General features: G+C 66.9%; 186 protein-coding genes and 7 pseudogenes (2 of these 193 only partly in view). 72 read left to right on the top strand and 121 right to left on the bottom strand.

Features of this window, described 5'->3' with window-relative positions; all coding sequences use genetic code 11:
• Nucleotides 1-1,048, top strand: a pseudogene (locus G6N68_RS32335) (hypothetical protein); its annotated part reaches 2,363 nt to the left of the window's first position; the annotation flags it as partial.
• 308 nt (nucleotides 1,049-1,356) lie between these two features.
• The gene (locus tag G6N68_RS08970; RefSeq protein ID WP_163718372.1) at nucleotides 1,357-1,806 is read left to right on the top strand and encodes a GNAT family N-acetyltransferase; all 450 of its coding nucleotides are present in this window, start codon (nucleotides 1,357-1,359) and stop codon (nucleotides 1,804-1,806) included.
• On the opposite strand, the gene G6N68_RS08965 is transcribed toward G6N68_RS08970, so the two are convergent.
• The 5 genes from G6N68_RS08965 to aldR form a co-directional block, all read right to left on the bottom strand.
• Nucleotides 1,793-2,869 (bottom strand): PDR/VanB family oxidoreductase, encoded by a 1,077-nt coding sequence (locus G6N68_RS08965; protein WP_205351280.1) that lies wholly within the window; start codon nucleotides 2,867-2,869, stop codon nucleotides 1,793-1,795. The two genes, G6N68_RS08970 and G6N68_RS08965, sit on opposite strands and share 14 nt — an antisense overlap.
• 10 nt (nucleotides 2,870-2,879) lie before the next feature.
• Nucleotides 2,880-3,872 (bottom strand): alpha/beta fold hydrolase, encoded by a 993-nt coding sequence (locus tag G6N68_RS08960; RefSeq protein WP_163710613.1) that lies wholly within the window; start codon nucleotides 3,870-3,872, stop codon nucleotides 2,880-2,882.
• Nucleotides 3,873-3,875: 3 nt separating this feature from the next.
• Complete coding sequence (locus tag G6N68_RS08955; protein ID WP_163710610.1) at nucleotides 3,876-4,793, bottom strand: metal-dependent hydrolase; 918 nt, start codon at nucleotides 4,791-4,793, stop codon at nucleotides 3,876-3,878.
• A gap of 79 nt (nucleotides 4,794-4,872) precedes the next feature.
• Nucleotides 4,873-5,352 carry an SRPBCC family protein gene (locus G6N68_RS08950; protein WP_163710607.1) on the bottom strand — a complete coding sequence of 160 codons (480 nt, stop codon included), beginning with the start codon at nucleotides 5,350-5,352 and terminating at the stop codon, nucleotides 4,873-4,875.
• 20 nt (nucleotides 5,353-5,372) lie between these two features.
• Nucleotides 5,373-5,888, bottom strand: coding sequence for an HTH-type transcriptional regulator AldR (gene aldR / locus G6N68_RS08945; RefSeq protein ID WP_163710604.1), 516 nt, complete (start codon nucleotides 5,886-5,888; stop codon nucleotides 5,373-5,375).
• A gap of 67 nt (nucleotides 5,889-5,955) precedes the next feature.
• Here aldR and ald point away from each other — a divergent pair, with 67 nt between their 5' ends.
• A complete protein-coding gene (gene ald / locus G6N68_RS08940) occupies nucleotides 5,956-7,071 on the top strand; it encodes an alanine dehydrogenase (RefSeq protein ID WP_163710601.1) in 1,116 nt (371 codons plus the stop codon).
• A 23-nt stretch (nucleotides 7,072-7,094) separates the two neighbouring features.
• Here ald and G6N68_RS08935 read toward each other — a convergent pair whose 3' ends face one another.
• The 6 genes from G6N68_RS08935 to G6N68_RS08910 form a co-directional block, all read right to left on the bottom strand.
• On the bottom strand, nucleotides 7,095-8,132 hold the full coding sequence (locus G6N68_RS08935; RefSeq protein WP_163710597.1) for a nitronate monooxygenase: 1,038 nt from the start codon (nucleotides 8,130-8,132) through the stop codon (nucleotides 7,095-7,097).
• A 4-nt stretch (nucleotides 8,133-8,136) separates the two neighbouring features.
• Complete coding sequence (locus tag G6N68_RS08930; protein ID WP_163710593.1) at nucleotides 8,137-9,453, bottom strand: M16 family metallopeptidase; 1,317 nt, start codon at nucleotides 9,451-9,453, stop codon at nucleotides 8,137-8,139.
• Nucleotides 9,431-11,674, bottom strand: coding sequence for a polyribonucleotide nucleotidyltransferase (locus tag G6N68_RS08925; protein ID WP_163710590.1), 2,244 nt, complete (start codon nucleotides 11,672-11,674; stop codon nucleotides 9,431-9,433). Before G6N68_RS08925 ends, G6N68_RS08930 begins: the two co-directional genes overlap by 23 nt.
• Before the next feature lie 283 nt (nucleotides 11,675-11,957).
• Complete coding sequence (lppU, locus tag G6N68_RS08920) at nucleotides 11,958-12,482, bottom strand: LppU family putative lipoprotein (RefSeq protein WP_163710587.1); 525 nt, start codon at nucleotides 12,480-12,482, stop codon at nucleotides 11,958-11,960.
• A gap of 19 nt (nucleotides 12,483-12,501) precedes the next feature.
• Nucleotides 12,502-12,771, bottom strand: coding sequence for a 30S ribosomal protein S15 (rpsO, locus tag G6N68_RS08915; RefSeq protein WP_163710583.1), 270 nt, complete (start codon nucleotides 12,769-12,771; stop codon nucleotides 12,502-12,504).
• Nucleotides 12,772-12,896: 125 nt separating this feature from the next.
• On the bottom strand, nucleotides 12,897-13,871 hold the full coding sequence (locus G6N68_RS08910; RefSeq protein WP_163710580.1) for a bifunctional riboflavin kinase/FAD synthetase: 975 nt from the start codon (nucleotides 13,869-13,871) through the stop codon (nucleotides 12,897-12,899).
• A 128-nt stretch (nucleotides 13,872-13,999) separates the two neighbouring features.
• On the opposite strand from G6N68_RS08910, the gene mntR reads away from it, so the two are divergent.
• Nucleotides 14,000-14,704, top strand: a complete 705-nt coding sequence (gene mntR / locus G6N68_RS08905) for a manganese-binding transcriptional regulator MntR (protein ID WP_163710578.1) — start codon at nucleotides 14,000-14,002, stop codon at nucleotides 14,702-14,704.
• 223 nt (nucleotides 14,705-14,927) lie between these two features.
• Here the strand turns inward: mntR and G6N68_RS08900 are convergent, their stop codons facing one another.
• Genes G6N68_RS08900 through pptH form a run of 5 tightly spaced genes read right to left on the bottom strand, consistent with a single transcriptional unit; the run spans nucleotide 14,928 to nucleotide 19,971 of the window.
• Entirely contained in the window at nucleotides 14,928-16,181 is a 1,254-nt protein-coding gene (locus G6N68_RS08900; protein WP_163710574.1) for an acyl-CoA dehydrogenase family protein, read from the bottom strand.
• Between the two features lie 11 nt (nucleotides 16,182-16,192).
• Nucleotides 16,193-17,395, bottom strand: a complete 1,203-nt coding sequence (locus G6N68_RS08895) for a lipid-transfer protein (RefSeq protein WP_163710572.1) — start codon at nucleotides 17,393-17,395, stop codon at nucleotides 16,193-16,195.
• Nucleotides 17,396-17,441: 46 nt separating this feature from the next.
• The gene (truB, locus tag G6N68_RS08890; RefSeq protein WP_163710568.1) at nucleotides 17,442-18,329 is read right to left on the bottom strand and encodes a tRNA pseudouridine(55) synthase TruB; all 888 of its coding nucleotides are present in this window, start codon (nucleotides 18,327-18,329) and stop codon (nucleotides 17,442-17,444) included.
• Nucleotides 18,326-19,006 carry a 4'-phosphopantetheinyl transferase PptT gene (gene pptT / locus G6N68_RS08885; protein ID WP_163710564.1) on the bottom strand — a complete coding sequence of 227 codons (681 nt, stop codon included), beginning with the start codon at nucleotides 19,004-19,006 and terminating at the stop codon, nucleotides 18,326-18,328. The genes truB and pptT overlap by 4 nt, the downstream gene beginning before the upstream one ends.
• Nucleotides 19,003-19,971, bottom strand: a complete 969-nt coding sequence (gene pptH, locus G6N68_RS08880; RefSeq protein ID WP_163710562.1) for an ACP phosphodiesterase PptH — start codon at nucleotides 19,969-19,971, stop codon at nucleotides 19,003-19,005. The genes pptT and pptH overlap by 4 nt, the downstream gene beginning before the upstream one ends.
• Nucleotides 19,972-20,097: 126 nt before the next feature.
• On the opposite strand from pptH, the gene G6N68_RS08875 reads away from it, so the two are divergent.
• Both G6N68_RS08875 and G6N68_RS08870 read left to right on the top strand, forming a co-directional pair.
• Nucleotides 20,098-20,682, top strand: coding sequence for a DUF3558 domain-containing protein (locus G6N68_RS08875; protein ID WP_205351278.1), 585 nt, complete (start codon nucleotides 20,098-20,100; stop codon nucleotides 20,680-20,682).
• Between the two features lie 61 nt (nucleotides 20,683-20,743).
• Nucleotides 20,744-22,316: pseudogene (locus G6N68_RS08870) on the top strand (CocE/NonD family hydrolase).
• On the opposite strand, the pseudogene G6N68_RS08865 reads toward G6N68_RS08870, so the two are convergent.
• The 3 genes and pseudogenes from G6N68_RS08865 to G6N68_RS08855 form a co-directional block, all read right to left on the bottom strand.
• Nucleotides 22,313-22,588: pseudogene (locus tag G6N68_RS08865) on the bottom strand (DUF2293 domain-containing protein); the annotation flags it as partial. The pseudogenes G6N68_RS08870 and G6N68_RS08865 overlap by 4 nt on opposite strands.
• Nucleotides 22,589-22,594: 6 nt before the next feature.
• Nucleotides 22,595-23,140 (bottom strand): DUF1802 family protein, encoded by a 546-nt coding sequence (locus G6N68_RS08860; protein WP_163718368.1) that lies wholly within the window; start codon nucleotides 23,138-23,140, stop codon nucleotides 22,595-22,597.
• Nucleotides 23,141-23,148: 8 nt separating this feature from the next.
• Complete coding sequence (locus G6N68_RS08855; RefSeq protein ID WP_163710557.1) at nucleotides 23,149-23,421, bottom strand: DUF2277 domain-containing protein; 273 nt, start codon at nucleotides 23,419-23,421, stop codon at nucleotides 23,149-23,151.
• A 69-nt stretch (nucleotides 23,422-23,490) separates the two neighbouring features.
• On the opposite strand from G6N68_RS08855, the gene G6N68_RS08850 reads away from it, so the two are divergent.
• On the top strand, nucleotides 23,491-24,240 hold the full coding sequence (locus tag G6N68_RS08850) for an enoyl-CoA hydratase (RefSeq protein WP_163710552.1): 750 nt from the start codon (nucleotides 23,491-23,493) through the stop codon (nucleotides 24,238-24,240).
• Nucleotides 24,241-24,371: 131 nt separating this feature from the next.
• Here the strand turns inward: G6N68_RS08850 and G6N68_RS08845 are convergent, their stop codons facing one another.
• From G6N68_RS08845 to rimP, 11 genes are all read right to left on the bottom strand, one after another.
• The gene (locus G6N68_RS08845) at nucleotides 24,372-25,460 is read right to left on the bottom strand and encodes an ABC transporter ATP-binding protein (protein ID WP_163710549.1); all 1,089 of its coding nucleotides are present in this window, start codon (nucleotides 25,458-25,460) and stop codon (nucleotides 24,372-24,374) included.
• A complete protein-coding gene (locus G6N68_RS08840; protein ID WP_163710545.1) occupies nucleotides 25,453-26,766 on the bottom strand; it encodes an ABC transporter substrate-binding protein in 1,314 nt (437 codons plus the stop codon). The genes G6N68_RS08845 and G6N68_RS08840 overlap by 8 nt, the downstream gene beginning before the upstream one ends.
• Nucleotides 26,767-26,772: 6 nt before the next feature.
• A complete protein-coding gene (locus G6N68_RS08835) occupies nucleotides 26,773-27,558 on the bottom strand; it encodes a carbohydrate ABC transporter permease (RefSeq protein ID WP_163718365.1) in 786 nt (261 codons plus the stop codon).
• 56 nt (nucleotides 27,559-27,614) lie between these two features.
• Nucleotides 27,615-28,526, bottom strand: a complete 912-nt coding sequence (locus G6N68_RS08830) for a carbohydrate ABC transporter permease (RefSeq protein WP_163710542.1) — start codon at nucleotides 28,524-28,526, stop codon at nucleotides 27,615-27,617.
• Between the two features lie 36 nt (nucleotides 28,527-28,562).
• Entirely contained in the window at nucleotides 28,563-29,915 is a 1,353-nt protein-coding gene (locus G6N68_RS08825) for an MATE family efflux transporter (protein WP_163710539.1), read from the bottom strand.
• Between the two features lie 6 nt (nucleotides 29,916-29,921).
• The gene (locus G6N68_RS08820; RefSeq protein WP_163710536.1) at nucleotides 29,922-30,923 is read right to left on the bottom strand and encodes a DHH family phosphoesterase; all 1,002 of its coding nucleotides are present in this window, start codon (nucleotides 30,921-30,923) and stop codon (nucleotides 29,922-29,924) included.
• Nucleotides 30,898-31,395: a 30S ribosome-binding factor RbfA gene (gene rbfA, locus G6N68_RS08815; protein WP_163710532.1), complete on the bottom strand. Its 498-nt coding sequence runs from the start codon at nucleotides 31,393-31,395 to the stop codon at nucleotides 30,898-30,900. The genes G6N68_RS08820 and rbfA overlap by 26 nt, the downstream gene beginning before the upstream one ends.
• An 82-nt stretch (nucleotides 31,396-31,477) precedes the next feature.
• The gene (gene infB, locus G6N68_RS08810) at nucleotides 31,478-34,279 is read right to left on the bottom strand and encodes a translation initiation factor IF-2 (RefSeq protein ID WP_163710529.1); all 2,802 of its coding nucleotides are present in this window, start codon (nucleotides 34,277-34,279) and stop codon (nucleotides 31,478-31,480) included.
• 74 nt (nucleotides 34,280-34,353) lie between these two features.
• Nucleotides 34,354-34,596 carry a YlxR family protein gene (locus tag G6N68_RS08805; protein WP_308494660.1) on the bottom strand — a complete coding sequence of 81 codons (243 nt, stop codon included), beginning with the start codon at nucleotides 34,594-34,596 and terminating at the stop codon, nucleotides 34,354-34,356.
• A gap of 236 nt (nucleotides 34,597-34,832) precedes the next feature.
• On the bottom strand, nucleotides 34,833-35,876 hold the full coding sequence (gene nusA, locus G6N68_RS08800; protein ID WP_163710527.1) for a transcription termination factor NusA: 1,044 nt from the start codon (nucleotides 35,874-35,876) through the stop codon (nucleotides 34,833-34,835).
• Entirely contained in the window at nucleotides 35,873-36,406 is a 534-nt protein-coding gene (gene rimP, locus G6N68_RS08795; protein WP_163710523.1) for a ribosome maturation factor RimP, read from the bottom strand. The genes nusA and rimP overlap by 4 nt, the downstream gene beginning before the upstream one ends.
• Nucleotides 36,407-36,600: 194 nt before the next feature.
• Between rimP and G6N68_RS08790 the strand changes: the two genes are divergently transcribed.
• Both G6N68_RS08790 and G6N68_RS08785 read left to right on the top strand, forming a co-directional pair.
• Nucleotides 36,601-37,137, top strand: a complete 537-nt coding sequence (locus G6N68_RS08790; protein ID WP_163710520.1) for a hypothetical protein — start codon at nucleotides 36,601-36,603, stop codon at nucleotides 37,135-37,137.
• Complete coding sequence (locus tag G6N68_RS08785) at nucleotides 37,134-37,634, top strand: ferritin-like domain-containing protein (RefSeq protein ID WP_163710517.1); 501 nt, start codon at nucleotides 37,134-37,136, stop codon at nucleotides 37,632-37,634. Before G6N68_RS08790 ends, G6N68_RS08785 begins: the two co-directional genes overlap by 4 nt.
• A 66-nt stretch (nucleotides 37,635-37,700) precedes the next feature.
• Here the strand turns inward: G6N68_RS08785 and G6N68_RS08780 are convergent, their stop codons facing one another.
• The 8 genes from G6N68_RS08780 to mqo all read right to left on the bottom strand — a co-directional run bounded on the left by G6N68_RS08780 (nucleotide 37,701) and on the right by mqo (nucleotide 48,476).
• Nucleotides 37,701-39,449 (bottom strand): proline--tRNA ligase, encoded by a 1,749-nt coding sequence (locus tag G6N68_RS08780; RefSeq protein ID WP_163710512.1) that lies wholly within the window; start codon nucleotides 39,447-39,449, stop codon nucleotides 37,701-37,703.
• Nucleotides 39,450-39,578: 129 nt separating this feature from the next.
• Nucleotides 39,579-41,171, bottom strand: a complete 1,593-nt coding sequence (locus G6N68_RS08775; RefSeq protein ID WP_163710509.1) for an MFS transporter — start codon at nucleotides 41,169-41,171, stop codon at nucleotides 39,579-39,581.
• Between the two features lie 22 nt (nucleotides 41,172-41,193).
• Nucleotides 41,194-42,402: a uroporphyrinogen-III C-methyltransferase gene (gene cobA, locus G6N68_RS08770; protein WP_163710506.1), complete on the bottom strand. Its 1,209-nt coding sequence runs from the start codon at nucleotides 42,400-42,402 to the stop codon at nucleotides 41,194-41,196.
• Nucleotides 42,399-43,766, bottom strand: a complete 1,368-nt coding sequence (locus tag G6N68_RS08765; RefSeq protein ID WP_163710503.1) for a cobyrinic acid a,c-diamide synthase CobB — start codon at nucleotides 43,764-43,766, stop codon at nucleotides 42,399-42,401. The genes cobA and G6N68_RS08765 overlap by 4 nt, the downstream gene beginning before the upstream one ends.
• A gap of 100 nt (nucleotides 43,767-43,866) precedes the next feature.
• A complete protein-coding gene (gene cobO / locus G6N68_RS08760; protein ID WP_163710500.1) occupies nucleotides 43,867-44,481 on the bottom strand; it encodes a cob(I)yrinic acid a,c-diamide adenosyltransferase in 615 nt (204 codons plus the stop codon).
• A gap of 17 nt (nucleotides 44,482-44,498) precedes the next feature.
• Nucleotides 44,499-46,340, bottom strand: coding sequence for a magnesium chelatase subunit D family protein (locus G6N68_RS08755; RefSeq protein ID WP_163710497.1), 1,842 nt, complete (start codon nucleotides 46,338-46,340; stop codon nucleotides 44,499-44,501).
• Complete coding sequence (locus G6N68_RS08750; protein ID WP_163710494.1) at nucleotides 46,337-46,807, bottom strand: GNAT family N-acetyltransferase; 471 nt, start codon at nucleotides 46,805-46,807, stop codon at nucleotides 46,337-46,339. Before G6N68_RS08750 ends, G6N68_RS08755 begins: the two co-directional genes overlap by 4 nt.
• 184 nt (nucleotides 46,808-46,991) lie before the next feature.
• Nucleotides 46,992-48,476, bottom strand: coding sequence for a malate dehydrogenase (quinone) (gene mqo / locus G6N68_RS08745; RefSeq protein WP_163710491.1), 1,485 nt, complete (start codon nucleotides 48,474-48,476; stop codon nucleotides 46,992-46,994).
• Between the two features lie 203 nt (nucleotides 48,477-48,679).
• Here mqo and G6N68_RS08740 point away from each other — a divergent pair, with 203 nt between their 5' ends.
• Genes G6N68_RS08740 through mtr form a run of 3 tightly spaced genes read left to right on the top strand, consistent with a single transcriptional unit; the run spans nucleotide 48,680 to nucleotide 53,017 of the window.
• Nucleotides 48,680-50,554 (top strand): PE family protein, encoded by a 1,875-nt coding sequence (locus G6N68_RS08740; protein ID WP_163710489.1) that lies wholly within the window; start codon nucleotides 48,680-48,682, stop codon nucleotides 50,552-50,554.
• Between the two features lie 43 nt (nucleotides 50,555-50,597).
• Nucleotides 50,598-51,629 (top strand): alpha/beta hydrolase, encoded by a 1,032-nt coding sequence (locus G6N68_RS08735; protein ID WP_240355702.1) that lies wholly within the window; start codon nucleotides 50,598-50,600, stop codon nucleotides 51,627-51,629.
• Nucleotides 51,630-51,640: 11 nt separating this feature from the next.
• Entirely contained in the window at nucleotides 51,641-53,017 is a 1,377-nt protein-coding gene (gene mtr / locus G6N68_RS08730; protein ID WP_163710485.1) for a mycothione reductase, read from the top strand.
• 43 nt (nucleotides 53,018-53,060) lie between these two features.
• Here mtr and G6N68_RS31780 read toward each other — a convergent pair.
• Nucleotides 53,061-53,365: pseudogene (locus G6N68_RS31780) on the bottom strand (Fur family transcriptional regulator); the annotation flags it as partial.
• Between the two features lie 92 nt (nucleotides 53,366-53,457).
• Here G6N68_RS31780 and nicT point away from each other — a divergent pair.
• From nicT to G6N68_RS08635, 19 genes and pseudogenes are all read left to right on the top strand, one after another.
• On the top strand, nucleotides 53,458-54,576 hold the full coding sequence (gene nicT / locus G6N68_RS08720) for a Nickel transporter NicT (protein ID WP_163710482.1): 1,119 nt from the start codon (nucleotides 53,458-53,460) through the stop codon (nucleotides 54,574-54,576).
• A gap of 81 nt (nucleotides 54,577-54,657) precedes the next feature.
• Complete coding sequence (locus G6N68_RS08715) at nucleotides 54,658-54,993, top strand: hydrogenase maturation nickel metallochaperone HypA (protein WP_163710480.1); 336 nt, start codon at nucleotides 54,658-54,660, stop codon at nucleotides 54,991-54,993.
• A 383-nt stretch (nucleotides 54,994-55,376) separates the two neighbouring features.
• Nucleotides 55,377-56,432 (top strand): NADH-quinone oxidoreductase subunit B family protein, encoded by a 1,056-nt coding sequence (locus tag G6N68_RS08710; protein ID WP_163710477.1) that lies wholly within the window; start codon nucleotides 55,377-55,379, stop codon nucleotides 56,430-56,432.
• Nucleotides 56,433-56,486: 54 nt separating this feature from the next.
• A complete protein-coding gene (locus tag G6N68_RS08705) occupies nucleotides 56,487-58,286 on the top strand; it encodes a nickel-dependent hydrogenase large subunit (RefSeq protein ID WP_163710474.1) in 1,800 nt (599 codons plus the stop codon).
• A gap of 3 nt (nucleotides 58,287-58,289) precedes the next feature.
• Nucleotides 58,290-59,201 carry a NifU-related iron-sulfur-binding protein gene (locus tag G6N68_RS08700; RefSeq protein ID WP_163710471.1) on the top strand — a complete coding sequence of 304 codons (912 nt, stop codon included), beginning with the start codon at nucleotides 58,290-58,292 and terminating at the stop codon, nucleotides 59,199-59,201.
• Nucleotides 59,198-59,848 (top strand): DUF5947 family protein, encoded by a 651-nt coding sequence (locus G6N68_RS08695; protein WP_163710468.1) that lies wholly within the window; start codon nucleotides 59,198-59,200, stop codon nucleotides 59,846-59,848. Before G6N68_RS08700 ends, G6N68_RS08695 begins: the two co-directional genes overlap by 4 nt.
• A complete protein-coding gene (locus G6N68_RS08690) occupies nucleotides 59,845-60,510 on the top strand; it encodes a DUF6084 family protein (protein WP_163710465.1) in 666 nt (221 codons plus the stop codon). Before G6N68_RS08695 ends, G6N68_RS08690 begins: the two co-directional genes overlap by 4 nt.
• Nucleotides 60,510-61,867: pseudogene (locus G6N68_RS08685) on the top strand (hypothetical protein); the annotation flags it as partial. The gene G6N68_RS08690 and the pseudogene G6N68_RS08685, both read left to right, overlap by 1 nt.
• Nucleotides 61,858-61,977 (top strand): DUF6893 family small protein, encoded by a 120-nt coding sequence (locus tag G6N68_RS32065; protein WP_371871549.1) that lies wholly within the window; start codon nucleotides 61,858-61,860, stop codon nucleotides 61,975-61,977. The pseudogene G6N68_RS08685 and the gene G6N68_RS32065, both read left to right, overlap by 10 nt.
• A 16-nt stretch (nucleotides 61,978-61,993) precedes the next feature.
• Nucleotides 61,994-62,506 carry a hydrogenase maturation protease gene (locus tag G6N68_RS08680; RefSeq protein ID WP_163710457.1) on the top strand — a complete coding sequence of 171 codons (513 nt, stop codon included), beginning with the start codon at nucleotides 61,994-61,996 and terminating at the stop codon, nucleotides 62,504-62,506.
• A gap of 2 nt (nucleotides 62,507-62,508) precedes the next feature.
• Nucleotides 62,509-62,766 (top strand): HypC/HybG/HupF family hydrogenase formation chaperone, encoded by a 258-nt coding sequence (locus tag G6N68_RS08675; protein WP_163710454.1) that lies wholly within the window; start codon nucleotides 62,509-62,511, stop codon nucleotides 62,764-62,766.
• A gap of 1 nt (nucleotide 62,767) precedes the next feature.
• Entirely contained in the window at nucleotides 62,768-65,131 is a 2,364-nt protein-coding gene (gene hypF / locus G6N68_RS08670; RefSeq protein WP_163710451.1) for a carbamoyltransferase HypF, read from the top strand.
• A complete protein-coding gene (locus G6N68_RS08665) occupies nucleotides 65,128-65,856 on the top strand; it encodes a HypC/HybG/HupF family hydrogenase formation chaperone (RefSeq protein WP_163710448.1) in 729 nt (242 codons plus the stop codon). The genes hypF and G6N68_RS08665 overlap by 4 nt, the downstream gene beginning before the upstream one ends.
• A complete protein-coding gene (locus tag G6N68_RS08660; protein WP_163710445.1) occupies nucleotides 65,856-66,527 on the top strand; it encodes a D-sedoheptulose-7-phosphate isomerase in 672 nt (223 codons plus the stop codon). Before G6N68_RS08665 ends, G6N68_RS08660 begins: the two co-directional genes overlap by 1 nt.
• Nucleotides 66,524-67,636, top strand: a complete 1,113-nt coding sequence (gene hypE, locus G6N68_RS08655) for a hydrogenase expression/formation protein HypE (protein ID WP_163710443.1) — start codon at nucleotides 66,524-66,526, stop codon at nucleotides 67,634-67,636. The genes G6N68_RS08660 and hypE overlap by 4 nt, the downstream gene beginning before the upstream one ends.
• Before the next feature lie 26 nt (nucleotides 67,637-67,662).
• A complete protein-coding gene (locus G6N68_RS08650; protein ID WP_163710440.1) occupies nucleotides 67,663-67,935 on the top strand; it encodes a HypC/HybG/HupF family hydrogenase formation chaperone in 273 nt (90 codons plus the stop codon).
• Between the two features lie 7 nt (nucleotides 67,936-67,942).
• The gene (hypD, locus tag G6N68_RS08645) at nucleotides 67,943-69,088 is read left to right on the top strand and encodes a hydrogenase formation protein HypD (protein WP_163710437.1); all 1,146 of its coding nucleotides are present in this window, start codon (nucleotides 67,943-67,945) and stop codon (nucleotides 69,086-69,088) included.
• A 46-nt stretch (nucleotides 69,089-69,134) separates the two neighbouring features.
• Nucleotides 69,135-69,857, top strand: a complete 723-nt coding sequence (locus tag G6N68_RS08640; protein ID WP_163718359.1) for a DUF6390 family protein — start codon at nucleotides 69,135-69,137, stop codon at nucleotides 69,855-69,857.
• A 20-nt stretch (nucleotides 69,858-69,877) separates the two neighbouring features.
• On the top strand, nucleotides 69,878-71,005 hold the full coding sequence (locus tag G6N68_RS08635; protein WP_163710435.1) for an alkaline phosphatase family protein: 1,128 nt from the start codon (nucleotides 69,878-69,880) through the stop codon (nucleotides 71,003-71,005).
• Between the two features lie 107 nt (nucleotides 71,006-71,112).
• Here G6N68_RS08635 and G6N68_RS32460 read toward each other — a convergent pair whose 3' ends face one another.
• The 13 genes from G6N68_RS32460 to dxr form a co-directional block, all read right to left on the bottom strand.
• Nucleotides 71,113-71,520: a hypothetical protein gene (locus G6N68_RS32460; RefSeq protein ID WP_503826937.1), complete on the bottom strand. Its 408-nt coding sequence runs from the start codon at nucleotides 71,518-71,520 to the stop codon at nucleotides 71,113-71,115.
• A 132-nt stretch (nucleotides 71,521-71,652) separates the two neighbouring features.
• Complete coding sequence (locus tag G6N68_RS08625; protein WP_163710428.1) at nucleotides 71,653-72,429, bottom strand: 3-oxoacyl-ACP reductase; 777 nt, start codon at nucleotides 72,427-72,429, stop codon at nucleotides 71,653-71,655.
• Nucleotides 72,426-73,796 carry an aldehyde dehydrogenase family protein gene (locus G6N68_RS08620; protein WP_163710426.1) on the bottom strand — a complete coding sequence of 457 codons (1,371 nt, stop codon included), beginning with the start codon at nucleotides 73,794-73,796 and terminating at the stop codon, nucleotides 72,426-72,428. The genes G6N68_RS08625 and G6N68_RS08620 overlap by 4 nt, the downstream gene beginning before the upstream one ends.
• The gene (locus G6N68_RS08615; RefSeq protein WP_163710423.1) at nucleotides 73,793-74,527 is read right to left on the bottom strand and encodes a gamma-glutamyl-gamma-aminobutyrate hydrolase family protein; all 735 of its coding nucleotides are present in this window, start codon (nucleotides 74,525-74,527) and stop codon (nucleotides 73,793-73,795) included. Before G6N68_RS08615 ends, G6N68_RS08620 begins: the two co-directional genes overlap by 4 nt.
• Nucleotides 74,514-75,899: a glutamine synthetase family protein gene (locus G6N68_RS08610; protein ID WP_163710421.1), complete on the bottom strand. Its 1,386-nt coding sequence runs from the start codon at nucleotides 75,897-75,899 to the stop codon at nucleotides 74,514-74,516. Before G6N68_RS08610 ends, G6N68_RS08615 begins: the two co-directional genes overlap by 14 nt.
• Before the next feature lie 21 nt (nucleotides 75,900-75,920).
• The gene (locus G6N68_RS08605; RefSeq protein WP_163710418.1) at nucleotides 75,921-76,475 is read right to left on the bottom strand and encodes an alpha/beta hydrolase; all 555 of its coding nucleotides are present in this window, start codon (nucleotides 76,473-76,475) and stop codon (nucleotides 75,921-75,923) included.
• A 261-nt stretch (nucleotides 76,476-76,736) separates the two neighbouring features.
• The gene (gene map, locus G6N68_RS08600) at nucleotides 76,737-77,594 is read right to left on the bottom strand and encodes a type I methionyl aminopeptidase (protein WP_163710414.1); all 858 of its coding nucleotides are present in this window, start codon (nucleotides 77,592-77,594) and stop codon (nucleotides 76,737-76,739) included.
• Nucleotides 77,595-77,604: 10 nt separating this feature from the next.
• A complete protein-coding gene (locus tag G6N68_RS08595) occupies nucleotides 77,605-78,195 on the bottom strand; it encodes a DUF1707 SHOCT-like domain-containing protein (RefSeq protein WP_163710412.1) in 591 nt (196 codons plus the stop codon).
• A 48-nt stretch (nucleotides 78,196-78,243) separates the two neighbouring features.
• Nucleotides 78,244-80,061 (bottom strand): penicillin-binding transpeptidase domain-containing protein, encoded by a 1,818-nt coding sequence (locus G6N68_RS08590; protein ID WP_163710408.1) that lies wholly within the window; start codon nucleotides 80,059-80,061, stop codon nucleotides 78,244-78,246.
• Nucleotides 80,062-80,158: 97 nt separating this feature from the next.
• A complete protein-coding gene (locus tag G6N68_RS08585; RefSeq protein WP_163710404.1) occupies nucleotides 80,159-81,013 on the bottom strand; it encodes a GNAT family N-acetyltransferase in 855 nt (284 codons plus the stop codon).
• A gap of 62 nt (nucleotides 81,014-81,075) precedes the next feature.
• Complete coding sequence (ispG, locus tag G6N68_RS08580; protein ID WP_163718357.1) at nucleotides 81,076-82,248, bottom strand: flavodoxin-dependent (E)-4-hydroxy-3-methylbut-2-enyl-diphosphate synthase; 1,173 nt, start codon at nucleotides 82,246-82,248, stop codon at nucleotides 81,076-81,078.
• Between the two features lie 19 nt (nucleotides 82,249-82,267).
• Entirely contained in the window at nucleotides 82,268-83,482 is a 1,215-nt protein-coding gene (locus G6N68_RS08575; protein WP_163710402.1) for a M50 family metallopeptidase, read from the bottom strand.
• A gap of 7 nt (nucleotides 83,483-83,489) precedes the next feature.
• Nucleotides 83,490-84,680, bottom strand: coding sequence for a 1-deoxy-D-xylulose-5-phosphate reductoisomerase (dxr, locus tag G6N68_RS08570; RefSeq protein WP_163710400.1), 1,191 nt, complete (start codon nucleotides 84,678-84,680; stop codon nucleotides 83,490-83,492).
• A gap of 156 nt (nucleotides 84,681-84,836) precedes the next feature.
• Here dxr and G6N68_RS08565 point away from each other — a divergent pair, with 156 nt between their 5' ends.
• The 4 genes from G6N68_RS08565 to G6N68_RS08550 all read left to right on the top strand — a co-directional run bounded on the left by G6N68_RS08565 (nucleotide 84,837) and on the right by G6N68_RS08550 (nucleotide 88,433).
• Nucleotides 84,837-85,502, top strand: coding sequence for a fasciclin domain-containing protein (locus G6N68_RS08565; RefSeq protein WP_163710397.1), 666 nt, complete (start codon nucleotides 84,837-84,839; stop codon nucleotides 85,500-85,502).
• Between the two features lie 128 nt (nucleotides 85,503-85,630).
• Nucleotides 85,631-87,379 carry a cytochrome c biogenesis protein DipZ gene (locus G6N68_RS08560; protein WP_163710394.1) on the top strand — a complete coding sequence of 583 codons (1,749 nt, stop codon included), beginning with the start codon at nucleotides 85,631-85,633 and terminating at the stop codon, nucleotides 87,377-87,379.
• Between the two features lie 92 nt (nucleotides 87,380-87,471).
• Nucleotides 87,472-88,053 carry a fasciclin domain-containing protein gene (locus G6N68_RS08555; RefSeq protein ID WP_163710392.1) on the top strand — a complete coding sequence of 194 codons (582 nt, stop codon included), beginning with the start codon at nucleotides 87,472-87,474 and terminating at the stop codon, nucleotides 88,051-88,053.
• Between the two features lie 125 nt (nucleotides 88,054-88,178).
• Nucleotides 88,179-88,433, top strand: a complete 255-nt coding sequence (locus G6N68_RS08550; RefSeq protein WP_205351276.1) for a DUF2631 domain-containing protein — start codon at nucleotides 88,179-88,181, stop codon at nucleotides 88,431-88,433.
• 61 nt (nucleotides 88,434-88,494) lie between these two features.
• Here the strand turns inward: G6N68_RS08550 and G6N68_RS08545 are convergent, their stop codons facing one another.
• From G6N68_RS08545 to pyrH, 6 genes are all read right to left on the bottom strand, one after another.
• Nucleotides 88,495-89,364 carry a cytochrome c biogenesis CcdA family protein gene (locus tag G6N68_RS08545; RefSeq protein WP_163710385.1) on the bottom strand — a complete coding sequence of 290 codons (870 nt, stop codon included), beginning with the start codon at nucleotides 89,362-89,364 and terminating at the stop codon, nucleotides 88,495-88,497.
• 11 nt (nucleotides 89,365-89,375) lie between these two features.
• A complete protein-coding gene (dsbE, locus tag G6N68_RS08540) occupies nucleotides 89,376-89,885 on the bottom strand; it encodes a disulfide bond-forming protein DsbE (RefSeq protein WP_163710383.1) in 510 nt (169 codons plus the stop codon).
• A 203-nt stretch (nucleotides 89,886-90,088) separates the two neighbouring features.
• Nucleotides 90,089-91,183: a dual-specificity RNA methyltransferase RlmN gene (rlmN, locus tag G6N68_RS08535; protein WP_163710379.1), complete on the bottom strand. Its 1,095-nt coding sequence runs from the start codon at nucleotides 91,181-91,183 to the stop codon at nucleotides 90,089-90,091.
• Nucleotides 91,184-91,243: 60 nt separating this feature from the next.
• Nucleotides 91,244-92,158 carry a phosphatidate cytidylyltransferase gene (locus G6N68_RS08530; RefSeq protein WP_163710377.1) on the bottom strand — a complete coding sequence of 305 codons (915 nt, stop codon included), beginning with the start codon at nucleotides 92,156-92,158 and terminating at the stop codon, nucleotides 91,244-91,246.
• Nucleotides 92,159-92,190: 32 nt separating this feature from the next.
• On the bottom strand, nucleotides 92,191-92,748 hold the full coding sequence (gene frr, locus G6N68_RS08525; protein ID WP_163710374.1) for a ribosome recycling factor: 558 nt from the start codon (nucleotides 92,746-92,748) through the stop codon (nucleotides 92,191-92,193).
• Between the two features lie 68 nt (nucleotides 92,749-92,816).
• Entirely contained in the window at nucleotides 92,817-93,584 is a 768-nt protein-coding gene (gene pyrH, locus G6N68_RS08520; RefSeq protein WP_240355421.1) for a UMP kinase, read from the bottom strand.
• A gap of 219 nt (nucleotides 93,585-93,803) precedes the next feature.
• Between pyrH and mbp1 the strand changes: the two genes are divergently transcribed.
• Entirely contained in the window at nucleotides 93,804-94,040 is a 237-nt protein-coding gene (gene mbp1 / locus G6N68_RS08515) for a microaggregate-binding protein 1 (RefSeq protein ID WP_163710371.1), read from the top strand.
• A gap of 217 nt (nucleotides 94,041-94,257) precedes the next feature.
• Nucleotides 94,258-94,986 carry a winged helix-turn-helix domain-containing protein gene (locus G6N68_RS08510; protein WP_163710368.1) on the top strand — a complete coding sequence of 243 codons (729 nt, stop codon included), beginning with the start codon at nucleotides 94,258-94,260 and terminating at the stop codon, nucleotides 94,984-94,986.
• A gap of 4 nt (nucleotides 94,987-94,990) precedes the next feature.
• Here G6N68_RS08510 and G6N68_RS08505 read toward each other — a convergent pair whose 3' ends face one another.
• Both G6N68_RS08505 and G6N68_RS08500 read right to left on the bottom strand, forming a co-directional pair.
• Nucleotides 94,991-95,926 (bottom strand): lysophospholipid acyltransferase family protein, encoded by a 936-nt coding sequence (locus G6N68_RS08505; RefSeq protein ID WP_163710365.1) that lies wholly within the window; start codon nucleotides 95,924-95,926, stop codon nucleotides 94,991-94,993.
• A 176-nt stretch (nucleotides 95,927-96,102) separates the two neighbouring features.
• Entirely contained in the window at nucleotides 96,103-96,624 is a 522-nt protein-coding gene (locus G6N68_RS08500) for an MPT63 family protein (protein WP_308205900.1), read from the bottom strand.
• 722 nt (nucleotides 96,625-97,346) lie between these two features.
• Between G6N68_RS08500 and G6N68_RS08495 the strand changes: the two genes are divergently transcribed.
• Together G6N68_RS08495 and G6N68_RS08490 are read left to right on the top strand one after the other, a co-directional pair.
• Nucleotides 97,347-97,535 (top strand): hypothetical protein, encoded by a 189-nt coding sequence (locus tag G6N68_RS08495; protein WP_163710359.1) that lies wholly within the window; start codon nucleotides 97,347-97,349, stop codon nucleotides 97,533-97,535.
• Nucleotides 97,536-97,604: 69 nt separating this feature from the next.
• A complete protein-coding gene (locus G6N68_RS08490) occupies nucleotides 97,605-98,024 on the top strand; it encodes a MarR family winged helix-turn-helix transcriptional regulator (RefSeq protein WP_163710356.1) in 420 nt (139 codons plus the stop codon).
• 30 nt (nucleotides 98,025-98,054) lie between these two features.
• Here the strand turns inward: G6N68_RS08490 and G6N68_RS08485 are convergent, their stop codons facing one another.
• From G6N68_RS08485 to rpsB, 3 genes are read right to left on the bottom strand one after another with little or no spacing between them, the layout of a single operon-like run.
• A complete protein-coding gene (locus G6N68_RS08485) occupies nucleotides 98,055-99,473 on the bottom strand; it encodes an amidase (RefSeq protein ID WP_163710353.1) in 1,419 nt (472 codons plus the stop codon).
• A 6-nt stretch (nucleotides 99,474-99,479) separates the two neighbouring features.
• Nucleotides 99,480-100,295: a translation elongation factor Ts gene (gene tsf / locus G6N68_RS08480; RefSeq protein WP_163710351.1), complete on the bottom strand. Its 816-nt coding sequence runs from the start codon at nucleotides 100,293-100,295 to the stop codon at nucleotides 99,480-99,482.
• 13 nt (nucleotides 100,296-100,308) lie between these two features.
• Nucleotides 100,309-101,133 (bottom strand): 30S ribosomal protein S2, encoded by an 825-nt coding sequence (gene rpsB / locus G6N68_RS08475; RefSeq protein WP_163710348.1) that lies wholly within the window; start codon nucleotides 101,131-101,133, stop codon nucleotides 100,309-100,311.
• A gap of 294 nt (nucleotides 101,134-101,427) precedes the next feature.
• Here rpsB and G6N68_RS08470 point away from each other — a divergent pair, with 294 nt between their 5' ends.
• Nucleotides 101,428-101,949, top strand: a complete 522-nt coding sequence (locus G6N68_RS08470; protein ID WP_163710344.1) for a M23 family metallopeptidase — start codon at nucleotides 101,428-101,430, stop codon at nucleotides 101,947-101,949.
• Between the two features lie 5 nt (nucleotides 101,950-101,954).
• Here G6N68_RS08470 and G6N68_RS08465 read toward each other — a convergent pair whose 3' ends face one another.
• The 8 genes from G6N68_RS08465 to G6N68_RS08430 all read right to left on the bottom strand — a co-directional run bounded on the left by G6N68_RS08465 (nucleotide 101,955) and on the right by G6N68_RS08430 (nucleotide 109,893).
• Nucleotides 101,955-102,851 (bottom strand): tyrosine recombinase XerC, encoded by an 897-nt coding sequence (locus G6N68_RS08465; protein WP_163710341.1) that lies wholly within the window; start codon nucleotides 102,849-102,851, stop codon nucleotides 101,955-101,957.
• A gap of 33 nt (nucleotides 102,852-102,884) precedes the next feature.
• Nucleotides 102,885-104,045, bottom strand: a complete 1,161-nt coding sequence (locus G6N68_RS08460) for a lactate 2-monooxygenase (protein ID WP_163710338.1) — start codon at nucleotides 104,043-104,045, stop codon at nucleotides 102,885-102,887.
• Nucleotides 104,045-104,893: a siderophore-interacting protein gene (locus G6N68_RS08455; RefSeq protein WP_163710335.1), complete on the bottom strand. Its 849-nt coding sequence runs from the start codon at nucleotides 104,891-104,893 to the stop codon at nucleotides 104,045-104,047. Before G6N68_RS08455 ends, G6N68_RS08460 begins: the two co-directional genes overlap by 1 nt.
• Nucleotides 104,865-106,061, bottom strand: a complete 1,197-nt coding sequence (gene dprA, locus G6N68_RS08450) for a DNA-processing protein DprA (RefSeq protein WP_163710332.1) — start codon at nucleotides 106,059-106,061, stop codon at nucleotides 104,865-104,867. The genes G6N68_RS08455 and dprA overlap by 29 nt, the downstream gene beginning before the upstream one ends.
• Nucleotides 106,058-107,569: a YifB family Mg chelatase-like AAA ATPase gene (locus G6N68_RS08445; RefSeq protein ID WP_163710330.1), complete on the bottom strand. Its 1,512-nt coding sequence runs from the start codon at nucleotides 107,567-107,569 to the stop codon at nucleotides 106,058-106,060. The genes dprA and G6N68_RS08445 overlap by 4 nt, the downstream gene beginning before the upstream one ends.
• Nucleotides 107,569-107,946 carry a YraN family protein gene (locus G6N68_RS08440; RefSeq protein WP_163710327.1) on the bottom strand — a complete coding sequence of 126 codons (378 nt, stop codon included), beginning with the start codon at nucleotides 107,944-107,946 and terminating at the stop codon, nucleotides 107,569-107,571. The genes G6N68_RS08445 and G6N68_RS08440 overlap by 1 nt, the downstream gene beginning before the upstream one ends.
• Nucleotides 107,947-108,054: 108 nt before the next feature.
• A complete protein-coding gene (gene fdhD / locus G6N68_RS08435; RefSeq protein ID WP_163710324.1) occupies nucleotides 108,055-108,879 on the bottom strand; it encodes a formate dehydrogenase accessory sulfurtransferase FdhD in 825 nt (274 codons plus the stop codon).
• 33 nt (nucleotides 108,880-108,912) lie between these two features.
• Nucleotides 108,913-109,893 (bottom strand): NAD-dependent epimerase/dehydratase family protein, encoded by a 981-nt coding sequence (locus tag G6N68_RS08430; RefSeq protein WP_163710320.1) that lies wholly within the window; start codon nucleotides 109,891-109,893, stop codon nucleotides 108,913-108,915.
• A 119-nt stretch (nucleotides 109,894-110,012) separates the two neighbouring features.
• Here G6N68_RS08430 and G6N68_RS08425 point away from each other — a divergent pair, with 119 nt between their 5' ends.
• A complete protein-coding gene (locus G6N68_RS08425) occupies nucleotides 110,013-111,368 on the top strand; it encodes a WS/DGAT/MGAT family O-acyltransferase (RefSeq protein ID WP_163710317.1) in 1,356 nt (451 codons plus the stop codon).
• An 84-nt stretch (nucleotides 111,369-111,452) separates the two neighbouring features.
• A complete protein-coding gene (locus G6N68_RS08420; protein WP_163718353.1) occupies nucleotides 111,453-112,205 on the top strand; it encodes a GAF and ANTAR domain-containing protein in 753 nt (250 codons plus the stop codon).
• Here the strand turns inward: G6N68_RS08420 and G6N68_RS08415 are convergent.
• The 4 genes and pseudogenes from G6N68_RS08415 to rplS form a co-directional block, all read right to left on the bottom strand.
• Entirely contained in the window at nucleotides 112,202-112,507 is a 306-nt protein-coding gene (locus G6N68_RS08415) for a DUF2469 domain-containing protein (protein ID WP_066854430.1), read from the bottom strand. The two genes, G6N68_RS08420 and G6N68_RS08415, sit on opposite strands and share 4 nt — an antisense overlap.
• Before the next feature lie 51 nt (nucleotides 112,508-112,558).
• Nucleotides 112,559-113,288 (bottom strand): annotated as a pseudogene (locus tag G6N68_RS08410) (ribonuclease HII).
• A 2-nt stretch (nucleotides 113,289-113,290) separates the two neighbouring features.
• Nucleotides 113,291-114,196 carry a signal peptidase I gene (lepB, locus tag G6N68_RS08405; RefSeq protein ID WP_163710311.1) on the bottom strand — a complete coding sequence of 302 codons (906 nt, stop codon included), beginning with the start codon at nucleotides 114,194-114,196 and terminating at the stop codon, nucleotides 113,291-113,293.
• A gap of 51 nt (nucleotides 114,197-114,247) precedes the next feature.
• A complete protein-coding gene (gene rplS / locus G6N68_RS08400; RefSeq protein WP_163710308.1) occupies nucleotides 114,248-114,589 on the bottom strand; it encodes a 50S ribosomal protein L19 in 342 nt (113 codons plus the stop codon).
• 280 nt (nucleotides 114,590-114,869) lie between these two features.
• Here rplS and G6N68_RS08395 point away from each other — a divergent pair, with 280 nt between their 5' ends.
• Complete coding sequence (locus tag G6N68_RS08395; RefSeq protein ID WP_163710306.1) at nucleotides 114,870-115,814, top strand: serine hydrolase; 945 nt, start codon at nucleotides 114,870-114,872, stop codon at nucleotides 115,812-115,814.
• On the opposite strand, the gene trmD is transcribed toward G6N68_RS08395, so the two are convergent.
• The 5 genes from trmD to G6N68_RS08370 form a co-directional block, all read right to left on the bottom strand.
• On the bottom strand, nucleotides 115,783-116,493 hold the full coding sequence (gene trmD / locus G6N68_RS08390) for a tRNA (guanosine(37)-N1)-methyltransferase TrmD (RefSeq protein ID WP_163710303.1): 711 nt from the start codon (nucleotides 116,491-116,493) through the stop codon (nucleotides 115,783-115,785). The genes G6N68_RS08395 and trmD overlap by 32 nt on opposite strands.
• Before the next feature lie 12 nt (nucleotides 116,494-116,505).
• Nucleotides 116,506-117,045, bottom strand: a complete 540-nt coding sequence (gene rimM, locus G6N68_RS08385; protein ID WP_163710300.1) for a ribosome maturation factor RimM — start codon at nucleotides 117,043-117,045, stop codon at nucleotides 116,506-116,508.
• 25 nt (nucleotides 117,046-117,070) lie between these two features.
• On the bottom strand, nucleotides 117,071-117,313 hold the full coding sequence (locus tag G6N68_RS08380; protein WP_036354608.1) for an RNA-binding protein: 243 nt from the start codon (nucleotides 117,311-117,313) through the stop codon (nucleotides 117,071-117,073).
• A gap of 8 nt (nucleotides 117,314-117,321) precedes the next feature.
• Nucleotides 117,322-117,825 carry a 30S ribosomal protein S16 gene (gene rpsP / locus G6N68_RS08375; RefSeq protein WP_163710298.1) on the bottom strand — a complete coding sequence of 168 codons (504 nt, stop codon included), beginning with the start codon at nucleotides 117,823-117,825 and terminating at the stop codon, nucleotides 117,322-117,324.
• A 362-nt stretch (nucleotides 117,826-118,187) separates the two neighbouring features.
• Entirely contained in the window at nucleotides 118,188-118,607 is a 420-nt protein-coding gene (locus G6N68_RS08370) for a nuclear transport factor 2 family protein (protein ID WP_163710295.1), read from the bottom strand.
• Nucleotides 118,608-118,652: 45 nt separating this feature from the next.
• Here G6N68_RS08370 and G6N68_RS08365 point away from each other — a divergent pair, with 45 nt between their 5' ends.
• On the top strand, nucleotides 118,653-119,531 hold the full coding sequence (locus G6N68_RS08365) for a D-alanyl-D-alanine carboxypeptidase family protein (protein ID WP_163710293.1): 879 nt from the start codon (nucleotides 118,653-118,655) through the stop codon (nucleotides 119,529-119,531).
• Here G6N68_RS08365 and G6N68_RS08360 read toward each other — a convergent pair.
• The 6 genes from G6N68_RS08360 to G6N68_RS08335 all read right to left on the bottom strand — a co-directional run bounded on the left by G6N68_RS08360 (nucleotide 119,528) and on the right by G6N68_RS08335 (nucleotide 127,191).
• Nucleotides 119,528-120,139, bottom strand: a complete 612-nt coding sequence (locus G6N68_RS08360; RefSeq protein ID WP_163710290.1) for a TetR/AcrR family transcriptional regulator — start codon at nucleotides 120,137-120,139, stop codon at nucleotides 119,528-119,530. The two genes, G6N68_RS08365 and G6N68_RS08360, sit on opposite strands and share 4 nt — an antisense overlap.
• Nucleotide 120,140: 1 nt before the next feature.
• The gene (locus G6N68_RS08355) at nucleotides 120,141-121,982 is read right to left on the bottom strand and encodes an N-acyl-D-amino-acid deacylase family protein (RefSeq protein ID WP_163718350.1); all 1,842 of its coding nucleotides are present in this window, start codon (nucleotides 121,980-121,982) and stop codon (nucleotides 120,141-120,143) included.
• 35 nt (nucleotides 121,983-122,017) lie between these two features.
• Complete coding sequence (locus G6N68_RS08350; RefSeq protein WP_163710286.1) at nucleotides 122,018-123,724, bottom strand: serine/threonine-protein kinase; 1,707 nt, start codon at nucleotides 123,722-123,724, stop codon at nucleotides 122,018-122,020.
• A 59-nt stretch (nucleotides 123,725-123,783) separates the two neighbouring features.
• On the bottom strand, nucleotides 123,784-124,863 hold the full coding sequence (locus G6N68_RS08345) for a metal-dependent hydrolase family protein (RefSeq protein ID WP_163710283.1): 1,080 nt from the start codon (nucleotides 124,861-124,863) through the stop codon (nucleotides 123,784-123,786).
• A 6-nt stretch (nucleotides 124,864-124,869) separates the two neighbouring features.
• Nucleotides 124,870-126,438, bottom strand: a complete 1,569-nt coding sequence (gene ffh, locus G6N68_RS08340; protein ID WP_163710280.1) for a signal recognition particle protein — start codon at nucleotides 126,436-126,438, stop codon at nucleotides 124,870-124,872.
• Nucleotides 126,439-126,687: 249 nt separating this feature from the next.
• Entirely contained in the window at nucleotides 126,688-127,191 is a 504-nt protein-coding gene (locus G6N68_RS08335) for an RDD family protein (protein ID WP_163710277.1), read from the bottom strand.
• A 167-nt stretch (nucleotides 127,192-127,358) separates the two neighbouring features.
• On the opposite strand from G6N68_RS08335, the gene G6N68_RS08330 reads away from it, so the two are divergent.
• On the top strand, nucleotides 127,359-129,143 hold the full coding sequence (locus G6N68_RS08330) for a DEAD/DEAH box helicase (protein ID WP_163710273.1): 1,785 nt from the start codon (nucleotides 127,359-127,361) through the stop codon (nucleotides 129,141-129,143).
• Here the strand turns inward: G6N68_RS08330 and G6N68_RS08325 are convergent.
• The 11 genes from G6N68_RS08325 to sepIVA form a co-directional block, all read right to left on the bottom strand.
• Nucleotides 129,140-131,581, bottom strand: a complete 2,442-nt coding sequence (locus G6N68_RS08325) for a [protein-PII] uridylyltransferase (RefSeq protein ID WP_163710270.1) — start codon at nucleotides 131,579-131,581, stop codon at nucleotides 129,140-129,142. The two genes, G6N68_RS08330 and G6N68_RS08325, sit on opposite strands and share 4 nt — an antisense overlap.
• Before the next feature lie 45 nt (nucleotides 131,582-131,626).
• Nucleotides 131,627-131,965, bottom strand: coding sequence for a nitrogen regulatory protein P-II (gene glnB / locus G6N68_RS08320; RefSeq protein WP_036354580.1), 339 nt, complete (start codon nucleotides 131,963-131,965; stop codon nucleotides 131,627-131,629).
• Between the two features lie 2 nt (nucleotides 131,966-131,967).
• Nucleotides 131,968-133,371: an ammonium transporter gene (locus tag G6N68_RS08315; protein WP_163710267.1), complete on the bottom strand. Its 1,404-nt coding sequence runs from the start codon at nucleotides 133,369-133,371 to the stop codon at nucleotides 131,968-131,970.
• 208 nt (nucleotides 133,372-133,579) lie between these two features.
• On the bottom strand, nucleotides 133,580-134,962 hold the full coding sequence (gene ftsY / locus G6N68_RS08310; protein WP_163710264.1) for a signal recognition particle-docking protein FtsY: 1,383 nt from the start codon (nucleotides 134,960-134,962) through the stop codon (nucleotides 133,580-133,582).
• 16 nt (nucleotides 134,963-134,978) lie between these two features.
• Entirely contained in the window at nucleotides 134,979-138,578 is a 3,600-nt protein-coding gene (gene smc / locus G6N68_RS08305) for a chromosome segregation protein SMC (protein WP_163710261.1), read from the bottom strand.
• A gap of 126 nt (nucleotides 138,579-138,704) precedes the next feature.
• On the bottom strand, nucleotides 138,705-138,995 hold the full coding sequence (locus G6N68_RS08300; RefSeq protein WP_163710258.1) for an acylphosphatase: 291 nt from the start codon (nucleotides 138,993-138,995) through the stop codon (nucleotides 138,705-138,707).
• Nucleotides 138,979-139,395, bottom strand: coding sequence for an OsmC family protein (locus G6N68_RS08295; protein WP_163710254.1), 417 nt, complete (start codon nucleotides 139,393-139,395; stop codon nucleotides 138,979-138,981). Before G6N68_RS08295 ends, G6N68_RS08300 begins: the two co-directional genes overlap by 17 nt.
• Before the next feature lie 127 nt (nucleotides 139,396-139,522).
• The gene (mutM, locus tag G6N68_RS08290) at nucleotides 139,523-140,407 is read right to left on the bottom strand and encodes a DNA-formamidopyrimidine glycosylase (RefSeq protein ID WP_163710251.1); all 885 of its coding nucleotides are present in this window, start codon (nucleotides 140,405-140,407) and stop codon (nucleotides 139,523-139,525) included.
• Nucleotides 140,407-141,129: a ribonuclease III gene (rnc, locus tag G6N68_RS08285; protein ID WP_163710248.1), complete on the bottom strand. Its 723-nt coding sequence runs from the start codon at nucleotides 141,127-141,129 to the stop codon at nucleotides 140,407-140,409. The genes mutM and rnc overlap by 1 nt, the downstream gene beginning before the upstream one ends.
• Nucleotides 141,126-141,710: a YceD family protein gene (locus G6N68_RS08280; RefSeq protein ID WP_163710245.1), complete on the bottom strand. Its 585-nt coding sequence runs from the start codon at nucleotides 141,708-141,710 to the stop codon at nucleotides 141,126-141,128. Before G6N68_RS08280 ends, rnc begins: the two co-directional genes overlap by 4 nt.
• A 35-nt stretch (nucleotides 141,711-141,745) precedes the next feature.
• Nucleotides 141,746-142,483: a cell division protein SepIVA gene (gene sepIVA / locus G6N68_RS08275; protein ID WP_163718348.1), complete on the bottom strand. Its 738-nt coding sequence runs from the start codon at nucleotides 142,481-142,483 to the stop codon at nucleotides 141,746-141,748.
• Nucleotides 142,484-142,664: 181 nt separating this feature from the next.
• Between sepIVA and G6N68_RS08270 the strand changes: the two are divergent.
• From G6N68_RS08270 to G6N68_RS08220, 11 genes and pseudogenes are all read left to right on the top strand, one after another.
• Nucleotides 142,665-143,449: pseudogene (locus G6N68_RS08270) on the top strand (thioesterase II family protein).
• 686 nt (nucleotides 143,450-144,135) lie between these two features.
• On the top strand, nucleotides 144,136-145,884 hold the full coding sequence (fadD26, locus tag G6N68_RS08265; RefSeq protein WP_163710240.1) for a long-chain-fatty-acid--AMP ligase FAAL26/FadD26: 1,749 nt from the start codon (nucleotides 144,136-144,138) through the stop codon (nucleotides 145,882-145,884).
• Nucleotides 145,881-151,397: a type I polyketide synthase gene (locus tag G6N68_RS08260; protein WP_163710236.1), complete on the top strand. Its 5,517-nt coding sequence runs from the start codon at nucleotides 145,881-145,883 to the stop codon at nucleotides 151,395-151,397. Before fadD26 ends, G6N68_RS08260 begins: the two co-directional genes overlap by 4 nt.
• Complete coding sequence (locus tag G6N68_RS08255; RefSeq protein WP_163710234.1) at nucleotides 151,397-155,950, top strand: type I polyketide synthase; 4,554 nt, start codon at nucleotides 151,397-151,399, stop codon at nucleotides 155,948-155,950. Before G6N68_RS08260 ends, G6N68_RS08255 begins: the two co-directional genes overlap by 1 nt.
• Before the next feature lie 55 nt (nucleotides 155,951-156,005).
• Entirely contained in the window at nucleotides 156,006-162,350 is a 6,345-nt protein-coding gene (locus G6N68_RS08250) for a type I polyketide synthase (RefSeq protein WP_240355700.1), read from the top strand.
• On the top strand, nucleotides 162,350-167,806 hold the full coding sequence (locus tag G6N68_RS08245) for a type I polyketide synthase (RefSeq protein ID WP_163710227.1): 5,457 nt from the start codon (nucleotides 162,350-162,352) through the stop codon (nucleotides 167,804-167,806). The genes G6N68_RS08250 and G6N68_RS08245 overlap by 1 nt, the downstream gene beginning before the upstream one ends.
• Nucleotides 167,807-167,868: 62 nt before the next feature.
• Nucleotides 167,869-172,257, top strand: coding sequence for a type I polyketide synthase (locus G6N68_RS08240; RefSeq protein WP_163718346.1), 4,389 nt, complete (start codon nucleotides 167,869-167,871; stop codon nucleotides 172,255-172,257).
• 10 nt (nucleotides 172,258-172,267) lie between these two features.
• Nucleotides 172,268-173,260: an ATP-binding cassette domain-containing protein gene (locus G6N68_RS08235; RefSeq protein WP_163710224.1), complete on the top strand. Its 993-nt coding sequence runs from the start codon at nucleotides 172,268-172,270 to the stop codon at nucleotides 173,258-173,260.
• 56 nt (nucleotides 173,261-173,316) lie between these two features.
• Complete coding sequence (locus tag G6N68_RS08230; RefSeq protein WP_163718344.1) at nucleotides 173,317-174,105, top strand: ABC transporter permease; 789 nt, start codon at nucleotides 173,317-173,319, stop codon at nucleotides 174,103-174,105.
• Entirely contained in the window at nucleotides 174,102-174,902 is an 801-nt protein-coding gene (locus tag G6N68_RS08225; protein WP_163710220.1) for an ABC transporter permease, read from the top strand. Before G6N68_RS08230 ends, G6N68_RS08225 begins: the two co-directional genes overlap by 4 nt.
• A 42-nt stretch (nucleotides 174,903-174,944) precedes the next feature.
• Nucleotides 174,945-176,192 (top strand): phthiocerol/phthiodiolone dimycocerosyl transferase, encoded by a 1,248-nt coding sequence (locus tag G6N68_RS08220; RefSeq protein WP_163710217.1) that lies wholly within the window; start codon nucleotides 174,945-174,947, stop codon nucleotides 176,190-176,192.
• 79 nt (nucleotides 176,193-176,271) lie between these two features.
• On the opposite strand, the gene pks2 is transcribed toward G6N68_RS08220, so the two are convergent.
• Nucleotides 176,272-182,535 (bottom strand): sulfolipid-1 biosynthesis phthioceranic/hydroxyphthioceranic acid synthase, encoded by a 6,264-nt coding sequence (pks2, locus tag G6N68_RS08215; RefSeq protein ID WP_163710214.1) that lies wholly within the window; start codon nucleotides 182,533-182,535, stop codon nucleotides 176,272-176,274.
• Nucleotides 182,536-182,984: 449 nt separating this feature from the next.
• Here pks2 and G6N68_RS08210 point away from each other — a divergent pair, with 449 nt between their 5' ends.
• Together G6N68_RS08210 and G6N68_RS08205 are read left to right on the top strand one after the other, a co-directional pair.
• Nucleotides 182,985-184,727 (top strand): AMP-binding protein, encoded by a 1,743-nt coding sequence (locus G6N68_RS08210; RefSeq protein ID WP_163710210.1) that lies wholly within the window; start codon nucleotides 182,985-182,987, stop codon nucleotides 184,725-184,727.
• Nucleotides 184,728-184,842: 115 nt separating this feature from the next.
• On the top strand, nucleotides 184,843-187,392 hold the full coding sequence (locus tag G6N68_RS08205; protein ID WP_275899953.1) for an MMPL family transporter: 2,550 nt from the start codon (nucleotides 184,843-184,845) through the stop codon (nucleotides 187,390-187,392).
• Here G6N68_RS08205 and G6N68_RS08200 read toward each other — a convergent pair.
• Nucleotides 187,389-188,078: an LppX_LprAFG lipoprotein gene (locus G6N68_RS08200; protein WP_163710204.1), complete on the bottom strand. Its 690-nt coding sequence runs from the start codon at nucleotides 188,076-188,078 to the stop codon at nucleotides 187,389-187,391. The two genes, G6N68_RS08205 and G6N68_RS08200, sit on opposite strands and share 4 nt — an antisense overlap.
• 189 nt (nucleotides 188,079-188,267) lie before the next feature.
• On the opposite strand from G6N68_RS08200, the gene G6N68_RS08195 reads away from it, so the two are divergent.
• Together G6N68_RS08195 and purU are read left to right on the top strand one after the other, a co-directional pair.
• On the top strand, nucleotides 188,268-189,512 hold the full coding sequence (locus G6N68_RS08195) for a permease (RefSeq protein WP_163710200.1): 1,245 nt from the start codon (nucleotides 188,268-188,270) through the stop codon (nucleotides 189,510-189,512).
• 114 nt (nucleotides 189,513-189,626) lie between these two features.
• Nucleotides 189,627-190,556, top strand: a complete 930-nt coding sequence (gene purU, locus G6N68_RS08190) for a formyltetrahydrofolate deformylase (protein ID WP_163718342.1) — start codon at nucleotides 189,627-189,629, stop codon at nucleotides 190,554-190,556.
• A 16-nt stretch (nucleotides 190,557-190,572) separates the two neighbouring features.
• Here purU and G6N68_RS08185 read toward each other — a convergent pair whose 3' ends face one another.
• Nucleotides 190,573-191,631 (bottom strand): NAD-dependent epimerase/dehydratase family protein, encoded by a 1,059-nt coding sequence (locus G6N68_RS08185; protein ID WP_163710198.1) that lies wholly within the window; start codon nucleotides 191,629-191,631, stop codon nucleotides 190,573-190,575.
• Between the two features lie 227 nt (nucleotides 191,632-191,858).
• On the opposite strand from G6N68_RS08185, the gene G6N68_RS08180 reads away from it, so the two are divergent.
• Nucleotides 191,859-192,041, top strand: coding sequence for a hypothetical protein (locus tag G6N68_RS08180; RefSeq protein ID WP_163710195.1), 183 nt, complete (start codon nucleotides 191,859-191,861; stop codon nucleotides 192,039-192,041).
• 391 nt (nucleotides 192,042-192,432) lie between these two features.
• On the opposite strand, the gene G6N68_RS08175 is transcribed toward G6N68_RS08180, so the two are convergent.
• The 3 genes from G6N68_RS08175 to G6N68_RS32060 all read right to left on the bottom strand — a co-directional run bounded on the left by G6N68_RS08175 (nucleotide 192,433) and on the right by G6N68_RS32060 (nucleotide 199,408).
• Nucleotides 192,433-192,630 carry a hypothetical protein gene (locus tag G6N68_RS08175; RefSeq protein WP_163710192.1) on the bottom strand — a complete coding sequence of 66 codons (198 nt, stop codon included), beginning with the start codon at nucleotides 192,628-192,630 and terminating at the stop codon, nucleotides 192,433-192,435.
• A 72-nt stretch (nucleotides 192,631-192,702) separates the two neighbouring features.
• On the bottom strand, nucleotides 192,703-198,966 hold the full coding sequence (locus G6N68_RS08170; RefSeq protein WP_163710189.1) for a PE family protein: 6,264 nt from the start codon (nucleotides 198,964-198,966) through the stop codon (nucleotides 192,703-192,705).
• A 271-nt stretch (nucleotides 198,967-199,237) separates the two neighbouring features.
• Nucleotides 199,238-199,408, bottom strand: a complete 171-nt coding sequence (locus tag G6N68_RS32060) for a hypothetical protein (RefSeq protein WP_163710186.1) — start codon at nucleotides 199,406-199,408, stop codon at nucleotides 199,238-199,240.
• A gap of 422 nt (nucleotides 199,409-199,830) precedes the next feature.
• Here G6N68_RS32060 and G6N68_RS30110 point away from each other — a divergent pair, with 422 nt between their 5' ends.
• Nucleotides 199,831-200,064: a hypothetical protein gene (locus G6N68_RS30110; RefSeq protein WP_205351274.1), complete on the top strand. Its 234-nt coding sequence runs from the start codon at nucleotides 199,831-199,833 to the stop codon at nucleotides 200,062-200,064.
• 6 nt (nucleotides 200,065-200,070) lie between these two features.
• On the opposite strand, the gene coaD is transcribed toward G6N68_RS30110, so the two are convergent.
• From coaD to G6N68_RS08130, 6 genes are all read right to left on the bottom strand, one after another.
• The gene (gene coaD / locus G6N68_RS08155; protein ID WP_163710183.1) at nucleotides 200,071-200,553 is read right to left on the bottom strand and encodes a pantetheine-phosphate adenylyltransferase; all 483 of its coding nucleotides are present in this window, start codon (nucleotides 200,551-200,553) and stop codon (nucleotides 200,071-200,073) included.
• 24 nt (nucleotides 200,554-200,577) lie between these two features.
• Nucleotides 200,578-201,132, bottom strand: a complete 555-nt coding sequence (gene rsmD / locus G6N68_RS08150) for a 16S rRNA (guanine(966)-N(2))-methyltransferase RsmD (protein ID WP_163710180.1) — start codon at nucleotides 201,130-201,132, stop codon at nucleotides 200,578-200,580.
• A gap of 48 nt (nucleotides 201,133-201,180) precedes the next feature.
• Nucleotides 201,181-204,564, bottom strand: coding sequence for a pyruvate carboxylase (locus tag G6N68_RS08145; RefSeq protein WP_163710177.1), 3,384 nt, complete (start codon nucleotides 204,562-204,564; stop codon nucleotides 201,181-201,183).
• 12 nt (nucleotides 204,565-204,576) lie between these two features.
• Entirely contained in the window at nucleotides 204,577-205,233 is a 657-nt protein-coding gene (locus G6N68_RS08140; RefSeq protein WP_240355696.1) for a vitamin K epoxide reductase family protein, read from the bottom strand.
• Nucleotides 205,230-205,982, bottom strand: a complete 753-nt coding sequence (locus tag G6N68_RS08135) for a DsbA family protein (protein ID WP_163710171.1) — start codon at nucleotides 205,980-205,982, stop codon at nucleotides 205,230-205,232. The genes G6N68_RS08140 and G6N68_RS08135 overlap by 4 nt, the downstream gene beginning before the upstream one ends.
• Nucleotides 205,983-206,063: 81 nt before the next feature.
• Nucleotides 206,064-207,071 (bottom strand): alpha/beta hydrolase, encoded by a 1,008-nt coding sequence (locus tag G6N68_RS08130; RefSeq protein ID WP_163718340.1) that lies wholly within the window; start codon nucleotides 207,069-207,071, stop codon nucleotides 206,064-206,066.
• 378 nt (nucleotides 207,072-207,449) lie between these two features.
• Here G6N68_RS08130 and G6N68_RS08125 point away from each other — a divergent pair, with 378 nt between their 5' ends.
• Entirely contained in the window at nucleotides 207,450-208,298 is an 849-nt protein-coding gene (locus tag G6N68_RS08125; RefSeq protein ID WP_163710168.1) for an aldo/keto reductase, read from the top strand.
• Between the two features lie 46 nt (nucleotides 208,299-208,344).
• Here G6N68_RS08125 and G6N68_RS08120 read toward each other — a convergent pair whose 3' ends face one another.
• Genes G6N68_RS08120 through G6N68_RS08110 form a run of 3 tightly spaced genes read right to left on the bottom strand, consistent with a single transcriptional unit; the run spans nucleotide 208,345 to nucleotide 212,935 of the window.
• On the bottom strand, nucleotides 208,345-209,058 hold the full coding sequence (locus G6N68_RS08120) for an HNH endonuclease family protein (protein WP_163710163.1): 714 nt from the start codon (nucleotides 209,056-209,058) through the stop codon (nucleotides 208,345-208,347).
• Nucleotides 209,055-211,277, bottom strand: coding sequence for an ATP-dependent DNA helicase RecG (gene recG / locus G6N68_RS08115; protein ID WP_163710159.1), 2,223 nt, complete (start codon nucleotides 211,275-211,277; stop codon nucleotides 209,055-209,057). The genes G6N68_RS08120 and recG overlap by 4 nt, the downstream gene beginning before the upstream one ends.
• Before the next feature lie 2 nt (nucleotides 211,278-211,279).
• The gene (locus G6N68_RS08110; RefSeq protein WP_163710156.1) at nucleotides 211,280-212,935 is read right to left on the bottom strand and encodes a DAK2 domain-containing protein; all 1,656 of its coding nucleotides are present in this window, start codon (nucleotides 212,933-212,935) and stop codon (nucleotides 211,280-211,282) included.
• A gap of 301 nt (nucleotides 212,936-213,236) precedes the next feature.
• Between G6N68_RS08110 and rpmB the strand changes: the two genes are divergently transcribed.
• The 4 genes from rpmB to G6N68_RS08090 all read left to right on the top strand — a co-directional run bounded on the left by rpmB (nucleotide 213,237) and on the right by G6N68_RS08090 (nucleotide 218,134).
• Nucleotides 213,237-213,431 (top strand): 50S ribosomal protein L28, encoded by a 195-nt coding sequence (rpmB, locus tag G6N68_RS08105; protein WP_069421924.1) that lies wholly within the window; start codon nucleotides 213,237-213,239, stop codon nucleotides 213,429-213,431.
• 646 nt (nucleotides 213,432-214,077) lie between these two features.
• Entirely contained in the window at nucleotides 214,078-214,800 is a 723-nt protein-coding gene (locus G6N68_RS08100; protein ID WP_163710153.1) for a TetR/AcrR family transcriptional regulator, read from the top strand.
• Nucleotides 214,801-214,832: 32 nt separating this feature from the next.
• On the top strand, nucleotides 214,833-215,288 hold the full coding sequence (locus G6N68_RS08095; RefSeq protein ID WP_275899952.1) for an MmpS family transport accessory protein: 456 nt from the start codon (nucleotides 214,833-214,835) through the stop codon (nucleotides 215,286-215,288).
• Entirely contained in the window at nucleotides 215,285-218,134 is a 2,850-nt protein-coding gene (locus G6N68_RS08090; RefSeq protein WP_163710149.1) for an MMPL/RND family transporter, read from the top strand. Before G6N68_RS08095 ends, G6N68_RS08090 begins: the two co-directional genes overlap by 4 nt.
• Nucleotides 218,135-218,218: 84 nt before the next feature.
• On the opposite strand, the gene G6N68_RS08085 is transcribed toward G6N68_RS08090, so the two are convergent.
• Nucleotides 218,219-219,130 (bottom strand): SDR family NAD(P)-dependent oxidoreductase, encoded by a 912-nt coding sequence (locus tag G6N68_RS08085; RefSeq protein WP_163710147.1) that lies wholly within the window; start codon nucleotides 219,128-219,130, stop codon nucleotides 218,219-218,221.
• A 48-nt stretch (nucleotides 219,131-219,178) separates the two neighbouring features.
• Between G6N68_RS08085 and G6N68_RS08080 the strand changes: the two genes are divergently transcribed.
• Nucleotides 219,179-219,628, top strand: a complete 450-nt coding sequence (locus tag G6N68_RS08080) for a nuclear transport factor 2 family protein (protein WP_163710143.1) — start codon at nucleotides 219,179-219,181, stop codon at nucleotides 219,626-219,628.
• A 5-nt stretch (nucleotides 219,629-219,633) separates the two neighbouring features.
• Here G6N68_RS08080 and G6N68_RS08075 read toward each other — a convergent pair whose 3' ends face one another.
• Genes G6N68_RS08075 through G6N68_RS08065 form a run of 3 tightly spaced genes read right to left on the bottom strand, consistent with a single transcriptional unit; the run spans nucleotide 219,634 to nucleotide 221,987 of the window.
• Complete coding sequence (locus G6N68_RS08075) at nucleotides 219,634-220,284, bottom strand: nitroreductase (protein WP_163710141.1); 651 nt, start codon at nucleotides 220,282-220,284, stop codon at nucleotides 219,634-219,636.
• 29 nt (nucleotides 220,285-220,313) lie between these two features.
• The gene (locus G6N68_RS08070; protein ID WP_163710138.1) at nucleotides 220,314-220,997 is read right to left on the bottom strand and encodes a uracil-DNA glycosylase; all 684 of its coding nucleotides are present in this window, start codon (nucleotides 220,995-220,997) and stop codon (nucleotides 220,314-220,316) included.
• Nucleotides 220,998-221,018: 21 nt separating this feature from the next.
• Nucleotides 221,019-221,987, bottom strand: a complete 969-nt coding sequence (locus tag G6N68_RS08065; protein ID WP_163710135.1) for a thiamine-phosphate kinase — start codon at nucleotides 221,985-221,987, stop codon at nucleotides 221,019-221,021.
• Between the two features lie 111 nt (nucleotides 221,988-222,098).
• Between G6N68_RS08065 and G6N68_RS08060 the strand changes: the two genes are divergently transcribed.
• Nucleotides 222,099-222,632, top strand: a complete 534-nt coding sequence (locus G6N68_RS08060) for a DUF3515 domain-containing protein (protein ID WP_205351272.1) — start codon at nucleotides 222,099-222,101, stop codon at nucleotides 222,630-222,632.
• Between the two features lie 8 nt (nucleotides 222,633-222,640).
• Here the strand turns inward: G6N68_RS08060 and G6N68_RS08055 are convergent, their stop codons facing one another.
• Both G6N68_RS08055 and G6N68_RS08050 read right to left on the bottom strand, forming a co-directional pair.
• Nucleotides 222,641-223,774 (bottom strand): D-alanine--D-alanine ligase family protein, encoded by a 1,134-nt coding sequence (locus G6N68_RS08055; RefSeq protein ID WP_163710129.1) that lies wholly within the window; start codon nucleotides 223,772-223,774, stop codon nucleotides 222,641-222,643.
• A 78-nt stretch (nucleotides 223,775-223,852) separates the two neighbouring features.
• Nucleotides 223,853-224,860 carry an NAD(P)H-dependent glycerol-3-phosphate dehydrogenase gene (locus G6N68_RS08050; RefSeq protein WP_163710126.1) on the bottom strand — a complete coding sequence of 336 codons (1,008 nt, stop codon included), beginning with the start codon at nucleotides 224,858-224,860 and terminating at the stop codon, nucleotides 223,853-223,855.
• Between the two features lie 111 nt (nucleotides 224,861-224,971).
• Here G6N68_RS08050 and cofC point away from each other — a divergent pair, with 111 nt between their 5' ends.
• The 3 genes from cofC to mutT1 all read left to right on the top strand — a co-directional run bounded on the left by cofC (nucleotide 224,972) and on the right by mutT1 (nucleotide 228,883).
• A complete protein-coding gene (gene cofC, locus G6N68_RS08045) occupies nucleotides 224,972-225,622 on the top strand; it encodes a 2-phospho-L-lactate guanylyltransferase (protein ID WP_163718335.1) in 651 nt (216 codons plus the stop codon).
• Nucleotides 225,623-225,699: 77 nt separating this feature from the next.
• On the top strand, nucleotides 225,700-227,904 hold the full coding sequence (locus G6N68_RS08040) for an RNA degradosome polyphosphate kinase (protein WP_163710123.1): 2,205 nt from the start codon (nucleotides 225,700-225,702) through the stop codon (nucleotides 227,902-227,904).
• A 43-nt stretch (nucleotides 227,905-227,947) separates the two neighbouring features.
• On the top strand, nucleotides 227,948-228,883 hold the full coding sequence (mutT1, locus tag G6N68_RS08035; protein WP_163710120.1) for an 8-oxo-(d)GTP phosphatase MutT1: 936 nt from the start codon (nucleotides 227,948-227,950) through the stop codon (nucleotides 228,881-228,883).
• A gap of 60 nt (nucleotides 228,884-228,943) precedes the next feature.
• Here the strand turns inward: mutT1 and G6N68_RS08030 are convergent, their stop codons facing one another.
• The 3 genes from G6N68_RS08030 to leuC all read right to left on the bottom strand — a co-directional run.
• Entirely contained in the window at nucleotides 228,944-229,597 is a 654-nt protein-coding gene (locus tag G6N68_RS08030) for an HU family DNA-binding protein (RefSeq protein WP_163710116.1), read from the bottom strand.
• A gap of 213 nt (nucleotides 229,598-229,810) precedes the next feature.
• Nucleotides 229,811-230,407 carry a 3-isopropylmalate dehydratase small subunit gene (gene leuD / locus G6N68_RS08025; RefSeq protein ID WP_163710113.1) on the bottom strand — a complete coding sequence of 199 codons (597 nt, stop codon included), beginning with the start codon at nucleotides 230,405-230,407 and terminating at the stop codon, nucleotides 229,811-229,813.
• Nucleotides 230,408-230,462: 55 nt separating this feature from the next.
• A protein-coding gene (gene leuC / locus G6N68_RS08020) for a 3-isopropylmalate dehydratase large subunit (protein ID WP_163710111.1) crosses the window boundary here: on the bottom strand, nucleotides 230,463-230,686 show its end. Its footprint extends 1,180 nt past the window's final position; only the last 224 of its 1,404 coding nucleotides appear in the window; its start codon lies off the right edge, out of view; it ends in the stop codon at nucleotides 230,463-230,465.

Below are 230,686 nucleotides of genomic sequence, written 5' to 3'. Positions count from 1 at the left end.
GGGTTCAGGCAACGGCGGCCAGGGCGGCGACAGCGGTCAAGGCGGCACTGGGGGCCGCGGTGGCAATGGTGCCTTCGGCGGCCAGTCAACAAGCAGCGGGAACTTTAACCTCGGTGGGGTCGGCGGCGCCGGCGGTGGTGGCGGCGCCGGCGGGGCCGCCAGCGTAGGCGGCAACGGGGGCGCGGCCCACGGTTCGGGCAACGGCGGTCAAGGCGGTACCGGCGCGGTCGGCGGCACCGGCGGGGCGGGCGGTAACGGCGGCGAAGGCGGCATCGGCAATGTATCCGGCAAGGGAGGCGCCGGGGGTGCCGCCGGCACCGCGGCCGACGGAGGCCAAGGCGGCGCCGGCGGGTTGGCCATGGGGTCGGGTGACGGCGGCCAAGGCGGTGCAGGCGGCGACGGAGGCGCGGGAGGCCGCGGAGGAAACGGCGGTCAGGGGGGCCTCGCCGGAGCCATAGGCGAGGGCCTGGGCGACTTTGCAGTTGCGGGGGACGCCGGTGACGGCGGCAGCGGCACCGCAGGGGGCACCGGCGGCGCCGGCGGCGCCGGCGGCGACTCCCTCTCTGGCGCCGGCGGCAGCGGCGGCGCTGGCGGAGAAGGCGGCACCGGCGGCGGCGGCGGCGACGGTGGCAGAGGCGGCGGCGGCGTCATCGTAAATCCCGTTGCGGCCGGTACGGGTGGGGACGGCGGCAACGGTGCCACAGGAGGCGACGGCGGCATGGGCGGGGCTGGTGGTGCCGGCATCACGTCCGGCACTGGTGGCACCGGCGGCAACGGTGCCAACGGCGGTAGGGGTGGCAACGGCGGTGTTGGCGGCCTTGGCCTAACCCCACAGGGCGGGGACGGCGGCGACGGCGGCCACGCTGGAAACGGCGGCACCGGCGGCACCAGCGGAAATGGCAGCCCCGGCACCATAGGCACCGCGGGCGGCGCCGGCCGCAGCGGCGCCCTTGCTCCCGATTGGTCGGAAGAGACCGGCGGCTCCGGAGGCCCAGGCGGGTCCGGCGGCACCCCGGGCGGTCTCGGCGGGCCCGGCGGCACACCCTGACAGCGGTGTCCACGGGCGGAAGCGCCTCGATCATCGAACTCCGGGGATCAAAACCGCGCGTTGAGGCGTCCGCTGATCAGCATTGCTCCGATGCGACTGCCAAAGGGCAGGCGACCATGCCACACCCCCGGGGAGCCATGACATCCCTTTTCCGCGAACATGCGTGTCGGTACGGCGACCCACCGTTGGGACGCGCAATTCGCGCACCCTCACCGCACTGGTCGCCAGCCCCTAGGCTTTAGGGCGTGAAGTCCAAAGACGTCACGATCCGTCAGGCCAAGCCGACCGAGTACGCCAAGGTCGCGGAGATGCACTACCCGTCGTGGCGGCTGTCCTGGACCGGCATCATTGCGCCGCATCACCTCGACCTGATCGGTCAGCCGCACCGCTGGGCGACCGAGTTCTATCCGATGACCCTCAGCCGCAACGGGTGGTCGATGTGGATCGCCGAGTACCGCGGCAGGTTGCTCGGCATGATCATGTTCGGCCCGGACGTCGCCGTTCCCCGCGACCTGCACATCGACGCGCTCTACGTCACCGAGCACAGCCAACGACACGGCATCGGTGGCCGCCTACTCAACAAAGCCTTGCGGGCGAACCCTTCCGAGGACGTGATCTTGTGGTGCGCCGACAAGAACCAGAAGGCGCGCAACTTCTACGAGAAGAAAGACTTCCACGAGGACGGCCGCACCTTCACCTGGCAACCGCTGCCCGGGGTGGACGTCCCCCACGTGGGTTACCGACTCAAGCGTCGATAACCAACCGATCACCCTTCGCCCGCGACACGCAGACCAGCATCTCGTCCTCCCCCTCAGCCGTGCGGCCTCGGCGATCAACGTGCCCGGCAAGCACTTTGACCTTGCACGTCCCGCAGAACCCCTGTTGGCAGGAGTGCGCCGTGGTGGGGTCGCGGTCCAGCATGACGGCCAGCGCGGACCGGTTCGCCGGAACGGACAGCACCTCCCCCGACCGCCCGAGTTGCAATTCGAACGGAATGCCGTCGACCACGGGCGGCGGGCTGAACCGCTCGTAGTGCAGGGGCGCACCGGCGTATTCGGCGCGCGCCGCTCGGACCGCGTCCAGCATCGCGGGCGGCCCACACACGTATACGGCGGTCTTCGGCCCGGCCCCGGCCAACAATTCGTCGACCCCGGCCAATCGACCGTGCTCGTCGTCGGCCCATACCGTGACCCGGTCGGGATCCACCGCGACAACCTCGTCCAAGAACGGCATGTACTCGCGGCTGCGGCCCACATAGATTGCGCGCCAATCGGATCCGCGTTGCGCGGCCACCCGGATCATCGGTAGCACCGGCGTCACCCCGATGCCGCCGATCACGAACAGCACGTCCCGTTCGGCCGTGCCGAGGTAGAACGCGTTCCGCGGGCCTTCGAACACCAGGGTGTCCCCCACATCGAAGGCGTCGTGCATCTCTATCGAACCGCCCCCACCGTCGGGGATGCGACGTACGGCGATCCGGTAGTCCGTGCGGCGCCCGGGCGGACCGGACAGCGAGTACTGCCGGCGGCGCCCCGACGGCAATTGCACGTCGATGTGGCCACCGGGTGTCCAGGATGGCAGCAACCCGCCGTCCGGATCGGCAAGCGTCAGCGCAACCACATCGGGGGCAACGAGTTCGCGTTTGGTGACCGTGGCGTGGTGGGTCCGTCGCACGGGTGTCACCCGCGACGGATTCCACCGCGAAGCCGAGGCCAATCCGCCCACCAGGACGCGCACGCCCCACAATGCGGTGTAGAACCGATCCCGTTTCCGCCGGCCGTAGAGGTCGGCGGGCCTGCTCTTCCAAATGCTTTCCGGCACAGCGAACTTCCTACTTCAACAGCAGAGCCAAGCGCGCCAGCAGACGATTGATCAGCGTAAGCCTGCCGCCGGCCTGACGCGACTCGCCGTACTCGACCGATGTCTCGACTTCACCCCGAATGACGGCCTCGATCCACTCGGCGGTGAGCCTGGCGACTGCGTCGGGGCGCGCGGTCACCACCCAGTGCCCGCCCTCGATCGAAACAACGCGGCTGCGAAGCGAAATCGCGCCCTGCAGGCGCTGCAGCGGGGGTGAGATGAAGTAGTCCCGACGGGGTGCGAGCACCTGGACGCTGACGTCGGTCCGAGGCAGTTGTGGCCCGGGTGAAAACAGCGGTGCGGGCAGGTTCTCCCGGTAGAGGTTGAGCCCGTTGACAAAGTCGCCGATCGCACGCGGCGGTGAAACCCGTTGGGCGCGCGTGCCTGAACCGCCGATGCGTTCAACGGCCTCAACGACTTTCACGCCAATCCCGGAGCGAAACGCCAGTTCCGGCGCGGCGGGAGTCAGGAAGAAGGCGATATAGCTTGATCCCGCAATCTGTTTGGCCACATCGACCAGGGACCGGGGACCGCGCGCCGATCGCAGGAATCTGCCTGCGCCCTGTAGATGCGGCCCAGAAAGCGACGTGAAGGAAGCGATCTTGCCGGCAACCGACTCGTCGGTGACGGCCGCCCAGCCCTGCACGGACCCCCAGTCATGGGCCAGGAGATGGACCTGGCCGACCTCCAGACTGTCGATCACCGCCCCCAAGTCGGCGACCAGCTGTCCCAGTCGGTACCCGGATCGCGTTGCTGGGCAAGATGATTCGCCGGCACCCCGCACATCGTAGGCCACAAAGTTGTAGCGTCCGCCAAGCTCGGCCGCCACCCCGTCCCAAATGTGGTGATTGTCGGGCCAACCGTGCACAGCGAGGACGGTCGGGCGCTGCGGGTCGATGTCGGTGTAGCGGTGGACGGCCAGCCTGACGCCGTCGGACGCCGTGATAAGTGAAGTGCTAGTCATAAGTCAGTGCGACGCCCGGGCTGCCGGCGAGACCGCCAGGTAGTCGACCGCCAGGCCCACCCCGCCCAACTGCGACGGGTGAAACCCCGGCTTGAAGTAGTGGGCGACGACGCGCAACAGGCGCCACGGCCCAGGGACCAACCCGCGCCGCGCCGCACTGAAGTAGTCGCGCCACCGTGCTTTCGCTCCCGGCGGCAGGCACGGATCCACCGAATACATGAACCGCACCCCGCGAATCCACAACAGCAACAACACCGGCCCCACGGCCAGCTGGGTACGCACCTGTCGCCAGTACCCGGCCCGCAGATGCTTCATGGTGTCGAACGCCACGGCCTTGTGCTCAACTTCTTCCGCGCCGTGCCACCGCAGCATGTCGAGCATCACGGGGTCAGTGCCGACGGCGTCGAGCGCCGGGGAATTCAGAATCCATTCCCCCAACACGGCGGTGTAGTGCTCGACCGCAGCAATGAATGACACCTGCTCCAGCAGCCAGCTGTGCTGGCGCCGGGTGCTGCGGCGCGGCTTGTCGCCGAGCAGTGTGGTGAAGAGCCACTTGACCTGGTCGGTAAACGGAGTCACGTCGATGCCTTGGGCGTCGAAATGCGCGAGCACGCCGGAGTGGGCCTGCGAGTGGATGGCCTCCTGGCCGATGAATCCCTGCACGTCCAACCGCAGCTGGTCGTCCTTGATCAGGGGCAGCGCCTTCTTGAAGACCTCGACGAAGAATTCCTCACCCGCCGGCAACAGCAGATGCAGCACGTTGAGGACGTGGGTGGCCATCGGCTCGTTGGGCACATAGTGAACCGGCAGCCGCGCCCAGTCGAACTGGACGTCGCGCGCCTCAAGGACGAGACGCTCGTGGTCTGACGCGGCCGCTTCCTGTGAATGCGGCCCCACTGCCCTGTCGTCAACGGTCGTCATCCAGGCCCCCTTGCCTCGGCGTCACTGCCGTGATGCGGTCAGTGTACCTAGGGACCCCCGGTATGCGATACCCGCGGTACTAGGTTCTAGGCCTTTTTTCGGCGCGCTGCTTGAGGCGCTGCAGGGTCGCCGCTATGTGCTCGGCGTTGGCGCTCGCCCGGTCGGCCACCCCCGTGGCCAGGGGCGCTACCTTGCGAAACCAGCCGGGACGGCGGTCCCAGGTGCTCTCGGTGACGCTGCAACCGCCGTCGGCGGCGACGATGTCGTATTGCCAGCGCGCCACCGGTAGCACCGCGTAGCGCACGTCGAAGGCGAAGACGCGGCCCGGTTCGGCGTCGGTGACGGTGCACTTGGTGGTCCAGCGCTTGTTGCCGTTCTTGTTGTGTCCGACGAAGACCGCGCCCGGACGAACGGCCCCGCCCTTGTCGCCCTTGCGCAACTCCATCGACTCGGTTTCTTCGGCCAGCGCCGCCAACGTTTGCAGGTCTGTGATCAGGTCATACACCGCCTCGGGGCTGGCGTCGATATGCACGGTTGCGGAGGCGGAGGGCTGCGTCATCCGACGATCATAGCGAGCACCTAAATCGGTGCCGCCCCCCGAAGATGCTCGAAAATCAGCGACGTTTGAGTACCCGCGACGTCGGCATCCGCGTTGAGGTTTTCGACGACGAACGAGCGCAGATCCTCGGTGTCGCGAGCGGCGACGTGCAGCAGGAAGTCGTCCGCACCGGCAAGAAAGTAGACGTCCATGACCTGTCGTCGGGTGCGGATCTGCCGGATGAAATTGCGAATCTTCCCGCGGGCGTTGGAGTGCAGGTTGACCGAGATCATCGCCTGCAGTGGCAATCCCACGGCGACCGGATCGATGTCTGTGTAGAAACCGCGGATCACGCCGAGCTCCACCAGCCGCTTGACCCGGCCGTGACACGTCGACGGCGCGATGCCGACCGCCTCCGCGAGGGCATTGTTGGTGATGCGCGCATCGCCGTGCAGCACGGTCAGGATTCTGCGATCTACCGCGTCCAAATCGGCAGGCCGAAAATCCTTCGGCGAGTCGGCCAGCCGAGCCGCCTCGTCCGTTGCTTCATCACTCATACGCCGACTCTACAGAATTATTGTCATTGTGATTGCGGCTCAACCGAACTTTCTTCAGAATATAAGCATGCGCGTCGGCATTCCGACCGAGATCAAGAACAGCGAATTCCGAGTGGCAATCACCCCGGCGGGGGTAGCCGCACTGACCAACCGCGGCCACCGGGTGCTGGTCCAGGCCGGCGCGGGAGAAGGCTCGGCGATTAGCGATGCCGACTTCAAGGGGGCCGGGGCCGAGGTGATCGGCACGGCCGAACAGGTGTGGGCGGGCGCGGACCTACTTCTCAAGGTCAAGGAACCGTTGCCGGCCGAGTACGAGCTGCTGCGGCGCGGCCAGACCGTGTTCACCTACCTGCACCTGGCGGCCACCCTGCCCTGCACGGAGGCGTTGCTGAAGTCGGGAGCGACTTCTATTGCCTACGAAACCGTGCAGACCACCGACGGCGCGTTGCCGTTGCTGGCCCCGATGAGCGAGGTTGCCGGGCGGCTGTCCGCGCAGGCGGGGGCGTACCACCTGATGCGCACCCACGGCGGACGCGGCGTGTTGATGGGTGGCGTACCAGGTGTGGAACCCGCGAACGTCGTCGTGATCGGCGGCGGTATCGCCGGCTACAACGCCGCCCGGGTCGCCAGCGGCATGGGCGCGGCCGTCACCATCTTCGACGTCAACATCAACCGGCTGCGCCAACTCGACTCCGAGTTCGGCGTCGCTGTCCGTACCCGCTATTCGTCCGCCTACGACCTCGAGGATGCCGTCGAGCACGCCGACCTGGTGATCGGCGCCGTCCTGATACCCGGCGGCAAGGCTCCCAAGCTGATCTCCAATTCCCTTGTCGCACAGATGAAACGCGGCGCAGTGGTGGTGGACATCTCCATCGACCAGGGCGGCTGTTTCGAAGACTCGAGGCCTACCACCCACGACGACCCGACGTTCGTCGTGCACGACACGCAGTTCTACTGCGTGGCGAACATGCCCAGCGCGGTACCCAAGACCTCGACGCATGCCCTGACCAACGCGACCATCCCCTACGTGCTCAAGCTGGCCGATCAGGGCTGGCGGGCGGCATGTCGAGCGGATCCCGCTCTGGCCAAGGGGCTTTCGACGCACGACGGGGCGTTGTTGTCGCAGCAGGTGGCGGCCGACCTCGGCTTACCGTTCACCGAACCGGCCACCGTGCTGGCCTGAGTTGGCCTGACCCAAAAGGGCGTCTACAGCGTGCGCGCGTCGGGGTCCAACGAAGCGACGATGCCCTTCGCCGAGCCGGCGCGAGCCTCCCGGTAAGCGGCACCCGCCCAGAGGTTGGTGCCGTGCGGGTCCTCCTGCTCGATTGCGGCCGCCCGTATCGGCTTCGTCATCTGGTTGATCTCCGGGTAGCCCAGCGGCGCCACGTGATCGAGCAAGCGGGTGAAGTTGTTGGCCAGACCGCGCGCGTAACGGCCGGAGAAAGCCCGAGTGACGACCGTGGAGTCAAACTCCGGGTTCTTCAACGCCACTCGGTGCGCCGGGTTGGTGCCGGCCTCGTCGGCAAGCAACAGCGCGGTGCCCACCTGGGCGGCGACCGCCCCTCTGCGCAGCGCCGCCGCGATGTCCTCTGGCGTCCCTAAGCCCCCGGCCGCGATCAGCGGAATGTCTTGGTGGGCGTGGCCGATTCGGTCCAGCAGTTGGTGCAAAGACTCGGAATTGGGTTCCATGTCCGGCGCGAACGTGCCGCGGTGTCCACCGGCCGCCGGGCCTTGCACCACCAGGTTGTCGGCCCCGGCGGCGACGGCGATTCCCGCTTCATAGGCCGACGTCACGGTGATCGACACCAGCAGACCGAGCGCGCTCAACTGGCGAACGACGTCCGGCGGCGGGGCACCGAAGGTGAAGGAAACGATCTCCGGTCGGATATCGGCCACCACTTCGAGCTTGCGTTCCCACTCGTCATCGTCGCCATGAACGGGGTGGCCGATCTCGACGCGGTAATGCTCGGCCACTTCCTCGAGGTCTTCGGCGTAGTACTCGAGCTGCACCCAGTCGGCAACACTTGGTTGCGGCACAAAGATATTCGCCCCGATGGGGCCCGTCGTCGCCTTGCGTGCGGCGGCAATGTCCTCGGCGAACTGGTCCGCCGTCAGGTAGCCGCCGGCCACGAAGCCCAGGCCGCCCGCGTTGGACACCGCCGCAGCCAGCGCCGGGGTGCCCGGACCGCCCGCCATCGGTGCGCCCACGATGGGCACCGCGATGTCCCAGAAGCCCAGTACCATCGCGCTACCTTACCATCGCCCGAAGTTGTTGGGGCAGCGAACGTTTCGACTTATGCGGGCCGAGGATGGCGGCGCCGTAACTGTTGCCCAGCACCCGGCGCGCCACCGCGTTCACCTCGTCGACGGTGACCCGGTCAATTTGCTCCAAGGTGTGCTCGATGCTGTGATGCGTGCCGTAGTTCAGTTCACTGCGGCCCAGTCGGCTCATCCGCGAGCTGGAATCTTCCAGCCCGAGCACCAACCCGCCCCGCAGCGAGCCCTTGGCGATCCGACACTCCGCCTCCGTGATCCCATCGCGCGCCACCGATTCCAGCACCTGGGCGGTAACCCGCATGACTTCGTCGAATCGCTCCGGCAGACAAGCGGCATACACCGACAGCGCGCCGCTGTCGGCGAAGATGTCCAGCGCGGAATAGACCGAGTACGCCAACCCGCGGGCCTCGCGAACCTCTTGGAACAGCCGCGAACTCAGGCCGCCGCCCAGTGCGGTGTTCAGCACCGACAGGGCCCAACGGTGCTCCCAGCGGCGTCCGGGGGTGCGCACGCCCAGCGACACGTGAGTTTGCTCGGCATCCCGCTTGGCCAATGCCAAACTGGGGCGCCCGTTCACCCGGCCGGTCCCCTTGCGCGGCGCCGCCGGGCTACGGCCGCGGACCAACCTCGGTCCGAAGTGCTCCCGCACCAACGCCACCACTTCGTCGTGGTCGACGTTGCCGGCCACGGCGATCACCATCCGCTCCGGCGTGTATCGCCGCACGTGGAAGGAGTGCAGCTGCGCCCGCGTCATCGACGACACCGACTTTGCGCTGCCGATCACCGGCCGGCCCACCGGGTGGTCGCCGAACATCGCCGACAGGAACATGTCCGCAAGGGCGTCCTCGGGGTCGTCATCGCGCATGGCGATTTCCTCGAGGACGACGTCGCGTTCCAACTCGACGTCATCGGGAGCACAGCGGCCATTGAGCACCACGTCGGCGACCAGATCGACGGCCAGCGCCAGATCGGTGTCGAGCACATGGGCGTAGTAGCAGGTGTGTTCCTTGGCGGTGAACGCGTTCAGTTCCCCACCGACGGCGTCCATTGCCTGCGCGATGTCGACGGCGGTGCGGGTTGGGGTCGACTTGAACAGCAGATGCTCAAGGAAGTGCGCGGCTCCGGCCACCGTAGCGCCTTCGTCGCGCGACCCGACCCCCACCCAAACTCCGACCGAAGCCGACCGCACCGCAGGCAGGTGTTCCGTGACCACTCGCAGGCCGCCGGGGAGCGTGGTGCGGCGCAGCGCCCCGGCGCCCGCAGGCTTAGCTGCTGACGGTCGCGGCATCGGCCGACGCTGGGGCCGCGGCTTCTTCCTCGGCAACGAGAACGAGCGAGATCTTGCCCCGCTTGTCGATGTCAGCGATCTCCACCCGCAGCTTGTCGCCGACGTTGACGACGTCCTCCACCTTCGCGATCCGCTTGCCCTTGCCGAGTTTGGAGATGTGTACCAAACCGTCACGCCCGGGCAGCAGCGATACGAACGCACCGAAATCGGTTGTCTTGACCACGGTTCCGAGGAACCGCTCGCCCACCGTCGGCAATTGCGGGTTGGCGATGGCGTTGATCTTGTCGATGGCGGCCTGCGCCGAGGGACCGTCGGTGGCGCCGACGAACACGGTGCCGTCGTCCTCGATGGAGATCTGGGCTCCGGTCTCCTCGGTGATCGCGTTGATGACCTTGCCCTTGGGCCCGATGACCTCGCCGATCTTGTCCACCGGGACCTTGATGGTGGTCACGCGAGGCGCGTACGGGCTCATCTCGTCCGGCTGGTCGATGGCCTCGGCCATGACTTCGAGGATGGTCAGACGCGCGTCCTTGGCCTGGGCCAGCGCGCCGGCCAGCACCTTAGACGGAATCCCGTCGAGCTTGGTGTCCAACTGCAGCGCGGTGACGAAGTCCTTGGTGCCGGCGCACTTGAAGTCCATGTCACCGAACGCGTCTTCGGCGCCCAGGATGTCGGTCAGGGTCACGAAGCGACGCTCCGTACCGCCGCCCTCCAGCTCGACGTCGTCGGACACCAGGCCCATGGCGATGCCGGCCACCGGCGCCTTCAGCGGAACTCCGGCATTCAGCAGCGCCAACGTGGACGCGCACACCGATCCCATCGAGGTCGAGCCGTTCGAGCCCAGGGCTTCGGACACCTGCCGGATCGCGTAGGGGAAGTCCTCGACGCTCGGCAACACCGGGATGAGGGCCCGCTCGGCCAGCGCGCCGTGTCCGATCTCGCGCCGCTTGGGCGAACCGACCCGGCCGGTCTCACCCGTCGAGTACGGCGGGAAGTTGTAGTGGTGCATGTAACGCTTGGTCGTTTCCGGTCCCAGCGAATCGATCTGCTGGGCCATCTTCATCATGTCCAGCGTGGTGATGCCCAGGATCTGGGTCTCGCCACGCTCGAACACCGCGCTGCCGTGCGCCCGCGGAACCACGGCGACCTCGGCCGACAGGGCACGAATGTCGGTGATGCCACGGCCGTCGATGCGGAAATGGTCGGTGAGGATGCGCTGGCGAACCAGCTTCTTGGTCAGCGAGCGGAACGCGGCGCTGATCTCTTTCTCCCGGCCTTCATAGGTGTCGGCGAGGCGCTCGAGCAGCTGGGCCTTGATCTCGGAGGTGCGCTGGTCCCGTTCGGCCTTGCCCCCGATGGTCAGCGCGGCCGACAGGTCGTCGGTGGCCACCGAGGCGACCGAGTAGTAGACGTCGTCGCCGTACTCCGGGAACACCGGGTACTCGCCGGTCGGCTTGGCGGCCGCGTCGGCAAGTTCCTGCTGGGCGGTGCACAGCGCCCTGATGAACGGCTTGGCCGCCTCCAGACCCTCGGCGACCACCGCTTCGGTCGGCGCCTGAGCGCCGCCTTCGACCAATTCGATGACTTTCTCGGTGGCCTCGGCCTCGACCATCATGATCGCCACGTCGTCGCCGACGATGCGACCGGCCACGACCATGTCGAACACGGCGCGCTCGATCTGCTCGACGGTGGGGAACGCGACCCAGGTGCCGTCGATGAGCGCGACCCGGACCCCTCCGATGGGACCGGAGAACGGCAGGCCGGCCAACTGAGTCGATGCCGACGCAGCATTGATAGCGAGCACGTCGTAGAGGTCGTTGGGGTCCAGGCTCAGGATGGTCACCACGATCTGGATCTCGTTGCGCAGGCCGTCGACGAACGACGGACGCAACGGACGGTCGATGAGCCGACAGGTCAGGATCGCATCGGTGGACGGCCGGCCTTCACGACGGAAGAACGAGCCGGGGATGCGCCCGGCGGCATACATCCGCTCCTCGACGTCGACCGTCAACGGGAAGAAGTCGAAGTGTTCCTTGGGGCTCTTGCTGGCTGTGGTCGCCGACAGCAGCATGTTTTCTTCGTCCAGGTAGGCGACCACGGACCCAGCGGCCTGCAATGCCAGGCGGCCGGTCTCGAAACGGACGGTGCGGGTGCCGAAGCTCCCATTGTCGATGGTGGCGGTTGATTCGAAGACGCCTTCTTCAATTTCAGCTGCAGACATACGTCGGTGCGGCCTCTCTCGGTTATTCAGCTATTTCGCGTCGTCACACGCGAAAATGCTCCCGGAGGACCAGCGGAGTCCGAATTCGGCTACGGCCATCGATCGAAGCGGCCGGTCTGCTCCAGATCCGGAGAGCCCGGCAGCCACTACCGAAGACCGCCCGATCAGACCGGGCTGTTCTCCTGCATATGCAGTGACTCGCTGGAACAGCCCGCGCGGATCTGCGTGAGCTGCACCATTTGCTGGACCGTAACGGTCCAGAACGCTCTCACTCTACAGGGCGTTAAGGTCGCCCCGGTACTGCGGGCGCGCCGCTCATGGCTTCGACGCACACCACGAACCCCCGCTGGGCGTAGACGTAACCGAGGCCGGTGGCGCACTGGTCGACGCTGACCGGACCGTCCGGGCGCTTCAAGATCTGGGTCGCACGCTGCCGGTTGGGTGCCGACACGTCGTTGCACTCCACGCGAACCGGATCGAGGACGTGACCGGGATCGATGCTCATGCAGCCACCGACCACCCAGTCGACATCGAGGCAGAGTGTCTTGCTGGATCCGTCAATCGCGTTGATCGCCGAATAGGAAGAGTCGACGTCCGCGGGGCAGTGCTCGCGATCGTCTACCGATGCCACCAGCCGGAAGTTCGACTCTGGGCTACCGCAGGCCGCCGTGTCGGCCCGCGGCGTATCCGGTGAACCGCTGAGCTTGATGCACTCCCCGACCTTGTAGTCGGCGGCATTGGGCCGCGAGGAACAGCCCGCAAGGAGCCAGCATCCTGCGACGGCTAGCGCCAGCAGTAGGTTGCGCATGGCGCGTATGACGCGCAGGTCAGCGGCGCAGCCCCAGCCGCTCGATCAGCGAGCGGTAGCGCTCGACGTCGATCTGCGTGAGGTACTTGACCAGACGCTTGCGACGACCGACCAGCAGCAGCAACCCGCGCCGGGAGTGGTGGTCGTGCTTGTGCACCTTGAGGTGCTCGGTCAGGTCGGCGATGCGCTTGGTCAGCAGCGCGATCTGCGCCTCCGGCGATCCGGTGTCGGTCTCATGCAGGCCGTAATTGCGCAGAATTTCTTTCTTCTGCTCAGCAGTCAGCGCCACGAAAAAATCTCCATCAATCGGTCCGCGATCAGTGAATTCCTCGGCACGGCCGCCGCGAACTGCAGCACGCGCCGATATCGCTGGGCAGTTTAGCAGCGGCAGCGCCGCCGTCCGAAATGCGCGTGTCAGCCCGCCGACAGCAAGGCGCGCGTGCGCTCGGTGTCTTTGCCGATCTCGGCGATCAGGTCCTGCACCGAGTCGAACTTCTTCTGCCCACGAATGCGGGCGACGAAGTCCAGCGCCACGTGCTGGCCGTAAAGGTCCGCGGAGGTGTCGAGCACGAACGCCTCGACGGTGCGGGTGCGCCCGGAGAACGTCGGATTGGTCCCGACCGACACCGCGGCCTGGTAGCGCTCGCCCGGGACGACGGTGCCGGTCACCGGTCCGTGGCCGAGGACGGTGAACCAGGCGGCGTAGACCCCGTCGGCCGGGATCGCCGAATACATCGGCGGCGCCACGTTGGCCGTCGGAAAACCCAGCTCGGCCCCACGACCGTAGCCCCGGACCACCACGCCCTCGACCCGATGCGGGCGCCCCAGCGCCTCGGTTGCCGCCACCATGTCACCCGCGTCCACACACGAGCGGATGTAGGTGGACGAGAACGTCACCGTCTCGTTGCTGTGGTGCTCGGACAGCAGCGACATCGACTCCACCGCGAAGCCGAACCGCTCGCCCGCCTTGCGCAGGGTGTCGACGTTGCCGGCAGCCTTCTTGCCGAACGTGAAGTTCTCTCCGACGACGACCTCCACCACATGCAGGTGCTCGACCAGCAGTTCGTGGATGTAGCGATCAGGAGTCAGCTTCATGAAATCGGTGGTGAACGGCATCACCAGGAACACGTCGATGCCCAGCTCTTCGACGAGTTCGGCCCGGCGGGTCAGCGTGGTCAGCTGCGCCGGGTGACTGCCCGGATACACCACTTCCATGGGGTGGGGGTCGAACGTCATCAGCACCGACGGCACGCCCCGGGCACGGGCGGCTTTGACCGCGTGCGCGATCAATTCGGCGTGTCCGCGATGCACCCCGTCGAACACCCCGATGGTGAGTACGCATCTACCCCAGTCCGTGGGGATCTCGTCCTGGCCGCGCCACCGCTGCACGAGCGCAAGCCTACGGCGCGAGCCCTCGTGAAGCCCAGAAGCGCCCCGAAGCGCCCGGTAGCGCGCGCGCCACACCAGGTCGAAGCATGTTCAGCCAAGTTAGGTCTGGATTGCCTAAACTTTCGGTTGTGAGGGCTGACGACAAGCCTGGCGATCTCACCGCGGTTGCCCAGGACTACCTGAAGGTCATCTGGACGGCCCAGGAATGGTCGCCCGAGGGGGCTCCGCAACGGGTCAGCACCAAGATGCTGGCCGAGAAGATCGGGGTGTCCGCCAGCACCGCGTCGGAATCGATCCGCAAACTCGCCGAGCAGGGTCTGGTCGACCACGAGAAATACGGCGCGGTGACGCTGACCGAGTCCGGTCGGAGGGCCGCGCTGGCGATGGTGCGTCGCCACCGGCTGCTGGAAACTTTCCTGGTCAACGAGCTCGGCTACAGCTGGGACGAGGTACACGACGAGGCCGAGGTGCTCGAACACGCGGTGTCCGAACGCCTGGTGTCCCGCATCGACGCCAAGTTGGGATACCCGCGCCGGGACCCGCACGGCGACCCCATTCCCGCTTCCGACGGACAGGTGCCCAGCCCGCCGGCACGGCAGTTGTGGGCCTGCGGCGACGGCGACACCGCGACGGTGGCCCGCATCTCGGATGCGGACCCGGAGATGCTGCGCTACTTCGACAGCGTGGGAATCAACCTCGACTCGCAGCTGCGGGTGCTCACGCGGCGTGAATTCGCCGGGATGATCTCGGTGGCCATCGATTCGGGTGACGGCGATGAGACCACCGTCGACCTGGGCAGCCCGGCCGCCCGGGCGATCTGGGTGGTCGCCTAGCCCGCGGTGCGGCGATGTCCCTGGGACACCTACGGCGGCGCCGTCCGCGAGCCTGAAGATTCGCAGGGAAAGTTCGAGTGCGAACCTGCGAGATTTCAGGCTCGCCGCAGGTGGGCGGGCGAGGCGCGCGGCGGGGCCGAGCCTTCCAAGCCCGTCCGCGAGCCTGAAGATTTGCAGCAAAAGTTCGACTGCGGACCTGCAAAATTTCAGGCTCGCGGGACCGTCAGGAGCTGAGCAGCCCCCTGGCGATGTGCGTCACCTGGACTTCGTTGCTGCCGGCGTAGATCATCAGCGACTTCGCGTCGCGGGCCAGCTGTTCCACCCGGTACTCGGCCATATAACCGTTGCCGCCGAACAGCTGAACCGCCTCCATGGCAACCTCGGTGGCGGCCTCCGAGGAGTACAGCTTGATCGCCGACGCCTCGGCCAGCGTCGGCTGTTTGCCGACCTTCTGGCGCTCCAACATCTGAAAGACCATGTTCTGCACGTTGATTCGGGCGATCTCCATCTTGGCCAGCTTGAGCTGGATCAGTTGGAACTGCCCGATGTTCTTGCCCCACAGGGTGCGGGTCTTGGCGTAATCCACGCACAGCCGGTGGCATTCGTTGATGATGCCCAGCGCCATCAGCGCGACCCCGAGGCGTTCCACGGCGAAGTTGGCGCGGGCACTGTCGCGGCCGTCGCCTTCGCTGTGCTGTTCGCTCTCGCCCAGCAGGCGGTCCGGGGTGAGCCGCACGTTGTCGAAGAACAGTTCGCCGGTGGGCGAGGACATCATGCCCATCTTCTTGAACGGCTTGCCCTGGGTCAGGCCCGGCATTCCGGAATCGAGCACGAACACCAGCACCGGACGGTTACGCCGGTCCGCCGCCGACCCGGCCTCGGACTCTTCGATGAGCTTCGCGTAGACGATCAGGACGTCGGCGTAAGGCCCGTTGGTGATGAACGTCTTCTGCCCGTTGAGGATGTAGTCTTCGCCGTCGCGCTTGACGGTCGTCTTCATGCCGCCGAACGCGTCCGACCCGGAGTCGGGCTCGGTAATCGCCCACGCCGCAATCTTTTCCAGCGTCATCAGCTGCGGCAGCCAGCGCTCCTTCTGGGCCAGCGTGCCGCGGCTCATGATGGTCGCGGCGCCCAGTCCGAGGCTCACCACCGCCGTGCTCAGCAGGCCGATGCTCACCCCGGACAGTTCGGAGATCAGCACCGCGGCCATCGACCCCTGGGCGCCCAGTCCGCCCGATCCGTTTGCCGTGTCCGGCTTTTCGGCCTTGGTGACGCCGGCGCGCTCCTTGTCCAACATCGACTTGACCGCTTCGGCGGCCATGACGTCGAGACCGAACTGGCTGAACAGCTTCCGCACGATCGGATACGGCGACAGCTCACCGGTTTCCAGGGCGTCGAGGTTCGGACGAATCTCCTTGTCGATGAATTGACGGACGGCGTCGCGCACCATCAGGTCGGTGTCGGACCACTCGATCAAGGCCCTCTCCCCTACCGTTCGGCGCGCTGGTAAGCGGTGACGACGGCCGCCCCGCCCAGACCGATGTTGTGCTGCAGCGCGGCCGTCACGTTGTCGACCTGACGCTTGTCGGCGGTACCGCGCAACTGCCAGGTCAGCTCCGAGCACTGGGCCAGTCCGGTCGCGCCCAGCGGGTGGCCCTTGGAGATCAGCCCGCCCGAGGGGTTCACCACCCACCGCCCGCCGTAGGTGGTCTGGTTGTCGTCGACCAGCTTGGGCGCCTCACCCTCGCCGCACAGCCCGAGCGCCTCGTAGAGCAGCAGCTCGTTGGCGGAGAAGCAGTCGTGCAGCTCGATCACCTGGAAGTCGTCCGGCCCCAGCCCCGACTGCTGGTAAACCTGTTGTGCGGCTTGGACATTCATGTCATAGCCGATGATGTTGCGGGCACTGCCGTCGAAGGTGGAGGCGAAGTCGGTGGTCATCGCCTGCCCGACGATCTCCACCGCCTGCCCGGCCAGATCGTGTTGGGCCACATACTCCTCACTGGCCAGCACCACCGCGGCCGAGCCGTCCGAGGTGGGCGAGCACTGCAGCTTGGTGAGGGGATCGGAAATCATCTTCGCGGCCAGGATGTCGTCGAGGGTGTATTCCTCTTGGAACTGGGCGTACGGGTTGTTCACCGAGTGCTTGTGGTTCTTGTAACCGATCTTGGCGAAGTGCTCGGCGGTGGTGCCGTACTTCTTCATGTGTTCGCGGCCCGCCGCGCCAAACATCCACGGCGCCACCGGGAAAGCGAACTCGTCGATCTCGGCCAGTGCCTTCACGTGGTTGCCGAGCGGTGATTCGCGATCCTGGAAGCCGCCCTGCAACGATCCGGGCTGCATCTTCTCGAAGCCCAGTGCCAGCACGCAGTCGGCCAGTCCGCCGCGGATGGCCTGCGCGCCGAGGTACAGCGCGGTGGATCCGGTGGAGCAGTTGTTGTTGACATTGACGATCGGGATGCCCGTCAAGCCCAGTTCATAAAGGGCGCGCTGGCCGCTGGTGGAATCGCCGGCGACATAACCGACGTAGCCCTGCTCGATCTCGCGGTACTCGATCCCGGCGTCCTGCAGCGCCTTGGTGCCGGACTCCTTGGCCATCTGGGGGTAGTCCCAACCTTCGCGCCGGCCCGGCTTTTCGAACTTCGTCATCCCCACCCCGACGACGAAAACCCTGTTGGACGATTTAGGCATCATTGCCTCCTTCAGCCGGCTCTGCGAAGCGATTCGCTCCAAGTGTGCATCACAGCGTCGCGGGGCGGATTACCACCACCGACTTGGTCCGCGAACCCTCATCGCGCAGCAGCGCAATCACGCGGTCGCCGTCGCACGCCGCGTAGATGCCGTCGATACCGGCGGGCGACAGGGGCCGGCCGTTGCGCGCGGCGTCTGCCTCGTCGGGGCTCAGGTCGCGGCGGGGAAACATCAGCAGGCAGGCCTCGTCGAGGCTGAGGCTCAGCCGCGGCTGTAGTGCCAACTCCTCCAGCGTCAGCGCCTGGTCCAGGCCGAAACGGCCGACGCGAGTGCGGCGCAACGCTGTCAGGTGGCCACCCACCCCGAGCGCGGCGCCCAGATCGCGGGCCAGTGCCCGGATATAGGTGCCGGACGAGCAGTCGACCTCGACGTCGAGATCGACAAGGCCTTCCGAGCGCCGAACGGCCAGCACCTCGAAACGGTCGATACGCACCGGCCGAGCCGCCAACTCCACGGACTGGCCGGCACGCGCCAGCTGATAGGCGCGACGGCCCTCGACCTTGATCGCGCTGACCGCCGACGGCACCTGCAGGATGTCACCCCGCAACCCGGTGATGGCGGCCTCGATCGCGTCATCGGTGAGGTGTTCCGCGGAGACCGAGTGCAACAGTTCGCCTTCCGCGTCCTCGGTGGAAGTGGTCTGACCCAGCCGGATGGTGGCGGCGTATGCCTTCGAGGTCGCGGTCAGCAGACCGAGAATCTTGGTGGCGCGTTCGATTCCGACGACCAGCACACCGGTGGCCATGGGGTCCAGCGTGCCCGCGTGGCCCACCCGTCGGGTGGCGAAGATTCGCCGGCAGCGCCCGACCACGTCGTGACTGGTCATTCCGGCGGGCTTGTCGACGACGACGATCCCTGCCTTGTCCAGAACGGTCATAACACGATCGCGGTGAGCACCAGCCCCCGTTCGACCGACCACCGGCCGGACAGCGCCTTGAGTGGCGGGCCGGACAGTGTGGAGGGGTCGATCAAGATGCGCGAGACAAAACTGCCCGTGGTTGCACTGTCGGCGTCGAACGTGATGTGCGCGTCTTCGAACCCCAGCCACCGCTTGGTGAGCGGAAACCACGCCTTATACGTTGCTTCCTTGGCGCAGAACAGGATTCGGTCCCAGTGCAGGTCTGTCGGCATGGCCAGCGGGATCTCGCTGCGCTCGGCGGGCAGGCTGATGGAATTCAGCACACCGTGGGGCAGCACGTCGTGCGGCTCGGCGTCGATGCCCACCGACCGCACCTCGGCGCTGCGGCCGACAACGGCGCCGCGGTAACCCGTGCAGTGCGTGAGGCTGCCGACGATGCCGTCGGGCCAGCACGGTTCTCCCTTGTCCCCCTTGAGAATCGGCACCGGGGGCACGCCGAGCTGGCCCAGCGCCGCCCGGGCACAGTACCGGACGGTGATGAACTCGTTGCGCCGCTTGCTCACCGACTTGGCGATCAGCGGCTCCTCTTCGGGCAGCGGCGCCAATCCCGGTGGGTCGGAGTACAACTCGTCGTACGCAAGATCGTGGATCACCGTGCCGGGCAGCACCGATGACACGAGTTTGTCCGCCGTCACCGTGCCTGCCGTTGCCGCACTCGTTCCCGGAACGCCTCGGCCTGGGCCTTCATCTCCGGTGTGACCACGAAGTGACCGCCGAAGTCGTTGAGGTAGCCGGGCGCATACTGCGGATCCGGCAACACCTGGCGCAGCCAGCTGTACGGCTTGCGGCGACGCCACTCCCGGGGGTAACCGACCGACACCTCTTCGAAGCGCACCCCGTCGTACCACGTGGTCCGCGGGATGTGCAGGTGGCCGTAGACCGAGCAGACCGCGTTGTAGCGGGTGTGCCAATCGGCGGTCTTGGTGGTTCCGCACCACAGCGAGAACTCCGGATAGAACAACGCGTCGCAGGGTTCGCGAACCAGCGGAAAGTGATTCACCAATACGGTCGGCTGCATCCAGTCCAGCTGCTCGAGCCGGGCGCGAGTCTTGGCCACCCGCTCGCGACACCAGGCATCGCGGGTCGGATAGGGCTCGGGTGAGAGCAGGAACTCGTCGGTGGCCACCACGTTGCGTTCCCGGGCGATGGCCACTCCCTCGGCCTTGCTCGTCGCGCCCTGCGGCAGAAAGCTGTAGTCGTACAGCAGGAACATCGGCACGATGGTGGCCGGGCCACCCCGTTCGGTCCACACCGGAAACGGGTGTTCGGGGGTGACGACGCCCATCTCGTCGCACATGTTGACCAGGTAGTCGTACCGGTCGCGGCCGAAGATCTGCATCGGGTCGCGGTTGGTGGTCCACAGTTCGTGGTTGCCCGGCACCCAGATCACCTTGGCGAACCGCCGGCGCAGCAGGTCCAGCGCCCAGCGAATCTCGTCGGTGCGTTCGCCGACGTCCCCGGCCACGATCAGCCAGTCGTCGGGTGACGACGGGTGCAGCGACTCGGTGACCGGCTTGTTGCCCATGTGACCGGTGTGCAGGTCGGAGACGGCCCACAGCGTCGGCTGCCCTCCGCCGTTGCGCTCCTGCCTTGTGGTCACGAGTAACTAGCCTAGCGACCCGGCGCGTTTCCGCCGATTGAGCGAACTACGGCAGGAACCCCTGTGCCGACGCGGAAGCGACTTGTACACTCCCGGCAACGAGAAAACCAGAAGGCAGGGGGTGCCGTGCTCACCAAGGTGCGTCTGGTTGGAGCGGTGGCTGCGCTGATCTTTGGGATCGCGGGAGGCACCGTGGGCTGGCAGGCGGTTCCGCCCGCCCCGATGGCCAGCGAAGGTGTGCAGCTGCGGTCGACCGCCGCGCCGATGTCCACCACGATGAAGAGCCCGATCGTGGCCACCACCGATCCGAGCCCGTTCGACCCGTGCAACGACATCCCCTTCGACGCCGTGCAACGGCTGGGGCTGGCGTTCACCCCGCCGATACCCGAAGAAGGGCTGCGCTGCCACTTCGACGCCGGCAACTACCAGATGGCGATCGAGCCCATCGTCTGGCGCACGTATGCCCAGTCACTTCCCCCGGACGCCATCGAGACCGAGATCGCCGGCCACCGCGCCGCCCAGTACTGGGTGGTGAAGCCGACCTATCACAACAGCTACTGGTACATCTCCTGCATGGTGACGTTCAAGACCAGCTACGGAGTGATCCAGCAGTCGCTGTTCTACTCGACGGTCTACTCGGAGCCCGATGTGGACTGCCCGTCCACCAACCTGCAGCGGGCAAACGAGCTGGTCCCGTTCTACAAGTTCTAGGGACCCATAACCTCTAAGCGTGACCAAGACGAGGAAGACCCCGTCCAACGCGCTGGGCCGGATGCTTGGACTGCGCCCCGCGACCAACCGCTACACCGTCAGACGGGTCCGCATTCCGATGCGCGACGGCGTCCGGTTGGTGGCCGATCATTACGTTCCGCACGGTACCGCCGGGGGTCCGGCCGGCACACTGTTGGTCCGCGGACCCTATGGACGAACCGTGCCGTTTTCCCTGGTTTTCGCCCGGCTCTATGCCGCGCGGGGCTACCACGTCGTGTTGCAGAGCGTGCGCGGGACGTTTGGCTCCGAGGGCGAATTCGAGCCGATGGTCAACGAGGCCGCCGACGGCGCGGACACCGTGGCGTGGCTCCGGGAGCAGCCGTGGTTCACCGGCCGGTTCGCCACCGTGGGTCTGTCGTATCTGGGCTTCACCCAGTGGGCGCTGCTAGACGACCCGCCGCCGGAACTGGCCGCAGCCGTCATCACCGTGGGCCCACACGACTTTCGGGACTCGGTTTGGGGCACCGGCGCGTTCGCGAACGATTTCCTGGCCTGGAGCGACATGGTCGCCCGCCAGGAGAGTCCGATGCACCGCCGCGCGATCAGCCAATTGACCGCCCAACGCCGGGTGACGCGCGCGCTGCGGTCGCTGCCGATGGGCGAGTCCGCCCGAGCGTTGCTCGGCGACGGCGCGCCGTGGTTCGAGTCCTGGGTCGAACACACCGAGGACGACGACCCGTTCTGGGATGCCGTGCGGTTCCCCGCCGCGCTGGATCGCGTTGATGTCCCGGTGCTGCTGCTGAGCGGTTGGCAGGACGTCTTCGTGAACCAGACGGTGCGGCAGTACCGGCACCTGCGCGACCGGGGAGTCAACGTCGCGCTCACCGTCGGCCCCTGGACACACACCCAGATGCTCACCAAGGGGCTGGCCACCTGCGCCCAGGAGTCCTTCGACTGGCTGGACGCCCACCTGGCCGGCGCCTCCCCCCCCGCGCCGTCCCGACACGGTCCGGGTGTTCGTCACCGGGCAGGGTTGGCGCTACCTGCCCGACTGGCCTCCGGCGACCACTGAACATGCGCTGTACCTGCACCCACACGGCCGCTTGGACGTCGCCCCACCGCCGTCCGGCGCGCCGCCGGCGACCTTTCTGGCGGACCCCGAGCGCCCCACTCCCGTCATCGGCGGCCCGTTGCTTGCGCCGACGGGTGGCTACCGCAACGACACTCGCCTGGCGTCGCGGGACGACGTGCTCGCATTCACCGGGGCCGCACTCACCCAGGACCTGTCCGTCCACGGGCACCCCGTCGTCGAACTGGAGCATTCCGCCGACAATCCCAACGTTGACCTGTTCGTCCGGGTCAGCGAGGTCGACCCCAAGGGCCGGTCGCGCAACGTGAGCGAGGCCTACCGGCGCCTGAGTGACGTCGGGAGACCCGTCAAAGTGGAGCTCGATCCGATGGCCCACCGATTCAGGGCAGGCTCACGCATCCGCGTACTGATCGCCGGCAGCTGGTTCCCCCGCTACGCGCGCAACCTGGGCACCGAAGAGCCGACACTGATGGCCCGGCAGGTGAAACCGGCCACGCATTCGGTGCACTTCGGCGAGTCCCGGCTGGTACTGCCGGTGCACTAGCGGCCGGCCGCGCGCCAGCGGTTCAGCACCGCGTCGACCTGCGCGGCCACCCGATGCCGAGCCGCTTCCCGGTCGACGCCCGACATCAAAAGTTCGTCGTACGGCGTGTCCACATGCCGAACCGACGCCACGACGGCCAGCGTCACCGCTTCGGGGTCCAGTGCCCGCCCGGCCGCGCTACGGCCGATCCTCCCACTCCCCCGGGTGGCGGCATGACGTGCGATCGCGTCGGCACGCTCGGCCGGGCAACCGGGAAACAGATCGCGAATGGCATCGGCTCAGCCGACGGCTTCGCGGACACGGGCGGCGACGGCGGACAGGGTCGCGTCATCGTGCACCGGCGCGGCCAGCGCCGGCGTCAACGGGAGTTGCACCCAGCTGGTGCACCCGGCGTACTCGGGGGTGCGCTCGATGCGCACCGGCTCGGCCAGCGGGATCGCGGACACCACCAGCACGGCCAGTTTGTGTTTGGGCCGGAAGTCCAGCCGGTCGGCCCGCACCGATTCGGCGGTCCAGATGTGCAGATCCTCGATGTCACCCAGGCCTTCGGGGCGGTTGACGGGTAGCGCCGCAACCACTTTCGCCGCGGCCCGGACCAGCAGTTGCTCGTCGGTGCTGTCGGCGGCCGCCGCGGGCAGCAGATCTCGGTGCTCGGGCCGGACGCGCTCGGCATGGCTGTGCGCGACCGTCGGGAACAGCAGGAACTCCCGCGCCGCGACCTCGAACCGCTTTTCACCGATGCCGCCCTTGCGCAGCAGGATGGTTTGGCGCCCATCCAGCAGCGCGTGCACGGCCGCGCTCCACTCCTTGAGCGCGGGCGTCACGGAGGGGGTCACGACTGGGCTGCGGCGATTCGGGCGACGACCTCGGGGCGGCGCAACGGCGGGACGCTCTTGGGTGGCTGACGTCGTGCGGGCAGCGCGTCCAGCAGGCGGGCGGTCGTTGCGGTGACCTCGGCTACCGCGGCTTCGAACGCTTCGGCGTTGGCCGGTGACGGACGGGTGATGCCGCTGACCTTGCGCACGTACTGACGTGCCGCCGCCGCGATCTCCTGGTGGGTGGCCGGGGGTTCCAGCCCGCGCAGTTCGGTGATGTTTCGGCACATGCGTCCCACGATAGGCGCGCACCGAACCGCAAGCCTGGAACGCCGTAGGCGACCCTCTACGGTGACTGTATGACCGACGACATCCTGCTGATCGACACCGACGACCGAGTGCGCACCCTGACCCTCAACCGTCCGCAGGCTCGCAACGCCCTGTCCGCGGCGCTGCGGAGCAAGTTCTTCGCCGCTCTCGCCCAGGCGGAAACCGACGACGACGTCGACGTCGTCATCGTCACCGGCGCCGACCCGGCGTTTTGCGCCGGTCTGGACCTCAAAGAGCTGGGCCAACAGACGGCGCTGCCCGACATCTCGCCGCGCTGGCCGGAGATGACCAAACCGGTGATCGGCGCCATCAACGGCGTCGCGGTCACCGGCGGCCTCGAGTTGGCGCTGTACTGCGACATTTTGATCGCCTCGGAGAACGCGCGGTTCGCCGACACCCACGCGCGGGTCGGCCTGCTGCCCACCTGGGGGCTCAGCGTGCGGCTGCCGCAGAAGGTGGGCGTCGGCCTGGCCCGACGGATGAGCATGACCGGGGACTACCTCTCAGCCGCCGACGCGCTGCGGGCCGGCCTGGTCACCGAGGTCGTGCCGCATGACCAACTGCTACCCACCGCCCGCAAGGTCGCCGCGTCCATCGTCGGCAACAACCAGAACGCGGTACGAGCGTTGCTGGCGTCGTATCACCGCATCGACGAGTCGCAGACCGGTTCTGGGCTGTGGCTGGAAGCGTCGGCGGCGCGGCAGTTTCGGACCAGCCCGGAGGACATCGCGGCCAACCGCGAGGCCGTGCTGCAACGCGGGCGTTCCCAGGTGCGTTAGCGGGGCTTACGCTGCGCTTGGTATGCGGGGGCGCGTGGCCTCCCCCACCCTTCCGCCCAATGTGGGCCATATGGCCCAAATCCCAACACTTTTCGGACATACACCACACGTTCAACGAACCGCCGTACTCGTCAGCCGATCCGCGTCTCGGTCGCGACGTCGAAGAAGCACAGCTCTTGCACGTGCGGCACGATCGACAACGTGTCACCCAACTGCACCGAAGTGCGCCGATCGGTGCGGAACACGATGCGCTGCGCCCGTGACGACCATCCGTCGCGCTCGACAGGCGTTGCGTAGACGAAGGATTCGAAACCCAGTTCCTCCACCAGTTCCACGACGACGGTCAGCGCGCCCGGGGTTTCCGCCGAGGCGACATCCCAGGATTCGGGCCGCACCCCGAGCAGCACCCTCTGCTGGCCGGCGGCTTGACGCGGCACCGGTATCGCTAAATCGGGCGACTTCACCATCCCGTCGGCCACGACGGCCTCGATGAGGTTCATCGCCGGCGCTCCGATGAACGTCGCCACGAACGTGTTGACCGGGTCGTCGTACAGCGCTCGCGGCGTGTCGATCTGTTGCAGCACACCGTCTTTGAGTACGGCGACCCGGTCCCCCATCGTCATGGCCTCCACCTGGTCATGGGTGACGTAGACGGTGGTCGTACCCAAGCGGCGCTGCAAACCCGAGATCTGCGATCGGGTGCTCACCCGCAATTTGGCGTCCAGGTTCGACAGCGGTTCGTCCATGCAGAACACCTGGGGCCGGCGCACGATCGCCCGCCCCATCGCCACGCGTTGCCGCTGCCCACCGGAGAGCTTCGCCGGCTTACGGTCAAGCAGCTCAGTCAATTCCAGCATGGTGGCGACCTCTTCCACCCGACGCCGCGTTTCGGCGCGCGACACACCGGCGTTGCGCAGCGCGAAGCCCATGTTGGCCGCCACCGTCATATTCGGGTACAGCGCGTAGTTCTGAAACACCATCGCGACATCGCGGGCGCGTGGCGGCAGGTGCGTCACGTCCACATCCCCGATGGTGATTCGGCCGCTCGCTACGGTTTCCAGCCCGGCGAGCATGCGCAGGGTGGTCGACTTGCCGCAGCCGGACGGGCCGACAAGGACCAGGAATTCACCGTCTGCAACCTCGAGGTCCAGGTTCTCGATCGCCGGAGCGTCCGCACCGGGGTAACGGTGCGTGACCGACGAATACTGCACGCTAGCCATGTCGGGGCAACTTTCGTTTGATCTGGCGGTCGTAGATGACGCCCAGCTGCTTTTCGATGTCGGTGAACGTATCGGTCACGTCGGACCCTTCCAGCCCAATGGATTCCAGCCCCGCGCAGATGATGCGGTCAGCGCCGGGCAGGAACACGCGCGCGTAATCCTGCGGCTTGGTGTGCGGAAGCTGGTCGAGCGCCACCCGGGCCCGGGGGTTCTCGTCCAGGTATCTCTGCTCGCTAGGGTCGTGGACGGCGGACTTGCGCACCGGCAGATACCCGGTGCGCTGGCTGAAGTAGGCGGTGTTCTGCGGGTTGGTGACGAACTCAATGAACCGCAGCGCGTTGAGCTTTCGCTCCGGGGAGAGCTTTGCCGGTATTGCCAGCCCGGCCCCGCCGGTCGGGCAACCGGGTGCTCCCCCGGGCCCGGTCGGCAGCGGCGCAACACCGAAATCGACTCGGGCGGAATGGGTGATGCCGACCAGCGCGCCCGTCGACGCCAGGGTCGAGGCCTGAATGCCGGTGGCGAACTCGTTGGCGTTGTCGTTGGCGATCGCGGCATAACGCCTGCGATGGATGGAATCCCGATAAAAGTTTCCGGCCTCGATGGTCTTCGGATCGGTGAACTTCAGGGTCCACTTGTCGGAGTAAGCGCCGCCGAACGCCCAGTTCGGCCCTTCGAATACCCAGGAGATCCGCTCGGCGTTCGGCCAGCCGTGCGCCCATCGTCCGGAGCCGACGACCTGCTGCAGCCGGGGGCCCCATTCGTCGAATTCCTGCCAACTGCGCGGTCCGCGGTCGGGCAGACCGGCCCGCGCCCAGTCGGACTTGTTGTAGTAGAAGAGCGGCGTCGAACGCGAATACGGCAGCGCATAGTGACGGCCGTCGAATTCGTAGTCGGCCAGCAACGAGTCCACATAATCCGCGGTGTCGACGCCGACTTGGCCAAAGAGATCGTCGAGCGGGGCGATGACACCGCTGAGGGCGAAGTGGAACCACCAACGATCGTCCAGGACAACGACATCGGGCACATCGATGCCGATGAGCGACGCGTTGAACTTCTGCGCCACCTCGTCGTAGTCCGCGCCGGCGTCGATCAGCTTGACCTGCAAACCGGGAAACCGGCTCTGGAACCGGGCGATGAGTTCTCGTTCCATCGTGGCGGACTGGCCGGGGTGGTTGGACCAGAACGTGATCGGACCCGATCCCGATTTCTCGCCGGAGCTGCCGCCCATCCCAGCGCAGCCGGCGAGCATTCCGGGCACGGCCGCGCCCGCCAACGACAGGAAACTTCTGCGGTTCAAGACGGTCATGGCGCGTCAGCCCTTGACCGCGCCGGAGGTGAGGCCCTTGATCATCTGCCGTTGCAGCGCAATGAAGATGAGCAGGATGGGCAGCATCGCCAACAGTGTCACCGCCATCACCGGGCCCCAGTTCGTCACACCCTCGGCTTGCTGCAGGAAGGTCAGGCCCACCGGTAACGGCGCCACCGACTCGTCATCGGACATCAAGAACGGCCACAGGTACTCGTTCCATTCGTTGACCACGGTGATGACACCGAAGGCGACCATGGTCGGCCCGGACATCGGCAACACGACCCGCAGCAGCAGTTGCCACCACCGGGCGCCGTCCATCCGCGCGGCCTCGATGACCTCCGAGGGAAGCGACAGAAAGTGGTTGCGCATCAAGAAAGTTCCGAATGCAACGCCGGCCAGGGGCAGGATGATGCCCGGGAATGTGTTGCGCAGGCCGAGTTGAGAGATCAAGGCGTAGTTGGAGATCACGGTGATCTGGTTGGGCACCATGAGCGCAGCGATGATGACCAAGAACACCACGTTCTTGCCCGGGAAATCCACGAACACCAGCCCGAACGCGCTGAGCACGCCGAGGACGAACTTCACCGATGCCAGTGCGGTGGTGATGATCACCGAATTGCGCAGGTAGGTCCAGAACGGGATCTGCCCGGTGGCGATCTGATAGTTCCGCGGATGCCAGCGCGGCGGCCACCACGTCGTCGGCTGCGAATAGATGTCGGGCTGGTCCTTGAACGAGGTGAAGAAGACGAACAGCAGCGGTCCGGCGATCATCGCGACCACCAACAGCATCGCCGCATACCCGAGCAGCTGCGCGGCCCCCCGACTCGCCTTCACCCGGGTGATGCTCACAGCCGCTGCTCCCGATCCATGACCCGCACCTGGAAGTACGTGATGGCCAGCAGGACGAGGAACATGATCGTTGCGATGGTGGCCCCGTATCCGGCCCGGAAATTCCTGAAGGTCTCCAGATACACCTGGTACACCATGGTCGTCGTGCCGTAGCCCAGCGGGCCGCCCCGGGTCATCACATTGATCACGTCGAACACCTGCAGCGAGTTGATCAGCACCGTGATCGACAGGAAGAAGGTGGTGGGACGCAGCTGCGGCAGCAGCACCCGGCGAAAGATTCCCCACCGGCTGGCGCCGTCGATTTCGGCCGCCTCCAACAGGTCTCGGCGGATCCCCTGCAGCGCGGCCAGGTAGATGACGAACGTGTAGCCGAGGTTCTTCCAGATGTAGGTGACGGTGACCATGAACATCGCCCAGTGGGGCCGCTGGTAGAAGTCGGGCACACCAACCCCGATGCGATGTAACAGGTCTTGGATCAGGCCGAAATGCGGATCGAAGACGAACTGGGCCGCCAGGCCCACCGCCGCACCGGAGATCACGAACGGGGCGAAGATCGTCGAGCGCACCAGGTTTCGACCCCGCAACGGTTGATCGAGCAGCATTGCCAGCACCAGGCCGAGCACCATTGAACCGATCACGGCCGCGGACGTGAACACCACGGTGTTGAGCACGATCTGCCGGGTATCCGCCCGGGTGAGCCACTCGGCGTAGTTGGACAGCCCGATGAAATCGGCCGCCGGGTCGGAGATGTTCCAGTCGAAGAACGACAGCCGGATGTTGTCGGCCAACGGGCGGTAGATGAACAACGCCAACAACGCCACGTTGGGTCCGACCAGGACGGTGAACAACGCATAGTCCTGCCAGGACCGCTGCCGGGACCGTGGCGGCGTCCAGGCCAGCCTTGTCATGCGCGCAGTGTAACGGCGGGTTGGGCGCGCGAGGCGTTACGCCGCCCCGGTCACCGCCCACCGTCCGGACACCGTCCGCCATCCGACGAAGATCAGTCGCAACACGATGAATGTGCTCAGCCCGGTCCAGATGCCGGTCAGCCCCCAGTCGAACACCAGTGACAGCCAGATCAGCGGCAGAAAGCCGATCAGGGCGCTGGCGACGGTGGCGGTGCGCATGAACGCCGCATCGCCGGCGCCGAGCAGTACCCCGTCCAGCGCGAAAACGATGCCGGCGATGGGCAGCTGGGCCACCATGAACCACCAGGGCACCCCGATGGCAGCCAGGACCGACCGGTCATCGGTAAACAGGTCGGGCAGCACGTCTGCGCCCACCCCCAGGCCGACCGCCAGTAACGCGGCCGCCAACAGCGAGAAGATTGTCACCCGCCACGCCACCCACTTGGCGTGCGCGACGTCGCTCGCACCCAGCGCCGCACCCACCAACGCCTGCGCGGCAATGGCCAACGAATCGAGAACCAGGGCAAGAAAACTCCACAGCTGCAGCACCACCTGGTGCGCCGCCAATGCGGCCGCGCCGAACCTGGCGGCCACGGTCGCGGCCGAGATGAAGCAGGCCTGGAATGCCATGGTCCGCACGAACAAATCGCGGCTCATCACCACCTGCGCGCGCAGCACGGCGCGGTCCGGGCGCAGCGGCACCCGTTCGGCCAGCAGCGCGCCTACGAACAACACCGCCGCCAGCCACTGACCGGTCGCGTTGGCGACCGCCGACCCGGCCAGACCCCAGCGTGGAAACCCCAGCCAGCCATACACCAGCAACGGACACAACACTGCCGACAGGCTGAACCCCGCCACCACATAACGCAGCGGACGCACCGTGTCCTGCACTCCGCGCATCCAACCGTTACCCGCGAGCGAGACGAGAATCGCCGGCACACCCAGGATCGCGATCCGTGTCCAGGGCAGGGCCGCGGCGCTGATCGCTTGGCCCCCGGACTCGCCCCCCGCGATCGCCGACACCAGCGGCACGGCTACGGCCTCCACCACGACGATCACGAGCACACCCAGCGCCAGGGCCAGCCACGTGGCCTGTACCCCCTCGGCGACTGCCCCCACGCGGTCGCCGGCCCCGAAGCGGCGCGCCGAGCGCGCCGTCGTGCCGTAGGACAGGAACGTCGCTCCCGAACCGACAAAGTTGAGCAGCAGACTGCCGATGGCCAGACCGGCCAGCGAAACCGCCCCGAGGCGACCGACGACCGCGGTGTCGAACAGCAGATACAGCGGCTCAGCCGCCAATACACCCAGCGCGGGCAGCGCGAGCGCGGCGATTTGCCGCCCACCGGCGGCCGGTCGCCCGGCGCCTGGCTCGACTGGCCCTTCAGTCAAGGGCCGTCAGCCCAGAGCCGCGCACAGGGAGGCGACGACGTTATCGATCGAACCGGAGGCCGAATAGCCGGCGGCCAGTCGGTGGCCGCCGCCGCCGAACTTGGATGCGACCGCCGCCAGATCGATGTCGTTCTTACCGCGCATGGACACCGACCAACGTTGCGGGTCAACCTCTTTGAAGACGGCCGCCACCTCGGCTTGCTGAGTGGTGCGCACGATGTCGACGATACTTTCGACCTCCTCGGGACGGGAGGAGACCCAGTCCTGGTTGTCGACGACGACATAGACCAGCCCGCGTCCGCCCACCGCGTCCGGCAGCAGCCGCGCCGATCCCAGCACCCGGGACAGCATCGGCAACCACCCGAACGGGTGACTGTCCATCAGTGACCGGCTGACGGCGGCGTTGTCCACGCCTATCTCAACCAGTTGAGCCGCCAGCCGCAGGGCGCGCGGGCTGGCCCAGCGGAAAGATCCGGTGTCGGTGGTCAGCCCCGCGTAGATGCAGTGCGCGACGCGGGAGTCCATCGGCTGGCCCCAGGCTTCGAGCACCTCGGCAACCATCATCGTGGTCGAATCGGCTTCCACGTCGACGAAGTTCGCGGTGCCGAACATGCGGTTGGAGGCATGGTGGTCGATCACCAGCACCTCCTGACCATCGGCGGTGACCAGATCGCCAAGGCTGCCCAGCCGGTGGACGCTCGGAGCATCGACAGTGACAACCAAATCCGCGTCGCGCCGCATCGAATCGGGGCTGACCAGCAGATGGCAGCCGGGCAGCGAACGCAACGATTCCGGAAGCGTCGCCGGCGCGGCGAAGCTGACCTCGACCCCCTTGTTGCAATCCTCGAGCACCAAGGCCAGCGCCAGACCCGCGCCGATGGTGTCGGCGTCGGGGTGAACGTGAGAGATCACCGCGACCCGGTCGGCCGCAGCCAGTAGTTTCGCGGCGCCGACGGCGTCGACCCGGGCTGCCCGGGATGGTTCAGTCTTCGGGTCGGTCGTCGTCACCAGGGTCCTCGGGGTCAGCTGATGCTCCTTCAGATCCTTGTGGGCCCCCCGCCCGGTAAGGATCGGCCTCCCCCGCCGGCTTTGCACCGACTCGTACTCGCGCCAGATCCTCGTCCGCGGCACGGGCCCGAGCCAACAACTCTTCCATCCGAAGCACATTGTCGGAAGTGGTGTCCCGAGTAAAGGTCAGCGTGGGAGTAAAACGCACTCCCGTGCCCGCACCCACCTTAGAACGAAGTACTCCCTTGGCACGCTCGAGTGCTGCCGCGGCCGCATCGTAATCCGGCTCGTCGTCCAGCGTCGGGCCCATAACGGTGTAGTACACGGTCGCATCGTGCAGGTCGGCCGTCATCTTGGTGTCGACGATGGTCACCCCGGCCAGCCCCGGATCCTTGATCTCGTATTCGATCGCCGAAGCGACGATCGTGCTGATCCGCTTGGCCAGCCGACGTGCGCGGGCTGGGTCAGCCATTCGGGTTCACCGCCTCTCCTCATCGCTCGGTCCCCCAAATCCGCTACGCGGCTGGGGTGCCCCCACTGTGTGGCGGCTGTGGTCAGGCGCGCTCCTTCTGCACCAGCTCGAAGGACTCGATGATGTCGCCTTCCTTGATGTCGGAGTACCCCAACGTCAAACCGCACTCGAAGCCTTCGCGGACCTCGGTCACGTCGTCCTTCTCGCGGCGCAACGAGTTGATGGTGAGGTTCTCGGTGACCACGATGTTGTCCCGCAACAGCCGGGCCTTGGCGTTGCGGCGCACCACACCGGAGGTGACCAGGCAACCCGCGATGATGCCGACCTTGGAAGACCGGAAGATCGCCCGGATCTCGGCGCGACCCAACTGGTTTTCCTCGTAGATCGGCTTGAGCATGCCGCGCAGGGCCTGCTCGATCTCGTCGATCGCTTGGTAGATCACCGAGTAGTAGCGGATCTCGACGCCTTCGCGATTGGCCAGCTCCGTCGCCTTGCCTTCGGCGCGCACGTTGAAGCCGATGATGATCGCATCCGATGCCGACGCCAGGTTGACGTTGGTCTCGGTGATGCCACCGACACCGCGGTCGATGACGCGCAGGGCCACCTCGTCGTCGACCTCGATACCCATCAGAGCCTCTTCCAGCGCCTCGACAGTACCGGCGTTGTCGCCCTTGAGGATCAGGTTCAGCTGACTGGTTTCCTTCAGCGCCGAGTCCAGGTCCTCCAGGCTGATCCGCTTGCGACTGCGAGCCGCCAGGGCGTTGCGCTTGCGGGCACTACGCCGGTCGGCGATCTGCCGGGCGATGCGGTCTTCGTCGACGACCAGGAAGTTGTCACCCGCGCCGGGCACCGACGTAAAGCCGATCACCTGGACCGGACGCGACGGGAGCGCCGCCTCGATGTCATCGCCGTGCTCGTCGACCATCCGGCGGACGCGGCCGTAGGCGTCGCCGGCGACCACCGAGTCGCCCACGCGCAACGTGCCGCGCTGGATGAGCACCGTTGCCACTGGGCCGCGACCGCGGTCCAAGTGCGCCTCGATGGCCACACCCTGGGCTTCCATGTCGGGATTGGCCCGCAGGTCCAGCGCCGCGTCGGCGGTCAGCAGCACCGCCTCGAGCAGCTGCTCGATGTTGGTGCCCTGCTTGGCGGAGATGTCGACGAACATCGTGTCGCCGCCGAATTCCTCGGCAATCAAGCCGTACTCGGTGAGCTGGGCGCGGATCTTGGCCGGGTCGGCGCCTTCCTTGTCGATCTTGTTGACCGCCACCACGATCGGCACGTCGGCGGCCTGCGCGTGGTTGATGGCCTCCACCGTCTGCGGCATCACGCCGTCGTCGGCCGCGACCACCAGGATCGCGATGTCGGTGGCCTTGGCGCCACGGGCACGCATGGCGGTGAACGCTTCGTGACCGGGGGTGTCGATGAACGTGATGAGACGTTCGGTGCCGTCGAGTTCGACAGCAACCTGGTAGGCGCCGATGTGCTGGGTGATGCCACCCGCCTCGCCCTCGCGGACGCTGGCCTTGCGGATGGTGTCCAGCAGGCGGGTCTTGCCGTGGTCGACGTGACCCATGACGGTGACCACCGGCGGACGGGTCTGCAGGTCTTCCTCGCCGCCCTCGTCCTCGCCGTAGGTCAGGTCGAACGACTCGAGCAGCTCGCGGTCCTCGTCCTCGGGGCTGACGACCTGAACGTTGTAGTTCATCTCGCTGCCCAGCAGTTCGAGCGTCTCGTCGCCCACCGACTGGGTGGCCGTGACCATCTCACCGAGGTTGAACAGCGCCTGCACCAGCGCGGCCGGGTTGGCGTTGATCTTGTCGGCGAAGTCGCTCAGCGAAGCCCCGCGAGCCAGGCGGATCGTCTCGCCGTTGCCGTGCGGTAACCGAACGCCGCCGACGACCGGCGCCTGCATGTTCTCGTACTCGGCGCGCTTTGCCCGCTTCGACTTGCGGCCACGCCGGGGGGCGCCGCCGGGACGACCGAACGCGCCCGCCGCGCCACCGCGCTGACCGGGACGACCACCGCCACCACCGGGACCACCGCCGCCGGGACGACCGCGGAAGCCGCCGCCACCACCGCCACCACCGGGCGCGGCTCCGACACCACCGCCGCGGTAGTTACCGCCGCCGCCGTCGCGACCGCCACCAGGTCCACCGGGGCGGGCGCCACCGGGCCGGGGCGCGCCGGTACGCGGCGGGCGCGGCCCGCCTGCGGCACCGCCGGGACGCGGGGGCATGTTGCCGGGCGAAGCACCGCCCGGACGTGGCCCACCCGGCCGGGGAGCTCCGGGCCGTGGGGCCTGCGGGTGCGGACGCGGGATAGGCCGGTCGACCGGCTGAGCCGACGAGAACGGGTTGTTGCCGACGCGCGGCGTGCGAACGCCTGGCTTCGGGACCGGCGGGCCGGGCCGCGGGCCCGGAGTCGCACCGGGCTGTGGCGCCTGCGAACCGGGCTTGGGTCCGGGCGTCGGCGCCGCGGGCTTTCCGGGCGTCGGTTGGGTCGGCGCAGCCGGGGCCGCCGCGCTCGCCGCCGGAGCCGGCGGGGCCGCGGGCGCCGCAGGTCGAGGGGCAGCCGGCTTGGCCGGTGCGGGGGTTGGTGCGCCGTTGCCCGCCGCCTTTTCGATCGCCGAGTCGAGAGCTTGCTCGAGCGACTTGTCGGGGGCTTTGGCGGGGGCCTTGGCCGGCGCGGCCGGTGCGGCTTCCTTCGCGGCGGCCGCCTTACCGCCGCCGAACGACTCGCGCAGCCGGCGCGCTACGGGCGCCTCCACCGTTGACGATGCTGATTTGACGAATTCGCCCTGCTCGCTCAGCCGGGCGAGGACTTCCTTGCTGGTGACACCGAGTTCCTTTGCCAACTCGTGTACGCGGGCCTTACCTGCCACTACATCTCCTGTCTATGAGGCGACAGCAGTGGGCCGCGCCTCGGGTTTAGCTATGACGCATGGTCATCGGGACTTCACGGTGTGCTCATGTTCGTTGCTACCTGTTCTTTTGGCCGGTGGCCGAGCTTGTTCACGTACTCGACTACCGCGGATGTGTCCGGCGAACCGGTGATGCGCAGCGCTCTGGTGAAAGCTCGCCGCCGAATCGCTTGTTGTACGCACTGCTCCACGGGATGCAGCCAGGCACCCCGCCCGGGCAGTCTTCTGGCTGTGTCAACGATTACGGCGTACGCGCCGTTCCCGTTCGACTCCGCCACCACTCGAAGCAGTTCGACGGCCAACTCTCGCTTCCGGCAACCGACACACGTCCGCACGGGTCCGCTGGGACTATCCGGGCGTCGGTGCGCCGAGACCGAAGGCTCGCGCTGGATCACGGCTAAGTCTAGCGTCACCCGGCCAATGGTCAGAACCACCCGACGGTGTGACGCTGACGCATCTTTACTTCGGCGTTTTGAGGGCGGGAAATTTGAGGGCGGAAGATTTAAGCCGGCGGTCAGCGCTCGTGCGCCATGCCCCGGCTCGCGCCATGCTCGGGATGGCCCGACGGTTGCCCGGGGGAATCCCCGCGGATGTCGATCCGCCACCCGGTGAGCCGGGCCGCCAGCCTGGCGTTCTGGCCTTCCTTCCCGATGGCGAGCGACAGCTGGAAGTCGGGAACCACCACGCGAGCCGCCCGGGCCATCTGGTCGATGACCGAGACGGAAACCACCTTGGCCGGCGACAACGCGTTGGCGACGAAGCGAGCCGGATCCTCGTCGTAGTCGATGATGTCGATCTTCTCGCCCGAGAGCTCGCTCATCACGTTGCGCACCCGCTGTCCCATCGGGCCGATGCAGGCCCCCTTGGCGTTCAGCCCGGGAACGCGGGACACCACGGCGATCTTGGAGCGATGTCCGGCCTCCCGTGCCACGGCCACGATCTCCACCGAGCCGTCGGCGATCTCGGGCACCTCCAGCGAGAACAGCTTGCGAACCAGGTTGGGGTGGGTTCGCGACAGCGTGATGACCGGCTCGCGGGCGCCGCGGGTCACCCCCACCACGTAGCAGCGCAGCCGGTTGCCGTGTTCATAGCTCTCGCCCGGCACCTGCTCCGCGGCGGGTATCACGCCCTCCGAGGCCTTGGTCTCGGTACCCATCCGCACGACGACAAGGCCGCGGGCGTTGGCCCGGCTGTCGCGCTGTATCACCCCGGCGACGATCTCGCCCTCCCGGGTGGAGAACTCACCGTACGTGCGCTCGTTCTCGGCATCGCGGAACCGCTGCAGCATCACCTGGCGCGCGGTGGTGGCCGCGATACGACCGAAACCCTCGGGGGTGTCGTCCCATTCGCTGATGAGATTGCCGTCTTCGTCGGTCTCCCGGGCGATCACCCGGACGACACCGGATTTCCGGTCGATCTCGATGCGCGCCTCGTTCTGGTGGCCCTGGGTGTGCCGGTAGGCAGTGAGCAGCGCGGACTTGATCGTTTCGAGAAGTTCGTTGACCGAGATGCCCCGGTCCACCTCGATGGCATGCAGTGCGGCCATGTCGATGTTCATGCTTCGGCCTCCGTTCCCGCGGCCTGACCCACTCCCGCCAGTTCTAGCTCAGCTTTCGGGGGTGGTGAAAATTCAACTTGTACGACGGCTTTCACGATCTCCGGCAACGGGATCTCCCGCACCGTCAAATCCCGCTTTTCCCGGATGACCAGCCCTATGGTGTCGCCGCGCGTCTCACCGACCCGTCCGGTCAGCTGCGACCCGTCGGAAAGGACCACCTCGACCTTGCGTCCACGCGCCCGTCGGAAGTGCTTTTCGCTGGTCAGCGGGCGGTCCACGCCGGGCGAACTTACTTCGAGCACGTATGCCTCCCCCTTGTCGCCCAGGCCGTCCAGCAGGGCGGATGCCGAACGCGACAACTCGGCGATCGTGTCCAGGTCCAGGGCGGTGTCGCCATCGGCGATCACGGCGATGCGCGGGGGCCGGGCGCGGGTGTCGATAACCACATCTTCGATCTCATAGCCCGCGCGCGCGAACTCGTCGGTGAGCAGCTCGATCACCTGCGTCTGCGACGGTAGCCCGGTGGTCACGGCGAGCTCCTCATCTTGAGTTGTCCGGACATCTGGTGTTGGGAGGCATCCGGGAGAGCCAGCTATCAACGATACGCCAGGATTTACAAATGACGTCGTGATCGTCGCAGGGCATCCCGCAGCCGGGCGTCCTACGGGTCGTGACCGGTCGTGCCGACCGCGTTCGCGGGTGCTTCTGATGGCAGGATGTTGTGGTGCCCAGAGCCGTACCCGTCATTACTCGGCGGGGTGTGCTCGCCGGCGGTGCCGCTCTTGCTGCACTTGGGTTGGTATCCGCCTGTGACGAGACGCCCCCCAAGCCGCCACCGGTCGAAGAGCTGCTCGGACCGCTGGACCAGGCCCGCCACGACAGTGCGCTGGCCTCGGCCGCGGCCGCGGCGATAGGTATGCCGCCGCAGGTCGCCGCGGCGCTGTCCGTGGTGGCCAGCCAGCGTGCCGCCCATGCCCGTGCTCTCGCCACCGAGATAGCTCGCGCAGCGGGCAAGCTCGTCTCCTCCACGAGCGAAACGAGCAGCTCGAGCGCGAGTCCCAGTTCCACCGACCCGGAGACACCCCCGCCACCCCCGCCGACGGTGTCCGACGTGATCGATTCCCTGCGCACGTCGGCGGAGGGCGCAAGTCGCCTGCTGACCACCTCGTCCGGCTACCGGGCGGGGTTGCTGGCCTCGATCGCCGCGTCCTGCACGGCGTCCTACTCGGTGGCGCTGGTGCCCGGAGGGCCGTCGATATGACCTCCTTCGAACCGACGCCGGGAGCCTCACCCAAGCGGTCTCCGGGCGGCATCACCACGGGCAAAGAGGCCGCCGCCGAGGCGCTGGCTGACGCGCTGAGCATCGAACACGCCACCATTTACGGCTACGGCATCGTGTCCGCCCTGTCGCCGCCCAGCGTCAACGACCTGGTGGTGGAGGCGTTGAACCAACACCGCCAGCGTCGCGACGACGTCATCTCCATGCTGACGGCCCGCAAGGCCAACGCGCCGGTGGCCGCCGCCGGCTACCAACTGCCGATGCTGGTGGCCAGCGCCGCCGACGCGGCGCGGTTGGCCGCGCGGATGGAAAACGACGGTGCGACGGCCTGGCGGGCCGTGGTGGAGCACGCTGACACCGCCGACGACCGCGCGTTTGCCGCGACGGCCCTGACCGAAAGCGCCGTGATGGCGTCCCGCTGGAACAAGGTGCTGGGCGGCTGGCCCATCACCGCGGCCTTCCCCGGCGGCAACGAGTAGTCCTTTGGGCGTTGGCGCTGCGTCCAGGGCGACGTTGTGCGAGTAGACGTCGCCCTCAGCGCAGAGTCATTGCGCCAGTAGTCGCAGGATGTCGCTGACGAGCGAATCACCGACGGCCAGGTCGGTCGTCTCGCCCGCGAAGCGGTTGCGCAGTTCGACGCGACCGTCCGCCCAACCTCGGCCCACCACGACGATCCACGGCACGCCGAGCAGTTCGGCGTCCTTGAACTTCACCCCCGGTGAGGCCTGACGATCGTCCAGCAGCACCTCGACACCCACCTTGTCCAGGTCGGCCGCCAGCTTCTCGGCACCCAGGCGAGCCTCGGGGTCCTTGTTCGCGATCACCAGGTGCAGGTCGAACGGCGAGATGGACGACGGCCAGCGCAGGCCCAGCTCGTCGTGCTGCTGCTCGGCGACGACGGCAACCAGGCGCGAAACGCCGATGCCGTAGGAGCCCATGGTCAGCCGCACCGGCTTGCCGTCCTCACCGAGGACGTCGACGTTGAACGCATCGGTGTACTTGCGGCCGAGCTGGAAGATGTGCCCGATCTCGATGCCGCGCGCCATGGTCAGCTGCCCGGCACCGTCGGGTGACGGGTCTCCCTCACGTACCTCGGCGGCCTCGATGATCCCGTCGGCGGTGAAGTCGCGCCCGGCCACCAGGCCGACCACGTGCTTGCCCGGTTCGTCCGCCCCGGTGATCCAGCTGGTGCCGTCCACCACCCGGGGATCGACCAGGTAGCGAACCTCGTTGTCGCGCAGCGCTTTCGGACCGATGTACCCCTTCACCAGGAACGGGTACTTGGCGAAATCCGCGTCGTCGAGAAACACGTACTCGGCCGGCTCGAGGGCCGCGCCCAGCCTCTTGTCGTCGATCTCGCGATCGCCGGGCACGCCGATGGCCAGTAGCTCCCAGTCCCCGCCCGGCTGGCGGACCTTGAGCAGGACGTTTTTCAGGGTGTCCGCGGCGGTCACGGTGCGGCCCAGGTCGGCCTGGTTCGCCCAGTCCACCAGCGTGGCGATGGTCGGGGTGTCGCCGGTGTCGTGAACCTCCGCCGGGGGCATTCCGTCGATCGGTTGCGCCGGGGGCGCGGGGGTGACGACCGCTTCGACGTTGGCGGCGTAGCCGGATTCCAGGCACCGGACGAAGGTGTCCTCGCCGATCGGGCTCTCGGCGAGGAATTCTTCGGAGGCGCTGCCGCCCATCGCGCCGGACACCGCGGACACGATGACGTAGCGGACCTGCAGGCGGTCGAAGATGCGTTGGTAGGCCTCGCGGTGAGCGTCATAGGCGGCCTTCAGCCCGGCGGCGTCGGTGTCGAAGGAGTACGAGTCCTTCATGACGAACTCGCGCGCCCGCAGAATGCCCGCCCGGGGCCGTGCCTCGTCGCGGTATTTGGTCTGCACTTGGTAGAGCGTGAGCGGGAAGTCCTTGTACGAGCTGTATTCGCCCTTCACGGTGAGCGTGAACAGCTCTTCGTGCGTCGGGCCCAGCAGGTAGTCGTTGCCGCGGCGGTCCTGCAGCCGGAACACGCCGTCGCCGTACTCAGTCCAACGGTTGGTCGTCTCGTACGGCGCACGCGGCAGCAGCGCGGGAAAGAGGATCTCCTGGGCGCCGATGGCGTTCATCTCGTCGCGCACGATGCGCTCGATGTTGCGCAGCACCTTCAGGCCCAGCGGGAGCCAGCTGTACAGCCCGGGCGCGACGGGCCGGATGTAACCGGCCCGGATCAGCAGCTTGTGGCTGGGCACTTCGGCGTCTGCGGGATCGTCGCGCAGGGTGCGCAGGAACAACTCGGACATCCGGGTAATCACAGCGGGCCAGCCTACTGGTCGGGGTGATGCGTCGAACGTCACGCCATCGCATGGCTGGGCGTCCTAGTACGAACCCTGCGCGCTGGCGTGACGCTCGCGAGGAGTACGTGCGTGAGGCGAAGGCGAGGATTACAGCTCGCCGGCGTCGATCGCTTCCTTGACCTCTTGCGCGTGGGCAACCTCTTCCGGCGTGTAGCCGATGAACAGCGCGGCAAAGCCGACGATGACGGCCGTACCGGCCACCCACAGCAACCCGTAGGTGTAGCCGTGGTCCAGCGCGCCGATCTGCACGTCGTTCATGAACTTCACCGGGCCGGTAGTGCCGCCCAGGTACAGGGTGCGCGAGGTGATGACCGCCTGGATAACGGCCAACACCAGCGGCCCGCCCAAACTCTGCAACATCAGCGCGATCGCCGATACGGGGCCGATCTGGTCGAAGCCGACCCCTGCGATGGCCGCCAGGGTGAGCGGCACGACCACCATCCCGATGCCGATGCCGCCAACGACGATCGGCAACACCAGGTTGGGGAAGTAAGGCACACCGCGGTGCATGCACATCGAGCCGTAGATCATCGCGCCCAGCAACAGCCAGCCGCCACCGATCGTCAGCACCCGGGGTGAGAACCGCGACACCAGCTGCGAGGACACGCCCAGGCCAATTCCCATCGCGATCACGAAGGGGATGAAGCCGATACCCGCGCGCAACGCGCTGTAACCGAGGATGTCCTGCACGTACAGGCCGATGCAGACGGTCAGGCTGAACATGACGCCGCCGGCCAGAAGGATCGCCGCGAAGGTGACCAAGCGGTTGCGGTCGCGGAACAGGTCGAAGGGCACAACCGGGTTCTCGGCGGTGCGCTCCACGATGGCGAAGGCGATGGCGGCGGCGATGGCCACCACGCCCGAACCGATGGTGATCGTCGAGACCCAGCCCTTTTCCGGGCCCATCGAGAACGCGAACACGGCGGCGGTGCAGGCCAGGGTGGCCAGCATGGCGCCTGCGGCGTCGAGCTTCATCCGCTCGCGGTTGGTCTCCCGCAGCGCGGTGCGGGCCAGGTAGATCATGACCAAGCCGATCGGCACGTTCACCAGGAACGCCAGTCGCCACGAGACCTCGGTCAGCGCGCCGCCGACCACCAGGCCCATAACCGACCCGACGGCCGTCATCGCGGCGAACACCGCGGTGGCGGCGTTACGCGCCGGGCCCTTCGGGAAGGTGGTCGCGACCAGCGCCAGACCGGTGGGCGAGGCGATCGCGGATCCCACACCTTGGGAAAGTCGCGCGATGACCAGCGTCACTTCATCCCAGGCCACCGCGCACAGCACCGAGGAAATGGTGAACAGTGCGACGCCGACGATGAAGGTCCGCTTACGGCCGATGGTGTCGCCCAACCGGCCGCCGAGCAGCATCAGCCCGCCGAAGGTCAAAACGTAGGCGGTGATGACCCAGCTGCGGCCGGCGTCGGAGAGGCTCAGCTCGTCCTGAATCTTAGGAAGCGCGACGATGGCGACGGTGCTGTCCATCGTGGCCAGCAACTGCATTCCGCCGATCGCGATTACTGCGGCGATGAAGCGGCGCGAGGGCAGCCACGTCGGGTAATACCTGCGAATACGCTCCGAGGCGGTCTCCGCCGAGCGAGTCGGGCGCGCGGTAGCCGACGGATCATGCCGGTCGGAACTCCATTGGTGGGAAGCGCGCTCTGTGTCGTTGAGAGCCGTCATAGCAGGTTACCTTACAGTAATCTTAAGAATTGTTTAAAGCCCCGAACGCTGCGACAGCCCCTATGACGATGATCGCGGGAGGTCGAATACCCTCTGCGCGGACCTTTTCCGGCGTGTCTGCGAGGGTCGCCCGCAACGTCTGCTGAGCCGGTGTTGTTCCGTGCTGAACCACAAGTACCGGCGTTTCCGCAGGTCGACCGCCTTTCAGCAATGCGGCGACGAAAAGTTCGATTCTTTCGACCGCCATCAGCAAAACAATGGTGCCCCGCATTGCTGCTAAAGCGTCCCAATTCACTAACGATTCGGGATGATCGGGCGCCAGATGGCCGCTGACCACGACAAATTCGTGATTTGTGGCCCGATGAGTGACCGGAACACCGGCCAAAGCGGGCACAGCTATGGCACTTGTCACACCCGGCACTACGGTCACCGGAATTCCGGCTTCGGCGCACGCCAATACTTCTTCATAACCGCGCGCAAATACGAACGGATCGCCCCCTTTAAGGCGGACGACGAATTTGCCAGAGCGCGCCCGGTCGATCATTACCTCGTTGATCGCCTCCTGGGCCATCGCCCTGCCATAGGGGATCTTGGCGGCGTCGATGACCTCTACATGCGGCGCCAGTTCGGCGAGCAGTTCCGGCGGTGCAAGGCGGTCGGCGACCACGACGTCGGCCTGCGCGAGAAGGCGACGGCCGCGAACGGTGATCAACTCGGGATCGCCCGGTCCCCCACCGACCAGCGCCACCCCGCCGCGCCCGACGTCCTCGCTATCTGCGCTGATCAGGCCCTGTTGCAGGGCCTCGCGGATGGCCGATCGAATCGCCGCCGAGCGCCGGTGCTCCCCGCCGGCGAGCACTCCCACCGACAACCCGGCGTACCCGAACGTCGCCGGAGTGACCGCACTGCCCTCCACCGCGACGTCGGCGCGCACGCAGAAAATCCGGCGGCGGTCTGCTTCGGCCACGACGGCGGCGTTCACCTGCGCGTCGTTGGTGGCCGCGAGCGCGTACCAGGCCCCGTCGAGATCGCCGTCGCGGTACTCGCGCACCTGCAGGGTGATCCCCTCCATCGCCTCGACCGCTCGCGTGGCGCTGCGGGAGATGACGTGCACGTCCGCGCCGCTGGCGATGAGCAGTGGCAGGCGGCGCTGGGCGACCGAGCCACCGCCGACGACGACGACCTTCTTGCCAGCCAGCCGCAATCCGGCCAGATAGGGGTTCTCGGTCACCGGCCAAGCCTAGTAGTGGCGTGGGCTACGAACCGAGCGACCGCTTCCGGTGTCGCAGCCGGGTGAGTGTGCAGGTAGGCCGCGTGCACACCGTTGTGGATCACGCCATCGTGCGCTGCAGCGTTGTCCGGGTACACCCAGGCCGGCAGATAGCTGTCGTTGAACGTGACTTCGGTGCGATGGAATTCGTGGCCGACCACCCGCTGGCCCGCCGAGTACAGAGTCGAATCGGCGACGGCGACTGCGTCGCGGTAGGCGAGCTTGAGGCGCGGGGTGAATCGTGCCGAGGCGCGCAGGACCCCGCACATCGGGTGCCCGTCCAGATCGGAAACCAGGTAAAGCAGCCCCGCGCATTCGGCGTGCACCGGCCCGCCGGCGGCGGCGAGGTCGTTGATCTGGTTGCGGACGACGTCGTTGGCGGACAACTCCGCGGCGAACTGCTCGGGGAATCCGCCGGGCAACACCAGCGCGTCGGTTCCTTCCGGCAGCGTCTGGCTCAGCGGGTCGAACTCAACCACGTCGGCCCCGGCGGCGCGCAGCAGCTCGGCATGCTCGGCGTATCCGAAAGTGAACGCCTTGCCGGCGGCCAGAGCGACGGTGGCGCGGGCGTCGGCTGTGTCTCCGACGGCGGTCACCGGGTCCCAGGCCGGACTGGCTGGCCCGACGGCGGCTGAGGAGGCAACGGCGTTCAGATCGACATGCCGGGCGACCAGCGCCGTCATCGCCTCGACCGCCAGCTGCGCGCGGCGGCCGTATTCGACGGCGGTAACCAGTCCCAGATGCCTCGACGGGACTTCCATGTCGGCGGTGCGCGGAATGGCGCCGAGAACCGGGACGCCGGTCTGTTCGCAGGCCTGCCGCAGGACCTCCTCGTGCCTGGGCGACCCGACCCGGTTGAGGATGACGCCGGTGATTCTGGTCGCGGTGTCGAAGGTCGAAAACCCGTGCAAGAGAGCGGCGATGCTGTGGCTCTGGCCACGGGCGTCGACAACCAGGATGACCGGGGCGCCCAGCAGGGCGGCCACGTGCGCGGTCGACCCCGTCGCGGACGTCGTCGCCACCGGGTCGATGCGCCCGTCGAAAAGCCCCATCACCCCTTCGATGACCGCGACGTCCGCGCCTTGTGCACCATGCGCGTAGAGCGGCCGTATCAGGCGCTCCCCCACCAGATTCGGGTCGAGGTTGCGTCCGGGCCGTCCCGCGGCCAACGTGTGGTAGCCGGGGTCGATGAAGTCCGGGCCGACCTTGAACGGCGCGACCGTGTGCCCAGCCTGCCGTAGCGCCCCGATGAGACCCGTTGCCACCGTGGTCTTTCCGCTGCCCGAGGCGGGGGCGGCGATCACCACCGCGGGGGTGGCCGTCACTGTGCTGCCTCGGGCCGCGAGCGCGAGCGCGCGCAAAATGCCAGCCGCAACGGCGTGTCGGTGTGCAAATGCGCGCCCTCGCGGTGACGAACGGGCACGCTCACCACTCGATGCCCTTCTGGCCCTTGCGTCCTGCGTCCATCGGATGCTTGACCTTGGTCATCTCCGTCACCAGGTCTGCGGCCTCGACCAGTCGGGTGGGGGCGTCGCGGCCGGTGATCACCACGTGTTGATGGCCGGGCCGGGCCAGCAACGTCTCGACCACATCGTCGAGGTCCACCCACCCCCACTTCAGCGGATAGGTGAACTCGTCGAGCACGTAGAAGTCGTGGCGTTGCTCCGCCAGCCGCCCCTTGATCTCGGCCCAGCCGTCGGCAGCGGCCGCCGCGTGATCCTCTTCGTTTCCGGCTTTGCGCACCCATGACCAGCCCGCGCCCATCTTGTGCCACTCCACGGGTGCCCCGATACCGCGCTCTTCGTGCAGTTGCCCCAGCTGGCGAAATGCGGCTTCCTCGCCCACTTTCCACTTCGCGCTCTTGACGAACTGGAAGACCGCGACCCTGAGTCCGGCGTTCCAGGCCCGCAGGGCCATTCCGAACGCCGCCGTCGATTTGCCCTTACCCGGGCCGGTGTGTACCGCAAGCACCGGAGTGTTGCGGCGCGCCCGGGTGGTCAGGCCGTCATCGGGTACCGCAGGCGGATTACCTTGTGGCATAAACCCTTACCTTAGGATTAGGCGACATCGCGTACGGCCCGCGTCAGATGGTCGGCGTGCAACTGTTCCAACCGGATCAGGGGCGCACCGAGTTGGCGGGCGAGCTGCCCCGCCAACCCTAGCCGCACGTAAGAAGTTTCGCAGTCCACCACGACCGCCGCGGCATCTTCGGCGACCAGTCGGGCAGCCGCAATGCGGCTGCGCTGCAACGGGTCCGGTCCGGCCGTGGCCCGGCCGTCGGTGAGCACCACCACCAGGGGACGACGGGCTTGGTCGCGCACCTTCTCGCGGATGATCAGCTCACGCGCGGCCAACAGTCCTTCGGCCAGCGGGGTCTTGCCGCCGGTGTCGAAGCGGGCCAGTCGGCGGCCGGCGATGTGCGCCGAGGAGGTGGGCGGCAACAGGATTTTCGCTCCTTGCTGGCGGAAGGTGATCACCGCGACCTTGTCACGACGCTGGTACGCGTCGCGCAGCAGCGACATCGTGGCACCGCTTACCGCGGCCATGCGGTCCCGTGCGGCCATCGATCCGGAGGCATCGACGACAAAGATCACCAGATTGCCTTCGCGTCCCTCCCGGATGGAGCGGCGTATGTCGTCCGGTCGCAGCCGCAACTGCCCGGGACCGGTGGTGTTTTCAGCGGCGGAGAGCACGGTGGCGAACAGGTGCAGGCCGTGTGCGGCGGGATCATCGACCTCGGCCGCCGCGACCACACTGCCGGATGCGTTGCGGGCCCTCGACCGTCGCCCGGGTGCGCCCTCGCCGACCCCCGGAACGGTCAGGGCACGGGTCCGGAACACTTTCGCCGGTGGCGCACTGGGTGCGGTCTGCGGTTTGGGTGATGCGGATTGTGAATTGCCTTGGGGTGCTGTGCTTTCGGCGGACTGGCCGCCGCCGGGCGGATCGGGTTCCGGCTCGGGGTCACGCTGTGACTCAGCTCCCGCTTGCGCCAACGCCTCGTCCAGCTGGTCGCGGTCGATGCCGTGATCGTCGAAGGGATCGCGCCGGCGCCGATGCGGCAACGCCAGTTCCGCCGCCACCCGAATGTCCTGTTCCTCGACGGTCTGGGCGCCGCGCCAGGCGGCGTGGGCGGCAGCGGTTCGCGCCACCACCAGGTCGGCGCGCATGCCGTCGACGTCGAAGGCCGCGCACAATGCCGCGATGCGACGTAGCTCGTTGTCCGGCAACACCACACGGTCAACCAGAGCTCGCGCTTTCGCGATGCGACGGGACAGTTCGGCGTCGGCCTCGGCATAACGCTGCGCGAATGCGTCCGGGTCTGCCTCGTAGGCCATCCGCTGCCGAATGACCTCGACCCGGACGTCCACGTCCCGCGACGCTCGCACGTCGACGGTGAGCCCGAACCGGTCCAGCAGCTGCGGGCGAAGTTCGCCCTCTTCGGGGTTCATGGTGCCGATCAGCACGAACCGGGACTCGTGCGAATGCGAGATGCCGTCACGTTCGATGGTGACCCGGCCCATCGCCGCGGCGTCGAGCAAGATGTCGACGAGGTGGTCGTGCAGCAGGTTCACCTCGTCGACGTAAAGCACACCGCCGTGGGCGCGGGCCAGAAGTCCGGGCGAAAAGGCGTGTTCGCCGTCGCGCAGCACCCGCTGCAGATCCAGCGAACCGACCACCCGGTCTTCGGTTGCGCCCAGTGGCATTTCGACCAGACCAGGGCCATTTCCCTCGGTGGCAGCCGCCAGCAGCGCGGCCAGTCCGCGCACGGCGGTCGATTTCGCGGTGCCCTTCTCACCGCGGATCAGCGCTCCCCCGATCTCCGGGCGAACGGCGCACAGCAGCAACGCCAGCCGCAGTTGGTCGTGCCCGACGATCGCGCTGAACGGGTAAGGCTTCACCGATGGCCCGCCTGCCCGGAGCCACGCCGCAGCATCGGCAGATGAGGAATGCCGTCGTCAAGGTAATCCTCACCGTCGCGGACGAATCCGTGCTTGGCGTAGAAGTCCGTCAGATACTTCTGCGCGTCGATGCGGCAGGGGTAATCGCCGACCTCGGCAAGCGCGGCGCGCAGCAACCGGGTGGCATGGCCATGACCGCGGGCACTCCGCTTGGTACACACCCGACCGATGCGAAAGGCCTTCTCTCCCCCTGCATGTTCCTCCATCAACCGCAACGTGCAGACCACTTCTTCGTCCGGCGTTTCGAGCCAGAAGTGCCGCGTCTCGGCCAGCAGATCACGACCGTCGAGTTCGGGATACGCGCATGCCTGCTCGACTACGAACACCTCGACGCGCAACTTGAGGATCTCGTAAAGTATCCGCGCGTCAAGGTCTTTCGACCAAACCCGGCGCAACGCTTCACTCATAGGCGCCACTCCTCCTCATCGCTTCGCTCTGCATCGTCGTCGGCGCGACTCATTGGCGCCACTCCTCCTCATCGCTTCGCTCTGCATCGTCGTCGGCGCGACTCATTGGCGCCACTCCTCCTCATCGCTTCGCTCTGCATCGTCGTCGGCGCGACTCATCGGCGCCACTCCTCCTCATCGTTACTCATGCCGCCGCCTCCAATCGCAGCGCCTTGCTTGTCCACGACCGCAGTTCGGCGTACAGGGCCGGCTCGTCGGAAAGCTTGGTGCCCAGTGACGGCACCATTTCTTTCAGTGTGGGCAACCAGGACTGATACCGGTGCGGGAAACACCGTTGCAAAACGTCCAACATGATCGGCACCGCGGTCGAGGCACCCGGTGAGCCGCCGAGCAATCCGATGATGGTGCCGTCGGAAGCACTCACCAGGGTGGTGCTGAACTCCAGCACTCCGCCGTGGCGGCGGTCCGGCCGGATAACCTGCACCCGCTGGCCAGCCACTGTCAATTCCCAGTCCGAATCCACTGCGCTGGGCGCGAATTCGCGCAGAGCTTCCATGCGATCGGGCTCCGACTGGCGCAGCTGACCGATCAGATAGTTGAGCAATTTCCGCTCGCTGATTCCGACTCCGAGCATCGACGCGATGTTGTTTAGCCTGATCGACCGTGGCAAATCGCTGAAGTGCCCGTGTTTCAAGAATTTCGGCGACCAACCGGCAAAGGGTCCGAACACCAGCCACGACTTCCCGTCAACGAACCGCAGATCCAGATGCAACGCACCAAGCGGGGGTGCGCCCGGCGACGGCACGCCATACACCTTGGCTCGGTGCGACGCGCTCAGCGCGGGGTTGGCGGCGCGCAGGAATTTGCCTCCGATCGGGAAGCCGGCGAAACCCTTGACCTCGCTGATGCCCGACTTCTGCAACAGCGGTAATGCGTCGCCTCCTGCCCCGACAAAGACGAATTTGGCTTTCAGCGTTCGCCTTTCGCCGCTGCGGTGGTTGCGGACGGTCACCGCCCAGCTGCCGTCGGATTGGCGGGACAGTGTGCGGACCTCGTGACCGAATAAGGCGGCCATGCCGTTTCGCACGCAGAAATCGATGAGTTGTCGAGACAATGACCCGAAGTCCACGTCGGTACCGTCCTGCGCCCAATTGAGGGCGACGGGCTGGGCAAAGTCGCGGTTAGCGGCCATGAACGGCAGCCGGCGGGCGAATTCGTCCGGGTCGTCGATCAATTCGGTGTCGGCGAACAGCGGGTTGCGGGCCAACGCATCCCGGCGCCGGCGCAGATAGGACACGCGCTCGGCGCCACGAACGAAACTCACGTGCGGAACCGGGTTGAGAAAGCTGCGCACGTCGGTCAGGATCCCGTTTTCGGCGGCGTACGCCCAGAACTGACGGGTGACCTGAAACTCCTCGTTGATGCGCACCGCTTTGCTGATGTCGATCGAGCCGTCCGGTCCCTCTGGCGTGTAATTCATTTCGCACAGCCCCGCATGGCCGGTGCCGGCGTTGTTCCACGGATTGCTGCTCTCGGCGCCGACGGCGTCCAGCCGTTCGACCAGCGTGATCGACCAGCCCGGCTCCAGGCGGCGCAGCAAGGCGCCCAGCGTGGCGCTCATGATGCCCGCGCCCACCAGGACGACATCAGTTCTGGCTGGCTCTGACACCTGATAGTTGGCCCTTCTTTCGGTGTGCTCAGGTTATCCCGACCGGTATGGGCACAACGACGTATGCCTAGTCATACCTAGTCCAGGGGCCAAATAACGCTGCACGCGCTGTCGGGACGGGCTACGCTCCGCACAATCCCGACGCTGACTGGGCTGCGACGATCGGGTCTGCTCGAACATCAGCTGCTTTCGGGAGGCAACCGATGTCATATCTCATCGCTGCGCCGGCGGTGCTCTCCGCGGCGGCCACGCAGTTGGCCGGGATAGGTTCGGCAATCAACGCCGCCAATGCGTCGGCGGCGGTCCTGACCATCAGCATCCTGACCGCCGCCGAGGACGAGGTGTCGGCCGCTGCCGCGGCACTTTTCGGCACGTACGGTCGGCAATATCAGGCGCTCGGCACCCAGGTGGCCGCGTTTCACGACCAGTTTGTCCGTGCCCTGGCCACAGGTGGGGGCTCGTATGCCGCCGCCGAAGCCGCCAACGCATCCCCGTTGCAGTTCTTGGAGCAGGGTGTGCTCGGCGTGATCAACGCGCCTACCCAGGCACTGATGGGTCGCCCGCTGATCGGCAACGGCACCAACGGGTCGGCAGCAGGAGAAGCCGGCGGGGCAGGCGGTCTGCTGTACGGCAACGGCGGCACCGGTGCGGACGGCGGGCCCGGCCAGGCCGGTGGAAACGGCGGCAGCGCGGGGTTCCTCGGCAACGGCGGAGCCGGCGGGGCCGGGGGCGCCGGTGCGGTCGGTGGTAGCGGCGGCAGCGGTGGGCTGCTTTACGGCAACGGCGGGGCCGGTGGACACGGCGGGATCGGGGCAGCCGGCATCAACGGCGGCGCCGGCGGGCGCGGGGGCAGCGGCGGCAGCGCAAACCTGTTCGGTGCCGGCGGCAACGGCGGGCAAGGCGGCGCCGGCGCCACCGGCACCACCGGAAACCCCACCCCCGTCGGCACAGCTCCCAACGGGAACCCGGGCATGGATGTCACGGGGGGGTCCAGCCCTGTCATCGCCGGTGACGGCGGCGACGGCACCAACGGCGTCGCGTTGCAGAACGGCGGTGACGGTGGGAACGGCGGCAATGCGACGACCTCGGGTGTTGAGGTCACCAAGGCCGGTCACGGCGGCCACGGGGGCGCCGCCGGAGCCGGCGCCAACGGAGGCTCAGGCGGTGATGGCGGGACCGCCACCGCGCACGGCGACGCGTATGGGGGTCATGGCGGTACCGGGGCTGATGGTGGGACACCCGGCGGTGCGGGCGGCGACGGGGGTAACGGGGGCAACGCCATTGCCGGGGGAGAACTCGCTCCCGGGGGCAACGGCGGCGCCGGCGGCAACGGTATGAGCAGCAACGTGTCCGGCGGCACCGGCGGCACCGGCGGCAGTGGGGGTGACGGCGGCCGTGGCGGGTTGCTGGTCGGCTCCGGCGGTGCCGGCGGGTCAGGCGGCACCGGGGGCACCGGGGGCGCCGGCGCCCCCGGAGGGTCCGGCGGCATCGGCGGCACCGGCGGGTTTGGTATCGCGCACGACACCGAAGGGCTCGCACGGGGGGGCCATGGCGGCAGTGGTGGTGACGGCGGAAACGCCGGTACCGGCGGTACCGGGGGCACTGGGGGCCACGGCGGCAATGGAGGTGCCGGGGGGCTGTTGATCGGCGACGGCGGCAACGGTGGTGCCGCTGGCACCGCCGGCGCGGGCGGCGCGGGCGGCAACGGAGGTGCGGGCCACTCCGGTGGCACCGGTGGCGACGCTACCGCCCCACTTGTTGGATACGGGGCTTCCGGCGGCAACGGCGGCAACGGCGGCGACGGCGGCATCGGCGGTACCGGCGGCGACGGCGGCGCACCGGGCGCCCTTGGTGGCGTGGGCGGGAAAGGAGGATGGCTGATCGGCCACACAGGTGCCGGCGGTACCGGCGGTGCGGGCGGCGCCGGCGGCGCGGGTGGTGCGGGTGGTGCGGGCGGTGCCGGCGGCGCGGGTGGGAAGGGCTTCCTCGTCGCCGGCGAGGTGGAGCCAGGCGAGGACGGCACCCCCGGCTTCAATGGCACCCCGGGGGCCGACGGCATGCCCGGCGCGCCCGGTTAGCCACGGTCTCGCCTCCACCACGCTTTAAGCTGGCCCCGTGACCGTGGGGGCGACTGGCTGGGTGCCCGATGTCCTGCCCGGCTACTGGCAATACACGATTCCGCTCGGGCACGATCCCGACGGCGAGGGCGACATCGTCGCGACCCTGATCCGCCGCGGGGACGCGACCGCTGCGGCGCACGCGGTCCTGGCGGTACACGGCTACACCGATTACTTCTTCCACACCGAACTGGCCGACCATTTTGCCGAGCGCGGCTTCGCGTTCTATGCGCTGGACCTGCGCAAGTGCGGCCGCTCCCGCCAACCGGACCAGACCCCCCACTTCACCACCAACCTGGCCAACTACGACGCCGAACTGAATCAGGCGCTGGCCATCATCGGCGAGCAGAACCCGACCGCCAAGGTGCTGATGTACGGCCATTCGGCCGGTGGGTTGATCGTTTCGTTGTGGCTGGACCGGCTGCGCGGGCGTGGCGTGCGTACCGCCGTCAACGCCCTGGTACTCAACAGCCCGTTCTTGGACCTGCACGGACCGGCGGTGCTGCGCTTTCGCGTGACTTCCGCGACGATCGCCGCAATATCGCGCGTGCGTTCCAAGAGCGTGGCCCGCACGCCGACACCGGGCGGCTACGGCACCACCCTGCACCGCGATTACTACGGAGAATTCGACTACAACCTGCAGTGGAAGCCGGTGGGCGGGTTCCCGATCACCTTCGGCTGGCTAAATGCCGTACGGCGCGGCCACGCCCGGCTGCATCGCGGGCTCGATGTCGGCGTGCCAAACCTGATTCTGCGGTCGGACCACACCGTGCCCGAAAACGCCGACCCGGAACAACTACAACGCGGTGACGCGGTCCTCGACGTCACCCAGATCGCGCGGTGGGCCGGCTGTATCGGAAACCACTCGACCATCATCCCGGTGAAAGACGCCAAACATGACGTCTTCCTGTCGCTTCCGGAGCCGCGCCAGACAGCATTCCGCCACCTGGACCGCTGGCTGGACAGCCACCTCGGCGACGACACCTCGGCAGCGGGATCGGCGTCCGCATCAACGGCATCGCAAGAAGAAGGGTGAACGGACCTCAGATGGAAACCTACGATATCGCCATCATCGGAACCGGTTCGGGCAACAGCATTCTCGACGATCGATACGCGGACAAGCGGGTGGCAATCTGCGAACAGGGCACCTTCGGTGGCACCTGTCTCAACGTGGGGTGCATCCCGACCAAGATGTTTGTCTACGCCTCCGACGTCGCCGAGACGATCCGGCATTCGGCCCGGTACGGTGTCGACGCGCACATCGACGGGATCCGTTGGGACGACATCGTTTCGCGCGTCTTCGGTCGCATCGACCCGATTGCGGTCAGTGGCGAACAGTATCGAAACGCGTCCCCGAACGTCGATGTATACAAGGACCACACCCGGTTTGGCCCGGTGCAGCCCGATGGGCGTTATTTGTTGCGCACCGACGGAGGTGAAGAATTCACCGCGGAGCAGGTGGTGATCGCCACCGGCTCATCGCCGAGAATTCCCCCGGCCATCGCCGACTGCGGGGTCACCTACCACACCAGCGACACCATCATGCGGATCCCCGAGCTGCCCGAGCATCTGGTGATCGCCGGAAGTGGTTTCGTGGCAGCGGAATTCGCGCACGTGTTCTCCTCGCTGGGGGTGCGGGTCACCATCGTGATGCGCGGCGGCACGCTGCTGCGCCAATACGACCACACCATCTGCGAGCGGTTCAGCCGCATCGCGGCCACCAAGTGGGAACTGCGCACCCAGCTCAACATCGTGGGCAGCAAGGACTGTGACTCCGGCGTCCGGTTGATACTTGACGACGGCTCCGTCATCGATGCCGACCTACTGCTGGTGGCGACCGGCCGCGACGCCAACATCGACCTCGACGCCGAGCAGGCCGGTGTCGAGATTCGCCACGGTCAAGTGGTGGTGGACGAATATCAGCGAACCTCGGCCCGTGGGGTTTTTGCGCTGGGCGACGTGTCGTCGCCGTATCAGCTCAAGCATGTGGCCAACCACGAGGCGCGGGTAGTTCAGCACAACCTGCTGCGCGACTGGGACGACACCGAGTCGATGGTGGTCACCGACCACCGCTTCGTACCGTCGGCGGTGTTCACCGACCCACAGCTGGCGACCGTCGGCCTGACCGAAAATCAAGCGCTGGCACAGGGATTCGATATCTCGGTAAAGGTCCAGGACTATGGCGACGTGGCCTACGGCTGGGCCATGGAAGACACCACCGGGATCGTCAAGCTCGTCGCGGAGCGCGGCACCGGCCGCCTGCTGGGTGCGCACATCATGGGCCCCCAGGCGTCCTCGATCATCCAGCCGCTGATCCAGGCGATGAGCTTTGGGCTGACCGCCCCGGAAATGGCCCGCGGCCAGTACTGGATCCATCCGGCGCTGGCGGAGGTCGTCGAAAACGCGCTGCTGGGTCTGCAATGAGCGTGGGCGTCAGCGCCGCCGCTTAAGACGCTGGCCGGTCGGGTCAACCACGTCCACAAGGTCCGCCACCGTCTCCTGACACTACGGGCTCCTGGCACCGCGGGCACAGGCCGCGCAGCGTCAGGCCGGCTTGCTCCGAGAGTGCGAACGAACTGCCGGCCATCGCATGCTGTAGCGCCGAGCTCAGCTGACGCGCGGGCATCTCGATGATCGCGCCACATTGGGTGCACACCGCGTGGTGATGCGGTGCGGTCGCGGTCCGTAGGTCGTGGTACCGCCGTCGAGTGTCAGTGCATGCAGCACGCGCTGGTCGACCAGGGTGGTGACCGTGCGGTAGATGGTCCGCCGTGGCGGATTTCCTGCAAGTAAGTTGCATCTGGCTTGCGCGCGAACCTACAGTCGGCACTGTTTGCCCCCCTGCCGATGCGAAGAGGACCGACATGGCCAGTGGCGCCCTCGGGCTGCGGTCGTCCCGGTGGCCGAAGTTGCGTAGCGCGTTGACACCAGCGGAGTGGTGGCGCCTGGGCACGATGCTCGCGATCATCCTCCTGCTGCACGTCGTCGGCTGGGTCACGTTGGTCCTGTTGGTCGAACCAGGACGATTCGCTCTGGGCGGCAAAGCCTTTGGACTCGGCATGGGGTTGACCGCCTATACCCTGGGCATGCGCCACGCGTTCGACGCCGACCACATCGCCGCGATCGACAACACCACCCGCAAGCTGATGAGCGACGGGCAACGCCCCCTCGCCGTGGGATTCTTCTTTTCGCTGGGCCACGCCTCGGTGGTTTTCGGACTCGCGGCGTTACTCGCGGCCGGGCTCAAGGCCATCGTGGGGCCGGTCGCGGACGACTCCTCGACACTGCACCGCTACACCGGCCTGATCGGCACCGGCGTGTCAGGGGTTTTTCTGTACCTGATCGCCATGCTCAACATCATCGCGCTGGTCGGCATCCTGCGGGTCTTCGCGCGGTTGCGCCGGGGCGAATACGACGAAACGGAACTCGAGCGACAGCTGGACAACCGCGGGCTGATCAACCGGTTCCTCGGCCCCATCACCAATTCGATTACCAAGTCTTGGCACACATACCCGGTCGGGATCTTGTTCGGACTGGGCTTCGACACCGCAACCGAGATCGCGCTCCTGGTCCTCGCCGGCACCAGCGCGGCGGCAGGACTGCCCTGGTACGCCATCCTGTGTCTGCCGGTTTTGTTCGCTGCGGGCATGTGCCTGTTGGACACGATCGACGGTTCGTTCATGAACTTCGCTTACGGATGGGCGTTTTCGAAACCGGTCCGCAAGATCTACTACAACCTGACCATCACCGGCCTGTCGGTGGCGGTCGCGCTGCTGATCGGCACCGTCGAACTGCTCGGGCTGTTCGCCGAAGAGTTCGGCTGGCGGGGTCCGTTCTGGACCTGGGTCAGCGGCCTCAACCTCAACCTCGTCGGCTTTCTGGTCGTCGGCATGTTCGTGGCCACCTGGCTGGTCGCCGTGCTGGTCTGGCGCTACGGCCGCCTCGAAGAGAAGTGGGCGCCGGCCCCGAGCACCCCCGGCTGACGTCGACAACGGCGCCGTAGCTGGGGAGCGATCGACGGTGTAGAACGGTGCGCATGGGCTTCCGTCCGCTCATGCCCAGCCGTGCATGAGCTGTCGCTGTGCGAAGCGATCGCCGGCGTGGTCAAGGCACACGCCGACGGCCGCCACGTCGACGTGGTCCGGGTCCGGGTCGGCGCCCTTCGACAGGTGGTTCCGGAATCGTTGTCATTCTGCTGGACGCTGGTCCGCGAATCCGAGAACATGCCGGACGCGGAGTTGGAACTGGAATGCGTCGCCGCCGTGGTCCGGTGCCGTGGGTGCGGCGAACAGTCGGAGATCGTCTCGCCGTGGTCGATCTGGTGTCCCAACTGCGACAGCACCGATGTCGAGGTGCTACGCGGCAACGAGTTCCTGGTGACATCGCTCGATGTCTCATGAAAGGCGTTGACCCTGAACGTATAGCATCGACATGGTTCACGAAGATCTTCGCCGCAAACCTGCCCCCGGGTCAATTTCGACCGACAGGCATTCGAGTGCAACGGAATCCGCGAGCTGATTATCAATAAGCCAAGCTAAGATCTCCGACCCAGTTGCGAATCATTTGCATTACGCACGTGCCTGGGCGATCACCGAATTACGCTGTCTCCGTTAGCGTTATCCAAAAAGCGAACGACCATCCAAATGCCGTCGTAGATCGCAGTTTGCTGACCGTTGACATTGCTTGTTGGTGGGAGTAGACCCAGAAACAGCGCCGCGCAAGTGGGCCGACGGTCGACTCCGGTGGCGTCAGGGGCCCTCAGCCCGCCCCGGAAAGCTGCACCATGCCGACAGAAGCAGCAGTCAAAGCGGAAGAAACGTTGATCCACGTTCTCTGGATCAATGCAGGGCTAAGTTGTGATGGCGATTCGGTGGCGTTGACTGCCGCCACCCAGCCCAGCGTCGAGGAGATCGCACTAGGTGCGCTGCCCGGCCTGCCGCAGGTCGCCGTCCACTGGCCCCTGATCGATTTCGAATGCGGACCCAACGGCGGCGCCGACGATTTCCTGGCGTGGTTCTTCAAGGCGGACCGCGGTGAATTGGAACCGTTCGTTCTCGTTGTCGAGGGCTCCATCCCCAACGAGAAGATCAAGGATGAGGGGTATTGGTGTGGGTTCGGCAACGACCCCGCCACCGGCCAGCCGATGACCACCAGCGAGTGGCTCGACCGCCTGGCGCCCAAGGCCACCGCGGTCGTCGCCGTCGGGACGTGCGCCACCTACGGTGGCATCCACGCCATGGCCGGTAACCCGACCGGGGCGATGGGAGTGCCCGACTACCTCGGTTGGGACTGGAAGAGCAAGGCCGGCATCCCGATCGTCTGCGTGCCAGGGTGCCCGATCCACCCGGACAACTTGTCCGAGACCCTGACCTACCTGCTCTACATGGCCACCGGGCAGGCACCGATGATCCCGCTTGACGATGCGCTGCGCCCGAAGTGGTTGTTCGGCAACACCGTGCACGAGGGCTGTGACCGGGCCGGCTACTACGAGCAGGGCGACTTCGCTACCGAGTACGGCTCACCGAAATGCATTGTCAAACTTGGCTGTTGGGGCCCGGTTGTGAAATGCAACGTGCCCAAGCGCGGCTGGATCAACGGCGTCGGCGGCTGCCCCAACGTCGGTGGCATCTGCATCGGGTGCACCATGCCCGGTTTCCCGGACAAGTTCATGCCTTTCATGGACGAGCCGCCGGGCGGCAAGGTCTCCACGGCCGCGTCCGGCCTGTACGGGAGCGTGATTCGCGGCCTGCGTGGCATCACCGGACGCACCGTTGACAAGGAACCACGCTGGCGCCAAAAGGGTGACCAGCTGACCACCGGGGCCCGCCGCACCTGGTAGGTCGCGGCTGACTCGTATTCCTTTACAGCCCTACGGCGGAGAGCAGTATTTGCGATGACAACCATAGTTCCCGATCCGACCACATCCAAGCGGGAGCCGGGCCAGCTCGTCGAGATGGCGTGGGACCCCATCACCAGGATCGTCGGCAGCCTGGGCATCTACACCAAGATCGATTTCGAGAACCGGGAAGTCGTTGAGTGCCACAGCACTTCGTCGATCTTCCGGGGCTATTCGATCTTCATGAAAGGCAAAGATCCGCGCGACGCCCACTTCATCACCAGCCGCATCTGCGGCATCTGCGGTGACAACCACGCCACCTGTTCCTGCTACGCGCAGAACATGGCCTACGGCGTCAGGCCGCCGCACCTCGGCGAGTGGATTGTCAACCTCGGCGAAGCAGCGGAATACATGTTCGACCACAACATCTTCCAGGAAAACCTGGTGGGCGTTGACTTCTGCGAAAAGATGGTCGCCGAGACCAACCCCGGCGTGCTGGCCAAGGCGGAGAACACCGCCGCACCGCACGCCGACGCGCACGGCTACCGGACCATCGCGGACATCATGCGCTCACTGAACCCGTTCAGCGGTGAGTTCTACCGGGAGGCGCTACAGGTCAGCCGCTGGACCCGGGAGATGTTCTGCCTCATGGAGGGGCGCCACGTGCACCCGTCCACGCTCTACCCGGGCGGGGTCGGCACCGTCGCGACGATCCAGCTGATGACCGACTACATGAGCCGGCTGATGCGCTACGTCGAGTTCATGAAAAAGGTCGTCCCCATGCACGACGACCTGTTCGACTTCTTCTATGACGCCCTGCCGGGTTACGAGAAGGTGGGCCTGCGGCGCACCCTGCTCGGCTGCTGGGGGTCGTTCCAGGATCCGGAGGTGTGCAACTTCGAATACAAGGACATGGAGCGCTGGGGCAACGCCATGTTCGTCACCCCGGGTGTGGTGGTGGACGGCAAGTTGGTCACCCACTCACTGGTCGACATCAACCTTGGCATCCGAATCCTTTTGGGCAGTTCGTATTACGACGACTGGACCGACCAGGAGATGTTCGTCAAGCAGGATCCGTTGGGCAACCCCGTGGACCGACGCCACCCCTGGAACCAGCACACAAACCCGCATCCGCAGAAGCGCGACATGGATGGCGGCAACTACAGCTGGGTGATGTCGCCGCGCTGGTTCGACGGCAAGGACCACTTGGCGCTGGACACCGGCGGCGGCCCGCTGGCCCGCCTGTGGGCGACCGCGCTGGCCGGTCTGGTCGACATCGGCTATGTCAAGGCGACCGGCAACAGCGTCCAGATCAACCTGCCCAAGACGGCGCTGAAAGGTCCCGTCGAATTCGAGTGGAAGATCCCCCAACACGGCAGCAACACGATCGAACGCGACCGGGCCCGCACCTATTTCCAGGCCTACGCCGCGGCGTGCGCGTTGCACTTCGCCGAGAAGGCGTTGGGAGAAATCCGCGCCGGGCGCACCAAAACCTGGGAGAAGTTCGAGGTACCGGACGAAGCCATCGGATGCGGCTTCACCGAGGCGGTCCGCGGTGTTCTGAGCCACCACCTGGTGATCAGGGACGGCAAGATCGCCAACTACCACCCCTACCCGCCCACACCCTGGAACGCGAACCCGCGCGACAGCTACGGGACCCCGGGACCCTACGAGGACGCGGTGCAGGGGCAGCCCATCTTCGAGGAGAACGACCGGGAGCACTTCAAGGGCATCGACGTCATGCGCACCGTCCGCAGCTTCGATCCGTGCCTGCCCTGCGGCGTGCACATGTACCTGGGTAAGGGCAAGACGCTGGAGAGACTTCACACTCCGACGCAGTCGCCCGTCGGGGAGTGACAGATGCCGGATCGCCCAGAAACCCGTCCGGACAACTCACATAGCGACGCACAGTGGCGTGCAGCGGGCGATCGGATCCAAACCCTCATGGATGCCTGCGCCGCGGGAGGGGCGGCAGCGCACGAACGCGCTCAGCAACTGGTAAGGGAGGTGATGGGGCTCTACGGGGCCGGGCTGCAACGCATCCTGGACCTGTGTGACGACCCGGAAATAGCCGAACGGCTGGCCACCGACGACCTGGTGGCCAGCCTGCTCCTTGTCCACGGCCTGCATCCGCACGACGTGCACCGGCGGGTTTCGGACGCCCTCGAGCGGGTCCGGCCGTATCTCGGATCCCACGGGGGCGACGTCGATCTGATCGGCGTCGGCGACGATGGCTGCGGCGGTTCCGTTGTGCGCCTGGCATTTGCCGGCAGCTGCAAGAGCTGCCCGTCGTCGGCGGTAACGCTGGAACTGGCCGTCGAGGACGCGGTGCGCGCCGCGGCACCGGAGGTCTCCTCCATCGAGGTGGTGTCAACGACGCAACCCAGCGGCGTCATTCCGACGGAATCGCTGATGGCGCATCTGCATTCGAACGGCAACGGTGGCACGGCGTGGCACCCGGTACCCGAGTTGCAGGGCCTGCGGCCGGGTGAAGTCGCCGGGTTCTTGGTCGCCGGGACCGAGTTGTTGGTGTGTCGGGTCGGGGCCAGCACGTTCGCCTACCGCGACCACTGCCCCCTCTGCGACGACTCGCTGGCCGGGGCCCCGTTTCGGGACGGGCTGCTGCGCTGCCCGCGCTGTCACACCGAATTCGACGTCGAGCACGCGGGCGCCGGCCCGGGCGGGGTTCACCTCGATCCGCTGCCCCTGCTCCCCCGCGACGGCGTGCTGTCGGTGGCGCTGCGAGACGAAGCGCTGGGAGCACCGGCATGACCGGTCTCTCGAGTCCGTACGACGTCCTGGCCCGAATGACCAGGCGGCCCCCCGAGCCCGCCGGTGAGCGTTGTGAGATGTGCGCCGAGGTGATCACCGACGAGCATCAGCACGTGGTGAATGTCGCCGGCCGGCAGCTGATGTGCGTCTGCCGCGCCTGTTATCTGCTGTTCACCGACTCCACCGCCGAACTGCGGTACCGGGCGGTGCCGGACCGGTACCTGGCCTTCCCCCACTTCGCGCTGGACCGGCGGGCCTGGGAGGCGCTGCAGATCCCGGTCGGCGTGGCGTTCTTCTTCGTCAACTCCGCACTGGGACGCACGGTGGGCTTCTACCCCGGTCCGGCCGGGGCCTGCGAATCCGAGCTGGACCTGGACGCCTGGAACGCCATCACCGAAGCCGACGCACGGGTGACAATGTTGGCCGACGACGTGGAAGCCCTGCTGGTCCGGGTTCCCGAAGACGACGAAACCGCGCAACCGCAAAGCTATCTCGTACCGATCGACGCTTGTTACGAGTTCGTCGGACGGTTGCGCATGCTGTGGCGGGGGTTCGACGGCGGCCAGCAGGCGCGCGAGTTCATCGACAGTTTCTTCGCGCGGGTCGCGGAGCGGGCCGTCGACACGGTCGCGGGGACACCGCGATGACCGACCAGCCGATTGACCTGAAGTTCACCGTGCTGGACGTGGTGCCCGAACCCTACGCCGTCAGCCCGGTGCTCACGGCACACGTCAGCATCGCCGCCGACGGCTCGGGCGTTGCGGCGTCGGTGCACGCGCTCGCCCTTCGCTGTCAGGTCCGCATCGAACCGCTGCGACGGTCCTATTCCGACGAGGAGGCCACAGGGCTCAGCGACTTGTTCGGCTCTCGCGACCGCTGGGCGAGCACGCAGCGGACATTCCTGTGGCAACACTGCACGGCGGTGATTCCGGGCTTCACCAGCAACACGACGGTGGCGCTGCCGCTGGACTGCACCTACGACTTCGAAGTCGCGGCCGCCAAGTACCTCCATGCGCTCCGCGGCGGCACGTTGCCACTTCAATTCCTCTTCAGCGGAACCATTTTCGTCAAATCCGAGCGCGGCTTCTCAGTCCAGCAGGTGTCCTGGGACTGCGAGGATCACTACGACATGCCGGTGTCGGTGTGGCACGAACTGATGGCCCTGCATTATCCGAATTCCGGATGGGTGCGCCTGACCCACGAGACGGTCACCGCCTTAACGGATTACAAGTCAGCCCGGGGGCTGCTCGACCTCGACCATGCGGTCACCGCGCTGCTGGCCGAGGCGTCAGAGCGGGAGGTGTTCTGATGACCTCGAGCCGGGACCGGGCCAGAGCCGTCGCCGACGCGGTGTTGTACGAGGGTTACCTGCTGTACCCCTACCGCGGAACGTCGAGCAAGAACCAATCCCGTTGGCAGTTTGGTGTTTTAGGCCCCCCCGGGGCGGCCAAGGCCGGCCTCGGTGAGGACGACACGCTGGCGGCGCAATTTTTGGTCGACGGCAGCCAGGCGATCACTATCGTGGTTCGGTTCCTGCAGTTGCAACACCGCCGCGCCGAACGCGAGTTGCCCGGAGGCGATTTCAAACCCGTCGGCGAACTGACCACCCCGTCCGGTTCCTGGCTGACCTGGGATGAAGCGGTGGAATGCGAAATGTCGTTCGGCCCCCTGGTCATCGACGGCCCACCCGCCGCCCTGCCGGTCTTCGTCGCAGACGGCACCGAGATGGAAGCGGTCGGGGGCGGCCGCCTGGTGCGCGAGCGTCGCGAAATACGGGGTGAACTCAGCGTATTCAGTGAGTCCCACGAAGAGTCTCAGGATCGGCTGCGCCGCATTTCGGTGCAGGTCCGCAACGTCGGCGCCGCCGCGACCGACCAGGACGACGCGATTGCTCGGTCCATGATCGGCTGCCACGTCATCGCCGAAGTCGTCGGCGGCCGATTCGTCTCATTGCTGGATCCGCCACCGCACGCGGTCGACGCGGTTTCCCGTTGCCGCCAGCACCGTTGTTTTCCCGTGCTGGCCGGCCCACCCGGCACCGACGACATGCTGCTGGTTTCGCCGATCATCCTCTACGACCACCCCGAAGTCGCCGAACAGAGCAGCACCGCGCTGTACGACTGCACGGAGATCGACGAGATCCTGACGTTGCGTGTGATGACGATGACCGAGGAGGAGAAGGCGCAGGCGCGGGCCACCGACCCGCGGGCCGCTCGGATCATCGACGAGTGCGACGCCATGTCACCCGATGCGATGGCCCGCCTGCACGGTGTGCTGCGTGATCCACACGCGCTTTCGCCTGGCTTGGTCCCAGAGATCCCGGAAGGTGTCGACTGGTGGGATCCATTGGCCGACAACGCGGTCCGTCCCGAAATCGACGCCGTACTCGTGAACGGCGTTCGCATCGCCCGCGGCAGCCACGTGCGTTTGCGACCCAGCCGAAACGCCGACGCGCAAGACATTTTTGTCGCCGGCAAGACCGCCCGCGTCACATCGGTGCACGAGGACGTCGAGGGCAACAAGCATGTCGCGGTGGTCGTCGACGACGACCCGGCGGCCGATCTGCACGACTGGTACGGCCGCTACCTGTACTTCTCCCCGGACGAGGTCGAACCACTGGAAACAACGCAATCAAGAATCGAGTAAGGAGTCCGAAATGGAAGTCTTGGGTTGGGTATTCGTGGCGATCCTCGCGGTCGTGGTCGGGGTGGCGTTGGTGCTGGGACTGATGTCACTCCCGGACGCCCGCCGCTACCTCAAGCTCCGGCGCATGTAGTTGCTGCTGCGACACCATGGCAGGACGCATTCTGGTAGCCGGGATAGGCAACATATTTTTGGGGGACGACGGGTTCGGCTCGGAAGTGGTTCAGCGAGTGGACATCCCGCCGGATGGCGGTGTGCGTATCACCGACTACGGCATCCGCGGCATGCACCTGGCCTACGACCTCTTGGATGATTGGGACGCCCTGGTGCTGGTCGACGCGGTGCCCAGCCGTGGCCAGCCCGGCGCCCTGCACATCTTCCAGGCCGACTTTGACGCCGACGACGCAGCATGGTCCAGCACGACGGGTCTGGACGCACACAGCATGGACCCCGCAGTGGTGTTCGGCAGCCTGCGAGCATTGGGCGGCACTCCGCCCTACACCGTGGTCGTGGGCTGCGAGGTGGGCAACATCGAAGAAGGCATCGGCCTCAGCGAACCGGTCGCCGAGGCGGTGCCGCGGGCTGTGCGGGCGGTCGAGGAGATCGTTGCGGCGCTTCAAATCCCCGCGCCGGCATCCGCCTCCGCTCACGGGAGGCGCTGATCATGTGCCTCGGTATCCCCGGTCAGGTGATCAGGATGCTGGACGGTTACGAAGGACAACTCGCGCTGGTCGACGTCACCGGTGAACAGCGCAAGGTCAACGTCGGCATGCTGCCGGACGAAACGTTTCACCCCGGCGACTGGGTGATCATCCACATGGGTTTCGTCGTGGAGAAAACCGACCGCATGGGTGCCGAGCAGGCAATGGCGGGTCTGGAGTTGATGGGCCGCGGCCCCAGTGGTGACGAAGGCGGCGGGTGAGATGACAGCAGCGCCGGTGGTGGTGAAATCCGACGAGGTTCGGCGGCGACTCACCGTGACCGGCGTCGTGCAGGGGGTCGGGTTCCGCCCGTTCGTCCACCGCGTCGCCAGCGAGCTCGGCCTGTCCGGATTCGTCGGAAACGATTCCGGCGCAGTGTTCGTGGAGGTGCAGGGCGACCGCGCCCGGGTGGACGAGTTTGCTCGACGGCTACGTGCCGAAGCCCCGCCGCTGGCACGGATCGGCGCCGTTGCCGTGACGGAGGTCGCGCTCGACGCCAACCGCGGTGGCCGTCTGTTCCGTATCGTGGCCAGCCAGCGAGCCACCGGTGGGACGACCCCGATTCCGCCCGACGTGGCGGTGTGCACCGAGTGTGTGGCGGAGTTGTTCGATCCGCGTGATCGCCGCTACCGGCACCCGTTCGTCACGTGCACCAATTGCGGCCCGCGGTTCACCATCATCCAAACCCTGCCCTACGACCGTCCGGGCACCACCATGTCGGCATTCGACATGTGCGACCGATGCGCCGCCGAATACCACGACCCCTCGAATCGCCGGTTCCACGCGCAACCCATAGCCTGCCCGAATTGCGGACCCACACTATGGTTTCGCTCCGGCGGGGTGCGGACCAACGGATCCGATGCGGCACTTGCGGCGGCTCAGCAGGCCCTGGCGTCCGGTGCGGTGGTCGCCGTCAAGGGGATCGGCGGTTACCACCTGGCCTGCCTCGTCGACGACGAGGCGGCAGTGGGCAAGCTGCGGTCACGCAAGGCCAGGGGGGCCAAGCCCTTCGCCGTTCTGGTACGTGACCTCGACGTCGCACGCCGCTACGCGGACATCGATGACGCCGAGGTGGCGGTGTTGTCGAGTCCGGCGAGGCCGATCGTGTTGCTACGGCGCCACGCTACGGCACCCTTGGCCGAGTCCGTGGCGCCCGGTAACCCATTGGTCGGCCTGATGCTGCCCTACTCCCCCATCCATCACCTGCTGTTGGCACCGGTGCCTGGCGCTAACGCACCGGTGCCGGATGCCCTGGTGATGACCAGTGCCAACCTTTCGAACGAGCCCATCTGCTTCACCGAAGACGATGCCGCGCAACGCCTGCCAACGCTGTGCGACGCCGTCCTGGACCACGACCGTCCCATCCACGTGCCGTGTGACGACTCGGTGGTCCGCGTCGTGAGTGATGGCGAAGACAGCCGGGAGTTGCCGATCCGCCGGTCTCGCGGCTTTGCGCCGTTACCCGTAGAGCTCGGCCGCATCGGACGCACGGGCCCGGCGGTGTTGGCCGTTGGCGGCGAACTGAAGAACACCTTCTGCCTCACCGACGGCCCCCGCGCCTACCTGTCCGGGCACATCGGAGACATGGGTACCTGGAAGACGCTGTGCGCGTTCGAGCGCGCGGTGGATCAGCTCAGCGAGATACGCGGCACGCCGGCGCGATTGGCCGCCGACCTGCATCCCGGGTACCACACCCGCGGCTGGGCCGAGCGCCACGCGGACGACCGGCCGTTGGATCTCGCCCAGCACCACCACGCGCACGTGGTCTCGCTGTTGGCCGAGCACGGACGCCTTGGCGAACCCGTCATCGGGGTCTCCTTCGACGGCACCGGGTACGGCAGCGACGAGACGATCTGGGGCGGTGAGATTCTCGCGCTCGGGCACGACAGCCACCGATTCGCCCGCGTCGGGCATCTGCTGCCGGTGCCGCTACCCGGCGGCGACGCCGCGGTGCGCAACCCGTGGCGGATGGCGCTCTCGCAACTTTTTGCCGCCGGCATCGAATGGACGGCGGAGCTGCCCCCCGTCGGCGCGGCCAGTCCGGACGAATTACGGCTCATTCGTTCCCAATTGGAATGCGGCGTCGGGTGTGTGCCGTGCTCGAGCATGGGCAGGTTGTTCGACGCGGTCTCCTCGCTGCTGGGCGTGCGGCACCGTATTGACTACGAAGGCCAGGCGGCCATCGAACTCGAGGCGCTGGCCGATTCGGCCGGCGAGGCTCCCCGACCGTCGCTGCCGCTTGCGGTGGGTGCCGACGGTGTGATCGATCCTCGTCCCATGGTGCAGGCGCTGGTGTCGGCGCTGCGCGCGGGGACGTCTACGGCACTGTTGGCGGCGGCTTTCCACGAGGCAGTGGCGGTCGCGGTGGGCCGGGTGGTCGACCAGGTGGCCAATGGCGTGCGGCTGGTCGGTCTCACCGGCGGAGTGTTTCAAAACGTAGTGCTATTGCGCACCTGCCGCAATCTGTTGCGCCGAAATGGCTTTGAAGTATTGACTCACCAGATCGTGCCGCCCAACGACGGCGGGCTGGCGCTGGGTCAGGCCGCGATCTCGGTGCTTATCGCATTGGAAGAGGCTGACTCATGAACACAATCACCGCGGTCGATCGCGGTCTCAGTCCAGAACTCGCCGCTGATCTCGCGGGCGCGGCGCTCATGCTGGCCCGGCGGTTCGCTGCCGGGGCGACCATGTGGTCCATCGCGCCGTCGTGGGAACCGCATGCCATGCACATCGCCGTCGAGTTCGTACACCCGGTGATCATGGGTAAGCGCGCGCTACCGGCGGTGGCGCTGACCGGACCCGAATTGGTTGATCTGGTGCGAGTTTCGGTCCGGCCCGGTGACATCGTGGTGGCGGTCTCGGATGCGGGACAACCCGACGTGCGGTCGGTGATGCACCGAAGCCCCGCATGGGGCGCGACGACCATCTGGATTGGCAGCGGCCAACGACCGCCGGCCGGTGTGGCCGACCACGTGCTGTGGCTCGACGACCCCGACCCACGGGTTCCCGCCACGGGCGGCTTCGTGCTCTTCTACCACGTGTTGTGGGAGTTGACCCATGTGTGTTTCGAGCATCCGGGATTGCTGCGGCAGAACGGCTCCGAATGCGCCGGCGAGACATGTGTTACGTGCAGCGACGAAGGCCGCCTCGGGGAGGTGGTGACGGCCTCGACGGAGGGGCTGGCCAAAGTGCGCACCGCACAAGGCGTCACGGACGTGGCGACGACGCTGGTCGACCCGGTCGCCCCTGGTGATCTGGTGCTGGTGCACGCGGGCACGGCGATAAGCCGCGTGGATGTGGAGGACGCGTGATGACACCCGAGAACGAACCCACCAACTTTCTGTATCCGTTCATCGATGCCAAGGAAGACGATCCCACGTCGCTGCTCGCCGACCTGGCCGCATCCGCTCAAGCGAAAGCCGCCGAAAGTGCAGCGCTGCGGCGCATCACGCTGGAGGCCAACACGGATCTGCTGAACCGGGCCGCTACCGAGTTGGCCCGCCGGTTCTTGGCGGGCGGCCGGATGTTCACCTTCGGAAACGGCGGCAGCTGCACCGATTCCACCACGCTGGCGCGGTTGTTCGCCCGCCCGCCGATCGGCCGCCCCCTGCCCGCCTGGTCATTGACCGCCGACCAGGCGATCATCACCGCGCTGGGCAATGACGTCGGATTCGAGCTGGTGTTCGCCCGCCAGCTGATCGCTCGTGCCCGGGCCGGTGACATCGCGGTCGCCATGTCGACCAGCGGCAACTCTGCGAACCTGCTCGCGGCGCTGGCCGAGGCGCGCCAACGCGGCCTGTACACCGTCGGATTCGCCGGTTACGACGGCGGTGCCTTCGCAGAAAGCCCAAATGTGGATGCCTGCTTCATCGTTCGCTCCCAAAGCGTGCACCGGATTCAAGAGGCGCAGGCGTTGGTGGGTTATCGGCTGTGGCTGGCAACCCAGGAACACATCAACGACCATGACCTGGGGGCCGCATGAACAACCCAACTGGCCAATACCTTTCGTCGCGGCCGCGGTTCGCCGAGAGCCAGGTCATCGAGCGTATCGAGTCGTTCCGCAGGCGTCGTCCACGGTTGCTGGACGACCAGGTGACCCTGGCGCACGGCGCGGGCGGAAAGGCTTCCGCGGCACTGATCGACGCGGTCTTCCTGGAGGCCTTCGGTAATCCGCTGTTGGAATCGCTCGGTGACGGCGCCGTCCTCACCCTGCCCAGTGGCGAGCGGATCGTCATGTCCACCGACTCTTTCGTGGTGCAGCCCATACGGTTTCCCGGCGGGTCGATCGGCGAACTCGCCGTGCACGGAACGTGCAACGACGTGGCGATGGCTGGCGCAGTGCCGACCTGGATTTCGGCGGCGTTCGTGCTCGAGGAGGGTTTCCCGATCGCGGAATTGAAGGAGATCGTGGCCGATATGGCCGCCGCGGCCGCCAAGTCCGGCGTGCAGATCGTCACCGGCGACACCAAAGTGGTGCCCAGAGGGGCGGCCGACGGCATGTTCATCACCACCACCGGAACCGGGGTGATTCCAGCGGGACGGCAACTTTCGGCGCAGTCGGTGCGCAGCGGCGACAAGGTGCTGCTGTCGGGATCGATGGGCGATCACGGCATGGCCGTGATGCTCGCCCGGGGCGATCTGGCGATCGAAGCCGACATCAGCTCCGACACCGCGTCGGTGAGCCCGCTGGTGGAACTGCTCCTGGCGGCGGCGCCGTCGACCCGGTGGTTGCGCGACGCGACGCGAGGTGGCGTCGGCACGGTCTGCAACGAACTGGCGCAGGCCTGCGGTCTCGGGGTGCTGTTGCACGAGGATCGACTACCCGTGCGTCCGACGGTCAACGGCGCGTGCGAGTTGCTCGGCATCGATCCGCTGTACGTCGCCAACGAAGGCAAGTTCGTCGCCGTCGTCGCACCAGAGGAGGCGCACGCTGGGCTGGCCGCGCTGCGGTCACATCCGCTGGGCGTTGATGCGGCCGAAGTGGGAGAGATCGTCACCGAACCTGCGGAAAGCGTAGTGCTGCGTACCGGATTCGGCGGCACTCGGATCGTCGACATGCTCGTCGGCGACCCGCTGCCCCGAATCTGTTGAGCGCTGCTGACAAGGAGGAGTTTGTCATGTGTCTGGGGATTCCGGGTCGGATCGTCGAGATCACCGATCCGGCAAATTATTTGGCCAAGGTGGATGTAAGCGGCGTCCAGCGCACCATCAGCGTCCGACTGCTGGAAAACGACATGCCCAGACCGGACGACTGGGTCCTGGTCCACGTCGGATTCGCGATGGCCAAGATCGACGAGACGGAGGCTCTGCTCACCCTGGCCGCCGTCCAGAAGCTCGGTGAGGCTTACACCACCGAACTCGAAGCCTTCGACACTTCATCCATCATCTAGGAGCGCAATGAAATTCGTCGACGAATTCCGTGATCCGGCGGCCGCGCGCAAACTGCTGATCGCCATCGAGCAGTTGGCTAACTCGGCCGCAGGCAGTGATCACTTCAAGTTCATGGAAGTGTGCGGCGGACACACCCACACCATTTATCGGCACGGCATCGAACACCTGCTGCCGGAGAACGTCGAATTGGTGCATGGCCCGGGCTGCCCGGTGTGCGTGATACCCATGGGGCGCATCGACGACGCGATGTGGCTGGCCGGCCAACCCGATGTTGTTTTCACCTGTTTCGGCGACATGATGCGGGTGCCCGGCTCGCACGGCAGCCTGCTGGACGCGAAGGCGCGCGGCGCCGACGTGCGTTTCGTGTATTCACCGTTGGACGCCCTCAAGGTCGCGCTCGACAACCCGGACAAGCAGGTGGTGTTCTTCGCCATCGGTTTTGAAACCACCGCGCCCTCGACGGCGGTGACGCTGGTGCGGGCTCGTGACCTGGGGCTCTCGAACTTCAGTGTCTTCTGCAACCACGTCACGATCGTGCCGCCGATCAAGGCCATCCTGGAATCCCCCGACCTGCGGCTGTCGGGTTTCATTGGGCCCGGGCACGTGTCGACGGTGGTGGGCAATCGGCCGTACCGGTTCGTGCCGGAGGTATACCGAAAGCCGTTGGTGGTTTCGGGTTTCGAGCCGCTGGACATTCTGGCCTCGGTGGCGATGCTGTTGCGCCAGATCCGCGAAGGCCGTTGCGAGGTAGAAAACCAGTACAAACGGGTCGTCCCCGAACACGGCAACCCGGCCGCGCTGACGCTGATGGGCAAGGTGTTTGCGCTCCGTCCGCATTTCGAATGGCGCGGGCTGGGCTTCATTTCGCAGAGTGCGCTGCGCCTGCACGACGATTTCGCGGACTTCGACGCCGAACTTCGGTTCGCGATGCCCGGGGTGCGGGTGGCTGACCCGAAGGCCTGCCAGTGCGGCGAGGTGCTCAAGGGTGTGCTCAAACCCTGGGAATGCAAGGTTTTCGGCACCGCGTGCACCCCGGAGACGCCGATCGGGACGTGCATGGTTTCGCCCGAGGGCGCGTGCGCCGCGTACTACAACTTCGGCCGCATGCACCGGGACGCGGCCAAACTCGTAGGACAACCCGAACGGGTGTGAGGCGTTGACCAGAGCCGACGCCGCGCGCGTCGAGGCCGGCCCCGAGATGTTCGCGCGCTACGCCTATGCGCCGAACGCTCTTGGCTTTTGCGGTCCCCCGTTGGGAGCCACTTTGCGCGACGGTTCGGTCGACGATGTCCGCCAGGCGGCGTCCAAATTCTCCGGGGCCTGGCCCTACCTGCGGGTCCTCTCCACGCTCACCGCAATCGCCGATCCGCTGGATTACCGGTTGGTCGAGTCGTACTGGCTCGGCGGCGGGGTGGGCGCCGACATCGACTCGCAAGAATTCTTTGCCAAGCTGCTTTCCATCATCGGCCCCCAGGCGGGCCGATACTGGTCTCATCTCACTGCCGAGCTGGCGTGCGAGGCGGCCCCGAACCATTGTTTTCACGTGTTCGGCGTGTATCCGTGGACGCGTTTCTTAGGCATTTCAACAGGTCCCGGCGCCGACGAGCATCCGTTGACCGTGCTGGACAATTGTCGGATCAGTTGGGGCACAGTCGTTTCCCGTGACGGCGATGACGTCACAGTGCTGTGCCGCGGGCTAGCGTGGGCGGATCGCACCCTCGCCCTGGCTGACCCGGCGCCGCGGGTGCTGGACGTGTGGACGGATGGATATAGCGCGGTACCCGACGTGGCGGTCGGGGATGAGGTCGCCCTGCACTGGGGGCGGCTGTGTGGCCGGCTGCTTCCGCAACAGGTTCGTTCCCTGGCCGCGACGACGGACCGACAACTGCAAGTGACCAGCCAGCGACTGGCCCGCGTCTAAGGTCGTGCAGACTGGCGGTCGTGCCCGCTTCAATCTGCGATGTGCTACCCGCGGCCGCCACGTTGTTGGGGTTCCCGGGCGGGGTTGACCGGTTGGGATTGTCGGACTGGGTCAACGGGGTCGGGCAGGTCGATCGCGTGGCCGTATTGCTCGCCGACGGGTTGGGCTGGCACCTGCTGCCGGAGTTGGTGGATGATGCCCCGCTGCTCGCCTCCGTACTGGCCGGCGGCACGGGATGGTTGAGCCAACTGGCCTGTACCTTCCCGTCGACCACACCGACCAGCCTGGTGTCGTTCGGCACCGGCGCGCAGCCCGGCGAGCACGGCATCCTGGGCTTCACCTTGAACATCCCCGGCACCAAACGGGTGCTCAGCCACATCCGGTGGCGAGACGACCCACCGCACCGTCAATGGCAACCGGTTCCCACCTGGTTCGAACGACTCGCGCAAGCCGGGGTCAGCGTGCGCGCCGTACTGCCGGAGTGGTTCATCGGTAGCGGATTGACCTCCGCGGCCTATCGAGGCGCTGCGTTTCGCCCGACCCACGCGGGCGACGACTACGCCCAGCAACTGATCGATGAACTGAGCGCCGGACCCGGGCTGGTCTACGGCTACATCGCCGACTTGGACACCGCGGCGCATGTCTTCGGTATCGGGTCGGAAGAGTGGCACGCCGCCGCGGCCACCGTCGACCTGTTATTGACGCGGTTGGTCGAGGCGCTACCTCCCACGACGGCGTTGCTGGTGATCGCCGATCACGGGGGGCTCAACGTCCCCCCGACGGCTCGGATCGACCTTGACACCGACCCGAGACTGACGGCAGGAATACGGGTCGTCGCCGGCGAACCACGAGTGCGCTACCTGCACACCGAGCCCGGCGCCGCGCCCGATGTGCTGGCCGCCTGGCGCGAAGTCCTTAGCGGCAGGGCGGATGTCCACACGCGCGACGAGGCCGTCGCCGCAGGATTGTTCGGCCCGGTGAACCCACTGCACCTGCCGCGGATTGGCGATGTCGTCGTCGTCTGCACCGATGACACGGCGGTGCTGGCGACCGGTCACGAGCCGCCGGAATCCGCGAACCTCGTCGGTTTTCACGGCGCGGCGACCGAAGCCGAAATGGCGATCCCGCTCATCGCTTTTCGGGGCTAATCCGGCGTAATGAAGATGCCCGCCGCAGCGGCGGTACATCCTGCGACGGGTCCGCGATGTGTCGCGTCGTCCCGGTCACGTTCGGCGCGGAATCAGTACTGGGCACATCAGTCGTAACAGGCGATGCTGTCGCCCTCCTCTATCTGGAGCGAGCCACAATTTGGACACCGAGGCGGCGCGTCGAAACTCAAAGCCCCGCCGCAGTCACACTTGACCGCGGCTTCCACAGCGGCGAAGTACTCCTCAGCCGAGATGGGTTCGATGTCGAGATGCTCTCGCACGTACTGGTGCTCGCCGGCGAAGGCGACCGTGTAGGGCCGGTCACTGCCCTTCAAATAGCGCGTGTGCAGATCACCGAGCTCATCGAAGCCGACGTCTTTCGCCCGGCCGCATCGAACGCAGCGCAATTGGTGAAAGAAGAAACCTCCGCCGTGCGTCACGGTGAACCGATGATCGCAGTCTAGACACCTGGCCGATACCCTCGATCCCACGAAACCTCCTTTGTTGCTACCCATTTTAGGAATGAGCACCGACAAAATTGGGCGTCGCGAGGCCGGCGGCAGCCGCCAAGAACTCGCACCGGCGACCGTGAATTCTGGGACGGATCAACGGCGTGTCGCGCCGTCCCGTTCACACTCGGCGCGGAATTACAGCGGCGTGACGTAAGCCGAGCTGATGCCGCCGTCGACCAGGAACGTCGAGGCGGTGATGAAGGAGGCATCATCGCTGGCCAAAAACGCCACCGCCGCGGCGATTTCGTCCGGCTCGGCGAACCGGCCCAGCGGCACATGCACCAGCCGTCGGGCCGCCCGTTCTGGGTCGGCGGCAAAAAGCTCCTGCAGCAGCGGGGTATTGACCGGCCCGGGGCACAACGCGTTCACCCGGACCCCCTGCCGGGCGAATTGCACGCCCAACTCGCGTGACATGGCCAGCACCCCACCCTTGGAAGCGGTGTAAGAGATCTGCGAAGTCGCCGAACCCATCACCGCGACGAAGGATGCCGTGTTGATGATCGAGCCCTTGCCCTTAGGCACCATGTGCCGCAACGCCGCCCGGCAGCACAAGTACACCGATTTCAGGTTGATGTCTTGAACCCGTTGCCAGGCAGGCAGTTCGGTGTTTTCGATCAGGTCGTCGTCAGGCGGTGAGATGCCGGCGTTGTTGAAGGCGATGTCGACCGTGCCGCAGGCTTCGGCGGCGGTATCGAACAGGTGGTTGACCGCGTCCTCGTCGGAAACATCCACCTGCACAAACAGGCCGCAGAGTTCTTCGGCGACCACACCCCCGGCTTCGTCGTCGATGTCGCCGATCACGATCGTCGCGCCTTCGGCCCGCATCCGGCGGGCTGCGGCCAGGCCGATGCCACTGCCTCCACCTGTGATGACGGCCACCCGGCCCGCCAGTCGCTGGGTCAAGTCGATCACGATTCCTCCTCGGTGACCGCGATGAACACGTTCTTGGTCTCGGTGAACTGCAGCGGCGCATCGGGCCCGAGCTCGCGGCCAAGACCGGACTGTTTGAAGCCGCCGAACGGCGTGTTGAACCGGACCGACGAATGCGAATTCACCGACAGGTTCCCGGATTCGACGGCCCGCGATACCCGCAGCGCGCGGGACAAGTCGTCGGTCCAAATCGATCCGGAAAGTCCGTAGGCGGTGTCGTTCGCCAACGCGATGGCGTCGGCCTCGTCTTCGAACGTCAGCACCGTGACCACCGGACCGAAGATCTCCTCGGTGACGCAGCGATCCGAACGGCTCGGGGTGAGAACCGTTGGCGGGAACCAGAATCCACGACCGGTCGGGGCGGTGCCACGAAAGGCGACGGGGGCGTCGTCGGGCACATAGCCGGCCACCTTGGCGCGGTGCTCGGCCGATATCAGTGGGCCCATTTCGGTGTCGCGCGCAGCAGGGTCCCCTACGACCAGCCCGCGCACGGCCGGCTCAAGCAGCTCCATGAACCGGTCATACACGCTGCGCTGCACCAGGATTCGGCTACGGGCGCAGCAGTCCTGGCCAGCGTTGTCGAATACCCCGGCCGGCGCGGTGGCCGCCGCGCGTTCCAGGTCGCAGTCGGCGAAGACGATGTTGGCACTCTTGCCGCCCAGCTCCAGCGTCACGCGCTTGACGTGCTCGGCCGCACCCGTCATCACCTGCTTGCCGACTTCCGTTGAGCCGGTGAACACCACCTTGCGGATGTCGGGGTGGGTGACCAACCGTTGGCCGACCACCGACCCCCGCCCCGGCAGCACCTGCAGCAGGTCCGGGTCCAGGCCCGCCTCCACCGCCAACTCCCCAAGCCGGATGGTGGTCAGCGGCGTCCACTCGGCCGGCTTGACCAGCACGGCGTTGCCGGCGGCCAGGGCGGGTGCGATCCCCCACATCGCGATCACCATCGGGAAGTTCCACGGGGTGATCACCCCGACCACGCCCATTGGTTCGTGGAACGTGACGTCGAGCCCGCCCGCAACCGGAATCTGCTCGCCGGACAATCGTTCCGGGCTGCCGGCATAGAACTGCAGGACGTCGCGGACGTTGCCCGCCTCCCACTCGGCCGAGCCGATCGGGTGGCCCGAATTGGCCACCTCCAGCGCCGCCAATTCGCCGAGGTGGGCATCCACGACGGCGGCGAAGGCACGCAGGCCCGCGGCGCGTTCGGCGGGTCCCAGGCGTGCCCAGCGGCGTTGCGCCGAACGGGCGCGTTGCACCGCGTCGTCGACGGCGGCGGGATCGCTGTGCTCGACCGAGCGCAACACTTCCTCGGTGGCGGGGTTGATCACCCGCGTCGAGCTCATCGGCCCGCGTACGACTGAGCGGCGTCCACCAGTGCCGCGAAGAGTCGCAAGTCGTCCAGGGATTTTTCCGGATGCCACTGCACCGCGAGGGCGAACTTCTCGCCGGGCAGTTCGACCGCCTCGACCACCCCGTCGACGTCCCAGGCGCTGACCACCAGGCCGTCACCGACCCGGTCGATCGCCTGGTGGTGGTAGCAGGGCACGTCGGCGGTATCGCCGAGTAGCGCAGCCACCCGGGTGCCGGCCACCGTACGCACCGGCAGTTTGGTGAACACCCCGTTGCCCGCCCGGTGGCCCGAGTGCCCGATCACCTCGGGCAGGTGCTGGTGCAGCGTCCCGCCGAACGCCACGTTGAGCACTTGCGCGCCGCGACAGATGCCCAGCACCGGCACGCCGCGGTCCAGTGCGGCCCGCAGCAGCGCGAACTCCCACGCGTCGCGATCCAGACGCGGCTGATCGGTGGTCGGATGCGGATGCTGGCCGTAGGCGGCGGGGTCCAGGTCGTAGCCGCCGGTGATCACCAACCCGTCCAGCCGGTCCAGTAACCGGTTGGCGCTCTCGACGTCCACCGGTTGCGGCGGTAGCAGCGTCGGGATGCCACCGGCCAGGGCCACCCCCTCGAAGTAGTCGGCCGGCAGATAGGCCGCCGGAATGTTCCAGACGCCGATCTGCACCTGCTCGCGATAGGTCGTCAGACCGATCACCGGCCGGGTCACTTTAGAGGCGTTCAAACCCGCGCTTCCTTTCCCAGTCCGTGACCGCCGCGTTGAATGCCGCCAGCTCGACGCGGGCGTTGTTCAGGTAGTGCGCGACCACGTCGTCGCCAAATGCCTCCCGGGCCAGCGACGACGCCTCGAACAGCGCCGCGGCTTCGGCCAATGTGGTGGGCAGCCGCTCGACGTCGGGAGCTTCATAGGCGTTACCGCCCCAGGGCTCGGGAAGTTCTAGGTCCCGTTCGACACCGTACAGCCCTCCGGCGATCAGCGCCGCCACGGCGAGGTACTGGTTGACGTCTCCGCCGGGGACGCGGCATTCCACGCGAATGTTGCGTTCGTGGCCGACGACCCGCAGCGCGCAGGTGCGGTTGTCCAATCCCCAGGCGACGGCGGTGGGCGCGAAACTGGCATCGGCAAATCGCTTGTAGGAGTTGATGTTCGGGGCGAAGAACAGGGTCAGCTCGCGCAGGCTTGCCAACACGCCGGCGACGAAGCTGCGGAAGATTGGTGACATGCCGTGCGGCCCGTCGTCGTCGGCGAACACCGCGGCGCCGTCGCCGTCCCGCAACGACAAGTGGATGTGGCAACTGTTGCCTTCGCGCTCGTCGTATTTCGCCATGAACGTAAGGCTTTTGCCGTGCTGGTCGGCGATTTCCTTGGCGCCGTTTTTGTAGATCGCGTGGTTGTCGCAGGTGACCATGGCCTCGTCGTAGCGAAACCCGATCTCCTGTTGACCGTAGTTGCATTCGCCCTTGACGGCCTCGAAGCGCAGACCCGCCCCCTCCATCCCCAGTCGAATGTCACGCAACAGCGGCTCCATGCGCGTCGACGCCAAGATCGCGTAGTCGATGTTGTAGTCACTGGCCGGCGTCAGGTCCCGGTAACCGCTGGCCCAGGCCTGGCGATACGGCACATCGAACGCCATGAACTCCAACTCGGTGGCGGCGTCGGCAATCAGCCCGCGCTCACCAAGCCGGTCGAGTTGGCGACGCAGGATGCTGCGCGGCGCGACGCTCACCGCGCCGCCGTCAGGCCAGGCCAGGTCGGCGATCACCAGCGCGGTGGCCGGTAGCCACGGAATGCGCCGCAACGTGCTGCGATCCGGCGTCATCACCATGTCGCCGTAGCCGGTTTCCCAACTCGACATCGCGTATCCGGACACCGTATTCAGGTCGACGTCGACCGCAAGCAGATAGCCGCAGCAGTCCACACCTTGGGCGGCCAGCTCCTCGACGAACAGCCGGGCCGACACCCGCTTGCCGGCCAGCCGGCCCTGCATGTCGGTGAAAGCCACGATGACGGTGTCGATGTCGCCGGAGTCGACCAACCGTTCCAGTTCGTCCCAAGACAAGGCAGCGCCCTGCGCGGAACGTTTCTCCGAAGCCATGGCGGCAAGTCTGCCGGATGCTTACCAGCCGCTGGTGCGCAACACGATCTCGGTGGCCAACTGCGCGGTGGAGTCGTGCGCGTTGCGCTGGGCCGAGAGGTCGACGACCCGGTGATCGGCGTAGACCACCCGCTGGCTGTTGTTGGCCACCTTCCGCGTGGCCGCCGAGCTGACCAGGATGGTGGTTCCGATTTCCACCGGCGGGCATTGATCGTCGGCAACCACACCTGCGGCATCGGCCACTGCCGGATGTCCGCGGTCGATCACCACCAAGCCGATGAACCGGCCCAACTTCTTGGCCGCGAGTTGCCAAGCGAGTTCGGCCCCGCCGCGGTCGCCGACCAAAACGGCCCATGAGATACCAAGGGTGTCAAGGATTCCGAGTACCGACTTGGGGGTCAGCCGCGGTTCGAAGCCAATGACGACGGTCCGCAGCCCGGCGTTGTGCAGGCGGTCGCAGACCGCGTCGTACGCGGCGAGCGGACGCTGCTCGGCGCCGAGCAGGACGATCGCGACACCCTTCTCCGGACCGGTGACTGCCACTGGGACCGGAACCCCTTCGAGCGTGGTCATCATCGGAGGCACCTTCGCAAAGTTACCGGCAAATCGCTTCGGATGCGCAGTTCGCTTCAGTAATTCTGTTCAGAATTTAAGCACCGGCTAGCTGGTCGCGCCCTTCGAACCCTTGGCGCCCGGCGCGCCGAAGACGCTTCCGCCGACGCCGCCCTGCGCACCGTCCCCGCCAGCGCCGTGAGCCCCTTGGACAGCTGTCCCACCGTCGCCTCCGGAGCCGCCCGCACCGCTGGTGATTGGGCGGTCGGGCGGACAGCGCGGCGGCTAGAGCGTGGTGAGGATCTCGACGCCGGTATCGGTGACCAGCAACGTGTGCTCGAACTGCGCGGTCCACTTACGATCGCGCGTCACCACCGTCCACCCGTCGTCCCAGATCTCGTAGTCCAGGCTGCCCAGGTTGATCATCGGCTCGATGGTGAACGTCATGCCCGGTTGCATGATGGTCCCGACGGCGGGCTGGTCGTAGTGCAGTACCACCAGGCCGTTGTGGAATGTGGTGCCGATGCCGTGGCCGGTGAAGTCGCGGACCACGTTGTAGCCGAAGCGATTTGCGTAGGACTCGATGACGCGCCCAATGATGGACAGCGCCCTCCCCGGCTTGACGGCCTTGATCGCGCGCATCGTCGCCTCACGGGTTCGTTCCACCAGTAGGCGGTGCTCCTCGGAGACGTCGCCGGCCAGGAAGGTGGCGTTGGTGTCGCCGTGCACCCCTTCGATGTAGGCGGTGACGTCGATGTTGACGATGTCGCCGTCCTCGATCACCGTCGAGTCGGGGATGCCGTGGCAGATCACCTCGTTGAGTGAGGTGCAGCACGACTTAGGAAATCCCTTGTAGCCCAAGGTCGACGGGTACGCGCCGTTGTCGATCATGTACTCGTGCGCAATCCGGTCGAGCTCGTCGGTGGTCACACCGGGCGCGACGGCCTTGCCCGCCTCGGCCAAAGCGCCCGCCGCGATCCGGCCCGCGAGGCGCATCTTCTCGATGACCTCCGGTTCCTGCACCCACGGCTCGGTGCCCTCTTTGGCCGTCGGCTTCCAGGCGTATTCGGGGCGCGCGATCCACTTGGGCACCGCCCGTGTCGGTGAGAGCTCGCCAGGGGCAAGCGCGGTTCGAGCAGGCATGCCGGTCAGCTTAATCGCGCTGGCCGGGGCGGCGCAGGAGTGGCCGCCGCGGCCCGCGAATCACCACCGAGCCGAACACCACCTGCCCGGTGATCACGACGTGCGGCGTGCCCTCCGGCGGTGGGTCCTTGCGCCGGTCGACCGCGCTGCCCACGTAGACCTCCACGTTGTCGATCGAGGCACTCGCACCCTCTGGCAGTCGCAGGTCCAGCGAGCCGAATTTCATGTCCAGTTCGATCACCACGACCGGCCCCGCGAAGCGGGCTTTGGTGAGGTCGAGGTCGATCGAGCCGAACCGGCGTACCAGCGCCAGCCGCGTGGGCACCATCCAGGCGCCGTGGCGTTTCAGCGAACCGGCCCAGCCGCGCAGTTCGACGCGGTCGGCCGCGGAGGTGACGATCGCGCCCGGCCCGGGCAGGTCGCCGACCAGTCCGTCCAGTTCGCTTTGAGTGCGCGCGTAGGACACGCGCGACGAACGTTGCTCGAACTCGTTGATATCGATCAGCCCGAGCGCAACGGCGTTGTGCAGACGCCGCATGGTGCCGTTGCGGTCGGCATCCGAAACCCGCAACGACACCATGTCCCCACCGGTGTCAGTCATTTACCCAAATTTACCCGTTACCGCGCGGCCTGGCCTGCGCGTTATTGGCTAGGCAAGGAAGCCGGGCGGCAACGAGTCCAGCATCACCTTGGTCATCCGGACCGCGTATTCCGAGCTGCCGCCCCCGACGATCAGTGCCGCGAAGGCCATGTCGCCGCGGTACCCGGCAAACCAGGAATGCGATCCCCCCGGGAATTCGGCCTCACCGGTCTTGCCGTAGACCTCACCGCAGCCGGCGATGTCTTTGGCGGTGCCGTTGGTCACCACCAGCCGCATCATCGGCCGCAGCGCCTCCACCATTTTTGGGGTGATCGGCGTGGTATCGCCCTGGACGATCGTCGGCCGCCCGGCGATCAACTGCGGAACCGGGGTTCTGCCCGCCGCCACCGTGGCCGCCACCAAAGCCATGCCGAACGGGCTGGCCAGCACCTTGCCCTGACCGAAGCCGTCTTCGGTGAGCTCGGCGAGGTCCACGGTCGGCGGCACCGAACCGGTCACCGTGGTGATTCCCTCCACCTGATAGTCGAGCCCGATGCCGTAGCGCTGCGCCGCCTGGGTCAGGCCGCGAGGCGGCAGCTTGCTGCTCAGCTCTGCAAATGTGGTGTTGCAGGAGCTCGCGAACGCACGCGACAGCGGCACCACACCCAGATCGAAGCCGCCGTAGTTCGGGATGGTGCGGTGGCCGATGTCGAGATGTCCGGGACAACCGAGCATCGTGTTGGGGGTTGCCATGTCACGCTCGACGGCCGCTCCCGCAGTGATCATCTTGAACGTCGATCCGGGCGGGAAGAGCCCGGTCGTGGCGAGCGGGCCGTCCTCGTTGGCGCCGGCATTCTGCGCGATCGCCAGGATCTCGCCGGTAGAGGGCTTGATCACGACAATCATCGCCTTGCCGCCCCTGGTGTCCACGGCGTGCTGGGCGGCGTTCTGCACGGTCCGGTCCAGGGTGATCGAGACCGACGGCGCTGGTGTCGGTTCGACCTCGTGCAACACGGCGACGTCGACGCCGTTCTGGTTGACGCTGACCACCCGCCAGCCCGCCTGGCCGTCGAGCTCGTCGATGACGGCCTTTTTCACCTCGGTCATGACGACCGGTGCGAAGTGGTCGTCGGTCGGCAGCAGGTCGGCCTGCGGAGTGACCACGACACCCGGCAGCCCCCCGATCGCCGCGAAGACCCGATTGCTGTCGTCGACGCGCAGCGTGACCCCAAGGTCCATCGGCTCGGTCATGGAACTTGCTTGTTCGGCCAGCAACTGCGGATCGTTCAACGCTTCGTTGAACGGATGCAGCGCGTCGACCACGGCGTGGGCGATCCCGAACAGGTCGCGCCCGGCCTTGGTGGCGTCCAGCGAGTAGTGGTAGAGGTACCCCGGCGCGAGGACATCGGTGCCGCCTAACTCGTTCACCGAAGCCCGCTGGGGCTTGTCCGCCCGCAGCGCGAAGGTTTGATGTTCGCCCAGTTTGGGATGCAGGCCGGTGGTCGTCCAACGGACCTGCCAACGGCCCTCGTCACGGGCCATCTTGAGCTGGCCGTCGTAGCTGAAAGTCCGGTCCTTGGGCAGATGCCAGGTGAAGCGGTAGGCGACGGTGCCCACGTCCTCGGCGTACTTCGAACCGAGCACCTGCGCATCAAGGTGCGTGGCCTGCAGTCCCGCCCACGCCGCGTTGAGGGCTTCGCGCGCCTCGTTGGGGTTGTCGGTGAGCTGAGCGGCCGTCGCGGTGTCGCCGACGGACAGCGCGGCGAAGTACCTCTCGGCTGCCGGACCGGGACCTTCGGGGCGCGGGGTACAGGCGGGCAGCAGGGTCACGGCGGCCAGCACCATCACCGCTGTGACAGATGAGGCTACTGTTGTTCTCGTTACCATCGGTGCTGATGTTAGAGCTGTGGCGTAGCCACGGGCGCCGACACACCGAGACCGAACCGTTACGTCGAGGTTTTATTCGCGGCCGAGTGGTCGCGGGTTAGTCCAGCAGCACCGTCGCGAACGTGCCGACCTCCTTGAAGCCCACGCGTGCGTAGGCGGCCCGCGCCACCGTGTTGAAGTCGTTCACGTACAGGCTGGCGATGCGTCCGCTCCCGACGATCACCGCCGCCAGGGTGGCCGTGCCCGCGGTGCCAAGCCCCAGACCCCGCCACTCGGGATGCACCCAGACTCCCTGGATCTGTCCCACCGTCGGTGATTGCGAACCCACCTCGGCCTTGAACACGACCTGGCCGTGCTCGAACCGTGCCCACGCCCGGCCCGCGGCGATGAGGTTGGCCACGCGGCGACGGTAGCCGCGACCGCCGTCGCCCAGTCGCGGGTCCACGCCCACTTCGCCGATGAACATGTCGACCGCGGCCACCAGGTAGGCGTCGAGTTCCTCGGGCCGGACCTGTCGCACTTCGGTGTCGAGCGCGCAGTTGGGGTGGCTGTTGAGGGCCATCAGCGGTTGGTTGTCACGAACATCGCGCGCCGGGCCCCAGGCCGATTCCAGCCGCCGCCACATCGTCAGCACCAGATCGGCCCGTCCCACCAGCGACGAGCACCGCCGCGTCGTGCTCATCGCCTCGTCGGCGAAGGCGTTGAGATCGATCAGTCCACCGCGCAGCGGAATGAGGTTGGCACCGGCGAAACAGAGCGACTCGTCGACGCCCCGAACGGTCCACAATTCGCCGCCAATCGCATTGGGCTCGATGCCGTAGTCGGCGACGCGCGCGGCGACCATGCAGGCTTCGACCGGATCGGCGCCGAGAACCCGCCATACCGCGGCGGCGTCGCGAACCACGGACACCCGCCGTTCACCGACGAGGCGCATGATGGGCGGAGCCGACATTCTGTGGAACTCTCTGCGCTAGAACTCTGGGTGCGAATGGGCGGCCGCGAATTCGGCCACCATTAGCTTACGGTCACAACCGGCGAACCGCTCGCAGTCGAACCAGGATCGTGATCGTTCATTTCGCCCATCTCCGAAGCGAGCCGCATCGCCTCTTCGATGAGCGTTTCGACGATCTGCGCTTCGGGCACGGTCTTGATCACTTCGCCTTTGACGAAGATCTGGCCTTTGCCGTTGCCCGAGGCCACGCCCAGGTCGGCCTCGCGCGCTTCACCAGGGCCGTTGACGACGCATCCCATCACGGCCACCCGCAACGGCACGTCCAGGCCGTCGAGGCCGGCGGTGACCTCGTTGGCCAGGGTGTACACGTCGACCTGCGCCCGGCCACACGACGGGCAAGACACGATTTCCAGCCCGCGCGGCCGCAGGTTCAGCGATTCCAGAATCTGGGTGCCGACCTTGACTTCCTCCACCGGCGGGGCCGACAACGAAACCCGGATAGTGTCGCCGATTCCTTTGGACAACAGCGCGCCGAAAGCCACCGCCGACTTGATGGTGCCCTGGAATGCGGGACCGGCCTCGGTGACGCCTAGATGCAGGGGGTAGTCGCACTGTGCGGCCAGCTGCTCGTAGGCGGCAACCATGATGACGGGGTCGTTGTGCTTGACGCTGATCTTGATGTTGCCGAAGCCGTGCTCCTCGAAGAGCGAGGCCTCCCAGAGCGCCGATTCGACCAGCGCCTCGGGGGTGGCCTTGCCGTACTTCTGCATGAACCGCTTGTCCAGGGAGCCGGCGTTGACGCCAATGCGGATCGGGATGTTGGCGGCAGCCGCGGCCTTGGCCACTTCCCCGACCCGGCCGTCGAACTCCTTGATGTTGCCGGGGTTGACCCGCACCGCCGCGCACCCCGCGTCGATGGCGGCGAAGATGTACTTCGGCTGGAAATGGATGTCGGCGATCACCGGGATCTGGCTGTGCTTGGCGATCTCGGCGAGCGCGTCGGCGTCTTCCTGACGCGGGCAGGCGACTCTGACGATGTCGCAGCCGGCTGCCGTCAGTTCGGCGATCTGTTGCAGGGTGGAGTTCACGTCGTGCGTCTTGGTGGTGCACATCGACTGCACCGCGATCGGATAATCGCTGCCGACCCCGACGTCACGGACCATCAACTGACGCGTCTTGCGTCGAGGGGCCAGCGTGGGCGCCGGGGGCTGCGGCAGGCCCAGGCCAACAGTCACTGCCATGCCTTCTTTCTGGCTATTGGAATAGCCGAATCGGATTGACCAGGTCAGCGGTGACGGTCAACAGCATGTACCCGACGACGAAAACCAGGACCACATAGGTCGCGGGCATGAGCTTGAGGTAGTTCACCGGAGCCGCGGCGGCCTTGCCGCGTGCCGACCGTATGGAGTTGCGGATCTTCTCGTAGAACGCGACGGCGATATGCCCGCCGTCGAAAGGCAACAACGGCAGCAAATTGATCGCCCCGAGCACCAGGTTCAACTGGGCCAGGAAGAACCAGAACGCCACCCATAGTCCGTGGTCGACGGTGTCACCGCCGATGATGCTCGCGCCGACCACGCTCATCGGTGTTTCAGGGTCGCGCTGCTCGCCGCTGATGGCGTTCACCAGGGCACCGACTTTGGTGGGAATCTTGGCGATCGCCTTGCCTACCTCGACGGTCAGGTCGATGGTGAATCCGATGGCGCCGGGCACCGCGGTGATCGGGTTGTATTGCGTGGGTCCGATGTGCTGCGCGGCGACGCCGATGGCGCCGACGTTGGCGGGCTTGAGTTCTTTGCCCTCGCTGTTGGGGATATAGCGCTGAGTGGACTGGACGTTGACGTTGAGCGTGATCGGGGTGCCGTCACGTTCAACGACGATCGGCACGTTGCCGTGTTGTTTGCGCACCGCCGCGGCCATTTCCTCGAACGTGGAGACCGGTTTGTCGCCCACCTTGACGATGACGTCGCCGGGGCGAATTCCGGCGATCGCAGCCGGGCCGGGGCCGTTGCACTTGGCGAGTTGCCCCTGCGTCGTCTCCTCAGCGACACAGCCGGTTTCGCCGACGATTGCCTGAGTGGGCGGGTGCAGGTTGGGCAGCCCCCAGATCACCGCGATGAAGTAGATCAGCACGATGCAGATGACGAAGTTCATTCCCGGTCCGGCGAACAGCACCGCGACCCGCTTCCAGGTCTTCTGCTTGTACATCGCGCGTTCCTGCTCGTCCGGCGCGAGTTCTTCGACCGGGGTCATTCCGGCGATGTCGCAGAAACCGCCCAGCGGGACGCCCTTGACGCCGTACTGGGTTTCGCCGCGCCGAGTCGACCACAGCGTGGGACCGAAGCCGACGAAATAGCGGCGCACCTTCATACCGGTGGCGCGAGCCACCCACATATGACCGCACTCGTGCAGGGCCACCGATACCAGGATGGCCAGCGCGAAGAGCACTATGCCGACTATGAACATCATCGAGGTGTCAGGACCTTTCTAAAGCCATGGAGACTGCGGCGACCGCGCGTTGCGCTCGGTCTCGGGCCCAACGCTGCGCCTCCAGTACGTCATCCACGTTAGCTGGTTCCGCGGCCCACTGGTCGGCAGCTTGCAGCACTTCAGCGATGGTGCCGACGATGGCCGGGAATCCGATCCGCCCGGCCAGGAAGGCTTCGGCGGCTTCTTCGTTAGCGGCGTTGTAGACCGCCGTCAGGCAGCCACCGCGTTCACCCGCCTCCCGGGCCAGGTCGACGGCCGGGAACACCGCGGCGTCCAGCGGCTCGAACTCCCACGTGGATGCGGTGGTGAAGTCGCAGGCAGCGGCCGCGCCGGCGACCCGCCGCGGCCAGCCCAACGCCAGCGAGATCGGCAGCTTCATGTCCGGCGGGCTGGCCTGGGCGATGGTCGAGCCGTCGAAGAAGGTGACCATCGAGTGCACGATCGACTGCGGGTGAACGACGACCTCGATGCGGTCGTACGGGATGCCGAATAACAAGTGGGTCTCGATTAGCTCGAGCCCCTTATTGACCAGCGACGCCGAGTTCAGCGTGTTCATCGGACCCATCGACCACGTCGGGTGGGCCCCCGCCTGTTCGGGGGTGACGTCTGCAAGGTCCGCCGCCGACCAGCCCCGAAACGGACCACCCGAGGCGGTGAGCACCAGCTTGGCCACTTCCTCGGCAGCGCCGCCGCGCAGACACTGGGCCAGGGCGGAGTGCTCGGAGTCGACCGGCACGATCTGATCGGGGCGTGCCGCCCGAAGCACCAAGGGGCCACCGGCGACCAGTGATTCCTTGTTTGCCAGGGCCAGGCGCGCGCCCGTCGCGAGGGCGGCCAGGGTGGGCCGCAGACCCAGGGCCCCCACCAGGGCGTTCAGGACGACGTCGGCCTCGGTGTTCTCCACCAGCTGGGTGACGGCCTCGGGTCCGCTGTAGGGGATGTCGCCGGCCGACCGCGCCGCGTCGTCGTCGGCAACGGCGATGTTGGTCACCCCGGTCTCGGCTCGTTGGCGCAGCAGCGTCTCAAGGTTCTTGCCCCCGGCGGCCAAACCCACTACCTCGAAACGGTCCGGGTTGGCGGCGATGACTTCCAGCGCCTGGGTGCCGATCGAGCCGGTGCTGCCCAGCACCAGCACCCGCAGACGGCGCTCGGGCCACTCATCGGTCGGGGTGGTCACTCACCCATTGTGCCGCTTGCCGGCACCAAATCGCGGATCCCCAACTACGACGAAGTGCCGTCTGGACCCATCTATGACCCCGGTCACTCCGAATCACTTGTGTTCAACCAGCGAGGCGGCACCAAAAGCCGTCAATAACAAAGGAATTAACACGTGATGAGGAAAGTGCATGCCAAGACAGTGGCGGCCGCAGGTCTTGCAGCGGTGGCCATCGCGGGATTGGCGGGGTGTTCGGACACCAAACCCGCAGCGCAGAACACCGGTAGCCCAGCCCCCGCGACCATGGGTGCGTCGCCGGCCGCCGGAACACCCGCCATGGCCGATCCTGCGGCCGACCTGATCGGTACGGGCTGCTCGCAGTACGCGGCGCAGAATCCCCAGGGCCCGGGCTCGGTGGCCGGAATGGCGCAGGACCCGGTCGCAACCGCCGCGTCCAACAACCCCATGCTCACCACGCTGACCTCAGCGTTGTCGGGCAAGCTGAACCCGAACGTCAATCTCGTCGACACCCTCAACAGCGGCGAGTACACCGTCTTCGCGCCGACGAACGCCGCCTTCGACAAACTCCCCGCGGCCACTATCGAACAACTCAAGACGGACTCCCAGTTGCTCAGCAGCATCCTGACCTACCACGTGGTGAACGGTCAGGCGAGCCCGAGCAAGATCGACGGCACCCGCAAGACGCTTCAGGGCAGCGACGTAACGGTGATGGGCAGCGGCGACGCGCTCATGGTGAACAACGCGGGGCTGGTGTGTGGAGGGGTACACACCGCCAACGCGACGGTGTACATGATCGACACCGTGCTGATGCCTCCGAGCTAACGCCATCCCCCGTCACGGCGAAGCAGCCCGTCCCCGCGGGCTGCTTCGCCGTTTCTGGCGCTTTACTCATGCGCAAACCTGTTGTCGGCCTGCCCAATCCGCGTCGAGACCGGCAACGAATAGTAGATATGTTGACCCTCGCACTCGTCGGCTTCCTCGGCGGCCTCATCACTGGAATATCGCCATGCATCTTGCCGGTGCTGCCGGTGATCTTCTTCTCCGGCGCCCAGAGCGCCCCCGACTCGGCGGCGAAATCCGAAGGTGCCGTTGCCGTTAAAACCAAGGCCGAAAGGCGTTCGCTATCGGCCGCGCTGCGCCCCTACCGGGTGATCGGCGGACTGGTGCTCAGCTTCAGCGTGGTCACCCTGCTGGGGTCTGCGCTGCTGTCTGTGCTGCACCTACCACAGGACGCCATCCGTTGGGTCGCGTTGGTCGCCTTGGTGGCGATCGGCGTTGGACTCATCTTCCCGCGCTTCGAGCAGTTACTGGAGCGGCCGTTCTCGCGGATCCCGCAGAAGCAATTCGATTCCCGTGGCAGCGGTTTCGGACTTGGTTTGGCGCTGGGTGTGCTGTACGTCCCGTGCGCGGGCCCGGTCCTGGCGGCGATCGTGGTGGCCGGGGCCACTGCGACGATCGGCGTGGGCACCGTCGTGCTCACCGCGGCTTTTGCGATCGGTGCCGCGCTGCCGCTGCTGTTCTTCGCCCTGGCCGGTAAGCGGATCGCGGAGCGGGTGAATGCTTTTCGGCGACGCCAGCGCGAGATCCGCATCGGCGCAGGCATTGTGACGATCCTGCTCGCGGTCGCGCTGGTGTTTAACCTGCCCGCGATGTTGCAGCGCGCCATTCCCGACTACACGGCGTCGCTGCAGGAAAGGGTCGGCGGATCGGACACCATTCGGGAGAAGCTCAACCTCGGCGGCATCGTCAACGACCAGAACGCACGGCTGTCGAACTGCAGCAACGGCGCCCGAGAACTCGAAAGCTGCGGCACCGCACCGGATCTCAGGGGCATCGAGGCGTGGCTCAACACACCGGACGGGCGGCCCGTCACCTTGGAGTCCTTGCGCGGCAAGGTCGTCCTGATCGACTTCTGGGCGTACTCATGCATCAACTGCCAACGGGCCATCCCCCACGTCGTCGGCTGGTATCAGGCCTACCAAAACAGTGGGTTGGAAGTCATCGGCGTGCACACCCCCGAGTACGCCTTCGAACGGGTCACGGGCAACGTCGTCAAAGGGGCGGCCGATCTCGGCATCACCTATCCGATTGCGCTGGACAACAGCTACTCCACCTGGACGAATTACCGCAATCGGTACTGGCCGGCGGAGTATCTGATCGACGCCAACGGCACCGTGCGTCACATCAAGTTCGGCGAGGGCGACTACGACGGCACCGAAGCCCTGATCCGGCAGCTGCTGGCCAACGCCAAGCCCGGCGTCACGCTGCCCAAGCCGGTCGATGCACCCGACCTCACCCCACGCACCGTCCTGACGCCCGAGACGTACCTCGGGGTCGGCAAGATGGTCAACTTCGGCGGCGGTGGCGTGTACGACGAGGGGTCGGCCGCGTTCGTCTACCCGCCGGACCTGGCGGCCGACAAGTTCGCCCTGAGCGGGCGCTGGTCGTTGGATTATCAGGGCGCAACCGCAGACACCGACTCCTCGGCCATCAAGCTGAACTACCACGCCGCCAACGTCTACATCGTGGTCGGCGGAACCGGGACCCTGACGGTGCTGCGGGACGGGAAGCAAACCACCGTGCCGGTGAGCGGACCGCCGACCGCCCACCAAATCGTCGCCGACGGTGCGCAGGGCGCCGGAACGGTCGAGGTGCGCCCCAGCAAGGGACTGCAAGTTTTTTCCTTCACTTACGGCTGATTCCCAACCGCGGCCACACCGGCTCCGAAGCACTTATGTCGGGGAGCCAACGGACCGGCACCAGCCGTCCCACAACAGAGGAGCAACCACCCATGAAACTGCAAAAGACATTGCCCGCAACCGGTCTCGCAGCTGCCGGGCTGATGGCCCTGACAGTAGCCATGTCCCCGGTCGCGTCGGCGAGCGATCCGGTCGGTCCGGCTTGTGCTGACTACGCCGCGGCCAATCCGTCTGGGCCGGCCTCGGTGCAGGGCATGTCGCAGGTGCCGGTCGCCGTGGCGGCCTCGAACAACCCGATGCTGACGACCCTGACGTCGGCGGTGTCCGGCAAGCTCAACCCGCAGGTGAACCTGGTCGACACGCTCAACAACGGGCAGTACACCGTGTTCGCGCCCACCGACGCCGCCTTCGCCAAGCTGCCGGCGGCGACCATTGACCAGCTCAAGACCGACTCGGCGCTGCTGAACAGCATCCTGACCTACCACGTCGTCTCCGGCCAGGCGAGCCCTGCTCAGGTCGTCGGCACCCACAAGACCCTGCAAGGCGCCAGCGTGACGGTGACCGGCGCCGGCAACAACCTGCGGGTCAACGACGCGGGAGTGGTCTGCGGTGGCGTGTCCACGGCAAATGCGCAGGTGTACATGATCGACACCGTGTTGATGCCGCCAGCCTGAATCACGTCCTGAATCCCCAGATGATCCCTGCCGGTGCGGACCGGATCGCGGGCAAAGTCGCATGTGCCAGAATGTTGACGCAGTGCATGTCAGTTCGCAGTCCAGTCCAAACCGGAGGGATCGCTGTGGCCAGTACCGAAGTGGATAAGTTCAACGGCGTTGACCCCGCCGAGGTGCCGTCCGCAGCGTGGGGTTGGAGCAAGATCAACGTTCGCACCTGGCACCTCACCGGCCTCTTCATCGTCGGCTTTCTGCTGGTGATGCTGCGGGGCAACCACGTCGGCCACGTGGAGGACGTCTTCCTGATCGTGTTCGCAGCACTCTCCCTATTCGTCCTGGTGCGCGACTGGTGGGGCCGTCGCCGCGGCTGGATCAGGTAGCGCGCACCGGGGTCGCCCGGTGAATCTCGACGCCCACGGCCACCTCAAAGTGTGTCTGGGGTCAACGGCGTGCTTGACCGTAGCGGCTGCGGTACCACGAACCGGCGACCGCGCCGATGACCAACACCGCCAACGCCAGTAGCCATGGCCACCCGCCGTGGTTGTGGATCCAGCCGGCCACCAGGCCCTGCAGTCGTCCAGCCGCGGAGATCACCGCGTCGTTCGGATTCGCGCTGGCGCCGGTGATCAGGCGCAACTCGTAGACGCCGTAGTAACCCACGTACAAACCGACCACCACCAGCAGGACACCGCTTGCTTTGTTGACGGACGGCAGAATCCGGCGCAGTCGGTCGGCCACCGCCGAACTCGCCGACGCCGCGGCGATGGCGAGCACACCGACCACCAGGGTCAGACCGCCGACGTAGGCGAGATAGATCGCCACACTTCCGATCACCGAGCCGCCGCGAAGGCCGGCCCCGGTCACCGCGAGGAAGGGCCCGATGGTGCAGGACAGCGACGCGATCGCATAGCTGACGCCGTAGCCGTACATGGAACCGATCCGCACGGTCGGCGCCCATTGCGTGCCAAGCGATTTCGGGGCCAAGCCGGCCAGTTCACGTCCGGACAGCAGCCAGACCCCCAGGCCAACGAGCACCACACCGATCAGCACCGTGACATACGGGAGGTACCGCTGCACCGTCGAGGCCGCCGAGATCGTCAGCGCTCCGAAGAGACCGAACACCGTCAGGAAGCCGAGCGCCATTCCGACGGTGGCCGCCAGCGCTCTACCGACCGCGCTGAGGGGGCTGGAGCGTTCGGCGGATCCGCGGACCACCAGCAGCAGGTACGCCGGCAACAGGGCGAACCCGCATGGATTCAGCGCGGCCACCAACCCGGCGGCGAACGCCAACCCAACCAGAGCAACATCCATGGCAGGGCGCCTCAGCGGGTGAGAGCTGCGACTCGGCCGGCCAATTCATCCTGGGAAATCGCCGACGTGGTGTTGTTCACGAAGGTCGAGGACCCATCGGCGCGGTAGAACACCCAGGCCGGCTGCCACGGCACGTTGTAGCGAGCCCAAATCGCGCCGTCGGCGTCGTTGAGGTTGGTGAAGTTCAGGCCGTACTTCGATACGAAGGTCTGCATTGCGGCCGGGTCGGAATGGGCCGCGATGCCGACGAAGGTGACCCCGGGATTGGCGGCCGCCACTTTGCTGATGGCGGGAGCCTCCGCGTTACAGAACGGGCACCACGGCGTCCAGAACCACAACACCGCCGGCTTTCCCTGCAGGCTGGCGCCGTTGAACGGGGCACCGCTGAGGGTGGTTCCGGTGAAGTTCAGGCGGTCATCGGCGGCGACCGCACGGGGCGCGGTCGCCAAACCACTCATCAGGGCAACCGTGGCTGCCACCGCCGCGACAATTCGAAGCAGTGACACCGGGCGAAAGCTCATCAAGCGCTCCTTTGCTGTGGATTTGCCTTGATGACGGAATCCCCGCCCGGCCGGTTCATCACGAAGGAGCAACAATCCGCGCTCCAGCTACCCGCCTTCGGCGGCCAGCTGTCCACAGGCTGGACCTGAATCGCCTGAGCTCCAGCTACCCGCCTTCGGCGGCCAGCTGTCCACAGGCTGGACCTGAATCGCCTGAGCTCCAGCTACCCGCCTTCGGCGGCCAGCTGTCCACAGGCGGCACTAATCTCTCTGCCGCGAGTGTCCCGCACCGTACACGAAACCCCTTGCGCCCGAATGCGTTTGACGAATTCCCGCTCCACTGGCTTGGGGCTCGCATCCCAGTCGCTGCCTGGCGTCGGATTGAGCGGGATCAGGTTCACGTGGACCAGCGGCCCGAGCGCCCGGTGCAATCGTTTGCCCAGCAGATCCGCCCGCCACGGTTGGTCATTGACGTCCCGGATCAGCGCATATTCGACCGAGACCCGCCGACCCGTGACGTCGGCGTAGTACCGAGCGGCGTCCAACGCCTCACTGATCTTCCACCGGTTGTTGACGGGCACGAGCGTGTCGCGCAGTTCGTCGTCGGGTGCGTGCAAGGACAGCGCGAGCGTCACGCCGAGCCGTTCGTCGGCAAGCTTGCGAATCGCCGGAGCCAGACCGACCGTGGATACCGTCACCGAGCGCGCCGAAATCCCGAAGCCGGACGGCGGGGGTTCGGTGATGCGTCGCACCGCCGCTACCACCCTCGCGTAGTTGGCCAGCGGCTCCCCCATGCCCATGAAGACGACGTTCGACAGCCGATCCCCGAAATCGTCGCGCAGCGCGGCGGCGCCGGCACGCACCTGTTCGAGGATCTCGGCCGTCGACAGGTTGCGGGTCAATCCGCCCTGCCCCGTGGCACAGAACGGGCAGGCCATGCCGCAGCCGGCCTGCGACGAGATGCATACGGTATTGCGCTGGGGGTACCGCATCAGCACCGACTCCACCGTGGCGCCGTCCAAAGCCCGCCACAGTGTCTTCCGTGTCTGACCGGCATCGCATGTGACGTCGCGCGCCGGGGTGAGCAGCGTCGGAAACATCGACTCGGCGATCTGCTCGCGAACTGCCACAGGAAGGTCGGTCATCTGCCGCGGATCGGCAATCAGTCGCCCGTAGTACTGGTGCGCGAGTTGCTTCGCCCGAAAGGCCGGCAGGCCCAGCTCGGCCACCGCCGCCGCGCGGCCGGCCGCGTCGAGGTCCGCTAAATGCCGCGGCGGTTTCCCCCGACGCGGTGCCTCGAACACCAGCTGTTGAGCCATGACCCGTCCATTATCGTCGCGTTTCGCCGCCAGCCGGTCACGGCCGCGTCAGAGCAAGCGTCAGGGCAGCAACGTCAGGACGGTCCACGCCGCCACTGACGACGGCAGGACACCGTCGAGACGGTCCATCAAGCCACCGTGACCGGGCAGCAACCGACCCATGTCTTTGATGCCCAAATCGCGCTTCACCTGCGACTCCACCAGGTCGCCCAGGGTGGTGGTGACCACGAACAACAGCCCCAGCAACGCACCCACCCACGGCTCCTTATGGGCCAGAAAGGTGACGGTAAGCACAGTCGCAGTGATCCCGCAGACCAGTGAACCGCCGAAACCCTCCCAGGACTTCTTCGGGCTGATCGCCGGAACCATCGGGTGCTTACCGAAGAGCGCTCCCACCGCGTATCCGCCAGTGTCGGAGCTCACCACCGCGATCATCATGCAGAACACCCAGCTCGCACCGTGCCGCGGGTCGTACAGCATCGCGGCAAAGGCCGCGAACAGCGGAACCCACGCACAGAGAAAAACGGTGGCGGAAACGTCCCGCAAGAAATTGCTCGATGACGGCGGACCCCCACCGTTGTGCTCGCGAGAGTCCTGCATGAACAACCGCCAGATCATGCAGACCACGACCATGCCGCCGAACCCCGCCAATGCGCCCTTGGCGTGATACGGCCAGGTCAACCAGACGGTGGCCTGTCCCCCGACCAGCAACGGGATAACCGGGATGAGATATCCCGCTTCCCGTAACCGCCGAACGACCTCATGGCTGGCTACCAGGGCCGCCCCGGCGCAATAGAACATCCAACTTCGCGGGACGAGTAGCAACGTCGCAATGAGGACGGCACCAATACCGGCGCCTACCGCGATCGCCGCGGGCAAGTTACGTCCCGCCCTCGACGTCTTCTTGGCAGGCTGCGACGAACCGTTCGCCGGTTCATCGGGGTGGGTGCCGGCGCCGGCATCGGTACTTGTCACGGAAGTCAATGAACTCAGCTGCTGAGTGGTCCCTAGACCTCCAGCAGCTCGCCTTCCTTGTGTTTGACCAGCTCGTCGATCTGGGCGACGTACTGGTGCGTGGTCTTCTCGAGATCCTTCTCGGCCCGAGTCACCTCGTCTTCCCCGGCGTCGCCGTCCTTGCGGATGCGATGCAGTTCCTCCATCGCCTTGCGACGGATGTTGCGTACCGAGACCTTCGCTTCCTCGCCCTTGTGCTTGGCCTGCTTGACCAAGTCCCGGCGGCGTTCCTCGGTGAGCTGGGGTACCGCCACGCGAATCAGGGTGCCGTCATTGGTGGGGTTGACGCCCAAGTCGGAGTTGCGAATCGCCGTCTCGATGGCGTGCAGTTGGCTGGCTTCGTACGGCTTGATCACCACCAGCCGCGCCTCAGGCACGTTGATGCTGGACAGCTGGGTAATCGGCGTCGGCGAGCCGTAGTAATCGATCGAGATCCGGGCGAACATGCCGGGGTTGGCGCGCCCGGTGCGGATAGTTGACAGGTCATCACGGGCTACCGCCACGGCCTTTTCCATTTTCTCTTCGGCGTCGAAGAGAGCCTCCTCAATCATGTCCGCGTCTTCCCCTCATCGCTGCGCTGTGCATCGTCGTTGGCGCCAATCATGCGCGCGGTTTCCCCTCAGGTGGTAACCAGCGTTCCGATCTTCTCACCAGAGACCGCTCGGGCGATATTGCCATCGGTCAGCAGGTTGAACACCAAGATCGGCATGCCATTGTCCATGCACAGGCTGAACGCGGTGGCATCGGCCACCCGCAGCCCCCGGTCGATCACCTCGCGGTGGCTGATCGCGGTCAGCAGCTCGGCGTTGGGGTCAACCCGCGGATCCGCGGTGAACACGCCGTCGACGGCCTTGGCCATCAACACCACGTCCGCATCGATCTCCAGGGCCCGCTGCGCCGCCGTCGTGTCGGTGGAGAAATACGGCAGCCCCATGCCGGCGCCGAAAATCACCACCCGGCCCTTTTCCAGGTGGCGAACCGCCCGCAGTGGAAGGTACGGCTCGGCCACCTGACCCATGGTGATCGCCGTCTGAACCCGGGTGACGATGCCTTCCTTCTCCAGGAAGTCCTGCAGCGCAAGGCTGTTCATCACCGTTCCGAGCATGCCCATGTAGTCCGACCGGGTGCGCTCCATACCGAGCTGTTGCAGTTGCGCGCCGCGGAAGAAGTTGCCGCCACCGATGACGACCGCCATCTGCACACCGTCGCGGACCACATCGGCGATCTGCCGCGCCACCTGGGACACCACGTCGGGATCCAGACCGACCTGCCCGCCGCCGAACATTTCGCCACCGAGCTTGAGCAACACTCGTGAATACCGCGACGAGGAGCGGGAAACTTGGTTGATCCGCCCGCCGTTCGTGCTCGTTGGCTCGGTTTCCGTCATCAGACTCCTCGCATGACAGTGCCATCCCGGTAACCACCCCGGAACGGCATCTCACATCCTGCCTCATCGGCAGGCTTCGTTGTGGGCCGGGTGCACATTTGACCTGCTACCGACCTTCGCCCGACTGGCATGTTTGGCCACGCAACGCTTTGGGAATCGTTCCAACGCGGTAATGCACCGCCAAACGGGCCAAATTCCATCATCGAGGAGAACTTCAACATGGGCGACAACAAGTCGGGTCCCGCCGAGGCCGTCAAAGGCGTCGTCGAGGAAGTCAAGGGCAGGGCGAAGGAAGTCGTCGGCACCGTCACGGGCCGCGGCGACCTCATCAACGAGGGCGAAGCCCAGCAGGACAAGGCCGAAGCGCAGCGCGACGTCGCCAAGAAGGAAGCCCAGGCGGAAGCCGCCCGCGCCGCCGCCGAGACGGCCGAGCAGCGCCAGAAGTCACACCAATAGCAGCACACCAATAGCTTGACGGAACGATGGGTCCGGTCTGTGGGGACAGGCCGGGCCCATCGGCTTTCTGTGGAACCTTTCCTGTGAATCCGCAAGGCGATTTCGCCCATTTGCATACTTCTGGCCTGAATTGGGTACTCGCGCTGCGCTGGCGGTCATCTCCCAAGGAGGTGCCTACGAGTAGTGGGACCCTTTTGATGGGTTGGGAGATGTTCTTGTGGAAGTCCTTCTGGTTAGCAACGATGCCGACTTTGGGTCAGCGTTGCCGACGTTGGACTCATTCGCGCACGCCATTCGGCGGGTGCCGGTAGACATCGACAATCTGCCTGGTGGCGAGGCCGACGTCGCGATCATCGACGCGCGCACCGACCTTGGGACGGCCCGCCAGGTGTGCCGTCGATTGTCGGCCAATACACCGGCAATGGCCCCGGCAATGGCCGTCGTCGCCGTCGTGGCGCTGGCCGACTTCATCGACGCCGACATCGATTGGCAATTCGACGACGTGCTGCTGAGCGCCGCCAGCGGTGCTGAGTTGCAGACCAGGCTGCGCTTGGCCATCACCCGCCGTCGCAGCGCATTGCAGAGCACCCTGCACTTCGGCGACTTGGTGCTGCACCCTGACCGCTACTCGGTGACCCGCGATGGGCGCGACCTAGGATTAACACTGACCGAGTTCAAGCTGCTGAACTTCCTCGTGCAGCACGCAGGGCGGGCATTCTCTAGAACTCGGCTCATGCGTGAGGTGTGGGGCTATGACTCAAAGGCGCGCGTCCGAACCGTCGACGTCCATATCCGACGGCTGCGCGCCAAGCTGGGCCCCGACTACGGGTCGATGGTCGAGACGGTGCGCGGCGTTGGCTACATGGCGGTGACATGGCCACAGGCCCGCTGGGTTCTCACCGAGCCGACCTTCCGGCCGCTCGCCGACGGCTCGATCGCGCGATAGCCGTTCAGCCGAACACTGGCAGCGCCCGTTTGCGCGCCAGCGCATCCATGCCGCTTTGGATGCTGTCCTGGACCTCGTGGTACTTCGCGTCCACGTAGGCCTCGTCGTCGGCGCGGGCGGCATCGCTGTCGAGTTCGACCGCGGGCATGAAGCGGGTTCTGATCTTGGCCGGTAGGGGTAGCTGCGGCAGTGCCGCCGGCGCAATTCCCCACGGCAGCGAGATAGCCAGCGGGAAGACCTTGAGCCGCAGCAGCCGATCAAGTCGCAGCGTGTGCGAGAGGCGGTCGCCGCGGATCAGCACGGGCATGGCATCGGCACCGCCTACCGTCGCGATCGGCACGATCGGCACCCCGGCCCGGATCGCCATCTTCACGAACCCGGTGCGTCCCGCCAGGTTGGCGCGGTCACGCTCGCGCCACGGCCGTAACGAATCCACTTCGCCGCCGGGCCATAGCGCCACATCGCGGCCTTCGGCCAGTGCAGTCGCGATAGCGTCCGGGGCGGCGGGCAGGACACCCATGGACCGGAAATACCGACCGAAGCCCGGTATCGCCATCAGCGCGTCGTGGGCCGTCCCATGCAGCTTGCGTTCCGGGCCGAACCGCCGCCACCATTGCAGGCCCACGGTCCACGCGTCCCAGACGAACGGTGCACCGGAGTGAATGCCGATCAGCAGCGCCGGCGGTTTGGGAATGTTCTCCCAGCCGTCGATCTCCATCCGGAACCAGTAGTCAACCAAGAAGTTCCAGAAGAACTTCTGGCGTTGCATGGTGGCTTCGTCTTGCCCTTCCAGATCCCAGTCGCCCGCGCGTTTGGCCACCCAGCCACTCACCCCGCCGTCCTGCTTGCCGCGCTTCTCCTGCATGGACTGGCGGGCCTGATCGGCGTGGTGCTGAGCTTGTTCACGGACTTCGGGTGGCCGGTGATCGGAACGAGTCATCTGTGGTGCATACCCGATCTGACGTTGGCGACCACGTCCTAACCCGAGTCCTTAATACCGAGAAAAGCGACAGTACCGAGAAAAGCGACCTCCCCGCGTCGACGTTGACGCGGGGAGGTCCTAGTCGGGCCCGCTACGGGCCCGTAGGGGCGTGAGATGTTAGCGAATTACGCGGCTCATGCACCTGACGTTTCGCCGGTTCCCTCAGTTGCCGGGGTCGCGGAGCCGGTCCCCTCGGGCGCCGGGGACATCCCGGTTCCCTCATGGGTCGGGGCCATGCCGCCCGAGCCCGGAACCGTGTTGCTCGCGTTGTTCGTCCAGATCAAGACGTCCTGGACGCCGTCGTTGTACACGACACCATTCGGCGGCGTGCCGGTCACGTCAAAGTAGACCTTGCCGGAAGCCTGGCCACCCTGCGTGATGGGCGCCGGGTTAAGACCCTCAGGCGCCGGCGTGGTGTTGACGACCTCGTAGTTCTGACCGGTCGCCGTCCGCGCGTGGAACGACGAGACCAGTGGGGTCACCGTGCCGCTGGTGGCCACTGCCGTCACGTCGGCCTCCCACAGCTGCCCCTTCGGGGTGTAACCCGGAATCGTGGTGTTGCTCTGCTCCAGGTTGCTGACCGTGTAGGCGGTCACCAACGGACCGCTACTGATCGGGGCACTGGTGCCGAACTGGTGAATACTCGGAGCAGCCATTGCTGGTGCCGCACTAAAAGCGGCGGCGGCCGCAATTCCTACCGCTCCAATTGTCGTTTTGACTGCTGTCTTGGTGAATTTCATACAGACTCCCTCCGTATTGAGTCGCTTGCGATTCCTCGCTGGCGCAAGGTGCGCATGTCATTGCGAGGACCACCCCCGTCCTGACCCATAGCCATTGCCCGGCAGACTCAAACATGAGCCGCACCCTGCGCGTCTGGTGGACCCTGCGGGCTCAGCCGCCTGACCTGCGCATTCTGCGCTGCATGCCCGCGGTAGTGACAATGCCCATACCCGGGTGGTACCGAATTCGGGATTCGCGACTCGCCGCAGCGGGCCTCGCTGCGAATGTCGGGCGCGGAGTTCGGACTGGGCTCTTGCCGCCCACGCCGCGTAGGCATGGAACATATTTCGCCGCGATGAAGAATCTCGCGGCGCCCGTGCCTGGGGCGACGTGAGGGGCAGGCCAAGGGCATTCTGATGGAGCGCTTCGGCATTGATGCCGGCGAAATCTCTGTATTTGCTGAAGCGACACTCGCGAGTACTCAATACACCCGTCTCCACACTCCCCAGCGAGCGGTCAACACGCAGCATTCACCGCATTAACCGTCGCCGTCGTAGATCCTGCGTTTGCCGGCCGGACGCGTCATTGTCGGGTCCGGAGAGTTTGCCGAGGGGGCGGTTCGGGTAACCACCAGCCCGAACGAGAGGTAGTAATTGCAATGATCGACACCGCTTCGAGTGCCCCGAGCACCGCATCGAAGTTGCTGCGGCAGCTCAATGCCAACCACGAGCCCGCAACCAAACAGCTCGCCGTGATCAGGGCCTGGCTCACCGAAAACACGCCGACGTCCGCACTCAAGTGCAGCCTGATCGCCAACGGATATGGCTTGTTGCTCAAAGGCCACTGAGCGTAGGGCACCGAGCGTCAGAGCACCGAGCGTTAGGCGTCCCCCTTCCTATATGTCAAGATCCTTGACATGGGTCACGCCGAGGACGCCCCGCTGGGCTACCTGCTTTATCGGGTGGGGGTGGTGTTGCGGCCAGAAGTCTCCGCCGCGTTGGGACCGCTGGGCCTGACGCTTCCCGAGTTCGTCTGCCTGCGCATCCTTTCGCAGTCGCCAGGTTCGTCCAATGCCGAACTGGCCCGTCGAGCAGGCGTCTCGCCGCAGGCCATGAACACGGTGCTGCGTCGGCTGGAGGAGATCGGGGCCGTGGGCCGGCCCGCGACGGTGTCCTCTGGTCGCTCGCTGCCGGCGACACTCACCCCCGACGGTCGAAACCTGCTCAAGCGCGCCGAAGCTGTCGTACGCGGCGCCGATGCCCGCTTCCTCGCCCGGCTCAGCGAGTCGGAGCAACGCGACTTCAAGCGGATGCTGGAACTGCTCGGATCTGACTGACGCTCAGCGCGCTCAGTCCAGTCAGTCCACTCAGTCCTGGATGCGGGCCGGCGGATGGGCCTCTTCGAGTTCGTACGCCAATTCCAGCAGCCGCGCTTCGTGGCCGACCTCGGCCGAAAGCATCATCCCCACCGGCAACCCGTCCGCGGAAGCAGCCAGTGGCAGCGAGATCGCGGGGTCACCGGTGACATTGTGCAGCGGCGTGAACGCGACCCAGTCCGTCAGCCGGTCGAGGAGTTGCTGGTAGTCGGTGGGCGCCAAGTGCCCGATCGGCGGCGTCACGTCCGCAAGCGTCGGCGTGAGCAGCGCGTCATAGCTACGGAACAGCTGTGCGGTGTGCCGTCGCGTCCTGCGCAGGCGGGCGATCGCCACCGGGAGTCGGTGCATGCTGGTGCGGGCGCGGCGGGCCAGTCCCAACGTCAGCGCGTCCAGCCGATCGCGGTCGAAGCTGGGGCCGAATGCGCGACGCCCGACACCGATCTGCCCCAACGCCAGCAGCCCCCAGTACAGCTTGAAATCGTCGCCGAAACTACCCGGCACCGGAAGCACGTCGACGTGCTCGACACGGTGGCCGAGCTCCTCGAGCAGCGCCGCCGTCTTCAACGTCGGCTGCTTGACTTCGGGGCCAGCCTCCCGCTCCACGGAACGCGTGATCACGCCGATCTTCAGGCGTCGCTTACCCGGTCGCGTGACGTCGCCGATCGGCGGCAGCTTGGGATTACGCCAGATGCGCTCCGCCTCGCGGAATATCGCCGCGGTGTCACGCACAGAGCGGGTGACCACCCCATTGGCGACGACGCCCACCGGCAGCCGTCGAAACTCCGGGTCCAGCGGCAATCGACCGCGGGACGGCTTGAGCCCGACCAGCCCGTTGACCGCGGCCGGGATCCGGATGGAGCCGCCCCCGTCATTGGCATGCGCGATCGGCACGACGCCGGCCGCAACAAATGCGCCCGACCCGGACGAGGACGCACCGGCGGTGTAGTCGGTGTGCCACGGATTGCGGACCGCCCCCAGCCGGGGGTGTTCGGCGGATGCGCTGAAGCCGAATTCCGACAGCTGCGTCTTGCCTAGCGCGATCAGCCCGGTATCCAGCAGCAGTCGAGTGATCTCGCTGTCTTTAGGCGCCGGGAATGGCTGCCACGCATCGGTCCCGTGCATCGACGGCACGCCGGCGACGTCGACGTTGTCCTTGATGAAGGTCGGTACACCGTCGAAGAAGCCCCCCTGGGGACTCGGGCTGCGCATCTCCTGGCGCGCCTGATCGCGCGCCCGGTCGAAAGCCGCGTACGCCAGGCCGTTGAGCTTCGGATTGACGGCCTCGGCGCGGGAGATGGCCGCCTCGACGACCTCGGCCCGGCTAACCCGGCCCGAGCGGATCTCTTCGGCGAGCGCTATCCCATCGAGATCGCCGAGGGCGTCGTCCCCGAAGGCGTGTACGCGTGCCATGCCGCGCTAGGCCTGGCCCACCTCGAAGCGAACGAACCGGGTGACGGTCACGCCTGCCTCGTCCAGCAGGGCCTTCACGGTCTTCTTGTTGTCGGACACCGACGGCTGCTCGAGCAGCACGGCGTCCTTGAAGAAGCCGTTGAGCCGCCCCTCGACAATCTTGGGCAGGGCCTGCTCGGGCTTGCCCTCGGCCTTGGCGGTTTCCTCGGCGATGCGGCGCTCGCTGGCCACCACGTCCTCCGGGACGTCGTCGCGAGACAGGTAGCGCGCCTTGAGCGCGGCGATCTGCAGTGCGACGGCGTGGGCCGCCTCTGCGTTGTCGCCCGTGTACTCGACGAGCACACCCACCGCGGGAGGCAGGTCGGCGGCCCGCTTGTGCAGGTAGGCCTCGACGGTGCCGTCGAATTGCGCCACCCGGCGCAGCTCCAGCTTCTCGCCGATCTTGGCCGACAGCGCCGCGATGGCCTCCTCGACCGTCTGGTCTCCAATGCTGGCGGCCTTGAGTGCGTCGACATCCGCGGCCTTGGAAGCCACGGCGGCGTCGACGATCTTGTCGGCCAGCTCCTGGAATTCGGCGTTCTTGGCGACGAAGTCCGTCTCGGAGTTCAGCTCGATCAACGCGCCACCCTTGGCGGCGACCAGACCTTCGGCCGTCGCCCGCTCGGCACGCTTGCCGACGTCCTTGGCGCCCTTGATGCGCAACGCCTCAACGGCCTTGTCAAAGTCGCCGTCAGTCTCCACCAGTGCGTTCTTGCAGTCGAGCATGCCGGCACCGGTCAACTCCCGAAGTCGCTTGACGTCGGCAGCGGTGTAGTTCGCCAATGGTCAGCCTTTCTTAGGACGCGTCTGTGGTTGTGTCGGGCGCGGCGGCCGGCTCGGCCGTGGCCGTGGCGGAAGCCAGCAATTCCTGCTCCCATTCGGCCAGCGGCTCGGCAGCTGCGGCCTCGGGCTTGCCGTCGCCGCGGCCCAGGCCGGCGCGGGCCTGCAGCCCCTCGGCGACCGCGGAGGCGATCACCTTGGTCAGCAGGGCGGCCGAGCGGATCGCGTCGTCGTTGCCCGGGATCGGGTAGTCGACCTCGTCGGGGTCGCAGTTGGTGTCCAGGATCGCGATGACCGGGATGCCCAGCTTGCGGGCCTCACCGACGGCGATGTGCTCCTTGTTGGTGTCGACGACCCAGATCGCCGACGGCACCTTGTTCATGTCCCGGATACCGCCGAGGCTGCGCTCCAGCTTGTTCTTCTCGCGGGTCAGGCCCAGGATTTCCTTCTTGGTGCGGCCTTCGAAGCCACCGGTCTGCTCCATGGCCTCGAGCTCCTTGAGGCGCTGCAGCCGCTTGTGCACGGTGGAGAAGTTGGTGAGCATGCCGCCCAGCCAGCGCTGGTTCACGTAGGGCATGCCGACGCGGGTCGCTTCGGCAGCGACGGACTCCTGCGCCTGCTTCTTGGTGCCGACGAACAGCACTGTCCCACCGTGGGCGACGGTTTCCTTGACGAACTCGTACGCCTTATCGATGAAGGTCAGCGTCTGCTGCAGGTCGATGATGTAGATGCCGTTGCGGTCGGTGAAGATGAACCGCTTCATCTTGGGGTTCCAGCGACGGGTCTGGTGCCCGAAGTGGGTGCCGCTGTCAAGCAGCTGCTTCATGGTTACGACAGCCATGGTGAGGCCCATATCCTTTTGTGTCGGTTGTCGCCCGGCGTCGGGTGATGCCGGGCCCTGGCGTCTGCTGCGATGCCGAACCCGTACCCATCCCTCCCTAGAGGAGGCCGGCCACGGGACCGCTCGGCATGCCGTTGCGGATCCCTGAATTACTGGGTCGCGATGCAGGCGCGCGAAGTCAGCCCGCTTTACGAGCTGCGTCGTGCAGTTTACACCGACTTTGGTTGTCCCCAGAACACGCGCGGTTGAGTGGCCGCCCGGCGGTCGATCCGGTGCACTGAGCGGGTGCGACGTATGGCGCTGCCGACGCTGTTCTGGGCCGTGTTCTTGGCCTTGTTCTGGGCCTTGTTCTTCAGCTTGGTCGACGCACCGCAGGCCAATGCGGCCGGGTCGAGGCTGGCGTGGCCGTTGCGTCCTCCCCCTGCGGTGGTGCGCGGGTTCGACGCTCCCTCGCCGAATTGGACTCCCGGCCACCGGGGTGTGGACCTCGCCGGCGTCTCGGGCCAACTTGTTTACGCTGCGGGTGAGGCGACAATTATCTACGCCGGGCCACTGGCCGGCCGGCCCGTGGTGTCGTTGGCCCACCCCGGTGGGCTGCACACCAGCTATGAACCGGTCCAGCCCAACGTCCGGGTCGGCCAGGTGGTTGACGACGGGTCCGTGCTCGGCGTGCTGGTGACCGGGCATCCCGGTTGCCCGGCGTCCGCGTGTTTGCACTGGGGAGCCATGTGGGGCCCGGCTTCCGGGGCGCAGTATGTCGACCCGGTCGGGCTGCTGGCGTCGACCCCGATCCGGCTCAAGCCGTTACACGGCTGACGCGGCTACGCCCGCGGATGGGCCTGATCGTGTACGGCCCGCAGTCGCGAGACCGCGACGTGGGTGTAGAGCTGCGTGGTGGCCAGGCTGGAATGCCCCAACAACTCCTGTACGACGCGGAGGTCCGCTCCGCCTTCGAGGAGGTGGGTGGCGGCGCTGTGCCGCAGTCCGTGCGGACCCATATCGGGTGCGCCGTCGACCGCGTTCACGGTCTGATGCACGACGGTGCGCGCCTGCCGCACGTCGAGCCGCCGACCGCGAGCTCCGAGCAGCAGCGCTGGCCCGGACTCAGCGGTCGCCAGCGCCGGGCGTCCGTCGCTGAGCCAGGCACGCAGCGCCTCTGCGGCCGGATTCCCGTAGGGCACCGTGCGCTGCTTGTTGCCCTTACCCAGGACCCGCACCAGCCGGTGCCGGGTGTCGACGTCGTCGGTGTCCAGCCCGCACAGCTCGCTGACCCGGATCCCGGTGGCATACAGCATCTCGACGATCAACCGGTCGCGCAGCGCAATCGGATCGCCTTGCTCGGCGCCCAGTTTCGCCGCGGTCATGGCCTGCAAGGCTTGATCCTGGCGTAGCACCGCGGGCAGCGTGCGATGGGCCTTGGGCGTTTGCAGCCGGACGGCGGGATCGGTGGCGAGTATTCCCCGCCGCACAGCCCAGGCCGTGAACGCCTTGATCGCCGAAGTGCGCCGGGCCAGCGTGGTGCGTGCCGCGCCGGCGCCGGCCGCGGTAGCCAGCCAGGACCGCAGCAGCGGCAGGCTGAGCGTTGTGATGTCGGCACCGCGGTCGCTGACGAACGCGAACAACGAGCGCAAATCGCCGAGATAGGCGCGCCGGGTGTGCGCCGACCGACCGCATTGCAGCGCCAGGTACTCGTCGAACTCCTCGAGGACGGCCTCCACGCCCCCACCGTCGCAGGTGCGACGGCGCGATGGTCAGTAGACGCGCCGCAATGTTTCCGGGGTGAGATCTTTGCGGTTCGGATAACCGTCGACCGCCATGATCAGGTCGGTCTCGGCCAGCAACATGCGCAGCACGTGCACGATGCCCTCGACGCCGCCGAGCGCGAGGCCGAACGCATAGGGACGGCCCACCGCGACGGCGGTGGCCCCGAGCGCCAAAGCCTTCACGACATCGGCGCCGTGGCGTATTCCGGAATCGAACAGCACCGGCAGCCCGTCGGCCGCCTCGACCACTCCCGGCAGGCAGTCCAGGGAGGGCAGGCCCCCGTTGGCTTGGCGACCGCCGTGGGTGGAGACGTAGATGCCGTCGACGCCGCCGTCCTTGGCACGGCGCGCGTCGTCAGGGTGGCAGATGCCTTTGAGGATCAGCGGCAGGTCGGTCAGTGAACGCAGCCAAGGCAGGTCCTGCCAGGTGAGCGGGCCGCCGAAAATCTGTGCCCAGCGCAGCGTGGCGCCCTGCAAGTCTTCCTCGGGTGGGCGCTGCAAGCTGGCCCGAAACACCGGGTCGCTGAAGTAGTTGGCCAGGCAGTGTCCGCGCAGCTGGGGGAAATTGGAGGTGCTCAGGTCGCGGGGGCGCCAGCCGGTGACCCAGGTGTCCAACGTGACGATGATGCCCTTGTAGCCGGCGGCTTCGGCCCGGTTGACCAGGCTTGCCGCGACCTCTCGATCGGTCGGCGGATACAGCTGGAAATATCCGGGGGTATCCCCGAACTCGGCAGCAACGTCTTCCATCGGGTCGACCGTCAGCGTCGAAGCGATCATCGGCACTCCGGTGCGGGCCGCGGCGCGTGCGGTGGCGAGGTCGCCGTGGCCGTCCTGAGCACAGAGTCCGATGACGCCGATCGGCGCCATGAGCAGCGGGGATGGCAGGGTCAGACCGAACAGGTCGACGGACAGGTCGCGCTCGGTGGCGCCAACGAACATGCGGGGTATCAAGCCCCATCGATCGAAGGCCTCGCGATTTGCGCGCTGGGTGCGTTCGTCGCCCGCGCCGCCGGCGACATAGGACCAGACCGACGGTGGCATCGCCACCTTGGCCCTGGCCTCCAACTCCTCGAAGCTCATCGGCAGCTGGGGCACCACCCCGGCTAGGCCCTTGAAGTAGATCTCGAGCTGGTAGTCGCCGTAGGCCATCAAGTCCCCGATTCTTCTCGAGCCAGTTCCTTCTTCCACTCCCGGAAGGTCTCCTCGGTGCGACCGCGCCGCCAGTAACCGGAGATCGATGAAGCCCATTTCCCTTCCACGCCACGCTCTTTGCGGATGTAGGGACGCAGGTTGTGCATGACCGCTTGCGCCTCGCCGTGGATGAACACCTGCACCTGCCCGCCAAGCCAGGGAGTCGTGGTGACCGCTTCGATCAAAGGTGCGTGATCGCCGGCACGGTCCGCGGGAACCAAATCAGCCCTGCCACCTCGGTAGACCCAGTTCACGTCAACCGATTCCGGTGCGGTCAAAGGGATCTCGTCGTCGGGGCCGGCGACTTCGATGAAGGCCTTGCCGACAGCGTCGGCAGGCAACGCTTCCAGCGCCGCCGCGATGGCGGGCAGCGCGGATTCGTCCCCGGCTAACAGGTGCCAGTCGGCCTCGGGGTCCGGGGCGTAGGCGCCGCTGGGGCCCATCAGGTAGATGGGCTGGCCGGGTTCGGCGTGGGCCGCCCATTGCCCGGCGACCCCGTGTTCACCGTGCACCGCGATGTCGATCAGGATCTCTCGGGCCTCTTTGTCGACCCGCCGAACGGTCAGAGTTCGCACCGGTGGCTGCTTCTCGGGCGGTAGGCCGGCGAAGCTGTCGAGAGTCAACGGCTGCGGCAGCGCGGCCACATCGACGTCCTCGGGAACAAAGACCAGCTTGACGTAGGAATCGGTGAAGCCGTTGGGCACGAAGGTGTCAAATCCACTACCGCCGAGGCGCACCCGGACCATATGCCGGGAGAGTTGCTCGGTACCCACGACTTCAAAGCTCTGCACGGGTCGACCCGCCACGTGTCCTCCTGTCCAGCCCCGACCCCCGTTGACTATACGAGTCGCGAACGATGCGCCATCGGCCGTCGTCACGCTCGACCAAGCCGGCCAACTCGAGCAGCGCCAGCGGTCCGAGGACCTGTTCGGGCGCCAGCGCGGCCGCCACCGCGATTTGGTCGAGCGCGGCAGCACCGCGACCCGGTAACGCCTCGTAGACCTGGCGTTCGGTCTCGCCGAGCCCGTCGAGGGGCGTGGTAGGTCGCGCTTCTTCGTCCGCCACCTCGCCGATGTGCCCGACGAGTTCGACCATGTCCTCCGCGCGGGTGACCAACTCTGCGCCCTGGCGCAGCAGGACATGACAGCCCGCCGACGCCGACGACGTCACCGGCCCAGGCACCGCCGCAACCGTCCGGCCCAACGACCGGGCCCACGCGGCGGTGCTGGCGGCACCGCTGCGTAGACCCGCTTCCACCACCACTACCCCGCCGGCAACGGCGGCCACCAAGCGGTTGCGGGTGAGAAACCGGTACCGGGCGGGCCGGATGCCCGGCGGATATTCGGTGATCAGCAACCCGCTCTTGCCGATCCGGTGCAGCAGCGCCGAGTGTCCCGCCGGGTACGGGACGTCGATCCCGCCCGCCAGCACCGCCACGGTGACACCGTCACCGGCGAGCGCGGCGCGGTGGGCAGCGCCGTCAATGCCGTACGCGCCGCCCGAGACGACCGCGACGTCACGCTCGACCAGGCCGGCCGCCAGATCGGCCGCTACATGCTCGCCATACGTGGTGGCGGCCCGGGTGCCCACGACGGCAGCGGCACGCAGGGTGATCTCGTCCAGGCGCTCGGGCCCCAGCGCCCACAACACCATGGGCGGGCCGCCGCCCGACCGCGCCCGCGCGGTAGCCCCGGCAAAGGCGGAAAACGCCAGTACCGGCCACTCGTCGTCGGCGGGTGTGATCAACCGGCCACCGCGACTCTCAAGCATTTCGAGATCTGCTGCGGCGCTGTCGATCTCGCGTCTCGATGCAGTGAGTTTGGCTAGCTCGTCGTCGACGCCGCCGTGTCGTACGCGGTCGGCCGCCTCGACCGGACCCACGGTGGCCACCAGTGCGGCCAGCTTCGGGCACGGGGGTTCGGCGGCTCGGGACAGATATGCCCACGCCAACAATTCGCTCTTGTCAGCGCTCATCGCGACACCCCCGCTTGCCGAAAGCTCAATGCGGCGGCAACGTCGTCGAGCCCGGGGACGGTCCTCCCCGCCAAGTCGGCCAGGCTCCAAGCGACCCGCAACGACCGATCGACGCCGCGGATGCTCAGCACCCCGCGTTCGAGGCCGGTCTGCAACGGCTTCATCGCGGCACTGCTGAGCCGGAACTTCCGCCGCAGCAAGGGGCCATTGACTTCGGCGTTGGTGCGGAATCCGTACGGCCGCCACCGTTCGGCGGCAGCATCGCGCGCCTGCGTCACGCGCTGCCGAACCTGCGCCGTCGATTCGCCGTCAGTCACCGAAATCTCGCCGGCCCGTACCGAATACATCTGCACCCGCAAGTCCACCCGATCCATCAGAGGCCCGGACAGTTTGCCCAGGTAGCGCCGCTTGCTGGCGGCCGGACAGATGCAGTCGCGAGGATCGGCCGGCGCGCACGGGCAGGGGTTCGCGGCCAGCACCAACTGGAATCGGGCCGGGTAGCGCGCCACGCCGTCGCGGCGGGCAAGGCGAATCTCCCCGTCCTCCAACGGAGTTCGCAACGCCTCCAGCGCACTGACACCGACCTCCGCGCACTCGTCGAGGAACAGCACCCCACGATGGGCCCGACTGACCGCGCCCGGCCGGGCCATCCCTGAGCCCCCGCCGACCAGGGCCGCGACGCTGGAACTGTGGTGCGGCGCAATGAACGGTGGCCTGGTGATCAACGGTGTGTCTCCCGAGAGCAGACCTGCCACCGAATGAATCGCCGTCACCTCGAGTGACTCGCCTTCCGACAGCGGCGGAAGGAGGCCCGGAAGGCGTTGCGCCAGCATAGTTTTCCCGACTCCGGGGGGACCCGTGAGCATGAGATGATGCGCGCCCGCGGCGGCCACCTCTACGGCGAAGCGCGCCTGGGATTGGCCGACCACGTCGATCAGATCCGCGGCCGGCTCCTCGACGGCGGGGGTGGTCGCAATCCTCTCGTGCAATCCGGCGCCGCCGTTGAGCCAGCTCTGCAATTCGCCGAGGGTCCGCACACCCCAGACGTCGATCCCATCGATCAGGCTGGCTTCGGCAAGGTTGTCGACGGGGACTACCACGGCGGGCCAGCCTTCGCGTTTGGCGGCCAGGACCGCCGGCAGCACGCCGCGCACCGGCCGGACCCGGCCATCCAGGGACAGCTCGCCCAGCAGCACGGTCTTTTCCAACCGATGCCACTGCTTTTTCAACTCCGCGGACAACACGGCCGACGCCAGGGCGATGTCGTATACAGAACCCATCTTCGGCAGCGTCGCCGGCGAGAGCGCCAGCGTGAGCCGCGCCTGGGGCCAGTTGTTGCCGCAATTCGTCACCGCCGCGCGCACCCGATCGCGGGATTCCTGCAGCGCGGCGTCAGGCAGCCCAACCAGGTGCACACCCGGCAGCCCCGATGAGATGTCCGCTTCGATTTCCACGATCTCCCCGTCCAATCCGCGCACCGCGACCGAGAAGGCACGTCCGAGCGCCATCAGCCGATCCCCTGCAAGTGGGTGAGTTCGGGAGTGCGACGCCGGCCGATTCGCACGCCGATCACATCGATGCGTATCGCCGCCCAGCGCTCGTTCTGATCAGCCAGCCACAAGCCGGCCAGCCTGCGTAGCCGTCGGACCTTGCGCTCGGTGACCGCGTACGGGAGCCCCCCGTAGCCGTCGCCGGTGCGTGTCTTGACCTCAACGAAAACCACGGTGCCGGTGGCCGGTTCGCAGGCGATCACGTCGAGTTCGCCGTAGCGACAGCGCCAATTGCGGTGCAATATCCGTAGCCCCATCCGGGTGAGGTGGTCCACCGCCAGCGCCTCACCGTGGGCTCCCAACTGCACCCGACTCATCGTCTTCACGGTCGTCATGCGATCAATCTGCACGCCCGATCCGACAAGGTTTGACACGAATCGTCGTCCCACCCACCTCAGCGGCCGGTTATGCACAGTCGCGCGTTCATCCCCAAGGCGCGAAAGCTATCTGATCCGGTCCGCCCTGGTGTAGATGTTCATCGAGTCCTCGCGCAGGAACGCCACCAGCGTGATACCCGACTCCTCGGCCAGCGACACCGCCAATGACGAGGGCGCGGAAACGGCTGCCAGCACAGGTATTCCGGCCATCAATGCCTTCTGAGTCAACTCGAACGACGCCCGCCCGCTGACCAACAGCACCGAGCCGTCCACCGGTATCCGGTCGTTCTGCAGTGCCCACCCGACGACCTTGTCCACCGCATTGTGTCGGCCAATGTCTTCACGCACCGCCAGCATGGTGCCGTCTGCGCTGAACAATGCCGCGGCGTGCAGCCCCCCGGTAGACGCGAAAACCTTTTGCGCGCTGCGCAGTTGGTCCGGCAAGACCCGCAGGGTGTCCGCCTCGACGATCACGGGATCGTCTCCTGGTGCGTACCGGCTGATCAATCGCACCGCCTCCAGCGAGGCCTTGCCACAGACCCCGCACGAGGAGGTGGCGTAGAAGTTGCGGGTGACGTCCAGATCAGGCAGTCCGACACCGGCCGCCAGGGACACGTCGAGCACGTTGTAGGTGTTGAGACCGTCTTCGCCGCGTCCATCGCAGTACCGAATGGTCACCACGTCCTCGCGCCGAGCGATCATCCCTTCGGTAAGCAGAAACCCTTGCGCTAGTTCAATATCCGATCCAGGCGTGCGCATGGTCACGGTCACCGGTTTCCCGTTGAGGCGAATCTCCAGCGGCTCCTCGACGGCCAACACCTCCGGCCGGGTGATCGTTTGATCGGCGGCCAGATGCTTGACGCGCCGACGGGCGGTGACGTGTCCGGTCACCGCCCCAACGTACCTTGACGGCAACTCGCCGGGTCACAGCGCAGCGGCCAGCGCCTCCAACGTCTCTGCCGACGAATAGGTCGGGTGCCAGCCGAGTTCACGTTCCGCTTTGGCGGTGTCCATGACCATCGACGTCCGCGCCACGTGCAGCCACTCGAGCAGGGAGGGCACGAATGGCATCCGGGAAACCGCCGCAGACGCCGCGGTCGCGGCCGCTGCCGGCACTCGAATCGGCCGGGCACCCAGGGCCTCGGCCACCTCGGAGACCGTGATCTCCCCTTTGCCGGCGATGTTGTAGACCCCGGGCGGAGCTGGCGCGGTGGCGGCCAACGCAATTGCCGTCGCAACGTCGTCATGGTGAACAAGCTGCAGCGGAAAGCCCGGGTCGGGAATCATCGGCTTGAATATCGGCAGCGCCCTGGCTATGGCGCGTATCCGTGGCGGCAACTTCATCCAGGGCAACCCACCGGCGAGGGCGTGGGCCTCCGGGCCAGCGACAATGCACGGCCGCAGCACGAAAACCTCGAGCGACGAACCCTTGGTGATCTCGGCGAGCAACGCCTCACACGTCGCTTTCTGCGCGGAGTAGTAGTGCTCGCTGGATCCCCGGGCCGGCACATCCTCGGTCAGTGGCACCGGATTGTCGGGGTGATAGCCATACGCCGCTACGGATGAGGTGTAGACAAGGCGCCGTGGTCGGCCGGCCGCGACCGTGGCTTCGAACACGTTGCGGGTGCCGCGCAGGTTGATGCGTTCGCTTTCCTGGCGCGAACCCATGATGATGAACGCCAGGTGGACCACCACGTCGGCCTCTGCGACCAGCGCATTTACCGCGTCGCGGTCAAGAATGTCGCCCTGCTGGTAGGTGGTCTTCACCCAACCCCGCGTCAACGGGTCAAACGGACGCCGCGCCATGCCGATGATCTTCGATACGGCAGGTTCGCGCTCCAAGGCCGTGACAGCCGAGATTCCGATTTCTCCGGTCGGTCCGGTGACGGCAACGGTAAGTCCCACCTGATCTCGTCTTCCCCCGCGCCCACTAGGCCAAACAACACCGCATATGTGTGCGGGGGTAGGTGTGCGGGGAGCCCGACTTGGTTATTCCCGGAGAAGCGACTACCCCGGGAGACGAAATGCAGTTGATAGCACCGGCCGATTCGATGTTCCTACTCGGCGAATCCCGCGAACATGCGATGCATGTGGGCAGCCTGCAACTCTTCCAGCCGCCGGACGGCGCCGACGAGGATTTCGTCACCGAGGCGTACGAATCCATGCTTCAGTGCACCGACGTGCAGCCCATGTTCCGCAAACATCCGGCGTTCGCGGGCCCCCTGACCAACATCGCCTGGACTCTCGACAAAGAAGTCGAACTCGACTACCACTTCCGTCGGTCCGCCCTGCCCCGGCCCGGTCGGGTCCGTGAACTCCTGGAGCTGGCGTCACGGCTGCACGGCAGCCTGCTCGACCGCCACCGGCCGCTGTGGGAGGCGCACCTCGTCGAGGGACTCAACGACGGCCGCTACGCCGTATACATCAAGTTTCATCATTCGCTGCAGGACGGAGTTTCCGCCCAGAAGCTGATGCAGCGCGCCTTCACCACCGACCCGAACGATAACGAGGTGCGGGTGCCGTGGGAACTGAAACCGAAGCGCCGCTCCAACAATGGCAACACGTCGTCGCCGCTGGACATGTTGGCCGGCACGCTGGGATCGGCCGCGGGCCTGCTGCCGTCGACGTTGTCGCTGGCGCGCTCGGCTTTGCTCGAACAACAACTCACGATGCCGTTCCGGGCACCCAAGACTATGTTCAACGTCCGGATCGGCGGTGCCCGGCGGGTTGCCGCGCAATCGTGGCCGCTGGAGCGCATCAAGGCGGTGAAGTCCGCCGCGGGGGTGACCTTCAATGACGTCGTGCTGGCCATGTCTTCAGGGGCGCTGCGCGCCTACCTGCTCGAGCAACACGCCCTGCCCGCCGCCCCGTTGGTCGCCATGGTCCCGGTGAGCCTGCGCAGGCCGGACGAAGACGGCGGGGGCAACATGGTCGGAACCCTCCTGTGCAACCTCCACACTGACGTCGAAGACGCCGGCAAGCGCCTACAGGGAATCAACGCCTCGATGACCGAGGCCAAAGAGGTGTTCATGAAGCTGCCGCGCGTACAGCAACTGGCACTGTCGGCGTTCCTGACCGGAGGACTGTTCCTCGGCCTGATCCCGGGATTCATCCGCACCGCTCCGCCACCGTTCAACATCGTCATCTCCAACGTGCCGGGTTCACCCGACCCGCTGTATTGGCGAGGCGCGCGGATGGTCGGCAACTATCCGCTGTCAATCGCGCTCGACGGGCAGGCGATGAACATCACGGTCACCACCAACGCCGAGAATCTCGACTTCGGTCTGGTCGGTTGCCGACGCAGCGTTCCGCACCTGCAGCACATGCTCGGACACTTGGAAACATCGTTGAAGGACTTGGAACGCGCGGTTGGGGCCTAGGACCGTGCCGGCGACCGCTATGGTGACAAAGCACTCGAAGGGAGGTGACGATTGGCCGACCACGACAAGGACCTGCAGCAAGACATCCAGGAGCTCGAGGAGGTGGCCGCCGAGGAGTCACCTACCGGCGGTCCCAAAGCCGACCCGGCAACGGTCTTCGCTGCGTTAGCCGAAATTATCTATCAGGGGTCGGACGCGTCCCAGATGTACGCAGCGCTGTGCATCGCTGCGACCCTGATCGTTCCGGGATGCGACCACGCCAGCCTGCTGGTACGCACGGACGACCGCTACGTCACGGTCGGGGCCAGCGACCGGCTGGCACAGCACGTCGATGACCTGGAACGGCGGGCCGGGGACGGCCCGTGCATCGACGCGATCGAGGAAGAAACCCCGCAGATCGAGCCGGACCTGACGAAAGCCAGCGCGTGGCCCCACTTTTCGAGGAGCCTGCTGGAAGAGACGCCCGTGCGCGGCGCCATGGGGTTCCGGCTGTTGATCGACAAGCGCAAGGGCGCCGCCCTCAACCTGTTCAGCGATGCCCCCAACCGGTTCAACAACGAATCGGCGGGGCGGGCGGCGGTGCTGGCGGCCTTCGCCAGCGTGGCCATCAACGCCATTGCCAAGGGCGAGGATGCCGCCAGCCTGCGACAGGGCTTGTTCAGCAACCGCGAGATCGGCAAGGCGGTGGGCATGCTGATGTTGCTGCACAACGTCAACGAGAACGAGGCGTTCGACCTGCTGCGCCGCCACTCTCAGAGCTTGAACATCAAGCTGGCCGACGTCGCCCGCAAGGTCGTCGAAGGCGGCGGCCAACTGCCAGCCAACAGCAACAATTAGTCGGGCAGGCGAAGCTCGGGCTTCTCTACTTCTTCGATGTTGACGTCCTTGAAGGTGACCACCCGCACCTGCTTGACGAAGCGCGCCGGCCGGTACATGTCCCACACCCAGGCGTCGGCCAACCGCAATTCGAAGTACACCTCGCCGTCGGCGTTCCGCGGCACCATCTCGACACTGTTGGCCAGGTAGAAGCGCCGCTCGGTTTCTACGACGTAGCTGAATTGACCGACGATGTCCTTGTATTCGCGGTATAGCGAGAGCTCCATCTCGGTTTCATATTTTTCGAGATCTTCTGCGCTCATCTGCCACTCATCCGCTCAGACGTCCTTCTCCCCGGGCGATTTGCCAATGCTTCATCTTCCCTCACCAGTCTTCGCCGTCCTCGTCCGGATTGTCAGGTTTGAACTCGGCTACCACTTTTGTGTCCGAACCGGATGCCACCCGCCGAACGTTGATAAACGAATAGCGGTGCTCGGGGCAGGGACCCAACCGGTTCAACGCGCGACTGTGCGCTCGGGTGCAGTACCCCTTGTGGTCGGCGAACCCGTACCCGGGGTAGTCGACGTCCATCGCGACCATCAAGCGGTCGCGGCTGACCTTCGCCAAGACGCTGGCAGCGGCGATGCAGGCGGCCGCCGCGTCGCCGCCGACCACCGGCAGCGACGGGACCGGCAGGCCGGGCACCCGAAAGCCGTCGCTGAGTACATATCCTGGCCGCACGGACAACCCAGCCACCGCACGACGCATGCCTTCGATGTTGGCCGCGTGCACTCCGCGCCGATCCACCTCGACCGACGGGATGAAGACAACGTGGTATGCCAGCGCGTACCGGCGGATCAACGGGAACAGCCGCTCCCGCGCCTTCTCCGTCAGCTTCTTCGAATCATTAAGAGCTGCAAGGCTTTCCAGCCGATTTGGGCCGAGCACGCAGGCCGCCACCACGAGCGGACCGGCGCAGGCGCCACGGCCGACCTCGTCCACGCCGGCCACCGGCCCCAGTCCGCTGCGATGCAGCGCCGATTCCAGGGTTCGCAATCCCCCAGCCTTGCGGATCACCGTCCTCGGTGGCCACGTCGTGGCCACGGCTACTGACCCTGCTGCGGGTTGATCGCGGATACACCACCCCAGCGCGACGGCGGCCACACGATGAACCTGGCCTTGCCGATGACGTTGTCCACCGGCACGGTGCCCGACTCCGGATCACCTGTGCACAAGACGTGCGCCAGTGTGTCTGTCGGCGAAGTGACGCAATGGGCGCGGGAATCTGATGAATGGCTTCGGTTGTCACCCATCACCCATAGCCGCCCAGACGGGACGACTACGGGTCCCCAGTCGCGGCCCATGTACTGACAGAGCAACGCGTCCGGGTTACCGCCGCGGTCAAGACCATGGTCGCCGATGGTGGCCCGATCCAAGTACGGCTCCTTGACCGGCTTCCCGTCGACCGTCAGGCCGGTGTCAGCCCGGCACTGCACCGTCTGCCCGCCGACCGCGATGACACGCTTCACCAAGTCGTTCTCGTCGGGTGGGACAAAGCCGATCACCGACAGTACGTTCTGCACCCAGCGCACCGCGGGGTTCTTTGAGCGAATCGAGTGGTAGCCAAGGTTCCACGACGGCGGACCTTTGAAGACGATCACGTCACCGGGCTTGGGCGAGCTGAAGCGGTAGGTGAGCTTGTCGACCATGATGCGGTCACCGACACACGTCGAGCACCCGTGCAGCGTGGGTTCCATCGACTCCGACGGGATCAGGTAGGGACGCGCGACGAACGTCAGCATGACGTAGTACAACACCAGCGCGATGGCCGTCAGCGTCGCGAATTCACGTAGCTTCGACTTCTGCGGCTTCGACTCGTCTTTCGTGTCGTTCTTGGCCGCTTCGACCGAAGGCTCCTCGACCTTGCCTTCCTTGCCTTCCGTGCCGGCCTCGTCCGCTGGCTCGGACTCGCCGGGCCGGCGCTCCGATGGGGAGTCGGTGGTTTCGGTCACGAGGTCAGCGTATTAGCACGGTCGGTGTCCCCTGGCCAGGGCCGCTCGCGGTCAGCGCTTTTCCTTGATCTTGGCCTTCTTGCCACGGAGTTCACGCAAGTAGTACAGCTTGGCGCGACGCACGTCGCCGCGGGTGATGACCTCGATGTGGTCAATGTTCGGCGAATGCACCGGGAAGGTGCGTTCGACGCCGACGCCGTAGCTTTCCTTGCGGACGGTGAAGGTCTCGCGGACGCCTCCGCCGGACCGGCGGATCACCACGCCCTTGAAGACCTGGATACGTTCCTTGGCGCCTTCGATCACTTTGACGTGCACGTTGATCGTGTCGCCCGGACTGAAGGCCGGGATGTCGTCGCGCAGCGACGCCTTATCGACGAAGTCCAGCCTGTTCATCGGACACACTTCCTCGGGTTGGCGGCCTGACAAACCGCCCGCACGCGAGCGTGTGGCGGTCATCGAGCCGATGGGTTTCGGGCTTCTCGTTGCGTCTCGCAGCAGGCGGGAACCGGCCCTGTGGGGCGAGAGCCGCTGGAGACAACTGGTCAATTGTGCCAGATGGTTCGCATGCAGTGAAAATCACATGAAATCGGAATCATTCCCGCCCGGCTGAAAGTGCCGGTAGATGGTACATATGAGGTGTCCCAAACCGGGGTGCGGAGCCAGAAGGAGTGAGATGCGAAACCGGCCGCTGACGTGGCTCACCGCTCTGGCAGCGGTCACGTTGGTGGTTGTCGCGGGGTGCGAGGCGAAGGTACAGGCGAAGGCGAACAATCCGTCCGAGCGCCGCGTGTCGCAACAAGATTCGCAACCGGCGCCGCAGGTGTTCGAGCTGCTGCTGCGCACCATCACACCGCCCGGCCCGGTGGAGGCGCTGATGAGCACCGGTTTGAACGGCGTACAAGAGCGCATGCAGCAGGCGACCGACGAGGCATTGGCCCGTGGCGCCAAGCTGACGGTCGCCGTCCTCGATCGCGCCACCCACCAGCTCGTGTCCAACGGCAGTACCCACATCATCGCCACCGCGTCGGTAGCCAAGCTTTTCATCGCCGACTATCTGCTTTTGCAGGAACATCAGGGCAAGCTCGCGCTGTCCGCAGACGATCACCAGGCGTTGGACATCATGTTGCGGTCGTCCGACGACGGCGCGGCCGAACGTTTCTGGGGCCAGGACGGCGGCGACGCCATCATCACTTCGATCGCGGCCCGCTACGGCCTGACATCTACCGCGCCGCCCAGCGACGGGCGCTGGTGGAACACCGTGAGCTCGGCAACTGACCTGATCCGCTACTACGAGATGCTGCTGGACGGATCTGGCGGACTGCCATTGGAGCGCGCGGGCATCATCATCAACAACTTGGCCCGGTCCACCCCGCTGGGCGTCGACGGCTACCCGCAGCGCTTCGGCATCCCCGACGGCCTGTACGCCGAACCGGTCGCGGTCAAGCAGGGTTGGATGTGCTGCATCGGGGCGGACTGGATGCACCTGTCCACCGGAGTGATCGGATCGGACCGCCGCTACATCATGGTCATCGAATCGCTGCAGCCCTCTGACGAAGCCACGGCGCGCGCGACGATCACCGACGCCGTCAAGACGATTTTTCCGAAGGGTCGGATCTGAGCAGATCCGGCCGACGTTCCCGGGTGCGTTGCAGCGAAACCTCCCGACGCCAGGCGGCGATTTTGGCATGGTCGCCGGACAGCAGGATCTCCGGAACGTCGAGCCCACGCCAACTCGTGGGCCGGGTGTAGGTGGGCCCTTCCAACAGCCGATCCAGGCCCGGAGAATGCGAATCATCTTCTAGCGACGCGGGATTGCCCAGCACTCCGACCAACAACCGCACCACTGCCTCGATCATCACCACCGCAGCCGACTCGCCGCCGGGCAACACGTAGTCGCCGATCGAGACCTCCTCGACGCGCATCCGGCGTGCGGCATCCTCGACGACCCGCTGATCGATGCCCTCGTAACGCCCGCAGGCAAACACCAGGTGCGACTCGCCGCTCCACCGCTGCGCCGTGGACTGGTTGAACAACACACCGGAAGGGGTCGGAACGATCAACAGCGTTTCGTCGGAACAGATTTCGTCGAGCGCTTCGCCCCACACCGGCGCCCTCATCACCATCCCCGGGCCACCCCCGTACGGAGCGTCGTCCACCGAATGGTGCACATCGTGCGTCCAATCCCGCAGGTTGTGCACCCGCAGGTCGACCACCCCAGACGCAATTGCCTTGCCCGGCAATGACTGTCGCAGCGGATCCAGGCATGCCGGGAAAATGGTGACGACGTCGATCCTCATGGCGCCACCTGGCTAACCCAGGTCCAGCAGACCGTCGGGCGGGTCGATCTCGAGCGTGCCCTCGTCAAGCGACACCGATGTGACAATCGCACCGACGAAGGGCACCAAGACTTCTGGGCCTCCGTCTGGACGTCGGACCGACAGCAATTCGCCGGCTGCGGTGTGCAACACCTCGGCGACGACGCCGATGTCCTCCCCCGCCACCGTGCGCACCCGCAGGCCCTCGAGCTGGTGGTCGTAGTAAGTGTCAGGTTCGTCGATGGGCGGCAGCTCGCCGGAATCGATGACGAACAGGCTGCCACGCAATGCATCCGCGGTGTCCCGGTCGGTTACTCCGGCCAATCGCACCAACAGCCGTGCACCGTGGTCGCGGGCGCTGTCGACGACATAACTCCGCTCCTCCGCCGGACCGCCGCGGGCGTTGCGGCCCTTTTTGGCGCGCAGCCTGGTGCCCGGCGCGAACCGCGAGTCCGGGTCGTCGGTGCGTACCTCGACGACGACCTCGCCGGTGACGCCGTGCGCCTTCACCACGCGCCCGACTACCAGCTCCATGGGTGCTCCACGAGCAAGGATGTCGTTATTGGTCGGTGTCCACCACGTCGACGCGGATACCGCGGCCGCCGATGCCGGCGACCAACGTGCGCAACGCGGTCGCGGTACGTCCGCCGCGCCCGATCACCTTGCCCAAGTCATCCGGGTGCACGTGAACTTCGACCGTGCGCCCCCGGCGGCTCGTCACCAGATCCACCCGCACATCGTCAGGGTTGTCCACGATTCCGCGGACCAGATGCTCAACGGCGTCTACAACGACGGTGCTCATGGCCCGCGTCAGCTTTCCTTGGACTCAGCCGACTCGGTCGACTCAGACTTCTCAGCCTCTGCCGGGGCCTCCGCCGACTCTGCGGCAGCCTCGGGAGCGGAGTCGTCGGCCTTGGCCTTCTTACCGCCGGACTTCTTCTTCGGCTTCGCGGCCTCAGTTGTGGGCCCGCCCTCGGCAGCAGCCAGCGCGGCGTTGAACAGCTCCAGCTTGCTGGGCTTGGGGGGCTTGACCTTCAACCGGCCCTCGGCGCCGGGCAGACCCTTGAACTTCTGCCAGTCACCGGTGATCTTCAGCAGCTTCAAGACGGGCTCGGTGGGCTGGGCACCCACGGACAGCCAGTACTGGGCGCGCTCGGAGTTGATCTCGATGAGGCTCGGCTCTTCCTTCGGGTGGTACCGGCCGATGACCTCGATCGAGCGGCCGTCGCGGCGGGTGCGCGCGTCAGCGACGGCGATTCGGTACTGGGGGTTGCGGATCTTGCCAAGCCGAGTGAGCTTGATCTTTACAGCCATGGTTAAGCGAATTCTCCTGTGTGTGTCACGCTGCAATTCAGCGATCCGGGCGGGATGCCCGGCTCCGGTTTTGCCTCGCGTGTGTGACCACCGAGCGATCGTGATCGCGGGGCGGACAGCCGCCCATTGTGCCAGAACGTCCTCGTCAGCCTGAAATCGGAGCGATCGCAAGCGCGGTCGCGACACTTGACTCTGCGCCCTTGGCGGAAAAGTACGAGAAGACCCCGCCCAAAGCGCAGCATCAACGCCGGGCGGGCCAGACGGCCGCATTGACTCTGCGCCCAGGGCGGAAAAGTACGAGAAGACTCCGCCAAAAGCGCAGCATCAACGCCGAGCGCAGCGGGCCGCGACCATCCCGCCCGCTAGAGCAGCTTCTGGAAGGTCTTGCTCTCGACCCGCCGCGTCATCCGCCATCCTTCGGGGGTGCGGACGAATTCGTCGTCGTACCAGAGGCCGCAGAACAGGATCTGGTCCTTCTCCCCTGGCAGCACCATCGGGTTGAAGCAGATCACCCGGGACGAAGCGGTGTCGCCGGCGATGCGCACGTCGAAGTTGCCCAGCATGTGCGAATACACCGGGAAGTTGGGCAGTACTTCCGAAAGCCACTTCTTGACCTCGGGGTAATGCCCCTCGATTCCGCCCAATGCCGTGTAGTCGATGTAGGCATCCGGCGTGAACACCTTGTCCAGGTCGTCGAAGCGGCGCTGGTCAATTGCCGTGGAGTAGTCGACGAGTAGTTGCTGGATCTCGAGACGGTCGGAAATTTCGGCCAGGCTGAGCATGCAAGCATTCAACACCTATAGGTGGGGCCGTTACACTCAGCGCCCATGCGGAAACTGATGGCATCAGCCGCGGCGTTGTTCACCATCGCCCTGCCCGGCGTCGCCAGCCCTGTTGCGAACGCGGACGTCGATGTGCAGCCTGTGGGCACCGCGCCGATACCGGACGGCCCTGCGCAGACCTGGATCGTGGCCGATCTCGACAGCGGCCAGGTGCTCGCCGGGCGTGACCAAGATGCCGTCCACCCGCCCGCGAGCACGATCAAGGTGCTGTTGTCCCTCGTGGTGCTCGACGAACTGAACATGAACGACACCGTCGTCGCCGACGTCGCCGACACCCAGGTCGAATGCAACTGCGTCGGCGTCAAAGCCGGCCACACTTACACCACTCGCGAATTGCTCGACGGCCTGCTGCTGGTTTCCGGTAACGACGCCGCCAACACGCTGGCGCACATGCTGGGCGGCCAGGACGCCGCCGTCGCCAAGATGAATGCCAAGGCGGCGTCACTGGGAGCGACGAGCACCTACGCGGCCAGTCCCTCGGGACTGGACGGCCCCACCGGTCCAGGGGCCTCGACCGCGCACGACCTGGCCGCCATCTTCCGCGCCGCGATGGGTAACCCGCTGTTCGCGCAGATCACCGCCGAACCATCGGCGGTGTTCCCCGGCGAAGGGGGCGACCATGTGATCGTCAACCAGGATGAGCTGCTGCACCGGTATCCCGGGGCGATCGGCGGCAAGACGGGCTACACCCAGGCCGCACGCAAGACGTTCGTCGGTGCCGCTTCCCGCGGTGGCCGCCGGCTGGTGATCGCCATGATGTACGGACTGGTGAAAGAAGGCGGGCCCACCTACTGGGACCAGGCCGCGAACCTGTTCGACTGGGGATTCGCGCAGAGCCCACAGGCCAGCATCGGCGTCCTCTAATCGCCCTCGTCGCCGGTCCTTGGCCACGCGGCGGTGAGCAGCGTGGTCAACACCGGGATCCTGCGCTCGGCGATGTCCGGCTGCGGCAGCACACCCTCCACGACGGCGGCGCCGTCGAAGACGTTGGTCAGCAACGTCACCAGCACCGGAAGCGTGTCCTCGGGGATGCTTTCGGTCCCAGGCATCGCCTTGGCGGCGTCGTACATCTTCGCCCGATACTGGAAAAGTTCTTGTTGCAGAGTGGCTTTGAGCTTTTCGTCGGTGCGCGCGGCCATCATCAGCTCGTAGAGCACCGCGTTGACGGGGCCGGCGGTGATGTCACGCAGGATGGCCAGTGCCGCTTCCAGCGCCGGCTTGTCGGCCGGTATTTCGGTGATCTGCTTGGTGAACGTCTCTATCTGGCGGCGTAACACTTCGGACGCCGTGGCGGCCATGAAGTCACCCATCGTCTCGAAGTGGCGGAACAACGCCCCGACCGAGACGCCCGCGCGCTTGGTGACCACCGCGGCCGACGCCCGCGCGTAGCCAAATTCGATGATCGTGTCGATGGACGCCTGAAGCAGCCTGGCGACGGTTTCTTCGCGGCGTTGCTGTTGAGTCCTGGCCATGTCAGGCCGACAGGCTCAGCGCGCGCTGTTCGCGCTCGCCCGCGCGAAGGTAACGGCCGGACTTCACGGTCTGCCCGTAGCCCTCGCGGAATTCACCGCCAGACGGGCCACCGCGGAACACCACGACGCCATTGACACCCGTCGCGACCACGGTTTCGTCGTTGCGGTTGACCATGCGCCGCAAGCCGCCGTAGAACGGCACCTCCTCCTCGTGGTAGCTGTCCACCGAGTCGTCCAGGTGAGTCGGATCGACGATCACGAAGTCCGCACGGTCACCTTGGCGCAAAGTGCCTGCGTTGACGCCGAACCACTCGGCCACTTCACCGGTCAGGCGATGCACCGCACGCTCGACGGTCAGGAACGGCTGGCCGGCGCGGTCGGCGTCACGCGTGCGCCGCAGCAACCGCAGGGCGTAGTTGTAGAAGGCCATGTTGCGCAGGTGTGCTCCGGCGTCGGAGAAGCCCATGTGGATGCTTGGGTCGGCCGCGAGCTTGTTGAGTTGCCTGGGTCGGTGGTTGCCGACGACGGTCGTCCACCGCACGTTGCGCTCGCCGTTTTCCACCAGGACATCGAGGAAAGTGTCCAGCGGATGCAAGCCGCGCTCGTCGGCGATGGCCCCAAAGCTCTTGCCAATCAACGACTTATCGGGGCACTCAACGATCACCGCGTCGTGGAAGTCGCGATGCCACAGCGACGGCCCCAGCTTCTTGCGGTCGAATTCCCGGCGGAACCAACGCCGGTAGGACTCGTCGGCCAGCAACTCGTTGCGCTCGATCTCGTCGCGCAGATGCAACGCCGCTGTTCCCGCACCGAACTCTTCGAAGACCGGTAGGTCGATGCCGTCGGAGTACAGCTCGAACGGAACCGGAAGATGCTGGAACCGCACACTGGCGCCTAGCAGCTTGTTGAGCAGACGGGTGCCGCGTCCGAAGACGTGGACCGCCAGCGGCATTGACTTGGCGTCGGCCGACACCAGCATGCTCATCCGAACCCCCTTGCGGCGGTTCAGAATCCGGCTGCTGGTCAAGAAGAACATCAGTGCCGAAGTCGGGCTGTCGACGTCGGGTGCGCTCTGCAGCATCCGACGGCGCTTGCGCAACACGTTGATCAACCGGCGCCGTTCCCGCCACGTCGCGAAGGTCGACGGCAGGGCGCGCGACCGGAAACGGTCGCCGTCGAGCTTGTCGATCGCCGCGTCCATCCCGGACATGCCGAGCATGCCGGCGTCGAGCGCCTCTTCGAGCAGTTTCTCCATCTTCGCCAGCTCGGCTTCGGTGGGCCGCACGGTGTCGTCGGTGGCGCGCTCCAGTCCTAACACCGCGGTGCGCAAGTCCGAATGACCAAGTAGGGAACTGACATTGGGGCCCAACGGCAGGGCGTCGATCGCTTCGATGTATTCGGCGGCCGTCGACCACGTTTTGGCGTTCGCCAGTGCGCCAAGAACGAATTTGCGCGGCACCGCTTCCACCCGGCTGAACAGGTCGGCGGCATCTTCGGTGTCGGCGTAGACCGTCGACAGCGAGCAGTTGCCCAACAGGACGGTGGTGACGCCGTGGCGCACCGACTCCCGCAGGCCGGGGTCGAGCAGGATCTCGGCGTCGTAGTGGGTGTGCACATCGATGAAACCGGGCACGACCCACTTCCCCGCCGCGTCGATCACCTCCGGGCAACCGGTTTCGTCAAGCGGCTTGACCGACACGGTGGCCACCACGCCGTCGCGGATACCCAGGTTCCGCACTTGCGGCGCTGCGCCGGTGCCGTCGAACCACAGGCCATCCCGAATGATCACGTCGTAGCTCACTGCTTCCTCCTGGTCGTCGCCTGGAGCGAACCTAACATAGATAGTGAGTGCTCGCAATCTTTCATGGCTTGCTCGGTTCAGCGGCCAGGCCCCGAGGGTGGAGCGGATGGCGCCGGTGGGGTCGCCGTCGGCGTCGGGTTGTTGCCGGGGGCGTTGGGGATAAGCCCGAGATCAGGCACAACCACCGCAGGCGGCACATCGGCACTGCGGGTCACCACCGCCGGAATCCGAACGACCTTCCCCCCTTGACCGCACTCATCGGTGTGCACGGTGACAACCATCTCCCCGACCAACTCACCCAGCGGTTGCGGCCGCAGCGACAACACCTGCGTCGTGGACTCGGTGCTCTCCGTTCCATTGACATGGACGCAGGCGAACTGCACTTTTTCCGGCCGCGACCGCCACTGACCGTCGCGGTATTCGAAGACGATCGGCCTGATGTTGGGGACCGCTTGGGCGTGGTTGTCCTCGTCGAGCATGGTTGCGGCTGCCAGGCATCCCGCTGGTCGGCACGAGGTCCGGATTGCCCACCAGGTAGTTATGTCCGGGTACTGCGGGCTCAGGATGAAGTCGAAGGTTTGCTTGGAGCGTTGGATCTCGATGCGGTAGGTGCCGTCCAATGGCGCTGGGCCACCGGCCGGCGCAGTGGTTGAGGGGGCTTGGGGACTAGCCGAAGCGCTCGGGGGTGTGCTACTCGCTTGGTCAGTGGTGGAGACGGTCTTGCGCCCGATCTCGATCCCGGCGAACAACAGGCCGCCGAGAACCATCACGGCCGCCGCCGAACCGGCCATGATCCTGCGCGGTCGGAGGGTTCGGGGCGTCGGCCCGAGCGGTTGCGGGTTCGCCGGTGGCGTCGGGGGTAACGGCGGTGTCGGCGGTGTCGTCGGGGCGAATTGCGGTGAGAAGTCAGCGGTTTCGGGCCAGTCATAGACCGGATAGTTGACAACATCGGCGGTCGCCGGCTTTGCGATGTAGGGATCGGGGGCGGGCGCGATGTCACCGCTGGTCGCCGCTCCGGCCAACTCATTGAGCGAGGCAGCGAATTCGCCGCAACTCGCGTAGCGATCACCGGGGTGTGCCGCGAACGCTCGGGCGAGGACGCCGTTGAGGCCAGCCAAGTCCGGACGCAGCTCGTCCAGTTGAGATAGGACCGGATGGGAGCGATCGACGGGCGGGGCCCCGGTGAGTAGCTGCATCGCGGTGGCGGCCAGCGCGTATTGGTCGGTGCGGGCATCGATTTCGCTGCCCGCAATCAGTTCAGGCGCGGCGTATTCGGCCAATTGCTCAGGAGGGCGCGTTATCCCGAAGTCACTCAACAGGATTCGCCGCTCTCCGGAGCCGGGATTGGTCAGCAGGATGTTGGCGGGGTTGACATCGCGGTGCAACAGGCCGCGGCGGTGGGCGTAATCGAGCGCGTCCGCCACGGCGGTGACAATGGAGAGCACCTCGTCGACCGGCAGGACCGCCGGGAACCGGTCGGCCATGAGTTGCACGGCGTCCACGGCATCGACGTAGTCCATGGCGACCCACAACTGGCCGTCGAATTCACCACGGTCGTACACGTCCAGGATGTTCGGGTGATCCAGGTTGGTGACGTAGTTCGTCTCGGCCAGGAATCGCTGACGAAATTCAGAGTCGGCGGACATGGCCGGCGGCAGGACCTTCAGCGTCTGCTGCCCGGACAGTCCCGTCCGCTGGACCACGTAGGTCTCGCCCGTTGCCGTGGCAGCGAGCATTCGTACGACGGTGTAACCAGCGAAGGTCGCACCGCTGGCCAACCCCATTCCGCGATACTAACCATGTCTGACACGGTGACGGCCGCCGGAGGCAGGCGAACGGTGGGTTACGGGTTGGGCCGAAACAGCTTGCCACGCAGGACAACAAGATCCGGCCGGCCCAGCACGCCGATGCCCTCGCGCGGATCCTGTGAATAACACAGGAAATCAGCGGATGCGCCGTGGTCCAGACCCGGCCGTCCCAACCAGCGCCGAGCGTCCCAACAGGCCGCCCCCAGCGCGTCGGTGGGGCTCATACCGATCCCCTTGAGCGCCTCGACCTCCTCGGCGACCCGCCCGTGCCGGATCATCCCACCGGCGTCGCTGCCGGCGAATATCGGCACGCCGGCCTCGCGTGCCGCACTCAGTCGCTCGTTGCTGCGGGCGTAGAGGTCGCGCATGTGGGCGGCGTAGACGGGATAGCGGGCAGCCGAATCGGCGATGCCCGGGAAGTTCTCGATATTGATCAGCGTGGGCACCAACGCCGTGCCGTGGTCGAGCATCAGCTGGATGGTGTCGTCGGTCAGGCCGGTGCCGTGCTCGATGCAGTCGATACCGGCATTTAGCAGGCCGGGCAGCGCGTCCTCGCTGAAGACGTGCGCGGTGACCCGAGCGCCGTGGGCGTGGGCGGTGTCGATCGCATCCTTGAGCACGTCGTCGGACCACAACGGAGCGAGGTCGCCGACTTGGCGGTCGATCCAGTCACCGATCAGCTTGATCCAACCGTCACCGCGCTGCGCCTGTTCGGCCACCGCGGCCGGCAACTGTGACTCGTCTTCCAGTTCGATGGCAAAGCCGGGCACGTAGCGCTTGGGCAGGGCCAGATGTCGTCCGGCCCGGATGATGCGGGGCAAGTCGTCGCGGTCGTCGAGGCTGCGGGTGTCGATGGGTACGCCGCAATCGCGCACCAGCAGCACGCCGACGTCGCGTTCGGTTTCGGCCTGGGCTATCGCTTCGTCCAGTTCGACAGCGCCGTGCTCGCCCAACCCGATGTGGCAGTGCAGGTCCACCAGACCGGGCAGGATCCAACCGCCATCGAAGACGGTGTCGGCGCCGTCGACCGGCTCGGTACTGATGTGTCCGTCGACGACCCACAACTCGATCGGCGCTTCGTCGGGCAGCCCCGACCCACGCAGGTGCAGGCGCACGGGCGGTTAGCCCTTGCCCGGGAACTTCAGCTTGGACAGATCGAAGTCGGCCAACCCGGGAGGCAGCTCGTTGAGTCCCTCGGGCATCTGCGACAGATCGGGGAACCCGGCCGGCATGCCCGGCATGGCGCCTGGCCCGAACGGACTCCGCACCTTCGGCGGCGTCGGACCGCGTCCGCCCTTCTTCCCTTTCTTGCCCGCCTTGCCCTTGGCGCCTTTGGACTTGCGCGTCGCCGACTTGCGGCCTATGCCCGGGATGCCCATGCCGCCGAGCATCGACGACATCATCTTGCGGGCTTCAAAGAAGCGGTCGACCAGCTGGTTGACTTCGGACACGGTCACACCAGAGCCGTTGGCGATACGCAGCCTGCGCGAGGCGTTGATGATCTTGGGGTCGGCCCGCTCTTCGGGCGTCATGCCCCGGATGATGGCCTGCACCCGGTCAAGCTGCTTGTCGTCGATTTCGGCCAGCGCTTCCTTCATCTGACCGGCACCGGGCAGCATGCCGAGCAGGTTGCCGATAGGGCCCATCTTGCGCACGGCGAGCATCTGCTCGAGGAAGTCTTCGAGGGTGAGCTCCCCCGCGCCGATCTTTGCTGCTGCATCCTCGGCCTGTTGGGCGTCGAACACCTGCTCGGCCTGTTCGATCAGGCTCAGCACATCGCCCATGCCCAGGATGCGGCTGGCCATGCGGTCGGGATGGAAGACGTCGAAGTCCTCGAGCTTTTCGCCGGTGGAGGCGAAAAGGATTGGGACGCCGGTCACTTCGCGCACCGACAGCGCGGCGCCGCCGCGGGCGTCACCGTCGAGCTTGGTCAGCACCACGCCGGTGAAGCCGACACCCTCGCCGAAGGCCTGCGCGGTGGCGACCGCGTCCTGACCGATCATCGCGTCGAGGACGAAGAGCACCTCGTCGGGGTCGACGGCGTCACGAATGGCCGCGGCCTGCGCCATCAGCTCCTCGTCGATGCCGAGTCGCCCCGCGGTGTCGACGATGACAACGTCGAAGTGCTTGGCTTTGGCCTCGGCAATACCGGCGGCCGCGACGGCGACCGGGTCGCCGGGGCCCGACTCCGGCGAGGCGCCCGGATGCGGCGCGAATACCGTGACCCCGGCGCGTTGGCCGACGACCTGCAGCTGGTTGACCGCGGCGGGGCGCTGCAGGTCACACGCCACCAGCAAGGGGGTGTGGCCCTGGCTGCGCAGGCGGGCGGCCAATTTCCCGGCGAGTGTCGTCTTACCCGAGCCCTGCAGACCGGCAAGCATGATGACCGTCGGCGGCGTCTTGGCGAAAGCCAGCTCCCGGGTCTCGCCGCCGAGGATCTTGATCAGTTCCTCGTTGACGATCTTGACGACCTGCTGCGCGGGGTTGAGCGCGCCGGACACCTCGGCGCCGCGGGCGCGTTCCTTGATCCGATGGACGAACGCCCGGACCACCGGCAGCGAGACGTCGGCTTCCAGCAGCGCCAGCCGGATTTCGCGGGTGGTGGCATCGATATCGGCGTCGGTCAGTCGGCCCTTGCCGCGCAGCCCTTGGAGGACACCGGTTAATCGGTCGGAAAGCGATTCAAACACGCACGCCAGCCTAGTGGTGATCGCCAGCCCGATGCAGTCGGGCGCAGCGGGTCACCACGATCGGACCCCGTGGTGATCGCCAGCCCGATGCAGTCGGGCGCAGCGGGTCACCACGATCGGACCCCGTGGTGATCGGGAGGGCGACGCAGTCGACGTGTCCCCGCGGCGGGGCAGCTTGCGCGACGACCCGTGCACCGGCTGCCAGACGGCGGACCTCCTCGCGTAGCGCTGCTGGTGGTGCGTTGATGCTTAGTGCCTGACGACCTGCGTGCCACCCGCCCACCTGTCGTGAATTCCCTGCTTGGACGGGCTGCGGTGGATGGTGTCTGCGATCACGATCCAGGAGAGGATCACGAGGACGGCTCCGACTGCGGAGGGCACGATCCACAGCAAATTGAATGAATTACGGACAGCGGACTGTGTCATGTCCGGTTTCGATGCTCCGCCGGGCCCGCGCACGGCGAGCCCGAATAGTTTCTTGGCCGGAGTCCAGCCGAGCTTGACCTCGAACACCACGCAATAAGCAAAGGATCCGACACCGAGAAGCAGACCGGCGACCACTTGTTGGCCGAGCGAGCCGGCCGATTCGATATCTGTCAGCCGGCGCAGGAGATAAGCCAGCGGTGTCAGGGCGAGGCCGATAATCACGCCGTCGACCAGACGGGCGGCGAGCCGTCGGGACGCTCGGGCTGGGCGCTGCCCGCTGGGTGGGACGCTGTCAGCTGGCGCGTGCCTATCGTCACCTGTGGTCATCGAGCGCCTCCCGAACCCAGGGTGAATTTCGAAGGTATGCAGATGTAGCTTGCGCTTCCCGGCGGTCGTGCGCCATATCTTGCGGGCGTCCGCCGGCGCGACCTGTCCAAGGAACCGCCACGTCGCAACGGCCCCGTCATGTCGTAACTGCGCCGAAAAGCGTTGGCATGCTAGATTTCACAGCCGCATACGATCGAGCCACACGGGGGTATTTGTTGTCGCTGCAGCCAGCAAGCTCGGTCGATGCGACAACCGGTGGCGGCCAGCCGTTGCGCGGTTGGCAGCGCCGCGCGCTGGTGAAGTACCTGGGCACCCAGCCGCGCGATTTCCTCGCGGTGGCGACGCCGGGAGCCGGGAAGACCAACTTCGCCTTGAGGATCGTCGCCGAATTGCTCGGCGACCGGGTCGTCGAGCAGGTCACCATCGTCGTGCCCACCGAGCACTTGAAAATTCAGTGGGCACACGCCGCAAGCCGGTACGGCCTGGCCCTGGATCCGAAGTTCTCCAACTCCAACCCGCAAACGTCGCCGGACTACCACGGGGTCGTCGTCACCTACGCCCAGGTGGCCGCGCATCCCACCCTGCACCGGGTGCGCACCGAGCAGCGCAAGACGCTGGTCGTCTTCGACGAGATCCACCACGGAGGCGACGCCAAGACCTGGGGCGACGCCATCCGCGAAGCGTTCAGCGACGCCACCCGCCGGCTCGCCCTGACGGGCACGCCGTTTCGCAGCGACGACAGCCCCATCCCGTTCGTCACGTACGAGCCCGAGGCTGACGGGGTTATGCGGTCCCGCGCCGACCACACCTACGGCTACGCCGAAGCCCTCGCCGACGGCGTGGTCCGGCCGGTGGTCTTCCTCGCCTATTCGGGGCAGGCGCGCTGGCGGGACAGCGCCGGCGAGGAACACGAGGCACGACTGGGCGAGCCACTCTCGGCCGAGCAGACGGCGCGCGCGTGGCGCACCGCGCTGGACCCCGCCGGCGAGTGGATGCCGGCGGTGATCACCGCCGCCGATCGCCGCCTTCGGCAATTGCGCACCCATGTGCCCGACGCCGGCGGCATGATCATCGCCTCCGACCGCACGGCGGCGCGGGCCTACGCCGCCCTGCTGCAGAAGCTGACCTCGGAGACGCCGACGGTGGTGCTTTCCGACGACCCCGGCTCGTCAGCCCGCATCAGCGAATTCGCCGCGAGCACGAGCCGATGGCTGGTCGCGGTGCGCATGGTGTCCGAAGGCGTCGACGTGCCCCGACTGTCGGTGGGGATCTACGCCACCAGCGCCTCCACCCCGCTCTTCTTCGCCCAGGCGATCGGCCGGTTCGTGCGGTCACGGCGACCCGGTGAAACCGCGAGCATCTTCCTGCCGTCGGTGCCCAACCTGCTGCAGTTGGCCAGCGAGTTGGAAGCCCAACGCGACCACGTGCTCGGCAAACCCCACCGCGAAACGCTGGACGATCCCCTCGACCAAGATTTGGCCACCCGCACCCAGACGGAGCCCGGCGACCCCGACAACGGCTTCACATCGCTGGGAGCCGAAGCCGAATTGGATCAGGTCATCTTCGATGGCTCCTCGTTCGGCACCGCGACCCCCGCCGGGAGCGAGGAAGAAGCGGACTACCTCGGCATTCCCGGGTTGCTCGACGCCGAACAGATGCGTGCCCTGCTGCACCGGCGCCAGGATGAGCAGCTACGGAAACGCAAGGCCCAGCTGTCCCAACACGGCCAGACGGAAGCGGCGCCGCTGACCACCCACGGGCAACTCCGCGAGCTTCGTCGGGAACTCAATGCGCTCGTATCGATCGCTCACCACCGCACCGGCAAACCGCACGGCTGGATCCACAACGAGTTGCGCCGCCGCTGCGGCGGTCCGCCGATCGCCGCGGCCAGCCGGGACCAGGTGCAGGCGCGCATCGAAGCCCTACGGCAGCTCAACGCCGAGCACTCTTAGTCGCCGACGGGTTCGTCCTCGAGTACGTCTACGCGGCCCCCCAAGACGGCCATCAGGTGCTTTTCCACCGCGTGCCGCGCGTCGGACTCGGGTGGCACGGTCACGCAGAACACGTCGGCGGCCGTCGACCCGAAGGTGTTGACCTTGGCCCACACGATGTCGGATCCGGCGCGTTCCAGCGCCCGCGCCAGCAGCGCGAGCAAGCCGGTCCGGTCCATCGCGCGGATTTCCAGGATGAGATGCCCGGGAGTGTCGGTGTCGAGCCACAGGATGCGCGGTGGCGCGGTCGAACGCGTCACGGGCACCCCGACCTGCACCTCTCCGGCCCGTGCGGATGCCGAACTCGCGGCGTCGAGGTCCCGCTTTTCCAGCGTCGCGACGACGTCGCTGCCGCGCAGCGCACCCACGAACGCCTGACGCAGCAGGTCGGTCGCGGGAGGGGAACCGAACAGCGGCGACACCACGAATTCGGTAATCGCGACACCGTCGTGGGTGTTGACCGTCGCCGAGTGAACCCGCAGCGAGTTCATCGCAAGCACGGCCGCGGCCTTCGACACCAACCCTCGCTCGTCCGGCGCCACCATCACCGCGTGAAAGCGCTCGCTGTCCCCGGACGTGAGCTCGACATGCACCCCGTGGTCGGCCGCCAACGAAAGGTAGTGCGGCGCAGAAGGTTCCGCTTGCGGCAGTGGCTCACCGGCCATCATCAGCCGGCAGCGGCGTACCAAGTCCGCAACCAATGAGGCTTTCCAGTCGCTCCACACGCCCGGACCGGTGGCCTTCGAGTCCGCCTCACTCAAAGCGTGCATGAGTTCAAGCAGCTGCGGGTCGCCGCCCAAGGCCTCAGTCACGGACTCGATGACCTTCGGGTCGTTCAGGTCGCTGCGGGTGGCGGTGATGGGCAGCAACAGGTGGTGGCGAACCATCTTCGACAGCGTCTGGATGTCCGGCTGCGACAACCCCAAGCGCTGGCCGATCTGTAACACCATTTCGGCACCGAGCACGCTGTGATCGGCTCCCCTGCCCTTGCCGATGTCGTGCAGTAGCGCACCCAGGGCGAGCAAGTCGGGCCGCGCCACCCGGGTGGTCAACGGTGCCGCATGAACGGCGCACTCGATGACGTGACGGTCCACGGTCCATTTGTGGGAGACGTCGCGGGGCGGGAGATCGCGGATGGCGCTCCACTCCGGTAGCAGCTGGCCCCATAGTCCGGTCCGGTCCAGGGCCTCGATGGTCGGCACCGCGGTCGGACCGGCCAACAGCACCACCAGCAGGTGGTCCAGCGCCTCCCGTGGCCACGGAACCGGCAGCTCGGGCGCCTTCTCGGCCAGCCGGCTCAGCGTGGCGGCGCCGATCGGCACACCGGTGTCGGCCGCCGCGGCGGCCACGCGCAGCACCAGGCCGGGATCACGCTCGGGGTGCGCCTCGCGAGCGAGCACGATTTCTCCGGCGTACTCGACGACACCTTCGTCCAGGGGTCGCCGCTTCGGTCGGCGCACCAAAGCCGAGATGCCGCGCCGCGGCAGCGCGTTGACCGCCGTTCGTAACCCGGTCACCGCGTGGTAGCTGATCGTGCGACCGGCCCCAGACAGCAAGCGCGCCAAATCGAAGCGGTCGCCCACTCCCAAGGCGGCGCTGATCTCGTCGGCGAACTGTGCCTGCAACTGATCACGGCCGCGGCCGGACACCAGGTGTAGTTCGGTGCGCACATCCAGCAGCGTGCGATACGCGTCGTCCAGCGATCCGGCCGGCACCTCGGCAGCGGCCATGCCGTGCCGGTCGATGAGTTGGGCCAGCGCCAAGGCGTTGAGCAACTGCACGTCGCGCAGGCCACCGCGCCCCGACTTGAGGTCGGGCTCGGCGCGGTGCGCGATCCGGCCCAGCCGCAGCCAGCGGGCATGGGTCATTTCGACGAGCTCGTCCATTCGCGAACGAATTCCGCTGCGCCACTGGCGTCGAACGCCGTCGATCAGCTCGTTCGAGAGCCGCTCTTCGCCCGCGATATGGCGTGCTTCGAGCATGCCCAGGGCGGCGGTCAGGTCGGAATTGGCTGTGCCCAGCGCCTCGCCGACCGTGCGCACGCTGTGATCGAGCCGAATGTTGGCGTCCCACAACGGATACCACAGTTTGTCGGCCACCGGGCCGAGCACCTCGGCCGGCTTGTTGTCGTGCAACAGCACCAGGTCGAGATCCGAGTGTGGCAGCAGTTCGCGGCGACCCAGTCCGCCGACTCCCACGATCGCGAAGCCGCTGTCCGGGGTGATGCCGATCTCGGATGCTTTGGCGTTCAGCCAGGATTCGTGCAAATCGAGCACCGCCTGCCGCAGCTCGGCAGGCGGCATGTCGCGATGATCATCGGCCAACAGCGCACGCCGCGCGGCAGCCAAATCGACTGCCGCGCGGGCGCTTCTGGTTTGGTCCGGCCGGGGTTCTGTCACTCCCGGCCGGCCCGTCCAGCGAGGTTCAGCAACCTGACGCTACTGTCACAACGCGTCAGGTCCGCGTTCACCGGTGCGCACCCGGACGATGGTGTCGACCGGGCTGACCCACACCTTGCCGTCACCGATCTTGCCCGTGCGGGCGGCCCGGACGATGCTGTCCACGACCTTGTCGACGATGGAGTCGTCGACAACGACCTCGATGCGAACCTTCGGCACGAAGTCGACCGAGTATTCAGCACCCCGGTAGACCTCCGTGTGACCCTTCTGCCGACCGTAGCCCTGGATTTCGCTGACAGTCATCCCCAAGACTCCGGCGTCTTCGAGGCTGGTCTTGACGTCATCAAGGGTGAACGGCTTCACGATCGCGGTGATCAGCTTCATTTCTATTCCGCCTCTACTTTCTCGCCCACTCGCTCCCGCTCTTCCAAGCCGTTGACGCTACTCGGCGGCAAAGTCGCTCGCGGAAGCACCGAGCCACTGGTGACCGCGAAGTCGTAACCGCTCTCGGCGTGCTCCGACTCGTCGATCCCCGCGGCCTCTTGCTCAGCCCCGAGACGCAGCCCGATCGTGTACTTCAGGATAAGGGCCAGGATAAACGTGGCGACGGCGCAGTAGCCCATAACGCTGAACGCCCCGATCGCCTGCTTGCCGAGCTGACCCCAACCGCCGCCGTAGAACAGGCCCTTGGCACCGGCCGGCGCCTCCGGCGCGGCGAGGATGCCCACCAGCAGCGTGCCCACCAAACCACCGACCAGGTGCACCCCGACCACGTCCAGCGAGTCGTCGAAGCCGAGCTTGAACTTCAGCCCCACCGCGAGCGCGCACAAGACGCCAGCGGCCGCGCCGACGCCCAACGCGCCCAGCACGTTCACCGAGGAACACGACGGGGTGATGGCGACCAGGCCAGCGACGATGCCCGACGCCGCGCCCAGTGTGGTGGCGTGTCCGTCACGGATCCGCTCGGTGGCGAGCCAGGCGAGCATCGCCGCGGCGGTGGCAACCGTGGTGGTGACAAACGTCGATCCCGCGACACCGTTGGACGTCGCCGCCGAACCGGCGTTGAAGCCGTACCAGCCGAACCACAGCAGGCCAGCACCGAGCATCACGAACGGCAGGTTGTGCGGACGGAACAGGGTGGTCGGCCAACCGCTGCGCTTGCCCAGCACGATCGCCAGCACCAGGCCCGCCGTACCGGCGTTTATATGGACCGCCGTTCCGCCGGCGAAGTCGATTGCCCCGAGTCGGTTGATCCAGCCGCCGTGCTCGGCGACCCCCTCGTCAGCGGCGAAGACCCAGTGCGCGATCGGGAAGTAGACGAAGGTCGCCCACAGCGCCGAGAACGCCAACCAGGCACTGAACTTGAGCCGGTCGGCCACCGAGCCCGAGATGAGCGCGACGGTGATGATCGCGAACATCAGCTGGAAAGAGACGAATACGGTGGCGGGCAGGGTCCCGACCAACGGGATATCCACCGCCGCGGTGGCCCCTTCAGCTTTCGCGGAGTCGCCGCCGATGAGGCCCTTCAGTCCGAAGAACTGGGTGGGGTCGCCAAAAAGGTTGAACTTGTCGTCCCCAAATGCAGTGGAGTAGCCGTAAAGCACCCACAACACGGTCACGACGCCCATGGCGCTGATGCTCATCATGATCATGTTGAGCACGCTTCGGGTACGCACCATGCCGCCGTAGAAAAACGCCAGGCCCGGCGTCATCAACAACACAAGGGCAGAACTCGCCAGCAACCAGGCGGTATCGCCCGTATCGGGCTGGCCCAGGATCGGGAAACTCACTCGCTTTCACCTCCAGTCAGCGTCGGGAGGGCCCCAGGATGGATGACTGGTGACCTGATCCAGAACCTTGCGCATAAGTTGTTGCGCGGATGGGGCAGCGATGTTTCGTGGAAATTAACGTAGAAGCTGCTGTGTAATACCTTGGAACACCTAGGCGTGTGCCTGGGCATACACCTCGGCATATACCCGGGCGATACCCAGGCGATCCCTAGGTGCCGAGCAGGGCGTCGACGAAAGCGCCCGGCTCGAATGGAGCCAGATCATCGGGGCCTTCGCCCAATCCGACCAGCTTCACCGGAACCCCGAGTTCCTGTTGCACGCGGAACACAATGCCGCCCTTGGCAGTTCCATCCAGCTTGGTCAGCACCGCGCCGGTGATTTCGACGACCTCGGCGAACACCTTGGCCTGTGCCAGCCCGTTCTGGCCGATCGTGGCGTCGAGTACGAGCAGCACCTCGTCGACAGCGGCACGGCGGGTCACCACCCGTTTGACCTTGCCGAGCTCGTCCATCAGCCCGACCTTGGTATGTAACCGGCCGGCGGTGTCGATGAGCACGACGTCGGCGCCGGTCTTGATGCCCTTGTCGACGGCGTCGAAGGCGACCGACGCTGGGTCGGCCCCCTCGGGCCCCCGCACCACCTCGGCGCCTACCCGTGACGCCCAGGTTTCCAGTTGGTCGGCCGCCGCGGCGCGGAAGGTGTCCGCCGCCCCGAGCACGACACGGCGGCCGTCGGCCACCAGGACTCGGGCCAGTTTGCCGACGGTGGTCGTCTTCCCGGTGCCGTTGACGCCGACCACCAGCAGCACCGACGGGTGGTCGTCGTGCGGCAAGGCGCGGATCGAGCGGTCCATGCCGGGTTGCAGTTCCTTGATCAGCACGTCGCGCAGCACGGCGCGGGCGTCGGCTTCGGTGCGCACGTTGGCCGCGGCCAGTCGGCTGCGCAGTTGCGTCACCACGGCTTCGGTGACCACCGGGCCCAGGTCGGCGATTAACAGCGTGTCCTCGACGTCCTGCCAGGAGTCCTCGTCCAGGTCGCCGCCACCGATGAGGCCGAGCATGCTGCGGCCGAGCGCGTTTTGCGATCGGGCCAACCGGCCGCGCAGGCGTTCCAGCCTGCCCTCGGTGGGTTCGATCGCCTCGATTGCGGGCGGTGCGGGCGCCTCGGGTGGTGTCGGCGCTTCCGGCGGCGCCGGGGGCGCGTCTGGCGGCGCCTCTGCTACCTCGGGCTCCGCCGGGGTTACCTCCGGCTCTGCCGGGGCCTCTGGCGCCTCTGGTGGCGCCTCGGGCACGAGGTCGGGCAGGTGCACGTCGGAGATGGTCCGTTTAGGTGCATCCCTCGGAATGGTGGCGTCATCGCCGACCGCGGGCAGGCCGCTGGTGTCAATGCGTTCCGGTTCGAGGGTCGGAGTTCGGCTGAAGGTGATGCCGGACGACGCCTTATAGCCGCCGGAGCGGTCGATGGCGCTCGTCTCAGGAGGGCCGGACAGCCTGATCCGGCGCCGACGGTAACGCACCAGCCCAAAAACCAGCGCGGCGATGAGGACCAGGGCGGCGACCACCGCGATGGCGATCCACAGACCTTCGGACACTGACAATCCTTCCCGGTTAGGAGGAGCTCGAGACCAGCCGATCGACCTGCTGTCCGCGGATCCGCTGGGAAATCACCGTTGTGATGCCGTCACCCTGCATGGTGACGCCGTAGAGCGCGTCGGCGACCTCCATCGTCGGCTTCTGGTGGGTGATGATGATCAGCTGCGACTGGTCGCGCAGCAATTCGAACAACCCGATGAGTCGACGGAGGTTGACGTCGTCCAGCGCTGCTTCGACTTCGTCCATGATGTAGAACGGCGACGGTCGGGCGCGGAAGATGGCCACCAGCATCGCGACCGCCGTCAGCGCCTTCTCTCCACCCGACAGCAAAGACAGCCGGGTGACCTTCTTGCCCGGCGGCCGGGCCTCGACTTCAATACCCGTGGTGAGCATGTCGTCGGGCTGGGTCAGCCGCAGCCGTCCCTCGCCACCGGGGAACAACACCGTGAAGACTTCCCGAAATTCGCGCTCGACATCGGTGAAGGCGTCGCTGAACACCTGCAGGATGCGGGAGTCGACCTCGGCGACGACGTCCAGCAAGTCCTTGCGGGCGGCCTTGACGTCCTCGAGCTGGGTCGCCAGAAAGTTGTAGCGCTCCTCCAACGCAGCAAACTCTTCCAGGGCCAGCGGATTGACCCGGCCAAGCTCGTTGAGTTCTCGTTCGGCCCGTTTGGCCCGGCGCTCCTGGGTGGCGCGATCGAAGGGCATCGGCGCCGGTGCGACCACCTGCTCGCCGCGCTCGCGGGCTTGCTCGAACTCGGCCATCTCAAGCTCGGTCGGCGGCAGCGGCACGTCGGGACCATATTCGGCGATGAGGTCGGCCGGAGCCATGCCGAACTGTTCCAGCACCATCTGCTCGAGCTGTTCGATGCGCATGGCCGCTTGGGCGTTGGCAACTTCGTCACGGTGCAGCGAATCGTTGAGGGCGGCCACTCGAGCGCTCAGCGTGTTCGTCTCTTCGCGGACGGCGGACATCGCGGCGGACCGCTCACGGCGTTCGGCGGCCAGTTGGTCGCGCAATCGTGACGCTGCTTCGACCACGCCGCTCAGCCGGCCCGCAAGCAAGCGGCCGGAATCCGCAACGGCTGCGGCGACCGCGGCCGCGCGCAGTCGGGCGGCCCTAGCCTGTTCGGCGCGCACCCGCGCCTCGCGTTCGGCGGCGGCCGCGCGGCGCAGCGAATCGGCCCGTCCGCGCACCGCGTTGACCCGTTCCTCGGCCGTCCGCACCGCCAGACGCGCCTCCACTTCCACGCTGCGGGCACCCTCCGCGGCGGCCGCGATCGCCTGCCGATCAATCGGCTCGGCGGTGTCCACCTGCTGCGTCTCCTGCGCGTTGCGCAGCCGAGCCTCGAGTTCGGAAACCTCTTCGACGGTCTGCGCGCGCCCGGACTCCAGCTCCTCACGCTGCCGCATCAGCTGAGCCAGCTCATTTTCTGCCGACCGCGCTTCCTGGCCGAGCCGTCCCAGCTGCTCGTACATCGCCGAGATCGCGGTGTCGGATTCGTTCAACGCGGCCAGCGCCTGTTCGGCGGAGTCATGCCGCGCGGCTTGCTCGGCCCGCGCGCCGGCCAAGGCCGCGCTCAATTCAGCGACCCGCTCCTCGGTGCGGCTCAATTCGGCACGGGCGCGGTCGATCTCCGAGGTGATCTCCAGGGTGGACAGCTTGCGGTCGGATCCACCACTGACCCAGCCGGGCCCGACCAGATCGCCGTCCATCGTGACGGCACGCAGGTTGGGAAGCGAACTCACCAGTTCCAGCGCTTGGGCCAATTCCCGGACCACCGCGACATCGGACAGCATCGCGGTGATCGCTCCCCGCAACCGAGGCGGCACCTCGACCAGGTCCAACGCCCACAGAGCACCGCCGGGGAGGGCAAATCGCGCGGGTTCGCCTTGGGCAGGCCAGTCGCCCAAGACCAAGGCCGCGCGACCCCCGTCGGCTTGTTTGAGCGCGGTGACGGCCCGGTGTGCGGCGTCGGGGTTTTCGGCGGCCAATGCGTCGGCAGCCGACCCCAGCACCGCGGCCAGCGCCGTCTCGTACCCCGAGCGGACTTTGACCAGCTGGGCAACCGACCCGAAAAACCCTGCGCCGCCGTGGTTCCGCGTCAGCCACGCGGCGCCGTCCTTGCGCTCCAAGCTGACCGAGAGCGCGTCGATGCGGGCCCGCAGGGAGGCGACCTCGCGTTCGGCACCGCGTTCGGCCGCCTGTAGTTCGGCAACGCGTTCGTCGGCCTGCCGCACCGCGGCCATCGTCCGCTCGTGCTGCTCGTCGAGGCCGACCTCGCCCTGGTCGAGTTCCCCGACCTTGCCCTGCACCTTCTCGAACTCGGCGCGGGCCTGCTCCGCGCGCGCGGCGGCCTGCTCGATGCGCTCGGACAACCGCGCCACCCGGTCATCGATCGATTCGACGCGCGCCCGCATGGTCTCGACCTGCCCGGTCAACCGAGCCAGGCCCTCGCGCCGGTCCGCCTCGGCCCGAACCGCCGCCAGATGAGCGCGGTCGGCCTCCACAGCCTCGCGCTCCCGCTCGGCCAACTCCGCGCGCGCGGCGTCCAGCCGGGCGCGCGCAGCGGCCAGCTCGGCCAACAACTGCTGTTCGGCGGCAGCCACTTGGTCTGCTTCGGCTTCCAGCGCGTCGGGGTCGGTGTCACTGGTCGTCACCGGCGCCACATCGAGGTGTTGGGCCCGCTCGTTGGCGATGCGCACCGTGGCGGCCACCCGCTCGGCCAGCGCAGACAGCCCAAACCAGGTGTGCTGCACCGCTTCTGCTCGTTGGGAGAGATCGGCCAGCGCGGCTTCGTGCGCGGCCAACTCCTCGGATGCCACCGCCAGGCGGGCCGTCGCCTCCTCATGCTCGCGGCGCATCATGGCCTCGGCCTCGAAGATCGCCTCGCGCTCGGACCGCCGGCTCACCAGATCGTCGGCGGCCAACCGCAGTCGCGCGTCGCGCAGGTCGGCCTGGATGGTCTGGGCGCGACGGGCGACTTCGGCTTGCCGACCCAGCGGCTTGAGTTGCCGACGCAGCTCGGTGGTCAGGTCGGTGAGCCGGGCCAGGTTCGCCTGCATCGCGTCGAGCTTGCGCAATGCCTTCTCTTTGCGCTTGCGGTGTTTCAGGACGCCGGCGGCCTCCTCGATGAAGGCGCGGCGGTCCTCGGGGCGGGACTGCAGGATCTCGTCCAACTTGCCCTGCCCGACGATCACGTGCATCTCGCGGCCGATGCCCGAGTCGCTCAGCAGCTCCTGCACGTCCATCAAACGGCAACTGCTGCCGTTGATTTCGTATTCGCTGGCACCGTCGCGGAACATCCGACGGGTGATCGACACCTCGGAGTACTCAATGGGCAGCGCGTTGTCGGAGTTGTCGATGGTGACGGTGACTTCGGCCCTGCCCAGCGGAGCGCGCGACGAGGTGCCGGCGAAGATGACGTCCTCCATCTTGCCGCCGCGCAGCGTCTTTGCCCCCTGCTCCCCCATCACCCACGCCAGGGCGTCGACGACGTTGGACTTACCGGAGCCATTGGGCCCGACCACGGCCGTGATCCCTGGCTCGAAGCGCAGAGTCGTCGGCGCGGCAAAGGACTTGAAGCCCTTCAGCGTCAGACTCTTGAGGTACACGACCCGCCAGACTACCGGTCTTGCAGTCGACCGCCCGCTAGCGCTGGGCCAAATGGCGGCGACCCGCTGCGCCCGGCTCGGCCCTTTGGTGGCGACCCGGCGCGCCCGGCTACGCCGCGCTTGCGATCACCGCTCGACGAATCCGGTGAACTGCTCAGTCGGCTCCGACCAGTCGGCAACCACCTTGTCCACCCGGCCCGGCGTCCCACCGCCCTCCAGCAACTGGAGGAGCTTCTCGCCTGCCTCGCGCGATCCGTGAGCAACCACGAGCACGCGGCCGTCGTCTCGGTTGGCGGCATATCCCGTCATACCGAGCTCCAGTGCCCGGCAGCGCGTCCACCAGCGGAAACCCACTCCCTGGACATGACCGTGCACCCAGGCGGTCAGCCGCACCTGCGGTTCAGGCTGTTGCGACATCCGCGACCTCGAACGTGACCTTGGTACCGGACTTGAGCGTTCTTCCAACGGTGCACACCAGGTCGATGGCCCGCGCGGCCACCGTGACCACCCGCGCCTTCTCGTCGTCGGACAAGCCGGACAGGTCGATCTCAAGGGTCTCTTGCAGGAGCGGATAGATCTCTTGATCTCGGTCGGCGGCACCGGAGACTTTGACGACGGCCCGGTAGTCGTCGCCGAGCCGGCGGGCCAACGGCTGGTCGCTGGCCATTCCGCTACAGGCCGCGAGCGCGATCTTGAGCAGTTCTCCGGGGGTGAACACGCCCTCGACGTCCTCAGAGCCCACGAGCACTTGCGCGCCCCGCGAGCTGTGTCCGGTGTAGCGGCGGGTGCCGGTGCGTTCGACCCACAGTTCCGTCATGGCTTCTTTTTACCTTGCGGCCATCCGGCCGCTACCGCCCGGCGCGAGGGTGCGCAAAATGCCAGCCTCACCGGCGTGTCGCCGTACAAACACGCACCCTCGGCGAAACAGACCGCCGCCGAGAAACTCAACGCCGCGGGCGCGGCCTCGGCTGGCACTTGGGACAGTAGAACGACGAGCGGTTCATGAACTTCTCCCGACGCATCACCGCACCGCAACGACGGCAGTTCTCGCCCTCGCGACCGTAGGCGTCCAGCGACCGGTCGAAGTAGCCCGATTCGCCGTTGACATTGACATACAAAGAATCGAACGAGGTCCCGCCTTGGGCCAGCGCCTCGCGCATCACCTCGGTGGCCGCATCGAGCACGGTGCTCAGTTGCCGTCTGGTGAGTGTGGCCGCAACCCGCGCGCCGTTCACCTTCGCGCGCCACAGCGCTTCGTCGGCGTAGATGTTGCCGATTCCCGATACCACCTGCTGGTCGAGAAGTTGGCGCTTGATCTCAGAGTGCTTGCGCTTCAACACGTTTACCACCGCATCGGCGTCGAACCGCGGGTCCAGCGGATCACGCGCGAGGTGGGCGACGGGTTCGGGCACCACGCTGCCGTCAACCGTCACCAGATCGGCCAGCAGCCATCCCCCGAAGGTCCGTTGGTCGGCGAAGCTCAGCACCGTCCCGTCGTCGAGGAGGGCCGAGATCCGCACGTGGTCGGCGCGCGGCACCACCCCGAGCAACATCTGCCCGCTCATGCCCAGATGTACGACGAGTGCGGTGTCCGGGTCGTCGGCCGGATGTCCGTCCTCACCGGTGTCCAACGTCAACCACAGGTACTTGCCGCGGCGATCCGTGCCGGTGATCCGGGCATCCAGCAGTCGCGCCGTCAGATCGGCGGGACCCGCCTCGTGGCGACGAACCGCGCGTGGGTGGTGCACTCGCACCGCGGTGATCGTCTTGCCCACCACATGAGCTTGTAAGCCGCGCCGCACTACCTCGACTTCGGGCAGTTCGGGCATTAACCCGCGCTGTCCAGCACGTCCAGGGTTTCCAGCGCTTCCAGCGCCTTGTACGCCGCCGACGCGGCCTTCTGTTCCGCTTCCTTCTTGGAGCGGCCCATTCCCGAGCCGTATTCGTTGTCCATGACGACGACGACCGCGGTGAATTCCTTGTCGTGGTCCGGCCCGGTCGAGGTGACCACATAGGTCGGGGAACCCATGCCCCGCGCTGCCGTCAGCTCCTGCAGGCTGGTCTTCCAGTCCAGCCCCGCGCCGAGCGTGGGCGCGGTGTCCAGCAACGGCCCGAACAGCCGCAGGATGACCTCGCGGGCGACGTCGATGCCGTGTTGCAGGTAGATGGCCCCGAGCAGCGATTCCATCCCGTCCGCCAGGATGCTGGACTTGTCCGCGCCGCCGGTGTTGGACTCGCCGCGCCCCAGCAGCATGTGCGCGCCGAGGCCCCCATCGGAGAGGTGTCGCGCGACGTCGGCCAACGCCTGGGTGTTGACGATGCTGGCCCGCAGTTTGGCCAAGTCACCCTCGCTGCGGTCGGGATGGCGGTGATAGAGCGCGTCTGTGATCGTCAAACCCAGCACGGCGTCGCCGAGAAACTCCAACCGCTCGTTGGTGGGCAACCCGCCGTTCTCGTAGGCGTAGCTGCGGTGCGTCAACGCCAGCGAGAGCAGGTCATCGGGCAGATCGACACCGAGGGCATCCAGCAGGGACTGGCGTGGTCGGGTCACCGGCCACCCCGCTCCGGGCTCTCGGGTTCGAGCATTTGCGCCAGCTTGGCCCACCGCGGGTCGATCTGGTCATGCTGGTGGCCGGGTTCGGCGTCGAGGACGATGCCGCACTGCGGACACAGTCCCTGGCAATCGGGACGGCACACCGGCGAGAAAGGAAGTTCGAGGCCGACGGCGTCGATGATGGGTTGTTCGAGGTCGACGGTCTGGTCGACGACGTGCCCGACCTCGTCGTCTTCGGTGGTCCGCTCGGTCAAACTGTCCGGGTAGGCGAACAGCTCGGTCAACGTGACCTGCACGTGCCCCTCGATGGGATTCAGGCAGCGGCTGCACTCACCGGAGGTGGGCGCAGCGACCGTCCCGGTCACCAAGACGCCTTCGGAGACCGACTCCACCCGCAGGTCACGCTCGAGCGGGGCACCCCGTTGGATCGCGATCAGTGCCACGCCGATGCGTGCCGGGCTGTCTACGGTGTCCTGCACCGTGAACATGGCTCCTGGGCGTCGCCCCAACCGTGCGACGTCGATCGCCAACTGCCCGGTTGGGTGTCGATGTGTTGTCTGGCTGTGATGCCTCGCCATAGGGAAATCCTACGGCGCGGGAGCCCCGGATCGGACTATCGCGTCACGTAGTCGTGGGTGCCGGCGGCGGTGCGCAGCTGGTGGCGGCCGCGGCCGACGGAACGAAGCGTGCCGTTGAGGAACTCTTCGAACTCGGCGAGCTTGTTGTCGACGTAGATGTCGCACTCGCCGCGAAGCCGGTCTGCCTCGGCGTGAGCGGTGTCGATAAGCCGCGTGGCCTCCGCGTTGGCCGCCTGCACCACCTCGTTTTGCGACACCAGGCGCTGCTGCTCCTTGATGCCCTCTTGCACTGCCTTCTCGTAGGAGATGTTGCCGTTCTCGATCAGCCGGTCGCATTCGGACTGCGCCCTGCTGACACTGGCCTCGTACTCCCGCTTGGCCGAGGCGGCGAGGCGATGCGCCTCCTCGCGGGCCTCGGCGACCATGCGCTCGCTGTGCTGACGCGCCTCACCGACCATGCGGTCCGCCTGAGCCTTCGCGTCCGAAAGCAGCCGGTCGGCCTCCGCGCGGGCGTGATTGAGGATCGAATCCGCCTCGGTCGTCGCCGACGACACCATCGAGTCGGCGTGGGTCTTGGCGTCGTGCAGCATCGTGTCGCGGGCGTCAAGCACGTCCTGGGCGTCATCGAGCTCGCCCGGGATCGCGTCTTTGATGTCGTCGATCAACTCCAGCACGTCGCCGCGGGGCACCACACAGCCCGCCGTCATGGGCACGCCGCGGGCTTCTTCGACGATCGCACTCAGCTCGTCCAGCGCTTCAAAGACTCGGTACACGGCCATACCCTCCTGGCATCTTGCAAAAACCCACGTTGTTACCAGTGTGCCTGGTGTTACGACTGTGACGGCGGTGGCGACGCCGGTGTGTCGGCTCTTCTTTTTGTATTTCAGCAGGCCCGGCGGCCGGCCGGGCACGTTGCCTACAGCGTATCGCCACCTGGTCGGGCCGTTGTCGGCGTTGACTGCCGCGTGGCCCAGGTATGGTGGCCCGGTGCACGGGAGCTCGAACAACCGCAATAGCGATTGAATAGCGATGAAGCGATGACTGCCCCAACGCTGTATATCTTTCCCCACGCCGGCGGAACGGCGAAAGATTATGTGCAGTTTTCTCGCGAATTCTCCGGCGACATAAAGCGGGTTGCGGTGCAATATCCCGGCCAAAGCGAACGTTCCGGATTACCGCCGCTGGAAAGCATTCCCGGCCTTGCCGACGATATCTTCGCAATGATGAAGCCGTCCGCGCGGCGTGACGTTCCTGTCGCGTTTTTCGGGCACAGCATGGGCGGAATGGTTGCTTTCGAAGTGGCGCTGAGATTTCAGACCGCGGGATACCGCAATTTGGGACTTTTTGTGTCGGCCTGTTCGGCGCCGGGGTACGTGAAGTACAAGCAATTAAAGGGCTTCACGGATGACGAAATGCTGGACCTGGTGGCCCGCATGACCGGGACCAGTCCAGACTTTTTCGCCGACGAAGAGTTCCGGGTGGGAATCCTGCCGACGCTGCGAGCCGTGCGTGCCATCGCCGGCTACACCTGCCCGCCGGAAACCAAGCTGACCTGCCCGATCTATGCCTTCATCGGCGACAAGGACTGGATTGCCAGCCGTGACGACATGGAGCCGTGGGGCGACCGGACGACGGCCGAGTTCTCCCTCCGCGAGTTCCCCGGCGACCATTTCTATCTCAATAATCATTTGCCGGAACTGGCAGGAGAAATCGAGGACCGCATCCTCCCGCACGGGTAATCCGGCTTAGCCAGGTGGCCAAGTTCCTTGCCCGGGGCCGGGTGGCCGTCAGGCGGGGTCCTGGTCGCCCAACTCGCCTCGGCCGACTAGCACCGAGCCGGAGGGGAGTCACGGGCGAGGTGGCACGACATGGGCCGCGAGATGTCCGCAGATCGCCTTCCGGGGCAGCCGGACCTGCGTGGCCGATCCAGTGTTAGCCTGATCACAACGGGACGCCAGTCCCAAACGGCTGGCACCATCGTCCCAGAAAAACGCCTCACGAGTCACCCTGGGAATCACCTGTCACTGTGGCACCACAGAACACAAAAATCACAGTAGATTGCGACGAAATGCCTGGTAGAAGCGCCAACTACGCGGTTCGAGCCCACCGATATCCCGCACAATCGCATTGTCGATGGCTGTGGGAAGGATGTGGATTCTGCCAATACCGCCCGCTCCCGGCCCAGTAGATGATTTCCTTTATTACACGGACTACTTATAAGGGGAACGGGGTTAGTCTAGGGGCGGTCATCTGGCGGCACGACGAGGTGCTTCGATGAAGCATCTGCGTAACCGGCAGAGCAGCCTGGTCAGCTCAGACCGGCAGGCTTCACAGTGATTGGAAGCCCTGTAGCGCGATCAGACAGGCGGTCCACCAGGTGTACACCTCAGCACAATCCTGAGCCAACGAAGGGGAGTACAGCGCGATGCCGGTGACCGACTCATCCATTCCCGCTTTGCTGAAGCGGCGGGCTGAGCAGCAGGCCGACACCACCGCATTCACCTTCCTCGATTACGGCATCGACCCTAAGGGCTTTGCTGAGAACCTGACCTGGGCGCAGGTCTACAGCCGCGCGTGCATCATCGCCGAAGAGCTCAAACTCTGCGGTGTGCCTGGCGACCGAGTGGCGATTCTGGCGCCGCAGGGCCTAGAATACATCATTTCATTTCTCGGCGCGCTACAAGCCGGATTCATCGCCGTTCCGCTCTCCACTCCGCAATACGGGATTCACGACGATCGCGTTTCGGCGGTGCTGCGCGATTCCACACCGGTTGCCATTCTCACGACGTCTTCCGTAGTCGGCGACGTGACTAAATACGCCTGCGCGCAGAATGGGCAGCCGGCCCCGATTGTCATTGAAGTCGATCTGCTCGACTTGGACGCCCCACCTCAGTCGGCGGAGTTGCCGAAACTGTCCTCCGGGGCGGCTTATCTGCAGTACACGTCGGGTTCGACGCGTACGCCAGCCGGTGTGATTGTGTCGCACAAGAACGTTCTCGCCAATGTGACGCAGAGCCTGTACGGGTACTTTGGCGACCTGTCAAAGATTCCGGACGGCTCCGTGGTGTCGTGGCTGCCGCTCTTCCACGACATGGGCCTGATTCTCGGCATCTGCGCCCCGATGGTGGCCGGCCGACGCGCGGTGTTGCTGAGTCCGATGTCGTTCCTGCGCCGTCCGGCGTGCTGGATGCAACTGCTCGCCACGACCGGATCGTCCTTCTCCGCAGCACCGAATTTCGCCTTCGAATTGGCCGTGCGCCGGACCTCCGACGAGGACATGGAGGGACTCGACCTCGGCGACGTGGTCGGCATCGTCAGCGGCAGCGAGCGGATTCATGCCGCGACGGTGCGGCGTTTCACGGAGCGATTCGCCAAGTTCAACCTCAACCCGACGGTGGTACGTCCTTCTTACGGTCTGGCCGAAGCCACCCTCTACGTCGCGGCGCCCGAGCCAGGCACTCCGCCCCGGACGGTCCGTTTCGACTACGAGCACCTCGCGGCCGGTCAGGCCAGGCCGTGCACGGAAGGCACCCTCGGTACCGAGCTGATCACCTACGGCTCGCCCGACCCGTCGGCGGTGCGCATCGTCGACCCGGAGACCATGGTGGAGAACCCGCCCGGAACCGTCGGTGAGATATGGGTGCACGGCGACCATGTGGCCATGGGTTACTGGCGCAAGCCCGAGCAGACCGCACGTGTCTTCAACGCCAAGCTGGTCAATCGCGTGCCGGGAACTCCCGAGGGCCCGTGGCTGCGGACCGGGGACCTCGGCGTCATGTCCAACGGTGAGCTGTTCATCATGGGCCGCATCAAGGACCTGCTCATCGTGGACGGCCGCAACCACTACCCCGACGACATCGAGGCCACGATCCAGGAGATCACCGGCGGACGGGTGGCCGCTATTGCAGTGCCCGACGACATCACCGAGCAACTGGTGGCCATCATCGAACTGAAACGGCGCGGCGCTTCGGCCGAAGAGGCCGCGCACACTCTGCGCACGGTGAAGCGGGAAGTCACGCACGCGATTTCGAAGTCACACAGTCTGCGGGTCGCCGACCTGGTACTGGTGGCCCCCGGCTCCATCCCGATCACCACGAGCGGCAAGATCCGGCGTTCAGCCTGCGTCGAGCGTTATCGAAGCGATGGGTTCAAACGCCTGGACGTGAGCGTATGACGGCCAGCATCAATGACGAAGCCGACCTTCGCCATTGGCTGATCGACTACTTGGTGACCAATATCGGCTGTACGCCGGATGAGGTAGACCCCAGCCTGTCACTGGCCGACCTCGGCGTCAGCTCCCGCGACGCGGTCGTGCTGTCCGGCGAGTTGTCCGAACTGCTGGGCAAACCCGTGTCGCCGATCGACTTCTGGGAACACCCCACGATCAACGCCCTGGCCGCCTACCTCACCGCGCCCGAACCGGATCCGGCATCCGAAGCCGCACAGAAACGTCCGGCACGCAACTCGCTCGAAGAGCCGATCGCCGTCATCGGGATGGGGTGCCGCTTCCCGGGCGGGATCAACAGCCCAGATGCGTTGTGGGAGTTCATGTGTGAACGCCGTTCCTCGATCGGGCAGGTGCCGGCCGAGCGCTGGCAGCCGTTCGAGGGCGGATCCCCGGAGGAAGCGGCGGTACTCGCTCGCACCACCCGGTGGGGCTCGTTCCTGTCCGACATCGACGCCTTCGACGCGGAATTCTTCGAGATCTCCGCCAGTGAAGCCGACAAGATGGACCCGCAGCAGCGCCTGCTGCTGGAAGTGGCTTGGGAAGCGTTGGAGCACGCGGGGATTCCGCCCAGCTCGCTGCGACGCTCACAGACCGGGGTCTTCGCCGGATCCTGCCTGAGCGAATACGGCGCGATCGCGGCCACCGAACTGTCGCAGGTCGACAGCTGGAGCAACACCGGTGGCGCGATGAGCATCATCGCCAACCGGCTGTCGTATTTCCTTGACCTGCGCGGCCCCTCGGTGGCGGTCGACACCGCGTGCTCGTCGTCGTTGGTGGCCATCCACCTGGCCTGCCAGAGCCTGCGGACCCAGGATTCCCAGCTGGCGATCGCCGCGGGTGTCAATCTTCTGTTGTCCCCGGCGGTTTTTCGTGGCTTCGACCAGGTCGGCGCGTTGTCCCCGACCGGCGCCTGCCGCGCGTTCGACGCGGCGGCCGACGGCTTTGTGCGCGGCGAGGGCGCCGGGGTGGTGGTGCTCAAGCGCCTGACCGATGCCCAGCGCGACGGCGATCGAGTGTTGGCGGTCATCTGCGGCTCGGCGGTGAACCAGGATGGGCGCTCCAACGGGCTGATGGCGCCGAACCCCGCGGCCCAAATGGCCGTGCTGCGTGCCGCCTACACCAACGCGGGGATGCAGCCCAACGAGGTCGACTACGTCGAAGCCCACGGCACCGGAACGCTTTTGGGCGACCCGATCGAAGCCCGGGCCCTCGGCACCGTACTGGGCCGGGGACGTCCGCCCGAGGCTCCCCTGCTCATCGGCGCCGTCAAGACCAACCTCGGCCACACCGAAGCGGCGGCCGGAATCGCGGGTTTCATCAAGGCGGTGCTGGCGGTGCAACGCGGCCAGATTCCGCCGAACCAACGCTTCCAGAGTCCCAATCCGCACATACCGTTCAATGACTTGCGACTGAAAGTTGTTGACACGCAGTTGGATTGGCCAGAGACCGGCCACCCCAGGCGGGCCGGTGTGTCGTCGTTCGGATTCGGCGGGACCAACGCCCACGTGGTGCTCGAACAGGGCCAGGAGGTACTCGGGGCAACCGAGCGGGACCAAGAGCCGGGTCCGCCGACCGCGCTGTCCACCCTCGTGATCGCCGGCAAGACATCGCAACGAGTGGCCGCGACGGCCGGGGTGCTGGCCGATTGGATGGAGGGCGCGGGCGCCGACGTGGAGCTTGCCGACGTCGCCCATACCGTCAACCACCACCGGTCCCGGCAATCATTGTTCGGCACCGTCGTGGCCCGAGACCGCGCGCAGGCAGTCGCCGGGCTACGGGCGCTGGCGGCCGGCCAACACGCGCCCGGCGTGGTGGGCCCGCGCGACGGCGAACCGGGTCCGGGCACGGTGTTCGTCTACTCCGGCCGCGGCTCGCAGTGGCCCGGCATGGGCCGTCAATTGCTCGCCGACGAGCCGGCTTTCGCCGCTATGGTCGATGAGCTGGATCCGATCTTCGTCGCCGAGGCCGGCTTCTCGCTCTACGACGTGCTGGCCGGCGGCAAGGAGCTGGTCGGCATCGAGCAGATCCAACTCGGCCTGATCGGCATGCAACTCGCGCTGACCGGGTTGTGGCGCTCCTACGGGGTCCACCCCGATCTGGTCATCGGGCACTCGATGGGCGAGGTGGCTGCCGCCGTAGTGGCCGGCGCATTGACCCCGGCGGAGGGGTTGCGGGTAACCGCGACCAGGTCCCGGCTGATGGCGCCGTTGTCCGGCCAGGGCGGCATGGCCCTACTCGAGCTCGACGCGGCAGCCACCGAGGCGCTGATCGCCGACTATCCCGACGTGACGCTCGGGATCTACAACTCACCTCGGCAGACCGTGATTTCCGGGCCCACCGAGCAGATCGACGAGTTGATCGCCCGGGTCCGCACCCGGGACCGCTTCGCCAGCCGCGTCAATATCGAAGTGGCACCGCACAATCCGGCCATGGATGCGCTGCAGCCGGCGATGCGTTCCGAACTCGCGGATCTGGCGCCGTGCAACCCGACGATTCCGATCATCTCCACCACGTATGACGACCTCGACCGCACCCCGAGCTTCGACGCCGAGCACTGGGCCACCAACATGCGCAACCCGGTCCATTTCCAGCAGGCGATCGCCCGGGCCGGCGGCGGGGCCGAAACCTCTCACCACACCTTCATCGAGATCAGCGCCCACCCGCTGCTGACCCAGGCCATCATCGACACGCTGCACACCGCCCAGCACGGGACGAAGTACACGAGCATCGGGACGCTGCAACGCGATACCGACGACACCATCACCTTCCACACCAACCTCAACACCGTTCACACCGCGCATCCGCCCAACACCCCTCATCCCCCCGAACCCCATCCCGTCATCCCCACCACTCCCTGGCAGCACACCCGCCACTGGCTCAGCACCAAGCGTGCGAACAGCGTCGCTGGATCGGCACCGCAGCGGGGAACACTGCTGGGCCAGCGCACCGACGTGGTGTCGAACCCGCCCTCTCACCTATGGCAAGCGCGGCTGGGACCAGACGCCAGGCCATACCCCGGCCGGCATCTGTTCCATGGCACCGAGGTGGTCCCGGCATCCGTCGTGCTGCACACAATGCTTTGTGCTGCAGTGGAATTGGGCTTCTCGGGGCTTTCCGATGTCCGGTTCGAGCAACCCGTTTTCCTCACCCAACCGCGGGTGGTGCAAGTCTTCGCCGACGGACAGTCGGTCAGCCTGGCCTCGAGTCCGGCCACCGACACGCCGCCGGACTCGTGGACGCGACACGCTGTCGCGCAGCTTGCGCCGGCTTCGGCCGCGACCGCCGTCTCGACCGGCTCCGCCAGCGCAAACCAGAACGGTCACAGCGAACCGATCCCCGACGTGGCCGACCTGCTCGCCCTGCGCGGCGTCGACGGCGTGGCCTTCGAATGGTCGCTGGCTTCGTGGAGAACTACACCGGGCCTCACCACCCTGGCGGCCACGGTCGCGCTTCCCGATGCACTGCCCGACGGATCGGTCGGGCCACTGCTCGACGCCGCCATCCTCGTCGGCGCTCTCGCTGACGTCAGTGATACGCGCTTGTACGTGCCGGAAAGCATCGCGCACGTGTCCGTGACCGACCTGAAGAGCGTCGGAGCGGCAACGCGAGGCTCGCTGACGCTGCAGCGCAACGCTTCCGACGCCGACGGCGTGATCGTCGACGTCACCGTCGCGCCTCGCGGCGAAGCACCGTGGGCGTCGATTCGGTCCCTGCGCTATCGGGCGTTGGACTTGGCTGACACCCAGCCGACCCAAACGTCAACCGATGCAACGAAGTTCGTACACACCATCGATTGGCAACCCCGGACAGATCCAGCCGGCGCGCAGGTCGATCCGGCGTCTGTTGCCGTGGTCGAGTCGGGCTTCGCACCGAACGAGGTGTCCGAGGCGCGCTATGTCGTGTACCGGGCGCCTGCACAGGCCGATGCACCAGCCGAGGCGGATGTCGACTACGCGGTCCGAGTCACCGCCGAAATCACCGCCCTGGTACGCGCGTTGGCGCAACGGGATCCGCAGCAACCAGCGTCACTGTGGATTCTCACGCGCGGGGTCCACGAGTCGGTGTCCCCCGACGCGCTGCGGCAGAGCTTCTTGTGGGGACTGGCCGGTGTCATCGCCGCCGAGCACCCCGAATTGTGGGGCGGCTTGGTCGATCTCGCGGCCGACGACGAATTCGACGAGACTCTGCTCGGCGCACCCAGCAAGTCGATCCTGGTGGTGCGCGACGGGGAAGTCCTCGCCCCCTCGTTGGCGCCGATCAGCGGCGGGCCGCGGCGAGCACCGCTGCACTGCAGGCCCGACGCGGCCTATCTGATCACCGGCGGCCTGGGTGCCCTCGGTGTGTTGATGGCGGGTTGGCTGGTCGATCGCGGCGCTCGTCGTCTGGTGTTGACCGGCCGCACGCCCCTGCCACCGCGGCGGGAGTGGGATCTCGACACCCTCGACGCCGGGCTGCGCCAGAAGATCGACGCGATCCGCGGCCTGGAGCTGCGCGGTGTGACGGTCGAAGCCGTCGCCGTCGACATCGGGAACCGCGACGAAGTGCTGTCCTTGCTGGACCGGCGTGACCGCGACGGGGCCGTACCCATCCGGGGTGTCATCCACGCGGCCGGCGTCACCGACGATCAACTCGTGACGAACATGACCGACGACGCGGTGCGGCGGGTCCTGTGGCCCAAGATCGCCGGCAGCCAGGTGCTGCACGAGGCGTTCCCGCCGGGCAGTGTCGACTTCTTCTTCCTGACCGCCTCCGCGGCAGGCATTTTCGGCATCCCGGGACAGGGTTCCTATGCCGCGGCGAATTCTTACCTGGACGCCCTGGCGCGGACCCGCCGGCAACAGGGTTGCCACACCCTGAGCCTGGACTGGGTGGCATGGCAGGGCCTCGGGTTCGCTGCCGACGCCCAGATCGTCAGCGAAGAGCTGCAGCGCATGGGTTCGCGAGCCATCACGCCCGCCGAGGCGTTCACCGCGTGGGAATTCGCCGACGGCTACGACGTCACGCAAGTGGTCGTCGTGCCCGTGCCGACTGCAGCCGACGGGTCCGGCGGCTCGGACAGCTACCTGCTGCCGGCACGCGACTGGTCCGGTCTGTCGGCGGCCGAAGTGCGTAACGAGCTCGAAGAGGGACTGCGGCGGATCATCGCGGCCGAATTGCGTATTGCCGAATCCGCGTTGGACACCGACCGGCCGTTTGCCGAGCTCGGTCTCAATTCCTTGATGGCGATGGCGATTCGACGCGAGGCCGAGCAGTTCGTCGGCATCGAGTTGTCCGCGACGATGTTGTTCAACCACCCGACGGTGGCGGCCCTGGCCAGCTACCTGGCCAAACGTGTTGCGCCGTCCGCCGATCCGGAAGACGACGCGATGGCTCTGCTCTCCTCGTCGGCGGGCAGCGTGCTGGACAGCCTCTTTGACCGCATCGAATCGAGTTCCCCCGAGGCCGACAGGTCTACGTAATGCGAACCGCTTTCAGCCGGATTTCCGGTATGACCGCGCAGCAGCGCGCGATCCTTACCGAGGAATTCACCAAGATCTCCCGCGTCGCCGTGGCGGAGCCGATCGCCGTGGTGGGCATCGGATGCCGATTCCCCGGCGATGTCGACAGCCCGGATAGCTTCTGGGATCTGCTGGTAGAGGGCCGCAATGCGATCTCGCGCATACCGGCCGACCGGTGGGACGCGGACGCGTTCTATGACCCCGACCCGCTGACACCCGGCCGGATGACCACCAAGTGGGGCGGCTTCGTGCCCGACGTGGCGGGTTTCGACGCCGAGTTCTTCGGCATCACACCGCGTGAGGCCGCGGCCATGGATCCGCAGCAGCGAATGCTGCTCGAGGTGTCTTGGGAGGCCCTCGAAAACGCCGGAATCCCACCGGATTCCCTCAGCGGCAGCCGGACCGGCGTGATGATGGGCGTCTACTTCAACGAGTATCAGTCGATGCTCGCCGCGACGCCGGACAGCGTGGACGCCTACAGCGGAACCGGAAACGCCCACAGCATCACCGTCGGCCGCATTTCGTACCTGTTGGGACTCCGCGGCCCCTCGGTGGCCGTCGACACCGCATGCTCGTCGTCATTGGTTGCGGTGCATTTGGCCTGTCAGAGTCTGCGGCTGCGGGAAACTGATCTGGCGCTGGCCGGCGGGGTCAGCATCACGCTGCGTCCCGAGACCCAAATCGCCATCTCCGCTTGGGGATTACTGTCCCCCAACGGCCGGTGCGCGGCATTCGACGGGGCCGCCGACGGCTTCGTGCGCGGTGAGGGCGCCGGCGTGGTGGTGCTCAAGCGGTTGACCGACGCGGTGCGCGACGGTGACCACGTGCTGGCGGTGGTGCGCGGTTCGGCGGTCAACCAGGACGGCCGCTCCAACGGCGTCACCGCGCCGAACACCGCTGCGCAATGTGACGTGATCGCCGACGCCCTGCGATCCGGTGATCTCGCTCCCGAAAGCATCAACTACGTCGAGGCCCACGGAACCGGCACTGTATTGGGCGATCCCATCGAGTTCGAGGCGCTGGCCGGCACCTACGGCCTGGTCAAGGACAACGCCCAGGGCCCGTGTGCGCTGGGCGCGGTGAAGACCAACATCGGCCACACCGAGGCGGCGGCCGGTATCGCCGGCTTCATCAAGGCCACGCTGGCCGTGCAACGCGCCCAGATCCCACCGAATCTGCATTTCTCGCAATGGAATCCGGCCATCGACGCCGCATCGACCAGGTTCTTTGTCCCCACCGAGAACACCGCGTGGCCGGCCGCCGATGGGCCGCGCCGAGCCGCGGTGTCGTCGTTCGGATTGGGCGGTACCAATGCGCACGTCATCATCGAGCAAGGTCCCGAGCTGGCGCCGGTAGCTGGAAGTGCCGACAGCACAGAGGTTTGCACGTTGGTGGTGACCGGCAAGTCGACGCAGCGGGTGGCCGCGACGGCGGGTGTGCTCGCCGACTGGTTGGAGGGCCCCGGCTCGGCGACGCCGCTCGCCGACGTGGCCCACACGCTCAACCATCACCGCGCCCGACACCCCAAGTTCGGCACCGTCGTCGCCCGCGACCGCGGCCAGGCCATCGCCGGCCTGCGCGCCTTGGCCGCCGGCCAGCACGCGCCCGGGGTGGTGCTCCCCCGAGATGCCACCCAGGACGGGGCACCTGGCACCGTCTTCGTCTACTCCGGCCGCGGTTCCCAATGGGCCGGAATGGGCCGCCAATTGTTGGCCGACGAACCGGCTTTCGCCGCCGCACTGGACGAACTCGAGCCGGTGTTCGTCCAGGAGGCGGGCTTCTCGCTGCGCGAGGTGGTGGCCGAGGGCAAGGAACTGGTTGGCATCGAGCAGATACAGCTCGGCCTGATCGGCATGCAGTTGGCACTGACGCAGCTGTGGCGTTCCCACGGTGTGCAGCCCGACCTGGTGATCGGGCACTCGATGGGCGAGGTCGCGGCCGCGGTGGTGGCCGGGGCGTTGACGCCCGCCGAGGGGCTACGGGTGACCGCCACCCGCTCGCGGTTGATGGCTCCGCTGTCGGGACAGGGCGGCATGGCGATGCTCGGGCTTGACGTGGCGACCACCGAGGCGTTGATCGCCGACTACCCGCAGGTGACCTTGGGCATCTACAACTCCCCGCGCCAGACGGTGATCGCCGGGCCCACCGAGCAGATCGACGAGTTGATCGAACGGGTGCGGGGCCAGAATCGGTTCGCCAGCCGGGTCAACATCGAAGTGGCGCCGCACAATCCGGCGATGGATGCGCTGCAGCCCGCGATGCGATCGGAATTGGCCGATCTGCGCCCCCGGACGCCGACCATCCCGATCATCTCCACCACCTACGAAGACCTCGAGACCCGCCCGGCTTTCGATGCCGAGCACTGGGCAACCAACATGCGCAACCCGGTGCGCTTCCAACAGGCTGTCACGCACGCCGCCGAGAAGGCGGGCCACCACACCTTTATCGAAGTCAGCGCGCACCCGCTGCTGGTCCAAGCCATCGACGACACGCTCGGCGGCCAAGAACACCTCAGCGTCGGGACACTGCAACGCGACACCGACGACACGGTCACCTTCCGCACCAACCTCTACGCCACCCGGACCGCGCCGCCACAGACCCCGCACCCGCCCGAGCCGCACCCCCAGCTGCCCAGCACCCCGTGGCAGCACACCCGACACTGGCTTTCCGACTCCAACCCCGCCTTGCGGTTGGGTCCGACCGTCGCGTCTCCCACGGCCGGGCACACGGTGCTCCACGGCTGGCGCTACCAGCTGCAATGGCCGGCCGTCCCGTTGCAGCGCACCGAACACCCCGGCGCAGCCAGCTGGCTCGTGCTCGGCGACCCCGAACTGGCAGCAGAGCTGGCGGCAGAGCTCGGCGGTGTCGCCGGCTCGGTAGGCGACGCGGTAGGCGACGCGTTGCCCGGCGAACTCGCCGAGGCCGACTACGTGCTGTACGCACCTCCCTCCCCCGCCGATCCCGACGACGTCGAGTCGGCCTACGACCTGTTCCACACGGCGCGGCGGGTGGCAGCGACCCTGCTGGCGAGTCCGTCACAACCGAAGTTGTTCATCCTGACCCGCAACGCGCAGCCCGTCGCCGACGGCGAGCGAGCCAACCCGACCCACGCGGTGCTGTGGGGGCTGGGCCGCACGCTGGCGCTCGAACACCCCGAGATCTGGGGTGGCGTCATCGATCTCGACGAGTCCGTGCCGCCCGTGCTGGCCGCCTCGTACGTACGCGCCGAGGCCCACAGCGGTGACGGCGAAGACCAGGTCGTGTATCGGTCGGGGCTGCGCCGGTCGCCTCGGCTGCAAAGGCTAACCGCCGCAACGCCGCCGGTTACCCTCAGCGACGACACCAGTCAGCTGGTGGTCGGCGCGACCGGAAACATCGGACCGCAGTTGATCCGTCAACTGGCGAAGATGGGCGCGAAGACGATCGTCACTGTGTCCCGTAACCCAGGCACCAAGCTGGCGGAGCTCGCCGAAAGCCTCGCGGCGACCGGAACAACGCTCATTCAGGTCGCCGCGGACGCGGCCGACCCCGTCGCAATGAGCGCACTGTTCGAGCGGTTCGGAGCGGACCTGCCCGCTTTGGAGGGCATCTACCTCGCTGCCTTTGCCGGTGGGCCAGTGCTGCTGAGCGACATGACCGACGACGACGTCGCCGCGATGTTCCGACCCAAGCTGGACGCCGCCCGGCTGCTGCACCGGCTGTCGCTGAAACACCCCGTGCGGCACTTTGTTTCCTTCTCGTCGATCTCGGGGCTGACCGGGTCGCGCTGGCTGGGCCACTACACGGCCACCAGCGCCTTCCTGGACACCCTGGGCCACGCCCGTCGCCTGATGGGGCTGCCCGCGACCGTCATCGCCTGGGGCCTGTGGAAGTCCCTGGCCGATGCGCAGCAGGACGCAAGCCAGGTGAGTACCGAATCCGGCCTGCAGCCCATGGACGACGAGGTGGCCATCGAGGCGTTGGCCTCCGCGATCAACCCCGCCGCCGGCGTGCAAACCGTTGTGGTGGCGGCGGATTGGCCGCTGCTGGCGGCGGCCTACCGCACCCGCGGTGCGCTGCGCATCGTCGAGGACCTGTTGCCGGTTCTCGGCGAGGCGGCGTTGCCGGAGAGCGAGTTCCGCAAGGCCCTCGGGAAATGCCCGCCCGAGCGGCGACTCGACATGCTCTTCGACGAGGTCGGCGCGCTGGCCGCGAGGGTGATGGGGCTGCACGCCGGTGAGACGCTCGATCCGTCGACCGGCTTCTTCCAGCTCGGGATGGACTCGTTGATGAGCGTGACGCTGCAGCGCGCGCTGTCCGAGACGCTGGGCGAATTCCTGCCCGCCTCGGTGGTTTTCGACTACCCGACGGTGTACAGCCTGACCGATTACCTGGCCACCGTGCTGCCGGAGCTGGCCGAGACCGTCGCGGCGGCCGCTACCCACGCCTCAGAGGCGGACGCCGGCGGCGGTGATACCTACGACGAGCTGACCGAAGATGAGTTGTTGCAACAGCTTTCAGAAAGGTTGAGCTGAGCCTGTGACAAACTCTGTAACCGGTCCGTCTGCCCCAAGCCCAGACCGCCGGGCGATCATCACCGAGGCGTTGCGCAAGATCGACGACCTCACCGCCCGCCTCGCGGTCGCCGAGAAGTCCAGCACCGAACCGATCGCCGTGGTCGGCATGGGATGCCGGTTCCCGGGTGGGGTGAACAACCCCGAGCAATTCTGGGAGTTGTTGCGCGACGGTCGCAGCGGCATCGGCCGGGTGCCCCCGGAGCGCTGGGACGCCGACGCGTTCTTCACCGACGATCACACCGTCCCGGGCACCATCTGCAGTCGCGAGGGCGGCTTCCTCTCCGGCTGGCAACCCGACGAGTTCGATGCGGAATTCTTCTCGATCTCGCCGCGCGAAGCGGCGGCGATGGATCCGCAACAGCGGTTGTTCCTCGAGGTCGCGTGGGAAGCGCTGGAACACTCCGGCATTGCGCCGCACACCATTCGGGGTACGCAAACTTCCGTCTTCGTCGGCGTCACCGCGTACGACTACATGGTCACGCTGGCGGGTCAATTGCGGCCGGAGGATCTCGACGCATACATCCCCACCGGCAATGCGCTGAACTTCACCGCGGGACGACTGGCCTATTTCCTGGGGGCGCGTGGCCCCGCAATGGTCATCGACACGGCGTGCTCGTCGTCATTGGTCGCGGTGCACCTGGCCTGCCAGAGTTTGCGCTCCGGAGAAAGCGACACCGCGCTGGTCGGTGGAACCAACCTGCTGCTCAGCCCCGGCCCGAGCATCGCCTGTTCACGATGGGGAATGCTGTCGCCCGAAGGGCGGTGCAAGACCTTCGACGCCGACGCCAACGGTTATGTGCGCAGCGAGGGCGCCGGGGTCGTGGTGCTCAAGCGGTTGTCCGACGCCCAACGCGATGGCAACCGCATCCTGGCCGTGGTGCGTGGGTCGGCGGTCAACCAGGACGGCGCCAGCAGCGGGGTCACCGTTCCCAACGGCCCGGCACAACAGGAGCTACTGCGCCGGGCGCTGCAGGCGGCCCGGCTGACCCCCGCAGACATCGATTACATCGAGGCGCACGGCACCGGGACCCCGCTCGGTGACCCGATCGAACTGGACTCGCTGAGCAAGGTTTTCGACGATCGGCAAGACCGTGACCCGCTGGTGCTGGGCTCGGTGAAGACGAACCTTGGGCATCTCGAGGCGGCGGCGGGCATCGCCGGATTCATGAAAACCGTGCTGGCGCTGCAAAACCGGCACATCCCGCGGCATTTGAACTTCCGCCAGCTGACGCCGCACGTCAGCGAGGGTGTCACGCGGCTCAACATCGCCGCGGACGGGATGGACTGGCCGGCAACCGACCGGCCCCGCCGGGCCGGTGTGTCGTCCTTCGGCGTCAGCGGCACCAACTCGCATGTGGTGATCGAGGAGGCACCCGAACCGGTTGTCTCGCAGCATGTTCCCCAACCGTCGGTGTCGACGCTGGTGCTCTTCGGCAAGACCCCGCAACGGGTGGCCGCGACCGCGGGCGTGCTGGCGGACTGGCTGGAGGGACCAGGCGCGACAACCCCGTTGGCCGACGTCGCGCACACGCTCAATCACCACCGGGCTCGCCAAGCCAGATTCGGCACCGTGGTTGCCCGCGACCACGCCCAGGCCATCGCGGGCCTACGGGCGCTGGCCACCGATCAGCCCGCACCCGGCATCGTTGGCTGCAATAGCGGTCCCGGCGGACCCGGCACGGTGTTCGTGTATTCGGGCCAGGGCTCGCAGTGGGCCGGCATGGGACGCCGACTGCTGGCCGACGAGCCCGCGTTCGCCCAGGCGGTTGCCGAACTGGAGCCGGATTTTGTTGCCCAGACCGGGTTTTCGTTGCAGCAGACGCTGACCGAGGGCCGCGACGTGGTCGGCATCGACCGCATCCAGCCCGTCCTCGTCGGCATCCAACTCGCGCTGACGGCGCTGTGGCGCCACTACGGGGTCACCCCCGATGCGGTGATCGGCCATTCCATGGGCGAAGTGACGGCCGCCGTGGTGGCCGGGGCGCTGACTCAGGCCGAGGGGTTGAAGGTGATCGCCACGCGGTCGCGGCTGATGAGCCAGCTGTCCGGCCAGGGCGCGATGGCGTTGCTCGAACTCGACGCGGACGCCGTCGCGGCACTGATCGCCGACTATCCGCAACTGACGCTGGCCGTGCATGCCTCGCCGCGTCAGTCGGTGATCGCCGGTCCACCCGAGCAGGTGGACGCCGTCATTGCCACCGTCGCGGCACAGGACCTGCTGGCGCGCCGCATCGAGGTCGACGTCGCGTCGCACCACCCGATCATCGATCCGGTGTTGCCGCAATTGCGTTCCGCGCTGGCCGATTTGCGGCCCAAGCCCCCCGCCATCCCGCTGATCTCCACGGTCTCAGAGGGCTCAGCAGGTTCAGCAGGCTCGACGCCGACCCTGGATGCCGAGTATTGGGCGGCCAACCTGCGCAACCCGGTGCGGTTCCACCAGGCCGTCGCCCAGGCCGGCGAAAACCACCACACCTTCATCGAAGTGAGCCCCCATCCCCTGCTCACCTACGCGATCACAGACACCCTGGGCGCGACCGACGCCGGCCAGGGCACCCACGTCTCGGGCACGCTGCACCGAGACGCCGACGACACCATCACGTTCCACACCAACCTCAACGCCACCCACACCACCCGTCCGCCCGACACCCCGCATCCACCCGAACCCCACCCGATGCTGCCGCTGACCCCGTGGCAGCACACCCGGCACTGGATCACGGCGAGTTCGACCGCCTCGTACGGCGCAGACACCCACCCGCTGCTGGGCATCGGCGTCACCGACCCCACCAACGGCACCCGCGTATGGGAATCCGAGGTCAACCCGGAGCTGCTGTTTCTGGGCGGCCACCGCGTCCATGACGCGTGCGTACTGCCCGGCGCGGCATACGCGGACATCGCGCTGGCCGCGGCGACGCAAGCCTTCGACACTGATTCGTGGACGATCCGAGAGCTCAGCCTCGAGCAGTTGATGCACATCGACGGCAACACGCTGATCGTCACGACCCTGACCGGGGACAACCAGTTGTGCCGGGTCGAAATCCGGACCCGCAGTGCCGTTTCCGGCTGGACGACGCACGCCACCGCCACGCTGGCACCCGCCCCTGACACGGCTGCCGACGTCGTGGATCCGGGGCCCGACGGCGGGACCGAACTCGACCCCGACGAGCTTTATCAACGGCTGCGCGCTGCCGGCCAACAACACGGCCCGGCGTTCCAGGGGATCGTCGGCCTGGCCGTCCTACCGTCCGGAGCGGCTCGTGCCGCGGTACGACTGCCCGCGGCGGCCAAGGCGGGCGCACGCAAGTTCCCGCTGCATCCGGTCATGATGGACGTCGCCTTGCAGACGCTGGGCGCGACCGAGTTGGCCACCCAATTGGCAACGGGGGCAACGGGACAGCGGGCCACGGTGCTTCCGGTGCGGTTCGGCGGCGTGCGCGTGTACGGCGATGTGGTCGACGGTGCCTACGCGGTCGGTTCACTTGCGCCGACCGACAGCACGGACAGGTTGGCCGGGCAGGTCTTTCTCTTCGATGACCACGGCCGACTGCTACTGGAAATCGACCATGTCGAGATGGCGGTGCTGCAGTCACGCGGCGCAGCGGAACTCAACAACCGCCTGTTCACGGTGCAGTGGGAACCAACCCCGTTGGACGGCTCGACCAGCGAGTCGGCCGCGCTGCTGCTGGTCGGCGACGACGATTCCCTGGCGTCCGCACTCGCCACTCGAATCGAGCTGTGCGAGTCGGTCTCCGGTGACGACGAGGCAACCCTGCACGCGGCCATCACCCGACGAGACGTCGAATGGGACGGCATTGTCGTGGTCCATCCCGCCCGGGCGGTCGACGAAGCCAAACCCGTGGCAGAACAACTGGAGCTGGCCCGGCAACGGGTGCTGCGGATCGCTGACATCGTCCGGACGGTCTCTAGAATCGGCGCGCGCAACAGCCCCCGGCTGTGGATCATCACCCGCGGCGCCCAGCAGGTAGACCCCAGCGAGACGGTCACTTTGCCGCAGTCACAGCTTCGTGGCATCGCCCGTGTGCTGACCTTCGAACACCCGGAACTGCGCACGACCCTCGTCGATGTCGACGCCGACGGCACGGGGCCACTTTCGGGTCTGGTCGACGAATTGCTGGCAAACACCGATCACGACGAGGTGGCACTGCGCGACGGGCAGCGGTTTGTGCGTCGCCTGGTGGCGGCGCCCGTGACGCCTGCCGGCGAACTCGCCGTCGAAAGCCGGGACGTCACCGTCGATATCGACACCGGCGGTGCGTTCACCCTGGAACTCGGCGGAGCCGACGGGGTGAAATTCCATGCCGCCAGGCGCGTCCCGCCCGGGGCCGGCGAGGTCGAGGTCCGCGTTCACCGCGCGGCGCTGGACGGCGGCGAGTGCGTGGGCGTGGTGACCGCGGTCGGCCCCGAGATTCCCGATGTCGCATCCGTCCATGAAGGACAGCGCGTCATCGCCTTCGGCGCAGCGACGATCGGTTCGCATCTCAGCACGTCCGCGGAACTCGTTTTCCCGCTTCCCGACTGGCTCTCGGATATCGAAGCCGCGGGATACGGGAAGGCCTACCTCACCGCCTGGCACGCGCTGTGCACGGTCGGGCGGTTGGCGGGCGGCGAACGCGTACTGATCCATTCGGCGCCGGACGGCGTGGATGTGGCCGCGGTGCACATCGCCAAGAGAATTGGCGCGGTGATTTACGCGACGACCCCGGGAACATCGGATGACAAGCGCGCACTGTTCGCGGACCTGGGCGTCGACTACGTCGGAGATTCGCGCGGCGTGGGGTTCGCCGAAGAGATTCTCGACCGCACCGACGGCGCCGGTGTCGACGTCGTCCTCAACTCGCTTCCCGGAGAAGCGCTTCGCGCGGGAATGCAGACACTTGCCCCGGGCGGACGATTCATCGAACTGGGCAAGAACACCGACACGTCGATCGGGGTGGCCGCGCTGGCCCGCAGCGCCTCGTTCTCGGTGGTCGACATCGATCTGAACCTGCGGTTGCGGCCGAGCCAGTACCGCAAATACTTCGCAGAGATAGTGCAGCTCGCCCAACAGGGTGAACTGCCTCCCGTGCCGGTCAGCGAGTTCGGGTCCGAAGACCCCGTCGGCCGGACCTTCATCACGATCCCGCAGACCGGCCGCGTGTCGGCGTTGGCGTCGCCGCCGGCCCAGCCGCTGGTCAGGCCGGACGGCGGTTACATCATCGCCGGCGGAATGGGTGGTCTCGGCTTGGTGACCGCACGCTGGCTGGCGCAGCAGGGCGCGGGATTGGTTGTGGTCAACGGGCGTTCGGCGCCCAGCCCGGACGTGCTCAAAAATATCGAGGAGATCGCCGCCGAGGGTGGCCGGGTGGAAGTGGTCACCGGCGACCTCTCGGACCCCGACACCGCGCGGCGACTGGTGGCTGCCGTGGACGACGCCGGTTTCCCTTTGGCCGGCGTCGTCCACAGCGCGATGGTGCTCGCCGACGAAATCGTGCTGAACATCTCCGATTCCGCGTCCGCGCGGGTGTTCGCCCCGAAGGTGGCCGGCGGCTGGTGGTTGCACGAAGCCACCAAGCACACCGACGTCGATTGGTGGGTGTCGTTCTCCTCTGCCGCTTCACTTCTCGGCGCACCGGGCCAAGGCTCCTACGCCGCCGCGAACTCCTGGATCGACGGTTTGGTCGCGCACCGGCGCTCGCTCGGGTTGCCCGCGACCGGGATCAACTGGGGCCCGTGGGCCGAGGTGGGCCGCGCTCAGTTCTTCGCCGACCTCGGCATCTCGATGATCACCCCCGAGCAGGGCCTCGCGGCGATGCAACTGGTGCTGTCTGCCGACCGGACCCGCACCGGCGTGTTCGCACTCGACGCGCGGCAGTGGTTTCAGTCCTTCCCCGCCGCTGCGGGTTCGTCGTTGTTCGCCAAGCTGCAGGAATCGATAGCCATCGAACCCCGCACGGGCGGCCGCATCCGGGCGGAGCTGGATGAGCTTGCCGCACAGGACCGTCCGGCCTACCTCGCCGCGGCCATCGCCGACGAGATCCGGGCGGTGCTGCGTTCGACCGAGGCGATCGACCACGACCGGCCAATGGAATCGCTGGGTCTGGATTCGCTGATGGCCCTGGAATTACGCAACAGGCTGGAAGCGAGTCTGGGTACGACGCTGCCGGTCGCCCTGGTGTGGGCCTACCCCACCATCACCGATCTCGCCGGTGCGCTCTGTGAACGGCTCGGCTATGCGCCGGCCTTGGAAAGCACAGCCGCCGAGGTGATCTCCGACACGGACCTGTCGGACGAGGAAATGGATTTGCTGTCGGACCTGGTCGCAGCAAGTGAGTTGGAAGCTGCAACGGAGGGCGTCGAGTAATGACGAGTCTGGCCGAACGCGCGGCCCAAATGACACCCAAGGCGCGCGCGGTGCTCGCGCGTGAGTTGGTGCGCGCGGGCACGCCGTTCCCCACCGACATCGCCGAACCGATCGCCGTCGTCGGCATGGGCTGCCGGCTGCCGGGGAACGTGTATGGACCCGAAGACTTTTGGCAGCTGCTACTCGACGGCCGCGACACCATCCGCGAAGTGCCGGCCGACCGCTGGGACGCCGACGCATATTACGACCCCGACCCGGAAGCGTCGGGCAAAATGACCACCAAGTGGGGCGGTTTCGTCGACGACGTCGCCGGATTCGACGCCGACTTCTTCGGCATCACCCCGCGCGAAGCCGCCGCCATGGACCCGCAACAGCGGATGCTGCTCGAGGTGTCCTGGGAGGCCCTCGAACACGCCGGTGTGCGGCCGGATTCGTTGACCGGGAGCCGCACTGCCGCGATCATGGGGCTCTCGACGTGGGACTACACCATCGTCAACATCGAGCGCCGCGCGGAGATCGACGCGTACGTGAGCACCGGCAATCCGCACGCCGCCGCCGTCGGCCGGATCGCGTATCTGTTGGGGCTCCGCGGCCCCGCGGTGGCGGTGGACACCGCGTGCTCGTCGTCGCTGGTGGCGGTGCACCTGGCCTGTCAGAGCCTGCGGCTGCGGGAAAGCGACGTCGCGCTGGCCGGCGGGGTGCAGTTGGCGTTGTCGCCGTTTGCGGCGATCGCGGTGTCCAAGTGGTCCGCACTGTCGCCGACGGGCCGCTGCAAGACATTCGACGCCGGCGCCGACGGCTTCGTGCGCGGCGAGGGGTGCGGGGTTCTGGTACTCAAGCGCCTGGCCGACGCCACCGCGGCCGGCGACCGCGTGCTGGCGGTCATCCGCGGTTCGGCGATCAACCAGGACGGCCGTTCCAACGGCCTGACCGCCCCCAACCTGCTGGCGCAGCGGGAAGTCATCAACACCGCGCTGAAGCAAGCCGGCGTGACGGCCGACACCGTGAACTACGTCGAGACCCACGGCACCGGCACCATGCTGGGCGACCCGATCGAATTCGAAGGACTGGCGGCCACCTACGGCGTCGACAAGGGCGCCGGCGCGGGCCGGTGCGCGCTCGGCGCGGTGAAAACCAACCTGGGGCATCTGGAAGCCGCGGCCGGGGTCGCCGGGCTGATCAAGGCGATTCTGGCCGTCCGCAACGCCTACATCCCACGCAATTTGAATTTCACCCGGTGGAATCCCGCCATCGACCCCTCGTCGACACGGCTGTTCGTGCCGACCCAAGGCACGCCCTGGCCCGGCACGGGCCCGCGGCGGGCGGCGGTGTCGTCGTTCGGCCTGAGCGGGACGAACTCGCACGTGGTGATCGAGCAGGCACCGGAAGCGACGAACCCGGTTGCCCCGCAGCCCGATCCGGCTCCGGCGGTGTCGACGCTGGTGATATCCGCAAAGTCGCCCAAGCGGATAGCCGCGACCGCGGCGACGCTGGCGGACTGGTTGGACGGCCCCGGCGCGAAGACGCCGTTGCCCGATGTGACACACACGCTCGCCAAGCACCGGTCCCGGTACCCCAAGTCGGGCACCGTGGTGGCGCGCGACCACGCCGAAGCGGTGGCCGGCCTGCGTGCCCTGGCCGCCGGGAAGCCCGCACCCGGTGTGCTCGGCTCCCGGGATCAGACCCCCGGTCCGGGTACCGTTTTCGTCTATTCCGGACGCGGATCGCAGTGGGTCGGCATGGGTCGCCGGTTGTTGGCCGACGAACCCGCCTTTGTCCAAGCCATCGCCGAACTGGAACCCGATTTCCTTGCACACGCCGGCTTTTCGCTACAGGAGGTGATCGCCGAAGGCAAGGAACTGGTCGGGATCGAGCAGATCCAGCTCGGGCTGATCGGCATGCAGCTGGCGCTGACCGCCCTGTGGCGGTCCTACGGTGTGCGGCCCGACTTGGTGATCGGACACTCCATGGGCGAGGTGGCCGCCGCCGTCGTCGCCGGCGCGCTCACGCCCGCCGAGGGACTCCGGGTGACCGCCACCCGGGCCCGGCTGATGGCGCCCCTCTCCGGGCAGGGTGGCATGGCGCTGCTCGACCTGGACGCCGCGGCCACCGAGGCACTGATCGCCGACTACCCGCAGGTGACGGTGGGGATCTACAACTCCCCGCAGCAGACCGTCATCTCCGGGCCGACCGAGCAGATCGACGAACTGATCGAGCGGGTGCGCTTCCAGGACCGCTTCGCCAGCCGGGTCAATATCGAAGTGGCCCCGCACAATCCGGCCATGGACGCGCTGCAGCCCGCCATGCGGGAGGAGTTGGCCGACCTGGCCCCGCGGCCTCCGAAGATTCCGATCCTGTCCACCACCTACGAAGACCTCAGCACCCGCCCCGTCTTCGATGCCGAGCACTGGGCGACCAATATGCGCAACCCGGTGCGGTTCCAGCAGGCCATCTCCTCGGCGGCCAGCAACGCCCACCAACACACCTTCATCGAGGTCAGCGCGCACCCACTGCTCACCCACGCGATCACCGAAACACTAGGTGGTGCAACCGAATACCTGAGCATCGGAACGCTGCACCGCGACACCGATGACACCGTCACCTTCCACACCAACCTCGCCGTGCTCGGGCGCACCCCGGAGACCACCGGCAGTCTCGCCGATATCCCGACCACGCCATGGCAGCACGTGCAGTTCTGGGTCGAAGGCCGTTCGGTCGCGGATTTGATTGCCGCCGACGCACATCCGCTGCTCGGTGTGCACGTGGAGGTGCCGTCCAGCCAGGATCACGTGTGGCAGGCCGACGTTGGCACCGCGGTGTCACCGTGGCTGGGCGATCACAAGGTGTTCGGCCAACCCGCCCTGCCGGCCGCGGCCTATGCCGAGATCGCCTTGGCCGCCGCATGCGAGGCGCTGGGCCTGCCGGCCGAAGCGGTGTCGATCAACCAACTCGAAGTCGAGCAGATGCTCACCCTCGAAGAACACACCACGCTGAGCACCCAATTGATCCGCAACGGAGACAACAAGGTTCGGATCGAGATCTACTCCCGCAGCTCCGGGGGCTGGACCCGGCACGCCGTCGCCAAAGCGGAACCCGCACAGGCCGACGACGAGCTACCGACGACGGCCGGCGGTCAGACGGAAGTCTCCGTGCCACCGGGTGATCTGTATGCGGTGCTGCGCCAGGCCGGCCAGCACCACGGCCCCGCGTTCGCGGCGCTGACCCGGATCGACCGGCTTTCGGACGGTTCGGTGGAAACCGAGATAACGCTTCCCGACGAGGCGCCCAAGCATCCCGGCTATCGGCTCCACCCGGCCATGCTGGACGCCGCCCTGCAGAGCCTGGCCGCCGCGATGCCCGCCGACGGGCTGTCCGGCTCGGCCGGATCGTCGGAAGCCAGTTATCTGCCGGTCTCGTTCGAGAGTCTGCGGCTGTACGGCAACCCGGGCCGCTACGCCCGGTGCCGGGCCAGGCTGAGCAACCTCGACGAAGGCGGCACCGGCAAGCTCGGCCGGGTCATCCTCACCGACGCGGCGGGCAACGTCACCGCCGAGATCAATGACATCTACCTGCGGTCCGTCGAGCGCCGCAGCGTGCCGCTGCCGTTGGCGCAGAAGGTTTTCGAAGCCAGCTGGGTGGAACAGGACCTGGCCGACGCACCGGAAACCGCGCAAACGCCGGGCAGCTGGCTGGTGCTCGCCGGAGCGAGCACACTGGCCGAACAGTTCGTCAACGGCTGGCGCGACGACGATCGGCGCGTGATCACCGCCGACCTGGCCGACGAGCCGGGGGTGCTCGCCGCGTTCGCCGAAACGGCGGGCGATCCCGAACGCCCGCCCGCCGGCGTCGTCGTCTTCGTGCCGGACGTCTCCTCTGACCCCGAAGCCGGAGTCACCCAGGCCCGGGATCTGGTGTGGTCGATCAGCACCGTGGTTCGCGCGGTCGTGGGCGGCTGGCACGGCGAGTCGCCGCGGCTCTGGCTGGTCACCCGCAGCGGTCTCGCGGTCGACGGCAATGACTCCGGGCAGCCGGCCGTCGGCGGGTTGCGGGGCCTGGTGCGAGTCCTGGCCTACGAGCATCCGGAACTGCGCGCCACCCTGGTTGACCTGGACGCCGCGCAAGATCTAGCCGGGGCGACGGCAACACTGCGGGCCGAGCTCGAAGCGCCCGAATCCGCCGCACTGAGCACCGTGGTCGCGCGGCGCGGCGATCACCGCTACGTCGAACGGCTGGCGCGGGCCACCGATACCACGGTCGTTGCAGCGCAGTCGGATTCGGTGGTCCGCTCCGGAGCCTCCTACATCATCAGCGGTGGTCTCGGTGGCCTGGGCCTGGTGGTCGCCCGGTGGCTGGTGGACAACGGGGCCGGCCGGGTGGTTCTCAACGGCCGCAGCGAACCCGCGGAAGAGCAGCGCAAGATCCTGGCCGAGCTGGAAGACCGCGCCGAGATCGTCGTTGTGCGGGGCGATCTGGCGGCCCCCGGTGTCGCGGACCAGCTCGTCGCGGCGGCCGAGGACGGCGGCCGACAACTGCGCGGCATCGTGCACGCGGCCGCGGTCATCGACGACAGCCTGCTCTATTCCATGACCCGGGAAAGCCTGGAACGGGTGTGGGGCCCCAAAGCCGTTGGCGCGCAGCGGTTACACCAGGCCGGCGCGGGCCGCGCCCTGGACTGGTGGGTGGGGTTCTCGTCCACGGCTTCGCTCCTCGGCGCCCCGGGGCAGGGCGCCTACGCCTGCGCGAACGCGTGGCTCGACGCACTGGTCGATGCCCGGCGGGCGGCCGGACTGCCTGCGGCAGTGATCAACTGGGGACCGTGGTCGGAGGTCGGTATGGCTCGAACCCTGGCCAACAGCGTGTTGGACCCCATCACCCCGGCCGAAGGCATCGAGGCGATGGAGTCGCTGCTCGCATCGGGCCGGGGCCACACCGGCGTCGCTCGGCTCCGTGCCGACCGCGCGCTCATCGCCTTCCCCGAAATCCGCGGTCACGACTTCTTTTCCGCGGTCGTGCAGGAACTCGACGCGGCGGGCGGCGGTGACGACTGGGCAGGACCCGACGCGCTGCGCGACCTGGACCCGGCCGAGGCCGCCCGCGTCATCGCAGATCAGCTGCGCGGCCGCATCGCGGCGGTCATGGGCTACGCCGACCGAACGGCCGTCGATCCGACGCAGCCGTTGCTCGACCTCGGGATGGATTCGCTGATGGCGGTGCGGATTCGCAACACCACCCGCGCGGACTTCGGCGTGGAGCCTCCGGTGACACTGCTCCTGCAGGGCGCGTCACTGCAGGACGTGACCACCGACCTGATGCGCCAACTCAACATCGCCAACCCAGAGCAGACCGGGGGCACGGGGGCCGGCGAAACCCTGAAAAGTAGTGCCACTGTTCGTGACCGCGCCCAGCAGCGCGCGGCCGCGCGACAAGGAGCCGCAATGCGGCGAAAGCGAGGATAGATCCAGTGACTGAGCTGGTTGACAACGCCGACAACGCCGACAACGCCATTGCCGTCGTCGGCATGGCCGGCAAGTTTCCCGGCGCCAACAACGTATCGGCGTTCTGGGACAACCTTCGGCGCGGCAAAGAATCGATCGTCACACTGTCCGAGCAACAGCTCCGAGACGCCGGCATCAGCGACAAGGCGCTGGCCAACCCGGCGTATGTGCGGCGCGCACCGATCGTCGACGGGGTGGACGAGTTCGACGCCGACTTCTTCGGCTTTCCCCCGCAGCTCGCCCGGTCGCTGGACCCGCAGCACCGCCTGTTCCTGCAATGCGCCTGGCACGCACTGGAAGACGCCGGTTACGACCCGGCCCGCTACGACGGCTCGATCGGCGTGTACGGCACCAGCTCCCCCAGCGGCTACCTGCTGCACAACCTGCTGTCGCACCACGACCCGAACGCCGTGCTGGCCGAGGGGCTCAACTGGGACCAGCTCAGCATGTTCTTGCAGAACGACAAGGACTTCCTGGCGACGCGGATCTCCCACCAGTTCAATCTGCGCGGCCCCAGCATCGCGGTCCAGACCGCATGCTCCTCCTCGCTGGTCGCGGTTCACCTCGCCTGCCTGAGCCTGCTCAGCGGCGAATGCGACGTGGCGCTGGCCGGCGGCGTGTCGCTGTGCGTGCCGCACCATGTCGGTTACTGGCACTCACCCGGACAGATGCTTTCCGCGGTCGGACATTGCCGGCCGTTCGATGTGCGCGCCGACGGCACCGTCTTCGGCAGCGGTGTCGGGCTGGTGGTCCTGAAACCGTTGCAGGCGGCCCTCGACGACGGCGACCGCATCCATGCCGTCATCCGCGGGTCGGCGATCAACAACGACGGGTCGGCGAAGATGGGGTTCGCCGCGCCCAGCGCGTCGGCTCAGGCCGACTGCATCGCCGAGGCCCATGCGGTGGCCGGGGTCGACGCATCGACCATCAGCTACGTCGAGACCCACGGCACCGGCACCCCGCTAGGTGACCCCATCGAAATCGAAGGACTGCGAACCGCTTTCGAGGTCTCCGACCAGCCTCGACCGGGGCCGTGCGCGATCGGGTCGGTCAAGTCGAACATCGGCCACCTCGAGGTCGCCGCCGGGATCGCGGCGTTGATCAAGACAATCCTGTGCCTGAAGAACAAGGCGATTCCGCCGACGCTGCACTTCACCAGCCCCAACCCGGAACTGCACCTCGACCGGACGCCGTTCACCGTGCAAAGCAAGTACGGCCCATGGGAATCCGACGGGGTGCGCCGCGCCGGGGTCAGCTCGTTCGGGATCGGCGGCACCAACGCCCACCTCGTTCTCGAAGAAGCACCGTCGGTATCGACATCGGCACCGGCCGAGTCGACCGGCCCGCAGGTGCTGCTGCTGTCCGCGCAAACCGCCACCGCCCTCGCCGAGGCGCGCAAAGCGCTGGCGACGGCGTTGGAGAAGCCGGACGCCCCGGACCTGTCCGACGCGGCGTTCACCCTGACCAAGCGCCGCAAGCACAACGTCACCATGGCCGCGGTCGTACACGACCGTGAGCACGCCGCGAAGCTGTTGCGAGCCGACGAACACGACAATGTCTTCGTCGGTGAAGCCGCTCCTGACAGCGATAGCGCCGCTGCCACCGACCGCGTCGTCTTCCTGTTCCCCGGGCAGGGCGCACAACACGTCGGGATGGCCAAGGGCCTCTACGACACCGAACCCGTCTTCGCCGAGCAGTTCGACGCCTGCGCCGAGGGTTTCCGTGCGGAGATGGGCGTCGACCTGCACAAAGAGATCTTCTCCGGCACCGCATCTGATCTGGAGCGAATCGACCGCTCCCAGCCCGCGCTGTTCACGGTGGAATACGCGTTGGCGAAGTTGGTCGACTCCTACGGCATGCGCGCCGAAGCCTACATCGGTTACAGCACCGGCGAATACATCGCGGCGACCCTGGCCGGGATCTTCGATCTCGAGACGGCCATCAAGACGGTGTCGCTGCGCGCCCGGCTGATGCACGAATCGGCGCCCGGCGCCATGGTCGCGGTGGCGCTCAGCCCGCAGGATATCGCCGAGCACCTGCTACCCGGGGTCGAGTTGTCCGCGGTCAACGATCCCGGCAACTGCGTGGTGGCCGGGCCGAAGGACCAGATTCGCGCCTTCTCCCAACGCCTTTCGGAGCGCGGCATACCCGTTCGCCGGGTGCGGGCCACCCACGCGTTCCATACCAGCGCGATGGATCCCATGCTGGGCGAGTTCCAGGAATTCTTGTCCCGCCAGCGGTTGGGCACCGCGCAGACACCGTTGCTGAGCAACCTCACCGGCACCTGGATGACCCCGGAACAGGTGAGCGATCCGGCAAGTTGGGCGCGCCAGATCAGTTCCACCATCCGGTTTGCCGACGAACTCGATGTGGTCCTGACCGATCCGGGCCGAATCCTGGTGGAGGTCGGCCCCGGTGGCAGCCTGACCGGTTCGGCGATGCGGCACCCCAGGTGGTCCGGCGGGCACCGCTCCGTCCGGCTCATGCGGCACCCGATCCAGAACGCCGACGACCGCGACACCTTCCTGCGCGCTCTCGGTGAATTGTGGTCCGCCGGCGTCGATGTCGACTGGACGCCGTTGCGACGCGCGCAACCGCACATCGTGTCCCTGCCCGGTTACCCCTTTGCCCGCCAGAAGCATTGGGTCGACCCGAAGCCGACCGTCTGGGCGCAAGCCCCGACCAACGGAGCGGCAATCAACCCGGCTGCCGCTCCGGGCGGCCACCCGGCGGAAGACGCCGCCAGCGTCGAGTTGGCGCGCAACGGGCAGTCGGAAACCGGTGCCACCCTGCAGCGGGTATGGGAGCAGTGCCTGGGCGTCGGGTCTATCGACCCGAACGCGAATTTCTTTGACCTCGGCGGTGATTCGCTGATGGCGATCAGCATCGCGATGACCGCGGCGAACGAAGGCCTGAGCATCACGCCGCAAGATCTCTACGAGCACCCGACCTTGGCCTCGCTGACGGCCGCGGTGGATGCCTCGTTCGCGGCGAACGGACTGGCCAAACCCCCGGAACCCGAGTCGCATCCGGCGCTCATGCCGAACGCCACCTACTTCCTCGAGCGTGGGGTGCGCGACGCCGGCCGCTGGCGCTTCCCGCTGATCCTGCGGGTGGATCCCACCGTGTCGCCGGATGACATCCAGGCCGTGCTCAGCGCGGTGGTCAACCACCACGAGGCGCTGCGCCTGCAACTGGTCGACCAGGACGGGGTGTGGGAACAGCGCATCGCCCCGCCGAGCGATTTCACCGGGCTGGTGACCCGTGCGCTGCCCGACGATGTGGCGTCCGGCAGCCCGGAAGAGCAGGCCGAGGTCCTGAAAATCCTTGCCGAACAGGATGATCCGCACGCACCGCTGGTCGCCGTGTACATCACCCGCGCCGACGGTGCACCGCACTTCCTGGCGCTCGGTGTGCACGAGATGGTCGCCGACAACGCCTCGCACCAGATTTTGGGCAGCGACCTGGTCATCGCGTTCGGGCAACGGTTGGCCGGTCAAGACATCGCGCTGGAACCGGCGGTGACCGGCTGGCGGGAATGGTCGCTGCGCGCGGCGGCCCTCGCCACCCACCCGGCCGCCGTGGACACTCGCGGCTACTGGATTCAGAATGCCCGCCAGGTCACGGTGTGGCCCACGAAGTCCGACCAAGCCGATACCCGGCCCGCGGCCGGCGATCTGGTCCGGCTGTCAAGCACATTGAGCTTCGAGCAGACATCCGAGGTCGACGACGCCAGGCGCAGGTTCCGCCGGTCGATCCAGGAGATCATGCTGGCCGGGCTGGGCCGGACCATCGCCCAGACGATCGGCACCGGCGTCGTCGCGGTGGATCTGGAAGGCGAGGGCCGCTCGGTATTGCGACCGGACGTCGACCTGCGCCGTACCGTCGGCTGGTTCACCACCTACTACCCGATTTCGTTGCCGTGCTCGACCGGACAGGGCATGGCGGCGCTCGAACATCTGGATGCCGTACACGACATCGTTAAATCCGTTCCGCACTACGGAATTGGATACGGCCTACTGCGGTACGTGAATGCCGCGACCGGCCGCGTTCTCGCTGCCCAGCGCACACCCGACATCCACTTCCGGTACGTGGGTGTGATCCCGGAGCTGCCTCCGGTCGTCGCTCCGGTGCAACTGCACTCCGACATGACCGTGCCGGTGCGCGAGACCGTTCCCGGCCTGGGCCACGCCATCGAGATCCGGGCCTACCGGTCCGCCGGTGCGCTGCATGTCGATTGGTGGTATGACGCCCGCCGGGTTCCGGCGGCGACGGCCGAAGCGCTGCAGCGTACGTTCCCAGTGTCACTCAGCGAACTGATCCAAGAGGGCATCGTGGCGGAGCAGGACGAGAGCGCCATGGCGGGCGCGACCGAAGCCGGCGCGCTGGTCGATCTGTCGAGCTTTGACTGAGGAGAGTTGGATGCCCGATACAGCGGCGGTGGCGGTTCACGGCGTCGGCAAGACGTACGGCGACGTGGTGGCGTTGGATGACGTCAGTTTCGAGGTGGGCCGCGGCGAGGTGATCGGTCTGCTCGGCCCCAACGGAGCGGGCAAAACCACCATGGTGGACATCCTGTCCACGCTGACCAGGCCGACGCGTGGCTCGGCGACCGTGGCCGGCCACGATGTCGTCTCGGATCCGGCCGGCGTGCGGCGCTCCATCATGCTCACCGGACAGCAGGTCGCTCTCGACGACATGCTCTCCGGCGAACAGAATCTGGTCTTGTTCGGCCGCCTGCACGGGCTGAGCAAATCCGCCGCGCGCACCCGCGCCCAGGAGCTGCTCAAACAGTTCGACCTGGTGGACGCGGCGAAGCGGCGGGTGAGCACCTATTCGGGCGGTATGCGTCGGCGCATCGACATCGCGTGCGGACTGGTGGTGCAACCGCAGGTGGCGTTTCTGGACGAGCCCACCACGGGCCTGGATCCCCGCAGCCGGCAAGCGATTTGGGATCTGGTCGGCAACTTCAAGAAGTTGGGCATCGCGACGCTGCTGACCACGCAGTACCTCGAGGAGGCGGACGCGCTGGCCGACCGGATCATCCTGATCGATCGCGGCACGATCATCGCCGAGGGCACCGCCAACGAACTCAAGCACCGCGCCGGCGGCACCTTCTGCGAAATAGTGCCGCGGGACGTCAACGAACTGCCCGCCATGGTCGCGGCGCTGGGCCCGCTGCTGCCCGAACAGCAGCGGACGATGTTGACCTCCGGATCCGACCGGATCACCATGCCGGCGCCGGACGGAACGAGCACGCTCATCGAGGCCGTGCGACTGCTGCACGAGGCGAACATCGAACCGGCCGACATCGCGTTGCGGCGGCCGTCGCTCGACGACGTGTTCCTGTCCATGACGGCCGACCCCAGCGAGGACCGCGCGTTGAGTCACCTCACCCCCGAGGCGGTGCGGTGAGCGTCACGGCTCTGGACCGGGCTGCACAGCGGCCTGACGAACGGCCCCAGCCGTCGATGCTGCAGCAGTGGTGGGTGCTGACCATCCGCTTCATCGCACCCACGCTGCGCAACGGGGAACTGATCACCGCGATCGGGGCGTCGGTGTCGTTCGCCGTCGGCTTCTACATCCCGTTCTCCACACCGTGGAACCACTACGTCGGCGGCGCCAGCAGCGGCGTCGCAAGCAACCTCGGGCAGTACATCACCCCGCTGATCACCTTGCAGGCCATCGCGTTTGCCGCGATCTCGTCGGCATTCCGGGCCGCCACCGATTCGCTGCACGGCGTGAACACCCGGTTCAGGTCCATGCCGATTGCCCCGCTGACTCCGGTGTTGGCCCGGGTGTCGGCCAGCGTGTACCGGTGCTGTGTCGGCCTGACGGTCGCCCTGATCTCCGCACACGTGATCGGCTTCCGGTTCCACCGCGGCGCGATCTACATCGTCGGGTTCTGCGTGTTGGCGATCGTGATCGGAGTTTTGCTCTCGTTCGGCGCCGACCTGATCGGCACCGCCACCCGCAACCCGGACGCCATGCTGCCGTTGCTGACGATGCCGATCCTGATCTTCGGGTTGCTGTCCGTCGGTATCCAACCGCTCAAGATGTTTCCGCAGTGGGTTCAGCCCTTCGTCCGAAACCAACCGATCTCGCAGCTGGTGTTGGCGCTGCGCGCGCTGGCCGGTGACACCACCAAGTCGCCCCTGCCGGTGACCTGGTCGGTGATGGCGCCGACGGTCGCGTGGCTGATCGGCTTTGCGCTGTTCTTGGTGCCCGTGTCCGCCATCGTCCTGTCCCGGCGCCCATGACCGCGGGCACGGTGCAGTACTCGGAAAGCTCGCTGCGGCGGCTCATTCCGCAGACGCTGGTGCAGACCAGACGGATACTCACCCGCTGGGGTCGTGACGTGGTCACCGTCATGGAGGCGCTGATCCTGCCGGTCGCGTTCATGCTGGTGCTCTACATCGTGCTGGGAAAACTCATCTACGCGATGACCCACGACAGCGCGCTGTACAGCATCGTGCCGCTGCTCGCGCTCGGTGGTGCGGTCAGCGGTTCCGCTTTTGTCGCAATCGATCTGATGCGCGAGCAAGCGAGCGGGCTGCTGGCCCGATTGTGGGTGATGCCCGTGCATCGGGCGTCCGGTCCGTTGTCGCGGATCCTGGCCGAGGCCGTCCGGATTTTGGTCACCACCGGGGTGATGCTCGGGGTCGGGGTGCTGCTGGGTTTCCGCTTCCGCGGTGGCGCGCTGGCCACGTTGATGTGGCTCGGTGTCCCGGTGATGTTCGGAATGGCGTTCGCCGCGCTCACCACGATGGTCGCGCTCTTCGCGTCGAAAACGCTTGTGGTGGAGGCGGTTGAGCTGTGGCAGCTGTTGCTGATCTTCTTCTCGACCGGGCTGTTGCCGCTCGATCAATACCCGCCTTGGATTCAGCCGGTCGTCGCGCACCAGCCGGTGAGCTACGCGATCACGGCGATGCGCGGCTTGTCGGCGGGCGGTCCGGTGCTGGCGCCGATGATCGCGACGGTGCTGTGGAGCGTCGGTATCGCGGCCGCCTGCGCGGTACCCATCGCAATCGGCTACAAGCGCGCCAGCACCCACTGACGGAGTGCGCGCGGCGGACAAGCAAAAGGTAGGAGTTCTAGAGTGTTTCCCGGATCCGTGATCCGAAAGCTGGCGAAGAGCGAGGAAGCCTTCGCAGAGTACGAGGTGTTCACCGCCGTCACCGTGCAGCTGCGCGGCCGCGTCGACGTCGACGCACTGTCCGACGCCTTCGACGCGCTCGTGGAGGCGCATCCGGTCCTGTCCAGTCATCTCGAGCCGAACCCCGACGGGGGCTGGAATCTCGTCGGCGACGACATGATGCACGCGGGGATAACGGTTGTCGACGGCAAGTCCACCGGTGGCGAGATCCGGCTCGACCAGACCGTGTCCCTGTTGCACCTGCGGTTGAAGCTCGGTGAGGGGGCCTCCGAGCTGACGATCTATCTGCATCACAGCATCGCCGACGGCCACCACGGGGCAGGGCTTTTCGACGAGCTGTTCTCCCGGTACACCGACATCGTCGCGACCGGTGACCCCGGCCCGATCGACCCCCAGCCGGCACCGCTGTCACTCGAGGCGATGCTGGAAAAGCGTGGGGTGAAGAAGCTGGGCCTGACCGGCGTCGAGCGCTTCCTGCCGGTGATGTACGCCTACGACCTGCCCCCTTCTGTGAAGCCGACCCTGGTCGCGACTCCTGGTGCTCCCCAACCCGTTCCGGTCACCCGGGTCCGCTTCACCGAGCAGGAGACCACCGATCTCATCGAGTTCTGTCAGCAGAATCGGGTAAGTGTCAACACCGTGGTGGCCGCGGCGATCCTGATGACCGAGTGGAAGCTGCGCAAGACGCCCCACGTGCCCATTCCCTACGTCTATCCGGTGGATCTGCGGTACTTCCTCAACCCTCCGGTGGCCCCGACGGAGGCCACCAACCTCGTGGGCGTGGCGACCTACCTCGCCGAGATCGGGCCGGACACCGACATCGTCGATCTGGCGGCCGACATCGGCGCCACCTTCCGGTCCGACATCGCCGAGGGCCTGGTTCAGCAGTCCGGACTCAACTTCGGCGCCGCGTTCGAGGGCACCCCGCCCGGCTTACCGCCGCTTGTCTTCTGCACTGACGTCAGCGCGCTGCCCACCGTCCGCACTCCCGAAGGGGTCGTGCTGGAAAACTTTGAGGGACAGTTCTTTTGCTCGATCACCGTCCCGCTCGACTTCTACGGTTGCGGCCTGTCCGGGGAACACCTGGTCATCGAGAACCACGGGCACTCGCCGTCACCCAAGGAACCGCTCGAGGCGATCCACGAGCTGCTCTGCACCGTACCGTCCGACTACGGCTGGGCCGTCGAGTAGCCGCCACCTTCACCGCGAGCAGACGCAAAGTCGTACGGATCAGGCGCGAAACGTACAACTTTGCGTCTGCTCGCGAGGGTTAGGAGCCCGCCTCCTCGGCCAGGGTCTCGGCCAGGTGCTCGGCGAGGGCACGTGCGGTGTTGTGCGTAGCAATCACCTTGGGGCTCAACCGTATCCCCGTCTCGGTCTCGATGTGAGTGCGCATCTCCAGCATGCCGAGTGAGTCCATTCCGTACTCGACGAAGGGCCGGTCAGCATCGACGCTGCGGCGCAGGATCACCCCCACCTGTTCGGTGATCAGGCGCCGCAACCGTGCGGGCCATTCGTCGCGCGGCGACGTCATCAGCTCGGAGCGGAATTTACTTGGGCCGCGCGAGCTTTGACCGCTGGACTGGAACAACTCGCCGAACGGGCTGCGCCGAACGACGTCGTCGAGCCACGGCGCCCCGATGATCGGGATGTACCCGGTGTAGGAGCGGTCATAGCGCAGGATCGCCTCGAACGCGTAGATGCCTTCGTCGGGTGTGATCATGAGCTGCTTGCCGGTTTCGGCCAGGAACGTGGCGCGACCGACCTCAGCCCATGCGCCCCAGGCCAGCGAGGTGATCGGCAGACCCTGCGCGCGACGCCAGTGCGCGAACGCATCGACGAAGCTGTTGGCCGCCGCGTAGGCACCCTGACCGGGTGACCCCAGCAAGGCCGCGCCCGAGGAGAACACGCAGAACCAGTCCAACGGCTGCCCGATCGACGCCTGGTGCAGGTAGTAGGACCCGAAAGCCTTTGGTGACCAGTCCCGGTCGATGATGTCATCGGTGATGTTGATCAGCGTGGCGTCCTCCACGACGGCCGCCGAGTGCACAATGCCGCGCAACGGCAGCCCGGTGGCGGTCGCCGCCTCCACCAGGCGAACCGCGGTCTCGGGTTCGGCGATGCTGCCGAGTTCCACCACGACGTCCGTGCCGGCTCGACGCAAGCGTTCGATCATCTGTCGGGCTTTGGGGTTGGGCGCCGAACGCGCCGTCAGCACCAGCCGTCCGCAACCCTTCGCCGCCATCTTCGAGGCGAAGAAGAGGCCGAGCCCGCCCACGCCGCCGGTGATGATGTACGCGCCGTCGCGGCGGAACACGGGGAATTGCTCCGGCGGCACGACCACGCTGCTACGTCCGGTGCGCGGCATGTCCAGGAGCAGCTTGCCGGTGTGCTCGGCGTTGCTCATCGCGCGAACCGCAGTGGCCGCGTCCGCCAACGGGTAGTGCGTGGTCTGCGGTGCGACCAGCACGCCGTTGGCGGTCAACTCGAACACCGTCTTGAGCAACTCGCGGACCCGCTCGGGCTGCAGCACCGACATCAGCGCCAGGTCGAGGTAGAAGAACGTCAGACCGCGGCGGAAGGGATACAGCCCCAGTCGGGTGTTGCCGTACACGTCGGCCTTGCCGATCTCGACGAACCGCCCACCAAAGGCCATCAGCTCCAACCCGGCACGCTGGGCCGCACCGGTCAACGAGTTCAGCACGATGTCCACGCCGTAACCGTCGGTGTCGCGGCGGATCTGCTCGGCGAATTCGACGCTGCGCGAGTCGTAGACGTGCTCAATACCCATGTCGCGCAACATTTGTCGCTTGGCGGGGTTACCGGCGGTCGCGTAGATTTCCGCGCCGGCATGGCGTGCGATCGCCAGGGCCGCCTGGCCGACACCACCGGTGGCGGAGTGAATCAGCACCTTGTCCCCGGCCTTGATGCCGGCCAGATCGTGCAGCCCGTACCAGGCGGTGGCGTTCGCCGTGGCCGACGCTATCGCCTGCTCGTCGGTCAGTGTCGGCGGCAGCTTGATCGCGAGGTCGGCGTTGCAGGTCAAATAGGTGCGCCAGCAGCCGCCCTCGGAGAAGCCGGCCACCCGGTCACCGACCTGGTGGTCGGTGACGCCCTCCCCCACCGCGGTGACCACACCGACGAAGTCCATCCCGGGCTGCGGTTCGCGGTCGTCGACAACGGGGAACTTGCCGAATGCAATGAGCACGTCGGCGAAGTTGACCGTGGACATCGCGACGGCGACCTCGATCTGGCCGGGTCCGGGTGAAACGCGTTCGCACGCAACGAGTTCCATCGACTGCAGATCGCCCGGCGTGCGTACCTGCAGCCGAATGCCGTCCTTCTCGTGGTCGACGATGGTGGTGTGGCGTTCGTCGGCCAGCAGCGGACTCGGGCACAACCGCGCGACGTACCACTCGCCGTTGCGCCAGGCGGTCTCGCCCTCCGGCGATCCGCTCAGCAGTTGCTGAGCCACCAACTCGGGCTGCGTGTGCTCGTCCACGTCGATCTGGGTGGGCTGCATCAGCGGCACTTCGCTGCCGATCACCCGGATCAGCCCGCGTAGACCAAGTTGGTCGAGGTTCAGTTGGTCATCGGAGCGAGCATGCTGGGCTTGCCTCGTGACGACGAACAGACGGGGCAGCTCGCCCTCCAACTGGGCCACTTCCCGACTGAGCCGGACGAGGTGCCGCACCTGCTCACGCCCCAGCGTCAGCGCGTCTTCGTCCGAGTCGCTTACCCTTGGGCCGCAAAGGATTACCACACCCCGGAAGGCTCGCCGCAGCTGTGCGCGCAGCGCTTCGAGGTCGGCCTCGCGGGGCAGCTGCAGGTTGACACATTCTGCGCCTTGAGATTTCAGCGCGTCGGTCAACGTGGCCACCAACATCTCGGCGCCGTCGGAGGTGTCGATCAGCAGCCAGGAGCCGGCCTCGTCGGCATCGATGTCGGGCAGCGTCCGCTGTTGCCATTCGAGGGTCAGCAGTCGCTCGCTGAGCACGCGGTCGCGTTCAGCGCCTTCGGTGGTCCCGGTGCCCATGCGCAGTCCGCGCAGGGCCAGCAGCACGGTGCCGTTCTCGTCCAGCACATCGATGTCGGCCTCGCCGCCCGTCGCGTCCGCGCGGGTCACTCGGCCATAGCAGTACTGGGCATTGCGCAGCGGACCGTAGACCCGCAGTTGTTGCACGCCGAGCGGCAACAGCAAGCCGCCGCTGCTGTCGACGCCGGCGGCCACGGACTGGAAGCACGCGTCCAGCAACGCCGGATGCACGTGGTAGGCGGCATGCTGAAAACGGATCGAGGCGGGCAGTCCGACCTCGCCCAGCACCGTGTTGCCGCCGGATTCCGCGGTATGGACGGTGGCCAGGCCGCTGAACGCCGGACCGTGCTGCACACCGCGTTCAACGAACGACTCCCGCAGCTCTGCGCCCTTGACGCTGTGCGGATGCAACGCCAGCAACCCTTCGATGTCGTAGGCAGGCGGGGCAGCATCATCCGGGGCAGGGCGCAGCGACGCGGTCGCGTGCTGGGTCTTCTCCCCGTCCTGTTGGGATTCCACGACGAAGTCGACGACGCCGGGCGCCTGCACCGACGCGACGGCGGTGATCGGAGTCTGCTCGTCGAGCAACAGCATCTGCTCGAAGACGACGTCCCAGACCTCATAGCCCTCACCGAAGACCTCGGAAGCCGCCGCCAGCGCCATCTCGCAGTAGGCGGCTCCGGGCAGGGCGGCCACGTTGTGCACCTGGTGGTCCTCCAGCCACTGCAGCGCCGCGGTACCGACGTCGGTCTGCCACACGTGGCGCTCGGGCTCCTCGACGAGGCGCACGTGCGAGCCCAGCAACGGGTGCACGGTAATGGTGGACGCCCCGTGGGCCCTGCCTTCCTTGCCCTCGGCGTCAATGAACAACTGGCGATGGCTCCACGCCGGCAACGGCGCATCCACCAGTTGGCCCGCGGGACACAGCACCGAGAAGTCGACCTTGGCGCCCGCGCCGTGCAGGTCGGCCAGGAAGCCGCGCAGCGCGTGCGGCAACGGTTGTTCGCGCCGGACAGCGGCCAGGGCGGCCACCGTCATGTCCAGGCTGCGGGCGTTCTGGTCGACGGCGTGGGTGAGCAGCGGGTGGGGCGACAGCTCGGCGAACACCCGGAATCCGTCGTCCAACGCCGCCTGGATCGCCGCGGCGAACTGCACGGTGTTGCGCAGGTTGTCCACCCAGTAATCGGCATCGCAGACCGGCCGTTCGCGGGGGTCGAACAGTGTCGCGGTGTAGTACGGGACGCGCGGCGTCATCGGTTGCAGGTCGGCCAGCGCATCGGCCAGGTCGTCGAGGATCGGGTCGACCTGGGGTGAATGGGATGCCACGTCCACGGCGACCTCGCGCGCCATGATGTCCCGTTGCTCCCAGCGGGCGACGAGGTCGCGCACCTGATCGGCGGCTCCGCCGATCACCGTGGAGTTGGGTGATGCCATCACAGCCACGGCCACGTCATCGATGCCGCGGGCCATCAGCTCCGAATTCACTTGCTTGGCAGGCAGTTCCACCGACGCCATGGCGCCGGACCCGGCGATGCGGGACATCAGTTTCGAACGGCGGCAGATGACGCGGGCCCCGTCCTGTAGCGACAGCGCGCCGGCGACGACGGCCGCAGCGGTCTCCCCCATCGAGTGGCCGACGACCGCGCCCGGAACCACCCCGTAGGTCTTTTCCATGGCCACCGCCAGGGCGACCTGGATGGCGAAGATGCTTGGCTGCACTTTGTCGATGCCGGTCACCGTCTGCGGCGCCGTCAGCGCCTCGGTCACCGAGAAGCCCGATTCGGCGGCGATCAGTGGCTCGAGTTCGGCTATGGTCGCGGCGAATTCCGGTTCGCTCGCCAGCAAGTCGGCGCCCATTGCCGCCCACTGCGAGCCCTGACCGGAGAACACCCACACCGGCCCCCGGTCAGACTTGCCCACCGCCGCCTCGAAAGGCGCTTCGCCGTCGGCGATCTCACGCAGACCGTTGACTAGCTCGTCCAGGCCGGCGGCCGGCACCAACGTGCGCACCGGCCGGTGGGCGCGCCGGCGCGCCAGCGTGTAGGCAAGATCGGAAGGCGCCACGCTGTCCCGGTGAGCCTCCACCCACTCGGCGAGCCGCTGTGCGGATAGGCGCAGTCCGTCGGCCGAACTGGACGACAGCGCGAACACCAACTCCGCCGGCGAGGCGGATTCGGTGGGGGCGCCTGCCGTAATCGGTTGCGCGGGAGCTTCTTCTAGAACGGCGTGCACGTTGGTGCCCGACATGCCGAAGGAGGACACCCCCATCCGCCGCGGTCCCTCCCCGTTGGTCACCGGCCATGGCGTAACCTCTTGGGGCACAACCAAACCCGTGTCGATCGCGGCAAGCTCATCCGGCAGTTTGGTGAAACCGATGACGGGTGGCACCAGGCCGTGTTGCAGCGACAGGACCGCCTTGATCAGCCCCACCGCCCCGGCGGCGGATTCACTGTGCCCCATATTGCCTTTGACCGTGCCGACCGCACACGTGCTGCCTTCGGTGCCGTAGACCTGCGCGAGGCCGCGGTACTCGATCGGGTCGCCGATAGGGGTGCCGGTGCCGTGCGCCTCGATGGCGCCGACCGTCTCGGGAGCCACACCCGCCGCCGCCAATGCCGCCCGGTAGACAGCGACCTGCGCGTCTTCCGACGGCATGGTGAGCGTCTCCGAACGACCATCTTGATTGCTGGCCGTGCCGCGGATCACCGCAAGTATCCGGTCACCGTCGGCCAGTGCATCCGGCAGTCGCTTGAGCAGCACCACGGCGCACCCTTCGGAGCGCACAAACCCGTCTGCGGCGGCGTCGAACGAGTGGCAGCGACCCGTCGGCGAAAGCATGCCCTGTCCCGAGGCGGCCACACTGCCATCCGGCTCCAGCAGCACCGCGCAACCGCCGGCCAGCGCGAGGTCGCTTTCCCCCTCGTGCAGGTTGCGGCAGGCCAGGTGCACCGCCATCAGGCCCGACGAACACGCCGTGTCGAACGTCAACGCCGGGCCTTGCAGACCCAGCGTGTGGGCGATCCGCCCGGACGCGACGCTGCTGTTCAGACCGGTCACCACGTACGGACTGGCCAGACCACCCGCTCCCTTGGTGAGCAGCATGTAGTCGTGGTGGGTGAGGCCGGTGAAAACGGCCGTCGAGGAGCCGGCCAGCGTTGCCGGGTCGAAACCCGCATGCTCGATCGCTTCCCAGGCGGTCTCGAGCAGCAGTCGGTGCTGGGGGTCGATCGAGAGGGCCTCCCGCTCGCTGATCCCGAAGAAGTCGGCGTCGAAGCCCGCGACGTCGTCGATGAAGCCACCCCACCGGGACACCGTCTTGCCCGGCACCCCCTGCTCGGGGTCGTAATAGGCGTCGGCGTCCCAACGGTCCGGCGGAATCTCGGTGACCAGGTCCTCGCCGCGCAGCACCGCCTCCCATAGCTGGTCGGGAGAATTGATTCCCCCCGGCAGCCGGCATCCCATGCCGATGACCGCAATGGGAGTGACACGCGTTTCCATCCCAAAAACCCTCGTTCTCAGCTCAATCTGCTTCCCGACAACATCTGCATCGAGTCTTGATACGGGCAACGGACTGCGCAGCGCCGCTCTGACAATTCTCGTCTAGCCCCAACCCCAGCCAACCCGGACTCGAAACCGTTAGCCGGTCTCGGAGAATCAAGCTTAGACGCCAGAATGGTACGCCGAGGCCAAAGGGGAGAATTTCCAGCATGTGGCCAGGATTGCCGCGCTGAGCTGGGCAAATGCGGTAACCGACCCGGGGCCACCCGGCTAGCGGAGGGCACGCCATCAGCTACTATCCCATATCCATTGCAGGACAACGTCTTTCACCTGAAAAATGGAGAATCGTCACCTCGCCCGCGGTGACGACCGCCCGTCAAACCAGCGCTGAACTGGCCAAATGCGAAGTCTGGGACAGGCCACAACGACGGCCGGTACCCTAGACGCCCATGAGTGTGCGTTCCCTTCCCACTGTGCTGCGCGCGTGGGCCCGCCTGCAGCCCAATGACACGGCATTCACTTTCCTCGATTACGAGCGGGACTGGGACGGCGTCACGAAAACCCTGACCTGGGGGCAGTTGCATCGGCGGATGCTCAACGTCTCTCAGGAGGTGAGCCGTTACGCCGCGCCGGGTGATCGCGCGCTGATACTGGCTCCCCAGGGACTCGAGTACGTTGCTGCCTTTCTTGGCGCCTTGCACGCCGGAGTGATCGCGGTACCGCTTTCCGTTCCCCAGGGCGGCGCCACCGACGAACGGGTTGAGTCGGTGCTGCAAGATGCCTCACCGACCGCAATTTTCACGACGTCCGCGGTGGCAGATGACGTGGCTCGGCATGTTGAGGCCCACGCCGGTGCATCCGCTCCGGCCATCATTGCGGTGGATTCGTTAGATCTGGACCGGCCCAACAGATCTGGCGCCGCAGCCGACAACCAACTCGAAACTGCGTACCTGCAGTACACGTCCGGATCGACCCGCACGCCGGCGGGCGTGATCATGTCGCACCAAAACGTTCGAATCAATTTCGAACAGCTGATGGCGGGCTACTTCGCGGATACCGACGGTATCGGGCCGTCGGACATGACTCTTGTGACGTGGCTGCCGTTCTATCACGACATGGGATTGATGCTCGGGATTCTCGCGCCCATCCTGGGCGGCTTCCCCGTCGTGATCACCAGCCCGATGTCATTCCTGCAGCGCCCCGCCCGGTGGCTCCAGCAGTTGGCAAAGTATCCGCACCCATTCTCGGCAGCACCGAACTTCGCGTTCGAACTCGCAGCCAAGAAAGTGTCGGATGACGACATGGCGGGCCTTGACCTCGGCGATGTCTGCAACATCGTCAGTGGCAGCGAGCGGGTGCATCCGGCAACGCTCAAGCGCTTCGCCAACCGGTTTGCGCCGTTCAACCTGCAGGAACGAGTGCTTCGGCCCGCGTACGGGCTGGCGGAGGCAACGCTCTACGTAGCGAATAGCAAACCGAATCACCCGGCCGAAACCATCTACTTCGACACGGAGGAGCTGACCAACGGCCGCGCCAAGCGGTGCGCGGCGGGAAGCGGCACACCCTTGATCAGCTACCTACTTCCCACATCGCCGATCCTGCGCATCGTCGATCCCGACACCCGTACCGAATCCGCAGAGGGGACGGTCGGCGAGATCTGGGTGCACGGCGACAACGTCGCCAGCGGGTATTGGGAGAAGGCGGAAGAGAGCGCGCGCACCTTCGGTGCACAGCTGGTCAATCCCTCGGAGGGCACCCCCGAAGGTCCCTGGCTCAGAACCGGAGACTCGGGATTCTCCGTCGATGGCAAGTTCTTCATCATCGGCCGGATCAAAGATCTCCTGATCGTGTACGGGCGCAACCATTCTCCCGACGACATCGAGGCGACCATCCAAGAGATCACTCGAGGCCGCTGCGCGGCAATAGCCGTGCCCGGTGAGCAGAGCGTCGAAAAGCTGGTTGCCATAATCGAACTCAAGAAACGCGGCGACTCCGACGAAGAAGTGATGAATCATTTCGGCGCCATCAAGCGGGAAGTGACCTCGGCGTTGTCGAGTTCGCACGGTCTCAGCGTCGCGGATCTGGTTCTGGTACCGCCGGGCTCGATTCCGATCACCACCAGCGGGAAGGTTCGGCGGACCGCGTGCGTCGAGCAGTATCGGCAGGCTCAGTTCGCCCGCTTGGACGCCTAGTCTGATCTGGTACATCCGTTCAAAAACACCCTCGACGGGGGCTCCTGTCAGTACCATCACGAGCGTGCCAGCCGACGACAGCCATAGGTCACCTCGGCTCGTCAACCTCCTTATCGTGGCTGCTTGGATCGCGGTGGCCGTGGTCACGAACGTGCTGCTGGCGCTGACGTCGACCAAAGCTGACGCCGGCTCGGCGCTGGTCCCGCATGACGCCCAGACGGCCGCCGCGACGGCTCGGATCGCCCAGGCGTTCCCGGGCACCGGCACTGACGCCATCGCCTACCTGGTGCTGGACGGCCGTGACACGTTGGGACCGGCCGATCAGCGTTACTACGACGCGGCCGTCAGCGCCTTGCGCGCCGACACGGCCCACGTGGGCGCCGTGGTCGACTGGTGGTCGGATCCGCTGACCGCGCCGATGGGAACCAGCGCCGACGGCCGGTCCGGCGTCGCGATGCTGTGGTTGAAGGGGCAGGCCGGCACGGCGCAGGCGCGGGAATCGCTTGCCGCCGCCCGCTCGGTGGTGAGCAAGCTGCCGCCGACTTCGGGGCTGCGCGCCCGCATCACGGTCCCGGCGACCACGACCAGCATGCCGCTGCGGATGAACGCCTGGCAGGGTGCGGCCATCGCGGTCGCGGCAGCGGTAGGCGCCGTGCTGCTGGTTCTGCTGGCGCGACGGTCGCTGGTCGGGGCGGGGATCACGTTGCTCACCATCGGGGTGTCACTCGCGGTGGCGTGGCCGCTGATCGTAGTGACCAGGTTTGCGTTGTTGTCACCGTTCGCGGTGACCTTGGCGGCCGTGCTGGCGATGGGCACGATCACCGCATCCGCCCTGTTGGTCGGTCGGCGCGCGATGGCCCTTCCGGGAGTCGGCGTCGCGATGTTGACCGCGCCGATGCTGCTCGCCCGGACGCCGGCGTTGCACAGCGTCGGCATCTCTGCACTGAGTGTCATTGTGGCACTTGCGACTTCATTGACCCTGTTGCCCAGCCTGCGCGGGCTCGCGGGGGTGCAAGACCCGCCTGAGCAGGCTCCGGCGCCGGCCGGGGGCCTCGTGTCCCGGCTGTCGGCTCCGCGGGCTGCCGTGGCCACCGCCCTGGCGCTGGCGATCTGCGCCCTGCCCCTGTTGGGGCTGCGTTGGGGGGTCGCTGACAACCCACCCCTGACGAATCGCGCTCAGTTCGTCCCCGGGACGTCGTTGCCCGACGTCATCGTGTTCAAAGCCGACCAAGACCTGCGGGACCCCGCGGGGCTTATCGCCATCGACAAGGTGAGCCATCGGCTGATGGAGATCCCCGGCGTCCGCAGGGTGCAGTCGGCGGCGTGGCCGGGCGGTGTCCCGTGGACGGACGCCTCGCTGGCGTCGGCCGCGGGCAGGCTGGGCGAGCAGTTGGATCGCCAGGCCGTGACGTTCGTACCGCAGGTGAACGCGATCAAGACGCTGGCTTCCGTCGTCGATCAGGTGAGCGGCGCCGTCGACCAGGTGGAGACCACCCTGAATGCCGGTCTCGGCGGGCTGTCTGAACTGCAGCGAGCCATCAACGTGGTGCTCTCTGGCACGCGTGACATCAAGGACACCACCGTGGAAGTGTCGGGCTATCTGGATCCGATCCGCGACTGGACCGGCGGCGTCCAGAACTGCCCCGCCGACGCGTTGTGCTCGGCCGCACGCAAGGTCATGGATCCCCTGGACCGCGTGGTCAACGATGTGCGAGTGCTGTCCGACGGAGCGGACCGCATAGCCGGGGTATCCGCCCGCACGGTCAACGTCTTCGCCACCACGCCCCAGGCCGTCGCGCAAATGCGCTCCGCGTTGGATCAGCTGCGATCCTTCGTCCCCACCCTGGAGAGGACCGTCGAAGAGACCATCCCCCAGGTCGTCCAGCTGTCGGCGTTCCTGAAGAACCTCAGCATCGACTTCGCCGACACCGGTGAGGGCGGTTTCTACCTTTCCCGCAAGGCGTTGGCTGACCCGTCCTACCAAAACGTGCGCAAGTGGATGTTCTCCGCCGACGGCACAGCGACCCGCCTGTTCGTCTATTCCGACGGCACAAGACTCGACCTGAGTGCGGCAACGCGCGGTCAGCAATTCGACGCAGCGATCGAAAGCACGACCAAGTACGGCAGCCTGCTGGACAGTCAGCTTTCGCTGGGTGGCGCCGCCGCAATGGCCGCGAGCGTCCGCAGCGCGCTCGTCCACGATGGCGTGCTGCTAGGCGCGACGCTGCTCGCCGTGGCCGCGGTGGTCGGCGCATGGCGAGGCGCCGTCACCGGCGTCGGGGTGGGCCTTGGGGTACTGGCCGCCGGCCTGGCGGCGCTGGGCGTTTCGGCCTTCGTGCTGCAAACCCTGCTGCATCGGGACCTGCACGTCTCGGTGGCGCTGGTGTCCTTCGTTGTCCTCGCGGCATGCGGTATCCCCTACCTCGTTGCCGTACCGGCCCGGCGGGCCGTCGCGCCGCTGGCCGGGGTTGGGGTGATATTCGGCGTCGGCTTGGTGGCGGTGTCGGGCGGTGTGTCCAGCGCCCTAGGTCAGCTGGGTGTTGTCTTGCTGATCGGGCTCACCGCACTCGCGGCGGTGGCACACGTCGGCCTGGCGGCCTGGCGCCCGGTCCCGGTAACTGCCCCGGCGTCCCCGGCGTCCCCGGCGGAACCGACTACCGATTAGTCGGTATTGACCGGCTCGTTCCACTTGGACAGCGTGACCTCCACGGACCCAGACCCGAGGTCCACCGAGGCCCGGACCAGGCGATGCGAACCGTCCGAGGCAATCCACACGGTCGACGGCCGGGACTGCCTGGCCCCGGGATCCAAGATCTTGACGGTGTCGGTAGGCAGGGTCCCGTTGATCTTGGTGGTGGGAATGCCGTCGATCACCTCTGAGCCTTGTGACTGCACGTTGGTCACACCGGAGAGCAGTTTCGCCACACCGTTGGTGGGGTCGAGCATGTGCGAGGCCGACAGGTCGGAGACGTTGCCGAGATTGGTCCAGTCGTCGAAGAGTTTCACCGAGATGGTGTCGTCCTTGATCCGGAAGGGAACGTCAGATTGCCCGTTGTAGGTACACGAACCCTTCGCGGCCAGCGGCTTGGACCGAACATCGACGTCAGCGCTGGTAATGCCGAGCATGCTGTCCACCTGTCCGGATGAACGAACGGCCAGGTGCGCGCTGGTCAGCGCCTCGGTCGACTCAACGGACTGGCGGACGTCGGTCATCAGCGGAGAGTCGGCCGTGGTACCCGTGGTTGGCGGCGCCTCGGACTCCGGATTTTCCGACGAGCACCCGGATAGCCAAAGCGCCAGGAACACACCGAGTGCCGCTAGAACCGCTATGGGTGTCGCTCGTCTTTCCATCACTGTTGCAAACCTCGTCTCATCTGCGGGCGCGCCAAGCTTAGACGCCACACATAAGAGAGCCGCGGCTGCCGCGGGCGCGACTGGCTTGACTTGATACCCCTAGGGGGTATATTTTCTCCCCGAAGACGCCCCGCAGCGGTGGGCATCAGTCGCCGGAAGACGACGCGACAACGAAAGGTCCAGCTGATGGACAAGGTGTTGGGGGCCCTCGGGCACGCTCTAGCGCTCACGGGGTCGATGACGTGGGAAATTCTTTGGGCGTTGATTCTGGGTTTCGCGCTGTCGGCAGTGGTCCAAGCGGTGGTGCGGCGGTCCACGATCGTGAGCCTGATGGGCGACGACAGGCCACGCACACTGGCGTTGGCGGCCGGACTGGGCGCGGCGTCGTCGTCGTGCTCCTACGCCGCGGTGGCCTTGGCGCGTTCCCTGTTCCGCAAGGGCGCGAACTTCACTGCCGCGATGGCGTTCGAGATCGGCTCCACCAATCTGGTGGTGGAATTGGGCATCATCCTGGCTTTGCTGATGGGCTGGCAGTTCACCGCCGCGGAGTTCGTCGCTGGGCCGATCATGATCATCGTGTTGGCCGTCTTGTTCCGGCTGTTCGTACGCACCCGGCTCATCGACGAGGCTCGCCAACAGGCCGAGCGCGGCGTCGCCGGTTCGATGGAGGGCCATGCCGCCATGGACATGTCGATCAAGGGTGACGGGTCGTTCTGGCGGCGGCTGTTCTCCCCGGCGGGGTTCACCTCGGTCTCGCATGTCTTCGTCATGGAGTGGCTGGCGATCCTGCGCGACCTCGTCATCGGCTTGTTCATCGCCGGCGCCATCGCGGCTTGGGTGCCCGAAAGCTTCTGGCAAGACTTCTTTTTGGCCAATCACCCATCCTGGTCGGCGGTGTGGGGACCAATCGTCGGGCCATTCGTGGCCATCGTGTCCTTCGTCTGCTCGATCGGCAATGTGCCGCTGGCCGCGGTGCTGTGGAACGGCGGCATCAGCTTTGGCGGCGTCATCGCATTCATCTTCGCCGACCTGCTGATCCTGCCGATCCTGAACATCTACCGTAAGTACTACGGCACCAAGATGATGCTGACCCTGCTCGGCACCTTCTATGTCGCAATGGTCGCGGCGGGCTATCTCATCGAATTGATCTTCGGCGCAGCGAGTCTCATCCCCAGCCAGCGCAATGCCATGGTCATGAGTGCCGGCATCTCGTGGAACTACACCACCTGGCTCAACATCGCCTTCCTCGTGATCGCCGCATTGCTGGTGGCACGGTTCTTCACTTCCGGCGGCATGCCGATGCTGCGCATGATGGGCGGCTCGCCGGATGCCGAACACAACCACGGTGCACACGGCCACCATGACCACCAGGCGCATGACCATGGGGACCACGGAACGCGTGAGGCCCACCACGAGCACCACGACCCCTAGCGGCACCCGTCGCAGCAGGATCCATCCGCGCGACGGGACCAGGACGACCGCTTAAAAGGACGCCGCCACCAGCGGTATCCTGGCCTGCGAACTTGCGAACGCCGGCAGGAGGCCATCATCACGAACTCCACGTCGCCAACGCCCACCCAGCCTGCCAGTTTTCCCCAGCGACCGGCCGGTCCCCCGCCGCCGGCGGATATCGGCCGCTTGCTGCTGCGTTGTCACGACCGGCCGGGAATCATCGCGGCGGTCAGCGCCTTTCTGGCCGGTGCCGGTGCGAACATCATTTCGCTGGACCAGCACTCCACCGCACCGGAGGATGGAACGTTTCTGCAGCGTGCGATCTTTCACCTGCCGGGCCTGACTGCCGCCATCGACGAACTCGAACGCGAGTTCAGTAGGACCGTCGCCGCCCAGTTCGGCATCGACTACCGGTTCACCGAGGCCGCCAAGCCGAAACGCGTTGCGATCATGGCGTCCAAGGAAGACCACTGCCTGCTAGACCTGTTGTGGCGCAACCGACGTGGCGAACTCGAGATGTCTGTCGCCATGGTGATCGCCAATCATCCCGAGCTGGCCGAGCGGGTACGTCCCTTCGGGGTACCGTTCTTCCACATCCCGGCCACCCGCGACACCCGCGCGGAAGCCGAACAGCGTCAGCTTCAATTGCTCAGCGGCAACGTGGATTTGGTGATCCTCGCCCGCTATATGCAGATACTCACCCCAGATTTCCTCGCCGCCGTGGGTTGTCCGTTGATCAACATTCACCATTCGTTCCTGCCGGCCTTCGTCGGTGCGAATCCCTACAAGCGGGCACGGGAACGTGGGGTCAAACTCGTTGGGGCGACCGCGCACTACGTCACCGAAGTGCTCGACGAGGGGCCGATCATCGAGCAAGACGTCGTCCGCGTCAGCCATACCGACACCGTCGATGACCTGGTGCGGGTGGGCGCCGACGTCGAGCGTGCGGTGTTGTCCCGGGCAGTGCTCTGGCACTGCCAGGACCGCGTCATCGTGCACGACAACCAGACCATCGTCTTTTGAGACCCCGGCCGAGTCACTAGTCGAGTTTTGCGGTGTCCCACGCCGTCGGGCCGAACCTCTTGCCCAGCTCTGACCAAGGATCCGCGTACTGCCCGGGCACCTGACGATACGCCCCGTGTCGTCGGAGTAATTGGCGCGCCACGGGGGCGAACGGCCGCATCAGGTAGCGCTTCCGCCCGGTGTTGGCGCGAAGGTCGGCCAGCAACTGCGGCCACGAATGGTGTTGGAACTGCAGCACCTGCTGCGCTCGGGCCACGTCCATCCAGTCATAGGGGAACCAGCCGAGGTCGTCGTTCGGGTTGCCGTCCCGCCCCTTCGGGGGCGCTCCGGGCATGCCCTGAGCGGCCGCCAACGCCGGCGCGATGACGCCATGCCGGAGCAGGTTCGAGTCGTCACCGGCGATCATGAAAATCTCTCCAATAACGTCCGCATGCGCGGCAGTTGCGAATGCCGTTGCGACGTCACGGGTATCGACGCAGTGCACCCGTCCGTCATTGGGCAGCGCACTGCCGAAGAACACGCTCTCGGGGCTGAAGGGCATGGCCGTCGGGTCGGCGCTCAGCACGCCGCCGAGTCGCAGCACCACCCAGGGCAGGCTCGACAACCGCACTATTTCTTCGGCTTCGGCCTTTTGGCCCCCATACAACTCGCACGGATGAAAAGGAGTGTCCACGCTTAGCCGCTCGGAATGACGGTAGGGATTGCGTGCACCGTAGACGGCCACGCTCGACGCATGCAGGAAACGTGGCGGGTTCGGTAGCTTTTCGGCGGTATGCACCAAATTGGCTGTGGCGCCTACGTTTACCTTGCGGGCGAGTCTGGCATCACAGTAGATCATGGGCGGGATGACAGCCGCCAAGTGAACGATCACATCCGGTGACAGCTGCGGTACCGAACGCTCGACCTGACCGGGGTCCGTCAAGTCGACCCAAAGGGTTTCGACACCCGGCGGAAAGACTGCCTTGGCATGGCGATGCGCCGCGGCGACCACCCTCCAGCCGTCCGCTGCGAAGCGTCTGACCGTCTCGGCTCCGACCAGTCCGAAAGCTCCGGTTATCAGCACTGTCTGCGACATGGTAGGCCCCGATCAAAGCTGCATCGCTCTGGTAATGGGACGGTAATCCAAGACACCGCCCCAGCGCTACGCTTCGCCGAAGTTGGACCCTCAGCAAGTGGACCCAGGTAGTCGCCGCTGCACCGTAGCGCCAAGAAAGCCACAAGGTTTCACCAAGGCACTGTCGCGATTCTTTGTCCAACGGCAAACGCCGGAAACAACCGCAACGACCCGAAACAGAGGAACCAATGTTCACCACCCGCATCCGCGCCCTCGCCGGGATGTCCCTGCTGGCCTCGGCCATCGGCCTGGCGACCTTCGTCTCCGTTGGCACCGCCAACGCGGCGCCGACACACCAGCCGGAGTACGGCACCTACACCTGCTACGACTACTCGACGCAGACGTTCTACACCTGCTTCGACCCCAGCTAGTCGCAACGGTCAAGCGCGGCGCAGCCGAACGGGCCTAGTCCTACTCCCCGGGACTAGGTCCGTATCTTGTGCGGCGGGGTTTGCAAACACGCGCGTCTGACGGGTGATTACGCATCGCTGCAACGATTTAAGTGAAATTGACGCCTCCGTTGAGCAGCGACGTTATGGTCCGCGCAACCACATACAACCGCCTGCACACGGGCCGGGCCGCACCATCAACATCTTCGCCTCAACACCGAACACGGTCGCGCAACTGCGATCCGCCTTGAACCAGCTGCAATCTTTCGTTCCCACCGCGGAAAGGACCGTCGAGGAGACCATCCCGCAGGTCGTCCAGCTGTCGACGTTCCTGAAAAACCTGAGCATCGACTTCGCCGACACCGGGCGGCTTCTACCTATCCCGAAAAGCCTTGGCAGATCCGTCGTACCAAGAGGTGCGCGACTGGATGTTGTCCGCAATGCGCTTACCCACGATGCTGTACTGCTGGCGTTTACTGTGCTCGCGGTGATGGCGATGGTCGGCATCACCGCGAGGTGCGTCAATGGGGTCGCGGTCGGCCTCGGGGTGCTGGCCGCTGGGTGTGGGCACGCACCGAAAGTATGCGACCCAACGCTGGTGGCCTCGCATCCGTCGGATCTCGAGGACTGGGAAGCAGACTCACTACGCGCCGTGTTCACCGTCTTCGCCAGGGGTGCCGGGGGGGAAGCCAACGCCACCGACGGCGCCGTCTCCACCGGCGCCACCGACGCCATAATGACCGGGCGCCCCGGAGTTCCCGTTACCGCCTGCGGCGGCGCCGCCCTGGCCGCCGTCGCCGTTCCGCGCACCATCGGCACCATCGGCGCCGTCACCGCCGTCACCGCCCGGGCCTGCATGGCTGTCGCCGCCGTCACCGCCGCCGCCGCCGCGTCCGCCGGTGCCGCCGTTACCACCGGTGCCGCCGTCACCGCCGTGGCTACGGGGATCGAAATCCGAACCGATGCCGCCATCGCCGCCGTTGCCTCCGACGCCCCCTTGGCCGGCAGCGCCGCCCGACCCGCCGTCACCGCCAGTGCCCGTTCCGTTGGCCGCGCCACCGGAACCGCCGCGACCACCAGTGCCGCCGATGCCGCCGACCCCGCCATCGCCACCGCGCGCGCCGTCAACTGCATACTGCGTCGGAGCGTCGCCACCGTGGCCACCATCGCCACCCTTGCCGGCGTCTCCGGCACTGCCGCCGGCCCCCCCGGCCCCGCCGTCGCCGGACCCCCATGCCCGGCCGCCTGCGCCGCCAACGCCGCCCATACCACCGTTACCGCCGCCACCGCCGACACCACCGACGCCAGTCCAGGGATCCGAATCGCCTATGCCGAAGCTGGTGCCGCCGTTCCCGCCATCGCCGCCGTTGCCTCCGGTGCCGCCGGCCCCGCCGGCCCCGCCGTTCCCCGAAGTCGAACCGCCGTCACCGCCAGCACCGCCATTGCCGCCGGCATAGCCGTTGTAGCCGCCCCCACCGGGGCCGCCGGGGTCCCCGTCAGCTCCGGTGGTACCTGTCGAGCCGGACCTACCGGTCTGGCCGTTACCGCCGGCCCCGCCATCGCCGCCGTTGCCGACCACACCACCGTTACCGCCGGCACCGCCGGTGCCCCCGCCGGCACCGTCGCCGCCGGCGCCCCCGTCGCCGCCGTGACCGGACGGGCCGGCCCATCCGGCGCCGTCGCCCCCGTCGCCGCCGCCACCGCCGACACCCCCGGCACCCTCAATACCCGCAGCGGCCTGCACGGGGTTGTGGTTGCCGCTCAGGCCGCCGAAGCCGCCAATGGCACCTGCGGCGCCGTCGGCGCCGGTGCCGCCGTCCCCGGCGAGGCCGAAGGCGGAGTCGCCGCCGCGCCCGCCCTGGCCGCCGGTACCGCCGACACCACCAGTACCGCCGACACCGCCGTCACCACCGGCTGCACCGAATGAGGTTCCACCGTCACCGCCGTGGCCACCCACACCGGCTTCGCCCGCGGTGCCGCCGTCGCCGCCGGCACCGCCGGTGCCATCGAGGGCCGCACCGCCGACTCCGCCGACGCCGCCGGTGCCGCCCATCCCGCCGGTGCCACCGTCGCCCGCAGTACCGCCGCCGCCGCTGAGGTAGGCGTGACCGCCGTTACCGCCGGCACCGCCTGCACCGCCATCCCCCGCCGCCCCGCCACGACCGCCGACCCCGCCGTTACCTGACCCGAAGGCCGCGCCCCCAGCGCCGCCGACACCGCCGACACCGCCTTTGCCACCGGTCCCGCCGGCACCGCCGTCGCCACCGCTATCGAAGAAATAGCTATCGACGCCGACACCGCCGACACCGCCGACACCGCCGCCGCCGCCAGCCCCACCGGCACCACCGTCGCCGCCGTTACCAGAGAACGAGCCGCCCAAGCCACCGGCGCCACCGGCCCCCCCGGCACCGCCCACCCCGCCGACGCCGCCAGGGCCGCCGGGCTCGCCGGCGGGGCCTTGCGCGCCGCTGGTACCGACAGCTCCGTTGCCACCTGCACCCCCGTTCCCGCCGTTGCCAATAGAACCTGCGTTGCCACCGGCTCCGCCGACACCGCCGGCAGCACCCCCGGCCGAGCCGTTGCCGCCCGCGCCGCCATTGCCGCCGTTGCCGACCGACCCGGCGTCACCTCCCCACCCGCCGGCGCCACCACCGCCGACGCCATCACCGCCGGCGCCACCGTCACCGCCGTCACCGGAGCTCGCACCGCCACCGCCGCCATTGCCGCCGACGCCACCGACGCCACCAGATGAGTAACCGCCGGCCCCGCCTGCACCGCCGTTGCCGACCCTGGCGTCGCCTCCGAGCCCGCCGGCGCCACCAACGCCGGCGGCACCGGATGAGTTGCCGCCGGCCCCGCCTGTACCGCCGTCACCGGAGATCGCACCGCCCAGGCCGCCGTTGCCGCCGCCTCCGGCGGCGCCACCAGCAGAGTTACCGCCGGCCCCGCCTGCACCGCCGTGACCACCGTTACCGATCGTCCCGCCATCTCCGCCGTCGCCGCCGACGCCCCCAGCGCCCCCGGCCGCCGACTGACCATTTGCCCCTCTGGCGCCGTCGCTACCCGCCAGATAGCCGCCCGTGCCACCAGAACCGCCTTGGCCGTTAAACCCGCTCGCGCCGCCCTGGCCGCCATCGGCTCCATCGCCGGCGACGCCGGCAGCGGAGTCGCCACCGCGGCCACCGGCGCCGCCGCCTCCTCCGATTCCGGCATTGCCGCCGGCACCGCCGTTACCGCCGTTACCGGTACCGCTTTCGTCGCTCCCGCCGGTGCCACCGAAGCCGCCGTCACCGCCATCCGCCCCAGCACCGCCGACCCCGCCGGCCCCGCCAACACCGGACCCGTTGGCCGCTCCGCCGGCCCCACCGGCGCCGCCGTATCCGGCGTTACCGGCGTTACCACCAACACCACCGGACCCGCCATAAGCCCCTTCTGCAAAGAGGCCGTCGTTGCCGCCGTTCCCGCCGTTCCCGCCGGATCCGCCCCAGCCGGCCGTACCGCCGGCACCGCCCGCGCCGCCGTTGCCTGACCCCAGGGCCGTGCCGCCAGCGCCCCCAGCCCCACCGTTGCCGGCGTCGGCGCCGGCACCGCCGGCCCCACCCGGGGCACCCGAGCTGAACGTGCTGCCCTCCGCGCCGGAACCACCATCGCCGCCACTACCGCCGCGCCCGCCCTGGCCGCCGGCCCCGCCGGTCCCACCGTCACCCGAGATCACGCCACCCAGACCGCCAGCCCCGCCCTGGCCGCCGTTGCCGCCGGAGGTGCCACCACCGCCTGCGACGCTGGTCCCGGGGCCGCCGGAGGAGCCGTCGTTACCGGCGGCACCGTCGCCTCCGGCCCCGCCCTGCCCGCCGTTGCCCACCGACCCGCCGTTACCGCCGGCCCCGCCATTGCCGCCCTGGCCGTCGAGCACGCCGTGGACACCGTCGGCGCCGTCGCCGCCTCGGCCACCGTTGCCACCGCTGGTCACCGCCGCACCCGCACTGCCAGTATCGCCGTCGCTGCCGCCGCTACCGCCGCTTCCAACCGTTCCGCCATCACCGCCGGCGCCGACAGCGCCCGCGCTACCGCCATCACCACCGCGTCCGCCATCGGGAACCGCGCTATCGCCGGCACCACCGGCACCACCATCACCGGCGGTGCCTGCCGCGCCTCCGGTGCCGCCCGTTCCGCCGGTGCCGTTGATCCCTGCGTTACCCGAACCACCGGCAGCGACGCCGCCGGCGTTACCGCCGGCCCCGCCGGCACCTCCGGCCCCGCCGGCACCCCCATTGCCGCCGTTCTGCCCGTCGCCACCCGCTGTGTCGGCGGCCGCGCCCTCGACGCCGGCCCCCCCGCCACCACCGCCGCCGCCAGTACCGCCGAGCCCGCCGGTCCCGCCGTCACCGCGGACCGCGCCACCCAAGCCGCCGGCACCGCCGGCCCCACCGGCGCCGCCGGCCTCACCATTGCCGCCCGAATCTCCGTAGCTGATGCCGTCTGCGCCGGTCAAGCCGGCCGCACCGCTACCACCAGCACCTCCGGCGCCGCCGTTACCCAAATTGCCGCCGTTTCCGCCGACACCGCCAACACCACCCGTGCCGCCCGCACCAGGCAGGCTTCCCGGGCTGCGGTTGGTGGCATTACCACCGGCTCCGCCGGCCCCACCATGACCCGAGGTCCCGGTCGGCAACTCACCGTCCGCGCCGGCCGCCCCGAACTGGCCGCCGCCACTGTCACCGCCGGCGCCTCCCTTGCCGACCGCACCCACATCCCCGCCCAGCCCCCCGGCCCCACCGTTACCGCCTAGAGTGGCGCCTTCACCGCCGGCGCCGCCTGTCCCCCCATGGCCGCCGACACCGGCGGTACCGCCCTGCCCACCGGTGCCCCCAACACCATGAGAACCGCTGCTATACCCCGACGCCTGATGGGCTCCACCCACACCGCCGGCACCCCCCGCACCTCCGGCTCCGCCCGCTCCGCCGATACCACCGGAGCCCCCCTGACCGCCGTCACCGCCGGTCGAGGGTCCCGTCAAATCCATGCCGGGGAAATCGGTGGAATGCCCCACTCCGCCGGCCCCACCGGCACCACCGTCGGCTCCGGCGCCACCGGCACCGCCGACACCACCCGCACCGCCGGCCCCACCGGCCCCGCCATCGCCGCGTATCGCGCCACCCAGCCCGCCGGCCCCACCGGCGCCACCAGCGCCACCGGCTTGACCGGCCACCCCGGCACCGCCGTCCCCACCAGCACCACCGGTACCCCCGGTGGCCTGGCCCGCCGTGTACGAGCCTCCCGCACCGCCGGCACCCCCCGTTCCGCCGGCCGCCCCCAGACCGCCGTCGCCGCCAGCACCGCCGGCCTTACCCACCCCGGGCTCGGCGTCGTTGCTCACCTCAGCGCCGCCCTGACCACCCTTACCGCCAGCCTGCCCGGGCACCGCGCCATCGGCGCCGTTGGTGCCCGCCGTCGCGGTGCCTGACGGCGGGGCATTGTCGCCGTCAACACCGTTGGCCGCCGGGTTCACTGGTGTCGGGTTCACCCCAGCCGCACCGGGGGCGCCATTACCCCCGGCACCACCGGCACCACCATCGCCGTGACTACCCCCAGCACCCCCAGCACCACCATTACCGCCATCACCACTACCGACAGCGGTGGCGCTGAACCCGGCACCACCCGCACCACCGTGACCGCCGGCCACTCTTGTCCCCGCCGCACCCGCAGCGCCCGCGACGGCACCAGGGCCACCCGCGACCCCGCCTACACCACCGCTACCGGCACCGCCGGCATCGCCGCCGACCCCGCCCACACCACCGGCAGTCAGCGCATCACCGGCCCCGCCGGTCCCACCGTCACCCGCAACCCCCGAATTGCCGCCGGCACCCCCGGTGCCGCCCGAACCACTGACCCCCGCCCGACCGAACAGCCCGTGGCCCTGGCCACCGGCGCCCCCGGCACCACCAGCGCCGCCGTTCCCGCCGGTGCCGCTGTCCCCGCCCTCACCACCCGTGCCACCCGGTGCCGTCGCCGACCATCCCGCACCACCAGCTCCACCGGCACCCCCGAGACCGCCCACACCGCCAGTACCGCCGGCGCCGCCATTGCCGAACACCAGCCCACCGCGGCCCCCGTCGCCACCAGCCCCCGCCGCGCCGCCATCGCCACCCAATCCGCCGGTGCCGCCGGCCGCAAACTCCGTGCCCGCCGCACCCGCAGACCCGACCGCGCCCGCCAATCCGGACCCACCGGCACCACCAGCGCCGCCATGGCCGAACAACCACGCACCACCGCCCGCGCCCCCGGTGCCGCCGCCGACCCCGCCCATACCACCGGCGCCACCAGCACCCCACAACCAGCCGCCACTGCCGCCCGCACCGCCAGCGGCACCCAATCCGCCGGCGCCGCCGAGCCCACCCGGACCCAACAGACCTGCCGCCCCACCAGCACCGCCAGCCTGACCCGGCGCCCCCGACCCGCCGTTACCCCCACGGCCGATCAACAACCCACCGGCTCCGCCCGCAGCGCCCGACCCTGACGCACCATCGACGCCCGGACCCACCAGCGGCCGCCCCAGCAGCGCATTGGTAGGCGCATTGATGGCACCCAGAACGGCCTGCTCCAGCGACTGCAACGACGCCGCGGTGGTCGCCTCCATACCCGCATACGCGCCGCCGGCGCCCACCATCAATTGCACAAAACGAGCATGAAATTCTGCTGCCGCCGCACTGACCGCCTGATACTCCCGGCCATAAGCGCCGAAGAGCGCCGCGATCGCCGCCGACACCTCATCGCCGGCAGCCGCCGCCACCGCAGTCGTCGACACCCCTGCCGCGACACCGGCTCCACTCACAGCCGATCCAATCGCGCGCAGATCCGACGCCGCCGCAACCACAACCTCCGGCGAAACAGACACGTACGATGACATAACCCACCCGTCCCTAGGCCTTGAGGCTCCCTAGGCCTTGAGGCAGAATTTTTTTTACGCGTAAATAAGATGCGCGGCAGGCTGCAAACGATAACCGCTTCCCACCAGAATTTCCGCCTAATGGCATAAGAAGTGATTCGGCGCGGGTCTTCGACGCAGCTACCGGCGTAGTGCAAAAAAAGGCGATCTCGGGCGCGCTCAGCGGCAGCGCCACCGATGACACATTGTCACCGCGTCGGCGCAGCGAGTCCTTGACCCCGGTCCACATATGTCAGGTCGTGCCGGGCATCGAGCTTGCCCAGATCACCGTGCGCAACCACTCCGGATGCGGCTCCACTTGAAGTGCCGAATGCCAGTCGGGACGAACGTAGCCCAGGCTCATCACCCCGGAGAACCTGGATCGGCAGGTGATCTCGCCCACAGATCCTGCGTGCACCGCCACACCCGCATCGTCGACGATGCGCACTTCGAGGTTCGGGGTTGCCGGCCAGGCGTGCCGGGAACCCCTTCTCCGGCAACGTTTTTGACCGCAAGCGGAAAGGCTTCGGCCATGCCGTACATAGTGACGATGCGACAGCCGTAGCGCTTTCGATCGCCCGGTAGGAGTTCGCGGCGATCGGCGCTGCGGAGATGAACCGCAAGGGCAACTGCGTGTCACGCGGATCCGGCGGACTGCGAAGAGGTATTCCAAGATGTGGCAACCACTTTGGAAGGACCCTTGGTGCCCGAGGTGAAAAAGAGCGCGCCGAGATCGTCCGGCGCCGCGGGAGTATCGGTTATCGGGCCAACGGGCCAACGTCTTCCAGCGCCGCGGCGAGCGCCTCCGATGACCACGATCTCGGTGTCGCGCTCGAGGTTCGCACCGTGGATCCCCTTGAACATATACCCGCCTGGGGTATATGTTCAACAAGCGCGACGCCGCTTGGCGATGGCGGGGCCGGCGGCACGGGTGGGAACGCCCCCATATCAGCCGGCGGTGCGGGCGGTAACGGCGGTCGCGGCGGGTTTATCGGCAACGGCTCCGGCACCGGCGACGGCGGCGCGGGCGGCAAGGGCGGGTCCCTGCTGGGCACCCCGGGCCCGGACGGCTCGCCGTGACCCGAATTACCCTCGGCTAGACAACCTTTCGGCCAGCCGACGGTTCACCGGCTCCGGCAGCAACTCGGACACGTCGCCGCCTAGCATCGCGACCTCTTTGGCCAACGACGACGACACGAACGAGTACCGCGGTGCGGTGGCCACGAAAAACGTGTCGACGCCGGCAACGTGCTTGTTCATCTGCGCCATCTGCAGTTCGTACTCGAAGTCGGTCCCGGTGCGCAGCCCCTTGACGATGGCGTTCATCCCGTGGGAGCGGACGAAGTCGACCACCAGCCCTTGCCCGGACTCCACCCGCAGGTTCGGCAAATGTGTCGTCGACTCTTCGATCATCGCGATCCGCTCGTCCAGGTCGAACATGCCCTTCTTCGCTGGGTTGATCAGGATTGCGACGACCACTTCGTCAAACTGGGCCGCGGCGCGTTCGAAAACGTCGATGTGGCCCAACGTCACTGGGTCAAAGGATCCGGGGCATACCGCGCCAGTCATGGTTTTAGACGCTAGCAGTCGGGCTCAGTCATATTCGGCCAGCTCCAAACGGGTGTCGCCGTACACCCGTGCGGGCCACACCGACCAACCCTCTGGCCAAGTCAATGACGCGCCTCCGGCACTGCGCTCGAAGACCGCCACGGTGCCGCCATGCACCCACCCGTGGGCGTCGAGCGCCACCAGCACCGCCTCGATCTCTGCAGGCGCCACATCGTAGGGCGGGTCGGCGAGAACCAAGTCGACCGGACCGGACGTCCCCGACGCCAAGACCGCCGCAACCGTTCCCCGGCGCACCGTCGCACCGGGCAGACCCACCGCGTCAATGTTGCGTCCGATCACCGCAACAGCGCGCGGGTCGGACTCCACGAACAACGCCGACGAGGCGCCGCGGGACAGCGCCTCCAACCCGAGCGCCCCCGAACCGGCATAGAGGTCCAGCACGGCCAGCCCGGTCAGATCGAGCCGCGCGCCGAGGATGTTGAACAGCGACTCACGCACCCGGTCCGTGGTCGGCCTGGTTCCCCGCGGCGGCACGGCGATGCGTCGTCCGCCGGCGGCGCCGCCGATGATCCTGGTCACCTGCGCCGCTCCTCCTCATTGCTCCGCGCTGCATCGTCGCCGCGCGCGTCAGTTCACCACCACCAGAAGGTCACCACCTTCCACCTGGGCGGTGCTGGACACCGCAACGCGCTCCACGGTGCCGTCTTTGGGAGCGGTGATCGGCGCTTCCATCTTCATCGCTTCTATGGTGGCGACGGTCTGACCGGCACTTACCTTGTCGCCTTCGGACACGCTCACCGTGACCACCCCGAGGAACGGTGCCGCGATGTGTCCCGGATTGCTTCGGTCGGCCTTCTCGGCGGCCGGAACGGCGCTGGCGATGGAGCGGTCACGCACCAGCACCGGCCGCAGCTGACCGTTGATGATGCACATCACCGTTCGCATGCCGCGTTCGTCGGGCTCGGAAATTGCTTCCAGCCCGATCAGCAGCTCCACGCCGCGCTCCAGCTTCACGCGGTGCTCTTCGCCTTGCCGCAGGCCATAGAAGAACTGGTTGGCCGACAATTGCGACGTATCGCCGTAGAGTTCCCGGTGCTCTTCGAATTCCTTTGTCGGACCGGGAAATAGCAGCCTATTCAAAGTTGCCTGGCGTTTTGGTCCCGGCGCGGCGAGTGCCGATTCGTCGTCCGCGCTCAACTCCTTGTCGGGCTTGGCGGGTCCGCGACCTTCCAGCGCTCGAGAGCGCAACGGCTCGGGCCACCCACCGGCCGGGTCGCCCAACTCACCCCGCAGAAACCCGAGCACCGATTCCGGGATGTCGAATCGGGCTGGCTCAGCGGCGAATTCGTCGGCAGTCACGCCCGCCCCCACCAATGCCAGCGCCAGGTCACCGACGACCTTCGACGACGGGGTCACCTTGATCAACCGGCCCAGCACCCGGTCGGCGCCGGCGTAGGCCTCCTCGACCTCTTCGAACCGATCCCCCAGGCCCAGCGCGATCGCCTGCTGGCGCAGGTTCGACAACTGACCACCGGGAATCTCATGGCGATAGACCCGACCCGTCGGGCCCGGAAGCCCAGATTCGAAGGGCGCATAAACCTTTCGGAGTCCCTCCCAATACGGTTCGAGCGCGCACACCGCCGACAGCGACAGGCCGGTGTCGTAGTCGGTATGCGCGGCGGCGGCCACAATCGAGCTCAATGCCGGCTGACTGGTGGTTCCCGCCATCGGCGCGGCGGCGCCGTCCACCGCATCGGCCCCCGCGTGCCACGCCGCCAGGTAGCTGGCCAGCTGGCCGCCCGGGGTGTCATGGGTGTGCACGTGCACGGGCAGGTCGAAACGACTGCGCAACGCATTGACCAACGTGTGCGCGGCCGGGGGCCGCAGCAATCCGGCCATGTCCTTGATGGCCAGCACGTGCGCGCCCGCATCCACGATGCGCTCGGCGAGCCTGAGGTAGTAATCGAGCGTGTACAACCGCTCGTCGGGGTTGGACAGATCGCCCGTGTAACACATCGCCACTTCGGCTATCGCAGAACCGGTTTCGCGCACCGCGTCGATCGCCGGACGCATGGAGTCCAGGTTGTTGAGGGCGTCGAAGATTCGGAAGATGTCGATGCCCGTCGCCGTCGCCTCTTCGATGAACGAGGTGGTGACCACCTCGGGATACGGTGTGTAACCAACAGTGTTCCGGCCACGCAACAGCATCTGCAGGCAGATGTTCGGCATCTTTTCGCGCAGCGCGGCCAACCGCTCCCAGGGATCCTCCTTCAGAAAGCGAAGCGCCACATCGTAAGTCGCGCCGCCCCAACATTCCACGGACAGCAGTTGGGGCATGGTCCGAGCCAGATACGGTGCCACCATCAGCAATCCGCTGGTGCGGACGCGCGTCGCAAGCAGCGACTGGTGGGCGTCACGGAAAGTCGTGTCGGTGACGAGCACCGCCGACGACTCCCGCATCCAGCGGGCAAATCCTTCCGGCCCCAACTCGACCAACCGCTGCTTGGAACCCGATGGCGGCGCGGCCTGCAAATCGATGTCGGGCAGCTTGTCCTGCGGGTACACCGTTGACGGCCGGGTGCCGTGCGGCTTGTTCACCGTGACGTCTGCCAAGTAGTTGAGGATCTTGGTGCCCCGGTCGGCAGAGGTGTGCGAGGTCAGCAGCTGCGGACGCTCGTCGATGAACGACGTGGTGATGCGACCCGCCTGGAAGTCCGGGTCATCCAGAACCGCTTGCAGGAAAGGGATGTTCGTCGATACGCCGCGGATGCGGAACTCGGCCATGGACCGACGAGCCCGGTTCACCGCGGTCGAGAAGTCCCGCCCCCGACAGGTCAACTTGACCAGCATGGAATCGAAGTGCGCGCTGATCTCGGCGCCCAGAACAGTGCTGCCGTCCAAGCGGATACCGGCACCACCGGGGGTGCGCAGCGCGCTGATGCGGCCGGTGTCGGGCCGGAAGCCGTTGGCCGGATCCTCAGTGGTGACGCGGCACTGCAGTGCGGCGCCGTGTGGCTGGACCGCCTCCTGGGTCAGACCCAGGTCATCGAGCGACTCACCGGCAGCGATACGCAGCTGGCTGGAAACCAGGTCGACATCGGTGATCTCCTCAGTTACGGTGTGCTCCACCTGAATTCGAGGGTTCATCTCGATGAAGACGTAGTCCCCGTTCTCATCGAGCAAGAACTCGACCGTGCCGGCGCAGCTGTAGCCGATGTGCCGGGCGAAGGCGACGGCGTCGGCGCAGATCTTCTCCCGCAACTCGGCGGGCAAGTTCGGCGCCGGCGCGAGTTCGATGACCTTCTGATGGCGGCGCTGCACGCTGCAGTCACGCTCATAGAGGTGGATCACGTTGCCATGGGCGTCGGCGAGGATCTGCACCTCGATATGCCGCGGATTCATCACGGCTTGCTCGAGATAGACGGTCGGGTCGCCGAACGCCGACTCCGCTTCCCGACTGGCGGCTTCGATGGCTTCGCGCAACGACCCTGGATCGGTGACGCGGCGCATGCCGCGGCCCCCGCCGCCGGCTACCGCTTTGACGAATACCGGAAACCGCATGTCCTGTGCCGCCGAAACCAGTTCGTCGACCGAGGACGACGGTGCCGACGACGTCAGCACCGGCAGTCCCGCTTCGCGGGCTGCGGCGATGGCACGGGACTTATTTCCGGTCAGCTCAAGCACTTCGGCGCTGGGACCGACGAAGGTGATGCCCGCTTCCACACACGCCGCCGCCAGATCCGGATTCTCCGATAGGAAGCCGTAACCCGGATAGATCGCGTCAGCGCCGGCCCGGCGCGCGGTCCCGACGATCTCGTCGACGGAGAGGTACGCCCGCACCGGGTGTCCGACCTCGCCGATCTGGTAGGACTCGTCGGCCTTGGTGCGATGCAGCGAATTGCGGTCCTCGTAGGCATAGATCGCCACGGTGCCGACACCAAGCTCGTAGGCCGCGCGGAACGCTCGGATGGCGATCTCCCCGCGGTTCGCCACCAGCACTTTGGCGATCATCCTCGACTCCTCTCAGACGAGTGTCGACCAATAATCCCAGAAGCGCTCCATGATCAGCAGAAACACCGCGGTGAACCAGAAGGTGGTGATCGACCATCGCCAGTGGTACAGGAACCGCAGTACGCCGCCGGTGTCGGGTGACGGGCGAAACGCGATCGCCGCGACTACCACCAACAAGGTGATGGTGGCCGCCCAGACCACCATGCAGTACGGGCACAGCGCACCGATGCGGTAGATGCTTTGAAAGATCAGCCAGTGCACGAATACCGCACCGAGCACCGTGCCGGCCGTCAGCCCAATCCAATACCACCGGGGCAGCGGCACTTTCGTCAGCGCCAACACTCCGGTGACCACCACCACGGTGAAGGCAGCGATGCCCATCAGCGGATTGGGGAAGCCGAACAACGACGCCTGCGGGGTCACCATCACCGAACCACACGACAGGACCGGATTGATACTGCACGACGGCACATAGGCGGGATTGATCAGAATCTCGATCTTCTCGACCGTGAGGGTGAACGAGGCGACCAGGCCGACAACGCCGGCGATCAGCACCCACCACGCGCTGAGTGCCGATACCCGCGAGTCGGGCGCGGAGGTCGGAGCCGGTTCGCGGGCTTCTGCGTCGCCGGCTTCTTCGGCAGGTTGAGCCGACACCACCGGCGTCAGGCCGCCGCCGCAGCTGCGGCCGCGTCAATGCCAGGAACGTCGCCCACGATCGATTTGATCTTGGCTACCAGCGCCTGGGGCGTCGACCACGAATATTCTTCGCCGTTGATCCGGACGGTGGGCGTTGCTTTCACGTTCGAGGCGGCCGCGAGCCCGTCGACCATGGAGATGTACTTGCCGCTGTTGATGCAGTCGGGAACGCTGCCGATTACGCCGGCCTGACGTGCCCACTCGATGAGCCGTGCGTTGTCCGGAAAGGTCGTGTCGTTTTCGGAGGGCTGCATACCTGGGCTGTACAACGCGGAATGGAAACGGCGGAATGCGTCGATCGACTCGTCCGCGACGCAATAGGCGGCCGCCGCCGCGCGTGCCGAATACTGCTGGTTCCAGGGTTTGCTGAGAATCGCCACCATGTAGTAGTCGGCGCGGACGGCTCCGATGTCGATGAGCTTGTTAATCGTGGACCCGAAACCCTGCTCGAAATGACCGCAGGCTGGGCACAGGAAATCCTCGTACAAGGAGATCACGGCCTTGGGTTCTTTGCTGTCCGGGTTCGTGACCAGATTGTTCGACGAAACCTCGATGGCGCGGGCGGGCGCGGTGTCCTTTTTGTGCGACGTCACGATGTAGAACACCAAGCCGACGGCAAATATCACGATGACCGCGGTTCCACCGATCTGGATCAGCCGGCCGAACTTGCCGTCGGGCGACTTCATGTCGATCCGCGGAGGTTTCTTTTTGTCGGCCACAGTTTCGCTGATCCTCCGTATGTCTTTTGAATGCCGCGCTCAAAAGCGGGCGGCGGCGCCTCTAGATTACCGGCGGGACGCTCACGCCCGACTCAGGTGCGCACGCAACGCAGAAATCAGCTCGTTCGTCGCAACGGCACTGTCGCCGCCGAGTTGGAACAGATTGAAAAAACCGTGCGGCAACGAACCCAGGTAACGCAGGTCGACCGGTGTCCCGGCCGCCCGCAGCGCGTTCGCGTACTCCTCCCCCTCGTCGCGCAGCGGGTCGAAACCTGCCACCGCGACGAGCGCCGGCGCCAGCCCGCTCAACGACTCGGCGAGCGCCGGGGAAACGCGAGGATCCGTCCGCTGGATGCCGCTACCCCGCAGATATTGCGAGGTGAACCAGTCGATGTCACGTTTGGTCAGCAGGAAGCCACGCGCGAACAGACTCAGCGACCGGCTTTTCGCGCTGAAGTCGGTGCGCGGGTAGAGCAGCCACTGCAGTACCGGGGTTGGGCCGCCGCTGTCGCGCGCCAGCTGGCTCACCACCGCGGCGAGGTTGCCTCCGGCGCTGTCTCCGCCGACCGCTACTTGCCCCGGGACCGCCCCCAACTCCTCGGCATGCTCGTAGGCCCACGTGAAGGCGGCATACGCATCCTCGACCGCAGCGGGGGCCGGATGCTCGGGCGCCAGGCGATAGTCGATCGAAACGACGTGGACGCCCGCATCGCGGCAGGTCAGTCTGCACGGCGCGTCATGGGTGTCCAGGTCTCCGATCGCCCAGCCACCGCCGTGATAGAAGACCAGTAGCGGTGCCGGGCCGTCACCGGGTGGGACGTAATGCCGGGCCCGGATCTCACCGGCAGGCCCGGGGATCGAGATTTCCCGAACCTCGACATGGATCTGCGGGCCGGGCATTTCTTTCATGGTCTTGGCCATCATTGCCCGGGAGGCCGCCGGGTCGTCGTCGACGACCAGGCCGTCGATACCAACGGCCCGCATGCCCGTCAGCATCGCCTGCAGGGTGGTATCGAGGGTATTTCCGTCGATGACGACCGACCGGCCGCCCGTCAGCAATCGTCGCGCGCGGACCGGAATCCACGGCATGACCTTGACACCGGCCGTGGTGACGGCGTTTTGTACGCGGCTCGCCAATCCAATTCGCACGCTACTTGCTCCCGAGTGGAGGTGCTGCCCGCCAGGCAGACTCTTGGTCACGGCTACTCCCTCGCCAGATGTGGTCGGAGTTTTCAGGTCCCCGGGCAACACCGGGCAGGCGCCGGCCCACCCTGACGCGACCCCCAGCCCAACTCTACGTCTGGCCAAAAGGCCGACTGCAGGCGCGGAACGCTGCAGAAACCATAGACATGCGGGCAAGCCGTTGCTTAGGCGACATATGCACCTCGGTAAGATGTGATCCCCAGAGTCGCTGAACCACACCTATCGCGATCCGAGGACCTTCAATTCACAGGCAGGTGATTGACCTTGACTGGCGAGTCGGGCGCCCCCATCTCCGTACCCTCGATAACCCTAAATGACGAGAACACGATGCCGGTGCTGGGCCTCGGGGTCGCCGACTTGTCCGACGACGAGGCCGAGCGAGCGGTCTCGGCGGCGCTGGAGATCGGCTGTCGGCTGATCGACACCGCCGCCGCGTACGGCAACGAGGCAGCCGTGGGCCGCGCAATCGCAGCGTCCGGCATACCGCGCGCAGAGGTGTTCGTCATTACCAAGCTGGCCACCGCCGATCAAGGCTTCACCAGATCCCAGCAAGCCTGCGCGGAGAGCCTGGAGCGGCTAGGCCTCGACTACGTAGACCTCTTCCTCATTCATTGGCCGGCCCCACAGCTCGGCAAGTATGTGGACTCCTGGGGAGGGCTGATCCAGGTCCGCGGGGATGGACTCACCCGCTCGATCGGTGTTTCCAACTTCACCGACGAGCACGTACAGATCGCGACCGATCTGACCTTCGTCGCTCCCGCCGTGAACCAGATTGAGCTGCATCCCCTGCTCAACCAGGCCGACCTGCGCAAAGCGCACGTCGAGCAAGACGTCATCACGCAGTCGTACACGCCGCTGGCGCTGGGCAAGTTGAATGACCACCCCACCGTGACGTCGGTCGCCGGTGAGTACGGCAAGACACCCGCACAGGTCCTGCTGCGGTGGAACCTGCAGCTCGGCAACGGCGTGGTGTTCCGCTCGACCAATCCCGAACACATTTCCAGCAACTTCGACGTGTTCGACTTCGAACTGGCCGAGGAGCACATGGACGTGTTGAACGGGCTGAACGACGGCACCCGGCTGCGTGAGGACCCGCTGACTTACGCCGGCTAGGGCGACCGGTTGGGCGCCTGCTGGGCGCCGGACCCGTCCTGGGCGCTCAACCCACCGGGCAGGTCGCCGCGGCCTGCCGCAGCACACCGGTGGAAGCCTGGTCCACCGGCAACGAATAGCCGCGCAACACGGCGATGAACTGCAGCGCGTACTGGCAGTGGAAGGCGCCGTTCGGCGGCATCCACTCGGCCGGTGGCGAATCGCCTTTGTGCTGGTTGCTCTGCCCCTGCACGGCCAGCAAGTTGGCCGGATCGTTGGCGAAACGCACCCGCAGGGGCTGCGGCCAGTCGTAGGCGCCCATGTCCCAGGCGTAGGAGAGCGGCACGATGTGGTCGATCTGCACCGCTTCCCCCACCTTTGCGCCCCGTTGGAACGCGATCACGGTGTTGGTGTACGGGTCGTGCAGCGTGCCGGTAGCCACCGCAAGGGGACACCGCTTGGTGAAGACGTAGGTTTTGTCCACCAGGTCGCGGTCGAGGATGTCGTTGCGGGTATCGCATCCGTTGTGTCCGCCAGGCGCATCATTGTTGTCGTCCCATGCCTCCCCGAACGCCGCCCTGCGGTAGTCGTAGCGGTGCATCCGCACCGGCACCACCAAGATGCCAGCCAGGACGTCGGCGCCGGGTTGAACGGTCGGAACGTCGGCGCGCGCGGCGAAGTCGTTGGCATGCCTGGCCGCCGTCGAGCCCAACGTCTGATAGGCGACCACCAGGGAGACCACGACCGCGGCCACCAACCACAGCAGCGTCTTCCGGCTCACGACTTGTCCAGATACTCGATGCGGTCGGTGTCGATGAAGCGTGCCGCCATCACGTCCAGTCCTGGGTGCGGGCGCCCGTCTTCGTAGGCGCGGGTGCAGAAGTCGCGAGCGGCCTCTATGACCGGCAGGTGGTCGAGCAACGAGAGCAGCCGCAACGTGATCGCCCGGCCGGACTGGTTACGCCCCAGCACATCTCCTTCCTTGCGCTCCCGCAGGTCCAATTCAGCGAGGGCAAAGCCGTCCAGGGTATCGGCCACCGCGGTGAGCCGTTTCGCCGCAGCCGACCCGGGCAACACCTCGCTGGCCAGCAGACACAGGCTGGGATGCTGGCCCCGCCCGATACGGCCGCGCAACTGATGCAACTGGCTGATCCCGAACCGGTCGGCGTCCATGATGAGCATGACGGTGGCGTTGGGGACGTCGACGCCCACCTCAATGACGGTGGTGCACACCAGCACATCGATTTCACCGTTGCGGAAACCGTCCATCGCGGCTGCTTTGGCGTCAGCTGACAAGCGCCCGTGCATGAGCCCCAACCGAAGTTCCGCCAACACTCCGGACCGCAACTTGGCGAACAATCCCTCGGCGGTCGCCGAAGGCCGAATGCCCGATTCACTTTCGGCGTTGTCGGCCTCGGTCTCGTCGATCCGGGGCGCCACCACGTACGCCTGCCGACCGGCGGCCACCTCTTCGATGATGCGTTGCCAGGCACGGTCGAGCCAGGCCGGCTTGTCCTTGACGAAGATGGTGTTGGTGGTGATCGGTTGGCGGCCACGCGGCAACTCGCGCAACGTCGAGGTTTCCAGGTCACCGTAGTGGGTGAGGGCCACCGTGCGCGGAATCGGTGTCGCCGTCATCACCAGCAGGTGCGGGGTGATTCCTGGAATTGCCTTGGCGCGCAATTGGTCTCGCTGCTCAACACCGAATCGGTGTTGTTCGTCGACGACGATCATGGCGAGGCTGTGGAATTCCACGGTCTCCTGCAGTAGAGCGTGCGTTCCGACGACGATTCCGGCCTCGCCGCCGGCGATCTGGGTTCGGGCCTGCTTCTTCTGCGCCGCCGTCATCGACCCGGTGAGCAGCGTCACCCGCGTCGCGTTATCCGTACCCCCCAACTGACCACCCATCGCCATTGGCCCCAGGATGTTGGTGATCGATCGCAAGTGTTGTGTGGCAAGCACTTCCGTGGGTGCCAGCAACGCACACTGGTAGCCCGCATCGACCATCTGCAGCATCGCCAGCACCGCGAGGATCGTCTTGCCCGACCCGACTTCACCTTGCAGCAAGCGATTCATCGGGCGGGTGGCCGCCAGCTCGCTGGATAGCACGTCAAGCACCTCACGCTGCCCGGCCGTGAGCTCGAACGGCAAGCGCTGTAACAGCTCGGCCGCCAAACCGTCGGGCCGCCATCGCGCCGCAGGCCCGGATTGCGCCAGTTCGCTGTGCCGGCGACCGACCAGCCCCCATTGCAGTCCGACGGCTTCGTCGAAGGTGAGGCGGTCCACAGCGCGAGCTCGCACCGCCGGGCTCTCGGAGAGGTGGATGGCGCGCAACGCCTCGTCCTCGGACATCAGCCCGTGCTCGGCGAGCAGTTCGGCGGGCAACGGATCCGGCACCGGATCAAGGAGGTCCAGCACCTGTCGTACACAGCCGAAAATGTCCCAGCTCTGCATCTTCGACGAGGCCGGGTAGATGGGGAAGAACTGCCCCTCGTATGCCGACACGACGTCATCACTGCTGATGGCGTGGGATGCCTCCGCAATCTTTTTCAGCGACTTCGAGCCTTTGTTCTTCTGACCGTCGGGCGAGTCAAGGATGAGGAACGCCGGGTGCGTCAGCTGCATGACGCCGTTGTAGTAGCCGACCTCGCCGGACAGCATCACCCTCGTATCTTTGGTTAGGCCTTTCGAGATGTATTCGGCGTTGAAGAAGGTTGCCGTGACCTTGCCGCGGCCGGACCCGAGGGTGACGCGGAGGCCTTTTCTCCCCCTCTTTTTCATGGAAAAGGTATTCGTCGCGGTGATGACATCGACCACGGTGATGTGCTCACCCACCTCGGGTCGCGCGTCCTCGGCGCCCCGCCTGGCTGCGCCCACCACGTAGCTGCGCGGGTAGTGCCGAAGCAGGTCGTCGACCGTTCGAATCCCGAAACACTCGTCGAGTAACGCGACGGACTTGTCGGTGAGCAGGAACTTCAGCGAATCGTCCAGCGACACCACAGCTACTCGACCCCGATCAACAGTGCGTCGCCGTGGTGCCCGGTGTAGTAGGTGACCAACTCGGTGCCCGGGTGGTGGTCGTGTACGTGCTTTTCCAGAATGCCCCCGACCTCGTTGTCCTCCTCGAGGTCGGCGCCGAAAAGCACCGTCACCAGTTCGCCGCCCGCGGCAAGCAGTAGATCTAGTAGTCCGATCGCCGCCGAGGCCACATCGTCGGCGACGATGAGCACCTCGTCGCCGGCAATGCCCAGGCCGTCACCGGGCGAACAGGTACCCGCCCAGGTCAACGCCCGTTCCGTCGCGATGCGCACCGAGCCGTGGCGGGTGGCGCCAGTCGCGCGGGCCATGGTGTATCCGTCGTCGACGGCCTGCCGGCTCGGCTCGTGGACGGCCAATGCCGCCAATCCCTGGACCATCGAGCCCGTCGGAACCGGCACCACGTCGACGCCCCACCCGATGGCCGCCGTGCATCCAGCCACCAGTTCCTCGGCGGCCACGTAGCCGTTGGGCAGCACGATCACCTGCGCGGCGCCGGCGTCTACCACCGCCCGCATCAACTGATGGGCAGTGATCTCGGCGTCCGGCTCCGGCCGGAGCACCGAGGCCCCCTCGCCGGTGAACAACTCCTCGGCACCGTCTCCGTCGACCACCGCCAAGACGGCGCGTTCCCGGGTCCATCCACCGGGCGGCAGCCCCGCCACACCAGAGCTCAACGCCGAGATCACGATCCGACTCAACTGCCCGGCGGCCAGCCCCGCCTCGACGGCGGCACCGGCGTCGTCGGTGTGCACGTGCACGGAGTAGCTGGCGTCGGTCCCCGTCGGCGCGGCCGCGATGGCCACCGAGTCGCCGAGCTCTCCCAGCCGATCCCGCAGTGCGTCTGCGCCGGCCGCATCGCACCCGGCCAGCTGGTACATCACTTCGAACTGCGGGGCGCGAGGTTGGGCGTCGGGATCTGGCTGCAGGGCTCGAGGTGCGGGCTCGTAGACCGCGCGGGCGGGTGCCTGACCGGTGAGTGTCGAAGACAGGGCATCCAGCAGAACCAGCAGGCCACGCCCGCCGGCGTCCACCGCGCCGGCGTCGGCCAGCACGTCGAGCTGCTCAGGGGTTTTTTCCAGCGCGACGACGGCCGCATCGGCTGCGGCCGCAATCGCCTGGGCCAGCCCTTCCCCGCCCCGAGCGCATTGCTCGACGGCGCCGGCCGCAGCGCGCAGCACCGAGACGATGGTGCCGGGGACCTCGGTGCCGCCCATGGAGACGACGACGAGCTCCACCCCGCGCCACAACCCGGCAGCCAGGACGGTGGCGTCGATCGCGGGCAATTCCACGCCGGATTCGGTCGCAGCGCTCGCGGTCGCATCGGCGATACCGCGCAGGATCTGGGAAAGGATCACCCCGGAGTTGCCGCGCGCTCCGTTCAGCGCGCCCGCCGAAAGCGCTGCCGCCACCCCGGCGACGGTGGCCGGGCTCGCGGCCGAATTTGCCTCGGCAAGCGCGGAGCGCATGGTGAACAGCATGTTGGCGCCCGTGTCGGAGTCGGCCACGGGGAAGACGTTCAGCCGGTTGATCTCGTCGATGTGGGTGATCAAGTCGCTTACCGCGGTGTGTGCCCAATCTCGCAGGGCGGAGGCGTCCAGCAGACGTTCCGACGTGCCCAACCGACTCCACCTCCTCTGCCCAAGGCCGCCGGTAAGCCCCCGGTGAGCGCCAGCGTAGCCTGGCCCGCGCGGCGCTCGAGACTGCTCAAGAGCCTAGCCAGCGGCGGTGACAGTACTGGTCACGGCGCGTCTGGGACTTTGGAGAGACGCTATAGGCCCGAAAGTTAGCACCGTTTTGGCGGTTGCCGTCCCTAGTCGGTATCCTGGGACGGCCTGGGCTCGCCTGGGCTTTCCGGCTCAGGCCGGCTGACCCATCCGGGGGTCGCCGGACCAAGCAACAGACTTTGAGGAGTTTAGAACCATGGCCGCTGTGTGCGATATCTGCGGGAAAGGCCCCGGCTTCGGCAAGTCGGTGTCGCACTCCCACCGCCGCACCAGCCGCCGGTGGAACCCCAACGTCCAGACCGTGCACGCCGTGACCCGTCCCGGCGGCAACAAGCAGCGCCTCAACGTCTGCACGTCCTGCATCAAGGCGGGCAAGGTCAGCCGCGGCTAGTAGCCGCTGGTAGCTGTAACTCGACGCCTCGACGCTGGTGTGGCGTCCGAGGCGGTCTCGAGGCCAACAGGCCGGCCGCCCCAGGGCCAACACCGGCTAGGTTGACGCTCGCCGGGTTCAGCGACCCCTCCTTCGTGGCTTCCCTGACCGCGACGCGCACCTGATCGGCCCCGCCCGGCACCCGCGCTTCCCCACTCGTCACCGTCGCCGTACACAAGACGCTCCGTCAACGAAGCGAGCCCATCGTCCAACCGGCGCCCCAGCACGCCGCTCTGGTCTGGGTGTCACACACTCCGCTGCGGCGGGTCCACCCGACCCGCGGTCCGTCTGGCGTTGGCCAACAAAGCAGGGCATGCCCTGGAATCGGAATCGACTGTACTGCTTGATATTTCCCGCAACCAGCACGCCCAGCCTCCGACAACGGCGTCGTCGCACCGCGGTGAAACCCACATCGGTGGTCACGGGCGGGCATGCGTGCTTTAATATCCGGAACCGATATTCGCATTCATGTTAGGGGGCATGCGATGCGCCCGCTGAGACCTCACGTTATCGTCCAGGTAACTCAAATTCTCTGTGCAAGAAGCGCATTCGCGTTTTTCGCGCCCGCGTCCGCAACATAGCCGATGCACACGCGAAGGGATCGGCAATGACAAAGGACGCACCGCCGGGTCTGGCCACCGGGGACCGGTCGGGTCACCGCTCCAACCTCGACCGACCAACAGTCTCCAATTTGCACCCACCCCGCCAGGCCCGCAGTCGCGCGGCGCTGCAACGGTTGCTCGCCTCGGCCGAGCAGGTCCTTGTCAACGAAGGGCTGGAAGACTTCACCATTGCCCGGGTCGCCGAACACGCCGGAGTCTCCGTCGGCGGCGTATACCGACGGTTTGCAAGCAAAGAGCAACTCATCGAGGCGATCAAACAAGTACTCGCCGAACGGGTCGAACGGGCCGTATCCGAGGCCCTCGACACGGCGGAACCTTCGCTGAGCGGCGTCATCGAGGCGTTTACCGGAGCGTTGAGCGAAACCCTGAATGAAACCGGCCGTCTCGTCCCCGCGGTCCTGGCCAGTGGACGACGCGTCGATGCCCCGGAAGAGCAGGGACTGCGCACGATCACCAGTTTGCACCAACGCTTTCTCGAAAGAGCGTCCCTGCACGCCGAACAAATCCGCCATCCGGATTCCGTTGTCGCCCTCGACATCGCGTTCCGCAGCATGATTGCGGCCGGGACTCAGCGCGCCGCCGCCTCACCGTGGTGGCCCGACGGGTTGACGTGGCGTGAATGGAGCCGCGAGGTCGCCGATATGGCCCTGGCGTACCTGACCACAGAGCATCGAAAAGAACGCCGAAGACCCTCGAAGGCAAGGTAATTCGAGTCAACTTCAAGCCTCGAGGAGTCCACATGAGCGCCCTGAGGACCACCATGCTGAGGGCAGCCGGTCGGCACTGGCTGCCCCTGCTCGCGTTGGTGTCGCTGGTGATCGGGGGATTCGTGATTCACCGCATCCACGGAATTTTCGGGTCGAACACCGAGATCACCCGCGAAGGCTCGGGGATCGCCAATGACGCCAAGCCGTTCAACCCGAAGAAAGTTACCTATGAGGTATACGGCCCGGTCGGCACCCTCGCCAACATCAACTACCTCGACCTTTCGGCGAACCCGCAAAGCATCAAGCAGGCCCCGCTTCCGTGGGCGCTGACGCTGACCACCACGGCGCCGGCGACGGCCCCAATTCTGCTGGCACAGGGCAACTCCTACAACATCGGCTGCCGGATCACCGTGGACGGGGAAGTCAAGGACGAGAAGACCGCACAAGGCGTGGATGCTTTCACGTTCTGCCAGGTGAAGGCGGCATGAGCGGCGACGGGGGGATATGGCGAGCTATTCCCCGATTCATTCACGCCTTCGCGGTCCCCCTGGTGATTGCGTGGGTGGCGCTCACGGTGTTCCTCAACGTGGCGGTGCCCTCCTTAGAAGACGTCGGCCAAGAGCATTCGGTGTCGTTCAGTCCCTTGGACGCTCCGTCCATGCAGGCCATGAAGCACATGGGACGCGTCTTCAAAGAATCCGATTCCGACTCGTCGGCGATGGTCGTTCTCGAAGGTGACGAGCCCCTTGGGGATGAGGCCCACCGGTACTACGCCGAACTGATCAAGAAGTTCAGGGCGGACAACGTCCACATCCAGCACGTCCAGGATTTCTGGGGCGACCCCCTGACCGAGGCCGGAGCGCTAAGCCCCGACGGCAAAGCCACTTACGTGCAACTCAGTCTCGCCGGCAACATGGGCGAAGCGCGGGCCAACGAATCCGTCGCTGCGGTCCGCGAAATCGTCGCGAGTACACCAATACCGGCCGGCATCCACGTCTACGTCACCGGCACCACGGCATTGACAGCCGATCAGCACAACGTCGGGGACAAGAGCCTGAAGATCGTCACGGCGATCACGATGCTGGTCATCCTGGTCAGTTTGTTCTTGGTGTATCGCTCCGTCACGACGGTGATCCTTGTCCTGGCGATGGTGATCCTGGAAATCTCCGCCGCCCGAGGGTTTGTCGCTGCTCTCGGTCACTACAACGTGATCGGCTTGTCGACGTTCTCGGTCAACCTGCTGACCATGCTCGGCATCGCAGCAGGCACCGACTACGCGATCTTCGTCCTGGGGCGCTACCACGAGGCGCGCGGTGCCGGCGAGGACCGGACCACGGCGTTTTACACCATGTACCGCAGCACCGCGCACGTCATCCTCGGATCCGGCCTTACGATCGCTGGGGCGACATTCTGCTTGCACTTCACCCGATTGCCTTATTTTCAGACGCTCGGAGTCCCCCTGGCCATCGGGATCATGGTGGCAGTGCTGGCCTCGTTGACCATGGCACCGGCGGCGCTGGTGGTCGGGAGCCGGTTCGGGCTTTTTGAACCGAAACGGGCTGCGCGGACCCGTGGTTGGCGACGGGTCGGTACGGCCGTGGTCCGGTGGCCGGGACCGATCCTGGCGGCGGCGCTCGCACTGGCGCTGATCGGACTTCTCGCATTGCCCGGTTACCGAACCAGTTACAACGACCGCAAATACATGCCGGACAACATCGTCGCGATGCAGGGGTTCGAAGCGGCCGAACGGCACTTCTCCCAGGCCCGGATGAATCCGGAAGTGATGATGGTTCAGGCCAATCAGGATCTGCGCAATTCCGCGAACATGTTGATCATCGAACGGATCGCCCGCAACGTCTTTCACACACCCGGTATCGCACGGGTGCAGACCATCTCGCGCCCGTTGGGCACCCCGATCGACCACACCTCGATCCCCTACCAGATGGGCATGCAGGGGGTCGGGCAGGAGTTGACGCGGGACTACATGCAACGACAGATGGACAACATGCTCGTCATGGCCGACCAGATGCAAACCATGATCGACACGATGGAGACCTTGCTGGGGATCATGAAGGAGCTCACCGGGACCACCCATGAGATCGTCACACTGACCAAGACGATGGTGACCCAGGTCAACGACCTACGCACCCACATCTCGGATTTCGACGATTTCTTCCGGCCCATCCGCAGCTACTTCTATTGGGAGAAGCACTGTTTCGATATTCCGGTGTGCTGGGCACTGCGTTCGGTCTTCGACACCCTGGACGGGATCGACACGATCAGCGACGCCATCAGTGAGCTGGTGCCCAAGATGGACAAGCTCGACGCGCTCATGCCCGAAATGCTCAAGCTGATGACCCCGATGGTCTCGATGATGAAGTCGATGCGCACGATGACACTGTCGATGCACAGCACGATGGCGGGGCTGCAGGACCAGGCGGCCGCGATGGGCGGCAAGGGCAATGCCATGGGCCAGGCCTACGACGCGGCGAAGAACGATGACTCGTTCTACCTGCCTCCGGAGGTGTTCGACAACGCCGACTTCAAGCGCGGTATGGAGATGTTCATCTCGCCCGACGGGAAAGCGGTGCGGTTCATCATCTCTCACCTCGGCGACCCGGCCACACCCGAGGGGATCAGCCACATCGACGCGATCCGTAACGCGGCTTTCGAGGCCATCAAGGGCACCCCGCTGGAGAATTCCCGCATCTACATCGGCGGTACAGCCGCCTCCGCCAAGGACATGAAGGAAGGGTCCACCTACGACCTGATGATCGCCGGAATAGGTGCGATGGTCCTGATCTTCATCGTCATGCTGGTGCTGACCCGCGCCGTCATCGCGGCGGCGGTCATCGTCGGCACCGTCGTTCTTTCGCTCGGGGCGTCATTTGGGCTGTCAGTGCTGGTGTGGCAGTACATCCTTGGTTTCGACCTGCACTGGATGATCATGTCGATGGCGGTGATCATCCTGTTGGCGGTCGGTTCGGATTACAACCTGCTGTTGGTCTCTCGGTTCAAAGAGGAGATCCACGCCGGTATCAAGACGGGGATCATCAGATCGATGGCCGGCACCGGGGCGGTGGTCACCTCGGCCGGTTTGGTGTTCGCGTTCACCATGATTTCGATGGGAGCCAGCGCGCTGGTCATGCTTGGCCAGTTCGGCACCACCGTCGGCGGCGGCCTGTTGTTCGACACCCTGGTGGTGCGCTCGTTCATGACTCCATCGATTGCGGCGTTACTCGGACGCTGGTTCTGGTGGCCGCAACGAGTGCGCACGCGACCGGCGCGCAATGTGGCGGCGGTCCAGCGCGAACTGGCTACCACGCGAACATGATCGGGTCCACATCGCTACATGGCCGCGTGGCTGCGGCCCTAGCCTCGGGCCGCACCGATGACGACCGCGTCGGTACCGTCGAGTTCACCCATGCGACACCGAGCGTGGGATAGCCAACGCGGTGCCGGTTTCCGCTTCGGCGAAGTCAACCACTCGGGCCGCGGTGTCGTAGTCGCTGGCCACCACCGAGCGTCCGATGAACGCCGGATGGCCGCGCAAGCCACCCCTGCCGCTGACGCCGATGTAGCTGCCAGGCGGGACCGGTTCGCTGATGCAGAACAGCGTGGGTGCAGCGCCTTGGTCGATGTCGTTGCCCAGCCGGCTGGCGAGACCCTTGGCGACGTTGTGCGCCAACGACATCACGCGCGTGTCGGAGAGATGCGACAGGTTCGAAGCCACCCAGCCCGGATGGGTGAGTTGGCTTACTATCGGCGACCCGGCCTCGCGCAGCCTGCGGTCGAGTTCCAAACCCCACAACATGACCGCGAGTTTGGAAAGCGCGTAAGCGCCCAGCCTGGTCCACTTGTTGCGTCGCAAATGCATGTCGTCGAGCAGCAGTTTGCCGCCCCGGTGGGCTTCCGAACCGACATTGATGATCTGCGAGCGCACCCGGGGCAACAACAGATTGGTCAGCGCAAAGGGCCCGAGAAAGTTGGTGGCAAGCGTCAATTCGAAGCCATCGACCGTGGCGGATTGCTGATTGATGACCGCACCCGCGTTGTTGATCAGGATGTCGATTTCGCCGTCAAGGAGATCGGGAAACGCGCGCACCGAAGACAAGTCGGCCAGGTCGAGCTTGACCACGGAGGTCGAACCCCCCACCTCTGCGGCGCGCTGCTCGCCGAGTTCGGTGTTGCGCACGGCCATGATCACGTGGGCGCCCGCTTTGACCAACGCACGGGTGGTACCCAGACCGACGCCGTTGGTCGCCCCTGTCACAACGATCCGCTTGCCGGTCAGGTCGCCGAGCCGGCTCGGTGTCCAAGGTAACGTCACGCGATCAGAGTAATCGGCCGCGCTCGTTCCAAAGACAGGTGATTCGACATGACTGATAGCGCAATTGCAATCACCAACTTGATATATAGGTACGCCCAACTGATCGACGGCGGCGACTTGGACGGGGTGGGAAAGCTTTTCGAGCACGGCCGCATCTGCGGCGTGGAGGACGGTCCACCCGAGACCGTCTTCGCCGGTCGCGCCGCGGTGCGGGGAATGTACGAAACGCTGGTCCGCATCTACGACGACGGCACTCCGAAGACCAAGCACCACACCACCAATGTGCAACTCGACATTGATGACGATCGGGGAACCGCGCGTGCCACCTCCTATTACAGCGTCACGCAGGCCACCCCCGAGCTACCGCTGCAGATCATCGTGACCGGGCACTACAACGACACATTCCAGCGGATCGACGGCGTCTGGCGGTTCGACAGCCGCACGATGTTCATCGACCAAGTCGGTGACCTGAGCCACCACCTGAAGATCGGCGCGTAACGCTCTTACTCGTCGAGAAACATTGCGTGCTTGTCGATCGGGTCGCGACCGATGCGCAAACTGTTGGCGGAAAACGTCGGGTCCGGGTAGCCGATCGCCAGACCACACAAGATGTTCATCTCGGCGGCAATCCCCAGTTGCTCCCGGATGATCTCGGGATAACCGGCGATCGACACCTGAACGCAGGTCCCCAGGCCGCGGGCCGTCAACGCCAACACCAGCGTCTGCAAGAACATTCCGACGCCCATGGCGTCGACCAGGCCGAAGTCTTCGTGCATGGAGACTACGGCGCCGACCGGTGCGCGGAAGAATTCCCAATTGCGTAGCACCGCGATACGGCGGGCCTCAGAGTCTTCCCGCGCGATCCCCATGGAGCCGTACACCTGGGCACCCAGCTCGCGTCGCAGGTGCGCGAAAGCGGCCGGCAGTTCGGGGACCTTCGGCGGCTCGGAGCGGGCCTTGCTCAGCAGGGCCGCAACGAGCCGGTCGCGCGCTGCGCCCGAGACGAACACCACGCGCCACGGCTGGACGTTGGAGTTCGACGGCGCGCACACGGCAAGATCCAGCGCCTCCTCGAGCAGATGCCGCGGTACCGGGTCCGGCAGGAACATGCGCGACGAGCGCCGCTCGCGGATCGTCTTGTCGAGGTCGTACATATGGCGCCCCTTTCGGGGTCAGGGCGGGGTCAGGGCAAAAGCCAGTCGATCGGTTCGGCACCCATGCCGGCGAGCAGGTCGTTGGCGCGACTGAACGGTCGCGAACCGAAGAACCCGCGAGACGCCGACAACGGAGACGGGTGGGGCGACTCGATGCAGACACAGTCGCCGGCGGCGAGGATGGGCTTGAGCGTCGACGCGTCGCGGCCCCAAAGGATCGCGACCAGCGGCTGTTTGCGCGCAACCAAAGCCCTGATCGCGCACTCGGTAACGGCTTCCCAGCCCTTGCCGCGGTGGGAGGCCGGGTTGTTGGGACGCACGGTGAGCACCCTGTTCAGCAACATCACTCCGCGCTGCGCCCACGGTGACAGGTCGCCGCAGGACGGTGGCGGATGGCCCAGGTCGGTGGTGTATTCGTCGAAGATGTTGGCCAGGCTGCGGGGTAACGGACGCACGTGTGGAGCCACCGAAAAGCTCAGCCCCACCGCGTGTCCGGGCGTGGGGTAGGGATCCTGGCCCACGATCAGCACCCGCACCTGGTCGAATGGGAACGTGAACGCGCGCAACACATTTGGTCCCGCTGGAAGGTATCCGCGGCCCGCAGCGATCTCCGACCGCAGAAATTGGCCCAGTTGCGCCACTTGGCCGGTCACCGGTTCCAGCGCGGTCGCCCACCCGGGGTCGACGAGTTCACTGAGAGGGCGTGCGGTCACTGCGCCACCCTAACGTCCCGGTCATTGCGCAAACGACTGCCAGCCCGCATAACCCGTCCATTCCTCGCCGTCAATCAACACCCGCGCCGGCCCGTCAATCACCCTTCCGATCACTCGCCAACCGGGCGGCACCGCGTCGGGAAAACAGGCCACCAGCGCATGATCTTCACCCCCGCCCAACACCCACGACAACGGGTCCGCCCCCACCGCGGCGCCCGCCGCAGCCAACGCGTCACGGTCCACGGCCAACGCCGCGGTGGACACCTCGATCCCGACGCCAGACGCTTGCGCAACGTGCCGCAGGTCCGCTACCAAGCCGTCGGAAATGTCGATCATCGCCTGGGCACCCGCCGCCGCGGCCACCACACCCTGGCCATAGGGCGGTGCCGGCACCAGATGGCGGCGCCGCAGCTCGTCGAAGCCTCTAATTCCGTTGTGCCACAACTCATAACCTGCGCCAGACCGACCCAATTCACCGGTGACGGCGAGCACCGAACCGGCCCGCGCCCCGGAACGCAACACCGGCGCCCGGCCGTCCAGGTCGCCCAACACGGTCACCGACACCACCCATTGTGGACAGTGGACCAAGTCACCGCCCACGATGCCCGCACCGATCCGGTCGGCCTCGTGCCACAACCCGTCGGCCAACGAACTCGCCCACTCGGCCAACGTATTGGCCGGTGCGCCGAACCCCACGACGAACGACACCGGCCGCGCGCCCATCGCCTCGATGTCGGCCGCGTTCTGCGCGATGGCTTTGCGACCGACGTCGTGCGGCGTCGACCAGTCCAGCCGAAAGTGCCGGTCCTGCACGAGCATGTCGGTGGAAATCACCGTGCGGCCACCACCGGTGGATACCACCGCCGCGTCGTCGCCGGGTCCGAGTTCGACCGCGGCGGGTTGACGGCGCCCCCGCACCAGCCGGTCGATGACGGTGAATTCCCCCAGCTGTTCCAGCGTCGGAGATTCCGCCGGAGTGTCCTCGCGCACACCACCTCCTTCGGCGCTTTCCGGGTCGCGAACGTTAAGTTGGGTCCCTGGCCCTGCGCTTGTCGAACCGGGCGAGTTTGCGGGCCAGTTTATGAGCCTAGGAGGTGGCAGGTGCCCGACCCCGACGGGCCGCCACGTGCCCTCATCATCGCCGCGGTGGCGCTGGCCGTGACGGCGCTGGGTGTCATTCTCGCGATCGCGGCAACCCAGCACGGACCGGCGAAACCCGTTGAGCTCCCGGCCGCGGCCGCACCGCAAGCCGGCGCGCCGCCGTGCCAGGCGCTGTTGGCCGCGCTGCCGCAGCGACTCGGGGACTACGAGCGTGCAACGGTGGCGCAACCCGCACCCGAGGGCGCCGTGGCGTGGCGTTCCGGACGCAGCGAACCGGTGATCCTGCGCTGTGGGCTGGAACGGCCGGCCGACTTCGTCATCGGCTCCCCCATCCAAGTCGTCGACCGTGTGCAGTGGTTCCAGACGGCCTCCGGATCCGGTGAGAACCAATTCACTTGGTATGCCGTGGATCGTCCGGTCTACGTCGCGCTCACGCTGCCGACCGACGCCGGACCCACGCCGATCCAGCAACTGTCGGAGACGATTGACCGGACCATGGACGCAGTGCCGATCCGCCCCGGCCCGCCCCGTTAGTCGAGCAGCTACCGCAGGCCTACACCGCGCGCCAACGCGGTGTCCACCATGGTCGCCAGCAGGGTGGGATAGTCGACGCCGCTGGCCGCCCACATCCGCGGATACATCGAGATCGTGGTGAAGCCCGGCATGGTGTTGATCTCGTTGATCACCGGACCGTTGTCGGTGAGGAAGAAGTCCACCCGAGCCAGCCCCTGGCAGTCGATGGCGGTGAAAGCCCGGATCGCCAACTGTCGCAGGGCGTCGGCGACGTCGTCGTCAACCTTGGCCGGCACGTCCAATTCGGCCGCGTCGTCGAGATATTTGGTCGCGAAGTCGTAGAACGAATCCTCACGGCCGCGTACCCCGGCCACCCTGATCTCGCCCAAGGTGCTGGCTTCCACTGTGCCGTCAGGCATTTCGAGCACACCGCATTCCAGCTCACGGCCATTGATCGCCGCCTCGACGATCACCTTGGGGTCATGGCGACGGGCCTCGGCGATCGCGGCGGGCAATTCGTCCCAGCTGGTCACCCGGCTCACGCCGATCGAGGAACCGCCCCTGGCCGGCTTGACGAAGGCCGGCAACCCAAGCCGCTCACGTTCCTCGGGATCAAGGGTCGCGCGTGTCGGTCGCAGCACGGCGTGCGCACCCACCGGCAGCCCCTCGGCGATGAGCAGCTTCTTGGTGAACTCCTTGTCCATGCCGGTGGCGCTGGCCAGCACCCCCGCACCCACATAGGGCAGGCCCGCGAGCTCGAGCAGCCCCTGAATGGTGCCGTCCTCGCCGTAGGGCCCGTGCAGCACCGGAAACACCACGTCGACCGAGGCCAGGACTTCCCGCGCATTGGGGCCTGTCGAGTGCTGCAACGACACCAATTGGCCGCTGCGCTGTGGATCAGCCGGCAGCGCGAGTTCGGTGCCCGATTGGGCGTTCACCTCCGGCAATTGCCGGTTGGTGATGGCCAGCGCGTCGGGGTCACCATCGGTGAGCACCCACGAGCCATCCCGGGTAATGCCGATCGCCAGTACCTCGAACCGGCGCGGATCCAGATTGCGCAGGATGCTGCCCGCCGACACGCAGGAGATGCCGTGCTCGTTGCTGCGTCCGCCGAAGACGACGGCCACGCGCACACGCCCCTCACGCTGCTCGCTGGCATTCACAACCTGGAGAGGCTACCGGGTGGGGCGCCGGGAGGTCGGGCCTGGAGGTGCGAGCTGCGGTTTTACCCGGCTACCGGATCATTCGGGCTTGGTGCTGCGCCCCAAAAGCAACGCTATCGCCTCGTTCACCGACAGCCCCTTGTGACAGACCCGATGTACGGCGTCGGTGAGTGGCATTTCGACGTCGTAGCTGGACGCTAGCGCCAGCACCGACTGGCACGACGTCACGCCCTCGACGACGTAGCCGTCCTTGCGATCCAGCGCGGATTGCATGGTCTCCCCACGGCCCAACAACTCGCCGAACGAGCGGTTACGCGAATGCGGCGACGTGCAGGTGGCCACCAAATCGCCAACTCCGGCCAGGCCCGCGAGCGTCGTGCCCTTGGCCCCGAGCGCCAACCCCAGGCGCATGATCTCCGCCAGGCCGCGGGTGATTATCGCCGCAGCGGTGTTTTCACCCAGTCCGACACCGGCGGCCATCCCGCACGCGAGCGCGATGACGTTCTTGCAGGCTCCGCCGATCTCGGTGCCGACGACATCGGAGTTTGTGTAGGGCCGGAAGTATCCGCTGTTCAGGAAGCGTTGCAACGCGACCGCGCGACCGGAGTCGCTGCAGGCGATGACTGTGGCCGCGGGCTGTCCCTCGGCGATCTCACTGGCCAGGTTGGGGCCTGAGATCACGGCGACCTGTCCCGCGTCCACGCCGGTCACCGAGATGATCACCTGGCTCATCCGCATCAGGGTGTCCAGCTCGATCCCCTTGGCCAGGCTGACCAGCGTTGCACCGTCGGTCAGCAGCCCCGCCCAACGCTCGAGGTTGCTCCGCATCGTCTGCGCCGGCACACCCAACAGCACCGTCGTGACGCCGCTCAGCGCTTCTTCCGGGTCGGCCGTGGCCCGTACACCGGGCGGCAGCAACATCCCCGGGAGATAGTCGGGGTTGCGGCTGGTCTTGTTGATCTCCTCCGCGACTTCCGCTCGTCGCGCCCACAGCGTGACCTGTTGCCCGGCGTCGGCGAGCACCTTTGCGAGCACCGTGCCCCATGCGCCAGCGCCCATCACTGCAATGGTTTCCGAGCTGGCCATCCACCACTTCCCTTCACACGGCAACCGCTGACACTATTCCAGCGCCCAGTCGTTCATCACGCTAGCGCGGAGCCGGACCGGCACCGTCGCGCTAGGGTGGCGCTCGTGGGCGTGAGCGGCACCCGGGCCGAGCGTAAGGGTGATGTGGGGTTGATCATCGCCGTCAAGCGGTTGGCCGCCGCCAAGACCAGACTGGCACCGGTGTTCTCCGCGCAGACCCGGGAGAGCGTGGTGCTGGCCATGCTGATGGACACCCTGGCCGCGGCGGCGCGCGTGCCCGCCCTGCAATCGATCACCGTCATCACCCCCGATGAAGCGGCGACGGCCGCAGCGACCGAGCTCGGCGCCACCGTGCTGGCCGACCCGACGCCGGAGGGCGACCCGGATCCGTTGAACAACGCCATTGCCGCGGCCGAGCGCGCCGTTGCCGAATCGTCTCCCAATATCGTTGTCCTGCAAGGTGATTTGCCCGCGCTACAAACACAGGAACTCGCCGAAGCGATCGCGGCCGCGCGACATCACCGACGTAGTTTCGTCGCTGACCGGCTGGGAACCGGCACTTCGGTACTGTGCGCTTTCGGAGCCAAGCTAGACCCGCAATTCGGCGCGGATTCGTCCGCACGGCACCGGCGTTCGGGTGCTATCGAACTGACCGGCGCCTGGCCCGGACTGCGGTGCGATGTCGACACTCCGGCCGACCTCGCCGCCGCGCGGCGTCTCGGCGTGGGCCCCGCGACCGCGCGCGCTCTGGCGCATCGTTAGCGCAGCGGCCGGGTTGAATCGTCCCCACGCGTACCAATGGCCTATCGATGTCGGCTCGAAGCTGGCAGCACCACCCCGTGATACGCAATGATCGCAGAGTGACCGATACCGAAGCTCAAGTGCGCGCCGACGAGAACGCCTGGGATCCAGACGACTCCGGCCTTGCCGCACCGCCCGCCGCGACAGCCGACGCGGTCAACGACCGGCTTCCAGAAGATCGTTACCTCAACAGGGAACTGAGCTGGCTCGACTTCAACGCTCGGGTCCTGGCGCTGGCCGCCGACAGTTCGTTGCCGTTGCTCGAGCGGGCAAAGTTTCTGGCGATCTTTGCGTCCAATCTCGATGAGTTCTACATGGTTCGGGTGGCCGGCCTCAAACGGCGTGACGAGATGGGGTTGTCGGTCCGCTCCGCCGACGGTTTGACGCCGCGCGAGCAGCTGCGCCTCATCGGCGAGAAGACCCAGCAGATCGCCAGCCGCCACGCGCGCGTGTTCCACGACGTGGTGCTACCGGCTTTCCGCGATGAGGGCATCTACATCGTCACGTGGAACGATCTCGATCAAGCCGAGCGCGACCAATTGTCGGTCTATTTCAACGACCAGGTCTTCCCCGTACTGACACCACTGGCGGTCGATCCGGCCCACCCGTTCCCCTTCGTCAGCGGGTTGAGCCTGAATCTGGCGGTCACCGTCAAGCAACCCGAGGACGGAACCCAGCATTTCGCCCGGATCAAGGTCCCCGACAACGTCGACCGCTTCGTCCAACTCCGCACGAACCGCAACGGCGAAAGCACCGAAGGCCCAGCCCCCCTACGGTTCCTGCCGATGGAGGAACTGATCGCGGCTTTTCTGCCGGTGCTGTTCCCCGGCATGGAAATCGTCGAGCACCACGCGTTCCGCATCACCCGCAACGCGGATTTCGAGGTCGAGGAGGACCGCGACGAGGACCTGTTGCAGGCGCTCGAGCGGGAATTGGCTCGCCGACGTTTCGGCTCGCCGGTTCGGCTCGAAGTCGCCGATGACATGACCGAGGGCATGTTGGAGTTGCTACTGCGCGAACTCGACGTGGATCCCGGTGACGTCATCGAGGTTCCGGGGTTACTCGATCTATCGTCGCTATGGCAGATCTACGCTGTCGACCGGCCGGGCCTCAAGGACCGGGCTTTCGTTCCCGCAACCCATCCCGCGTTCGCCGACCGCGAGACACCCAAGAGCATCTTCGCCACCCTGCGCGAAGGCGATGTGCTGGTTCATCATCCGTACGACTCGTTCTCCACCAGCGTGCAGCGGTTCATCGAGGTGGCCGCCGCCGATCCCAACGTGCTTGCGATCAAACAGACCCTGTACCGCACCTCGGGCGACTCCCCGATCGTGCGGGCGCTGATCGACGCCGCGGAAGCCGGAAAGCAAGTAGTGGCATTGGTGGAGATCAAAGCGCGCTTCGACGAGCAAGCCAACATTCGATGGGCCCGCACGTTGGAGCAAGCGGGCGTGCACGTGGTCTACGGTCTCGTCGGGCTCAAGACGCACTGCAAGACATGCCTGGTGGTGCGTCGCGAAGGTCCGATCATCCGGCGGTATTGCCACATCGGCACCGGCAACTACAACGGCAAGACAGCCCGCCTCTACGAGGATGTCGGCCTGCTGACCGCGGCACCGGATATCGGCGCCGACCTCACCGACTTGTTCAATTCGCTCACCGGATATTCGCGGAAGCTCTCGTACCGCAACCTCTTGGTCGCGCCGCACGGAATTCGCACCGGGATCATCGAACGAGTGGAGCGGGAAGTGGCCGCTCACAAACAAAGCGGCCCCACTCAGGGTCAGGGCCGTATTCGGCTCAAGATGAATGCTCTGGTCGACGAACAGGTCATCGACGCCCTCTACCGCGCCTCGCAGGAGGGGGTGCGGGTAGAGGTGGTGGTGCGCGGCATCTGTGCGCTGCGCCCCGGCGCGGAAGGCTACTCCGAAAACATCTCGGTCCGCTCGATTCTCGGTCGCTTCCTGGAACACTCGCGGATCATCCACTTCAATGCGATCAACGAGTTTTGGATCGGCAGTGCCGACATGATGCACCGCAATCTGGACCGCCGCGTCGAGGTGATGGTTCAAGTCAAAGACCCACGACTGACCGGGCAGTTGGACGAACTGTTCGAGTCCGCGCTGGACCCGGCGACCCGGTGCTGGGAACTGGGCCGCGATGGCCAATGGACCGCCTCGCCACGGGAGGGCCAGAGCGTTCGCGATCATCAGGTGTCGTTGATGGAGCGACACCGCAGCTGACTCTGGGTGCTGTACAAGGCCGAATTGACCTGCAGGAGTTGAGGTGTCGATCCAGAACTCGTCGGCCCGACGGCGCTCAGAGGGCCGCACTGTGTATGCCGCCGGCGCGGTGTTGTGGCGGCACGCCAAGGGCAAGGCGATCGAGGTGGCCCTGATCCACCGGCCGAGGTATGACGACTGGTCGCTGCCCAAGGGCAAAGTGGATCCGGGTGAGACCGCGCCGGTGACCGCGGTGCGCGAGATATTCGAGGAAACCGGTCACCACGCGCACCTTGGGCGGCGACTCGCCACCGTGACATACCCGGTCGACCAAGGCATCAAAAAAGTCCACTACTGGGCCGCGCGCAGTACCGGCGGAATCTTCACCCCCGGTAATGAAGTCGATGAGCTCGTCTGGTTGCCGATTGCCGACGCAATGAAAACGCTCGAATACCCGCAAGATCGAAAGGTTCTGCGCCGGTTCACCAAACACCCGGCCGACACAAAGACGGTGTTGATAGTGCGACACGGCACCGCAGGCAGCAAAGCACGTTTTCGCGGCGATGACACCAAACGGCCGCTGGACAAGAAGGGGCGTGCGCAGGCCGAGGCACTGGTCGGCCAGTTGCTCGCGTTCGGCGCCACCGATGTTTATTCGGCCGACCGAGTGCGTTGCTATCAGACGGTGGAACCGCTAGCCGCGGAACTTGGTGTGGCCATTCGCGACGAGCCCAGCCTTAGCGAAGAGGCCTATGCCAAGAATCCCAAACGCGGCCGCCATCGAGTTCTGCAAATCGCCACCCGTAAAGGCACACCGGTTATCTGCTCCCAGGGCAAGGTAATTCCAGATCTGATCGCTTGGTGGGCGGAACGCGACGGTGTGCTCCCGGACAAGGCCCGCAACCTCAAAGGCAGTACCTGGGTGATGTCGTTGGTCGACGGCCGAGTCATTGCAGCCGATCACATCGGTGGCGCGCTAGCCGGAAAAGTGCGGTCATAACGCGCGAATACCCTTCGGCGGCATTGCTGCCGCACGAAGGGTATTTGCGTTTGCGTCGACTTACTTGCGACCGCGGCGCGTGCTCGTGGCCTTCTTGGCCGGAGCCTTCTTGGCCGGAGCCTTGGTCGCGGCCTTCTTGGCCGGAGCCTTGGTCGCAGCCTTCTTCGCCGGGGTCTTGGTCGCGGCCTTCTTCGCCGGAGCCTTGGTCGCGGCCTTCTTCGCCGGAGCCTTGGTCGCGGCCTTCTTGGCCGGAGCCTTGGTCGCGGCCTTCTTGGCCGGAGCCTTGGTCGCAGCCTTCTTGGCCGGAGCCTTGGTCGCAGCCTTCTTGGCCGTGGTCTTGCTCGCAGCCTTCTTCGCCGGAGCCTTCTTGGCCGCCTTCTTGGCCCCGCCGGCCGATACGCCGCGCTTGACTGCGGGCCCGTCAGCCGGGAGCTTTTGTGCGCCAGACACAACCGCTTTGAATTGGGCGCCCGGGCGGAAAGCCGGAACCGACGTCGGCTTTACCTTCACGGTCTCGCCGGTACGCGGATTACGGGCCACACGAGCCGCGCGGCGACGCTGTTCGAAAACACCGAACCCGGTAATCGTGACGCTGTCGCCCTTGTGCACAGCGCGCACAATCGTGTCGACAATGTTCTCGACAGCGGCGGTCGCCTGTCGGCGGTCCGAGCCCAATTTCTGTGTGAGCACATCTATGAGCTCTGCTTTGTTCATCCAACCCTCCGAAGCAAGTGGTCCACGTTTTGGAACCGACTAGGGAACTACGGTAAACCCTTACCCAGCAAATTGCCAAGAGCCACGCGCAATTTCAGGACCGCACAATCGGCATTTTGGGAATCCGATTGCCGCCCTTGACCGGTGGCGCGCCCTCAATATCGGCTTGCTCAGGTGTGCTTCGGAAGGCTGTCCGGGGCCGAATTGGACCCGTTAAGGGATGGGCAAAGTGCGCGGTTTCCAGTCCGGTCGCCCCGCCTCGAAAGCTTCGATTTCGTCGAGTTTCCGCAGCGTAAGGCCTATATCGTCGAGACCTTCGAGCAGGCGCCACCGAGTGTGATCGTCAATCCTGAACGGCAGCACCGCTGTTCCCGCGGTGATATTTCGATCTTGAAGATTGGCAGTGATTTCCAGACCCGGGCTCTGCTCGATGAGCTTCCAGAGAAGTTCGACGCCGTCTTGGTCGACTTCGGCCGCCAGCAGGCCCGCTTTGCCCGCATTGCCGCGAAAGATGTCGCCGAAGCGGGACGAGATAACCACCCGGAAGCCGTAGTCCATGAGCGCCCAGACGGCGTGCTCCCGCGACGACCCGGTGCCGAAATCGGGTCCTGCGACCAACACTGAACCCCGATCAAAGGGGCTGAGGTTTAGCACAAATGACGGATCCGAACGCCAGCTCGCGAACAAGCCGTCCTCGAAACCCGTTCGGGTTACGCGCTTCAAGAAGGCTGCCGGAATGATCTGATCGGTGTCGACATTGGACCTCCGCAGGGGTACTCCGATGCCGGTGTGGGTGTGAAAGGCTTCCATGTTCTGCCCGGTTCTTTCTCGTTCGGTCTCGTTGTTGGCCTTATTTGCCTGGGTTTCAATTCAAGTCAGCCGGCGCGGACAGCCTGCCGCGCACCGCGGTCGCGGCAGCAACCGCCGGAGACACCAAATGCGTACGGCCGCCTTTACCCTGCCGCCCCTCGAAGTTGCGGTTGGAAGTCGCGGCGCATCGCTCGCCGGGAGAGAGTTGATCGGGGTTCATCCCCAAGCACATCGAGCATCCCGCCTGCCGCCAGTCGGCACCTGCGGTGATAAAAATCT

Origin of the sequence: Mycobacterium bourgelatii (assembly GCF_010723575.1) — a bacterium.
Taxonomy (GTDB): Bacteria; Actinomycetota; Actinomycetes; order Mycobacteriales; family Mycobacteriaceae; genus Mycobacterium; species Mycobacterium bourgelatii.
The sequence above is the reverse complement of the archived record's forward strand: the minus strand, read 5'-3'. Positions and strand labels throughout refer to the sequence as shown.

Coding starts and splice junctions, on each gene's coding strand:
- G6N68_RS08970 (WP_163718372.1), top strand. CDS start 1,357: ATGCACTACCCGTCGTGGCGGCTGTCCTGGACCGGCATCATTGCGCCG.
- G6N68_RS08960 (WP_163710613.1), bottom strand. CDS start 3,872: ATGACTAGCACTTCACTTATCACGGCGTCCGACGGCGTCAGGCTGGCC.
- G6N68_RS08955 (WP_163710610.1), bottom strand. CDS start 4,793: ATGACGACCGTTGACGACAGGGCAGTGGGGCCGCATTCACAGGAAGCG.
- G6N68_RS08950 (WP_163710607.1), bottom strand. CDS start 5,352: ATGACGCAGCCCTCCGCCTCCGCAACCGTGCATATCGACGCCAGCCCC.
- aldR (WP_163710604.1), bottom strand. CDS start 5,888: ATGAGTGATGAAGCAACGGACGAGGCGGCTCGGCTGGCCGACTCGCCG.
- ald (WP_163710601.1), top strand. CDS start 5,956: ATGCGCGTCGGCATTCCGACCGAGATCAAGAACAGCGAATTCCGAGTG.
- G6N68_RS08935 (WP_163710597.1), bottom strand. CDS start 8,132: ATGGTACTGGGCTTCTGGGACATCGCGGTGCCCATCGTGGGCGCACCG.
- G6N68_RS08930 (WP_163710593.1), bottom strand. CDS start 9,453: ATGCCGCGACCGTCAGCAGCTAAGCCTGCGGGCGCCGGGGCGCTGCGC.
- G6N68_RS08925 (WP_163710590.1), bottom strand. CDS start 11,674: ATGTCTGCAGCTGAAATTGAAGAAGGCGTCTTCGAATCAACCGCCACC.
- lppU (WP_163710587.1), bottom strand. CDS start 12,482: ATGCGCAACCTACTGCTGGCGCTAGCCGTCGCAGGATGCTGGCTCCTT.
- G6N68_RS08895 (WP_163710572.1), bottom strand. CDS start 17,395: ATGATGCCTAAATCGTCCAACAGGGTTTTCGTCGTCGGGGTGGGGATG.
- truB (WP_163710568.1), bottom strand. CDS start 18,329: ATGACCGTTCTGGACAAGGCAGGGATCGTCGTCGTCGACAAGCCCGCC.
- G6N68_RS08855 (WP_163710557.1), bottom strand. CDS start 23,421: ATGTGCCGAAACATCACCGAACTGCGCGGGCTGGAACCCCCGGCCACC.
- G6N68_RS08850 (WP_163710552.1), top strand. CDS start 23,491: ATGACCGACGACATCCTGCTGATCGACACCGACGACCGAGTGCGCACC.
- G6N68_RS08845 (WP_163710549.1), bottom strand. CDS start 25,460: ATGGCTAGCGTGCAGTATTCGTCGGTCACGCACCGTTACCCCGGTGCG.
- G6N68_RS08840 (WP_163710545.1), bottom strand. CDS start 26,766: ATGACCGTCTTGAACCGCAGAAGTTTCCTGTCGTTGGCGGGCGCGGCC.
- G6N68_RS08835 (WP_163718365.1), bottom strand. CDS start 27,558: ATGCTGTTGGTGGTCGCGATGATCGCCGGACCGCTGCTGTTCGTCTTC.
- G6N68_RS08830 (WP_163710542.1), bottom strand. CDS start 28,526: ATGACAAGGCTGGCCTGGACGCCGCCACGGTCCCGGCAGCGGTCCTGG.
- rbfA (WP_163710532.1), bottom strand. CDS start 31,395: ATGGCTGACCCAGCCCGCGCACGTCGGCTGGCCAAGCGGATCAGCACG.
- nusA (WP_163710527.1), bottom strand. CDS start 35,876: ATGAACATCGACATGGCCGCACTGCATGCCATCGAGGTGGACCGGGGC.
- G6N68_RS08785 (WP_163710517.1), top strand. CDS start 37,134: ATGACCTCCTTCGAACCGACGCCGGGAGCCTCACCCAAGCGGTCTCCG.
- G6N68_RS08775 (WP_163710509.1), bottom strand. CDS start 41,171: ATGACGGCTCTCAACGACACAGAGCGCGCTTCCCACCAATGGAGTTCC.
- cobO (WP_163710500.1), bottom strand. CDS start 44,481: ATGCCACAAGGTAATCCGCCTGCGGTACCCGATGACGGCCTGACCACC.
- G6N68_RS08750 (WP_163710494.1), bottom strand. CDS start 46,807: ATGAGTGAAGCGTTGCGCCGGGTTTGGTCGAAAGACCTTGACGCGCGG.
- G6N68_RS08740 (WP_163710489.1), top strand. CDS start 48,680: ATGTCATATCTCATCGCTGCGCCGGCGGTGCTCTCCGCGGCGGCCACG.
- mtr (WP_163710485.1), top strand. CDS start 51,641: ATGGAAACCTACGATATCGCCATCATCGGAACCGGTTCGGGCAACAGC.
- nicT (WP_163710482.1), top strand. CDS start 53,458: ATGGCCAGTGGCGCCCTCGGGCTGCGGTCGTCCCGGTGGCCGAAGTTG.
- G6N68_RS08710 (WP_163710477.1), top strand. CDS start 55,377: ATGCCGACAGAAGCAGCAGTCAAAGCGGAAGAAACGTTGATCCACGTT.
- G6N68_RS08705 (WP_163710474.1), top strand. CDS start 56,487: ATGACAACCATAGTTCCCGATCCGACCACATCCAAGCGGGAGCCGGGC.
- G6N68_RS08700 (WP_163710471.1), top strand. CDS start 58,290: ATGCCGGATCGCCCAGAAACCCGTCCGGACAACTCACATAGCGACGCA.
- G6N68_RS08695 (WP_163710468.1), top strand. CDS start 59,198: ATGACCGGTCTCTCGAGTCCGTACGACGTCCTGGCCCGAATGACCAGG.
- G6N68_RS08690 (WP_163710465.1), top strand. CDS start 59,845: ATGACCGACCAGCCGATTGACCTGAAGTTCACCGTGCTGGACGTGGTG.
- G6N68_RS32065 (WP_371871549.1), top strand. CDS start 61,858: ATGGAAGTCTTGGGTTGGGTATTCGTGGCGATCCTCGCGGTCGTGGTC.
- G6N68_RS08680 (WP_163710457.1), top strand. CDS start 61,994: ATGGCAGGACGCATTCTGGTAGCCGGGATAGGCAACATATTTTTGGGG.
- G6N68_RS08675 (WP_163710454.1), top strand. CDS start 62,509: ATGTGCCTCGGTATCCCCGGTCAGGTGATCAGGATGCTGGACGGTTAC.
- hypF (WP_163710451.1), top strand. CDS start 62,768: ATGACAGCAGCGCCGGTGGTGGTGAAATCCGACGAGGTTCGGCGGCGA.
- G6N68_RS08665 (WP_163710448.1), top strand. CDS start 65,128: ATGAACACAATCACCGCGGTCGATCGCGGTCTCAGTCCAGAACTCGCC.
- G6N68_RS08660 (WP_163710445.1), top strand. CDS start 65,856: ATGACACCCGAGAACGAACCCACCAACTTTCTGTATCCGTTCATCGAT.
- hypE (WP_163710443.1), top strand. CDS start 66,524: ATGAACAACCCAACTGGCCAATACCTTTCGTCGCGGCCGCGGTTCGCC.
- G6N68_RS08650 (WP_163710440.1), top strand. CDS start 67,663: ATGTGTCTGGGGATTCCGGGTCGGATCGTCGAGATCACCGATCCGGCA.
- hypD (WP_163710437.1), top strand. CDS start 67,943: ATGAAATTCGTCGACGAATTCCGTGATCCGGCGGCCGCGCGCAAACTG.
- G6N68_RS08640 (WP_163718359.1), top strand. CDS start 69,135: ATGTTCGCGCGCTACGCCTATGCGCCGAACGCTCTTGGCTTTTGCGGT.
- G6N68_RS32460 (WP_503826937.1), bottom strand. CDS start 71,520: ATGGGTAGCAACAAAGGAGGTTTCGTGGGATCGAGGGTATCGGCCAGG.
- G6N68_RS08620 (WP_163710426.1), bottom strand. CDS start 73,796: ATGAGCTCGACGCGGGTGATCAACCCCGCCACCGAGGAAGTGTTGCGC.
- G6N68_RS08610 (WP_163710421.1), bottom strand. CDS start 75,899: ATGGCTTCGGAGAAACGTTCCGCGCAGGGCGCTGCCTTGTCTTGGGAC.
- G6N68_RS08605 (WP_163710418.1), bottom strand. CDS start 76,475: ATGATGACCACGCTCGAAGGGGTTCCGGTCCCAGTGGCAGTCACCGGT.
- map (WP_163710414.1), bottom strand. CDS start 77,594: ATGCCTGCTCGAACCGCGCTTGCCCCTGGCGAGCTCTCACCGACACGG.
- G6N68_RS08595 (WP_163710412.1), bottom strand. CDS start 78,195: ATGACTGACACCGGTGGGGACATGGTGTCGTTGCGGGTTTCGGATGCC.
- G6N68_RS08590 (WP_163710408.1), bottom strand. CDS start 80,061: ATGGTAACGAGAACAACAGTAGCCTCATCTGTCACAGCGGTGATGGTG.
- G6N68_RS08585 (WP_163710404.1), bottom strand. CDS start 81,013: ATGTCGGCTCCGCCCATCATGCGCCTCGTCGGTGAACGGCGGGTGTCC.
- G6N68_RS08575 (WP_163710402.1), bottom strand. CDS start 83,482: ATGATGTTCATAGTCGGCATAGTGCTCTTCGCGCTGGCCATCCTGGTA.
- G6N68_RS08565 (WP_163710397.1), top strand. CDS start 84,837: ATGAGGAAAGTGCATGCCAAGACAGTGGCGGCCGCAGGTCTTGCAGCG.
- G6N68_RS08560 (WP_163710394.1), top strand. CDS start 85,631: ATGTTGACCCTCGCACTCGTCGGCTTCCTCGGCGGCCTCATCACTGGA.
- G6N68_RS08555 (WP_163710392.1), top strand. CDS start 87,472: ATGAAACTGCAAAAGACATTGCCCGCAACCGGTCTCGCAGCTGCCGGG.
- G6N68_RS08545 (WP_163710385.1), bottom strand. CDS start 89,364: ATGGATGTTGCTCTGGTTGGGTTGGCGTTCGCCGCCGGGTTGGTGGCC.
- dsbE (WP_163710383.1), bottom strand. CDS start 89,885: ATGAGCTTTCGCCCGGTGTCACTGCTTCGAATTGTCGCGGCGGTGGCA.
- rlmN (WP_163710379.1), bottom strand. CDS start 91,183: ATGGCTCAACAGCTGGTGTTCGAGGCACCGCGTCGGGGGAAACCGCCG.
- frr (WP_163710374.1), bottom strand. CDS start 92,748: ATGATTGAGGAGGCTCTCTTCGACGCCGAAGAGAAAATGGAAAAGGCC.
- pyrH (WP_240355421.1), bottom strand. CDS start 93,584: ATGACGGAAACCGAGCCAACGAGCACGAACGGCGGGCGGATCAACCAA.
- mbp1 (WP_163710371.1), top strand. CDS start 93,804: ATGGGCGACAACAAGTCGGGTCCCGCCGAGGCCGTCAAAGGCGTCGTC.
- G6N68_RS08505 (WP_163710365.1), bottom strand. CDS start 95,926: ATGACTCGTTCCGATCACCGGCCACCCGAAGTCCGTGAACAAGCTCAG.
- G6N68_RS08500 (WP_308205900.1), bottom strand. CDS start 96,624: ATGGCTGCTCCGAGTATTCACCAGTTCGGCACCAGTGCCCCGATCAGT.
- G6N68_RS08495 (WP_163710359.1), top strand. CDS start 97,347: ATGATCGACACCGCTTCGAGTGCCCCGAGCACCGCATCGAAGTTGCTG.
- G6N68_RS08490 (WP_163710356.1), top strand. CDS start 97,605: ATGGGTCACGCCGAGGACGCCCCGCTGGGCTACCTGCTTTATCGGGTG.
- G6N68_RS08485 (WP_163710353.1), bottom strand. CDS start 99,473: ATGGCACGCGTACACGCCTTCGGGGACGACGCCCTCGGCGATCTCGAT.
- rpsB (WP_163710348.1), bottom strand. CDS start 101,133: ATGGCTGTCGTAACCATGAAGCAGCTGCTTGACAGCGGCACCCACTTC.
- G6N68_RS08470 (WP_163710344.1), top strand. CDS start 101,428: ATGGCGCTGCCGACGCTGTTCTGGGCCGTGTTCTTGGCCTTGTTCTGG.
- G6N68_RS08460 (WP_163710338.1), bottom strand. CDS start 104,045: ATGGCCTACGGCGACTACCAGCTCGAGATCTACTTCAAGGGCCTAGCC.
- dprA (WP_163710332.1), bottom strand. CDS start 106,061: ATGAGCGCTGACAAGAGCGAATTGTTGGCGTGGGCATATCTGTCCCGA.
- G6N68_RS08445 (WP_163710330.1), bottom strand. CDS start 107,569: ATGGCGCTCGGACGTGCCTTCTCGGTCGCGGTGCGCGGATTGGACGGG.
- G6N68_RS08440 (WP_163710327.1), bottom strand. CDS start 107,946: ATGACGACCGTGAAGACGATGAGTCGGGTGCAGTTGGGAGCCCACGGT.
- G6N68_RS08425 (WP_163710317.1), top strand. CDS start 110,013: ATGCAGTTGATAGCACCGGCCGATTCGATGTTCCTACTCGGCGAATCC.
- G6N68_RS08415 (WP_066854430.1), bottom strand. CDS start 112,507: ATGAGCGCAGAAGATCTCGAAAAATATGAAACCGAGATGGAGCTCTCG.
- rplS (WP_163710308.1), bottom strand. CDS start 114,589: ATGAACAGGCTGGACTTCGTCGATAAGGCGTCGCTGCGCGACGACATC.
- G6N68_RS08395 (WP_163710306.1), top strand. CDS start 114,870: ATGCGAAACCGGCCGCTGACGTGGCTCACCGCTCTGGCAGCGGTCACG.
- trmD (WP_163710303.1), bottom strand. CDS start 116,493: ATGAGGATCGACGTCGTCACCATTTTCCCGGCATGCCTGGATCCGCTG.
- rimM (WP_163710300.1), bottom strand. CDS start 117,045: ATGGAGCTGGTAGTCGGGCGCGTGGTGAAGGCGCACGGCGTCACCGGC.
- G6N68_RS08380 (WP_036354608.1), bottom strand. CDS start 117,313: ATGAGCACCGTCGTTGTAGACGCCGTTGAGCATCTGGTCCGCGGAATC.
- rpsP (WP_163710298.1), bottom strand. CDS start 117,825: ATGGCTGTAAAGATCAAGCTCACTCGGCTTGGCAAGATCCGCAACCCC.
- G6N68_RS08370 (WP_163710295.1), bottom strand. CDS start 118,607: ATGCTCAGCCTGGCCGAAATTTCCGACCGTCTCGAGATCCAGCAACTA.
- G6N68_RS08365 (WP_163710293.1), top strand. CDS start 118,653: ATGCGGAAACTGATGGCATCAGCCGCGGCGTTGTTCACCATCGCCCTG.
- G6N68_RS08360 (WP_163710290.1), bottom strand. CDS start 120,139: ATGGCCAGGACTCAACAGCAACGCCGCGAAGAAACCGTCGCCAGGCTG.
- G6N68_RS08350 (WP_163710286.1), bottom strand. CDS start 123,724: ATGGGGTTGGCCAGCGGTGCGACCTTCGCTGGTTACACCGTCGTACGA.
- G6N68_RS08335 (WP_163710277.1), bottom strand. CDS start 127,191: ATGACCACAGGTGACGATAGGCACGCGCCAGCTGACAGCGTCCCACCC.
- G6N68_RS08330 (WP_163710273.1), top strand. CDS start 127,359: ATGCTAGATTTCACAGCCGCATACGATCGAGCCACACGGGGGTATTTG.
- glnB (WP_036354580.1), bottom strand. CDS start 131,965: ATGAAGCTGATCACCGCGATCGTGAAGCCGTTCACCCTTGATGACGTC.
- G6N68_RS08300 (WP_163710258.1), bottom strand. CDS start 138,995: ATGTCGCAACAGCCTGAACCGCAGGTGCGGCTGACCGCCTGGGTGCAC.
- G6N68_RS08295 (WP_163710254.1), bottom strand. CDS start 139,395: ATGACGGAACTGTGGGTCGAACGCACCGGCACCCGCCGCTACACCGGA.
- mutM (WP_163710251.1), bottom strand. CDS start 140,407: ATGCCCGAACTGCCCGAAGTCGAGGTAGTGCGGCGCGGCTTACAAGCT.
- G6N68_RS08280 (WP_163710245.1), bottom strand. CDS start 141,710: ATGGCGAGGCATCACAGCCAGACAACACATCGACACCCAACCGGGCAG.
- fadD26 (WP_163710240.1), top strand. CDS start 144,136: ATGCCGGTGACCGACTCATCCATTCCCGCTTTGCTGAAGCGGCGGGCT.
- G6N68_RS08260 (WP_163710236.1), top strand. CDS start 145,881: ATGACGGCCAGCATCAATGACGAAGCCGACCTTCGCCATTGGCTGATC.
- G6N68_RS08255 (WP_163710234.1), top strand. CDS start 151,397: ATGCGAACCGCTTTCAGCCGGATTTCCGGTATGACCGCGCAGCAGCGC.
- G6N68_RS08245 (WP_163710227.1), top strand. CDS start 162,350: ATGACGAGTCTGGCCGAACGCGCGGCCCAAATGACACCCAAGGCGCGC.
- G6N68_RS08240 (WP_163718346.1), top strand. CDS start 167,869: ATGGCCGGCAAGTTTCCCGGCGCCAACAACGTATCGGCGTTCTGGGAC.
- G6N68_RS08235 (WP_163710224.1), top strand. CDS start 172,268: ATGCCCGATACAGCGGCGGTGGCGGTTCACGGCGTCGGCAAGACGTAC.
- G6N68_RS08230 (WP_163718344.1), top strand. CDS start 173,317: ATGCTGCAGCAGTGGTGGGTGCTGACCATCCGCTTCATCGCACCCACG.
- G6N68_RS08225 (WP_163710220.1), top strand. CDS start 174,102: ATGACCGCGGGCACGGTGCAGTACTCGGAAAGCTCGCTGCGGCGGCTC.
- pks2 (WP_163710214.1), bottom strand. CDS start 182,535: ATGGAAACGCGTGTCACTCCCATTGCGGTCATCGGCATGGGATGCCGG.
- G6N68_RS08210 (WP_163710210.1), top strand. CDS start 182,985: ATGAGTGTGCGTTCCCTTCCCACTGTGCTGCGCGCGTGGGCCCGCCTG.
- G6N68_RS08200 (WP_163710204.1), bottom strand. CDS start 188,078: ATGGAAAGACGAGCGACACCCATAGCGGTTCTAGCGGCACTCGGTGTG.
- G6N68_RS08195 (WP_163710200.1), top strand. CDS start 188,268: ATGGACAAGGTGTTGGGGGCCCTCGGGCACGCTCTAGCGCTCACGGGG.
- G6N68_RS08185 (WP_163710198.1), bottom strand. CDS start 191,631: ATGTCGCAGACAGTGCTGATAACCGGAGCTTTCGGACTGGTCGGAGCC.
- G6N68_RS08180 (WP_163710195.1), top strand. CDS start 191,859: ATGTTCACCACCCGCATCCGCGCCCTCGCCGGGATGTCCCTGCTGGCC.
- G6N68_RS08170 (WP_163710189.1), bottom strand. CDS start 198,966: ATGTCATCGTACGTGTCTGTTTCGCCGGAGGTTGTGGTTGCGGCGGCG.
- coaD (WP_163710183.1), bottom strand. CDS start 200,553: ATGACTGGCGCGGTATGCCCCGGATCCTTTGACCCAGTGACGTTGGGC.
- G6N68_RS08145 (WP_163710177.1), bottom strand. CDS start 204,564: ATGATCGCCAAAGTGCTGGTGGCGAACCGCGGGGAGATCGCCATCCGA.
- G6N68_RS08130 (WP_163718340.1), bottom strand. CDS start 207,071: ATGCCGTGGATTCCGGTCCGCGCGCGACGATTGCTGACGGGCGGCCGG.
- rpmB (WP_069421924.1), top strand. CDS start 213,237: ATGGCCGCTGTGTGCGATATCTGCGGGAAAGGCCCCGGCTTCGGCAAG.
- G6N68_RS08100 (WP_163710153.1), top strand. CDS start 214,078: ATGACAAAGGACGCACCGCCGGGTCTGGCCACCGGGGACCGGTCGGGT.
- G6N68_RS08095 (WP_275899952.1), top strand. CDS start 214,833: ATGAGCGCCCTGAGGACCACCATGCTGAGGGCAGCCGGTCGGCACTGG.
- G6N68_RS08090 (WP_163710149.1), top strand. CDS start 215,285: ATGAGCGGCGACGGGGGGATATGGCGAGCTATTCCCCGATTCATTCAC.
- G6N68_RS08080 (WP_163710143.1), top strand. CDS start 219,179: ATGACTGATAGCGCAATTGCAATCACCAACTTGATATATAGGTACGCC.
- G6N68_RS08075 (WP_163710141.1), bottom strand. CDS start 220,284: ATGTACGACCTCGACAAGACGATCCGCGAGCGGCGCTCGTCGCGCATG.
- G6N68_RS08050 (WP_163710126.1), bottom strand. CDS start 224,860: ATGGCCAGCTCGGAAACCATTGCAGTGATGGGCGCTGGCGCATGGGGC.
- G6N68_RS08030 (WP_163710116.1), bottom strand. CDS start 229,597: ATGAACAAAGCAGAGCTCATAGATGTGCTCACACAGAAATTGGGCTCG.
- leuD (WP_163710113.1), bottom strand. CDS start 230,407: ATGGAAGCCTTTCACACCCACACCGGCATCGGAGTACCCCTGCGGAGG.